We start from the raw sequence: 164,501 nt of genomic DNA on the forward strand, positions 1-164,501 counted from the left end.
GCAACGCCGATTAAAAGAATCACAAAAGCAATTTTAATGTTTACTATTGTTTTCATCCTAAATATTTTAAATTAATTAATTCAATCTGTCTGTTAAATATCAGATTTACTTTTTCTTGTTTTTTTGTGTATCGGATTTTGGCCTTACACTATCCTTCTGTACACCTGAAGAAGGTGTATAAGTTGCACCATCCTGTGAACTTGCGCTGGGTCCGGTTCCTGTTCCAGTGGTATTTTCAGACTGATCATCTGCTCTTTCCTGATTTCCGGCTCCATGTGTCTGAGGAGCAGCTTCAGTTGCAACAGTATCTGTTGTAATTCTTGTCGAATCTGCAGAACTGGTCGTATCTACCGGAATTGTGCTTGTTTCTATCTCATCACTGTAACCGTCATTTTTTTTACAGGAAACAAACAGTCCTATTAAAGCGGCTAAAAACATAATTTTCATTCTAAGTATCGATTTCATAATATATGGTCTTTTCATTTTTACTAAGTAACTAATTATAAAATATTTGAGATTACATTATTTTTTAAAATCCTTACATAAAAGCCTACTTGAAATCCTATAAAACTGGAATTGGAAAATTGTAATCCTTTTCAGCATTTACGAAGTAGATTTGGTAATATTCATTTAAATAGCATTTAAAAGATTACAGATGGAAAATTCAAATCAAAATATAAATGAAGGAAGCATCACTTCTGGTGAAAATGTTTCCTTTTGGGTAGATTCTACAGATCTGATCTCCTATGAAAAACCAACTCAGGACATTACTACAGAAGTTTTGATAATCGGTGGTGGTATTGCTGGACTTACAACTGCTTACAAACTTATTAAAGCAGGAAAAAAAGTAGTTTTAGTGGAAGATGGCTTTATCGGAAGCGGAGAAAGCGGCAGAACAACTGCTCATCTTACTTGTGCGCTTGACGACAGATATTATTATATTCAAAATACTTTTGGTAAAGAAAACGCCAAACTTGCAGCCGAAAGTCATAGTGCCGCAATTGATGAAATCGAAAAAATTGTAACTGAGTTAAATAGTGACTGCAATTTTAAACGAGTAAATGGTTATTTATTCCTTCATCCTAATGACAAAGAAAAAAATCTAGATAAGGAGTTTGAAGCAACTCAAAACGCAGGACTTGATACTGTTTTATTAAATCATATCCCATCTCTAGCAAACGCGCAGGATCAACGTTGCCTTACATTTAAAAATCAGGCACAGTTTCATATATTACATTATCTAAAAGGGCTTTCACAAGCCATTATAGACCTTGGAGGAGCAATTTATACAGAAGCCCATGCCGAAAATATAACCAAAAAAGGCGCAACAGTAAATGGTTTCAGTTTTTCTGCAGACCATATTGTAGTGGCGACCAATACACCAATTAACGATGTTGTAACCATGCACACCAAACAGCATGCGTACAGAACGTATGTTATTGGCGGAAAAATTCCGAAGGGCAGTTTGCCCCACGCTTTGTGGTGGGACAGCGGTGATCCGGAATCAAAATGGGTTGCAGAACCTTACCATTATGTCCGACTCGAAGATTTTGATGATGAATATGATTTGTTAATCTGCGGGGGAGAAGATCATAAAACGGGACAGGCAGACGAAGAAGATATTTCTGCACTTACGCGCTATGAGCTATTAGAAAACTGGGCCAGAAAATATTTTCCGATATTAGATGAAGTAATATATAAATGGTCGGGTCAGGTTATGGAACCTTTTGATTCTTTAGGTTTTATGGGAAGAAATCCCGGCGATGATAATGTTTATATCATCACAGGAGATTCCGGAAACGGAATGACTCATACTACTATTGGTGCCATGATAATATCAGACCTGATTCAGGGTAAGGAAAATAAATGGCAGGATTTATACAGTCCGTCGCGCATTACTTTTAAGGCGATGGGCGACTATCTGAAGGAAGCAGGAAATATGGCATCACAATATCTGGACTGGATTACAGGATCTGATCTTAAAAATACCGCTGATCTGGAACCTGGTGAAGGCGGAGTACTCTCTTTAGGATTACGAAAAGTTGCGGTATACAGAGATTATGATAAATCCTTACAGGCTTTCTCTGCTGTCTGTCCGCATTTGGGCTGTATTGTGCAATGGAACTCAGACGAAAAATCGTTTGACTGCCCCTGCCACGGTTCCCGATTTGCTACAGACGGGACAGTTTTAAACGGACCTGCAGAAGATAATTTATCAAATATTCATATTAAATAGTATAAGGCCGACATTCCGAAAATGTCCTTATTAATGTTATGGTGAATGAAAAAAGCTTGCAACAAACAATGTTGCAAGCTTTTTTATTTAATAATCTATGTAATAAAAGTATTTTACAAAGTAACCAGTTTCACGCCCAAAGTAAACCATCTTGATGGCAATGGTACTGCACCAGTTTCATAATAAACAGCATTGAAAATGTTTTGCCCGTCCAGGAAAATCGTGAATTTATTAATGGACTGACTTATCCTGAAATCATTTACCCAGTACGAAGGCCCGGTAATTCTTTCGTTGAAACGAGTTGCAAAAGAAACAGATAAATTTTTAAACTGATAATCTATAGTATTGGTAATTTGATGTTTTAATGAAGAAATTAAGTACTTAGAATATATTTCTGTTCGGGAACTTTTAAATTCAGAATCCAGATAAGTATACGCCAATAAAATATTCAGCTTCGAGTCTTTTGAGAATACAAGTCGATAGATACCTCTTAGATTAATTCCGTTGGTGTTCAAGTCTCCAGTATTCTGGCTCTGCCATGGCATCGTGGTTGCATTGCGCATCCAGTCGATATAATTATCAATTTTTCTGTAGAAATAATTTGCATTAAAACTTAATGCCTTTTTATTATATTTAAAACCAATTTCACTCTGGAATGCATTTTCTGAATCTAAATCTACATTTCCTATATTTCCCGTCTGTTTCAGATACAAATCTGTAAACGAAGGAATTCTTTGGCTGGTTCCTACATTTCCAATAATTTTAAACTGATCTGTTATGGCATAACTTGCATCAATTCCGGGATAAATCTGCCATTTATAATCAGAATTGTAATTCAGATAAGTTCCAACATTAATATCTAGCTTTTCAGTAAAACTTGTTCTGTATTCGGCGTAAATCCCCATATTTTCGCGGTCGTGATCTCCTATATTGGAAGAATGAATATTTTCATTTCTAAATTCGGCTCCAAAACCAATTTCTCCCTTAGACAATTTAACGGTAGAATTTAATTCCCCGGCAATCGAATTGGTATAATGCTGACTTCTACCCGCATTTAAATTGGCATTTCCTAAATAACGGTAATCGTCATAATTGTATCGGTAGGTAACGCGAGGCATAATTATCCAGCTTTCGGTAATTGCGTGTTTAGACTGGATATTTGCAAATGTTGTCTGTACAATTTCTGTTGAATTAATATCTCCCGGCGCGGCATAAAATCCGTTTGCTCCAAATCCGTTGTTAATGTAACCCGCAGAACCTAAAATTTCATTAGAATCATTGATTTGCACATTTCCCTGATAGAAAATTTTATTATTTTCGAATGCGGTGTTGTAACGGTACCCATTACTTTTATCGTGCGATGCAAAGATTAAATGCTGTTGTTTCTCTTCACCTAAAACCGCTCCTGCCTGAACGCCGGTGCCGTAAAAAGTATCACCGGTATCCTGTGTATCTTTTTCAAAATTAGAACCTGCATACGTGCTTACCATAAATCCTGAATCAGTTGGTTTTTTGGTAATAATATTGATCGCACCGGTTAAACTGTTGATGCCATAAATTCTTGCAGCCGGACCACGAACAATTTCAATTCTTTCTATTGCTTCAACCGGAAGGGGCAGATTCAGCATATTATGAGCCGTTTGCGAATCAATTACTTTGGCTCCGTTTAATAAAACAACAGTCTGTTCAAAACTACCGCCGTCTACGCTTACATCTGCCTGAGTTCCAAACGGTCCTCGCTGGCGAATGTCGACACCGTTGGCGTATTGCAATATTTCCTGTAAGGTTCTTGCCGGTAAAGTTTTTATGGTTTCGCTGGTAATTACATAGACGTTGCGGTTTTGTTTAGAGATCGGCGTATTAAAACGGTTTTCATTAATTATAACTTCATCCATCTGCGTAATGGAATCACTTTTTGTTTGTGCGTAAAATTGGGTACAAATTACTGAAAGGACAGCAAAATAGATTTTTTTCATTTTGGTATTTTTTTTGGCAAAAGTAGTATCTTGCCGTACTAATCAAGTATACCAGTTTTGTAATTATGAATAGTCCGGTTGAAATTCCTTTTAAAAGCTTTATTCACCTTAAACCAGAAGAAAGCACCGCAATCTATCTTCAGATTGTATTTGAATTTATCAAAGCCATTCAGACCGGATTTCTGCCCGAAGGAACTAAACTTCCCGGTTCCAGAATCTTATGTAAAATATTGTCGGTCAACAGAAATACACTTATTAAAGCCTTTCAGGATTTAGAATCGCAGGGTTGGATTGAAACTATTCCAAACCGCGGAACTTTTATTTTATCGCAGCAGAAGCAAAAAAGCAAGGCCGAATTTTCAGTGTCAAAAAATCAGCAGCCATTTGGTACAACGGTTGGTTTTTCGTTTCAAACTTCCACAATTCTCGAAAATCCGACCGAAATCAGTAATCTTCCTTTTCAGTTTAATGACGGAATGCCCGATTTACGACTCGTTCAGACCGATGTCCTTGCCCGAATTTATGTTTCCAAATTAAAAAGAAGAAAAACTTCTAAAACATACGAACAAATAGAACAGCGGTCACATTCGAATTTTAAAACTCATTTTTCCAATTATTTAAATCTTACCCGCGGCATACGTATTGCGACATCCAATCTTCTTACGGCAAGCAGTCACGAAATTGCTTTGTATCTGGTTACCAAAGTGCTCATTGCACCAGGCGATACAGTTGTCGTTGCTTCTCCAGGATATTATATGTCTAATATGACATTAACCAATACGGGGGCACAAATTATTTCTATTCCGGTAAACGATGACGGAATTGACACTAAAAAACTAAAAGAAATTTGCGAAACCACAAAAATCAGAATCCTGTACCTGACTTCCAATTACCATTATCCAACCACAATTTCGCTTAGCGCTAAAAAGAGAATCGAAGTTCTTGAATTAGCCAATCAATACGGATTTGTAATTTTGGAGGACGACTATGATTTTGATTTTCATTACGATAACAATCCCGTTTTACCTTTAGCAGCTTTTGATTCCCATGAAAAAGTGGTGTATATCGGCTCTTTCGGTAAATCTTTGCCTTCCGGATTTAGTTATGGTTTTGTTGCCGCTCCTGCGGAATTTATAGAGGAACTCGAAAAACATCAAAATATTCTGGAACCCCGAATCGATGTTATAAAAGAACAGGTTTTAACAGAATGGATTACGGAAGGCGAAGTGCACCGACTTTCAAAAAAAAATAAAAAACTCTACAAAGAACGTCGCGATCATTTCGTTTTACTCCTTAACGAAAAATTAAAGGACAGAATTAAATTTAAAGTGCCGCCAAGAGGTTTAGCGATTTGGGTAGAATGGCTGGATCATTTTAATCTCATACAATTACAAAAAGAATGTGCCGGCAAGGGTTTGTTTCTTCCTAAAACAATTTTATACCAAACCAAAAATCTCACCGCCACCCGTTTAGGATTTGGCCACCTCGAAAATGAAGAAATGGAAAAAGCAGTTTCTATATTAGAGGATTGTATTAAAATCGTAGCCCATAAATCCCTTTAATACTGATAATTATATAATTACAGGTTTTAATAGTATAAATAAAAAAGTATCACTGAAAGTAACTTTACCATAGTTAATTCAGAAAAGCTATGATTTTATATACTACTATACAATTAATAATAGTTACAATTGCGGCTACAACAGCGATGACGTTTTTTAGCTATGTAATGTCCAATACGTTTCGCGAGTTGTACAAGGAACCCGTTTTGCTGACTTTTGTTTTAGAAAAATTAAAAATCAACCTTTCAGAAAAGTCAAAACAAATTTGGGCCTGGCTGATTCATTATTTTATAGGACTTCTATTTGTTATTGGTTATCATTTACTATGGTCAAACCATATTTTACCCATTTCACCATTGATTGCCGTAATTTTTGGGGCCATAAGTGGGATCATCGGAATTATAGGATGGTTTTTCTTATTTAAAATAACCCATCATCAGCCGCAAATTGATTTTAAAGGCTATTACATCCAGTTGTTTTTTGCACATGTCATTTTTGGTATTGTTGCAACTGCAGTCTATGCTATAAGCCTTTCAACTTTTTAATACAGTACGTTATGTCATTATCCAAATACAATCAGAAAAGAGATTTTAAACAAACCAAAGAACCCAAAGGAAAAGTTGCAAAATCGGCAAGCGAATTGATTTTCGTGGTGCAAAAACATGCCGCATCACACCTGCATTATGACTTTAGATTAGAAATGGATGGTGTTCTAAAGAGCTGGGCAGTGCCAAAAGGTCCGTCGTTAGATCCGGAAGTGAAGCGCCTTGCAATGATGGTTGAAGATCATCCGTACAGTTATAAAGATTTTGAGGGCACTATTCCGGAAGGAAATTACGGCGCAGGAAATGTTATTGTCTGGGATCACGGAACGTATACTTCTGATGAAAAGACAGATTCTGATGAAAAGCAATTATTAAGCGACCTTGCAAAAGGACGTCTGAGTTTTATCCTGAAAGGGAAAAAATTAAAAGGCGAATTTTCTCTGATTAAACTTCACGGAAAACAGGAAAATGCCTGGCTTTTAATGAAGAAAGATGATAAATATGCTTCTACTGAAGATATTTTAGCAAAAGATAAATCGGTTATTTCCAAAAGAAGCCTTGACCAACTGGAAGAAAAAGCTAAAAAAGTTTCGCTTAAAGCGGAAGAAAAACCTGCTGCAAAAAAAACAGCAAAAAAAAAATCCAGCCCAAAAACTGAAAAAGCGGAATTTTTAAAACCAATGCTGGCAACGGTAAAAGAAAAACCTTTTGATGATGATCAATGGATTTTTGAAAATAAATATGATGGCTACCGGACTGTTGCCGTTATAAATCCGAATGAGGTGGAATTGTTTAGCAGAAACGAGATTTCTTTTAATACCAATTACAAAACCATTGCAGAAGATCTTAAAAAAATAGACCATACAGTTGTTCTGGACGGTGAAGTTGTCGTGGAAAATGAGGAAGGAAAAGCAAACTTTCAATTGCTTCAAAATTACATGAAAACCGGAATTGGAAATCTGAAATATTATGTTTTTGATTTATTAAATCTCGACGGAAACCTAATTACAGAATTATCTCTTTTGGAAAGAAAGGAACTGCTTAAAATTCTGTTTAATAAATATCCGTTTACCAATGTAATTTACTCCGAACATACAATCGGCGACGGAATCAAACGGTTTGAAGAAGCTGCTAAAAACAAAAGTGAAGGTATTATCGCTAAGAAAGCAGACAGTACCTATACCATTAACAGAAGAAGCAATAACTGGCTAAAAATAAAAACCGCAAATGAAGAAGAAGCTATAATTATCGGAGTTACAGAACCTAAGAACTCAAGAAAGTATTTTGGGGCAATTCTGCTCGGGCAATATGACGGCAAAAGGCTTCAATATATTGGAAAATGTGGTACGGGTTTTACCGAAGCGGTTTTAAAAGAATTATACAACGAACTGGAACCTCACTTTACAGATCAGTCTCCGCTTGACGAAAAAATTCCGTTGCGCGATACTATTCAATGGGTGAAACCTAAAGTGGTTTGTCAGGTGAAATTTTCAGAATGGACTCAGGATCAACATTTGAGACATCCTGTTTATCTCGGAATTAGAATTGATAAAAAGGCAACTGAAGTTTCTTTATCTTTTAAAAAAGATAAAAACACAAAGTCATCAGATTCACAATCCAATACACAATCAAATATACAATCAAAAACAGAAGAAATGGAAGATTCTAAAGAAACTAAAAAAAAGGGTAAAACCGAAAATGATTACGATTTGAAGGTTGGAAAAACAGTTTTGCATCTTACTAATCAAAATAAAATATATTTTCCAAAAGACGGAATTACAAAAGGCGAAATCGTGCAATATTATAACGAAGTTTCTTCTTTGATTTTACCGTATTTAAAAGACCGTCCTGAATCGATGAACCGCTTTCCTAACGGAATAGCCGGTCCGAGTTTTTATCAGAAAGATGTTGATGTAGATAAAATTCCGACCTGGCTTAAAACTGAAAAAGTATACTCAGAATCGAATGATGCCGAAATAGATTATCTTATTTGCAACGATAAGGAGACGTTATTGTACATGGCTAATTTAGGCTGTATCGAAATGAATCCGTGGAACTCCACAATAAAAAATATCGAAAATCCGGATTGGCTGGTTATCGATCTGGATCCCTCAACAGACGATTTTAGTCCGGTAATTGAAACCGCTTTGGTTGTAAAAGAGGTTTTGGACGAATTGGAAACAGAATGTCTTTGCAAGACTTCCGGTGCTTCGGGTTTGCATATCTACATTCCGCTTGGCGGTAAATACGATTATGACTCGATTAAAATTTTAGGGGAATTGATTGCTAATGAAGTGCATTCGAGAATTCCTGTTATTACTTCTGTAGAAAGAAGCATCAAAAAAAGAAACAATAAATTGTACATCGATTTTCTGCAAAACCGACGCGGACAAACTTTGGCTGCTCCTTATTCGGCAAGACCAAAACCGGGCGCAACAGTTTCGACACCACTGGAATGGAGTGAGGTTAACAAAAAACTGCATCCGTCTCAGTTTAATATCAAAAATGCAATGAAACGTTTTGAGAAAAAAGGAGATTTGTGGCAGCCGGTTTTATCTAAAGGAGCCGACATTAAAAAGATTATTGAGAAACTGGAAGAAATAAAAAAAGTCTAAGAAGACTTTTTCTTTTTCGTTTCTAAACTGGCTTTCAGCATTGACATTAAATCGTCGCTTTGTTTGTGTACCACCTCAAGTTTTGGAGCAGCTTTTTTGAGTTTTCCTTTGGCTTTCTTTTTAATAATATCTAAAAGTTTAGCGGTATACTCATCTTTAAAACCAGATATATCAAACTTTTCGGTTAGCTGATCGATCAGTTTTTCGGCCATGTCCATTTCTTTGGTAGATTTTTTGGACATGGGCGGCAATTTTAATTCCTCGGTTGAACGAATTTCCTGTTCAAAGCGAATTCGGTTTAGAACTATAACGTTTTTATATGGTTTTAAAATTGCCAGGCTTTCCTTGTTTCGCATAACAAAACGTGTTACGCCCACTTTTCCGGAGGCCTGCAATGCATCACGAAGCAATCCGTAGGCATTCATAGCACCTTTATCGGGTTCCAGATAATACGGCTGTTCATAATAGATGCTCTGAATTTCTTTTTCAAAAGCAAAACTTTCAATATCAATTGTTTTGGTTTTTACAGCATCGGCAGCTTCAAAATCAGAATCGTCCAGAATTACATACTTGTCTTCCAGTTTGTAGCCTTTTACAATCTTTCCAAATTCTACTTCTTTGCCGGTATCCTCGTTCACACGTTTGAATTTAATGTGAGCATGATCTTTTGGATCAAGCATATCCATATCAAGCGTGCTTTCCTGAACTGCAGAAAACATCTTTATAGGAATATTAATTAATCCGAAACTTACTGAACCTGTCCAAATTGATCTCATGACATTTGTTTTAAAATTGACTTCTAAATTAAGCCAACTAAAAACATAAGTCTTACAAAATCAAAAGATAGTTTTATAAAATTCTGCTTTTTATGAATGGCAAAAAAAACAAAAATGTGATGCTTAAAAAATAGATCTCACATTTTGCATTTCACATATCAGAAATTTTTCACCATCCCTTAACAGCGCCGCCTTTAAATTGCTCATTCGCAACTTTTTCGACCTCCGGAGATTGAAATGCCTTTAAAAACTGTTTAACTTTTTCTTCATTTTTATTGTCTTCACGGCTTACTACTAAATTAACGTACGGAGAATCTTTATCTTCAACAAACAAAGCGTCTTTTGCCGGAACCAAACCTGCCTGTGAAGCAAATGTATTGTTTATAATGGCGATAGAAACATTTTCGTCGTCTAATGCACGTGGCAATTGAGGTGCCTCTAATTCCAGAATTTTTAAGTTTTTTGGATTGCTTATAATATCTGTTACTTTTGGCAGCAAACCAACACCTTCTTTTAATTTCAGCAAACCATTTTTTTGCAGAAGCAACAAAGAACGTCCACCGTTTGTTGGATCATTTGGAATGATAATGGTGCTTTCATTTTTCAATTCTGAAAGGTTTTTTATCTTTTTGGAGTATGCCGCAATCGGATAAACAAATGTTTTCCCGATAATTGCCAATTTATAACCACGCTGTTTAGACTGTTCGTCCATGTATGGTTTGTGCTGAAAAGCATTGGCATCAATATCCCCCTGACTTAGAGCTTCATTTGGAATCACATAATCGTTGAAGGAAACTAATTCTACTTCCAGACCAAATTTTTCTTTCGCTACTTTTTTTGCTGCTTCCGCCACCTTTAATTCCGGTCCCGAAGCAACTCCCACTTTTATAAAATGGGGATCATTTTTTTTATCGTTTCCGCAATTTGCTAAAACAAGTGACAACACTATAATTCCGGTAGTTTTTAAAATATTTAATTTCATAATATTATTTATTTTGCATTTATATTTTCCAATTATCTAATTGACTAATTATCTGTGATCAAATCTTTTGGATAAGGCATCTCCGGCAAACTGAATTGCAAATACCAGTAAAACCAGTAATGCCAGGACGGAATTCATTGTTACGGCATCGTATCCGATATATCCGTATTGGTATCCCACTTGTCCAAGTCCGCCTGCACCAACAGCTCCACCCATTGCAGAATATCCCACAAGGGTAATTAAGGTAATTGAAGCCGCATTTATTAACGAAGGCAAAGCTTCCGGAAGTAATACTTTATAAACAATCTGAAAAGGGGTTGCACCCAAAGCCCTTGCCGCTTCTATTAATCCTGAAGGAAGTCCCAGCAAACTATTTTCAACCAAACGGGCGATAAAGGGTGCTGCACCAATACTTAACGGAACCAGAGCAGCACTTACACCAATCGATGTCCCAACAATTGCACGGGTAAACGGAATCATCCACACTATAAGAATAATGAATGGAATAGAACGAAAAATATTGACTACCACAGATAATGTGCTGTTTAAAACCTTTTGCTCTAAAATTTGGTTTTTACGGGTCAGGAAAAGTAAAATCCCTGTTGGAAGTCCGATTAAAAAACCAAAGAGACCCGAAACAAAAGTCATTACAATGGTTTCCCACGTTCCTTTTAACAATAAATCTATAAGAGAGTCAGACATAGCCTATAATTTCTGTTTTAATATGTTTTGAATTGAAATATTGAATCGCCGCAGCATAATTTTCGCGTTTCCCTGAAAGTTCAATCAGCATCACTCCGAAATTAACTTCTCCTGCCTGATCCATCTGTGCACTAACGATTTTAAAATCGGTATCAAAAAGTCTGGACACTTCAGAAATAACAGGTTCGTTTACCGATTTCCCTGTCATTTCGAGTTTCAATAACGGATTCAGATTTCCGTTGTCTTCTGTCTGTAACTTTTCCTGATAAACCGACGGAACATCAATATGAAGCGAAGAAGAAATAAATTCTTTTGTCAGTTCGTGTTTTGGATCTGCGAAAATTTCGCCCACACTTCCCTGCTCAATTAATTTTCCGTGGCTGATTACCGCAACCTCATCACAAATCGATTTGACTACTTCCATCTGATGCGTAATCAGTAAAACGGTAATATTTAAGCGTTTGTTAATGTCTTTTAGTAAATTTAAGATCGATCTTGTAGTGGCAGGATCCAGTGCGCTTGTGGCTTCGTCGCACAATAAAACCTTGGGATTATTGGCTAAAGTCCTGGCAATCGCAACTCTTTGTTTTTGTCCGCCTGAAAGACTCGCCGGATAATCGTTTGCTTTTTCTCCCAGTCCCACTAACTGCAATAATTCTGAAACGCGGGTTTTGATTTCGTTTTTTGAAGTTCCGGCCAGTTCCAAAGGAAAGGCAACATTTTCAAATACAGTTCTGGAAGAAAGCAGATTAAAATGCTGAAAAATCATTCCGATCTGTCTTCTTTCAATTGCCAGTTCTGCATTTGATAATTGCATCAGTGCTTTTCCGTCTACTATAATTTCGCCGGATGTTGGTCTTTCCAATAAATTGACACAACGAATCAACGTACTTTTTCCGGCACCTGAAGTTCCGATTACACCAAAAATTTTCCCGGGCGGAACTCGCAGCGAGACATCAGACAAGGCAGCAACTATTCTGTCTTTCTGATGAAAAGTTTTGGTTACATTTTTTAATTCAATCATTCTTAAAGGTTTAAAAACAAAAAAGCCTTTCAACAATTCAGGAAAGGCTCTTTGAAATATATAACATTGTTTATATCGAAGCCCGTTCAATGCATCTCATTACAGTATCACAGCACATTGATGTACTGCAATTATAATAATTCTTCATATTCAGGCCGTAATTTCTCATTGCGGTTGCAAATTTAAGCAGTTATTTTCAATTTCAATGCATAAATCAACAAAACTTTTATTTCCCTATCAGATTAATAGACTACTATAACGATTACTTCTGCTTCTAAAAAAAACACAAAACTTATCTAACAAAAAAGACAGCTATAGTAGCTGTCTTTTAAAGTATTAAAATAAAATTTATTAATTGTTCTGCTCTGCCATAACAGATTTATTGAGCTTGATAACCCTGATTCTTTTATTCGTATTATCAGAAAGAAAAATTTTATCGTCGAGTTGTGCAGTTCCTACGATAGTTCCAAATTTGTTTTGTCCCAGAATATCCGAAGCGTTTAAAACCGCTTTATAATTCATTTTACTAAATTCTTCTTTTGGATACAGTCTCAGATAAGAAGCACTTCCCACATTTTCTGATGTTACTGCCCAGTCTTTACTAAAAGAAACTGCAATTGGTTTTACATCTACCAATGGTATTTTTTCCGGTTCGATTGGAGTCGTCAGCGAATTTGCGGCATTTGCTTTTATGTTGGCAATATTATAGTACAAATAACTTTTGGCATCTCTTCCGGCTATAACTAATTTTCCGTTAATTACATCCATAGAATAAACTTCTGTGCCACCGTTTAAAGTATTTAATTTGGCAATTGGTTCGAGATTCCAGTTGCTTGTTTCGGTAATCTGAGAAGTTTCAAACACTTTTATCGATGTGTTTTTTTCTTTTACGAATATCAAACCGTCTCTGACAACAACGCCAAAAACGTGTACGAAAGTCTGCCACCACTGCCCGTTTCCAACCGTACTGATTCCGGCATTTGTACTTTCATCAAAAACAAATAATCTGGATTCTGTACTTCCGACATAGATACGTCCGTTGTCTACAGCAACTGAAGTTAAGCTTGCAAGCGGAATTGTTGTTGTGCCTTTTGTATATTCTTTAATGGTTTTAATATGGGCTAATGTCAAAGCGTTAAATACTTCCAGAACATTTCCATTAATGACGTACAATTTTTCGTTTGCAATGGCGATTCCTTTCGGGTCAAATCCTTCTGTACTTCCGGGAATATTTTCTGCAGCGATATAAGCTTCATCTGTAGGATAGTAATAAGTATACTCTTTAGACTCAATATCGTCTTTACTGCAATTTGTAAATAAACAAAGCGCAAGAATCAGGGGCAAAATATGTTTCATGTTTAATTTATATGTTAGTTCCATTTTCCTTCGCCTTTATACTTCAGCAAAAATGGATTTTTCGGATTAATTGTAAATACTGGTTTTTTATAGGTTCCTTTCAGATATGCGGTTTTTGTATATGTTTTTAAAACCTCCGGATCTGTAAAAGGAAGATCATTTAAGTAAATCAGATACTTATAAAAATTTGTCAGCATTTCCTGCTGTCCTCCTCCTTCACCGCTGTTTGCCAAATTACTGCTGTGGCTAAAACCAATGTGATGCGAATATTCGTGTGACCAAACCGACATCTCTCCTACCCAGTGGCCGGTTACATAACCAGATTCCCATTGTGACGCCAGTGTGCCTCCACCCCAGGCAGAATCTCCGCCCACCATTGCCATGTACAGGGTACGTTTATCCAGATAATTCCAGTATATTTTTTCGATTTCGTCTTTGCTTATGTAATCGTAAACTCCGTCGGCATCTTCCGTATTTCCGTGCCAGTTTAACGCACCATTTATCGCTGTTCCTGCTGTTGCTGCCTGCTCTTGTTTGTATTTATCAAAATTGGTAAAGGTGCTGTAATACAACGGATGACTCAATGCATACGAGTAATTGATAATCATTGCAATTGCTTCCTTTGCCAACGCAGGATTCATTGGTAAATATTTCCCTAATTCATTAATGTGATAACCATCATGAAACTGAACTAAATGTGAAGATTTTATTTTTTTGAATTTTTGAAATAAAGGATCGGCCGATTCAACAGAAAATTCAATCACTCCGGAAGAGAAACCTTCGATTTTATCAATTGTTAAGGTGTTGCCCGATTCCAGCAAATAATCGTTTTTCTTATCTGTCATTGGAAGTTTATGAAACGAACGATGAAAAGCCGGTATTTTCGAAAATTCATAAATCAAAAATCGTTTATCATAATTAGGCAATTTGGCATACACTTTTACATCTGAAAGTCCAACCGGTGAATACAGAGAAACCTGTACAGAATCTTTTCCTTTCTGAATAATCTGAAGCGGTTCGTTTACTCTAAACCAGCGATCTGTTTTGTCGTACATTCTGGCAGGATCTTCCGTATCTTCAAACATTGTCATGGGATGATTTTCTGCAGGTAAAGCTGTAGCGTCTATGCTTGGCAGATAATTCGGCTGGTACGACTCGGCATCGTCACTGCAGCTAAAAATGACACCTGATACAATAGCAAGTACAAATAAGTGAATGTTTTTTTTCATTTTGAGTAAGTAGGTTTTGGGGTTAAATTATCCTGCAAAACTATCAATACTCTTAACATAAACAAGCACGTTGAAAGAAAAATAAGAACATTAATTATATTTATAATAAGTTTTTTAAGATATAAATATATTTTAATGTTATAAAAAACGGGTTATCCTACATCATTGAGTGTTTCAATGCAAGATAAATCAGAATCAAATTTTACAAAACTGGCCGGAAACCCCGATTTTATTTTTCCGATTTTATGCTGCATGCCAACAGCAGAAGCTACTCTTGTAGTTGCCATTTTTATTGCTTCATCAAGCGAAACATTCAGATGATTGTAAGCATTTTGCACTGCTTCTGTCATGGATATGGTTGCGCCTGCCAGATTGCCGTCTTCATTTCTGTAGAAACCATTTTCCAAATGAGCATCAAAATTATCCCATTTAAAAGTCGCTACTTTTCTCCCTAGAAACGTTGCATCGCTTATCAGAAAGAATTTTTCCTGTTTTAATTTATAAGCCACTTTTGCCGCAGCGTAATCACAATGAACTCCATCCAGAATTACCGGTGCATAAACTGTTTCATTCTCAAAAACAGCACCGACCAAGCCTGGTTCACGATGTCCAAATTGTGTCATAGCATTAAACAAATGGGTAACCAGATTTATTCCTTTAGCTAAATAAAATTGTGCTTCTTTATGTGTAATGGTCGAATGTCCAATCGAAATCGTAATACCGCTTTCAATCAGCATGTTCAATTGCTCTTCTGTAAAACATTCCGGAGCTATTGTAATCACTTTTATAACTTCTTTTCCGTGCCTGATTATTTCTTCAAGTTCTGCGTTTGTAGGTTTTCTAACCTGATCGATACTGTGTGCGCCTCTCCTTAACGGATTTAAAAATGGTCCTTCCAGATGCATTCCGAAAACACCATTATTATATTTTTTCATATAGTGACGAACCGCTTCGATACCTTGTAAAATAGTTTCTTTTGAAGAAGAAATCAGGCAGGGTAAAACGTGTGTTGTGCCGTACTTCATACTGGCATCATAGATATCCTGAATGGTTTCTTCACTAGGAGTCTGACTGAAATAGTACTTTTCTCCACCATTAATCTGGATATCGATAAATCCTGCTGAAATATGTTTTCCGCCCAAATCAATTTGTTTGATATCGGTTGGAATTTCTTTTTGTACCGAAATAATGGTGCCGTTTTCTACAATTACAACTCCGTTTTCAATTATCTCTTCACCAGTATGCACAACAGCATTAACAATTGCTTGTTTCATGATTCTCTTTGTTCTTTTTCTTTCAAATTTAAAAAGAACTTTTAATTAATGGGAAATAAAAAAAGCTTCAGATATTTTTCTGAAGCTTTTTTAAAATTAAATCTGAAAATTAATATAGTGCAATCTTTTTACTAATTGCATTTATGTTTAATCCGGATTGGCCAGGATTTTATACAATTCGGCATTGGAGAGATAAAATTGGTTTTCTAAACTTATCTGAGACAACTTGGCACTGACCAGATTATTTTCTCTTGAATTAATTAAGAAAATCGAACTTTCTCCAAATGAAAATAATTTTTCTTCTGAGTTTAGCATTGTACTATAATCCTTTACCAGATCGTCGATTACTTTCTTTTGTCTTCTTAAAGAAGCAATTTCGGTTTGCTGTGCTTTTATTTTATTTTTAAGTTCAAGTCTTTGCTGCCCAATATCAAATTGAAGGTCCTGAATTTTAATTTTAGCCATTTTTAAACTTCCGCGCTCTTTTCTTAGGAAAATGGGAAAACTAAAATCGACATTAAATTTATAGTCATCAGCATTAAATGAATTCCAATACTGAGGCTCAGATATATAATTGTAACCCACATTTACTTTCGGAAGAAGCGAATTGGCTTTTAATTGCCTGTTAACTTCTAAAATAGACATTTTAGTTTCTAAAGACTGAATTTTCGGATGCGAATCCAGCGATTGTACATCGACCATCATGGCATCTGTACGCAATGTTTGTTCTATAGTCTGAATTAAATTGGTTTCTGGTTTTACCATCTCTCCCAATTCAACCGGTACATTTTCAATCCATAAATAATTAGCCAGATTTAATCGCGCTTTTGCCAATTTCAGGTTTCCGTTTTCGAAATTTAATTCGCGGTTTCGCACTGTTATTTTTGCTTCAACGCTATCGATTGCCGGAGAATCTCCCGCTTCAATTAACTTTCTCACGCCTTCGAACCTGGCACTCGCAAATCCCAGGTAATTTTTATACAATTCGGCTTCGTTATAACTTTTTCTCCATTCAAAATAAGCTTCGCTTGCTTTGGCCAGAATGGCAATGGCCCGTAATCTACGCTCGGCATCGCTTAGTTTTACCTGCAATTTTCCTTCACGCACATCTGCCATTCGCTGGTTGATAAACATTCCCTGACCTAAGGCTACACTCACGCCCAGTGAAGTTAAACCCGCTTCGGGAGTACGATTTTGCGGATTGTAATATTCGCCGTCGGTATCGTCAAAACCGGCTTTTACTTCAATTCCGTACCAGGTCGGAATTTTGAAACTGCTGTTTAATAACGAATAATATTCTGTTCCTTTAAATTCTTTCTTACTGTAATCGACTTCAATTTTCGGATCAAAACCACCACGCGCTGTCATTAATCTTGCCTGAGCGCTGCTTACTTCAAGATTGGCCTGTTTAACAAGCGGATGGTACTTTTTTACGTATCCTAAAAACTCTTCAAATGTTAGCTCTTCCTGATTAAAATTTTGACTTTGCATGGAAGAAAAACAAAACAGGATTAAGAAAGAAAACAATTTTACAAGATTTCTCATTTTATTTTTTCTCCTTTCCTTTTTCTTCTTTTTCGCCCGAATTATAATAATTAGGAGGAAAACCATTTAGATTTCGCCAAATTTCATACCCCACAGAAACTGTTTCAAGAAGTGCAATACTTTGAGCCCCTGCTCCTATACTAAGTTCTTTGGGCCAGTTATGATCTTTTCCGTCAGGAGCAACAAGAATTCTGTATTTTCCGTTTGGACTGATAAAATTTTCTATCGCAACCACTTTACCACCGTAAGTTCCGTAAGACAATCCCGGCCATCCCGAAAATACGATTCTTGGCCATCCATCGAACCAGACACGGACTTTTGCTCCTCTGTGCACCAACGGTAAATCAATTGGTTCCACATACGTTTCTACCGCAATATCATAACTTTGCGGCATAATACTCACTACCGGAGTTCCCTCTTTAATTGTTTCTCCCAAACCAGCAAGCAAAGCACGGTTTACATAACCGCTTTGCGGAGCCGTAATGTAATACAAACCATTTCTCAGTCGGTAATTTGTATATTGATTCTGAAGTTTATTTACCTGGGCTTCTGTATCGTATTGGGTACTTAAAGCCGTAAACTTATCACTTCTTGATTTTGAAATTTTTTCTGCATATTCAGCCGTAATCCTGTTGATTTCTACTTTCGCATTTATCAGCTCATTCCTGCTGCTCAATAACTTATTTTCCTGCGTAATAATATACGCTTCGGCCTCCTGAAGCTTCAGTCTTTTCTGCTCAACATCTGTTAATGGTTTAAGGCCTTCCTTGTTTAAGGCAGTCGAACGGTCAAATTGTGTTTTTGCAATTCGGAGCTGTGTTCTTACAGCGACAAGATCCATACTGTCACTTTTAATTTTCAATTGTGACTGACGAATTTTGTTTTGTGCCTGCTGCAGCTTTAGTTGTCGTTCGGTCGTAAGCGATTGTGCCTGCACGTCAAGCGAATTTACCTTATCTCCGTAGGATTCTACCGCCATTTTTTTGGCATCGACTTGTTGTTTGGTATTTCCAACAAGATTCGGATCCAGGTAATCTTCTTTAATTTCTGAAATAAAAAGAATAGTATCTCCTTTTTTTACAAAATCTCCTTCTTTAACAAACCATTTTTCGATTCTACCGGCAATTGTATTGTGTACCGTCTGAGGTCTTTGGTCTGGTTTTAAAGTCGTAACAGAACCGCTTCCCGAAATATTTTGTGTCCATGGAAGAAATAAACAGCAAATCAGAAAAATTAAAAACCCAATGATGACTTTATTTAATATTCTGTAGTGCGGTCTGCGGGCGACACTTGTAATCGATTTGTATTTGCCCGGCGTTATAAGTATATTGTTATCTTTAGATATATTGAGCATGATTAAAGCTTTATGTCATTAATAATTTTTCCGTCATCAATCGTGATCATACGGCTGCATTTGTTTCTCCAGACATCATTTTTAGAGGTTACAATTACAGTCCAGTCGTTTTCTTCAGAAAGGAGAAAATCAACAATTTTACTCGACGTGATATCATCCATTTTATCTACCGGATCTTCTAAAAATAAAATATTCGGTTTCCCTACAATACTTCTTGCCAAAAGAATTTTCTGGACATCTGAAGCAGAAAGTTCGCGTCCGCCAGGATGAATCTGATTCTCAAGCCCATTCTCAAAAGTTTTAATATACGGTGTCAGACCTACATTATCCAAAGCCCATTTTAAATCATCACTATTAAGTGCTTCATTTCCAAAAACAATATTTTCGCGAATAGTTCCTGCAAAAAGGGTATCGCCCTGTAAATATGTTCCGGCCTGTGCCCTGTAAGTGTCTTCGTTAAGTCGGTTCATGTAATTATCGGTCACATACATGGCTCCGCTTTCAGGTTCCAAAACACCAGAAAGCAGTCGTAATAAAGTACTTTTTCCGGCACCATTTGTTCCTGCCAAAATGATTTTTTCTCCCTGTGAAATTTTAAGGTTGATGTTTTTAAGTGATTTTTTATTGTGGCCGGGGTAATTGTACGCAATACTCTCCGTTTCGATGTTAATTCCTTTTTCTGTTTTATCAGAAGTTTGCGGAATACAGGAGATCTCCATATCGGTTACCTGACCAATTTTTTCCACAGATGTCAAAACATCATAAAAAGATTCCAGTCCGAAAATGATTTTTTCAACAGAATTAATCAACAATACAATTACAATTTCAGCTGCTACGAACTGCCCTATGTTCATTTGGTGGTGAATTACCAGAAAACCACCGATCGATAATAAGGCAGCAGTAACAATTACTTTAAAAATAGTAAGCTGAATATATTGTTTTTTCATTACCTGAAAATGCTTTTCGCGGTAATTGACATAATTGCTTACATAGCCGTCGTTTCTTTCCAGAGCATATTCAAAAGCACCTTTTCTGCGGAAACTTTCTCTGTTTCTGGCAATTTCCTGAAGCCATGCTGCTACTTTATATTTAAATTTTGACTCGTTAAGACTTGTCTCCAATCCGTCTTTGTATGAAAATTTAAAAATGATATATAATATGGCAATAAACAGAAGCCCAATTACCATAAAAAAAGAATGATACAGCACCAGTAAGATAATACCCAAACCTACCTGCAGAAATGCGGTGCAGAAATCCAGTAATAACTTTGCAGTACCTTTTTGTACCATTAAAGTATCAAAGAAGCGATTTGCTTTTTCGGGAGCGTACTCAGAGTACATTTCCTTAAATTTTATTAAAGGCATTCTGTATGCAAATTCGAAAGAAGAGCGTACAAAAATTCTTTGCTGCAGGTTTTCTACAATTCTCAGCTGTAAAATGGTCAGGACTCCACCAAAACCTACTCCAACTGTAACCAGAATCACAAGAACGATCCAGGAAACGCTAAGTTGTCCGCTTTGAATGAAATTAATAATAGCCTGAATTCCCAGGGGCAGAGAAAGATTTACTAAACCTGCAAATGCAGCATAGAAGATAATTTGATATACATCGCGCTTATCGAGCTGCAATAAGTTATAAAAACGTTTAAATGGTGTCATGAATGTAAGTATAAATACAAGATTATTACATAGAATAAATATACGGCAAAAACCGCATTTAAGATCAGGATTTTAATCCTAATCCTTAAAGGACAAGTATTTATGAATTTAACTGAGGAGGCGGTAAATGTATTTTACCATGAAAACCAAGCGAAAATATGGTGTTATTAATGTAGTTCTTTCCTTTTTGTTCTTTTAGAAAATACAATTTCGGCATTGCAGATTCTAAAGAAATAAGATATTCCATGGCGGGAATACCTTTTGTTAATTTGGCTGTTTTAGTGTCTTTGGTTTCGTAATCGTCAAGTTCTTCTGTAATGCCGTCGCATTTAAAAACTTTTTTAAGAAAATTACAGGCAATTCCTTTTATGGTATAGGTTTCGGCGTTGTCGTTTATAATACGTCCAAAGCTGTTTGAAATGTTTAAGCTGCTAATTAAAAAATAGCCCACTAATAACACCTGAAGGCATTTGCAAAAAAAGCTATTTTTAATTTTTTTCAACATTTTCTAAAAAATAAAAAGTTATCCACCTCTAAAATCACATTAAAAACTTCTTTAATCTTTTAAACCTCGTTTTTAATTCTTTCCGCTAAATTTATTTTTTTCATCTTAAAAATTATGTTCCTTTTCCACTGAGAGATCAGTGATATAGGGCAGTCATTTTAATTTTTATGAGCGCGCAATTTAGAGCCATTTTTTTTGCGGAACATTAAAATAACATTAGAATTTGGCTGACTTAAAAACTTTAAAAATAAATTAACAAGACATTCTTACATGGTGGCTTAACAATCGGAATTATATAACTCACTGCTAAAATTCTATAACTCTACGGCTGAGATCTAATCTACTTTTGGGTATCGAAAATTTGACAAAGTTCTTTTAAAAAATATATAATGTTACCCGATACACAAATTAGATTTAACCATTTAATACATAATCAAAAGATGATCTACGCAAAAAATGATTTGACAAGATTCTTAGATGCACAAAATAAACTTTACCTAACTGCTTTTTCTGAAATTAAAAAAGGCAAAAAAGAAACCCATTGGATGTGGTTTATTTTTCCGCAGATCAAAGGTTTAGGAAAAAGCACTCTTTCTGATTATTATGGTATAGCCAATCTTAAAGAAGCTACAGAATATTTAAAACATCCTATTTTAGCTAAACATTTAGTTGAAATCTCTAAACTTCTTTTAAATTTTAGTAAAAAATCTGCCGAAGGCATTTTAGGAGAATTAGGTGCAAGAAAATTGCATTCTTCTATGAGTCTGTTTGTTCAGGTTGAAAATGCAGATCCTGTATTTCAGGAAGTACTGGACACTTTTTTCTATGGACATTTAGATCCGCTTACTTTAAATTTCACCAAGAAGACAGTTAAAAAACTGCCTGCAGAAGTACTTTCTTAATCTATATATTCATATCAATTTCAACAAAAAAGGGAATAGTTTTTAAGCTATTCCCTTTTTGACTTTTTAGAGATAAATTAAAATTTAACAAAGAGTTGTTTTTCAATTCAGCAATTAATCGTAATATTGCGATTAATTAATAGCTAAGAAATGGGAATTACCAAAACAGACATGTTTAATGAACAGCAAAATAAATTTGCTTCGCAGCTCAAGGCACTCGCCCATCCTGCACGCATTGCCATTTTGCAATATATAATTAAACAAAATGCCTGCATTTGCAATGATCTGGTGAATGAACTTGGTTTAGCACAAGCCACTATTTCCCAACATCTGAAAGAATTAAAAAATATCGGCATTATAAAAGGAAGCATTGAAGGAACCAGTATTTGTTATTGCATAAACGAAGTGGTTTGGAATGAAATTAAAAACGAACTTCAGTTGTTTTTTACTGCTGATGTAAAAACCAATACTTGCTGCTGACCTTTTTTTGCTTCAATAAATCGCAATATTACGATAAACATTTAAAAGAAATTATTATGAAATTATCAGAAATTAAATCCGTGTTAGAAAAACTGGAAAGTGTTAATTTTGAACTTCCTGACGGGACTTTTGTTCCGGAAAATTTCCATGTTACAGAAATTGGTCAAATCCATAAAAGCTATATTGATTGTGGCGGAACGGTTCGAAAAGAAACCTCGGTCAACTTTCAGTTATGGGATGCAAATGATTTTGATCACAGATTGAAACCAAAAAAATTACTGGACATCATCGAACTTTCCGAGAAAATATTACATATTGAAGATCATGAGATTGAGGTTGAATATCAAAATACTACAATTGGCAGATATAGTCTGGATTTCACTGGCGGGAATTTTATATTAGTGAATAAAAAAACTGCCTGTCTGGCACAAGAGCAATGCGGAATTCCATCAGAAAATAAAACATTTAAAATACTAAATGTTTCAGATGAATCTAATTCCTGTACTCCGGGCGGCGGATGTTGTTAATTGTGAATTCTATCATATATAAATATGGAATCTAAAATTAGAATTCTGGTATTATGCACGGGAAATAGCTGCAGAAGCCAGATCGCAGAAGGATATTTAAAATACTACGCAAAAGACAAAGCCGAAATTTACAGTGCCGGCGTAGAAACCCACGGTGTGAACCCAAAGGCAATTACAATAATGCAGGAAGATGGTATAGATATTTCAGACCACACTTCCAATACTATGGAAGAATATGATACTATAGCATTTGATTTTGTAATAACGGTCTGTGATCATGCAAAAGAACGCTGCCCGTTTGTGGCTTCAAAAGCAGTTAAAATGCATTACAATTTTCCTGATCCTGCAAAAGCTACAGGAACTGAAAATGAAATCCTGGAAGAATTTCGTAAGGTCAGAAATAGTATTAAAGACTATTGCCGAAAATTTATAGAAGAGCATGTATAACAATTGTTATTTACATTTAATAAATTAATTTTGTCTGCAAATTTAGCTGCATGAACCTGAATGACCTGACCGTAAACGATAGTGAAAAAATTGCTTTGGAAGATCTTTTTTTTAGTGATGAAAATAAGACCGCTCTTCTTCAAATTATTAAAGAACATCGATATCTGGAAGAATTAAAGAAGTACAATCTTAAAGTCGATAATAAAATTTTACTTCACGGAAGTTCAGGTTGTGGAAAAACGACTACAGCAAAAGCAATCGCTAATACGCTGGACAAAAAAATTATCATTATAAACCTTAGTACCATAATTGATTCGAGAATTGGAGAAACTTCAAAAAATCTGAAAGCCATTTTTGACAAGGCAATCCGCGAGAAAGCCGTTTTATTTTTAGATGAATTTGATCAGATTGGAAAAAGCCGTGACAGCGATGACAAAGACGTAGGCGAAATGAGACGTTTGGTAAATACTATTATTCAGCTTTTTGATTATTTCCCTTCTGACAGTTTACTCATCTGCGCTACAAATCATTACAAGATTATTGACAGCGCTTTATTACGGAGGTTTCAATTGCGTTTAAAATACGAAATGCCTTTAAAGAAACAACTTGCTCTCTATTACGATAAAATTCTAAGTACGTTTCCGGAGCATTTTCAAAACATAGAAAGACGATTTTCTATTTCGTATGCCGAGGCTTTAGATTATATACATACAACTATGAAAAGGCAGATAATTAACGCTTTAGAATCCAAATAAATTAAAAGACCCGCTGTAAATTTACAGCGGGTCTTTTCCTTGGGTGGAGTTTTATATAGAATAAATAGTGTACTAAATTATAATCCTCTTGTTAACCAACCTCTTTTGTTGGCAGTTACCAGAGCATAAGGTGCAATCCAGAATAAACTGAAGGTATAGAAAAAACTATAGGTATAAGCCCAGAAAGATTCTGTTGATTTGTATCTTTTTGCGTAAAATATCATGGAGAAAGTCGACATAATAAGAATTCCAAAAAATGTAGACGTTATAAACAATATTGGATGAACTGCAATAAAGTAAATCATAAATATTAAAAACGGATACGTCATGGCGATTCTAAAAAACTGATTTAAAAACAGCATTCTTGCTCCAAATTTAGAATCTTTTCTAAAATTAGTAAATACAAATTTCCCCATTGCCAGATTCTCACGCACATTACTTCTTGCCCATCTGATAAACATTTTGTACAATCCTTTGTAGTCTTCCGGAACGTTGGTTAAAACCACCGCATTTCTTTGAAATTTTACTTCCAGACCTTGTTTCAAAATCATGTTGGTCATAGCACGATCTTCTCCAATATCAGATGGCTGTCCCATAAAAGTCTGGTTGATCCATTCGGGAAGGCAATTAAAAACTGCATCTCTTCTGTAAGCCGCAAGTGCACCCGGAGTACATAATACAGAACCCAACTCGCTTTCTGCAGAACGCTGGAATTCAAAACTCATCACGAAACTTACATTTAGCATTTTTGGTAAAATTGCTTTTTTGTTATTCAGAACCTGAACATTTCCTGCAACAGCACCACATTTTTTACTTACCACAAACGGGCTTACTAAATTTCTTAAAGTATCTTTTTTCACAATAGAATCACTGTCTACTGTTACAAAAATCTCTCCTGTTCCCAGCTTAAATCCTCTGTATAAAGCATGACGCTTTCCTGCATTTTTAGGCTGTTGAAAAATCGTTACGCGATCTCCCAATTTCGCTTTTGCTTCCTGCATCCAGTACCAGGTATCATCTTTACTTCCATCGTCAATTGCTAAAAGCTGTAATTTTTCGGCCGGATAATCGCTGTTTGCAAGACTCATTAAAGTCTCCCAAACTAATTTTCCTTCATTATAAGCAGGAACTATTATGGTACAAGTTGGCAACAAATCATCTGAAACAGAAGGAATTGCTTTATATTTTAAATATAGATAAGAGCTGTATAGAAAAACCCCTGCCTGATAGAAAAACAATATGGTAGCAATAACTAAAAATGGGAATCCTAAAGTAGATTCGATTCTTTCCAGTTGAAATTGTTCAAAATCATCCTGTAACTGAATAACGAAATACGTTCCAACCAACATTAATATAAATGTTCCTATTAAGACAGCAGAACCAAAAAGACTCTTCGGCCTGCTTACATGTATTTTTTTTGCATTGTTTTTAGTTCCAAAAAAAGAACTGTTTAATGGGCTTTCGCTAATAACTGCAGCGCTATTAGATGAATAAAATTGTTTCGAGGTAATTGTTTCGCTTTCCATGCTTATACTCCTTTTTTGATTTCTTTATATGGCTTTTAGTAAAATCTTTATTTTTAATATCAACCGATTCTGTGCATCGATTAAAAATATTTCGAAGATTTTGACATAGACACAATTTGCAAGCGTCGTGCCAATACAACTCTAAGCTGTTACAGAGGCGATTAGGAATATTGAAACAAAAATAAGTGTATAATTATTTTACACATTTCTGGTTACAGTATACAATAAGAGTAAATTGATAATTCAGGAAGGAGCTTTTAAGACTGAAAGATCATTAAGAAATACGAAAGCATTTTAAGACCATTTCTTTAAAAAACAGAAAGAAGAATTTAAACGTTACTTTTTATAAGAAAAGTATATTTTAAGTAGGAAAATTTATTTAGTCTGCTATTTTTTTTGAATTTAAATAAGCATTCTTCGAAAAAAAAGCAGGAAATACGACTTAAAAAAGTTAAATTTATCGAAATAAACTTAATACTAAATTACAGAGATTACAAAATGAATAAAGAGCATTACAATCTTTTGCTTGCAGATGATGATGAAGATGACTGCCTTTTTTTTAAAGAAGCTCTCGATGAAATAACAGTCAGCGCGACGCTGTCTATGGTGCATGACGGTGTACAATTAATGGATTATCTAAGAAACCACAGTCCGAATTTTCCGGATGTTATCTTTTTAGATTTGAATATGCCAAGAAAAAACGGTTTGGAATGCCTTACCGAGATTAAAAATGATCCCAATTTAAAGACCCTTCCTGTTATCATTTTTTCTACTTCGCTGGATAGTGAAATAGTAGATAATTTGTATCAGAAAGGCGCTTCCTTTTATATTCGTAAACCCGGTGATTTTTCCAAACTAAAACTAGTTATTACAAAAGCGCTGACACAGGCATCCGAAAACAATTTTAAACAGCCCGAAAGAGCCAGCTTTATACTGCAACCTTAATTCTCTTTGGAAATGAACCAAAACAAAAAGGAACATTATTTTTTGTCCGAAGGAGGAGAAATGGGCAGCCTGATACGTTCTGCCGATTGGAGCAAAACCCCTTTGGGCGATCCCGAAGAATGGCCTCAGAGCTTAAAAACGATGACTGCTGTAATGCTGGCCAATCCTTTTGGTATGTACATTGCTTGGGGCGAAAACTATACGCAATTATACAATGATGCTTTTCGTCCGATATTAGGTACAACTAAGCATCCTGCGGCTTTGGGCGGAAGTCCAAGAGAAACTTTCTCTGAAATCTGGGACAAAATCGGACCCATGTTTCATGATACAATGAAGGGAGAAGCGGTAAGTTTTAATGATTTTAAGGTTTCTTTACATCGAAATGGTTACATTGAAGATTGTTTTTTTGATTTTGCTTACAGTCCGATAAAAATCGAAGACGGATCTGTCGGTGGTATTTTGGTTACCATAAGAGAAACTACCGGAAAAAAAATTATTGCAGATGCTTTACAGGAAAGTAATGCCAGATTTGTCAATAATATTATGCAGGCACCTGTGGCAATGTGTATTTTGAGAGGCGAAGATCATGTTGTGGAAATTGCCAACGAACAAATGTTACAGCTTTGGGGAACAAAAGCGAAGGACATTACTAACCAACCTATTTTACAGACTTTACCTGAGTTAAAAAACCACGGTTTTGATGAAATTTTGAACGACGTATTTAGAAATGGCAAAAAAATTACGGCTGACGAACTTTCTATTCATCGAAACGGTCAGACTGACGATACCTATATCAATTTTGTTTACGAAGCACTTCGGGAAGCAGACGGCACCATATCTGGTATTGCTATAATTGCAAATGAAGTGACCGCACAGGTTCTGGCACGCTCCAAAGTCCAAGACAGTGAACAAAAAATCAGACAACTGGTAGAAAACGCTCCTTTTCCTATTGCAGTTTATGTGGGGAAAGAAATGCGAATAGAACTGGCAAATGATTCTATAATTAAGGTTTGGGGAAAAGGTCCTGATGTCATTGGAAAAAAATACACCGAAATTCTTCCTGAATTGAAAAATGAACCGATTTTTAAACAAGTTGAAACCGTTTATGAAACCGGACAATCTTTCCATTCTAATAATGCACGAATTGATATTCTTGTAGATAATGTATTAAAAACATCTTACTTTAATTACAGCTTTACACCTTTATTTGATTTGAATGGTAAAGTGTATGCCGTAATGAATACGGCTGTAGAAATTACAGATTTGTTTTTAGCCAAACAAAAAATTGAAAAAAGCGATAAAAGATTTAGGGAAACCGTAAAACAGGCACCAGTAGGAATTACTATTCTGCGCGGACCCGAATATATGGTCGAAATGGCAAATGAGGCCTATCTTAAATTAATAGACAAAGAAGAATCTGCCTTTGTTGGAAAATCACTATACGACTCGCTTCCTGAAGTAAAAGAAACCGTAAGTGCGTTATTGGATGGGGTTTTGAACACGGGAATTCCATTTCACGGATATGAAGTTCCGGTGCCATTACAACGATATGGAAAAATGGAAACCAGTTATTTTGATTTTCTGTATCATCCGTTAAAAGAAGAAAACGGAAGCATTTCAGGAATTTTAGTAACAGCATCTGAAGTTAGTGAAAAAGTAGAAGCCAGAAAAAAAGTCGAACTTAACGAAGACCGGCTTAAAATAGTATTAGAAGCCAGTGAACTCGGCACCTGGGAACTGAATGTTAAAACCAGAATCCCAACGTACTCCAAAAGATATCTGGAAATAATTGGCGGTTACGAAGAGGAAGTTGTATTAACTCACGAACAATTGCTGCAGCATCTGCATCCTGATGACATGCATATCAGAAATAAAAGTTTCGAGGAAGCCCTCACTTCAGGCATTCTTTTTTATGAATGTAGGGTAATCTGGAAAGACCAATCCATACATTGGATGGAAGGCAAAGGAAAACTTTTTTACGATGACAACAACAAACCCGAAAAATTAATTGGCACTATAAGAGATATAACGGAGGAGAAGGAATATCAGCAGAAAATTGAAGAGAGCGAAAAAAAATTACGCAATCTCATTATGCAGTCACCTGTCCCGAAAGCTATTTTGCGTGGAAAGGATTTAGTGATAGAAATGGCCAATTTTGTCCTTTTAAACAATATCTGGAAAAAAGAAGAAACAAAAGTGGAAGGGAAAAAGATATTAGAACTTTTCCCTGAATTAAAAAAACAAAAATACGCCCAACTACTAAAGATGGTGTATGATTCGGGTGAAGTATATTCTGAATCTGAATCCTTACTTTTTATTGATAATGAATACGGCGGAGATCAGTTTTATGTCGATTTTGAATTTGCACCGCTCCGCGAAAGTAATAATACAATTTCAGGAATCAGAATCACGCTTATTGATGTTACAGAAAAAGTAGAAGCCAGAAAAAAAATCGAAGAAAGTGAGAAGAGATTCCGCTCTCTTACAGAAAGTATTCCGCAATTAATATGGGAAACCGATGCCGAAGGAAATTCTCTTTTTACCTCAGCCAAATGGTTCGAATATACTGGTATAGAACCAAGCAAAGAACATTCCTGGAAGCAGATAGTTCATCCTGACGATTTTGATGAAAATACCAGAATGTGGCAGCATGCGCTTACTACTGGCGAAATATACCGCTGTGATGTACGAATGCTAAGAAAAGACGGCATCTACAGATGGCATACTGTTATTGGTGAACCGGTTTTTGGTCCTGACGATAAAATTATAAAATGGGTTGGCGCCTTTACAGATATCCATACCGAAAAAGCTTTTACCCACGAACTGGAACAACAGGTTACCGCAAGAACAATAGAATTAATTAAGATCAATGAATCTCTGCAGAAAAGTGAAGAACGTTATCATTTAATGGTTGACGAAGTTCAGGAATATGCAATTTTGTATTTAAACCCAAACGGAATCGTTGAAAACTGGAATGCCGGTGCCGAAAAAATAAAAGGTTATAAAGCAGATGAAATTATTGGAAAATATTTTGCTGTTTTTTATACCGAAGAAGATCAGAAAAACAATCTGCCTCAAAATCTGTTACAACTCGCAAAAGAAAATGGAAAGGTGATTCATGAAGGATGGCGCGCCAAAAAAAACGGAGATCTTTTCTGGGCAAGTGTCGTTATTACTGCCGTTCATAACAAACATGGTGAAATTGTAGGTTTTTCTAAAGTGACGCACGATCTGACAGAGCGCAAAGAAGCCGACGATAAACTAAAAATGAATGCTCTGGAACTGGAACAAAAAAATAATGAACTTGAAGAAATGAATAAGGAACTTCAGTCGTTTGCTTATATTTCCAGTCACGATTTGCAGGAACCGCTTCGAAAAATCCAGACTTTTGCTTCGCAGATTATAGATAGGGAATTCGAAAGTTTATCTGACAATGCAAAAGATAAATTTAAAAGAATGCAAAATGCAGCTCAGCGAATGCAGACTTTAATTAATGATTTACTAGCGTATTCGCGAACGAATATTCAGGAGCGTGTTTTTATAAAAACAGATCTTTCCAATATTATTAAAGAAGTTAAAGATGACCTTAAGGAGGAATTAGAACAAAAAAGTGCTGTAATTGAGATTGAACAAACATCTGAAGTCGATATAATTCCTTTTCAGTTTAAGCAGTTATTATACAACCTCATCAGCAATTCATTAAAATTTTCAAATCCGGAAGTTCCCATTGTCATAAAAATCAGAAGCGAAATTGCAGAAGGTAGAAATCTTAATAATGAAGCATTAATTGCTGCCAACCTTTACTGTCACATCAGAGTTTCGGATAACGGAATTGGTTTTGAATCACAATATGCGAAAAAAATATTCGAAGTCTTTCAGCGTTTGCACGGTCGGGACCGCTATACCGGTACAGGAATCGGACTGGCAATCGTAAAAAAAATTGTAGAAAATCATAACGGAATCATCACTGCATCCGGAATTCTTAACGAGGGAGCTTCTTTTGATATTTATATTCCGGTAGCGTAAAATTTTCACAAAAAGCAAAAATAAAAAAAACGGAAATCACATAAAGTGATTTCCGTTTTTCATTTCAAACGATTTGAAATTATCTTTAAAAAAAAGATTTATTATCTAGTATATACAGTGATCATACCAGTTGCTTTATCTTTTAATTTTAATTCTTTGTTAGTAAGATTCATGATATCACTTGTTGTAGTTACCCCACCAATAGTAAGCGTTAAATCATTGTGAGATCTTACGTAAGTTCCTGTAGTTTCTACTAAAGCACAGTTAGAACCACTGTAATCACCTTCAACTGCAGCATTACTTACTCTTAAATCTAAATAATCTCTGTTGCAACCCGCTGCATTTTCTACTGCATCAATCAGCACTTCATTTCCGCCAACAATTGATCCTGTTTTGCTCAAATTGTATTTCCCCTGGATTGGTACAATTGTTTCTCCTTCGTTATCATCGCTACTGCAAGAGGTAGCAAACATCCCTAAGCTTAAGGCTAATACAAATAATATTCTTCTAGTTTTCATGTTTGTTTGTGTTAAAAATTAATACTGCTAAATTAGATGTATAATCTCAAACAGATTTCCATGATTTTAGTAAAACATTACATAAATCGCATTAATTTATAAAAAAACTGATTTTTCTAAATTTTTTAATGCTTTACTACATATCTATTAATAATATATTGAGTCACCGGTTTTAACCCTCTTCCAGTTTCCGGATGACTCCCATGAGTGTTAAAAAATTCTATACTATCTCCAATCTTACAATACCAAATAATGGCTTTTCCATTTTTAAAAAAGGCCGTGGTATCGCAAACCTTAATCTTCCGAAGATCAATAACTCTTTCATCATAAGGTTCAGGTACATTAAATGTTCCTATACCTCCTATTTTCAAATCACAACTTACTTCTTCAAAATGATCTCCCGACCATTGCATACAATCTTTTTTGAGGGCGAGATGTATAATTGTACCTAACCCGAGAAGAACAAATATGATTGCTATATACCTCGCTATTTTAGATTTTGGTTTGAGATTTAATGTTGCTTGTGATCTTTCACTTTTAATGGATTTGGACTCTTGAATTTGCGTCGCTTTTTCGTCTAATTTATCAGGAATTTCGATTTTTATTTCTTTAGAAACTTTCTCATTAGTAATATTAGTTTCCGTTAATTCTTTGAACATTTGTAAATCTTCCTCATCAATTTGTTTTCTAAATTCTCTAAAAGGTCTTGGCTTTAGATCTACCAAAATTGCGGCCAGTTGGATTGTATCATCAGCGGGATTCTCTGTTTTACCCATAAAAAACCTTTTAACAGCTTCTAATTTATTCATCTCATCATCTCCAAAAAGATTTTTTTTCTCTCCGTCAAATGGAAAATCGAAAAATGATTTAAATCCGTTTAAGTCTTCATTATTAGTATTTGACTCAAATCTTTTGATACACAATTTTCTCAGATTTGCCGTCGTTGGCGAACTCAGATAATTTGAAAATTCTCCATCTGCTTCCTCTCTGTATTTTGCTTTGATAGCATTTTTATAATCTTCAAAAGTATTGTTTGACATAGGCATTTTAAACTTTTTTAAACTTTTTCTAAAGTATTTTATTCTACTTTTTCCAACTTCTTAGAACTTATCCCGACTTTAAGAAAACTTATTAGACTTTCCTGACTTTCCAATAAACAGAGGCTCAAAACGGCCGTTCCTTTGCCTCAACAAAATTAGTTATCGTTTTGATCTGCAGGTCAAAAACAAAAGTACAAAACTAGTTAAGTAACTAAATGCGGAAAACCGTAAAACGCAATCTATCCGGAAGTATAGAGAACCTTTTTACGCTTCTACGCCCTTCACTTCCGAAATCATTGGTATTACTCAAAAAAGTTCTGGACAGAATCCGGACAGGAATACCAATGCCTAATTTTAATTCATAACAAAATGAAAAAATTATTATTATCCGGAGTATTTGCGTTATTGTCAACTACATTATTTTCCTGTACTGCCGACGAATTTGAAACAGGAGCAGATAAAACCGAAGTAAAAAAAGAAGTTAATCCTGTCAAAGAAGCGCAGGCAACCGGCCCAGATGATGATCCGGTTATTGTACCGCCACCACCAAAAAAACCATAATAAAAAACGCTAATATTTAATAAATTAGTATTTTCGGGGAAAGTAAACTTTATGTTACGATCCCCGTTTTTATTTCTGCTAATTTTTCTTCTTTGCTTTTCCTGTAAAGAAAAAACAATTGTCTCTGCAAAAGCTGATCTTAACCGTGACAAGGCTTACATTTTGAGAGATGAAGGTATAGCACATCTTCAGAAAAAAAATTATAACAGTGCATTTTACAACTTTAATAAATCAAAAATAAGTTTCGAAGCTTTAAAAGACAGTGCCAATATCGTTTATAATTTAATTCAGATGGCGTCTATCCAACAGGTAAACGGAGATTATTATGGTAGTAAAGAAACATTAACAGAAGCACTCCCCTACTTAAAAAAGAAAGATATTTACAGCGTTGCGATCCATAATTTTTTTGGAATAGCAGACAAGGAACTTTCGCTTTACAGCGATGCTATTTATTATTACAAAGAAGCAATCAGACAATCTGATGATAATGTTTCTAAATTCTCTCCTTTAAATAATATTGCCGTTATTTATATAGAACAAAAAAAATATAAAGAAGCCATTACGCTTCTTGAATCCATTTTACAGGAGAAAAAAATTTCGAAAGAAAGCAAAGGAAGGGTTTTAGACAATCTTGGTTTTGCTTATTTTAAAACCGGTGCAAACGAAAAAGGACTCCATTTAATGAACGAAGGCCTGAAATTGAGAAATGAAACTAAAGACCTTTATGCTATAATTGGAAGCAATCTTCATTTGGCAGAATTTTTCTCTCAGACCAACATTCAGAAATCAAATTCATATGCATTAAAAGCCTATCGTACAGCTACAGAACTTCGTAGCATTGATGAACGTTTAAAAGCATTGTCTTTTCTAATTTCCAATGACTCCGACGATCAAAACAATTATGCCAAAAAATTCATTTTTCTGAATGATAGTATTATCGATATCCGAAACAACTTTAAAAATAAATTTGCTAAAATTAAATACGATTCGAAAAAAGAAAAAGACGAAAACCAGAAACTCCGTTTAGAAAAAACAGAAAATCTTTTGGCGATCCAAAATGCTAAAATTCAGCGAATATTTTTTATTGGAGGAATTATTGCACTTTTCTTCTTATTGGCTTATGGGAAAAAGCATTATGAAAACCGAAACCGCATTGAGAAAATCAAAACCATGCAGGATACCGAAACCCGAATTGCCAAAGATATTCACGATGAACTGGCAAATGATGTTTTCCAGGCCATTACATATACGCAGACCCAGTCGCTAACAGCGGAAAATAATAAAGCGACTTTACTTCAAAAACTGGATCACATCTATTCGCGCGTTCGCGGAATCTCCAGAGAAAACAATAATATTGATACAGGACCAAATTTTTCTGCTAATTTGAAAGAATTACTTTCCACTTATAATACTCCCGAAACCAACGTTATTATTACCAATATTGAAAAAATTAACTGGGACATAATCGATGATATTAAAAAGTTTACGATTTACCGTGTTTTACAGGAATTAATGGTTAACATGAAAAAGCATAGTCACGCTCCTGTTGTAGTTGTAAAGTTTGAAATTGACTCCAATAACGTATTAATTGACTATACAGATAACGGAAAAGGCTGCGAAAAATCAGAAATAGTAAAAAATGGTCTGCTAAATATGGAAAACCGTATTTCGGCAACAAAAGGAACTATTACTTTTGACACTGAACCACATAAAGGTTTTAAAGTAAAAATATCCATGCCTAAATAATTTTCTATGTTTAAAAAAGTACTAATTGCGGAAGACCTTGATGCAATGAATTTAGGAATTCAACAAGTTTTAAAAGATTTAAATATTGTCGATTTTCAGCATTCTAAATATTGCGATGACGCGTTTTTAAAAATTCGCGCAGCGATTCAGCAAAATGAACCTTTCGATTTACTGATTAGTGATCTTTCTTTCAAAACAGATCACCGAAAAGCCGATATCGAAAACGGCGACCAACTGGTTCAGAAAGTTCGTGAATTGCAGCCCCATATTAAAATCATTGCTTACTCTGTAGAAGATAAAGGTTTTCGAATTAAATCGCTTTTCGAAAATGCCGAAATCAATGGTTTTGTTTTGAAAGGTTTGAACAGTATCGAAGAATTGAAAAAAGCGATTCATTTAATCTCAACGTCAGAGGAAAGATTTATTTCCCCGGAAGTTGCCTCGGCATTACATGAAAAAAGTAACTTCGAAATTGATGATACTGATATTAAAATTTTAAAATATTTATCTTCCGGAACTTCACAGGACGAAATCATAGAAATCTTTAAAAACTCAGATATAAAACCCAATAGTAAAAGCGCTGTAGAAAAAAGATTATCCAAACTAAAGGACTTTTTTAAAGCAAATAACACGGTTCATCTGGTTTCGATTACAAAAGATATGGGAATTATTTAAAATCTTGCACACTAAACTCTTAAGCTTCTCCGGAAGCTTTTTTTTATGGCTGCCATTTAAATTTTCAGGATTATGGATTTCCGTAAAATACTGGTTTTGATTGGAGGTATTTTTGAAAAAGTAATATGCCTTCAATTAATAATCTAATTTTAAAAAAAAACATGATAAACGATTTAAAAAAATTCTTAAACGAAGAACAAGACCCGAAAGCTGTTGAAAAATTATTAGGTAGCGTTACAGGACTTTTAACAGCAGGAGAACAAATAGAGTATATCGGAGTTCAAAAAAAGCCTGTTGTAAATCTCTCACCTGATTGCATTGCTTTGACAAATAAAAGAATAATTTTTTGCAGACCTAAAAATCTAGGATTTTCAATGGATTTCCAAGATTATGCCTGGAAAGACGTTTTAGATTGTCATATAAAAGAAGGTATTATGGGTGCAAATTTTTCGATGAAAACAATAAAGGGTCAAATCAATATGCTTGATTATTTACCCAAAGCCCAAGCTAGAAAGCTTTACCAATTTGCGCAACAAAAAGAAGAAGAAATGGTTGCTTACAGACGTGAACATGACCTTGAAAACAAAAGAGCAATTGCTGGAGGAGGTATAACCGTAAATACAAATGTTCCCGCTTCTCAAAATACAGAGCAAAAAGAAGATCCTTTGGAAATATTGCAAAAATTAAAAAAATTATTAGACAGCGAAATTATTTCTCAAAATGAGTTCGATACAAAAAAAATAGAAATTTTATCAAAAATGTAAATTATGAAAAGTAGACTTACCGCAGCAATTTTAGCATTATTTTTTGGCGGAATTGGTATTCATAAATTTTATCTAGGACAATCTTTGCAAGGTGTTTTTTATCTATTATTCTGCTGGACACTGATTCCCTCAATATTAGCTTTCTTTCAATTTATTGGACTTTTATTAATGTCTGACCACTCATTTAATGTAAAATACAATAATGGTTTTTAACTGAAATACAAATTAAAAATAATAAACTATGGAAACCGCAATTCAACTAAAATCATTGGCAGATAAAATCAATCAGTTAAAAGACAGAATTGAAACGGAAGAATCTGCTAAACATGCTTTCGTATTACCTTTCATTCATATCCTAGGATATGATGCTTTTAATCCGCTTGAAGTTGTTCCTGAATTTACCGCAGATCTAGGTCTAAAGAAAGGTGAAAAAGTAGATTACGCTATTTTCTTAAATGGTGAACCTATAATTATTGTGGAATGTAAAGGCTGTAAAGAAAAACTGACCATTCATAATTCGCAATTATTCAGATATTTTCATGTTACCAAAACACGCTTTGCACTTTTAACAAACGGAATTACGTATCAATTTTTTACTGATCTGGATGCACAAAATAAAATGGATGAAAAACCATTTTTGGAATTTGACATCACGAATCTAAAGGAAAATACAATTAATGAAATTACGAAGTTTCATAAATCCAATTTCAATGTTGATAATATTGTAAGTAATGCAAGTTCTTTAAAATTTATTAAAGAAATTAAAAAGCAAATTAGTAATGAACTTGAAAATCCTTCGAATGATTTTACGAAGTTTTTTGCCAATAAAGTATACACGGGGAGATTGACAGAAAAAGTGGTTGATGAGTTTAAAGATTTAGTTCAGAAGTCCCTGAATCAATTTATCAGCGAAAAGATAAATGATCGTTTAAATGCGGCCCTTTCTAAAGAAACTATCAAACAGCAAAATGAACAAATTGAAGTGATTGAGGAAGATAATAAAGTCACTACTACCGAAGAGGAATTGGAAGGTTACAGAATAATTGTGGCTATCTTGAGAAGAAAACTTCCCATAAAAAGAATTGTCTATCGTGATACTCAATCGTATTTCGGAATTCTTCTCGACGATAATAATCGTAAACCTCTTGCCAGACTGCACCTCAACGGAAGTAAAAAATATATCAGTCTTTTTAATGATAATAAAACGGAAGCAAAAAATCCTATTTCCTCAATTGACGATATCTATCAGTTTGAAAAAGAATTACTGGACACTGTAGAAGTTTACGAAAGTCAAATTCAGGTATAACTACCTGAATTTTTGCTAATAAACAAACCTATATTTTGAATAGAATCTGTTTGCGAAATTTCAAAAATTTTATTTCATATTAAAAAAACAATTTATAGATAACAAAACTACTCTCAAAACATGTTACTTACTAAGAAATTAATATTCCTGATTTTTCTATTGGGCATTTTCGCCTGCAAGAGAGCGGACGCCCCTCCTCCACCGCAGATTAATACTTTTGTCGAATCATCTATTACTCCTGATGACAGAAAAACAATTACTGTCGAAGAAGCCAAAACGTATCATATTGATTCTAAACGTAAGTTTAAATATCGTACCGGAAATCCAGGCCATTATGAATACAATTATAACGTGAAAGGAATTGATATAAAGGGGGATTCCGTTTTCGGAAACATTAATACAGAAGGAAAATACGGCGCCGGAATTTTGGAATCTGACAGCATAGGAGAACTTCAGATTAAAACCCAATGGGTTGACTACGGTAAACTTAAAGCAACGGATAACCAGGGAAATGAATATCAGCTAATCGTGAAATAATTTATTTTTTTGAACTTAACTTATTTAAAATACCACACTTATGAAATATACTTTACTCTTAATATTCTTAATCTTAAGTTCCTTTGACACTGTCGAAACTTCTGTTTATATCTGTGGTTCGACCGGAGCAAAAAAATATCATTATAAGGAAACCTGTCGCGGACTCAATTCCTGTAGTCGCGGCGTTGTTAAAACATCTGTTAAGCAGGCTCAAAATCTTGGTTTAACGCTTTGCGGATGGGAAGATTAAAGTCTAAATACATTATTTAATCATTTGATAATAATCACTTTACCATAAATTCACATTAGTTTTATTAATTTGAATAAAACTAATCGTTATGAAATTCTTCAACCTAAATTTTCTGGTATCTTTTAAAGAATGGCTTTTTTTAAGAGCAATGCAATCTTCTTTCCTTCATTAATAATAGTTTAAAAAAAGGAAAATAAGATTGAATGAATAAAATTGAGAGCTCATTTCTAAACAAAAACCAATTTGGTGAAGATTTCTTGTGGGGTGTTTCTACCGCTGCCTTCCAAATTGAAGGAGCGCATGATTCAGACGGAAAAGGTACTTCTATCTGGGATGTTTTTACCTCTAAAAAAGGTAAAATAAAAAACGGGCATCACGCTCGTACGGCATGCGATTTCTACAACTCTTATCCGGAAGATATTAAATTGATTCGTGAATTAAATATTCCGAATTTTAGATTTTCCATTAGTTGGAGCCGAATTATGCCAACCGGCCTTCATCCTGTAAATCAGGCCGGAATAGAGTATTACAATAAAATTATAGATTCTTTACTGGCCTTAGAAATTCAGCCCTGGATTACACTTTACCATTGGGATTTACCTCATCAGCTTGAATTAAAAGGCGGATGGACAAATCGGGAGTCGGTTTCGTGGTTTAGAGACTATGTTGAAGTTTGCGTGACGCATTTTGGCGATCGCGTTAAAAACTGGATGGTCATTAACGAACCTTCTGTATTTACCGGAGCAGGATATTTTCTGGGTATACATGCACCTGGCAAAACCGGAATTTCAAATTATTTAAAAGCGATGCATCATGTCACTTTGGCCACCACTGCAGGCGGTAGAATAATTCGAAACCTGGTATCAGATGCTAATATCGGTACTACTTTTTCATGCACGCACATCGAACCTGCAACAGAAAATCTCAAAGATGTGGAAGCCGCAAAACGGGTCGATACTTTATTAAACCGGACTTTTATCGAGCCGATTTTAGGTTTAGGTTATCCTCAGAAAGATTTGCCGGTGCTAAAAAAGCTCAATACTTATATTTTAGCAGACGATTTGGACAACCTCGCTTTCGATTTTGACTTTATAGGCCTGCAATGTTACACCCGCGAAGTTGTAAAATCTGCTATGCTGATTCCGTATATTGGCGCGGAATTGGTAAGCGCCGAAAAAAGAAATGTGATTGCTACCGAAATGGGCTGGGAAGTTTATCCACCCGCGTTATATCACATTCTGAAAAAATTTAATGAATATAAAGGAATTCGAAAAATCATTATTACTGAAAATGGCGCTGCCTTTCCCGATACGGTGACCAACGGAAAAGTGCACGACATCAAACGAACACATTATATTCAGGATCATCTCGAACAGATTTTAAAAGCCAAAAACGACGGATTTAATGTGAATGGCTATTTTGTGTGGAGCTTAACAGATAACTTTGAATGGGCAGAAGGTTATAATGCCCGCTTCGGATTGATTCACGTTGACTTTGAAACCCAGAAACGAACAATAAAAAATTCGGGATTGTGGTTTAAGGATTTCCTGTCTTAGATTTTTTTCTAAAAAATAAAAGGCTTTCATAATAAAGTTATGAAGGCTTTTTTGTTGTGAGAGAATCTTCTCTTAAATATGTCTGAATTTATAATTTTGTTTTAAGATTCCGACATGCACTTTTCCATTCTTTTTTAAGTGTGCCGTTATCAGGATATATTTTTCTTCCGGATATTTTATTTCATAGCTAAAAGTGGTGTCTTTTGCTTTAATCTGAAGGATATGCTTTCCTTCATCTGAAATTGAAAGATCGGCCACCTCGTATTTTGGGAGTTCATTTGTCGCTTTCAAATTGATGTCCTGAATTTTCTTCTTGTCCAGAAATACTTCCAGTTTTAAATTATCAAGTTTCATATCTGTTGGCTGTTCAAACGAAACAACATACTTTTTACAACCAAAAATGCAGAGAACAATTAAAAGTAGCAGGAGCTTTTTCATAGAGAATGTTTTAAAAGAATAATTTCAGGAAATCTAAGTTTCTTTAATTTTATAAATATAAATATTTTTATACAAAACTGCTGTGTTAAAAAAGTAAATTTCATACTTCTTTTACCGCTATTTCGAGCGAGGAAATTCCATGAAATAAAAAATTAAAAAAAGACTAATTTTTTCATTATTTTACTGATAATCATTAGGTTTATACGTTTATTTTTCTTATCTTTAAGTACTAAATAACACTTGATATATGCCAAAAAACAAACTTTTTAAAAGCCTGAAATGTTCTTCAAAAAATTATTCTTTTTACTTCTTCCTGCATTTTATTTTTCAAAATGACTCCGAATTTCTTTTAGAAATTAATCCTCTCTCTTTTCTTTCTGTACAAAACGTACATTGGCAGAATAATTCTCCGCAAACGCTCTAATTAGCATCATAATGCCGTATTGCGGTTTTATTTTCTGATTCTTTCGAAAATAAAACCTTTAAACTTAAAAAGATTTCCCTTTTGGGATTTTCTTTCGACTCTTCATGTTTATTTCCCAAAAAACTAATCTTAATTATATGATCTATTTCCTGTTTTCGCGTGATCGCATTTGCTTTATGATTGATTTCAATTTACTGATTTCTTCAATTTTACATTTATCTTCTTTTCTTTGAATTTACAACCAACTTTTGAGGCTCATATTGCATCTATAATAGTAAAGATTCAATTTGATTTTGCCTTACAATAAAGTTGTAATAAGCTTAAAATTATAAGCAATGTAATTTGTTTTTTGGGAATTCCCGGGAATCTCAGGAAAATGCGGGAATTCTGGGAATTCTTATCTACAGCCACTTAAAAGCGCCTTTACTTTGCCAAAGAAATTAGTTCGTTTTATCTGCAGATTAAAACAAAAACAAACAAACTAATTTAAACATTAGTGTTGAAAATTGTAAGACCGAGTTTGTTCGGGAAGTATAAACAACGTCTTACTATTTCTTCACGCTTTACTTCCCAAAAGCAATTTGGTATTGCCTTCAATAGCGCCGGACATAATCCGGACGGCCATACCCATGTCTAATTTCTAAATCAAATCAAAATGAAAAAGCTAATACTATTTATCGCATTTGCGTTATTGTTCACCATATTTTCTTGTACTCCTGACGAATACGAGACACAACCAACAAAAAAAGTTGAAAAGAATATTAAGAAGGCTCAGGCTGGTGATCCGGATCCTGATGGTCCTGGTGACAAGGGAGGTCAAACACCTCCACCAGTAAAACCTTAAAAAATTATATTTTTGATATCTAATTAATTATTATTTTCGGGGAAAGTAAATTCATATGTTACGATCCCCGTTTTTTATTTTTATCATGCTTCTATTCGTATCTTCCTGTAAAGAAGAAAAAACTGCTAATATAGATGCCGAATCTATAGAAAAGGAAGCTCTTAGCTTACGAAATGAAGGAATTGAAAATGTAAAAAATCAAAACTTTAATACTGCTTTTTATGGATATAATAAAGCAAAACTTCTTTTTGAAACATTAAAAGATTCTGCCAATATAGGATTTTTACTTATTGAAATGGGTAAAATTCAGCAAGTAAATGGAGATTATTATGGGAGTAAAGAGACAGTGACTGAAGCATTGCCATTTGTGAAGAAAAATGATATTTACAAGGCAACTATAAATAATACATTAGGCATTGCCGACAAGGAGCTTTCTCTATATAACGATGCGATTCTTTATTATAAAAGAGCAGCGGAAGATTATAAAAATCCTCTCGATAGACAAGCACCTTTAAACAATATCGCAACTGTTTACATTCAACAAAAAAAATATGGCGATGCAATATCTATTTTAGAATCTCTGCTGAAATCTCTTTTAAGCAAACAGTTAAAAGATAAAGCCCAACCTAGTGACAAATCTATAATTCTGGATAATTTAGGATACGCCTATTTTAAAAAGGGACAGGAAGAAAAAGGATTTTCATTAATGAATGAAGGACTTCAAATAAGAAAGGCTACTAAAGATACGTATGGAAGCATTGAAAGCTATCTTCACCTCGCCGATTATTATTCTAAAAAGGATCTTCAAAAATCGGACGAAAACGCTCATGCTGCTTACACTATTGCGACCAAATTAAATAGCGTTGACGAAAGATTAGAAGCACTTCAAATTCTAATTTCAAATGATAATACTCCCAAAACCAATAAATATGTACAGCATTATTTTTCTTTAAACGATAGTATTATTAAAGTTCGAAATAACTTTAAAAATAAGTTTGCCAAAATTAGATACGATTCGCAAAAGGAAAAAGATGAAAACGAAAAGCTTCGTCTGGAGAAGGCAGAAAATCAATTATCGCTACAGAGAGATAAATACCTCAAAATTGTATTTGCCATTGTATTTGTCTTTTTACTGATTCTAATACTAATTTTAATCCGTTATTTCAGAAATAAAAACAAGGCTATTGAATTTAAAACTTCGTACAATACAGAGACCAGAATAGCTAAAAAAATTCACGATGAACTGGCCAACGATGTTTTTCAGGTAATTGCTTTTACAGAATCTCAACCATTAGCTAAAGAACGAACGAAAGAAGATCTTCTTCAAAAATTAGATGATATTTATGGCCGAGTGAGAGGGATTTCAAAAGAAAATAACCGGATTGATACCGGTGCGCATTTTACAAAAAGTATAAAAGACATGCTCTCGACTTATCAGACTAACGCCAGAAATGTGATGGTTACGAATTTAGAAAGCATTGACTGGGACCATATTGATGATGTTAAAAAGATTACCATTAGCAGAATTTTACAGGAATTGATGGTCAATATGAAGAAACACAGTCATGCAAATCTGGTGGTCCTCAAATTTGAAAGCGACCAAAAATCAATCTTTATCAATTATATGGATAACGGCGTAGGGTGCGAAAATGATAAGATCTCAAAAAATGGTCTCACTAATATGGAAAGCCGTATTTTTGCCGTTAAAGGTACTATTGAATTTGACACACAACCCGATAAAGGATTTCGGGCAAGAATAGCAATGCCAAAGCAAACTTTAAGTAAAGTAAAAAAAATAGCTGCAGCATTTTAAGACTTATTTATAAAGAAAAAAAGCCTTCCGGGATTTTACTCCCAAAAGGCTTTTCACTACAAATTAACAGGCAAAATTATTTCCATCCGCCACCCAGGTCTCTGTAAACATGAACGGCAGCATTTAATTGTTCTTTTTTAGTATCAACCAATTCCAATTTTGCTTCTAAGGCGTCGCGCTGTGTCATTAAAACTTCAAAATAATCAACACGTGCCGATTTAAACAAATCGTTTGAAACACTAATAGATGTATTTAAAGCATCTACCTGCTGTGCTTTTAAATCATAACTCTTTTGAAGGTTATCGATTTTAGAAAGCTGAGTAGAAACTTCCAGATAAGCATTCAGAATCGTTTTATCGTAATTGTATAATGCCTGAAGCTGTCTGGCGTTGGCACTTGAAAATTCTGCTTTAATCGCACTTCTGTTAATTAAAGGCGCAACCAGATCTCCAGCAAGAGAATATAAAAGAGATTCCGGCATTGTAAATAAATAGGATGGTTTAAAAGCCTGAACACCAATTGCGGCAGAAATATCCAATCTGGGATAAAATTCTGCACGTGCAACTTTTACATCCAGTTTTGCAGCAACCAATTCCAGCTCGGCTTGTTTAACATCCGGACGATTTGTTAACAACTGAGACGGAATTCCGGAACTTACTGCTGATGGCAGTAAATCTGTAAAATTAGAATGCGTTCTTTTGATTTCCTGTGGATAACGACCTAACAAGAAATTGATTTTATTCTCGTTTTCTTTTATTTTCTGAAGTATATCAAACTCTAAACTTTTAGAGGTCAGGACTTCAGCCTGAAATTTCTGAACTCCTAATTCTGTTGCTCTAGCAGCCTGCTTTTGAATTTTTACAATTTCTAAAGCATTACTTTGCAAAGTAATCGTTTGTTTTACAATATCCAGCTGTGTATCTAAGGCCAGTAATTCGTAATAGGAATCGGCTATTTCTGCAATTAGATTGGTTATCACGAAGTTTTTACCTTCTACAGTTGCTAAATATCTGTTTAGAGCAGCTTTTTTTGAGTTACGAAGTTTTTTCCAGATGTCTACTTCCCAATTCGCGTAAGCGGCGATAGTAAAATCGCCTAGGGGATCCGGAGTTTCAATACCAGGTTTAATTTCTGTCGTGGCGTCTCCCGCTCCCTGACTGGTATAGCGTCCGACTTTTTCTACACCGGCACCGGCACGAATACCCGCTGTTGGAAGCAACAATCCTTTGCGAACACGAATATCATTCTTTGCAATTTCGATTTCCTGCAATGTCATATTCAGTTCCTGATTATTTTTTAAAGCGACATCGATTAGGTCTGTAAGATTTTGATCTTTAAAAAAATCTTTCCATTTTAGAGCAGACATATTGGTTGTGTCCTGAGATTTTACAGCTCCAAACGCTTCCGGAACAGGAGCGCTTGAAGTTGCGGTTTCAGCTGCAGGGGCTTTACATCCTGCCACGGCAAGACATAAACCCAATGCAATACTGTATTGATATAATTTGATTTTATACATGATTGTTGTCAATTTCTTCAGTTAATGGATTCTCTTCTTCATGTTTTACCAGTTTGTGTTTTTCAGCAATTTTGGCAAATATGAAATACAATCCGGGAATTACAAATACACCACAGATTGTCCCGATAAGCATACCTCCTGCAGCTGCAGTACCAATAGTTCTGTTTCCAATTTTTCCCGGACCAGAAGCAAATGCAAGTGGTAATAAACCGGCAATAAAAGCAAATGAAGTCATCAGAATCGGACGGAACCTTGCCTTCGCCCCTTCCATAGCAGCTTGTAAAACAGATAATCCCGCAGCATGTCTCTGGATGGCAAACTCCACAATTAATACGGCATTTTTACCCAATAATCCAATAAGCATTACCATTGCTACCTGCGCATAAATGTTGTTTTCTAAACCTGCAACCTTCAATAAAAGGAACGCTCCAAAAATACCCGCCGGTAAAGAAAAAATTACAGATAATGGTAAAATAAAACTTTCGTATTGTGCTGCTAAAACCAAATAAACGAATCCTAAACAGATTAAAAATACCCAGATTGCCTGATTACCCTGAGCAACCTCATCGGCAGAAATACCCGCCCAGTCAATGTCATATCCTCTTGGTAATTTTTTTTCTGCTACTTCCTGAATAACTTTAATCGCTGTACCGGAACTATAACCCGGAGCCGGGCCACCACTAATCTCGGTAGAAGTGTACATGTTGTGTCGGGTAATTTCAGAAAGTCCGTATACTTTTTCCAACTTCATAAAAGCAGAAAAAGGAACCATTTCATCACGATTGTTTTTTACATACAATTTTAGAATATCATCCGGCTGTGCACGATATTCCGGTGCTGCCTGTACGATCACTTTATAATTAATTCCGTATTTAATGAAACTGATTTCGTAGTTACTTCCCACAAGAGTTGACAAGGTATTCATGGCATTTTCAATTGAAACGCCTTTTTGCTGTGCCAGATCATTATCTACTTTCATCATATATTGAGGGAAACTCGCGCTAAAGAAACTAAATACGTTAGAAAGTTCCGGACGTTTATTTAATTCCTCAACAAATTCTTTATTAACCGCTTCGAGTTTTTTGAAGTCACTGGATCCTGTTTTGTCCAGTAAACGAAGTTCAAATCCTCCTGCTGCTCCATATCCCGGAACTGCCGGTGGCTGGAAAAATTCGATATTGGCACCCGGAATATCTTTTGATTTTTCTTCCAGTTCCGTCATAATTTCCTGCACAGATTGTTTACGGTCGTTCCAGTCTTCCAGGTTTATCAAACACGTTCCGGCATTTGATCCTGTACCTTCTGTTAAAATTTCGTAACCTGCCAATGCAGAAACTGATTTTACGCCTTCTACTGTTTCCGATATTTTTTGCAGTTTCAATGCAATGTCATTTGTTCTTTCTAATGACGATCCCGGAGGCGTCTGAATAATGGCATAAAACATTCCCTGATCCTCATTCGGAATAAATCCGGAAGGAACTGTAGCACTTATTAACCATGTTCCTGCACAAAATCCAAGAAGTACGATAATCGTAACGGCTCTTCTGTCTACGATTTTACCTAATACATTTTGGTATTTTCCCTGTGCAAGGTTAAATTTATTGTTGAAACCGTCGATAAACATGTTTACCGGAGTTTTCTTTTTCGGTTTACCGTGATTGTTTTTTAACATCATCGCACAAAGTGCAGGTGTCAGAGTTAAAGCTACAATACCCGAAAGAATAATAGCTGTTGCCATTGTAATGGAGAACTGTCTGTAGAAAACTCCAACAGGTCCCGACATGAACGCAACCGGAATAAATACCGCAGCCATTAAGAACGTAATTGCAATAATTGCCCCCGCAATTTCATGCATCGCTTTTTTAGTTGCTTTAAATGGCGAAAGATGTTCTTCTTCCATTTTGGCATGCACAGCTTCAATAACTACAATCGCATCATCGACGACGACTCCAATCGCCAGAACCAAGGCGAATAAGGTGATTAAGTTTAGGGAAATATCGAAAAATGTCATAAAAACAAAAGTCCCTACCAACGAAACAGGTACCGCAATCGCCGGAATTACCGTTGAGCGCCAGTCTCCAAGGAAAAGGAAAACCACTAAACCTACCAAAATAAAAGCTTCTACCAGTGTGTGAATTACTTTTTCTATGGAAGCATCAAGAAACTTAGAAACATCATACGAGATTTCGTAATCCATTCCTTTTGGAAATTTTTGTTTGATTTTCTCCAGTTTTGCTTTTACATCTTCGATTACCTGATTGGCATTACTTCCAAAAGACTGTTTTAATACAATTGCAGCAGAAGGTCTTCCGTTAAGGTTCGAATAAATATCATACATCGAACTTCCAAATTCTACTTTTGCAATATCTTTCAGACGTAAAAGTTCTCCGTCTGAAGTAGATCTAACTACGATATTCTCATATTGTTCTTTGGTTGTAAAACGTCCTGAATATTTCAATACGTACTCAAATGCCTGAGATCGCTTACCGGAACTTTCTCCGGTTTTACCAGGCGAAGCTTCCAGACTCTGACTTGATAATGCTTCCATTACTTCATCAGCAGAGATTTTGTATGCCAGCATACGATCAGGCTTCAGCCAGATACGCATTGCATATTCACGGGTTCCTAAAATATCTCCCGAACCAACACCATTTACCCTTTTTAATTCAGATAAAACATTGATATCTGCATAGTTGTACAGAAATTTCATGTCGGTATTTTTGTCTGTACTGTAAAGATTCACATACATTAACATACTCGGAACCTCACGCGTGATCTTCACACCTTCTCTAACTACCAATGGAGGAAGTTTATTCGTTACCGAAGCCACACGGTTCTGAACATTAATCGCTGCCTGATTTGGATCTGTACCTAAGTTGAACACAACCTGAATACTGGCTTCCCCATCATTTCCGGCATCAGAAGTCATATATTTCATTCCGGGAACACCGTTTAAGGCTCTTTCTAACGGAATTACAACCGATTTGATCATCAATTCCCCATTAGATCCAGGGTAATCTGCCGTAACGTTTACCATCGGAGGAGAAATGGAAGGGAATTGTGTAATGGGTAAATTTAATACCGACAATACTCCTAAAAAGACAATTATCAACGATATCACTATCGACAATACAGGTCTTTGTATAAATTTATTAAACATTTGTATATTTTTTAATGATTAATCTGAATACTAAAAACTGTTTACTGAACACTTTGTATTATTCCGCTTTTAATCGTAAATTGTTGATTACCTTTTGTGGTGCGATGTAAGCAAAATTGATTTTGTCATTTTCTTTTACTTTCTGAACCCCGTCAAGCAGGATTTTATCATTCTCAGACAAACCACTTTTAATTACATATAAATCAGGTATTTCGCCTGTTATGGTAATTTCTTTAGATGAAATTTTATTGTTTTTATCAACAAGAAAAACATACTTTTTATCCTGAATTTCGTAAGTCGCTTTTTGTGGTATTACAATAGCGTTTTTCAAAGGAACCATCATTTGAACTTGTCCTGTTTCGCCATTTCTAAGCAATTTTGCTGAATTTGGAAATCTCGCCCTGAAAGCGATATTTCCGGTTTCATTGTTGAATTCACTTTCTATAACTTCAACATTTCCTTTATCCTTAAATGTATCTCCATTAGCCAAAACTAAATTTACTTTATTGTCTGCACGGTCTGTCACATTGGTCTCATATTGAAGATATTCCGGTTCGGAAACATTGAAATAAGCAAACATCTGACTGTTGTCTGAAAGACTTGTCAATAATTCACCCTCATCAATAAGACTTCCGAGTTTTAAAGGAATTCTGTCAATTGTTCCGTCAAACGGAGCTCTGATTTCAGTAAAAGATAAGTGAAGTTTCGCCAGTGCAACCTCTGCTTTTGCAGATTGTAATTTAGCCTGAGCGACACTTAGTTCGTTTTTAGAAACGATATTTTTATCTGCTAATAATTTAGCGTTTTGTAACTCAATTTCAACTGATTTTTGCTCAGCCTGAGCTTTAAGTAATTCTGCCTGATACATGTTAGGCATAATTTTAAACAACAGCTGTCCTTTTTTCACAAACTGACCTTCATCAACATAAATATTTTGCAAAAACCCTTTTTCCTGGGCACGGATCTCGATGTTTCTGACAGATTTAATCTGAGAAACATACTCTTTTGTAAATGAAGTGTCGATTTTTACAGGATTAGTTACAGTGAACTTTTCCGCTTCTTCTTTTTCTTCTTTTTTTGCTGTACAACTGGTTAAGCACACCAAGGCCATAAAGCCTGTGAATAAGATAATTCTTTTCATGATTTTAAAAATGGAAATTAAGCGATTGAATGCCTAGAATACAAAGATTCCGTAAAGATGGAATTAGACATCTGTAAGCCTTTGGTCTGACCTTAAATTTTCATATAAGTAGAAGTAAGAAAAAAATATACATCAACAAGATATGCAGGATCGCAACTTAGGCAACCGATGTATACTTGAAAATCAAATTCTTAATACGCGTTGAGTAATGTATAAAGGATTTGAATGCCCTAAAGAAGGCGTAGAAATTTTAAAACGATTGGAATCATTTGCAGCAGACTGATCTGAAAGTGCCAGATATAAGTCGTTAACAAAACTGTAACCAGCTGCAAAAAGTTTTATGCTGTCTCCATCAACATCATCACTTCCCAGAAGATCCTCTTCTAAATCAATATCTGCGGCATCTTCTATTGTTGAAGATCCGCGATCCTGACTGGTAAATTTAACACGATGTTTCTTTTCCAGATTGTGGTGTTGAGGTAAGCCAAAAGTATTGGCATTCAAATACTGACCTCCGCCAAGCAGAAGCATATTCATGAATACTAAAAATACTATTAACTTTCTCATTTGGGTGCGAAAGTAATAAAAGATCGGAATAAAAAAAATAAAATAAGAAAGTCTTAACATTGGATCTTAAACGAAAACGTTTTCATTGTAATCGTGGCACTTGAGGCTTCTTATACAGAAAATAAAATGTAACTAATTAAAGACCAAAACTTAAACTAAAACTTCCATAATGGTAAATTCTTGTCCGGCTTTGGTAAAAACTGCACCAGTATCCCGCATACCGAATTTTTCGTAAAAATATTTTTTCTCTTTTCTGGCGTTGCACCAGATTTTTGTCAATTCTTTTTCTCTGGCAACATTAAAAATAAAATGCAATAACGCAGATGCCAGACCTTTTCCCTGATAAACATGCAAAGTAGCTAATTTGCGAAACTGCATTTCATCCTTTACAATAAAACACGAAACAACAGACACTACCTGATCTTCATTAAAAACGCCATAATGCAAACCGGTATCGTCCTCTTCAAGCTGAACAAATTCAAAAGGCTGGTCGGGCCACATTACCTCATGGCGAATCTGCCAGGTTTCTGATGCATCAATTGCTTTAATTACCATTCTTCTTTTTTAATTTCAAAAATAAGTGATTTTTAAATAATATCTAATTTATATCACCAATCCTAATTCAGATTATTGCAAAAAAAAGGGAATCAAATGATTCCCTTTTTTCTATATTTTTACGTAATAACTTTCTTCATTATTACTTTCAATTTTTTCTATTCCTGCTTCTGTTTTTTTGGCAACATTAATAACATGGAGAATAGTAGCTTTTTCATTAATACTACAATTCCATATACTTCCGTCTGAAAGTATAATTTCTGAGAATAGTGACACTGTGTTATTTGCATCATTATAAATTAAACTCTCTGTCCTGAGCAGCTTTTTTGTCTGGGTACTTTTATCCAGCTGATAAAATAAAATCTCGTCTTTTTTTATTTCAATTAATTCGTCAATATTAGAATTGTTATTTACCTGAGAACTGGACCAGACAGGTTTATTGCCCGATTTTTTCCATGTTCCAACAGCTACATCTAAGATTTTCTTTCTCAGAACCTCGCGCAGTGTATCTACTTTTTGAATAGCCTGCTGTCCTATTTTGCTATCAGGTTTAACTTTCGCCGCTAAAGAAAAAAGATCAATAGCTTTTACAAAATCATCCTTTTTGTAATAGGAAACTGCCAGTTCATATTTATTTTTCTGAAATGCCGTTTTTTGATCATTTTGTGCAAAAAGTTGAACAGATATCAAAAAAAAGGCAATAATTAAGTAGTTTTTCATCAAATTAGTAGGTTTAGTATTATTTTGCAAACGTAAATGATTTTTTGCAGAAAAATTTACGTAAAACCGTACTTCTTTTTTATTTTTTTCTAATTCATAAAAAAGAGCCAACATATATGCATAATAATGACTCTTTATAAATTTTATTTAAATTTAACTCAACTATTTAACATTAATAATGTTATTTGAAGGAGTAGCATCCATAAAAATTCCGCCGTCTAGCTGAATTTTTTGAATCTTTTTTGTAGTCTTTAAAATCACTTTTGCCGACTTTTGGTTTTTCTCCCAAATAGCAGGTGTCTGATGCAGCGTTACTTTAGATTTATCGGCAAACGTAATGATTACATCAAACGGAATAGCAAAACCTCCAATATTTTCTACAGTGATCGTTTTCCTGTCTGATGAGATATTTTTAATTGCGATATCTAAATAATTATTAGTGAAAAACCAGTTTTGGAAAAACCAATTTAGATTTTTGCCGGTTGTTGCATTGAACGAATTAAAATAATCCCAAGGAATCGGATGTTTACCATTCCATGTTTCCATGTACGTGTGAAGCGCTTTTTTAAACAAATCGTCTCCCAGCATATCTTTTAAAGCCAGATAAGAAAGAGAAGCTTTTCCATACGAATTATTACCATAACCTGCTCCCGAAACTTGTGTCGACATGGAAATAATAGGCTGATCTTCTTCTGCCGAGCGGTCATTTATATAATTCTGAACTCTAAATTCCTTATAAAATTGATCTGCATCCTCTTTACCATGTTCTGCAATTCCGATTAAATATTCGAAAGTAGTTGCCCAGCCTTCATCCATAAAAGCGTAACGCGTTTCATTAATTCCCATATAGAAAGGAAAATAAGTATGCGCCACTTCGTGATCCTGTACCAACTGCGCAAATTTTGCATCGCCCATTTGCGAATCGTTACATATCATAGGATATTCCATGTCGGCAAAACCCTGAAAAGCAGTCATTTTTGAAAACGGATACGGAACTCCCGGCCAGTTATTCGAAAACCAGTCCAAAGCATATTGATTGTTTTTTACTGAGTTTACAAAATCGGTTCCTTTAACATCATAAGCCGCCTGAACACTGGCTCTACGATTTGTTTTTTTATCTACAATTACGCTGCTTGCATCCCATAAATAATGATCACTTAATCCAAAACATACATCTGAAATGTTTTTAGCTTCAAACTTCCAGACATTCCAGTCGTATTGTTTGGTTACAATTCCGCTTTTCATTTCCTGCTCATTCGCAATGTGCAGAATTTCATCGGTTGTATATGATTTTTTTAATCGTGCTGCAAATTCAGGCTGTAATACCTCATCCGGATTTAATAAATCTCCGGTTGCGTATACCACATAATTTTTTGGTGCTTTTACAGAAAAGACATAATCATTAAAATCATTGTAAAATTCCTGGCGATCTGTATGTGGTAAGATATCCCAGCCATTATAATCGTCAAAAACAGAAATGCGCGGATAACTATAAGCCACAAAGAAAGTGGTTTCGTCAATTTGCCCTTCTCTGCCGCTTTCTTTAGATAATGGATAATTCCAGTCTATTTTAATGGTGACTTTAGTATGTGGCACTATTCCTTTTGTATACTTAACACGACCTACTGTTCCCCAACTTCTTGCATCTTCCTTATACACTTCATTTTCTATTTTTAAAGATGTAATTGTTAATCCGTTGCTTAAAAAATCGTCGCTTACACTACTTCCACGAGGCGAAGAAGGTTTATGAAGATTATTGACAAAACGAATCGCTATGTTTCTTAGCGTATCATTGCTGTTGTTTTCGTAAAGTATAGTTTCGGTTCCGCTGACCATCTTTGTCTTAGGATCAACCGAAATTTCCATATTATATCTGCCCTGGTTTTGCCAGTACTTTTTTCCAGGTTTTCCGTCCTTAGACCGGGTTCCGTTAGCATACGCCTCTTTTATATTTCGGGGCATGTAAAGTTCTTGTGCAAAATTACTTTGGGTAAAAAGAACAAATGCGATAATTGCCAAATGCAGTATTTTCTTCATTATAATTAATTCTTAGGTCTTTAAATTTATTTTAGATAACTATTAGTGGCGGTTTTCTGTGTAATGTTACAAAGTTAATTATTAATTACCAATGTCAATTGTGAATAGTAAGTGGTAAATAGAAAATTAAATACAATAAAAAAAAACGCCCATTACTAAAGCAATGGGCGGATTCTACAATTAAATATAACCTGATTACTACAAAATATAATCGGTGTTAATAAAATTCGATTCTTTGCTGTCCAGCAATTCCTGCAGAATTTCATTATTATAATCGATATCTTTTGAAGCTACAAACGTACGGATCGAGAATGAACGCAAAGCATCCGGAATACTTAAAGTTCCGACAGCCGAATCTTTTCTTCCTGTAAAAGGGAAAGCATCCGGACCTCGCTGGCAGGAACTGTTGAGGTTTACCCTGCAAACTAAGTTTACCAAAGAATCGATAAGCGGTGCCAGTGTTTTAATATCTTTACCAAACAAACTAACTTGTTGCCCGTAATTAGATTCTGCCATATCGTGCAGTGGTTCTTTAATATCCTGAAAAGAAATTACGGGAACCACCGGTCCAAATTGCTCTTCATGGTACACGCGCATCTCTTGATTTACAGGATATAAAACAGCTGGGAAAATATAATTTTCTGTATGTTTTCCTCCTTTTTCGTTTAAGATTTTGGCACCTTTTGAAATAGCATCATCAATTAATCCCTGAATATATTCTGGTTTTTCCGTTTCCGGAAGTGGTGTCAAGGAAGCTCCTTTTTCCCACGGATTTCCAAATTGTAACGCATCTACTTTTTCAGAAAAACGTCTGTTGAATTCTTCTCTGATAGATTCATGTACATAAAGCACTTTTAATGCTGTGCAACGCTGACCGTTGAACGATAAACTTCCTGTGATACATTCCTGAATAGCCAAATCTAAATCGGCATCCGGAAGAATAATTGCCGGGTTTTTAGCTTCTAAACCTAAAATTAAACGCAATCTGTTTTTATTAGGATGCTGATCCTGAAGCGCAATTGCCGATTTACTGTTACCGATTAAAGCCAGAACATCTATTTTTCCTGATTTCATGATTGGCGAAGCCACTTCACGTCCTCTGCCGTAGACGATATTAATTACTCCCTTTGGGAAACTGCTTCTGAAGGCTTCCAGTAATGGAGAAATACATAAAACACCGTGTTTTGCCGGTTTAAAAATTACGGTGTTACCCATAATTAACGCGGGAATTAGCAATGAAAAAGTTTCATTTAAAGGATAATTGTACGGTCCAAGACATAAAACAACGCCAAGAGGTCCGCGACGAATCATGGCGTTAACGCCCTGTACTTTTTCAAAATGCGAGCTGCGTCCGTTTAGTTCTTTATAACTTGCGATTGTATCGTAAATATATTCTACCGTTCTGTCAAATTCTTTTTGCGAATCGCCAAGGTTTTTTCCAATTTCCCACATCAAAAGTTTTACTACTTCCTCGCGGGTTTCTTTCATCTGGCTTACAAAATTCTCCATACATTTAATACGGTCTGCCACTTTCATAGTGGGCCATAAACCCTGCCCCATATCATAGGCAGCTGTAGCAGCTTCAACAACTTCTGCCGCTTCTTTTTCTGCCATAAACGGAATAGATCCTAATAAAGTTGGCGTATATTTTTCTGTTGAAGAAATAGTAGAAAATACAGGTGTGGTCTGCCCTGTCCATTGTTTCAATTCTCCGTTTACAAGATACGTATCCTGATTGATAAGCGTTTTAATCTGATATTCTTCTGGTATAAAACTCATAATTTGGTTTGTTTAAAGGTCTGGTAATTTTATTTTCAAAAGAAAAAAGAGGCCTTTTTATGCCTCTTCTTTTTTTATGGTTGTACTGTTTCGCCTTCCCAATCCAGGATTCCTCCAAGCAGATTGTAGGCATTTTCGATACCCAGTTCGTTCATTACCTGACACGCTTTTGCGCTTCTGGCTCCGGAACGACAGTATACATAGTAATTTTTATTTTTATCTAATTCTTCAATTTCGTAAATAAATCCCTGTCCTTTATTGATATCAATATTTACAGCATTTTCAATATAGCCATCGTTAAATTCGTCCTGAGTTCTTACGTCAAGTATAACGGCATTTTCGTCAGCTTCTAACTGAGCAACCCAATCTTCTTGTGATAAATTCATAATAAAATGTGTTTTTGTAAAATTACGACGTTTCTACATATAAAAAACGTACCCAATGCGATTTCGATTATTATTCTCAGAAAACGTTTTAGAGAAACTATTATAATCAGTGAATTACAAATTTAGTTACTATTTTTAAAAATACAGCCTACAAAATCGATAGAAAATAGGATTTTTTCATTTGCATTAAACAGTTCTTAATTCTGTTTTTTTGACAATTAATCTTAATTCAAACCTTTATCTTTGCAATCAATTACGATTTTTAATTAGATTCTAATAAAATTTTCTGATGAAAATTGCAGCAATTTAAACCAAATAGTTTGTAAAAATTAGCTCATTTCAGATAAAACATAACTCATGCAACATTCATTAAAAACCATCTTTCCGCATTTCTCCAACGAGCTTATTTCAACAATTGAAGAAAACGGCACCTTGCAGGATTTTAACGTCGGAACTATTTTAATGCGTACTGGACAGTATATTAAAAATACAGTTTTAATTACAAAAGGCAAAATAAAAATATATCGCGAAGGAGAAGACGGCGGCGAATTTTTAATGTATTACTTACAGCCGGGTCAGGCCTGTGCTATTTCTATGATCTGTACTGCAAAAAGCGAAAAAAGTCAGATTATGGCAAAAGTGGTCGAGGATGTTACCGTAATGATGATTCCGCTGCAAATGATGGACAAATGGATGATGGAACACAGAAGCTGGTACGAATTTGTTATTGAAACCTATAGAAGCCGTTTTGAAGAAGTTCTGGAAATTGTAGACAATATCGCCTTCCGTTCTATGGACGAGCGTCTGGAATTTTATCTAAAAAGACATTCTGATGCCTGTGGCTGTTCTGAAGTTAACCTTTCACATCAGGAAATCGCGACCGAACTCAATACCTCGCGCGAAGTTATTTCGCGTTTACTCAAAAAAATGGAACAACGCGGTCTGGTTAAACTGAACAGAAACCAGATTGAATTATTGAAAAAATAGTCGCAATTCACACATTGATTTTCGAAAAATAAAAAAACAATTATTGGATTAGAGCAAAAAAACAAATCCCTTCTGTGATAAATGTTACTGTAGGTTTCTGCAGAACCAATCATCTTTGCATAAAAACAATTGCAATGGAATACGCAGGATATTTTGCTTCAATCATTATCGGAATTTCTCTTGGGTTAATTGGCGGCGGCGGTTCTATTCTGACGATTCCGATTTTGGTGTATTTGTTTAAAGTCAATCCCGATCAGGCCACTTCATATTCTTTATTTATTGTCGGATTAACAGCCATGTTTGGAAGTTACAGTCATTATAGAATGGGAAATCTGAAATTAAAATCGGCTTTGTATTTTGCCATTCCATCTATCATTTCAATTTTGATAATTCGCGAAGTAATATTTCCGCAGATTGCACAAACCCTTTTTTCGGTTGCTTCGTATTCTGTCTCAAAAGATTTTCTCATTATGATCATCTTTTCCGTTTTAATGATTACAGCAGCCATCTCTATGATCAAAAAAAGACCGGACGAACAGAAACCAACAGAAACCAATTATGTGCAATTGTGCTTCATCGGTTTTTTGGTCGGAATCGTAACAGGGTTTTTGGGTGCCGGCGGCGGGTTTCTTATCATTCCGGCCTTACTTTTCTTTGCCAATCTGCCCATGAAACAAGCAGTCGGGACTTCATTATTAATTATCACTATTAATTCAACAATAGGTTTTGCAGGCGATTTATACATTGGCACACCAATTCAGTATACTTTTCTGCTGAGTGTTTCTGTCATGGCATTAATCGGAATGTTTATTGGCAGCCGTCTTTCGAAGAAAATAGACGGAGCAAAATTAAAACCCGTTTTCGGCTGGTTTGTATTAATAATGGGATTCTATATTATCGCAAAAGAAATTTTGCTTTAAAACATAAGTGCTGTAGTGCACTTATTTTAATTGAGTTTTTACTTGTAGTGTGATCTTTGTCAAAATTAAAACTTTGACAAAGATCAAACTAAAACAGCCTTTAAATTTCTCCAAACCTGCCTTTATAACGCTCAAGCTCATTTTCTGTCCTGTTTAACAGTTTTTCTAATAAGCGAATTTTATCCTCATACAATTCTCTTAAAACAGAAGTATTATCGGCATTTATCAAAATGCTGCCGTTATTATTTCCGGTTATTTTATTGAAATTATTAAAATACCTGTCATAATCAAAACTAATAATATCTTCAACCCTGACGTCCAGAATACGTCCAATTTCAACCAGTTTCTCATAACTCAGAGACGTTTTTCCTTTTTCAATTTTACTGTAACCTGCCTGCGTTACACCTAACCTTTCTGCCATATATTCCTGAGTATAATTTTTTAACTCTCTAATGTTTCTAATTTTGTTTTTAATTGTTGCGGCCATAATTTTGATTTCTGATTTGGGGTCATGTATAGTTAAAACAGCCAGCCGTAAAAACGGCATAACTATACTTATTTTTGGGAATTTAGAGCTAAATCACATGGTGAAACTACGACTTAGCAATTGGTTAATTTTTTGTTTGGGTTATACTATAATTTGTACAAAACTTCGATTATGAAACGAATTCATAATGAGAAATGTCAAATTCTAACATCTTTTATTTTTAATAGTTGTCTCGCATTTATATTAAAAGAAAGCTTTAAGAAGTATTTGTCCCATGCCTACTAATGTACAATCTTTTAATTTGGCATTGGATTAATCTGACAAATATTTTTTAAAAATAAACCGATAAATCCGGCTTTATTATAAGCCTCCCTTTTAAGACAAGAATATACTAATCAGGGCAAAAACGCCGCAGCAAAAACGTATCCATATTAAAAAAATCAGATAGTAATAAAGAATAACGTGTACGGAAATTAAATCGCCGGTTTCCAAAAAATATTTTTTCTTTTTTTATAAGCAGCCCAGACAATTGACTGGGATCAAATTGGTACTGCCCGCTTTTAGATTTGTAGCAAAATCTAACCTTGTCGGCAAAAATTGTTAAGGACATAATAATTTAAGTAGGTAAAATGATTTAAGCTTTTGGTAAAAAACATTTCTAAGAATTCTAAGGATAAAAAATTCTTAGATAAGCAATATTAAGAATTAGCTGATTCTTTTTCCTACAATCAAAATTATAGAATATAACTATTGGTTGTAATTAAATCTTTAAACGAAGTTTATTTTATCAATTACTATTAAAATGTCCGCGTTAAGGAGAATACTCAGGGCGTTGCCTCCGGCCGGGCTATCCACTTGTATCTTTTTATTTTTTAAAGAAAAAAACAAAAAGGATACCGCTTCTATCCCTAACGCAAATTTGGGTCATAAAAAATTTCACTTTATAAATGAATGAACTGCCTCCAGATTTAGCTGGAGATAAACAAATATAGCTACAAAAGGCTTTAGTCAAACTTAGCTATCTTGGCTAAAGTCTCCTCTATATTAAAACAAAAGCCCCCAGCGAAAGCTGGAGGCAATTCAAAAGTTAATCTGTATCATTATCAGTCTGTGATAAAGTATAAAACTTTGTCAAAGGTTGAAACGTATAATTTCAATTTGTAAAAATTAGTGCAATCGTGACAAACAAATCAATGCTCTCCATACCCAATCTCATCCATTTTCCCATTAAAAACTCTGTACTGAATAATAAAATAAACAATTACCAAAGCCAAAGCCACAAAAAACCAGCTCATTCCCGCAGATAATCCGTATTCTCCGGCGGCAGTATTATAAATAGTCAGCGATGGATTCACTTTATTAGTCGATGGCAAAACATTCGGAAAAATAGAAACCGCTGTCGAAGCAAATCCTCCAACAAGAAAAAGAGTGGAGAATATAAAAGCCTGTCCGTCTTTTTTGAACGAACGAACTTTAAATAAACCTAAAATTCCAACAAAAGTCATAATCGGAAAAAACCAAAGAATTGGGTTTTCTATAAAATTATGAAACGGTTCCGGTTCAATAAAATGCCAGATTTGAAGCGAAATAATAACCAGAATTAATAACACAATATTCAGTTTAAAAACTAAATTTTTAAGCTTTTCGTTTAATGCCGAATTGGTTTTGTAAACAATCCAATTCGCACCGTGAATCATTAAAGCAACAACACTTACAATTCCCAAAAACAAAGTAAACCAATCGATAATCCCCAATTGATCTGCTTTTGGGCTAAAAGTCGGATTCCATAAAGGCAGAAAGAAAAAATGCGCTTCCTGTGTAGAAACTCCGTTTTCTACCATTCCCAGATTTACGCCGCGAACAATATTACCCAAAGCAATTCCGAAAAACAAAGCCAAAAGCAAACTCGCAATTCCAAAAGCTTTATCCCAAACGGCCTCCCACATCGGGTGATGAATTTGTCCGCGCATTTCTAAACCAATCGCACGGAAAATCAACAGCCATAAAATCATAATCAGAGGCAAATAAAATCCGCTGAAAGACGATGCATATAAAGTCGGGAAAGCAAAAAACAAAACGCCTCCCGCCGCAATTATCCAAACTTCATTGGCATCCCAAAACGGACCAATTGAGTTTGTAATGGCTTTTTTGTCTTTTTCTTCTTTAGCAAAAAACAAATGGATGATTCCTGCGCCAAAATCGTAACCGTCTAATACAATATAAACGGCCAGAATTCCCATTAAAACTACGTACCAAAAAAATTCCATAATTATATTTTTTCTGTTGAGAGTTCAACGTGATGAGGTCCTTTACCGATAATTTTTCCAATCAATAATAGAAATAACATTCCCAGTAAAAGATACAATCCGATAAAACCTAATAAAGTAAATAAGGTGTTTCCTGAAGAAACCGTTGGCGAAGCCCCGGCAGAAGTCCTCAAAAGATTATAAACCAGCCACGGTTGTCTTCCTAATTCGGCAGTGTACCAGCCTGTTGTATTGGCAATATACGGAAATGGCATCATGAACATGAGCGACCAGAGAATCCATTTGGTTTGAAATAATTTACCTCTTATTAATTGCAAGAGCGAAATCAGCATTAAACCAATAAAAACCGTTCCGAGTCCCACCATAATATGATACGCATAATACAATCCCGAAATATTGGTCGGATGCAGATCTTCTTCAAATTGATCTAAACCTTTTATTTCCTGATCCCAATTTCCGTAAGTCAGAAAACTCAGAATGTTTGGAACTGCAATTTTATTATCTAGTTTTTTGTCTTTTACATCGGGCTGACCAATTAAAACAATTTCTGATCCTCGCTTTTCTGTATGAAAAATTCCTTCCATTCCGGCAAAAGTTACGGGTTGATATTTCACGACATTTTTTGCCAGTAAATCACCGGTCGGAACTGCTACGATTACACTCGAAATCAATCCAAAAATGACTCCGGTTTTTAAAAATAATTTTCCGTAATAAATATTTTTCTGACTTAAAATGTAAAAAGCACCAATTCCCGCGACAACAAAAGAACTCGTAACCAAGGAAGCAGCCTGATTGTGCAAAAATGAAGGCCATAACCACGGATTTAAGAACAAAGCCTGAAAGTTCGTCAACACAAATTTTCCGTTTTCCAGAATTTCATAACCAACGGGATTCTGCATCCAGGAATGCGTGGCAATAATTAAAAAACCGCTCGCCCAGGAGCCAATACAAATCAGCAATCCGGTGACAAAGTGCCATTTATGTCCGAGGAGTTTTTCTCCAAATAAAAAGATTCCGAGAAAAGAAGATTCGAGAAAAAACGAAAACATTCCTTCCATTGCCAGCGTCTGGCCGATAATTCCTCCGGTTAACTCAGAGAATTTCGCCCAGTTGGTCCCAAACTGAAATTCCATCGGAATTCCTGTTACAACGCCCATTGCAAAATTCAGCGCGAAGATTTTCATCCAGAAATGCGTGGCGTGATTGTATTGTTCGTTTTTAGTTTTTAAATATTTCCACTTAAAGTACACTATGATGAGCGAAAGACCCATTGTAAGCTGCGGAAAAAGATAGTGAAAGGTAATGGTGAAGGCAAATTGCATTCGGTCATAAAAGAGCATTTCTTCCATAAGGTGGTATTTGTTTTATGAAGTTCTACAAATTTACCCATTAAAACCCGAAATACTGCCTTAACAAAGGAGTTTATTTTTAAAGTTTTGAACCATATAAGTTATTTTTAAACCATATAAGTGATGTAAGTTCATTTTAGTTTTTTTTGTGGCAAGTTTATCATTTCGACGAAGGAGAAATCTCCACGCGAAGCTCTCCAAAGATTGGATTATAGTTGCGGAGTACTTGCGGAGATTTCTCCTTCGTCGAAATGACAAACTATGTCTTATATTCTTTGTGTACCAATGGTTGAAACCATTGTCTATGTTTGATATTGTTTCTTTAATCGCCCGAGGTTTCAACCGTGGAAACATTAGCTAAACGTTGGGAGCTTTGACAAAGTTGGACACGATTTACCCCAAAACTAAAATGAACTTACATCACTTATAGGGTTTAAAAAAATCATTTCTCTAAAATTCCTTTTTCTACGCTATCGTTTATCAAACCTTCGGCATAATTCCAAATTGTTTTTGAACCTTCCTTAATGACACTTTTCTTTTCATAAACCTTATCATATTTCACTCCGAATTCTTTCCAGGTTCCGCCGTTATTTGAGGTATTCTGTAAAAGAGGTTCTAAGCGGTCCATTGATTTTGCGAATTTGGCTTCGCTTGTTTCACCGGCTTCAAATTCTTCCCAAATTGAAATAAATTCCTGCGCCTGTTTTTCTGGCAGCAGGCCAAAAATGCGATTTGCCGCAATTCGCTCCTCGTCGGTATTGGAATGGTTTTTTACGGTATCATACATAAAAACATCGCCCGCATCAATTTCTACAATATCATGAATCAAAACCATTTTAACAACTTTCAAAATATCAATTGGTTCATTACTATGCTCTGCCAGTACAATTGCCATTAAAGCAAGATGCCAGCTGTGTTCGGCGTCGTTTTCGCAGCGGTCACTATTAAAAAGTTTTGTTTTGCGCTGAATGTATTTAAGTTTATCGATTTCTTTTATAAAAGCAATCTGATTTAATAAATCTTGTGTCTTCATATTATTGTGGTTTGGAAATGACATCCGTCAGATGCAAAATTAAAGCTTAAAGTGCAATTGCTCCGCATTAAATTGGTTTAAATCATTTTTATGCTGACTGTTCCGTTTTTTTTTACACAAAAACCTAATTTCTGTAACATTAGTCACTCATTTTATTAAAAAACAAAGTTACCTTTGTATCCCATCATTTTACAATATCATGAAAATAGAACAAATTTACACCGGATGCCTGGCACAGGGTGCATATTATATTACTTCAAATGGCGAAGCGGCCATTATTGACCCGCTTAGAGAAACACAACCCTATTTGGACCGTTTAGAACGTGACGGCGTTACATTAAAGTACATTTTTGAAACTCATTTTCACGCTGATTTCGTTTCCGGACACGTAGATTTAAGCAAAGAAACCGGCGCATCAATTGTATACGGACCAAACGCTTCCTGCGAATTTGACTGCATTTCTGCTACAGACGGACAGGAATTTAAAATAGGAAACATTACTATAAAAGTTTTGCACACGCCGGGACATACAATGGAAAGCTCGACTTTTTTATTAATTGATGAAAACGGAAAAGATCATGCGATTTTCTCCGGAGACACTTTATTTATTGGAGATGTTGGCCGTCCCGATTTAGCTCAAAAAGCAGCCGGAATGACTCAGGATCAATTGGCAGGGATTTTATTTCATTCGTTAAGAGATAAAATTATGACTTTGGCCGATGACGTTATCGTTTATCCTGCACATGGAGCCGGAAGCGCCTGCGGAAAAAACATGAGTAAAGAAACCGTTTCTACAATCGGAAATCAGAAAGCTACAAATTATGCTTTGCGTGCAGATATGACCGAAGCCGAATTTATTAAAGAGGTAACAGAGGGACTATTACCTCCTCCAGCCTATTTCAGCATGAATGTAGCCATGAACAAACAAGGTTACGAAAGCTTTGAGACTGTTCTTCATAATGGAATGAAAGCAATAAATGTAAATGAATTTGAAGCTGTCGCTGAAGAAACCGGAGCTTTAATTCTCGATACCAGAAATGCTGCCGATTTTAGTAAAGGATTTATTCCGCAATCTATTAATATCGGAATCAATGGTGATTTTGCTCCCTGGGTTGGAACTTTAATTGCCAATGTAAAACAACCTATTATACTGGTTACCGAAACAGGAATGGAAGAAGAAACCGTTACGCGTTTAAGCCGGGTTGGTTTTGATTCTATTATAGGTCACCTTGAAGGCGGTTTTGAAGCGTGGAAAAATGCAGGTTACGAAATTGATACCGTGAACCGAATTACAGCCGCACAATTTGCAAAAGATTTTAAATTTGGGCAGGACAAAGTTGTAGACATCCGCAAAGAAACAGAATACGAAGCAGAACATATCGACGAAGCCTACAGCAAACCTTTGGCTTATATTAATGACTGGGTGGAAGATATTAATCCAAACGAACATTTTTATCTGCATTGCGCCGGAGGTTACAGAAGTATGATCGCCGCTTCGATTTTGCAGGCAAGAGGTTTTAGAAACTTCTCTGAAGTCGAAGGCGGTTTTGGAGCAATCTCCAAAACAGAAATCCCAAAATCTGATTTTGTTTGTCAGAGTAAAGTATTAAAATAAATTTTAAGCGACAAAGGTCAAAAGGTTCAAAGCGACAAAGGCTGTAACCTCTGCACCTTTGAATCTTTGGACCTTTCTAACTAAAAAAAATAAAAAAATGCTCGAAATAATCAAAGACCCCTGGCCTTGGTATGTTGCAGGTCCGTTAATTGGGTTAACCGTTCCTGTTTTATTAATAATCGGAAATAAATCTTTCGGAATCAGTTCGTCCCTGCGTCATATTTGTGCGGCTTGTATTCCGGCGAATATTTCATTTTTTAAATACGACTGGAAAAAAGAAAGCTGGAATTTATTCTTCGTTTTAGGTATTTTCATAGGCGGTTTTATTGCGGCATATTTTTTAACCAATCCGAACGATGTAACAATAGCACCGGAATTAGAAGCACAATTATCAACGTACGGAATCACAGATCATACTGGTTTAGTGCCGTCGCAATTGTTCTCCTGGGAAAGCTTATTAACACTTCGCGGATTCATTATGATTGTCGTGGGCGGATTTCTGGTAGGTTTCGGAACCCGTTATGCCGGCGGATGCACCAGTGGACATGCCATTATGGGATTATCTAACCTACAATGGCCGTCTTTAGTGGCAACAATCTGCTTTATGATTGGCGGATTCGTAATGGCACTTTTAATTCTGCCTCATATTCTTTCACTTTAAAATTTCAAAAATGAATACTTTAGAAAATAAAAATACAGACGGAGAAGGAATCAACGCAAGTCAGAAAAAAGAATCAGTATTTGGAAATATTAAATATCTGATCGTTGGCCTGTTTTTCGGCATTGTATTCGTAAAAGCAGAAATTATCAGCTGGTTCCGCATTCAGGAAATGTTCAATCTGCAGTCATTCTTTATGTACGGCGTTATTGGCTGCGCTGTTGTGGTAGGACTTATATCGGTACAATTAATCAAAAAATTCAACATAAAAACCCTTCAGGGCGAAAAAATTGAGATTCAGCCCAAAACATTTAACAAAGGACAAATCTACGGCGGATTATTATTCGGCTTCGGATGGGCAATTACAGGAGCTTGTCCAGGGCCGCTTTTTGCACAAATTGGCACCGGCGCCACAGTAATTATTATTACCCTGTTAAGCGCCATCGCCGGAACCTGGTTTTATGGGTTGATAAAAGACAAACTACCACATTAAGGTTTGAATATTTTTGTTTGATGTTTCAGGTTTCAAGTTTCAAGTCGTGAAACCTGAAACATGAAACTTCAAACTTCTAACCTGAAACAAAATAAATACCAACCTGGGCGTGCCACCATTTAAAAATTGGCCTAAAATACTTTGCGTTCATGGGGCCAATTTTTAAATGCTGTCGGGCTATCCACGCTGCTTCGGCAGCCTGCTTCTATCCCTCACGCGGGGAACGTTATAAAAGAAACTTTCATTATTAGCGTTATTTCTGCAATTTATAGTTCCTTATAAATAACCTTATTCGAAATATAATTATCAATAAATCAGGTAATTAAAATCTAAAAAACCTAACTTTACAGAGATTCTAATTACCTTCTCATCCACAGTTTAATTAAATTAACATATCTTTAACACAATACTTGTATATACAACTATCAAAAGTTATACATTTGTATATACAAATTATACACTTACGACTATGACAATTGAAGAGGTTATTAAGAGTACGGTTAAGATGGATAATGCAAAAAAAGTTATTCTGAATATCATGTACACTCAAAATGTGGTTCAGGATCATTTCAACGAATTGATAAAACCGTATGATTTGTCCGGAGAGCAATATAATGTGTTACGAATATTAAGAGGACAAAAAGGGAAACCGGCCAATATGTGCGTGATACAAGAACGAATGCTTGCAAAAACGAGTAATACAACACGACTGGTAGATAAATTATTATTGAAAGAATTTGTAACCAGAAATGTTTGTCCGGACAACCGAAGAAAGATTGAAGTTTTAATTACACAAAAAGGATTAGATGTTTTAAAAGATCTGGATCCGAAAGTAGACGAACATGAACGTATGTTTGGCAACAATTTAAAACCAGACGAATTAGCTTTATTAAATCAATTACTAGAAAAATTCAGAACCAATAAATAAATTAAATACTATGAGCAATTTCTTAGAAAATCAAAATTGGAGATATGCAACCAAACAATTTGATGCTTCAAAAAAGATATCAGACGCTGATCTTAATACTTTAAAAGAGGCAGTGAGATTAAGCGCTTCGTCATACGGATTGCAGCCTTATAAAGTTATTATTGTTGAAACTCCCGAAATAAGAGAGCAACTAAAAGCAGCAGCATGGGGACAAGCGCAATTAACAGATGCCTCTCACCTGTTTATTTTTGCAAACGATCTAAATCTTGATGCCACATCTGTTGATAAATACATTAACAATATAAGTGCCGTAAGAGGCGTTCCTGCAGATGCTTTAGGTGGATTCAGCGATATGATGAAAGGTGTAATTGCCAATTTATCTGCAGATGCAAAACATATCTGGACTGCAAAACAAACTTATTTAGCTCTTGGAAACTTATTAAATGCAGCAGCAGAATTAAAAATTGATGCTACACCAATGGAAGGTTTCAATGCCGCAACTTTCAACGAAATCTTAGGTTTTGATAAATTGGGTTTAAATGCTTCAGTAATTGCAACAGTGGGTTACAGACATAATGATGACAAATCTCAACATCTTAAAAAAGTGAGAAAATCACACGAAGAATTATTTATCACTCTATAATTATTATTAATCAAATTCAAATTTAATTTAACAAACATGAAAAATTTAAAAACAATTGCAATAGCATTATTCGTAGCAGCAGCTGGAATCTCAGTAAACGCTCAAACTAAAAAAATCGACGTAAAAGCGTCTACTATCAAATGGGTTGGTAAAAAAGTAACAGGAGAACACTCTGGAACTGTTAACTTTAAAGATGGTGCTGTAGTTTTCAAAGGAAAAAAATTAGTTGGAGGAAGCTTTACAGTTGATATGACTTCTTTAACTTCTACAGACTTAACAGGAGAATACCAAGGGAAATTAAACGGTCACTTAAAAGCTGACGATTTCTTTGGAACTGAGAAATTCCCAACTTCAAAATTAGTTTTCAAAACTATCGGTGCAAAATCTGCTGATGTTTATACTGTAACTGCAGATTTAACAATCAAAGGAATCACTAAACCAGTAACTTTTGACGTAACGGTAAAAGGAAACACTGCTACAACTGCTTTCAAAGTTGACAGAACGAAATATGATATTAAATACGGTTCTGGTAGTTTCTTCGAAGGTTTAGGAGACAAAACGATCAACGACGAATTCGAATTGGCTGTAGCTTTAAAATTCTAATTTCAGACTTACTAATTCAAATATTATTAACCCCGACGGTTCTCACTGCCGGGGTTATTTTTTTATCTGTACTTTTCAAAAACATAACATTCATAACATTATAGTAACAGATTGGTAATAAGTATCAGGGCTTTGATTAACATACGCCTTCTAATTTTGAGGAAATAAAAAAAATCAAAAACTAGAAATTAAAATTATAGTTATGAAATCAAAATTACGTATTGCCTCTATCTTATTCACAATCAGCTTTTTTATACACGCACAACAACAGCCAAAAGGAATTATCGGAACTTCAAACTGGATGAACAACTGGACCAACTTCAAACCAGCCACGACGGAGTATAATGAAGCAACCAATATAATTGCCGGAACAATCGATAAAGACACCCGATTATTAAAACGTAATACCTACCATCTTGTTGGTGTCGTGTACGTTACCAATAACGCCACCTTGACCATTGAACCGGGAACTGTAATTCGCGGTGACGATAAAACTTGCGGAACTTTGGTAATTACAAACGGGGCAAAAATTATGGCAGAAGGGCTGGAAACAGATCCCATTGTTTTTACCTCAGAAAATGAAAAAAACAATAGAAAACCCGGTGACTGGGGTGGTATTATTATCTTAGGAAAGGCACCTATTAATGCTTTGGGGGGAATCCACACACTGCCTTTCGATTTAGATCCGGGCTTAAATCATTATGGAGGTCAGGATGCCGAAGATAATGCAGGAATCTTAAAATATGTGCGTATCGAGTATGCCGGAAGAAAATTAAGTGCTTCTAAAGAACTTAACGGACTTTCTCTTGCGGGCGTTGGAAGAAAAACGACGGTAAGCAATGTCCAGATCAGTTTCTCTAACGATGACTCTTTTGAATGTTACGGCGGAGATTTAAACATGAGCAATTTAATTTCATACAGAACAACAGACGATGATTTCGATTTTACTCAGGGAGCGCAAATTAATATCAGCAACAGTATTGCTGTCCGCCATCCTTTCTCTTCGGATGTTTCGGGCTCAAGATGTTTTGAAGTCGATTCATACGAAAAAGTTGCCAATACCGATATGACAAAAAAAATGACTAAAATTAATGCAAGCAATATTACTTTGGTAAATCTTGAAGAAAACAATCAGGGTTTGGTTAGGGAATCTGCTTATATTAAGGAAAACACCTATTTCCATATGACAAATACCGTGGTTTCAGGCTTTGCTCCTTTTGTTTTACTGGAAGGAAATATTGGCAACGGTGATGCTAACTTATCTAAAATCAGTTTTAAAAATGTTATCGCAAATAATTGCACCGGCGAAATTGAAAGTGAAGCTGCAAGCAATATTCCCGGTATAAAAAGCTATTACAGCAACCCGGCAAACGGAATAGAATTTACTAAAATTAAACTGAGTGAGCTGTTTACACTTCCAAGCATCAAAGGAAATCCGGATTTCAGATTAAACGTAAACAATACAATAGCTATTGGAAATTAAGGCTTTGACATGAGCATCAGTATTGATATTTAACAAATTTTCTAAAATCGAAAAGATTTTTTTCTAAATTTATAGATCTCAATTCAAATTACATTTATATATTTGCCATAACAAAATAAGATATGAATACAATTTTAAACAATACTTGGTGGTGGAACAATTTACGTCAGACGTCGTGAACAAAGCTTCCTATGGTATTTTAAAACTATAAATATAAAAGGCTTGTCATCACGACAAGCCTTTTTTTTTGGTTAAAATTTAAATAAACAACAAACTAAATAAATCCAATTACTTTGAAACCTTTTATTCTAAATACGCATTACAAACAAATTCTTGCCGATACGGTTACTCCGGTAAGTATTTATTTCAAAATCAGAGATAAATTCCCAAATAGTTTATTACTTGAAAGTAGTGATTATCATGGAAATGACAATAGTTTCTCGTACATCTGCTGCAACCCAATTGCGACTATTAAAATCGAAAACGAGATAATTTCTAAAACTTTTCCGGACGGTACATCAGAGAAAATCAATATTGATTCTTCAACAAATATTCCTCAGGTCATTCAGGAATTTTCAGGTCAGTTTCAATCTGAAAAAAATGATTTTAAGTTTATAAATAATGGACTTTTCGGATACATTTCTTATGATGCGGTTCGTTATTTTGAAAAAGTTTCTATTGCAAAAAAAGACAATACAACTTCAATCCCGGATGCTTTTTATGCTGTTTATCAAAATATAATTGCGATCAATCACTTTAAAAACGAAGCGTATATTTTTTGTCACAGCGTTGACGGAAAAAATAATATTGCAGAAATAGAACAATTACTGCAATCCAGAAATATTGCTTCCTATAAATTTTCTAAGGAAGGAGAAGGTTTCTCTAATTTAACAGATGAAGAATTTAAAGCAAATGTAGCGCTGGCAAAAAAACACTGTTTCCGCGGAGATGTTTTTCAGCTTGTACTTTCACGCCGTTTTACTCAAGGTTTTAAAGGTGATGAATTTAATGTTTACAGAGCTTTAAGAAGCATTAACCCCTCACCTTATTTGTTCTTTTTTGACTACGGAGACTTTAAAATATTTGGTTCTTCACCAGAAGCACAAATTATTGTAAAAAACAGAAAAGCAGAAATTCATCCGATCGCCGGAACTTTTAAAAGAACCGGAAATGACGAACAAGATGCTGTTTTGGCCAAACAACTTTCTGAAGATAAAAAAGAAAACAGCGAACATGTAATGCTGGTAGATTTGGCAAGAAATGATTTAAGCAGAAACGGACACGATGTAAATGTGGAAAAATACAGAGAAGTGCAGTTTTTTTCTCATGTAATTCACTTGGTTTCAAAAGTTACGGGACATCTACATGATAAAGCAACAACGATGCAGGTGGTTGCTGACACTTTCCCCGCAGGAACCTTGAGTGGTGCGCCAAAACACAGAGCCATGCAATTAATTGAAGATTTCGAAAAAACAAACCGCAATTTTTACGGTGGCGCAATCGGATTTATGGATTTTAAAGGCAATTTTAACCACGCAATTATGATTCGAACCTTTCTTTCTAAAAACCATCAATTACATTGTCAGGCTGGTGCCGGAATTGTAGCAAGTTCAGATGAAGAAAGCGAAATGCAGGAAGTTTACAATAAGCTGAGAGCTTTAAATACAGCTTTAGAAATTGCAGAAAAAATATAGCTTTTTGTTTCAGGTTTCACGTTGGTTGGAACGCAAAGCAAACTTGAAACTTTAAGCCTGAAAAAAATAAAACAAAACTTATAAATCATGAAAAAAGGAATATTCATTTTACTTTTAATAACAGCCATTTCATCCTGTAATTCAGAAAAAAGGAATTTTATAGAAGGAACCTGACGGCTTATCTCAGCAGAAACAACGGAAGGTGATTCGACTTTCCCGACTTTCAATAAAAATACTAAGATGATTAAAATTATAAATGAGAGTCATTTTGCATTTTTCAATCATGATTTAAAAAACGGCAAAGATTCAGCAAGTGCAGTGTTCTTTGGCGGAGGTGGAAAATATACTTTGAAAGACAGTATTTATACCGAGAATCTGGAGTATTTTAATAACCGCGACTGGGAAAACCATAAATTTGAATTTGTAGTGAAAGTTCAGAACGACACTTTGATTCAAAGAGGAATTGAAAGAATACAAAAATTAGGAATAGACCGTGTTATAATAGAAAAATACGTTCGTGAAAAATAAGAACATTTTGTTTCAAGTTTAAAGTTTCACGTTGGAGGAACTTGAAACTAAAAAAACTTGAAACCTGAAACAAAAATAAAAATGAAAAAAATATTAGTTATAGACAATTACGATAGTTTTACTTACAATTTAGTACACTATTTAGAAGATTTAAACTGCGAAGTTACCGTTTACAGAAACGACGAATTTGATATTGATGAAATCGCTTCTTTTGACAAAATTTTACTTTCTCCGGGTCCCGGAATTCCTGATGAAGCAGGTTTATTAAAAGCGGTAATCGAAAAATACAGTCCGACCAAAAGTATACTTGGAGTTTGTCTGGGACAACAGGCAATCGGAGAAGTATTTGGCGGAACACTTTCTAATCTTGACAAGGTTTACCACGGCGTTGCAACCCATGTAAAAACAGTTGTAGACGACGAAATCTTATTTGAAGGTTTAGGCAAAGAATTTGAAGTCGGGAGATACCACTCATGGGTTGTCGACACCAATCTTCCAGACGAATTAGAAGCAACATCTTTTGACGAAAACGGACAAGTAATGTCTCTTCGCCATAAAAATTATGATGTCAGAGGTGTTCAGTTTCATCCGGAAAGTGTTTTGACACCAAACGGTAAAAAAATGCTTGAGAATTGGGTTAAGAGTTAGTTTTTTTGTTTCAAGTTTCAAGTTTCAGGTTGTACTTTCCAACAACTAGAAGTCTTAAACTTAAAACATCTTAGCACCTCAGAACCTTAGCAACTTAGAAACTTAAAAAATGAAAACAATATTAAATAAATTAATCAATCACGAAGTGCTTTCTAAAGAAGAAGCCAAAACGGTTTTGATTAATATTTCAACTGGTCAGTACAATCCGAGTCAGATTTCGGCATTTTTGACCGTGTTTATGATGCGAAGCATTACCATTGATGAACTTTCAGGTTTTCGCGAAGCTTTATTAGAATTATGCGTTCGTGTAGATCTATCGGCTTACAATACCATCGATTTATGCGGAACAGGCGGCGACGGAAAAGATACTTTCAATATTTCGACCTTGGCTTCTTTTGTCTCGGCGGGTGCCGGAATAAAAGTTGCCAAACACGGAAATTACGGAGTTTCTTCTATTTCGGGATCAAGTAATGTGATGGAAAAAATGGGAATTAAATTTAGTAACGATCCGTCATTTTTAGAAAAATGTATCGATCAGGCAGGAATTTGCGTTCTGCATGCTCCATTATTTCACCCGGCAATGAAAAATGTTGGTCCAATTCGTAAAGAGTTAGCAGTAAAAACATTCTTTAATATGTTGGGGCCAATGGTAAACCCAGCATTCCCACAGAATCAGTTAGTCGGCGTCTTCAACTTAGAACTGGCGAGAATGTACGCTTATTTATATCAAAACACCAATACCAATTTCACGATCCTGCATTCGCTTGACGGTTATGACGAAATTTCATTAACAGGTCCGACAAAAACAATTTCGAATCATATGGAAAGAATGCTCAATCCGGAAGATTTTGGCGTTAGTCTTTTATCTCAAACAGAAATTGAAGGGGGAAAAACTATCGAAGAATCTGCAGAAATTTTTACCACAATTATTTCAGGAAAAGGAAATGAAGCGCAAAATAATGTAGTTTGTGCCAACGCGGCAATGGCAATTTCTACCGTTACAAAATGTTCTCCAAAAGAAGGTTTTGAATTGGCAAAAGAAAGTTTATTTTCCGGAAAAGGATTGAAAGCATTAAATAGATTGAAAGAATTAAGTTTGTAAAATTTTGTTTCAGGTTTCAAGTTGTTTTGAACGTTCTACAACTTGAAACCTGAAACCTGAAACAAATAAAAAAATGAACATCTTAGATAAAATAATAATAGACAAAAAAAGAGAAGTTATTCTTAAGAAATCGATTATTCCGGTTTCCCAGTTAGAAGCTTCGGTATTTTTTGGAAAACAAACTATTTCATTAAGTCAGAATTTAAGAAATAGCAATTCAGGAATTATTGCAGAGCACAAACGAAGATCACCTTCCAAATCAATCATCAACAATAATTTTACAGTTGAAGAGGTAGTAAAAGGATATGAAACTGCCGGTGCGTGCGGAATTTCGGTTTTAACCGACGGAAAATATTTTGGCGGATCTCTGGATGATTTACTTCTGGCCAGAGCTTCTGTAAATATTCCGCTTCTGCGAAAGGAATTTATTGTAGACGAATATCAGATTCTCGAAGCCAAAGCTCACGGAGCCGATTTGATTTTATTGATTGCAGCAGTTTTAACAAAGGAAGAAATTAAATCTTTATCTGAGTTTGCGAAAAAACTAAATTTAGAAGTTTTGCTTGAAGTTCACAATCTGGAAGAGCTTGAAAAATCCATAATGCCAACTTTAGATATGATTGGCGTTAACAACCGAAACCTAAAAACATTCGAAGTCAGTTTAGATTTCAGCAAAGAACTGGCATCGAAAATTCCGGATGAATTTGTAAAAGTTTCAGAAAGCGGAATCTCAAATATAGAAGCTATCCACGAATTAAAACCATACGGTTACAAAGGTTTCTTAATTGGAGAAAACTTCATGAAAACGGATAATGCCGGTCAGGCCGCAACTGAATTTATTAAAAAGCTTTAGGCTTTAAGCAATAAACTTTAAAAACAGTAAAAAAACAAATAGTAAAAAAGCTTAAAGCCTATTGCTTAAAGCATAAAGCATTAAAATAATGAAACTCAAAATATGCGGCATGAAAAATCCTGAAAATATCCTCGAAGTAGGCGCACTCCTACCCGATTATATGGGATTTATTTTCTGGGAAAAGTCCGCGAGATATTGCAACGGGAATATTCCCGAACTAATTAAAACAATTAAAAAGGTTGGCGTTTTTGTCGACCAGAGTCAGGAGGAAATTCTCGGAAAAGTAGAAGAACACAATTTGCAAGCCGTTCAGTTACACGGACAGGAAACGGTTGAATTTTGTGCAGAATTAAAAACCAAACTACCTAAAAAAACTGAAATAATTAAAGTATTTTCGGCTGATGAGAATTTTGATTTTGAAGTCATTAAACCCTTTGAAGAAGTCTGTGATTATTTTCTGTTTGATACCAAAGGTAAATTACCTGGCGGAAACGGTACAACATTCGACTGGAGTATCTTAAAAAAATACAATTCAAAAAAGCCGTTCTTTTTAAGCGGAGGCATCGGAATGAACGAATTAAAAGCCATTGAAGAAATTTCGAAAACAAAATTACCCCTGTATGCAGTCGATGTAAACAGTAAATTTGAAATGGAACCGGGGCTAAAAAATAAAAATCTATTAAGCAATTTCAAACGCAGATTTGATATTGTAAACATTTAAACTTTTAATAAAATGAGTTTTAACGTCAACGAAAAAGGATATTACGGAGAATTTGGAGGAGCTTATATTCCGGAAATGCTATATCCGAATGTAGAAGAATTACGTCAGAAATATCTAAGCATAATGGATGAACCGGATTTTAAAGCAGAGTTCAACCAATTGCTTAAGGATTATGTCGGCCGCCCAAGTCCGTTGTATTTTGCAAAGCGTTTATCTGAAAAATACAATACCAAAGTCTATCTAAAAAGAGAAGATTTAAACCATACCGGAGCGCATAAAGTAAACAATACGATCGGGCAAATTTTGCTGGCAAAACGTTTGGGTAAAAAAAGAATTATTGCCGAAACCGGAGCGGGACAGCACGGAGTTGCCACTGCAACGGTTTGTGCCCTAATGGGAATTGACTGTATCGTTTACATGGGCGAAATTGACATTGCACGTCAGGCGCCAAACGTGGCTCGTATGAAAATGCTTGGCGCAGAAGTACGTCCGGCACTTTCAGGTTCAAGAACCTTAAAAGATGCAACAAATGAGGCTATTCGCGACTGGATTAATAATCCGGTAGACACGCATTATATTATAGGTTCTGCAATTGGACCGCACCCTTATCCAGATATGGTAACACGTTTTCAGAGCATCATTTCTGAAGAAATTAAGTGGCAGTTAAAAGAAAAAGAAGGTCGTGAAAACCCGGATTATGTTGTGGCCTGTATCGGTGGAGGAAGCAATGCTGCCGGAACCTACTATCATTTTCTGCACGAACCGGAAGTAGGAATTATAGCTGTAGAAGCGGCGGGAAAAGGTGTAGACAGCGGACACAGCGCGGCAACGAGTAAATTAGGAAAAGTGGGTATTATTCATGGCTGCAAAACTCTTTTAATGCAAACTCTTGATGGACAAATTACAGAACCATATTCTATATCTGCAGGATTGGATTATCCCGGAGTTGGTCCTTTACATGCGCATCTGGCAAAAAGCGGCAGAGGCGAATTTTTCTCGGTAACCGATGATGATGCTATGAATGCAGGTCTTCAGTTAACAAAATTAGAAGGTATTATTCCAGCTATAGAAAGTGCACACGCTTTTGCAGTTTTAGACCAGAAAAAATTTAAGCCGACAGATGTTGTTGTAATTAGTCTTTCGGGTCGCGGCGATAAAGATTTAGATAATTACATTGAATACTTTAAATTGTAATAAAAATCATAATTTTGGCGTTGTCGCTTTTGCGATATGGAGTTTATCCTTACAGCTAAAAATTAACGGGAAATATTAATCATTATGGAAAAGTTATTCTCTTACGGAACATTACGATCAAAAGAAATTCAAATGCAGATTTTTAATAAAGTTTTAAGCGGAACTCAGGATCAAATTTTGGGTTACAAACTTAAAAGTTTACAAATAGAAGAAGAATTTGGAATGGCAGATTATGTAGTTGCAGTGCCAAGCGAAAATCTGGAAGACAATATACATGGAGTCGTTTTTGATGTTTCTAATACCGAATTATTAAAAGTAGACCAGTTCGAATCCAATTCATACAAAAGAGTTCAGGTTAAATTACGATCCGGAATAACGGCCTGGGTTTACACTGAAAATTAATAATCCAAAGTCTTTTAGTAAAAGACACTTCGACAAATTAAAGTGATTTCAAAGATTTTTTTTTCGAAATATCGGAGAATGCTTTTATCTATAAAAAAATAAATACCTACAAGGTTTTGGAAACCTCGCAGGAGAAAAAATATAAAAAATGAACAGAATAACTCAGAAATTACAAGAAGATAAAAAAATACTTTCCATCTATTTTTCTGCAGGATATCCAAACTTAAATGATACGGTGCAGATGATTCAGGATTTGGAAAAAAACGGAGTCGATTTAATTGAAATCGGACTTCCGTTTAGTGATCCTTTAGCGGACGGACCTACAATTCAGGCGAGTTCTACAACGGCATTAAAAAACGGAATGACCACGCAACTTCTTTTTGACCAGCTGAAGAATATCCGCGAAAGCGTAAAAATTCCTTTGATTATTATGGGATATTTTAATCCGATGCTGCAATACGGAGTTGAAGCTTTCTGTAAAAAATGCGCCGAAATTGGTATCGACGGATTAATCATTCCGGATCTTCCGGTTGATGTTTACGCAGATGAATATAAAGCGATTTTTGAAAAATACGGTTTAATTAACGTCTTTTTGATAACACCACAAACCTCAGATGAACGTATTCGTTTTATTGACAGCGTTTCAAACGGATTTATTTATATGGTGAGTTCTGCAAGTGTTACGGGTTCTCAATCTGGATTTGGAGACACGCAGGAAAGTTATTTTGAAAGAATTTCGCAAATGAATTTGAAAAACCCTCAAATTATTGGTTTCGGAATTTCAAATAAAGAAACATTTAATCAGGCAACGAAATTTGCAAAAGGCGCAATTATCGGAAGCGCTTTTATCAAACATTTAAGTGAAAGCGGAAGTGGGAAAATTGCTGAATTTATTGGAGGAATTCGATAGATTTTTAATTTGTTTTATTTCTTATCTTTGAATAAAAATATAATAGAATGGATTTAGAAGCTCGCAAAATATCTTTTGTTCAGGAGTTCTTAAGACTGGAAAATGAAGAAATTGTAACCAAACTGGAAAATTTACTTCACGAAAAAAAAGTAGAATTGACAGATTTAGAGATGAGGCCAATAACTATTGATCAGTTTAATAGTGAAATTGATCAATCACTTAATGATGCGGCTCACGGAAGAGTTGTATCTGCTAAGGATCTAAAATCGAGAATACAAAAATGGGACTAACAATTTATTGGACCCAATTTGCTCAAAATAAACTTGAAGATATTTTTGAATATTACAAATTTAAAACAGGTATAAGAGTTGCACAGGTACTTGTTGATGGTATCGTTAATTCCTCCCTTACTCTGGAATTCAATGCATTTGGCGGTCAGATAGAAGAACTTTTGTCAGATAGAATTCAAGATTTCAGATATTTGGTTTTTAAAAATTACAAAATTATCTACTGGATTGATGAAACCCGAAATACTGTTTTTATATCGAACATTTTTGATACTAGGCAAAATCCTGAAAAACTTAAATTAGGAAAATAATTAAAACATACTCTTAAACAAAGCTGAAACAATAACTGTTTCAGCTTTGTTTTTTGCGCCAGATTATCGAAACCGTTTTATGTTAATATTATGTTAAAATAAAATTAAACAACTGTTTAAATTAAACAAGTGTTTAATTTTGTATCCGATTAGAAACACTATCATGTCAAACATCGAACTAAACGATAAAAAAATTCAGATTCTTAACGTTGCTGAAAAGCTGTTTTCTGAGAAAGGATTTGAGGGGACATCAATACGGGATATTTCCAAAGAGGCAAAAATTAATATTGCCATGGTCTCGTATTATTTCGGTTCTAAAGAAAGGCTTCTCGAGGCTTTGATTTTTCATAAAACAGTTGATTTAAAATTACAACTCGAAAATTTACTTCAGGAAGATCTGGCGCCCCTTGACAAAGTCAATAAATTAATCGAAATTTACATTACCAGAATTTGCCTTAACAAAGGGATTTACAGGGTTTTACATTTTGAATTAAACAACAAAAAAAGAGAAAAAAGCCTGCAGGCTTTCACAGATCTCAAAAAAGGAAATTTAAAATCTGTAGAAAGTATTATCAAGCAGGGTCAGGATCAGGGAGTTTTCAGAAAAGACATTAATATTCAACTGATTACACCTACGATTATTGGAACCTTTTTTCACTTTCACATGAATCGCTCTTTCTTCGAAGAATTATTGGATTTAAAAACAGATGAAATGTTTAATAATTACATTCAGAACGATCTTACAAAGCACATTCAACAAACTATAAAAGCGCTACTTGTTTATGAAAATTAGTCAATTAATGCTCTTTGGAGTTTTCTTTATTGGAATATCTTCAATTGAAGCACAAGAAAAAACAAGTTTAACCTTAGACGAAGCCGTGAAGATGGCCTGGGAAAAGAGTAACGAAGTTACCCTTGCCAACACTAAGGTAAACTCGAAGAAATATGAACTTCAGACGGTTAAAAACAACCAATATCCTGATCTTAAGATTCAGGGACAGTACCAACGTTTAGGAAAAGCGTCAATCGATCTGCACAATGATCAGGCTAGTGCCGAACCAATGGCTTCTCCGGATCGCGCAATGTTTGGTGCAGCAAATCTAAGTTTACCGATATTTTCAGGATTTAAAATCCAGAGCAGTATTGATGCCTACGAAAATGTTTACGAAGCAGAAAGTGCAAACGCAGCTAAAACTAAAGAAGATGTGGCGCTTCGTGTAATTACTTATTATACTGCATTATATAAAGCTCAGAAAACGCTGGATCTTTTAAACGAAAATCAAAAACAGGCGAAACAGCGTGTTACCGATTTTACTGAATTAGAAAAAAACGGAATTATTCCGAGAAATGATTTGTTGAAAGCGCAATTATTGGTTTCTAAAACACAGTTATCTATTGATGAAGCTAATAATAACATTAACAACATCAATTATTATCTGGTAACTTTATTAAAATTGGATCCAAGCGTAAAAATTGATGTTAATGAAGATAATTTCTTTAGTTTAAAAACTACCAATGCTCCTACATCTGATGCTTTGGCTCTTGAAAACAGAAAAGATCTGGAGGCTATTCGTTTTCAGTCAAAAGCTAGTGAAGCCAACATCAGAGTGGCAAAATCGGGATATTATCCTTCGCTTGCCTTATTAGGAGGTTACACGGCTTTGGATCTTAAAGATTTTATTACCGTAAAATATGCCATGAATTTTGGAGTTGGTTTATCTTATGATTTATCCGGAATTCTAAAAAACAATGCTCATGTTCGTGAGGCAGAAAGCAGAGCATTAGAAGTTAAAAATACTGAAGCTGTTATGACAGACCGTATTAAAGTTGAAGTTCAAAAATCTATAGAAGATTACGATCTGGCTATTAATCAAAGTGTGGTTTATGATGAAGCTCTTCAACAGGCAGCAGAAAACTACAGACTGGTAAAAGACAAATTTGACAACGGTTTATCTGACACCAATGATTTAGTTGAGGCTGATGTTGAACATCTTAATGCAAAAATAAACACCGCTTTGTCTAAAGCAGCTATCATTCAAAAATACTACGAGTTACTTTCAGTATCAGGACAATTATCACAATCATTCAATCTTTCTAAAATATAATCGACAGCTCTCATGGAAAAGAAAAAGACAAATAAAAAATTCATCATCATACTTACCGTTTTGATTTTAGCGGGCGGAACTTACGGAATATCTAAATACCTGCATGCGCAAGCACACGAAGAAACTGATGATGCTCAGATTGAGAAAAAAATGAATCCGATTATTCCAAGAGTTTCCGGATATATCAGTAAGGTTTATGTGAAAGATAATGATTTTGTAAAAAAAGGAGATACTTTATTTACAATCGACAAGAGAGATTATCAGTTAAAAATTGACGAAGCGAATGCTGCTTTATTAGGAGCTGAAGGCCAGTACGAAGCTGCAAAAGCTGATATTGGTTCTGCTTACGCGAGTATTTCTGTTTCTGATGCCCAAATGAGATCTGCCGGAGGTTCTATCGAAAGTGCCAAAATCAGACTAAGACAAGCAACAAACGATTTTAACCGTTACAATAATTTATACAAAACGCATACGATTACAAAACAACAATTTGAACAGGCTCAGACTGCAAAAGACGAAGCCGAAAATCAGGTACGTGTTTTAGAACAACAACAAAGAGCGAGTTCTTATCAAAAATCTGTTATTCAGTCAAAATCTAAAGTTACAGACAAACAAACAGAAGTTGCAGCTGCAAATATCAAGAAAGCAAAAACAATGTTGGACGTTGCCCATTTAAATCTTTCTTACACAGTTGTTACTGCCGCAATCGATGGTCAGGTTTCTAAAGTTGACATTCAGCCTGGACAATTGGTTCAGCCGGGACAATCTTTATTCTATATCATTAATAATAATGAAGCCTGGGTTGTAGCTAACTTTAAAGAAACACAGTTAAACAAAATGGTTGTGGGTCAGAAAGTAAGTTTAAAAGTAGACGCTTATCCAAAATACGAATTTAAAGGAACTGTAACTTCATTTTCTCCTGCAACAGGATCCCGTTTCTCTCTATTGCCACCGGATAATGCAACAGGAAACTTCGTAAAAACAATTCAGAGATTACCGGTAAAAATTAGTTTAGATCAATCTAACGATCCTGAAAAAGTAAAATTATTACGCCCGGGAATGAATGTTGACGTAGACGTACACTTGAAATAAAATAAATGGCAGCAGCAACAGTACAAGATGACGATTTAGTAGAATACGGTTTTAGACGTGTTGTCATTACGATTACGGCAGTACTTTGTGCATTGCTGGAAATTGTAGATACCACGATTGTAAACGTAGCACTAACGGACATGCGAGGAAGTTTGGGCGCGACCCTTACTGACGTTGCATGGGTTATTACAGCATACGCAATTGCGAATGTTATTGTAATTCCGATGACGAGCTGGCTATCGCAGCAATTTGGGCGACGTAATTATTTTGTGGCTTCGATCATAATATTTACGGTCTGTTCTTTCTTATGCGGAAATGCCTCTAATATATGGGAGCTGGTAGCCTTTCGATTCGTACAAGGTATGGGTGGTGGAGCGCTTCTGGTAACGGCACAAACAATTATTACAGAAAGTTATCCCGTAGCAAAACGTGGAATGGCTCAAGCTATTTACGGAATGGGTGTAATTGTAGGACCAACACTTGGACCGCCTTTGGGAGGTTATCTGGTAGATAATTATTCGTGGCCTTATATTTTCTACATCAACATTCCGTTGGGAATCATCGCTACAATCCTGGCTCTGACTTTTGTCAGAAGTCCGAAATATGGAGAAAAACTAAAAGCCAATCAGGTTGACTGGTGGGGAATTATTTTGTTGAGTACCTTTATTGGTTCTTTGCAATTCGTATTAGAACACGGACAACAGGACGACTGGTTTAATGATTCTCTTATTGTAACTTTAAGTGTTGTAACCGTTCTAGGATTAGTATTATTTATATGGCGAGAGCTTACTTATAAATATCCAATTGTAAACTTAAGCGTTTTAAAAGACGGAAATTTAAGAATTGGAACCATTATGTGTTTTATCCTTGGTTTCGGATTATACGGATCGACCCTGATTATCCCGATTTATACGCAATCTATTTTAGGATGGACTGCAACTGATGCAGGTTTACTATTGATTCCGGGATCTATTACAACAGCGATTATGATGCCTTTTGTGGGTAACATGATTCAGAAAGGTGTGCCTCAGGGGTATATGGTCGGAGTAGGATTTCTAATTTTCTTCTTCTTTACCTTTATGATGTACAGCCGCATGACACCCGATACGGGAGTTGAGCACATGTACTGGCCTTTAATTTTGAGAGGAATTGGTTTAGGATTACTTTTCGTTCCTATTACAACACTTTCGCTTTCAACATTAAAAGGAAAACAAATCGGAGAAGGAGCCGCTTTTACCGGAATGATGCGACAATTAGGAGGATCATTTGGTATTGCGATTATTACGACTTTCATCACCCGTTTCAGCCAGTCGCACCGTGTGGATTTAATCAACAATTTAGATCCTGCGAAATTTGAAGTTCAGCAAAGAATTCAGGGAATGCAGCACGCCTTTATGGCTAAAGGATATAGTGCAGATGTCGCCTTGAAAAAAGCATATCAGGCTATAGAATATTCAGTAATGAAACAAAGTACTGTAATGGCTTACATGGATATTTTCCTCTATCTGGGAATCATGTTTTTACTTTGTATACCGATTATTCTTTTCATCAAAAAAGGAAAAAACAAAATTAATCCTGCTGATGCAATGCATTGATATTTAATAATTATTTATAATACGAAAAAGCCGAGTCAATTTCCTGTGACCCGGCTTTTTTATTGTTGTTTTGTTTGTTTGTTTTTTTGTTTTTGTTTCAGGTTTCAGGTTTCAGGTTTTAGATTTTAGATTTTAGATTTTAGATTTTAGATTTTAGATTTTACTTTGCGAATTTGCAAAACCTTTGGTTTTGCGGTTAAATAAATTCAAAACTCAGAAACCTTAGCATCTCAGAAGCTTAGCAACTTATAACCTTAAAAAAACTATCTCGTAAAAACCAAATGATTATCTTTTGAAAGATTAGCATCAAAGCCGTAACCATCATAATTAAAACCTTTAAGATCATCAATCGTTTCTGCATTGGTATCGATAATATAACGCACCATCATCCCTCTCGCCTTTTTAGCAAAGAAACTGATCATTTTAAGTTTTCCGTCTTTGTAATCTTTAAAATCGGGAGTAATTACCGGAACTTTTAAGGCTTTTACATCAACAGCAGAAAAATATTCATTACTGGCCAAATTGACAAACAATTCGTCTTTTTTCAACTCTTTATTTAAAGTCTTGGTAACAATTGGTTTCCAGAATTCGTGCAGGTTTTTTGATTCTCCTACCGGCATTTTTGTTCCCATTTCCAGACGATAGGCCTGCATTAAATCTAACGGTTTTAAAAGTCCATAAAGGCCGGATAAAATTCTTAATTTATCCTGCAAAGCATCGAGTTTTTCTAACGGAATGGTATAAGCATCTAATCCGGTGTAAACATCACCATCAAAAGTATATATGGCTGGACGCGCATTTTCGGCTGTAAAAGGTGTTTTCCAGTCCTGATTCCTTTTCCAGTTTAAATCGGCTAATTTATCTGAAATAGACATTAATTCGGATAATTCTGAAGGCTTTTTTTGTTTGACGACTTTATGAACGATTCGTGCTTCTTTTAAAAAAGCAGGTTCTGTATGTTTAGTTGTAGGTAATTCTTTTTCGAAATTTAATGACTTCGCAGGCGATATAACAATTTTCATTTGTGCATTTTTAAGTGACTCAAAAATACAAATTGAATTTTTAAAAACAGATTATTGTAATTGATTTGTTTATTGCATTGTATTTTTTTTTGCCACGAATTCACGAATTTATTTTTAAAATCTTTGGGTAAAATTTCGAATGAATTCGTGTAATTCATTACTCTAATTTTTTAAAAAACTAACTACAATTCGTGAATTCGTAGCGAAAAACACAATCATCATTTTTTACTTTATAAATTTCTACTGAGAAATTGTGAATTTATTCAAAAAATTGAGCAATAGATTATAAAAGGCATTTTCTATGTTGTAAATTTGCAACCATAAAATTCCAAAAACATTTTCAATACAAAATTGAAAGTTGTATTCTAAATAATAGCCACGAATTCACGAATTAACTTTTTAATTAATTAAAAAAATTCGTGAATTCGTGGCGGAAAAATTTAGATCATGACAAAAATATTATATCAGTTAGAAAGTTATCAGATAGTAGGAATTTTATTTGATGTTCATAAAAATTTAGGTGGAGGATTTTCTGAAATTGTATATAAGGATGCCTTAGAATATGAATTTAAGAAAGGAAATATACCATTTGAAAGAGAAAAAGAATATTTGGTTAATTACAAAGACATTATATTAGATCATAAATTTTATGCTGATTTTGTTTTGTTTGATAAAATTATCCTTGAGGTAAAATCAAGTGATTTTCTACATCCAAAACACATTTCGCAATGTCTTAATTATTTAAAAGTTTCCAAAAATAGTTTAGCCATTTTGGCAAACTTTAATTCTACTTCGCTTGAACACAAACGTATTATTTTATAAAAACTCGTGAATTCGTGGCTATACAAACAAATTACAAAACTGCATTAGAAAATAAAATCTTCGGAATCATCTCCAAAGCCGCTCAGGAATTAAAAGTTGATTCGTATGTAATCGGTGGTTTCGTTCGGGACTTGCTTTTAAACCGGGGTTCTAAAAAAGATATTGATGTTGTAGCGGTTGGAAGCGGTATCGAATTGGCTCTGAAAGTTTCTGATTTACTTCCAAACAAACCAAAAGTTCAGGTTTTTAAAACCTACGGAACGGCAATGCTTCGTTTTGAAGATACGGATATCGAATTCGTAGGCGCGCGTAAGGAATCTTACAACTTTGACAGCCGAAATCCGATTGTTGAAAACGGAACTTTGGAAGACGACCAAAATCGCCGCGATTTCACCATTAATGCATTGGCTTTATCTTTAAATGAAAATAATTTTGGAGAGCTCTTAGATCCGTTTAATGGGTTAAAGGATTTGGAGAACAAAATCATAAAAACGCCTTTGGATCCGGATATTACCTATTCTGATGATCCTTTGCGAATGTTACGCGCAATTCGTTTTGCAACGCAACTGAATTTTGAAATCGAAGAAAATTCACTGAATGCTATCACAAAAAATGCCGATCGTATTAAAATTATTTCGGGCGAAAGAATTGTTGACGAATTAAATAAAATTCTTTCTACAGACAAACCTTCAACAGGATTTTTACTCTTATATAAAACGGGACTTTTAGATTTAATATTACCTGAATTAACGGCTTTAAATCAGGTAGAAGAAATTGAAGGTCATACGCATAAAAACAACTTTTACCATACGCTTGAAGTTGTAGATAATATTTGTCCCAACACAGATGACGTGTGGTTACGCTGGTCGGCATTACTGCATGATATTGGAAAGGCACCGACAAAACGTTTTACTAAAAAGCAAGGGTGGACTTTTCATGGTCATGAATTTTTGGGCGGAAAAATGGCGAAGAAAATCTTTGAGCGCCTTCACATGCCGTTAAACCATAAAATGAAATTCGTCCAGAAAATGGTTATTATGAGTTCGCGTCCGATTGTTTTGGCGGAGGATATTGTGACTGATAGTGCAGTTCGTCGTTTGGTTTTTGATGCCGGCGAGGATGTTGAAAATTTAATGACATTATGCGAAGCGGATATCACAACTAAAAATCCGGCGAAATTTAAAAAGTACCACAAAAATTTTGAAGTTGTCCGCAGAAAAATTGTTGAAGTCGAGGAGCGTGATCATGTACGTAATTTTCAGCCGCCTATTTCAGGAGAAGAAATTATGGAAATGTTCGACTTGAAACCTTCACGCGAAATTGGCGTTTTAAAAGAAGCTGTAAAAGAAGCGATTTTAGAAGGTGTTATTCCAAACGAATATCAGGCTGCTTATGATTTTGTAATTAAAAGAGCTGCAAAGTTAAATTTAACGCCTAAGAAATAATGGATCTTTTAGGATGGGTTTTCTCAGTAACATTTTTTGTTTCAATTGCTTATCCAAATATTGATTTTTTCATAAAGCTAAAATTTACAAAAAATATAAAATTAAAATATAAATTAATACATGTTTTGATTTCAATTATTATTCCATGCTTAGTAATAGTACTTTATACCGCTGTAGCAATGTATTCATCATTGAATAAGTTGGATAACGGAGGTTATATTTACAGAATTATTTTTGCAGGTTTGGTATTTCCTTCCTGTATTTTAGGGAATATCTTTTTTTCGAAATTTTATTTCAAGAAAATTTCGAAACTACAAAACAATAACGAAATCCAATTAATCGGAAAAGAATGAAAAAAGAGAATAAATCAGTAATTATTTGGTTGCTATCGGGTTGTGTTTTATTATTTTTAATGGTTGTCGTGGGCGGGATTACCCGTTTAACCAATTCTGGTCTGTCAATGACCGACTGGCATTTGGTCACCGATACGTTTCCACCATTAACAGATGCCAAATGGCAGGCTGCTTTTGACGAATACAAGAAGTTTCCCGAATATCAGAAAATCAACATTCATAACGATTTTCAGCTTTCAGATTATAAATTTATTTATTTCTGGGAATGGTTCCACCGTTTTATTGGCCGTATTATCGGTTTGGTTTTCTTTGTGCCATTTGTTTATTTTTTAGTGAGAAAAAAATTAGATACAGATACAATCAAAAAATGTATCATTCTTTTGGCAATGGGAGCTTTTCAGGGATTTTTGGGTTGGTTTATGGTAAGAAGCGGACTAATCGATAATCCTGATGTGAGTCATTTCAGACTTTCATTACACTTAACTTTTGCCTTTATCACTTTTGCTTATACACTTTGGGTAGCTTTAGATTTAATTTATCCAGAGAGAAATATCAATAAAATAGTGCCACTCAGAAATATTGCCCGTTATGCATTGGTAGCGTTGTTGATCCAGATTATTTATGGCGGATTTGTAGCGGGATTAAACGCCGGATTAATTCACAATCACTGGCCTTTGATGAGTGACGGAGAATTTATTCACGAATCGGTTTTTATAGAACAATCATCTTTAGTGAAAAATTTAATTGAAGGAAAAAGCGGTGTTCAGTTTGTACACCGAACTTTTGCTTATGTAGTAGTGGCAATTATTCTTTTCCTTTTCTTCAAAAGCAAAAAATATTCTCTTACAAATACGCAATCTAACGGAATTAAAACTTTAGTAGCTTTCGTATTTATTCAGTTTTTATTAGGAGTTTTTACTTTATTATACAGCGTTCCTTTGGCTTTGGGATTAATCCATCAGATTATGGCATTTTTTCTTTTAAGTGCCATGACGTTCACATTACACAGACTGACTAAATAAGGAAGTAAATTTGAGACATAAAAAAAGAACCTGATTATGGTTCTTTTTTTATGTCTTAAATATTTTGCTAACCCAGCCAGTTTTTAAAATCCTGTACTTTTTCACGGCTTACAATTACCTCATCTTCTTTATAAGTTGGTAAAATAACTTTTAAACGGGAATTGGTGTAAACCTGAATTTCCTTAATCGCTTTTAGCGGAACAATAAATTTCCTGCTTACGCGGAAGAATTCTTTGCTGTCTAGTTCCTGTTCCAGAATTTCTAAAGTTGAATCGATTAGATAATCACGATTTTCACAAGTATGAATGTAAGTTCCCTTGTTTTCACTAAAAAAACATTCGATTTCTTCTGTAGTGATTACTTTTAAATGCTGACCAATTTTAACAGTAAACCTTTTTTTATAAGTTTTCTCAAACGGATTGGACAACATTTGGCGAATCTGTTCAAAATCCAGATGAAGATTTGAAGTTTCTGCAGGCGCTTTCGGGAGTCTGTTTTTAAACTTAGAAACGGCAGTTTCCAGATCATCTTCGTCAATTGGTTTTAGAAGATAATCAATACTATTTAGTTTAAAGGCTTTTAAAGCATATTCATCATAAGCAGTTGTAAAAATAATGGCGCTTTTGATGTCGATTTTTTCAAAAATTTCAAACGATAAACCATCTGATAACTGAATATCAAGAAAAATTAAATCAGGGTGCTGATTGTTTTCAAACCATTGAATCGATTCTTCTACAGAGTGCAGCATCGTTTCTACTTTTACATCTAATTTTTCGAGTTTCCTTTGCAGCAATCTTGCCGCCGGTTTTTCGTCTTCTATAATTAACGTGATCATCTACTGTTTGAAATTTGGAAAAATTAAGTCAAATTTACTCCCATTTATTTTTATTTCCGGCGTCTTTATCCAAATATTTTTGAATTTTTCTTTTCTCCCAGTCTTCACTAAAAAACAAATTTGAGCCAAATACAGATAATCCGTGAGACGCTAAACCAATTCCCCAAAAGAAAGCTGTCGAATACGTATGCCATTGCGATAATCCGCTAAAGTCAATGCCGGAACTAAAATTTCCTGTGACGGTCAAACTGGACACGATCAAAAGCGTATTTATAATAATATACACTTTTAAATGCGTATAAAATCCTTTAATCTTTTTTACTTTCCTGTATGCCGCGTTGTAACTTTCGTCATTTGTATATTCTCCTGAATGCTCACTTGCATAAGCTTCATATAGATTCCTTCTAAAACGTCCCATGATTTTATAATTTAATAATTACTGCCATTTGTTTTTACTCTGTCTTTCCTTTTCCATAAACTCTTTAATTTTTCTTTCTTCCCATTCTTTTCCCATTCCGCGAAAAACTTCAAAGACTTTTAACCCGTGAAAAATCACACCTACTCCCCACCAGAGTAATGGCCAGAAAAACCACAAATAAGTGGGAGATGTATATAGGTTTATAAAAATTAAAATTGCATTTACGAATATGTACGAAATCAGATTTCCGTAAAATCCCTTAATATTTTCGACCTTCTTTTTGGCCTTAATATATCTCTCTTCCTCGTTTAAATTCAGTTCCATGACTATTCCCATTTTTGTTTTTTATATCTTTTTTCTAAGATGCTTTTCATTTTACGCTCCTCCCATTTTTGTCCAAAAATGGTATGTGAGGTAAATAAATCAATAGCAGAGCCCAAAATTACCGCCGACCAAAGAATTACAATTACCCAATTTAAATATTGAATCGGAAAAAATCGAAGTGGCAGATTGGTATATTCTTTTAAAAGAAAGAGGATCACTGCGATTGCGTAAATGAACAAATATTTATAGAAGGATCTTAGCTGCTTTACTTTTTTACTGGCCAGTTCCTTCAAAATAATTTGTTCCTGGTCGTTACTCAAATTTGTTTCCATGATTGCTTAAAAGTCTTTTTTTATTTTCCTTCTCCAAAAGTTCCTGAATTTTTCTCTCCTCCCAATTCTTATTAAAAAAAGTCGGCAGATTATAAATTTTCAATCCGTGCATAATAATCGCAAAACCCCAACCCATAACACACCATAAACACCACAAATATCCCGGAGAAGTCATTAGATTGACTACAATCACAATGGGATTGCACAAAATATAAACGGTTAAATGTTCATAAAACCCTCTTATTTCTTTGACTTTTTTTTGCGCATCATAATAACGTGCTGATTCTTTGAAATCTCTTTCCATAATTATTTCCACGTTTTTTGCTGGTTCTCTCTTTCTAAAATTTCCCTGATTTTGCGTTCCTCCCAGTCTGTGCTGTAACCAAAAACTTTAAAAGCATGCATTGCAACTCCAAATCCCCAGCCTAAAGCAGAAAACCAAAACCATTGAAATTCCGGTGAAAATCTCAGATTGATAAAAACTAAAAATGGAATTACACAACAGTATGAAATTATATTTCCGTAAAATCCTTTTAGTTCTTCTACTCTTTTTTTGGCTCTGTAATACGCTTTAGCTTCATCTGTATATTCTGTACTCATTTCCATAACTGTAATTTGTTTCGTTAAAATTGGAATCCTGACCGTGAAATTCTTTTCGTCTTCCTGCACCTTCACTTTTCGGTCGGTTATAATTCCGTATCGATTTACAATATTTAGAAGTCCAACCCCCTGCCTGTCCTGTAATACTTCTTTTTTCTGAAGATCATTTTGAATCGCCAGATAATCCCCGTCAATAAATATTCTTATATGAAGTGGTTTTTGCTCACTTACTACATTATGTTTTACCGTATTTTCGAGTAAAAGCTGTAAAGAAAGCGGTACCACGCGCGCATCCGGATTAATATTTCCTGTAGGCAGCTCATAAAACAAACTGTTTTCAAAACGCATTTTTAAGAGATTCATGTAGGTTTTTGCAAACGACAATTCATCTTCTACCGAAACCAGTTCTTTGTCTTTTTGCTCTAAAACATACCGGTAAATTTTAGAAAGAGAAGTGGTAAAACGCTGGGCATTGTCTGGATTTTCTTCAATCAGCGAACTTAAAACATTGAGACTGTTAAAGAGAAAATGCGGATCGATCTGATTTTTTAAACTTTCAAATTTCGCATTTGCCGTTCCGGCTATAATCTTTTGCTGGGTAACTTTATTTTCCTGGTAAATTTTGTAAAAATGCAGCGAATGAAAAACCAACAGAACTATAAAGGTAATCACCGAAGATTCTACATAATTTGCCGCTTTTTCGCTGGCCAGAAAAGCAATAAGTGATTGCTTCTGAATGACAACCTGTGTAAAAATTCTTAGTATGGCAATAAAAAAAAGCGAGATAAAAAAAGAACTTACAAAACCAATTATGATTCTCTTTGGCGAAAACCTGTTATCCTGAAACACTCTGTCCAACAGTTCAAATATGGCAACATTAACCAGATACAGCACCACACTGTACATCATACAATATAAGAAGTAAATGTACAGATCGTTGCTAAAAACGGCTAACCCCAAAGATGCAAACCGAATAAGAAAAGAGACTATAAAAACGGCTCCTCCTACTAAAAAAGCTTTTAACAAATTGGGTCTTAATGCCATAATGAATGAAGAAAAATTAAATTATTTACAAGTTTTTTGAGTTTCCAAAGCTCTTTCTAATCCCCATTTTGGAGAATAAGGAGTAGCGGGTTTAAAAGTATTAAAAAGTTCAATAGATTGATCTACCTGCGCGCATAAAGGTTTCGTATCTACGCCTGTCCATTTCGCGCCTCCCAACTGGTAATCTGCTTCTCCAAAAACGGCTCTCGGATTTTTTGGGTCCAGTGCTTTTGCTTTTGCATATGCCTCCATTACCCTTCCTGAGTATTTCATTCCGTTTGTCATTGGGTCTGCTACTACATATCCTGTGTAGATTAAGGCCTGTAAAACATATAATTCTGTGTTACTCTGATCTTTTATCATTTCAATATCCAGTGCATCCTGAGCTTTGGTCAACAATAAATCGATTTTTGTTTTGTCTTTTTCTGTAAAAACAGAAGTCGTATTAATTAATGCTACATAATAATTAGGCAGCCAGCTGTTTTTTTCTGCGGCAGCAATTCTTTCAAATAACTGAGATGCTTCTGTATTTTTTCCTTCTTTCCAGAGTCCGAAAGCTTTGTTCATTCCTTGTTCAAATTGTGTTTGTGCTGAACAGATTGCTACTAAAAATAATGCGATTAAAGTGGTGATTTTTTTCATTTTACAAGTAATTTAAATGGTTTGTTTTTATGATTTTAGTTGTTATAATACAATAGAAATTTTCGAATTTTTACTGATCTCAAATTTTGCGTCCTTATAGGATGGCGGCCCCATAAAACCTTTAGCATTGTTAGAAGCGGCATAATCTTCAGATGGAATTCCCATCATGTTTTTATCCAGTTTTCCGTTGTTATTTTCATCATGATAAGTTGAAATGGCATATTCACCAGAAGGAAGATCTTCAAATTTCACTACTGCTATATTATTTTTAATATCTGCGACCAGACTTTTGTAAGTCGTTTTAAGAAATGTTCCGTCGGAGTTAAACAAACCTACTCTAACCGTTCCTGTGCTGTTTTTTAAACCCGAAACAGAAACTGTCAAATTAACATTCTGCGCAGACATCAGGCTGCAGATAAATAACATTGTTATTGTAATAATTTTAGTCATGATTTTGTTTTTTATAGTTAGAATCGTAAAGTAATAAAGGTCTTGATTTTATGGTTATTAACACTAAAAATCTTTTATTTCTTTGTGTTTTTGTTTCTTATAATTTACACTTCAAAAGTAGGTCGGTTTTTAGTCTTTTAAAATTTAATGGTACTGAGTTGTTGATTTTCGTGACTGAATTGTTTTTTTGTCTGATTCAAATTTTCAGAGCAGCAAAGTGATAACCTTTTTACGGTTTAAAAAACCTTTGTACCTATGCACCTTTGCCACTCTGTACCTTATATACTTACAAGTTTTTCAGCTGATTCTCGGTTTTATTCTGACTGATAGTCCAAAAGAAACCTACAAAGAAAAATCGGTCTGCTGTAGGTACAACGGCTTGTCTTTGATAAACTCCGCTTGGATCCGGCGTTCTTGCATAATCGTATCCGAAAACGTTTTGTGTTCCTAAAACATTTGAAACAGAAAAATAAAGGATTTTTTGTGTGGTCAGTAAATACGCCCAGTTAAAACTTAAACTATTATAAGACTTTGTTTTTCCATTCATAAATTGTGTTTGATTAGGATCATTGTAGGGACGTCCTGAGCTGAAACTGTTCGTAAAACCTATTTGCGATTTCCAGTCTGTAATAAAATATTTGGTTACAACAGATAAATTATGATTGGCAATAAAACTTGGAGTGGCCATGTTTGGAAAATTCTTGTACTGTCTTTCAGAATCAATGTAAGAATATGAAATCCAGTATTCTAAATTTTTATACAAATTGCTGTCTCTCCAAAATACATCGAGTCCTTTTGCATAACCTGATCCGTTGTTGTTGAAAACCGAATTGTATTGAATGTCCCTGGTATCGTATTGAACTAAATTGCTGTAATCTTTATAATAAGCTTCTGCTCTAAGCGTCTGACCCGGTCTTGTAAACGTATAATTTAAAATGTAATGACTGGCTTTCTCACTTTCAAACTGATGGTATTTTGAATATTTGATATAATCTACAACCGGTGCCTGAGTAAAATCTCCGTAAGCAAAAGAAAACTGACTGCTTTTTGAAACTTTGTAACCTAAAGAAGCTCTTGGTGCAATATTGTTTTCGTCTAATAAGCTGTTGTTCGAATATCTCAAACCAACTTTTAAAGCCAGATTTTTAGAAAACGAAACTTCTCCTTCTGCATACGCTGCAAAAATATTGCTGTCGTAACCATTTGCAGCAGTTATAGCAATATTGTCATCAAAATTTTCATTGTATTTGGTAATGAAATAATCTGATCCAAATGAAATTTTGAAATGATTAGAAACCTTTTTTTGCAATTTTAATTTCAGCTGGGCAGCATTTTCGTCACTGTTTATATCACTAATATTATATTTTAATTTGTTTTTGCTATAGCCGTAACTAATTCCCGATGTTAATTGCCATCCCGTTCCAAAACTTCCTTTGTAAGAGGAATTCAGATAAAAATTATTGTTATTCATATCCGTTCGCACAGGGTTCTCAAAATTGATATTCTTCTGATTTAAATCAAATCTTTCAGAATCAAAAGAAGCGTATAATTTGAAGATTCCGTTGGTAAATTTATATCGGTAAACTGTTTCGCCTCCAAGTGACTGATATGGATTATTCCAATCTACATTTTGTGGAATCACAGCCTGGTAAGGTGCCAAATTGATGTAAGCCATATTTACACTTAAAGAACTTTTGTTCCATTTCTGCGTGTTTCCTAAACTTAAACCAACCGTCATAAATCCAATATCTGTTTTTTCGTGATCTTCTTCATCATTCGTGTTCAAAAGTAACACACTCGATAACGCTTCACCATATTCTGCAGAATAACCTCCTGTAGAAAACGCGATTCCGCTAAATAAGAAAGGGGAAAAACGGCTTCTTGTTGGCAAATTATTAGTTGTAGCACCATATGGCTGGGCCACGCGAATTCCATCCACAAAAGTCTGTGTTTCACTTGCTTCCCCTCCACGTACAAACAAACGTCCGTCTTCGCCAACGCTTTGCGTTCCCGGTAAAGTCTGCAAAGCAGCAACAATATTACCTGCAGAACCAGCAGTTGTAACAATATCCAACGGTTTTAAAACAGATACCCTTGCCTTTTCTCCGGATTCCATTGTTCCGGCAGTAATTACAACTGCATCAAGGGCATTTACATTTTCTCTTAACGTAATGGTTTGGTCTTTATAATTCGTAACATCAATTTCAGTTTTGTAGGTTTCGAAAAGTAAAAAACTTATCACTAGAAATTTATTGCCGGTTTCTGTTGTTTCAAAAGAAAATTCTCCCGTTTCAGAACTTGTTGCTCCATCATAAGTTCCGTCTATATAAATGTTGGCACCGGCAACAGGTTTTCCTTTTTGATCTACTACTTTTCCTGAAATAGTATTCTGAGCAAAAATAACAGCTGTAAATAGTAAAAAGCTTATTGTAAAAAGTAATCTGGTTTTCATATCATTTTGGTTTTTGATGAAGCAAATGTATTTTAACAATTCCTGTTAAAAAATATATAATAACCGAATTGTAGAATTTCGGTGATGAGTTGTAAATTACTAAATTTGTATCTTAGCGATCAATTCCAAAAAATTACCATTTATGTCAGAAAGTAAAAGAATTTCAAATTTATATCGATCCATTTATAATGGAAATCCCTGGCTGGAAGTTAACCTGGCCGATACCTTAAAAAATGTAACTGCAGAGCAGGCTTACAGAAAAATAAATCCAAATCTTAATACGATTTGGGAAATTGTAAACCATCTTATCCAATGGAGAAGAAATATTCTGGAACGCATGCAGGGAGAAGTAATTATCACTCCGGATCATAACTATTTTGTTCCTGTTTTAGATCCGTCAGAAGCGGCCTGGGAGCAATCTTTACAAACGCTTGCAAAATCACAAGACTCGTGGACTTCGTTTTTTGAAAGTTTTGATGAAGCGGATCTGGCAAAAATATATGAAAATAACGGCCATACGTATTACGAACATATTCACGGAATTATTCAGCATGATGTTTATCATTTGGGACAGATTGTTATTTTGAAGAAACTGCTGTAATACAATATCTGCCTTTAAATAGATGAAAACAGAAAAAGAAAAAATGATCTCCGGCGAATATTACAATGCCTTTGATCCGGAATTAGTAAAAGGCCGCCGTACCGCAAAAAATTTATTGCACAGCTTAAATGTAAAAGAATACAGGGTTACCAAAAAGGCAAAAGAAATTTTAAAAGAATTGATTCCGAATACCGGAACGGGACTTTATATAGAACCGCCTTTTCATTGTGATTATGGTTATAATATTTTTTGCGGAGACAATGTTTATTTCAATGTAAATTGCGTTGTATTAGATTGCGCGCCCGTTACTATTGGATCCAATGTATTTATTGCGCCAAATGTCCAGATCTACACAGCTTCTCATCCGCTTGACGCTGAATTGAGAAAAACTCACGAAAATGCTTATCCGGTAGCAATTGGAGATGACAGCTGGATCGGCGGAAATTCAGTAATTTGTCACGGCGTTACAATTGGAAAAGGCTGTGTAATTGGAGCAGGTTCTGTGGTAACAAAAAATATTCCGGACAATTCACTTGCCGTTGGAAATCCGGCGAAAGTCATTAGAAAACTAAATCAGGAACCTGAATCAGAAAAATAAAAAATGCTTACGCTAAATAAAGTTCATCATATTGCTATTTTATGTTCCGATTACGAAAAATCGAAATATTTCTATACTCAAATTTTAGGTTTAACTATTATCCGTGAAATCTATCGTGAAGAGCGCCAGTCTTATAAATTAGATCTGGCGTTGAATGGTTCTTATATTATCGAATTATTTTCATTTCCTAATCCGCCGAAAAGACCTTCGCGACCAGAAGCCGTTGGTTTACGTCATTTGGCTTTTGAAGTAATTAATCTGGAAGAAACTATTGCTTTTCTAGAAACTCAACAAATTGAAGCCGAACCAATTCGAATTGACCACACTACTGAAAAACGCTTTACTTTTATTGCCGATCCGGATTTGTTGCCGATTGAGTTTTACGAGAGATAATTTTTCACTACAGGTCTTAAAAGCACTTTTTTAAGATAGGGGATACTTTTATATTGTGAAAGAATTTTCCTGTTTATATCAGTTTTAACATACTAAATTAGAGATTTCCTGTAAAAAACCAATTTTGATTCTTAATTTTGTAATCCGCAGAAAAATAAATGCGGATTCTCAAACTTATAATGATGAACAAAACGGCGCAAATCAAAAAGAATCATCAATTTATCAAATTCCGAAAATTAGTAATTGTTTCTATTTTAATTGGCTTTCTTTCTGCCTTTCTCGGAATTTCACTTAAAAAAATAACCGAATATTATGAGGAAATATTTTTTCATGAAGTATCGGTTCATCCCATATTTTATATCATATTTCCCGTTTTCGGATTATCAATCATTTACTTTCTGAGACAATATCTTTTTAAGAAAAAAGAAAATAAAGGTATTAAAGAAGTTTTTGAAAGTACGGCATCAAAAACCAAAAATCTACCTTCGTACAAGATTCCGTCGCACTTTATAAACGGGTTACTGACAGTGATTTTTGGAGGCTCTACAGGAATTGAAGTTTCTACCGTAGTAGCTACTGCAACGATTGGTTCTGTGGCCCACGAAAAAGAAAATGTCTTCCGTCAATACAAAACCGAACTAATTTGTGCGGGAGTTGCCGCCGGAGTTACAGCCTTATTCAGCAGCCCCATTGCCGGAATTTTATTTGCTTTTGAAGTGATTTCCAGAAGAGTAACCCGAGCATTTATAATTTCCAATGTTATCGCCGTCTCAATCGCTTTTGGTTTACTTACTATTTTAAAAGAAGAACCTTTGTTTGCTGTTTCTATTGCAACATGGCATTTAAAAGCAATTCCATATTTTATTCTTCTCGGAATTTTAGCAGGAATGAACTCTGTTTATTTAACAAGATGCGTGTTGTTTTTCAAATCTCAATTTGGAAAAATCGACACCCATTATTATAAAATATTAATTGGTTCGGTCGTATTAAGTGTTTCCTTATTTATATTTCCACAATTGTACGGAGAAGGATATCATGCTATAAAAGGGATTTTTGGAAGTTCATCCCAGCTTCCGCTTACAGTTACTTTGGCTTTTACCTTTATCGGGATATTGATTTTAAAACCCATTGTAACCTCAATTACGCTGGCTTCTGGCGGTGATGGCGGTGTTTTTGCACCAAGTTTATTTATCGGAGCATTTTTAGGATTGTTACTGGCTTCTGTTTTAAATACTTTTTTTCATGTCAATGTAATTCCGGTTAACTTTATGATTATTGGAATGGCAGCTGTTTTGAGTGCCAGCATCCATGCTCCTTTTACTGCAATTTTCTTAGTATGCGGATTAACAAACGATTATACTTTATTTTTCCCAATTTTAGTTGTTTGTTTAATTTCAAAATATACCGCAAAGGCTATTTATCCTTTCACGGTATACAGCTATTCCCCTAGTATAATTAAATAATTTGCGTATGTCGACTCATTCTTTCATGAATGTGTATGCATATCGCAATATTTTAAAAAGCACAACGCTTACATTTCAAAGTAAAAAATACCACGTCAAAATGCCAACTGAAAAAATAAAAAGAAGTTACCGCAAAACGCGCTACATTTTATACAAAGAAACATTAATTGATTACAAAGAACATTTCTGGTCCTTTTTAGGTTCGTTTGTCGGAATCGGGATTTTAGCATATGTACAATCTATACATTTTTCGGGCAGCGACGCCGTTTATCTGATTGGTTCTTTCGGCGCTTCCAGTGTTCTGGTTTACGGGATCATTCAGAGCCCGTTTTCTCAACCTCGAAATTTAGTTGGCGGACATGTGATCTCGGCATTGGTGGGGGTAACCGTTCACAAATTAGTGCCCGACATTATGTACATAGCTGCTCCTCTGGCAGTTTCTGTTGCGATTATTCTAATGCAGATTACAAAAACGCTTCATCCTCCCGGAGGGGCAACAGCATTAATTGCCGTTATCGGGACAGAAAAAGTAAAATCTTTAGGGTATATGTATGTACTTTCTCCAGTTTTAACGGGCGTACTTATTTTGTTACTTACAGCGTTAATTTTCAATAATATGACTTCCAGCAGAAGTTATCCTAGTCATAGTACGTATCACAAACACTATCATAAGCTTAGAAAAAGGTTATCCAGAAAATAATTTTCTCTGCGTTGTATCTCTGAGCGAAGTCGATAGAAGTTCAATTAGAATCGGCTTCAACTTTGTCAGCCTGACACAGGTCATTCCTTCCGGAATTTACCGCAAATTCACAAAGCTGGTATACGCTTAGCTTTGCGAGACTTTTTATAAAACCCAACATACAAAAAAACTTAGCGTGCATTACGGTAAATTTTTCAAATAAAAATCCAGACGAAAATCTTTTCAACAAATCATCATTACAGATTCGTATTTAGTTAATTTAATTTTACCTTTGACCTCTCAATAAAAACAAAGATTATGGTTTATAAATTTAGAGTTATTCTAGAGGCCGAAGAAGATATTTTCAGAGACATTGCAATTCTTGAAGATGACACACTTGAAGATTTACACAATGCCATCTTTAACGCTTTTGGTTTTGACGGATCAGAGGTAGCTTCGTTTTATACTTGTGATGAAACCTGGAATCAGGAAGATGAAATTCCGCTTTTTGATACTGGAGATGTTCCTGGCGAGATCAGAACCATGAACGATTATCCGTTATCCAGTATTTTAGATAAAGAAAATACCAAAATTATATATGTTTACGACTTCATCAGCATGTGGACTTTCTTAGTAGAGCTGGCAGCAATTGAAGAAGAATCTGTAGGAGCAATTTATCCTGAAACTCTATTTTCTCACGGAGAAATGCCGGACGAAGCCATTGAAAAAAACTTCGAAGCCGATATGCACGATGACATCTACGGCGAATTTGAAGATGATTTAGACGAAGACGATCTGGATATGTTCGAAGGCGACGACAGCTTCGAAGATTATGGATTTGAGGAGAATTGGAATTAATTTTTGAGGTACAAAGGTTCATAGAGACAAAGGTTAAAGGTTTTTTTAAAATCCATTTAAAAGTAGGAATATTTTTATATTTTCGTTTATTAAAAACATAATATGAATACTTTTAGAGACCTTTTAATTTGGCAAAAGTCAATGAACATCGTTACCGAAATTTACCATCTAACAAATTCATTCCCCAAAGAAGAAATTTATGGCCTATCTTCACAAATTCGAAGGTGTTCCATTTCAATACCCAGTAATATTGCAGAAGGATACGGCAGAGATGGAAATAGTGATTATTTGAGATTTTTGAATATCTCAATTTCATCACTATTTGAAATGCAGACTCAGCTTGAAATTTCATTTAATCTAAAATATATAACCGAGTATCAATTCAGTAAAATAAATGGAGAAAGTAAAGAATTAGAACGAATGTTAAGTTCTTTTATCAGAAAAATAAAAGAAAGAAAATAACCTTTGTTCCTTTGAACCTTTGCATCTCTGAACCTAAAAAAAAGAATGATCAACCTATTCAACACCCACATCGAGACGCTGGCAATACACCGCGTTGGAAACAAAAGTCGTAACGAAGCGATTTTTTTATCAGAGCAGCCATTTAATTTAAATGACGAAATTGTTCCTTTGATAAAAGAGTACTTTTTTAAGCCTTTTAGAGAAAAAGAAGAAAACTATTATCAGTTTGCACACGAAGTGGACCTGGATTATAATGACATGTTTAAATATGCAACTGAGATTTTTGCAAATCCGGGGAATTTACAGGAGATTTCTAAAAAAATTACAACTCATTTATTTGAGCAGTCCAATCATCCTCACATTAAAAATGGAGAGGTTTATGTGACGTATCTTACTAATTTAAGTATCGATAATAATGTTGTCGATGCTATCGGAATTTTTAAAAGCGAATTGCAGGCAGATTTTTTACAATTTGAAGAAAAAGGCAGCAATCTGGAAATGATTTTACAGCAGGGAATCAACCTGAGCAAGCTCGATAAAGGCTGTCTGATTTTTAATTATAAAAGAGAAGAAGGTTATAAAATTCTTACTGTAGACAGCAATCGTTATGATGCACGTTACTGGTTGGAACACTTTTTATCTGTAGATGCTTTTGAAGATGAAAATTTCATCACAAAAAAATACTTAAAGTTCTGTCAAAACTTCGCAAAAGATGTGGTTTTGCCTGCTGAAGATAAAAAAGAAGAAGTAATGTTTATGAACAGATCTGTGAATTATTTCGCTAAAAACGATCAGTTTGAAGAACAAAATTTCCTGAATGAAGTACTGGACAATCCTGATTTAATTCCTGAATTTAAAAATTACAAAGTTGATAAAGGCGAAAAATACAGCATCGAAGATGTAACTTCTTTCCCAATCGCCAACGCAGCAGTTTCTGACGCCAGAAAATCGATTAAAAACGTTATTAATCTGGATACACACATTCAGATTAAAATGGATTTTATAAATCCTGAAAGCGCCGAAAAATTTGTTGAAAAAGGCTGGGACGAAGAAAAACAAATGTATTACTACTTAGTTTATTTCAATAAAGAAGAAAAAAGCTAAGAAGTTTTCATTTTCTATTACTTACTTAAAACAAAAAACGGCAGTTACTATGGTAACTGCCGTTTTTTTATTGTCTTTATTTCTAAATCAGAGAAAACAATGCCTTCAGAATGTCATCGTATACTTTTTTATCGGTTTCCCCGGCGCGGGCCAAAACCCGGATCCCCGAATAATTATTAAAAATAAAACGAGACAGTGTACGTGCATCCAGTTGAGTAGAAATTTGTCCTGCCTCCTGCCCTTTTTTTACTGCTTTAAGAAAAATATCTTCCATAATCTTCCGGTTATCATTTACAATCTTTGCGATCTCTTCGTCGTGCATAGCCAGCTCTACTGATGAATTGACCATAAAACAGCCTTTTGTAATCCGGTCTTCCAGACTTTCTTTTACCGCATGTTTAAAAATTTTGGTAAGCGCTTCTTTTATATTGTCAGATTCTTCCAAAACCTTTTTTACAATATCCTGTCCCTGAGTCTGATATCTTTTCAAAGCCATAGCAAACAGCTTTTGTTTATCGCCAAAAGTGTCATACAAACTGGAACGGCTTAAACCGAGATGTGTTACCAAATCCTGCGCAGAAGTTCCGTTGTACCCTTTGTGCCAAAAAATTTCAATAGCTTTATCTAAAGCGTGATCTTCGTTAAATTCTTTTGTTCTAGCCATGACTTCACCATTTATTCTTTACAAAGATATAAAAAATACGGAACAATCGTTCCTGAATTAGGCCAAAAATTAAACTAAAGCATTTACTGTAAGTCCGCCGTCTACAACAATTTCTGTTCCTGTGATAAAGGAAGCATCATCTGAAGCCAAAAAAGCAATCGTTTTACCAATTTCTGAAGCCTGACCAAAACGTTTCAATAAAATTTTATCTGCCAGAACGGCTCCAAAACCTTCTACTTCTTCTTTTTCCAAACCTAATTTTCCGTAAATCGGAGTTTCAACAGGTCCGGGAGATACGGCATTGATTCTGATTTTTCTTGGTGCCAATTCGGTTGCAAATACCCTGTTTAAAGATAAAAGAGCTGCTTTACTTGCTGCGTAAACACTCGAATTGGGCATACCCACACTTGCATTTACAGAGGTATTTAAAATGATTGAAGCACCATCATTTAGAATTGGCAATAATTTTTGCAAGGTAAAATAAACTCCTTTTACATTGACATTCATTATTGAATCATAATGCTCTTGTGAAGCCAATTCTAAAGGTGCAAAAGAAGCAATTCCGGCGTTTAAAAATACAGCATCTACTTTTCCAAATTTTGCAGCAACTTCAGCAACTAAATTGTCAATCGATTTTAAATCAGATTGATCTGCTGCAATTCCGGTCACATTTAATTCTTGTTCTGCCTTATTTAAAGCTTCTTTATTTCTTCCGGTTACAATTACTTTTGCTCCTCTTTCTGCTAATACAGCTGCTGTTGCATATCCAATTCCGCTGTTTCCGCCTGTAACAATGGCTACTTTGTTTTCTAAATTTTTCATTTTATAATTTTTAAATTAGTGATTATTGCATTATTATGGTACAAAGATATAATAACGGAACGATCGTTCCGTTATTATAAATGTTAAATTTTAGTTAATAATTAAAATAGTCTTTTAAAGGCTTAAATTATTGAAGAGTTTAATTATTTAACTATAAAGGAAAGAAATGAAAAAATGTCGGGCATTCTTAAATTATCATTAATTTTGCATTAAAAATAAACTAAGATGGATATTCAGTTTTTCAAAGAAAGTCCCTTTACTACCATCATATCATTTCATAAGCTAATTGAATCTTTTGAGGAAATTGCCTTATCAGACGTTGATTACAGATCAGATTACGCGAAAGCAATCTTAAAACAAATTGAATTAATTCCCGAACTAAGAACCGGGATTGAGGATTATTCGGTTATCAGAAAAAATGAAGCACTGATCAAAAACATTTTGGCCGATTTATTTCCTACAGCATTAACGCACAATGAAATAAAAGCGGTTACCATTCCGTTTCAAAATATCTCTTTCAATTATACAGAACGTTTCAAGAAAATTTTAAAAAATGCCGGAGACGAATTCTATATGGAAATTCGGGATTTTGATGATCATCAATTTTACATCAACAACTGCTGTTTGATTTTAAGCAGTTACTATAAACAGCATATTGATTTTAACCGCCCGTTTTTCTACGATATTCCGGATGAAGATGGTGTAGAAAAGCATTACCGCATTTTATATAATGCTGATTTTATGGAAATTATTCCAACAGAAAATGCGATTGAGCTGACTCAGGAAGACATTGACCAATTAATTGACAATTATAATGATATCAATTTATGGAAATCTAAATTCCCTAAGGGAAGCTGGGTTTTAAGAGGTTTTGGTATTGTTTCCTTATTTGATGCTACTACAGAAAGTGCTATTTCTACGCTGAAAAGTAATTTGCTTAAACCTGGTGCAAAAACAGTTACTACCGGTGAGGAAGTTTCTAATATTTTTCAGTCGATTTTTAATCTTCCAAAATTAAAAGTGGGTTTTATAATTTATAATCCCGAAGAAGAAAAATTTCTCAGACCTGCAAAATATGAGAATCAGCTTAAAAGTTTTTTACTTTCTGCAGATCAGGAAGTTGATTGTAAAAATGCTTTTTTTGGATGTTCATTTGAAAATTTATTAGACAATAAAGAACCTTTTGTGATTTCTAATGTTCAAAAATTCACAGAAGAATCAACCAATAAAACTCTGGGCCAGCACTTACTGAGGCAAAATATTAACAGCTGTATTTTTGCACCGGTCATAAAAGAAGGTCATTTACTGGGTGTGGTCGAACTGGTTTCAGAAAATGCAAGAGATCTAAATAGTGTAAATGCCACAAAATTAGATTTGGTGCTTCCTTATTTAACTGATACGATTGACCGTTACAATACCGATATGCAACATCAGGTAGAAGCAATTATTCAGCGTGAGTACACTACTATACATCCAAGCGTGTACTGGAAATTTAAAAAAGAATCTCAGAATTATTTTCAAAACCTGAATTATACAAAGGATTATATTTTTAAGGAAATTGTTTTTAAAAATGTATATCCCTTGTACGGACAAATCGATATTAAAAGTTCGTCTGAACATCGAAATGAAACTGTAAAAATTGATTTAAAAAATCAACTTTCTGCGCTTTTGGACATTTTTGACAATCAGAAACCAAACTCCAATCTGGTACTTCTCGAACAGAGAAAATTCGAATTGGAATCACTTCGAAGTGAATTGGATTCGCCTTTAAAAGCAGACACAGAACAGCATATTCAACGATATATTGAAGAGGAAATTCATCCGATCCTCAAAAACACAAAAAGCAATGCTAAAAATGAAAAATTAGAAGAATTGTATTTTGAAAATCTGGATGAAAAAACCGGAATGTTTTATCAGGAAAGAAAGAAGTTTGATAATGCAATGTCGATTATAAATAAACGACTGGCCACTGTTCTGGACAAAAAACAAGTTGAGGCACAGCAGATTTATCCGCATTATTATGAAAGATTTAAAACAGACGGTGTAGAACATAATTTGTATATCGGAGCCTCTATTTCGCCTACAAAACCGTTTGATATCATGTATTTGCATAATCTTCGTTTATGGCAATTACAGACTTTATGCGAAATGGAACTTGAACATCACGAACTTAAAGAATCGCTTCCGTATGAACTTGATGTTACTTCGCTGATTCTGGTTTTCAGTGCACCGCTTTCCATACGTTTCAGAATGGACGAAAAACGCTTTGACGTGGACGGAACTTATAATGCGAGATATGAAGTAGTTAAAAAACGTATTGACAAATCGAACATTAAAGGGACCAAAGAGAGAATTACTGAGAAAGAAAAAATCACTATCGTTTATTCTCAAAACAGTGAAGAAGCAGAATACTTAAAATATATAAAATATTTGCAGCACAAGAAAATATTAGAACCGTCTATCGAACAATTTGAAGTAGAGGATCTTCAGGGAGTTTCAGGTTTAAGAGCGATTCGTGTAAAAGTCATCAACAGAACTGCAAATCCCGAAGCCAAAAAAATAACGTATCAGGATTTACTGGATGAATTGAACTAATGTTCTTAAAATGAAATAAATCGGATTTTAAAATCTTAAAAAGTATTTTATTTTTATAAACAAACATATCCTTAAAATGGAAAAGCTTTGTCAAGGTTTCAATCCTGACAAAGCTTTTTCGTTTAGCTATTGATAAGAAACTAATTTCTTTTCAACAACTGTGTTTCCATTTGTTTAAATGTTTAAGCTTATAAAAATTAAATCGACTTAAAAGCAATTACAAAAGAAATCACGGTAACAATAATTCCGACCATAAAGAAATTGTACGCAATTCTGAGCAAATTATACTTTCTCTGCAAAACCAATCCCAGATAATATAAGTCTTTAATCATCGTAGAATAGAGATAATCGCGGTCCTTCATCATTTCATTCATTGCCCAGTTATAATCTTCCAAAGGCATTTTATAGAAATTCCCGAAAAACATCAGATTCACCTTTTTGGCTTCGACATCATCACGAGTAAAAAATCCGGAGGTAACTTTTGGTCTTGTAGAAAGAATCGCAAAAATAATGGTAATTACACTCGACATCAGCATAATGAAAGTCGGAATAACCAAATGAGCATTTTTGGGACTGTCCAATTTCGGAATAATTGACGATAATGCAATCGAGATGATAATCGCATTTACAGACAGTAAAATATTGGCCTTACTATCGGCAATTCCGCTTAAGCGTGTATGATTTCCAAGTGTGACACGAAATAAAGTATCGATTCCACGGTCCGGCTTCTCGGCTTTATCTTTCTTTTTATTTTCTTCTTCGATGGCTGCAGCGGCTTTCAGTTCCTGTTTGTTGATTTTTTTCTGAATCAGAATTAAGTTCTTTTCTTTGAGGGGCTGCCATTTTCTTAAGGCATAATCTGTGTAGAAACGGTGTTTGTTCATGAGAAAGTTTAAATTCTCTCTGGTCCATTCGGTATTAGAAAAGTTAACAATTCCTGTGTTTTTTAATTCTAAACGCAATAATTCGCAGGTTGTCGTATATTCCTCTCCCACTAAATGTGCATAATCTGCATCTTTAATAATCTTTTCCAAATGTGTTTTGGGTTCATATTGTTTGGCTGTAGCCAAAATCAAACTGCCAACAAGTGCAATAAATTCTTCTGATTTTCCTTTTGTACGCAAAAAATCGGTTGCTATTTTAACACTTTTCTCTTCATGATTTTCATATCCGTCGATATATCCTGCGTCATGAAACCAGGCTGCAATCAAAAGCGCCTCTTTATCATCACTTTCGACATCTTCTTTTTTACAAAGTTCTTTTACAGCTGTTACAACTGTAAAAGTATGGTTAAAATTATGATAAGAATATAGATTAGAAAGTTTATCTTTGAGTAAATTACTGACGAAATCCTCGGATTGTTCTATTAGATTCATAAAGAATATTTTTATACCACTAAATTATGAAATTGTTTTTGTATAACCATTTTATTGCTAAAATTAAAAAAAGTTGTTTGGCAATTATGGCACTTTTTATCATTTATTCCTGTGCAACGCACAAACCACAATATGGAAAAGAAGTTAGTGCCAACGAAACAGAAAACGCCACCGATACGATAAAAATTGCTCATACTTTTTACCTTGTCGGAGATGCCGGAAATGCAGATGAACCCAAGGCACAGCAAACCCTTGAACTTCTTCATAATAAACTCAAAAAAGCAAATAAAAAATCTACCCTTTTATTTTTAGGCGACAACATTTATCCGAAAGGTTTTCCTGGCGATAAAAAATCGGGCAATAAAGATCTCGCAGAAACAAAACTTACCAATCAATTAAACTTAACAAAGGGATTTAGAGGAAAAACAATTGTTATTCCTGGAAATCATGATTGGTATAGTGGAATAAAAGGACTGGAACTGCAGGCAGATTTTGTGACGAAATATTTAAATGACAAGAAAGGTTTTCTTCCAAGAAAGTCCTGTCCGATCGAAGATGTTAAGATAGACAGTCTAACGACTTTGATAGCTATTGATAGTGAATGGTTTCTGGAAGACTGGAACAAACATCCTACAATAAACGACAATTGCGAGATCAAAACCAGAGAAGCTTTTTTTGAAGAACTGGAGAATATCCTAAATAAAAATCAGGAAAAAACTGTTGTACTAGCCATTCATCATCCTTTATTAAGTAACGGAACGCACGGCGGTCAGTTTTCATTAGAGAAACAATTATTTCCTTTTGAGCAAAAAATTCCGTTGCCGGTAGTCGGTTCATTTATCAATTTATTGCGAAAAACATCAGGTGTGAGTCCGCAGGATATTCAGAATAAACAATATACTATTTATGCCAAACGTATTAAAACGCTTTTGCAAAAGCAGAAAAATGTAATTGTAGTTTCCGGACACGATCATAATCTGCAATACATCAGTCAGGAAAATATCCAGCAGATTATTAGCGGCGCAGGATCAAAATCAGAAGCTGCGAGAGCCATAAATCCGTTTGATTTTTCTTATGGAGGAAATGGTTATGCCATATTGAGATTGTTTAAAAGCGGAGACGCTAAAGTTTCTTACTACGGAAATGAAAACAACAAGGAAAAATTGCTTTTTGAAAAGGAAATTATAAAAGCCAAGGAAATAAACTGGGCTGATGACATTTCGAACAAATTTCCGGCAAAAGTGACCACTTCTATTTATTCTACTAAAATGACAGATAAAAGTGCGTTTCACAGATTTTTATTCGGAAAGCATTACCGATATTATTACAGCTTGCCTATAGAAGCCCGAACAGCAACTATCGACACTTTAAAAGGCGGTTTAAAACCAATTCGCGAAGGCGGCGGACATCAATCGGTTTCTCTGAGAATGTCAGATCCAAAAGGCAGGGAATATGTAATGCGTGCGATGAAAAAAAGTGCGACCGTTTTTTTACAGTCGGTTGCTTTTAAGGATCAATATGTAGTAAACGAATTTCAAAATACATACGCAGAGGATTTTCTGTTTGATTTTTATACTTCTTCGCATCCTTATACCTCTTTTGCAATTGGCAATATGTCCGATCAGATTGGTTTAAGACATACGAATCCGATTTTGTATTATATTCCAAAACAACAAGGACTTAGAGAATTTAATTCCGGTTTCGGAGATCAATTGTATATGGTTGAAGAAAGACCGGCAGACAATCATCTTGACGCTAAAAACTTTGGTAAACCAGGCAATATTATCTCTACAGAAGATATGATGTTAAATCTTCATAAAGATGAAAAATATACGGTCGACGAAAAAGAATATATAAAAGCACGTTTGTTTGATATGCTTTTAGGAGACTGGGACAGACACAGCGATCAATGGCGTTGGGCAGAATATAAAGAAGACGGAAAAGTAATTTACAGACCCATTCCACGCGACCGTGATCAGGCATTTGTAAAATATGACGGCGCTTTACTTTCTATTTTAATGAATATTCCGGCTTTGCGTCACATGCGAACTTTTAAATACAAAATTGACAATGTAAAATGGTTAAGCAGAGAACCTTACCCTATGGATTTGGCTTTCTTAAAAACCGCTACAGAAAAAGACTGGATTGAACAAGCAAAATATATTCAGGAAAATTTATCTGACAGCGATATAGATGCCGCCTTCAAAAATTTACCAAAAGAAGTTCAGGATGGAACAATTGAGGAAATCAAAGCAAAATTAAAAAACAGAAAAAAAGACCTTCAAAAGTATGCCGTAAGCTATTCGGATGTTCTGAGCAAAACAATCATGATTGCCGGAACCGATAAAAAGGACAAATTTGTTTTAAATCATAATGTTAAAAAAGGAATTGAGATTCAGGTCTTCAGAGTTAAAAAAGAAGGCGATGAATTGCTTTATACAAAAAATGTAACCGACGCTAAAACCAGAAATTTATGGATTTACGGTTTAGATGATAATGATATATTTGAAGTCAGGGGAGATGAAAAATCAAAGATTAAAATTCGTCTAATCGGGGGTCAGAACAATGATACTTATAACATTGAAAACGGAAAAAAAGTTATTGTTTATGATTTTAAATCAAAAGAAAACACATATAATCTTTCGAGAGCAACGCAAACACAACTGACTGACGATTATGATGTAAATCAATATAATTATGAAAGACCTAAATACAATGTAATTTCCGGTCTTCCAAATATTGGATACAACCCGGATGACGGTGTTAAAGTGGGGATAAATATGAATTATACAGTTAATAATTTCAAACAAAATCCGTACACGCAGCGACATATTTTTAATGCCTTCTACTATTTTGCAACAGGAGGTTTAGAGTTTAACTATGCGGCACATTTCCCTGGCTTATTGGGCAAATGGGTTATCGATGTTGAATCGTTGTATACAACTCCAAATTTTGCGATGAATTATTTTGGCTACGGAAATGAAGCTCCTTACGATGATGATCTTAGCTTAGACTACAATCGTGTACGAATCAGGAAATTTAATGCTTCCGGTGCAGTGAGACATGTCGGAAGATATGGCAGTGAATTTAGTATACAGCCAATCTATCAGAGAATGACGGTGGAGGAAACCGAAGACAGGTACATTAATATTCCCGGAATTGTAAATCCTGATGTTTTTAATACTCAGAATTTTGGTAGTTTAAAAGTGAAATATGAGTTTAAAAACGCTGATTTTGCTGCAAAACCAACTTTAGGAATTTATTTTATGCTGGCCGGAACATGGACTGCAAACCTGGACGAGACCAAAAAGAATTTTCCAACTCTGGAAAGTATTTTAGGATTTACACACAAACTGGATCACAACGGGAAACTTACGTTTGCAACTTATTTTAAAGGAAAAGCAGTTTTAAATAATAACTTCGAATTTTATCAGGGCGCCACTTTAGGAGGCGATACCGATTTGCGTGGTTTTAGAAATGAGCGTTTCTTAGGAAGTTCTTATTATTCTCAAAGTTCTGATTTACGTTTGAGCATTGGAAAAATCAGAAAAACGATTGCTCCTTTTACTTACGGTATTCTGGGTGGTTTTGACTATGGAAGAGTTTGGCTTGACGGTGAAGATTCTAAAAAATGGCATCACGATTATGGTGGCGGACTTTGGCTGAATGCCATCAATATTATAACAGCAAGAATTTCATACTTTAAATCTCCGGACGAAATAGGAAGGGTGATTTTTGGAGCGGCTTATAGTTTTTAGAAAAAAGTTGCTAATGTTCTGAGATGCTCAGCCTCTAAGTTTTTTTTAGCTGCAAGACAGAAAGTATCAAAGTTTTTTGCCACGAATTACACAAATATCACGAATTATATTTTATTTCTTACAATAAAAAATTTGTGGAATTCGTGAAATTCGTGGCAAACTTTTTTGTTAAACTTAGTAGCTTAGTATCTCAGCACCTTAGAAACTTAGTTAGAGCTTAAACTCATAAACATTTCCACCAATTTTATTCGTTTTTTCATCGGCAATAAGTAAAGTGTTATTGTCTTTGAAAACTATTGCTTCTTTTTGGGAAAAATGATTTAATTCTATTTGAGTCTGAGTTCCTTTATGGAATAAATCTCCTTTAAAATTTTTGAATAAAAGAACTTTATCGTGGCTTAGCAACGCCACTTTTTTTCCGTCGGGACTAATGGTTGCGCTTGTTAAAACGCAATGATTGTAATTATTACAGGTTTTAAATTCTCCTATTTTTACTGCTTTTTGGGCTCCTGAAGCATTTTTAATTTTATATATAAAAGCAGTTCCGTCAAAACCTTTGCTTCTGTTTTTTGTAAAAAGATAAAAATAGCCGCCCCTTTCAAAGAAACCTTCTACGTCATAAAACATTTCTTTTTTTCTCGGAGGAAATTCGGTTTGTTCAGGATAAGAAAATGAAACTTTATATTCGGCTTTAGCCACATCATTCTTCAACTGATTTTTTGCCACTTTGTAAATGCACAAATCTTTTCTTTCGTTGTCGTTATTACCAAAATCCCCAATATAGATATTACCCAATTTATCTTTCGTAATATCTTCCCAATCGACATTCTTGGCATTCGAAACCGTAATCGTTTTCTCCAGTTTCCCTTTGGAATTAATGGCATAAACAGCATTTTTATTTCCGCTGTCTTCTAAAGTATAAAGAATATCTGTATCCGGAAAATAGGCAATTCCCGAAACTTCTTTTAACTTTTTAGGAAGTGAGTAAAGCTCTTTTAGATCAGAACCCGATTGTTGCTGACAGGCTAATAAAACTACTGAAACTAAAAACAGGGATAATTTTTTCATATTGTATTTTTTTTCTTTTGTCACAAATAAAGATTATGAGCATTAAAATGTGACTAATTTAAACTGTATTTTTAAAATTTCGGATAATAAACGCAAAAGCCGCATGCATGATGTGCCCCATCGATTTCGCATTTTTAAATTTCATGTCATTGGTGTAACGGTATAATTCCATTTTTAACTGCAGCAAATGTTCGTGCGTCGAAATGGTATCATGGCACATTATATTGAGCAATTTATTGATTCTTGTTTCTGCAGAATGAATACGTTTTGCCAAAATCGCTCTTTCTTCATCTTTGTACTGAATAATCGAACGCTCTTCCAGTTTTTCCTTAATCAATTGAATCATAGGAGAATTCTCCTTGAAAAACTGCGGCCGATAAACCTTAAAATTCCCTTCGTAACATTGTTGGTCAAAATCAATCGGACGGATTTTATACACAACCTGGTCAAAATCATGAATCGGAACAATCACATAATTATACGCCCTCATATCTCCTAAAAGCCGAATCATACAACGCTCATTAAACTTTACGAATTCTTTAGCGATCTGCGCTTTTTCCATTTCGGTACAGGAATCCAGCAAATTATCCATAAAAACATCTCCCGGAATTCCGATAATATGTTCCTCGATCAGAGTGTCTTTATAAACCAAAAAATTGATTTTATCAGGCGAGAGAATATCTTCCAGTTCTAAACCGTAAATACGCGAAGCATCTGCTTTTTTAATGTAAAAATGAACATAATTGTCATTGAGAATATTTCGTACTTTAATTCGGAAAGGCTTCGAATTTCCGAAAGTACAGTAATCAATGGCATCAACATTCAGATATTGAATGATCTCACTATTCCCGTCAGAGTGTAATAGTGAATAGATTTTTTTTAGGTTTAAATCAATTTCATTGCGTTCAAATTCGCCATAATAAACCCGGATCCAAAGCGTATCTGTATCATTTTTATCGTAGACATTTACAGAACCCGAAAAACGAAGCAAGTCATCATAAAACACAGATACCTTAGAAATACGTTCGTATCTCTCCAAATAACTTAAAAGTGGCTGCGTTAAAGGATAAGAAGGTTTTTTTAAAACCATTAAAGGCTCACTCATTTTGAATATCTTTAATACAAATTTACATCAATACGATTTAAAGTTAGAATTTAAAGTAACAAAAATCAACTTGGCTCGTCATACTAAAAACTAAAACCAGAAAAATTTGGAAACCATTTTAACCATTGAGAATCTAAACAAGAGATATGGCCGAATTCAGGCTTTAAAAAATGTATCTTTTACCATACAAAAAGGTCGCGTATACGGCATCCTTGGACCAAACGGAAGTGGAAAATCGACCACATTAGGAATTGTTTTAAATGTTGTAAATAAATCGTCGGGGAATTACCGCTGGTTCGATGGAAACGTTGAGACTCACGAAGCGCTCAAAAAAGTAGGCGCTATTATTGAGAGGCCTAATTTTTACCCTTACATGACAGCGGAGCAAAACCTGAAATTGGTTTGCAAAATCAAAAACATTAATTATGCTAAAGTAAATGAAAAGCTGGAATTGGTTGGCTTAAATGAGAGAAAAGACAGCAAGTTCAGCACTTTTTCTTTAGGAATGAAACAACGCCTGGCAATTGCATCGGCGCTTTTAAACGATCCTGAAATTTTAATTTTAGATGAGCCGACAAATGGTTTGGATCCGCAGGGAATTCATCAGATTCGTGATATTATTAAAAAAATTGCTTCTCAGGGAACTACCATTTTATTAGCGTCGCATTTACTGGATGAAGTAGAAAAAGTCTGTTCTCAGGTAATTGTTTTAAGAAAAGGCGAAGTTTTGTATTCTGGCTCTGTTGACGGAATGTCATCTAATGAAGGTTTCTTTGAAGTTCAGGCCAATGACAATTCATCATTAAAAACTGCTCTGCTGGATCATCCTGCTGTAGACAGAATTTCTGAAGAAGAAGGAAAAGTTTTAGTCTACTTAAAAGCAGATTTATCAGCTTCAGATTTAAATCAATTTTTATTTTCTAAAAATATTGTTTTAAATCATTTAGTAAAACGTAAAAACAGCTTAGAAGCACAATTTTTAGAATTAACCAAAAATGCCACTTCCCAAAAAAACTAAACCATGAAAAGACTTCTTTCTATAGAATTGCAAAAAATCTGGATGAATAAAGCCAGTAGAGTTTTAACCTTAACTTATTTTATATTACTTTCTTTTATTGCACTTATTGCTGCGATAAAATTTGATATTGGTATTTTTAAATTTCATTTAGCCGAAATGGGTATTTTCAACTTCCCTTTTATCTGGCATTTTAATACGTACGTTGCCGCCTGGCTCAAATTCTTTTTGGCGATAGTAATCGTTTCTATGATGGCAAATGAATACAGCTATGGTACATTAAAACAAAACCTTATAGATGGTTTAAGCAAAAAAGAATTTATTCTGTCAAAATTCTTAACCGTAGTTTTATTTGCTTTCGGCTCTACTGTTTTTGTTTTTATAATGAGCTTAATCTTAGGATATGTTTTTTCTTCGTACACAGAATTTAGTATTGTCTTTAGCGATCTCGATTATTTGTTAGCCTTTTTTGTAAAATTGACCGGATTTTTTTCTTTCTGTTTGTTTTTGGGAATTTTAGTTAAACGTTCTGCGTTTGCACTTGGTTTTCTTTTAGTCTGGAGCATCATTGAAGGTATTATAAAAGGTATATTAGCTTTTAAGATTTTTCCTGAAAGCGATACAGATGAAAAAGTCATGCAGTTTTTCCCCTTAGAATCCATGTCTAATTTAATTGTTAATCCTGGACCAAGATTGTCTGTTATTAAAAATATTGGCTCACAAATGGGAATTGAAACAGAGAGCAATTATGGTGTTGATTATTTTGCTGTTTTGATTGTTTTAATCTGGACTTCCCTGTTTGTTTATTTTTCATACAAGCTATTAAAAAATAGAGATTTGTAGTATATTTGCTACTATGGGTCTTCAAAAAACTTTAATTTTTATTTCTGTTTTGTGCTGTTTTTTTTCTAAAATAAGTGCTCAGAACATTTCTGTTAATTCAAATACAACTCCGACAGATTTAATTGAAAATATTTTAATCAACAGTTCTTGTATTACTATCGAAAATGTTACCGCTTCCGGAAATCCAACACCAGGCAGACAAAGTTACGGATCCTTTACGGCCGGAAGTAATTTTCCTTTTTCAGGCGGACTGGTTTTAAGCACCTCCTCGAGCATAAGAGCAGAGGGACCTTACAACCAGTCTGATTCTAAAGGCGAACAAGTTTCAGGATGGAATGGTGATGCCGATATGGATAAGGTTCTACAAATTACCAACAGCAGGCAGGCAACAGTTTTAGAATTTGATTTTACAGCATTAACGAATTCTATAAGCTTTAATTATATTTTCGCCTCAAATGAATACCAGTCTTATTTCCCCTGTGAGTTTTCAGATGGTTTTGCTTTTTTAATTAAGGAAGCAGGAAGCGCTGATGCATATAAAAACCTGGCTATTTTACCCAATTCTACTACAGCTGTTTCTGCAATTACAGTACATCCCAAAATTGATCCCGTAATTATAAATGGCGTTCCCAAAGGTTGCGAAGCATCTAATGAAGCTTATTATAATGGTTACAATTCTCCATCAAGCCCTATAAATTACGCTGGTCAAACTGTAGTGATGAATGCCTCGACAGATGTAATTCCTAATAAAAAGTACCATTTAAAACTTGTTATTGCCGACGATGAAACCCGACAATTTAATTCTGCCGTTTTTATTGAGGCAGGAAGTTTTGTAACACGAATAAATTTTGGCGAGGATCGTACCAGAGCAAATAATAGTCCGGTTTGTTTTGGAGAAAATTACGTTTTAGATACTAAACTAAGCGCAGCAGATTATAGCTTTAAATGGTCTATCAAAGATGCTTCTAATAATTATGTAACGTTATCCGGAGCAACAACGCCAACTTATGCAGTAATCACACCGGGAACTTACAAAGTTGAAGCTGCATTAAATGGGACAACATGCATATCTGTGGGAGAAATTACTGTGGAGTTTGAACCGGAAATTGCTTCTACAAATACTGCTCTGCTGCAATGCGATGATAATACCGATGGTCTTAGCATTTTTAATTTGACAAAAGTCGCTACTATTGTAAAAAATAATAATACCGATATCACCAATCAGGGTTATTACGAAACACTGGCAGATGCCAGGACAAAGGCAAATCCAATCATGAATCCGGAGCGTTATACGAACAAAATTCCAAATCAGATTATCTTTGCCAGAATCGAAAATAAATATGGCTGTTACTCCACCCCAGAAGTCAAATTAATTGTTTCCGCCACTAATATTCCGGACCAATCGTCCATTGCAACTTGCGATGGAGATGAAATACAGGATGGCCTGTATCAATTTGATTTAAACGCCCAGGTAACGCCGCAAATACTTAAGGGCCTGCCTCCGGGATTGGTGGTCAATTATTTCTTAACTGCAAATGACGCGGTAACGGAAAACAATACGATATCAAATAATTTTAAGAATACAGCTGCAAACAGCCAAACTATTTACGCACGCGTAATAAACGGATCTGATTGCTATGATATTGTTCCCGTTGAATTAATTGTACATACCTTTAATCCTCCAAACTTTGAAGACGAAACGCTTTATTTATGCAAAGGAGAACAAATAACTCTAACACTGCCTTCTGGCTTCAAAACCTATAACTGGTCAAATGGCGATACGGCCAACTCCACCTTAATTAATGCTCCCGGAGATTATGCTGTTTTAGTAACTGATTATAATGATTGTCAGAAAACTAAAAAATTCAAAGTAATATCATCTGAACCAGCAGTAATTACCGGAGTCGACGTAAAAGATTTCTCAGGAAACGAGAATACATTACAAATTCGACATACAGGAGTTGGGGATTATGAATTTTCGCTTGACGGATCTGTTTTTCAGGAGGCTTCTACTTTTTCCCAGGTAAATCCGGGAATTTACAATGTGGTTGCGCGCGACAAAAATGGTTGTGGCCTATCTAACTCGTTTTTAGTTTATGTTTTAGATTATCCACGTTTTTTTACACCGAATGGTGACGGATATAACGATTTATGGAGTATTAAAAACATGGATGAAATGCCTGATTATTCGCTTTCGATTTTTGATCGCTATGGCAGATTGTTAAAACAAATGAATCAGAACGCTGCCGGATGGAACGGAATTTACAATGGCCAGGAATTACCATCTGACGATTATTGGTTTACTCTTTTATTTGTAAACGGAAAGAATGTAAAAGGCCATTTTAGTCTCAAAAGATAACTGGATATTTTATCTATTTATAAATAAAACAGAAAGTCCGCAAATAGTAAGCATAAAAAAATCCCAAACTCCTGAAAGGAATTTGGGATTTTTTATATGAAGTTTAAAATGATTACACTTTAAATCTTTTTCTATCAGTTTCTGTCAAGTAGATTTTTCTTAAACGAATAGATTTTGGCGTTACCTCTACGTACTCATCTTTTTGAATGTACTCTAAAGCTTCCTCTAAAGAGAAAATGATTGGAGGGATAATTCTCGCTTTTTCATCATTTCCTGAAGAACGAACGTTAGACTGTTTTTTCTCTTTCGTTACGTTTACACACATATCATCTCCACGAGAGTTTTCACCAATTACCTGTCCTTCGTAAATTTCAGTATTTGGTTCAACAAAAAACTTACCACGATCCTGTAATTTATCGATAGAATAAGGAATAGCTTTTCCTTTTTCCATAGAAATCAATGAACCTTTATTACGTCCGGCAATTTCTCCTTTGTAAGGCTCATATCCAATAAAACGGTGCGACATAATAGCCTCACCAGCTGTTGCAGTAAGCAATTGATTTCTTAAACCAATAATTCCACGAGATGGGATATTGAATTTGATAATCATACGCTCACCTTTAGTTTCCATAGAAAGCATTTCACCTTTACGAAGCGTAACAAATTCAACTGCTCTACCTGAAAGGTTTTCCGGTAAGTCGATTGTTAATTCTTCGATAGGCTCACATTTTTTACCATCAATTTCTTTGATGATAACTTGTGGCTGACCAATTTGTAACTCATATCCTTCTCTTCTCATTGTTTCAATAAGAACAGATAAGTGAAGTACACCACGGCCAAAAACCATAAATTTATCAGCAGAATCAGTTTCACCTAACTTCATAGCTAAGTTTTTCTCTAATTCTTTTGTTAGTCTTTCTCTAATATGACGAGAAGTAACAAATTTACCCTCTTTACCAAAGAATGGAGAGTCATTAATAGTAAATAACATACTCATTGTTGGCTCATCAATAGCGATAGAAGTTAGACCTTCAGGATTTTCATGATCAGCGATAGTATCACCAATTTCAAAACCTTCTACTCCAACAACAGCACAAATATCTCCAGCGATTACTTCTGTTACTTTTTTACGTCCAAGACCTTCAAAAGTATGTAATTCTTTAATTCTTGATTTTGTTACAGTACCATCTCTTTTTACTAAAGATATTGGCATTCCTTCTTTTAAGACACCTCTTTCAAGACGACCAATTGCGATACGACCTGTAAAAGCAGAGAAATCTAAAGATGTAATTAACATCTGAGGAGTTCCTTCTGATACCTTAGGAGCAGGTACATGCTCGATAACCATGTCTAATAATGGTTCGATGTTTTCAGTTTGGTTTCTAAAATCATCAGACATCCAGTTGTTTTTAGCAGAACCGTAAACAGTTGGGAAATCTAATTGTTCTTCAGTAGCACCTAATTCAAACATTAAGTCGAAAACTTTCTCGTGAACTTCTTCCGGCGTACAGTTTTCTTTATCTACTTTATTGATAACTACACAAGGTTTCAATCCTAAATCGATCGCTTTTTGCAAAACGAAACGAGTTTGAGGCATTGGTCCCTCGAAAGCATCAACTAGCAAACAAACACCATCGGCCATGTTCAATACACGTTCTACTTCACCTCCAAAATCGGCGTGACCGGGAGTATCAATAATATTGATTTTTGTTCCTTTATATTGAACAGAAACGTTTTTAGAAGTAATAGTAATACCTCTCTCACGCTCTAAATCGTTATTATCAAGAATTAAATCACCTGTGTTTTCGTTGTCACGAAATAATTGACAGTGATACATAATTTTATCAACCAAAGTGGTTTTACCGTGATCGACGTGGGCAATAATTGCAATGTTTCTAATAGATTCCATCTGTGATTTTTAATGGGCGCAAAGGTACACTTTATTTTCTAAAAAAAAACGTTTCTGACATAGTTTGCGTATATACAATCAATTAGTTAATCAAAAACACCAAAATAACGGCTTCAAAATGACATTTACATACGTTTAGTTATAGTTAAATTAACTATATTTGAAGTGATGAAAAGTAAAACGCTCCAAATTACTCTTATTTATACCATCATCTCGTTAATTATGGCGTACCTATGTCATAAATTACTTATAACGTGGTTTTCATCTTCAGATTATCTGTATTTATCACTCATTAAAGACATCTTGTTTATATTAATTACAGGACTGGTTTTCAGATTTATACTTGCTAAAAATGAAAAAAGAAATATCTCCGTCTTCGAAAAGTTAAACAAAACCAACGAAGAAATAAAAGAATCTAATGAGAAATATGACATCGTAGCAAAAGCTACAAGCGACACAATATGGGACTGGAAAATTCAGGAAGACAGCATTAATTGGAACAAAGGAATTGAAAGCGTTTTTGGTTACAATCCCGAAGAAGTGGGCAAAACTTCTAAATGGTGGTTTGACAAAATTCACCCCGAAGACAGCATCCGAATGTCCATAAAATTATATTCTTTTATTGAACAAAAAACCCAAAAATGGCAGGATCAATACCGTTTCAAATGTGCAGACGACACGTACAAATATGTTCTGGACAGAGGTTTTTTACTCAAAGACGAGAACGGAAGAGCCATTAGAATGATTGGTGCGATTCAGGATATTACGAAACAAAAAGAAGAAGAGCAACGATTAAAACTTCTGGAAACTGTAATTACCCAATCTAAAGATTCGATTTTAATTACCGAAGCCAATTCTGCTGAGCATAAAATACCCAAAATAGTATATGTTAACCCGGCATTTTCTCAAATGTCCGGCTATCAGTCCACTGAAATAATAGGAAAATCTGCAAGTATTTTTAAAGGTCCGAAATCTGATTCAGAAGAATTAAAAAAGCTTTTAACAGCAATAAAAAATGAAGAAGAATGTCTCATTGAAACGATTACTTACACCAAAAACAAAGAAGAGTATTGGGTACGTTTTTCTATGATTCCGATTTTTAATAATGAAAATATAATTACACACTGGATTTCCATACAAAGAGATATTACAGAAGAGAAAAAACTCGAAACCGAAAAAGAACATCTTATTCGCGAGCTCACACAGAATAACAAGGATCTTAAACAGTTTTCGTACATTACTTCACACAATCTCAGAGCACCACTTTCCAATCTAATCGGACTTTTAAATTTAATTGAAGACATCCCTTTAGAAAATGAAGAACTAAAAGAAATTCTGGCTGGCTTTACCAAATCGACGCATTTGCTAAATGAAACGATAAATGATTTAGTTAAGGTGATCATTATTAAAGATAATCCTTCGATGCAAAAAGAAGATGTATCTTTACAGGAAGTTTTTGAAAATGTTTTCAGTCAGCTCTCTTTTCAAATAGAATTGCACAAACCAATAATTAAACTAAAGTTTGAAAAAGCTCCAAAACTCATTATAAACAAAGCTTATATAGAAAGCATTTTATTAAATTTACTTACCAATTCTATAAAATATAAATCTGAAAACAGAAAACTCAAGATTTCTATAATAGCAGAAAACATTGACAACAAAACAATTTTAACTTTTAAAGACAATGGAATTGGAATTGATTTGGAAAGAAACAGGGATAAAGTATTTGGACTTTATCAAAGATTTCATAATTACCCTGACAGCAAAGGACTTGGCTTGTATCTTGTGAAATCACAGGTAGAAACAATGGGAGGAACAATTTCTATTGACAGTGAAGTTAACAAAGGAACTACATTTACAATCACATTTAAAAATTAATTATTATGCTGGAGCAGATTTTATGCATTGACGATGATCCGATCACACTGATGTTATGCAAAAAAGTAATTTCTAAATCTTCATTTTCTCATGAAGTCATAACAGCTCAAAATGGCGAAGAAGCCCTTCACTACTTCAATATTTTAAAATATACAAACGACAAAAATAAAAGAAAACCAGAATTAATCTTCTTAGACCTGAATATGCCAATAATGGGCGGCTGGGAATTTTTAGATCATTTTACTTCTCCGGATTATAGCGAATTTAATTCGGCACCTGTTATAGTATTGTCTTCTACTATTGACCCTGAAGATCTTGCAAAAGCAAAAAAATATCCAATAATTATAGATTTTCTTTCTAAACCCATTACACAACAAATGCTGGATTATCTTAAAAAGAAAATCAACCTCTAGACAAAAAAAATCCAAATTCTAAAGCTTAAGAATAGAATTTGGATTTTTATATGGAATTCACAAAATGCACAAACAAAAAAAAAAGTCCTCTCTTAGAGGACTTTTTATATAAGTAATAAATTGTTTTAATTACAATTTAGCAACATGTTTCGTTAATTTAGACTTCAGGTTAGAAGCTTTATTATCGTGAATGATGTTCTTTTTAGCTAATTTATCAATCATTGAAATAACTGTTGATAATTTTGCAGCTGCATCAGATTTATCAGTAGCTAATCTTAATGCTTTGATAGCATTACGAGTAGTTTTATGCTGATATCTGTTAAGAACTCTTCTTTTTTCGTTGCTTCTGATTCTTTTTAATGCTGACTTATGATTTGCCATTTTTTTAATTTTAGATGTAATAATTATTATAGATACTAGCTAAAAAAGAAAAACCTCCCACAATTGCAAAACAATCACTTTGGTTTTAACTAACAAAACAAAAACCGAGACACCAATTTTTATTTTATAAAACTTATTCACAACTAATTTTGTAGTCTGTAAGGGAATCGAACCCCTGTTACCAGGACGAAAGCCTGGAGTCCTAACCCCTAGACGAACAGACCAATTCTTCTAAGTTTTCTTCAATTTAAATCAATTGAATATTGTAGCCCGTAGCGGAATCGAACCGCTCTTACATGGATGAAAACCATGCGTCCTAACCGATAGACGAACGGGCCATTTTTAACATTAAGTTAAATAACATATCGCAGTAAAAAAGTAGTAGCCCGTAGCGGAATCGAACCGCTCTTACATGGATGAAAACCATGCGTCCTAACCGATAGACGAACGGGCCTGCTTCTCTAATGCGGATGCAAAGATACATCTATTTTTTAGTTGCGCAATAGTCAAGGCAAAAAAAATATATTTTTTTTTAATATGCCTTTGCAAAAAGCACTCTTTTCGAAGAAGGTTTCCTAGTAAATACACAGGTTCCCGCCTCTTCAACAGCATCCAATGCAATGCATCGAATCGTTGCTTTTGTAAGCTCTTTTATCTTCTCTTCTGTCTCTGCAGTTCCATCCCAATGAGCAGATAAAAACCCTCCTTTTTCTTCCAGAACTTCTTTAAACTCCTCAAAATTATTTACTTCTGTAATATGGGTATTTCGATACTCCAAAGCTTTGGTAAATAAATCATTTTGAATTTGCTCTAAAAGATCATTTACATAATTTACAATTCCGTTTGCAGCAACTACTTCTTTTGACAAAGTATCACGTCTTGCAACTTCAAAAGTTCCATTTTCCAAATCTTTTGGCCCCACAGCAATACGCACAGGTACTCCTTTTAACTCCCATTCTGCAAATTTAAATCCTGGCTTTTGTGTCGTTCTGTCATCAAACTTAACCGTGATTTTTAATTTTCTGAGTTTAGCAGTTAAATCAGCAACAGCTTCTGTAATCTGAGCCAATTGTTCGTCTGTTTTATATATAGGAACAATAACCACTTGTATTGGAGCTAAATTTGGAGGAAGAACCAATCCCTGATCGTCAGAATGCGTCATGATTAAGGCTCCCATTAAACGGGTAGAAACTCCCCATGAAGTTCCCCAAACATATTCTTGTTTTCCTTCTGCGTTAGCAAACTTAACATCAAATGCTTTTGCAAAGTTCTGACCTAAGAAATGCGAAGTACCAGCCTGTAACGCTTTTCCATCCTGCATTAATGCTTCAATACAATAGGTTTCATCTGCCCCTGCAAAGCGTTCAGTTTCCGTTTTAATACCTTTTACTACCGGAATAGCCATAAAGTTCTCTGCAAATTCTGCATAAACATTCATCATTTTTTCAGACTCTTCAACAGCTTCCGCTTTTGTAGCATGGGCCGTATGTCCTTCCTGCCACAAAAATTCTGCAGTTCTTAAAAACAAACGCGTACGCATTTCCCAGCGGACCACGTTGGCCCATTGATTTATCAATAAAGGCAAATCTCTGTAAGACTGCACCCAGCCTTTATAGGTCGACCAAATAATAGCTTCACTTGTTGGACGCACTATAAGCTCCTCCTCCAGTTTAGCATTTGGGTCCACCATTAGTTTTCCAGGTTTATCAGGATCATTTTTTAATCTGTAATGAGTTACAACCGCACATTCTTTCGCAAATCCCTCTGCATTTTTCTCTTCCGCCTCAAACATGCTTTTAGGCACAAATAGAGGAAAATAAGCATTTTGATGTCCAGTTTCTTTAAACATTCTGTCTAACTCAGCCTGCATTTTTTCCCATATTGCATATCCGTATGGTTTAATCACCATACACCCTCTAACTCCTGAATTTTCGGCTAAATCTGCTTTGACAACCAGTTCATTATACCATTTCGAATAATCTTCTGATCTAGTAGTAAGGTTCTTACTCATATTATATAGTTTGGCACAAATTTTGTTTTAATAATTTTAACTAAATAGTTTGACAAAACTAACTATTTTTGTAATGTGCAACAATAAAAAACACCACAGATATGAAAACTAACATTTCTCTTCGCCAAAACTCTGGTCATTTTTACTTAATTGGATTAATGAGTTTATTACTTGCGTCATGTGGTTCTTACCAGAATTCTTCTTATTACGATAATGACGGAGTTTATGGTAAATCATCTACTGTTCGTGTTCAGGCCAACAATGGCACGAACAATCAATACAAGGATTACTTCAGATCACTACAAGACGATAATCAGCCAACTGAGATATTTACCGATGTTGACAATTATACTAATTATGCTGAAAATGACAGCACACAAACAGCTTCTGTTAGCTACCCGGCTTGGGGCAGCGGTAATTCAGAAGTTTCAGTAAATGTCTATTCTAACCCAACATGGTCATTAGGATTTGGGATGGGATACCCTTATTACGGCTGGGGATACGGAGGATATTACGGCTGGGGATACTCGGGATGGGGCTATCCGGGTTGGGGTTACCCAGGATGGGGATATCCAGGTTATTGGGGAGGATATTACGGCTACAATAATTATAACTACAGTTACGGAAGAAGAGGTTCTGCCGCTTATTACGGAAGCAGAAATTACGCCACAAACAGAAACTACTCGTCTAACAGAGCTTATTCAACTAACAGAAACTATAGCACAAACAGAGGAAGTTACACAACCAACAGAAATTATTCTACAAACAGATCATCTAACAGCTATAGTGACTTTAGAAGAAGCTCGAATGTAAACGGAAGAACTTCAAGTCCGACATTTACAAACAGAAGAGGCACTAGCGGAAGTTCAGATTACAGCACGTACAGCAACAGAAGATCGTACAATAATAACAGCAGCGGAAATACAACAAACAGAAGCTACACTCCGAGCAATAACAGCGGATCATCAAGAAGCTATACTCCTAGCAGCCCTTCCCGCTCAATGAATAGCAGTGGTGGTGGCGGAAGTATGAGATCATCTGGCGGCGGAGGCGGCGGAGGAATGAGATCTGGCGGCGGAGGCGGTAGAAGATAATTTTCCCGGCATTATTTATTCAATTTAAACTTATCAAAATGAAAAAAATATTTTTCCTATTTATAACAGGACTGACTGTCAGCGCGTCTTACTCACAAGAAGTTTCGGATGCTCTGCGTTATTCTCAGGACAACTTGACCGGAACCGCGAGATTTAGAGCTATGGGTGGTGCTTTTGGAGCTGTTGGAGGAGATTTATCTGCTTTGAGTGTCAATCCTGCCGGGTCTGCGGTTTTTAGCAGCAATCAGGTTGGAGTGACTTTTAGCAATCAGAACATAAAAAACAATTCTAATTATTTTGGCACTCAGACATCTGAGAAAGAGAATTCTTTTATTTTAAATGAAGCGGGAGCTGTATTTGTTTTTAAAGACCACAATCCAAATAATGGATGGAATAAAATAGCGATTGGTGCGACATACGAAAACACGAATAACTTTAACAACAATGTTTTCTCCGCAGGAACCAACCCGACGAATTCTATAGATGGATATTTCTTAGATTATGCAAACGGGATTCCATTGGGAAGCATTGCAAATGCCGATTATACAGATTTAGGCTATAGAGAACAACAGGCTTTTTTTGGACTTGAAGGATACGTTATCAATCCTGTGACAGGTGACAATAACAACACACAATATTTCACAAACGTTCCTGCTGGAGGAAATTACCATCAAGAAAATGAAGTATACACTAGAGGCTATAATAGCAAAGTAAGTTTTAACATTGCGACCTCTTACAAAGACAGATTATACCTAGGAGCAAACTTAAATGTTCATGTTACAGACTACAGAAGATCATCAAGTTTCTACGAATTCAACAAGAATCCTCTAGAGACAAATGAAACAATTTCTAATGTACGTTTCAATAATGAACTTTATACCTATGGAAATGGTTTTTCTTTTCAACTTGGAGCAATTGGAAAAGTTACAGATGCTTTCAGACTTGGAATAGCATATGAATCAAATACATGGTATGAGCTTTATGATGAAGTATCACAAAGCTTATATTCTACAACAGAAACTAACGCAGGTGAAACTTTTAACAACTCTGTGAATCCAAACATTGTAAATGTATATGAATCTTACACTCTGCAAACACCGGACAAATGGACTTTTAGCGCCGCATACGTGTTCGGAAAATCGGGTTTATTAAGCATTGATTATGGCATCAGAAACTACGGAAACAGTAAATTCAAGCCTACAAGTGATAGTGGTTTCAGAGAATTAAACAATGATATCAGCAACGCTTTAACAAACACGGGCGAGCTTCGCATTGGCGCTGAATACAAAATCGAACAATTAAGCTTAAGAGCGGGATATCGTTATGAAGACAGTCCATACAAAAATGGAATCACAATTGGAGAATTAAATAGTTATTCTGCCGGTTTGGGATATAATTTCGGATCAACAAAAGTAGATTTAGCTTACTCTTATTTAGAAAGAAAATCAAATCAGGGTTTTTTCTCCAGAGGATTTACCGATGGAGCTGAAGTCACTTCTAAATTAAACAATGTAACACTTAGCTTATTATTTGAATTGTAATTAAGAATTAAATAGATGAATGAAAATTTCCGTCAAGCTTAAACTTGACGGTTTTTTTTTATCTATAAGGAATCAACTTCACAAAAAACCGCTAAAACAAACCGAAACTAGCGTGGTTTGAATAAAAAAAGTGTAATTTTGCACTCCAATTTATAAAACTATGAGAACCAAGTCTTTAAAAAAGAACAAAATTAACGTAATCACTCTTGGGTGTTCAAAAAATGTTTATGACAGTGAAGTCCTTATGGGACAGCTTCGCGCCAACGGAAAAGAAGTTGAGCATGAAGCTCCGGCGGAAAAGGAAGGAAACATTATTGTAATTAACACTTGCGGATTTATTGATAATGCTAAAGCAGAATCGGTAAACATGATTTTGGAATATGCCGATAAAAAAGACAGAGGCCTTGTAGACAAAGTTTTTGTGACAGGATGTTTATCTGAGCGTTACAGACCAGATTTAGAAAAAGAAATTCCGAACGTTGATCAATATTTTGGAACTACTGAGCTTCCTCAGTTATTAAAAGCTTTAGGAGCAGATTACAAACATGAATTATTGGGAGAACGTTTAACTACCACTCCAAAAAATTATGCCTATTTAAAAATTGCAGAAGGCTGCGACAGACCTTGCAGTTTTTGTGCAATTCCGTTAATGAGAGGAACCCACGTTTCTCAGCCGATTGAAAAATTAGTGAAAGAAGCGCAGGGTTTGGCTAAAAACGGAGTTAAGGAATTGATATTAATTGCTCAGGACTTAACGTATTACGGACTTGATCTTTATAAAAAGAGAAATCTTGCCGAACTTTTAGAAGAACTGGCAAAGGTTGAAGGTATTGAATGGATTCGTCTTCATTATGCTTATCCAACTGGATTCCCAATGGACGTTCTAGAGTTAATGAAACGCGAACCTAAAATCTGTAATTATATAGATATTCCGCTACAGCATATTTCAGATTCCATTTTAAAATCTATGCGTCGTGGTACAACCCAGGCCAAAACGACTCAATTATTAAAAGATTTTCGTGCTGCGGTTCCTGGAATGGCAATTAGAACAACTCTAATTGTTGGATATCCGGGAGAAACTCAGGAAGATTTCGAAATTTTGAAAGATTTTGTGCAGGAAATGAAATTTGACCGAATGGGATGTTTCGCTTACTCTCATGAAGAAAATACGCACGCTTACTTACTGGAAGATGATGTTCCTGATGATGTCAAACAAGCAAGAGCAAATGAAATTATGGAATTGCAGTCGCAAATTTCATGGGATTTAAACCAGGAAAAAGTGGGTAAAACTTTCAAATGTATTATTGACAGAAAAGAAGGCGCCCATTTTGTGGGCCGTACAGAATTTGACAGTCCGGATGTTGACAACGAAGTTTTAATTGATGCTTCTAAACATTACGTAAAAACAGGAGAATTTGTTAATATAAAAATAATTGAAGCAACAGAATTTGATTTATACGGAGAACCTGCTTAAATTTACACAGAACTCTGCTAACATTAGAAAAAACATACTTTTATGAGACCTATTCAAAACGTAATTCTTTTAGTTTTTACTTTATTTTGTTTCCACTCTGCGTCGGCACAATATGGAAATGGCTATAATAATGGTTATGGGAACGGATACGGCGGAAGAGGTGGCGGAATGGGTATGGACAGAAGTATGATGGCAGGACAACAGCAGGGCTCGCAAAGCAAACCCAAAGAAACTCCTCCGGAAGAAACTGCGGGACTTATTGTAGAACAAATGAAACCTGAGGTAAATCTTGATGAACTTCAGGCGATTGCAATTGCTAATGTTTTAGCTGAAAGCATAAGGGAGCAGGGTATTTTAATAAAAAATGAGAGCAGCAGTCAGGATCAAAAAATTGAACAGATAAAAGCACTGAGAGAAACTACAGACAAAAAAGTAACGGCTTTTTTAAATCCAGATCAGATTGAAAAGTACAAAACTTTTATGAATACCCTAAAAGAGGTTAAAAAGACAAAATCAAAAAAGAAAAAAGATAAAGAATCTAAAGATTCAAAAGAAGTTAAAGATTCGACAGATACGAAAATATCAGAATAATCGTTTTAATTTAAAACACGCATTATGAGAATAAACCATTTTTGTTATCTGATTTTAGCAGTTATAATCAGTTCATGCTCTACAAATCCATACAAAAAAACTGAAAAAGCTTACGATCAGCAGCTTAAAACTTTAGAAAACCAGATTACCAATAAAGAAGCAAAGGCCATCCCGGCAGTTCCACCGCTTGCTATTGACACGTCATACGCACAGCAATTAGGCATTATTAAGGATACTTTATCTAAAACCGGTTCGACTTATCTGCAAAACGGAATTAACACTGAATGGGTTGGAACAGTCAATTTCAATTTAAGAAAGCCTAGTTTTGTAATTATTCATCATACTGCTCAGGACTCGGTTCAGCAAACGATTAGTACCTTCACAAAAACCAAAACGCAGGTTAGTGCACATTATGTAATTTCTGAAAATGGAAAAGTGGTTCAAATGCTTAACGATTACCTGAGAGCGTGGCACGCCGGAAATTCTACCTGGGGAAAAACAACAGATTTAAATTCTTGTTCTATAGGTATCGAGCTGGACAACAATGGCTTTAAACCTTTTACAGAAGCTCAGATAAGCAGTTTAGTAGCTTTATTGACCAAACTAAAAAAGGATTATAATATTCCTACTCAAAACTTTTTAGGTCATGCAGATATTGCCCCTGGAAGAAAACAAGATCCGAGTGCATTGTTCCCATGGAAAACTTTAGCGGAAAAAGGGTTTGGAATCTGGCCGGATGAAATTTTGGAACCTGCTCCGTTTGATTTTAAAATCGAGCCTGCGCTTAGAATAATTGGTTACAATACCAAAAATTTAACCTCAGCTATTCAGGCATTTAAACTGCATTATATTCAAACTGATGCTACCTCAACTTTAGACAGAAAAACAATCGATACTATCTATTCTATTTTTAAGAAACAAGTTCAATAAGTAATATCGCGTTTAAATAATTAACCGCTAAGAGCGCTAAGATTTACGCAAAGTTTGTAAGGCATATATCGCTTTGAGAACTTTGCGTTTTTTTTATTGCGCTCTTTGCAGTTAAAACATTTTTTCAATTTTTAACTTAATAATTCTTTGTGCCTGATCTCAATTTGACAAGATTTTACCGGGCTTCTAGTGCGATTTCTCATTCTTCGAAATGACAAACTTGGCGTTTAATTGCAGAAGGCTAACTAAGCGATATACTTTTACTATGTTAAGAATTTACTTTAAGTACAAATAAAGAACAACACAACATTTCCATTCTTATGTAAACAAATAAAAAAGCTGCCAAAACATTAGTATGTTTCGACAGCTCCAAAAAAAAAAAAAAAAATATCAATCTTTATCTCTAGAAAGAGTATGTTGTAGCAATTAAAGCATAGAAGCTTCCTCCTGTTGGCAATGCATCTTTATCTAAAAATATATCTTCAGAAGCTGCATCATATCTTAGTTCAGGAATAATGGTTAGTTTTCCGACTTTGTAATTCAATGAAACCGTATTGGCAAATACACTTGATCCTGTCAGAGTTCCCAAACTTGGAGCTGCATCTTTACCGTCGAAATATTCAATTCTGTAAGCTAAAAGCAATGACGGACTGAAAGAATAATTAGCATATCCTACCAAAGAAAACCATTCACCATCTAACTCACTATCAAAATCATTTGTTGTTTTAGCATAGGTTGCATTAAACCCTAAAGCAAATGAATCACTTACCGTTTTTGAAGCCACTAAATCAAACTGTGTCTTATTTTCGTCTGAAACTGGTATTATACTTCCCGGTATTGCATTTGTACTTCCGGTTGTAAAATTCAAGTAAGCACTTCCTGTATCTCCAATATATCCAAGTTGTCCGATAAATGTTTTTTGATACGAACCTGCATCCATAGCCGATTTAAAATCAGTGGGATTTGTAACTCCCAACATAGCTGTAAATTTTCCAGCAGTATATTGTGCCTTTATCCCTGTGTTAAAAAATGGCCCATAAGAAAAGGCATAAGACATGCTATAGTTTTTATTATCTACGGCATCTAACACCTCATAACCGATATGCGTTCCAAAACTACCCGCTACTACTTTAAATTCATCTGTTAAATTGTATGTAAAATATAATTGTTTAATTAAAAATCTTGCATTAATATCTTTATCTGTTGTTTCATTATATGAAAATTCTCCCGCTCTTTTTCCGAAGCCTAAGTCAACAAAAACCGAAGCTTTCCCGAAAGTATGACTCGCCTCTATAGACGCCATTCCTAGTTCAAATGAATTTTGTGAGTTGGTAAAGCTCGTTAATCCATTCATTTGTTTTGAAAAATCATATTTATAGTACGCATCTGCAGAACCTCCCCAAGTGGTGGCTGGAGGAGCGGCTGCTTCCTCATCCTGGGCAAAGGCAAAAGAACTTGTTAACATCGCGGCTAAAATGTGAAATACTTTTTTCATGTTTTAAATTGGTTTTTAGTTATTAATTGATTCTGGTTAGTTAATCTTTTATATATCTATTTAATAGTATAGTAATTCTAAAACCTCTTAATCGCCTTCAAATCATCATCATTTTCATTAGCGAATTTATTAACTTTTGTATGAGTAGAATAATTCATAACAGCTTTTTTGACGTTTTAGATGAAGAATTATGGATTACAAAAATTAAATCCTCAATAATCGTTATTTGATATTTATAGAGATTTGTTTTTGAAAATTCAATAACACATTTTATCCTTTAAAAGCAAAATTACTTGGGTTATAAATTAAATTTACAGATTTAAATGACAAAATATCATCAAAAAACTATTATAAAAAAATTATACCCCCATAAACATAGGGGGTATAATTTTTTATACAATATAAGTGCGTTTAACGGTACAACATCAAATAGGGAATCAGCTCATTAAACAACACTGGTTTATTCTTACAAAAAAAATAATCAAAAATTCGTTTTACAATCTGTTTTTTACCGGTATTTATACAATAAAAAAGCCTGCTCATAATAAGAGCAGGCTTCGCATTTTTTTAATTATAACCTATTTATTTGTCGGTGTTGTATTTTCTCAGATATTCCCGCACTTTAAGTCCCGATTCTTTTAAATCTTCGTCTTTCCATTTCCCTTCAGAATTTGCGGATTTTTTCAGAATAGAACACGTTTCGTCTTTATCAGAAACCGACCATGTAATCCAACTCAACTTTCTGGCTTCCATCCAGTCCATATAATCCTGCCAGGCTTTTAGATTTAAAGGTCCATCGCCCGAAGCTTCCATTCCGGCAGACTCTGAAATAAAAACAGGTAAACCGCTTTGAATTGCTTTGTCTGTCCTGTCCCTCAACTCTTTTCCGTGCGTTGCCGCGTAAAAATGCATAGTATACATTATATTGTTATAACCCTGAATAGGATCTTCTGCAGGTAAATTAATGTCCTGATCCCAGTGAGGACATCCTACGAGAATAATATTATTAGGATCGTTCTCCCGAATAATTTTAATAATTTCTTCTGCATAATTTTTAACCTCCCACCATGTTTCGTGATCCGGTTCATTGAATACCTCATATATTATATTAGGATATCTTCCGTATTTTTTGGACATCTCAGCAAAAAACTCACTTGCTTCTTTGAGATTTACATTATGACTGTGCCAGTCTATAATTACATAAATATCAGATTTAATCGCACCCTTTACAACAGCTTCCACTTTTTCTTTAGAAAACTGCGGATTGTTTATATAGGAGAGATCGCCAAGTTCTACGCCCATTGCGGCACGAACTACAGTACAATTAAAATCTTTTTTTAACCAGCTTACTGCTTTTTCATTATAAAATCTTGGCCATAAGCTGTGCCATCCAAAACTAAGGCCGCGCAGCACAACCGGACTATTATTTTGATCAACAAGCTGCGTTCCCTGTACACTTAGCCTTCCATGTTTTTTTACAAATTGTGCATTTGCAGCAGTTACAATCAGTACTATAGAAAAAGCGAGATAACAAACTTTTAATTTCATACCTGATTGTTTAAGGAATTAATTTAAGCGTTATAACATCGTGTGAAGCAATTGCTGAAGTAAATATTTTTTTTGTTGTTCCGGCATCTTTATTTTTCCAAAGATCCTTAATTTTAAAAAGCGTCTTATTAAAATCGGCTTCATAACCGAAATCAGCATCCTTGATGGTATTTTTCTTCCAGTCGAAACTGATATTTTTTGAAGTTTCGGTTCTGTTGATAAAGCTTACCGCCCACGCTGCGTCAGAAAGTGGCTTAACCCAAACTTCTACTCCATCTAAAACCGCATATTTGAAACCCTGAATACCAAGTTTATCCTGATTTACAGCCAGTAATTCTTTATTTGTCAAAATGGATAAAGTTTCCTTCGACATTTTTCTATAATCATTTCCTGTAAATAATGGCGAAGAAAGCATACACCACATAGCAAAATGCGTTTTATCTTCGGTATCATTCATTTCATTTCCTACTTCCATCATATCAAAATCATTCCAATGATCGGGGCCCGAATATTTACGAATATCTTTTCGCATATCGGCAATTTTCATAAATCCCCAGGAAGACCAATTTTCAGGATGTTTAAATTCACAATCAAAACAAGGATAGATATCGCCAGAGATCCTCCAAAGATTACCAACTGGTTTTCCCCATTCCCACGGCTGATTATCACCCCACTCACAAAGACTGAAAACAATGGGCTTCCCCGCTGTCTTTAAGGCATTACTCATCGTAGTATATGCTTCTTTGGCAGTAATTCCTTGTGTATTGCACCAATCGTATTTTAAGAAATCTATTCCAAGTTTAGCATAAAAACGTGCATCCTGATATTCGTAACCGCGGGTTCCGGGATATCCTGCACAGGTTTTGGTTCCGGCACAATTGTACAATCCGAATTTGAGTCCTTTTGAATGTACATAATCTATAAGTGATTTCATTCCTCCCGGAAATTTTTGAGGATCCGGTACCAAATCACCATTTGCATCGCGTTCGTGCGTCATCCAGCCGTCATCCAGAACAATATAATTATATCCTGCAGCAGCCAAACCAGAAGAAACCATAATATCTGCGGTTTCTTTAACCAGTTTTTCGTCTATGTTGGTGGCAAAAGTATTCCAGGAATTCCATCCCATTGGAGGCGTCATTGCTAAACCGTCAAATTTTCCTCCTGCCTGAACGTGAGTATTTCCCTGACCAAAAGTGATATTCGATATAGTTAACACAAATAGTAAAGCGATTTTCTTCATTTTATAAAACTTAAATTATTTATAAAAAGATGTTCCCTAATCTTTCAATCAGGGAACATCTCAAACTAACTCAAAATAGAATTTTATTTTAATACAAATCCTAAATCATCAAACAATACGACATTTCCACCATCATTATTCGATTCCTGAAAAGTAAGCATTGTTATACTTGAAGGATTTCCTAATTTATCTAATGGGATTTCCATGTAAACCCATGAAGTAGTAACCGGAATTACATAATTTGAGCCTCCGTTTACGCTAAAGTTTACCTGACCATTTTTAGCTCCTTTTACTGCAATTCTCATTGCTTTGTAAGGTGTCATATCAATATTAAAGCCCCAGTTTCCTCCGTCCCAGGCACCAAAAGTCCATTGCCATGATTTTTCTCCCTGATATGAATCTCCGTCAAAATCAAAATTAACTCCTTTACCAGCCCAAGGTCCGCCCCATTCCATTCCATACAATTTGTCATCATATAATGCCGTTCCAATTGCTTCTTTTGAAACTGCTGTTCCTGAAATATTGGTTACCGCAAGATTTCTGAAATTTGCATTAGCAGGGATTTTAACTACTATCTCCTCTAAAGTAGAAGAAACAATTGTTACCGGAACTTCTGCCAAAGTTGCAGTTTTAGCTAAAGTAACTACAGGATTTAAAAAATACTTCCCTTTAATTATAACCTGATCGCCCTCGGCACAGTTAATATAATTATAGCCTGAAAAAGTCGGAACCGGCGGTGCAACAGTAAACGGCATTGTAACAGTTCCCTTCTTTGTTACAATCTTCAACTCGTTTGACGTATTAGCATACGGAGTATTTTCATCAATTAAAATTACAATATCTGTATCTGTTACAAATGTGGGTCTGAAATAAGTATCATAATCATTAAAATAGACTTTCTCTGTTGTCAAAAGACCTTTACCATGAATGATATAATAGTTTTTAGGATCACCGACAGTTACAGGAGTTGAAGGAAACATCTTTCCATCTTCGTCATAACCAGAACGAACGACACTTTCTATCATTGGTCCGCCTCCGGACGACTCAGCATTATCATCATTGGAGCATGAAGTAAAAAACATTAAAGACAGTATCAATGTTATACATGCTGCTACCGAAACAATTTTTATATTTTTCATATTTCTATTTTTAAAAAATTATTTAAAAGTATACGGTGCTACTTCTGTTAATTTTGGATTTTTAATTAAGTCATCTGCCGGATATGGCAGTAGAAGGTTTGTTGCAGAAATACTAATGTGTCTTTCATTTTCTTTATCGCCTCTGTTTTGTGCCTCTAAAATGGCTTTTGCCTGAGCGAAAGGAAGACGTCCTAAATCAAAATAATAATCTCCTTCGCAAGCCAGCTCTGCACGTCTTTCTTTAAAAATATCATTAAATGAAATTGTCGTTTTTTCTGCTAAACCAGCTCTTTTACGTACTGCATTATAAGATGCAAGTGCTGCAGCATCTGATGTACTGCCTGTTTGCGAACCTAAAATTGCTTCGGCATGGATCAGTAATAATTCGGCATAACGCATCATATAGCTATTCATACTGCTTTCTCCGTTAAATGGCGCATTGAAAGGTCCTGTAATTGGAAGGTTTTCCTTTCCGATTACATATTTCTTTAATCCGGCGCCAGAATTCTGAGCTTCATTTACCAGTTCAAAAGTATAACCTAACAATTTTGGAGAATCTACTGCAAGTGTTTGTGCATACGTTAAATTTGGGTAATAATCTCCCGGAAGCATAAAGGTTTCAATTCTTCTTCGGTCTCCGTTTTCAAAAACATTATGAATCAAATCCTGGGATGGTGCAATCTGACCAGAATAAGTTGTTTCTACCAATCTGTTCTCAGGAGCAAATAAGGTATTCGAAAAGTTTCCTTCAAAATATGTTCCTGATCCTGTCCATTGCCATGAAAAAATGGATTCTTCATTATTATTATTTTTCTGAAGCCACAAATCAGCAAAAGACTTATTTGGCAATGATGCTCCTCCTAATAATTTAAATTCTCCACTATTGATAACATCCTGAGCCATTGCTTTTGCTAAGTCGTATTTCTTTTGATACAAATACACTTTTGCTAAAAAAGCTTTTGCAGAACCGCTGGATACGTGTGCATTTGAAGCATAATCTGAACCTCTGTTTTTAGTTCTAAGATTAGCGATAGCAAATTTCAGGTCATTTTCTATAAAAGTATAAACATCTTCAACCGGATTACTCGGAATCACAAAATTCTTAGAATAGTCGGCATTGTTCTCGATAATGGGCACATTTCCCCATAATCTTACTAAAAAGAAATAAGAAAAAGCTCTAATAAAATGGGCTTCTCCCAAAGCATTATTCAATGCTTCTTTACTTACATTTGGCCCAACACTTTGCGGAAGATTGCTGATGTAAGCATTAGAATTGGCGATTGCACCAAAACAAGATCTCCATGCGTCTGAAATAAAAGCCTGATTATTCGTAAAACTCAAATCGGTAAACTTTCCAAAATCATTGTACTGACTCGCGTACATATTTCCTGATATTACATCTGTAATACCATAAAAAGCCGATTTATTCATATTAAACCAAACGATACCATAAAGTCCATTTGCTGCATTATCTAATTTAGAATCAGAATCATAATAATTCCCAACAGTAGGAGCTCCTTCGGCCGGCACATCAAGAAAGTCCTGCGAGCAGGAAGAAGAAACTAAAAGTATTACTGTCATGAAAACAACACTACTTCTTTGTATTATATTTTTCATATTAATTTCGTATTAAAATTCAACATTAAAACCAAAAGTGATTTGTCTTGGCACAGGATAACGTCCGTTATCAACTCCGGAAAGCAATGCATCCTGATTAAAATTACCTACTTCCGGATCGTATCCTTTGTATTTAGTAAACGTGTAGAGATTTTGTCCTGAAGCATAGATTCTCAATCTTGTTAAATGCAATTTTGAAATCATATCAGAGGGAAGTGAATAACCTAATGTCACGTTTTGAATTCTTAAATATGATCCGTTTTCAATGTTACGTGTCGAAATTGCATTATTGATGTGATCATAAGTTGAAGGTCTTGGCAAAGAAGCATCCAGATTATCGGCTGAATAGAAATCTGCTGCCTCAGTTAAATAATTTGTTCCTACATAACTGTTCATTGTTCCTGACAAACGAGTTAAGTTCATCAGTTTATTTCCTGCAGTTCCCTGAAGGAAAACAGACAAATCAACATTTTTGTATTTAAAGTTATTTGTAAAACCGTAAGTAAACTTCGGATTTGGATTTCCAATTGGCACTAAATCATTCAAATCGATAATACCATCATTGTTCTGATCTTTATAAATAACATCTCCTTTTTGGAAATCCGGCTTTAAAGAGTTTGTTCCGTCTTTCAAAATCACCTGATTCCCTGTACCGTCTGTATGACCGTATTTTGTTAAATCCTCATCTGTTCTGTATATCCCTACAGCTTCGTATCCCACAAAAGACCCAATTGGCAATCCTTCTTTAGTTCTGGAAACTGTCACAGTATTGTACGCCAAAGTATTCATTGTTTTAACAATATTCAGACCAGCCATATTGGTTACTTCATTTACATATTTAGTGAAGTTTGCGCTGGCATTCCAGGAGAAATTTTCGGTAAATTTTTCGGTATATCCCAAAGTGATTTCGATACCTTTATTCTTCATACTTCCAAGATTAAAGTATGGAGGATTTACACCACCTTCGTAATCTCCACCACCGGAAAGGAAGTTTGGAAGCGGTACCTGATACAGGAAGTTCTTAGAAACTTTTTGGTAGACATCAACAGATGTTGTCAATTTATTATTAAACAAATTGAAATCTAAACCAATATTTGTCTGATCCTGAGTTTCCCATTTCAAATCTTTATTTGGTGTGTTTGAAGGAAGATAAGAAGTTCCCATTGTGCTGTTTACAATGTGCAGATTGGAATCGTACAGATTGTTTCCGATCTGATTATTTCCTGTTTGCCCCCATCCTGCTCTAATTTTTATACCGTCGATATATTTTTTGGTCCCCTCCATAAAAGATTCATTTGAAAGTTTCCATGAACCACTTACAGAACTAAATACACCCCATTTATTTCCAACAAAGAATTTTGAAGAACCATCTGTTCTTACAGAAGCCGTTAATCCGTAACGATCTCCGTAATCATAAACCACCCTTCCTAAATAAGAAGCTAAAGTCTGTGTTCCGGAATAAACTCCGCTTGTCACTGCTTTAGACAAATCTGAAGCCGAAAGCGATTTGTCGTTATTATCTTTATAACCATAACCGGTTATCGAATAACCTTCCCAATGTGCTCTGTTAGATTCCTGAACTGCTAAAACTGTAAAATTGTGTTTACCTATGGTATTTCTGTAAGTCAACATATTTTTCAAGTTCCATGAGTTTCCTGTTGAAGGATTATAGTATAAGTTTGCATAACTTTTTGCCGCATTCCCCAAAGAATACATGGGATCAAAACGCTCTCCTAAATTATCATAAATATATCCACCAGCCTCAAAACGATATTCTAGACCTTTTAAAATATCAATTTGTGTATAGAAATTTCCAGAATAGTTTTTTCTAACTAAAGTGTTAGAGCCTAACAAAGAAGTGGCCACCGGATTTACAAATGAAGTCTGACCTCCCGCAGGCGGTCCTGCAAATGCTCCCGATAATTCTCTGACAGCAACATCCGGCGTAGCTAATAATGAAGTAGCAACAACTCCGTTAAATTGTCCGTTCAATGTTAATTTTTCATCCGTAATTGCCCCGCTGATATTCACACCAACTTTGATAAATTTATTTACTCTCGCATCGATATTAGATCTGAAATTATATCTTTTAAACCCGGATTCTATCACTATACCTTCCTGATTCAATACGCCTCCGGAAATATAATAGTTAATCCCTTCCTTGCCTCCGGAAAATGACAACTGATTTGATTTCATAATTCCCGTTTCATAAATCGCATCCTGCCAGTCTGTGCCTGTACCTAAAATTTCAGGATGAGCAAATTCCGGACGCTTTGCAGTCGGATCATAAACATCTGCCAGAGCATTTTGATGAACTGCATATTGTTGCAAATTCATAGAATGTAGTTTTTTAGGCAGATTGCTAATAGAATAAGAATTTTCAAAAGTTAATTTTCCTGTTCCTTTCCTACCCGATTTTGTGGTTACAATTACAACCCCGTTTGCTCCTCTTGAACCATAAATTGCTGTCGCTGAAGCATCTTTTAAAATATCAATAGACTCAATATCATTTGGATTGATTAACGAAAGCGGACTCAAGGTTATATTTCCCGCATTTGAGAAGTTAGAATCACCGGACGCATTTCTTCCTGAAGTAGATGAATTCCTTGCATCTCCCGATATCGGCACACCGTCAATTACATATAATGGCTCATTCGTTCCTGTTAAGGAAGAAACTCCACGAATCCTGACAGAAACATTACTTCCTGGTGCTCCGGAGTTACTGTTTACGACTACCCCAGCCGCTTTTCCCTGCATCATCTGATCGAAGGAAGCCACCTTTAAGTTTTCAATATCTTTGGAAGCAATACTTGAAATGGCACTGTTTACGTCTTTTCTCTTTTGAGTTCCGTATCCAATTACAACTACATCTTTTAAGTCTTCAGCATTCGATTTTAAAATTACATTAATAACCGATTTCCCATTAACTGCGATTTTCTGAGTAGAAAAACCAATAAAAGAATATGACAATGTAGCATTTGCCGGCACATCGATAGTATATTTTCCATCGAAATCTGTCGAAGCTGACAAGTTTGAACCTGCAACCGAAATATTTGCCCCAGGGATAGACAATCCCTTTTCGTCTGATACGGTTCCTGAAACCTTTACCTGAGCGGTAATAAAATTACTGGTCAGTAATAAAAATAACATCAACGGAAATGCCTTGTGGCCAGCACTCCACTGAATGAAGTTAGTTATTAGTTTTTTCATAATAAGTGTTTGGTTAGTTTAAGTTTTTATTGCCGAATTCAGGAATAAGAGGCCCGGGTTATTTTCTTTCCCTGAATTTTTAACAAATCTATAACAGAGAGAATTATCAAATCGATAATATTATATCATTTAATGATAATATTTTTACTGTAATCGATTTAAAAAACAGATATCAAAATAAAAACTGATAATTATTACATTATTCGCAACAACAATCCCTAAAAAGAACACCAATTATAAATTTAAAACAATGAAACTTCATAAAAGCAAACGATTTCGTTAAAAATAATATTTATAACTGATAAAAAAGTATCACTATAAAATACGCTTTAAACCAGAAAAATCCTCACGATATTGACTGGGAGTACAATTTTTTGTCGCTTTAAAACTACGATTAAAGTTTGCGATGTTATTAAAGCCCGATTTAAACGCGACTTCAGAAACGCTCATATCTTTTTCTACCAGCCAGCGCGCCGCATAACCAATCCGAATATCATTAATGTAGTTTACAAATGTTTTACCGGTGCGCTTTTTTATAAAACGGTTAAAAGAGATAATAGACATACTTGCCACATTGGCGACATCTTCTAAAGTTATCTTTTCTGCAAAATGCTTCTGCACATATTCATATACAAGTTTCATTTTATCGTAATCATCAAACGTATCATAATCCACTGTATAAGTAGAAAGCAAACGCTGATTTCTGGAATTGGCCAAATCATATAAGATAGAAGTGATTTCAAGAAAGTAATCCATACCATCTAATTTAGAAAGCTTTACAAGTCGGGGCGTTAACTCCTCGGCTGTTTTTTTTGAAAAAAGTATTCCGTGAATGGAACGATTAAACATGTCACGAATCGGATTCATAATACGTCTTGCTAAAAATGATTCATGAAATAAATCATTATGAAACTGAATTGTAATTTCGTGAATTTTTTTGCTGGTACATTTATTCAATTCCCAGCCGTGATATAAATTTGGTCCAATTAAGACCAGTTCGACATTGTCAATTTCTTCTATATTATCACCCACAACCCTCTTCACACCTTTTCCGTTTAAGATAAAATTGATCTCAAATTCCGGATGATAATGCACCGGAAAATCAAAGCTGTCTTTAACGCGGTCAAAAACCAAAAAACTGTCGCCGGCAGCAAGCGGTGCAATTTCTCTGTAAAAATTTTTATTAGTAGCCATTTCAAAAAGTATTTTGCAGGAAAGTAATATTCTAATTATCGACTGCAATAATATGATATATAATTGATAAAATAATATTAATTAGACTATAATCATCCTTTTATCTTTGAAAAATAAAATTATCATTTATTTAAAAAGCTCTATAATATTAAACATTAATCGTTTTTTATTAAATAACTTTTTATAGTTTTAATAATTTTCAGAGCAAATCAATAAAGAAAAAGCGAACTCAAAAAACAATCGTTTTTAAAGTATAAATGCTTGTATCTTTAGCTTTTAGCTCATAACAAACAAATAATCTGACAATGAAAAAACATTTTATTACGCTTATAACCACACTAGTTTTAGGAACTTCCTGTTCTGCACAACAAAGCAATACTAATACTAAATTGTCACTTGCAGATAAAAAAGCAACGAACGAAATGAAAATCTTATATCAAAATCTCGAAAAACTTTCGAAAAAAGGTTTTTTATTCGGACATCAGGATGACTTGGCGTATGGTGTAAAATGGAAATATGAAGATGGAAGAAGCGATGTTAAAGATGTCGCCGGCGATTATCCTGCCGTCTATGGCTGGGATATTGCTGGCTTAGAAAATGACAGTCCTAATAATATTGACGGAGTTCCCTTTGTCAAAATGAAACAATATATTATTGATGCCAATTCACGAGGCGGAATTTCGACAGTAAGCTGGCATTTTGATAATCCCAAAACTGGAAAAAATGCCTGGGACAATACTCCAAATTCACTAAAAACAATTTTACCAGGCGGCGAAAACAATCAAAAATTTACATCGTGGCTAGATAAAGCAGCCGTTTTTTTCCTTTCTTTAAAAGATAAAAACGGAAAACAGATTCCGATTCTTTTTCGTCCCTTTCACGAACTTACCGGCGGATGGTTTTGGTGGGGTAAAGGAAACTGCACACCCGAAGAATTTAAAACAGCCTGGAAATTTACCGTTGACTATTTGCAAAAGAAAGGCGTTCATAACTTAATATATGTTTACAATACAGGAGGTTTTAGTTCTGAAGAAGCTTTTCTAACCAATTATCCGGGTGATGATTATGCAGATATGATCAGTTTTGACAGTTATCAAAATGGTAATGATCCGACCGGCGAAAAATTTATTAACGAAGTTCAGACTCAGCTTAAAATGCTTAATGAAATTGGCAGGAAACACAATAAATTAATCGCTGTCGCGGAAGCAGGTTATGAAGGCATTCCAGATCCGAAATGGTGGACAGGAACTTTATTAAAAGCAATCGGCGATTACCAAATTTCTTATGTTTTATTATGGCGAAATCACGGCTGGCAGGAAAAAGAACAAAAAATGCATTATTATGCGCCATTTTCCGGTCAGGTAAGCGAAAAAGATTTTGTTGATTTCTATAATTTAGATCAGACTATCTTTGAAAAAGACATTCAGAAAAAATTAAAATAACTTCCCAAATTCAATTTAAAAAATAACCAATGCACGACAAAATTAGTTTAAAAGAAAAAATAGGTTACGGTCTTGGAGATGCTGCATCTTCTATGTTCTGGAAAATTTTCAGTATGTACCTGCTCTTTTTCTATACCGATGTTTTCGGATTAGCACCTGCAGTTGTAGGAACGATGTTCCTAATTACAAGAATCTGGGATTCCTGTTTTGATCCTATTGTTGGAATTCTGGCTGACAGAACCAAAAGTAAATGGGGAAAATTCAGGCCTTATTTACTTTGGGTTGCGATACCTTTTGCCGTGATCGGAGTCCTGACTTTTTATACTCCGGATTTTGACGAAAAAGGAAAAATCATCTACGCTTATGTTACCTATTCTTTAATGATGATGATTTATTCTTTAATCAATGTGCCTTATGCTTCACTTTTGGGCGTAATGTCGTCAGACAGAAAAGAACGAAATACACTTTCATCTTACAGAATGGTTTTCGCTTTTGGCGGAAGTCTCTTAGCACTGTGGTTAATTGAGCCTTTAGTCAATTATTTTGGAGGAAACTTAAATTCAAAAACTGGCTGGCTGGCAACAATTTCTGTTTTCGGATTCATTACAACCTTGTTTTTCTGGGCTTGTTTTTTATTCACAAAAGAAAGAGTAAAACCAATTGGAAACGAACAAAATAACCTGAAAGAAGATTTACAAGATCTCCTGAAAAATAAACCCTGGTGGATTTTACTCGGAGCCGGAATTGGCGCTTTGGTTTTCAATTCTATTCGTGACGGAGCTGCAGTTTATTATTTTAAATATTATGTAAGCAGTTCGGTAAACTTTGATTTTTCACTTTTCGGAACCGATTTTCACATGACTCCCACCTCTATTTATTTAGTTTTAGGACAAGCTGCAAACATCATCGGAGTTATCATTGCAACTCCAATTGCGAATAAAATTGGAAAAAAGAAGACCTTTTTTGGCGCAATGGCCATGGCAGCAATTCTGAGTCTGATTTTCTATATGTTCGGCAAAGAAGATGTTTTTTTAATCATGAGTTTTCAGGTATTAATCAGTATCTGTGCAGGTTGCGTTTTTCCATTAATCTGGTCCATGTATGCAGACAGCGCAGATTATTCAGAATGGAAGCAAGGACGAAGAGCAACAGGATTGGTTTTCTCAGCATCATCAATGTCGCAAAAATTTGGCTGGACTATTGGCGGTGCCGGTGCCGGATGGCTTTTGGGATATTTCGGGTTTCAGGCCAATGTTGAACAAACCGCCTTCACCCAAAACGGAATTCAGTTAATGTTAAGCATACTTCCTGCAATTGCAGCTGTTATCTCCGTTTTATTCATCTTATTTTATCCCTTATCAGAAGAAAAACTGCAGATAATCGAACAGGATTTAAACGCAAAAAGAGACCAAAATCAATAAAAAATAAAGACTAAGAAATCAACTAATATGACAACAATTATCTCTTCGACGACTTTCCTGGAAAGAAAATCGGCTTTAGAAAAAGAACATACAACACTCCTGGCACAACAGAACGAACCGCAAAATACTGTAGGTAACGGCATTTACGAACGCTATAAAAATCCTGTCGTTACTGCTGATCATATACCTTTAAACTGGCGATTTGATTTTGACGAAAATACAAATCCCTTTTTGCAGGAACGCATCGGGATCAATGCTGCTTTTAACGCCGGAGCCATGAAATGGAACGGAAAATATGTAATGGCAGTTCGTGTAGAAGGAATAGACCGGAAATCTTTTTTTGCTATAGCGGAAAGTCCAAATGGCGTCGATAATTTCAGATTTTGGGACAAACCCTGCGTGATTCCACAAACCGAAGAACCGGACACAAACGTTTACGACATGCGTCTGATTCATCACGAAGACGGATTTGTATACGGGATTTTCTGCACCGAAAGAAAAGATCCAAAAGCTCCCAAAGGAGATACCAGCTCGGCTGTTGCCAATGCCGGAATCGTCCGTACTAAAGATTTGGTAAACTGGGAAAGACTTCCTGACTTGATTTCGAACACCGGACAACAGCGAAATGTAGTTTTACATCCTGAATTTGTAAACGGAAAATATGCTTTATACACGCGTCCGCAGGATGGATTTATTGATGTCGGATCCGGCGGCGGAATTGGCTTAGGCTATGTCGATGATATGACAAATCCTGTTGTAAAAGAAGAGAAAATTATATTTGGCAAACAATATCATACCATCTACGAATTAAAAAACGGTCTTGGTCCTGCGCCTATAAAAACATCAAAAGGCTGGCTGCATTTGGCACATGGCGTGCGCAATACAGCAGCAGGTTTACGTTATACTTTGTATATGTTTATGACCGATTTACACGATATTGGAAAAGTAACGCACGTTCCGGCAGGTCATTTTATGGGGCCGGAAGGAATCGAAAGAGTCGGTGACGTTTCCAATGTATTATTCTCTAACGGATGGATTGAAGATGAAAACGGAAACGTATTTATATATTATGCCTCTTCAGATACCAGAATGCATGTTGCTGTTTCAACTGTTGAAAAGCTGGTAGACTATGTAACGAATGCTCCGGAAGATACTTTTATTTCTGCGGGTTCTGTACAGACTATAATCAATCAAATCGAAAAAAATAACGCAATTTAAGATATCGTGTCACTAAAATTAAAGCTTTTAAAATCTGAACTTACTGCAGAACTGAATTCTATTTTAGATTATTGGTCGAAAAACACAATCGACAATCAAAATGATGGTTTTGTCGGTCAGATTGATTTTCACGATCAGATTATTACAAATTCAGAAAAAGGTTCGGTTTTAAACGCCCGGATTCTTTGGACTTTTTCTGCCAGTTATCAAACCACTAAAAACGAAAACCACAAAAAACTGGCAGAAAGAGCTTTTGAATTTTTGGCTTCTTATTTTTATGACACCCAATTTGGAGGTCTTTTTTGGAGTATAAATGAGGATAAAACTCCAAAAGACTCTAAAAATCAAATTTATGCCCTGGCATTTGCCATTTACGGATTGTCTGAATATTATGTTATCTCTAAAAATGAAAAAGCTTTAGAAATAGCAAAAAATTTATATCATAAAATTCAGGAATACAGTTACGATCCTGTAAACAAAGGATATTTAGAAGCATTTACGCGAGAATGGAAACCGATTGAGGATCTGCGTTTAAGCGAAAAAGACGCCAACGAAAAAAAAACAATGAATACACATCTTCATATTGTTGAAGGTTATGTAAATTTATATAAAGTCTGGAAAGACGAAAAACTTCAAAAAGTAATTGTTGAATTACTGGAAACCATCGAAAAATACTTTATTAATACTGAAACCGGCCATTTACGTTTATTTTTTGATGAAAACTGGAAAGAAAAGCCAGACGTGATTTCATATGGACATGATATAGAAGCGGCTTGGCTTTTACAGCAATGCGCAGAAATTTCAGGAAATGAAAAGTTGATAAATCATTATAAAAAATATGCGGTGCAAATTGCCGAAGTCACAAAAGAAGGGCTGGATACGGATGGTGGCTTATGGTACGAATTTGATCCTGAAAAAAAGGAGCTGATTGCTGAAAAACACTGGTGGCCGCAGGCCGAAGCTTTAATTGGTTTTTACAATGCATATCAGCTGACCGGCAGAGAAGAATATTTAGATATTGTATATAAAAACTGGTCTTTTATAAAAAAATATATTTTAGATCAGAAAAACGGAGAATGGTTCTGGGGTGTTTACCACGACTATTCTTTAATTAAAAAAGACAAAGCCGGATTCTGGAAATGTCCTTATCACAATGGCCGCGTTTGTCTGGAACTGATTGCCCGCATCGCGGATTAAACGCTTAAATTAACCCATTGTAATTATGAGACAGCTACTTTTTCTTTTGAGTTTTTTATTTCTGAACACAATTACAAATGCACAGACAAATCTTGTAAAAAACAATGCATTTGAACGGGATCTTGCCAATTGGAAAGGCGAGGAAAATGCTGCGCTTTCGCCTTACGAGAAAAAATCAGGAAAAAACAGCGCGATGATCAATCAGTTTACGGGAACTGAATGGCGGGCGATAGACCAGATCATTTTAGTTCCGAAGTTTACTTATGCACTAGAATGCAGCGTCTGGATGAAAACCGATCAGGTGGAAAAACAAAAAGAAGAATACAAATCTGCCGCCGTAATTTTAGAATTTACCAATGGTAATGAAAAGCAAATCAGTACAGAAACAATTGCCAATGTTACAGGAACAACCGACTGGACCAACTACATCAAAGTGGTTAAAGTACCTGCTGAAGCCAAAAAAATCAGAATTATGCTGGCTTTGGCACAAACAAACGGCACAGTATTTTTTGACGACATAAAACTTACAGCTATAGGCGAAGAACAATTTGCCAGACTATCTGCCGAACCAAATAAACCAAAATGAAAAAACATCTTTTTAAAATAATGTACCTGAGTTTTACAGCGCTGCTTATTGCAGGCTGTTCCTCAGATAATGATTCTTCTGGCGAAATTATCGTTGATCCGCCCGTGCAGCCAGATCCTTTAACCACTTCCAATGCTGCGGGCTATATGGTTGATCCCGGTGCGACAAAGGAAACTGTAGCTTTATTTTATAATTTAAAAAAGCTGGCAAAAACCAAAACTGCTATTGGACAGCAAGATGCTTTTAATGGCTTTTATGAGGATGAAGGCGGAGAATCGGATATTAAAAAAAACACAGGATTTGATCCTGCCATTTTAGGTTCAGACTTTTTATTTATTACAGACAAAAACAATAATAACCAGACCGATAATTGGTTTTATCAGCAGGAGCAAAAAACAATTGCCGATGTTAAAGCCGCTTACGCGAAAGGAATAATCAACACGTTCAGCTGGCATTTGAGAGAACCCAATAACGAAGATTCCTTCTATGCCGCCGACATGACTCCGGCGCAAAAAGCAACTGCTTTCAGAAGTATTTTGCCGGGCGGGGCCAATAACGAATGGTACAAGAAGAAACTGGACAAAGTCGCAAGCGTTATTTCGGGTCTTAAAGGTTCAAATGGCGAGTTAATTCCGGTTATTTTCAGGCCTTTTCATGAATTTGACGGAAGCTGGTTTTGGTGGGGTGCGGATTTTTCTACTGCCGATGAGTATAAAAAAGCATATCAATTTACGGTTGATTACCTTAAGAATACAAAAGGCGTTCACAATATTTTATATGCCTTTTCCCCTGACAATTCCTACACCACTGAAAATGCCTATTTAAGCCGGTATCCAGGTGATAAATACGTTGATATTATCGGAATGGACAATTATGGAGATTTCAACAATCAGGGACAAACCGGTTCTGATAAAGCGAATGCTAAATTAAAAATCCTTTCAGATTACGCTAAAGCGAAAGTTAAAATAGCAGCGTTGACCGAAACAGGTTATCGCGTGACAGCCTCGACTCCGGCAATCGCCGATTGGTTTTCGACAATATTATACAATTCACTGACTAAAAATGATATAGAAATTAGTTATGTAATGTTTTGGAACAATAACAAAGACGGTTATTATGTCCCAAATGCTTCTGTTTCTAATGCAAATGATTTTAAAACTTTCAGCTTAAAAACAAAATCGGCTTTGGTAAACGGATTACCGAAGATGTATGAAATGCCAAAATAGATTTTTGTTTCTCCCGAAATATTGGGATAAAATTTCAGATTACCCTCAATCTGTCATCCTGACCAAGGAAGGATCACAGTAACATATCGACCAGAAGGGGGAAATTTTAAATTCCATTTTTTGTTTTTGTATCGAAATTTTAAAAAACAAAACATCTAATAAAACGTAAAGCCTAGCCCTGATAGAAGTGAAAATCCTTTTGTCTCGTTTGAAAAACGGTACAAAAGATTGTAACGGATAGCAGGAAATAGCTCCTAAAAAATAAAAGTATGAAAAACAGATTTCTAAAAACACTTTCTTTAGCCTTGATTTTTTCTGCAACCGCTTGTCAGTCACAGGAAAAAATCACTGTAAAAGGAAAAGAATTTTACAAAGGCGATAAACCTTACGCGTACATTGGAACCAATTATTGGTACGGAAGTATGCTGGCTTCTAAAAAAATAGGCGACCGCAAAAGGCTTTTACGAGAACTGGATCTGATGAAGAAGAACGGAATCGATAATCTGCGTGTTTTGGTTGGCGCTGATGGCGGAAAATATGATTTTACTGTTCGTCCGGCGTTGCAGTACCAGCAGGGAAAATACGATGAGGATTTATTGGATGGTTTAGATTTTTTAATTTCTGAAATGCAAAAACGAAATATGTATGCCGTTCTATACCTGACGAATAATTGGGAATGGTCCGGTGGAATGTCGCAGTATTTAGAATGGAATGGTAAAGGAAATGTTCCTGTTCCTGCGATTCCCCCAAATACATGGCCGCAATTTATGTCTTATACCGCGCAATTTCACAGTTGCGAACCTTGTATGGAAGCACTCAATAACCACGTGAAATTTATTATTGGCAGAACAAATGCCTATTCTAAAAAAAAGTACAACGAAGACAATACGATTATGGCCTGGCAGGTTGGAAACGAACCACGGACTTTTACGCCCGAAAATGAAGCGAAATTTACAAAATGGCTCAATAACATTGTCAATCTGATTGACAGTCTGGACAAAAAACATTTGGTTTCTACCGGTTCTGAAGGCTTAAATAGCTCTAATGATGATATTGCTATTTTCGAAAGAACACACAAAAATCCGAATATTGATTATTTGACCATGCACATCTGGCCCAAAAACTGGAATTGGTTTAAAGCCGATAATGCTGAAGCGACAATGCCAAAAACGATTGAAAATGCAGGAAAATATATTGACGCCCATATTAAAGTAGCCAACAATCTCAACAGGCCCATTATTATTGAAGAATTCGGTTTACCAAGAGAAAATGAAAATCTAAACGCAGGTGCGCCATCTGTTTATCGGGATCAGTTTTACAAGTATATTTTTGGAAGAGTTCTGGAAAGTCATAAAAACGGCGGACCGCTGCAAGCCGCAAATTTCTGGGGTTATGGCGGTGAAGGAAAAGCAATTCATCCTGACGGAAAATGGAATCCCGGAGAACCTTTTACTACAGATCCTCCGCAGGAACCGCAAGGTTTGAATTCGGTTTTTAATGGCGATAAATCGACTTTGGAAATTGTAAAAAAATACAATTTAGAATTAAAATAATTTACCATATAAGTTATATAAGTTCATTTTAGCTAAAGCCTGCATATCAGACTTATTAAATAAACTTATATCACTTATATGGTTTTAAAAAATATCCGCATGAAAAACATATTTATTCTATTTTGTTTTCTAATCCTAAACGTTTGTTTTTCGCAAAAGAAGCAGGATTTTACTTTGAGTTCTCCTAATGGGAAGATTGAAGTAAAAATTGCAGTAAATGAGAAAATCTCCTGGTCGGTTTCTCATGGAAAAGATTTGATCTTAGCTCCGTCCCCAATGTCTCTGACTTTGGAAAATGAAGTTTTAGGAAAAAATGCTGTTCTAATAAATTCAAAAAAAGAAACTGTTAATGCTTCCTTTGAAACGCCACTTTATAAAAAGAAATCTGTTCAGAATAATTACAATCAGCTGACTCTAAATTTTAAAAATGACTTCAGCATTGAATTCCGTGTTTTTGATGATGGTGCTGCCTATCGTTTTAGTACCAAAAAGAAAAAAGACATTACGGTAAAATCTGAAGAAGTTCTTTTAAATTTTGATCAGGATTACAATACTTTAATGCCGTATGTAAGAGATTTAAGAAATCCTAAAGACCCTTATATTTCTTCTTTTGAGGCACATTACGAAAACAAAAAAATCAGCGGATTTTCAAAAGACACTTTGGCCTTTCTTCCTTTTTTAATTGATTATAAAAACCATAAAAAAGCCGTTTTCCTGGAAGCGAATCTCGAGGATTATCCGGGATTGTTTGTCACAAATAACAAAGAAAAATCGGGTTTTGAGTCTCGTTTTTCTAAATATCCTTTACAGGAAAAGAATGGCGGATTTAATAACATTAACCGATTAATTACCGAACGTGCAGACTATTTGGTAAAAACAAAAGGAACCCGAAATTTTCCATGGAGAGTTTTTGTTATTACTGAAAATGATGCTGATTTAGCGAATAATGATATGGTTCAAAAGTTATCTGAGCCTTCAAAAATTAAAGATATTTCGTGGATAAAACCTGGTAAAGTCGCCTGGGACTGGTGGAACGACTGGAATATCTACAATATCGATTTTAAAGCCGGAATTAATACACAGACTTATAAGTATTACATTGATTTTGCATCAAAAAACAAAGTAGAATATGTAGTTTTGGATGAAGGCTGGAGTTTGGAAGAAAACATTATGAAACACAATCCGAATGTAGATCTGGAAGCTTTAATTGCGTATGGAAAAGAAAAAAACGTCGGACTTATTTTGTGGAGTTCGTGGATGGCTTTGACCAAAAACACAGATGAAATTTTGAAAAATTACGCCGATTTGGGAATTAAAGGATTTAAAGTTGATTTCTTGGATCGCGATGATGCTAAAATGGTCAATTCTGTTTATGATATTTCACAGAAAGCGGCGAATCATAAATTGATTTTAGATTTTCACGGTATGTACAAGCCAACGGGAATTCAGCGCACTTTTCCTAATATTTTAAATTTTGAAGGTGTAAAAGGTCTTGAAAATAATAAATGGACACCAAATGATGATGTTCCGCTTTACGATTGTACGATTCCGTTTATCCGTATGATGGCGGGCCCAATGGATTACACGCCGGGCGCAATGCGGAATGCAACTAAAAGTGAATTCAAACCGAGTAATTCTAATCCGGTTAGTCAGGGAACGAGATGTCACCAATTGGCATTGTACACCATTTTTGAAGCGCCTCTACAAATGATGGCCGACAGTCCGACTGCATATATGAAAGAGCAGGAAAGCACCGATTTTATTGCAAAAATCCCCACCACTTTTGATGTAACAAATGCACTCGATGGCGAAGTTGGAAAATTTGTTTCGATTGTCCGCAAAAAAGGAAATATTTGGTATTTCGGCGCCATTACAAACTGGGATTCCAGAGATATTACTATTAATTTTTCTTTCCTTGAAAAAGGCAAAAAATATCAAGCCGAAATTTTCTCTGATGGTTTAAATGCCGATAAAGCTGCTGTAGATTATAAAAGAGAAATTATAACGGTAGATTCTAATTCTAAATTAAAATACAGATTAGCAAACGGCGGTGGTTTGGCTATGATTATTCAATAAATTATTAATTTGTATACTAACAAACCCGACAGGTTTTTAAATCTGTCGGGTTTAATTACGTTTAGAAATGCAGCTTTAAATTGTAATCACCAATCTTTTACCATCAGGAACATTCATTTCCCAGGCCTTTTCGATCTCTTTTATATCAAGAGAAACAGTTTCAATTATTAACTTTTTAGATACTGCCAGTTCAAACATTTCAGGCAAAATCTCAAGCAATAATATTCTCATTTCTTCTTTCGTCCAGCTTCCAAAACCGGAACCCGACAATTTAAGATCGACACTTCGCAAAATTTCTGCGGATAAATGAATTGTATCTCCAGCCATAGAACCCACAGAAACATATCTTGTTTTATGCGTAAAGCCGCCGTCTCCTTTTAAAGATTTTAGGATCAATTCAGCGGAATGTCCCCACAAATAATCGATTATAATATCAATTGGTGTATTGGCATGAATTTCTTTAATTTGGGTTATAAAATCTTCATCAGATTGTGTTAAAACTAAATATTCATCTGCACCTAATGTTAATAATGATTTTAAAGTTTCTTCTTTTCTGCCCGTAACAATTACTCTTGCTGCTCCGTAATGTTTAGCAAGCTGAATTGCAATTTTTCCGGTAACTCCGGCTGCTCCGTTTATTAAAACCGTTTCTCCTTTTTGGATATTGGCTCTAAAACGTAAAGCCATTGCAGAACCCGCAACTGCATTTGGCAATGCTGCTGCTACAGCATCATCAAGTCCGTCTGGCACTTTTACCATTTTGTGTTTATCTACAATTGCTTTTTCGGCAATCATTCCGGTTACGCCCAAAGCATAAACTCTGGTTCCGTCTTCCAATAATCCTACTCCATCGCCGCCGGCTGCTTTTGCGGTTTCTTTACTGTCAGACGAATAATGTTTTCCGCTTGCAATGTTTTTGTCTAAATTTTTAACGGCCGATGCTTTAACAGAAATTAAAAGATGATTTTCATTTTCTACAACTGGATCTGGAAAATCGATATATTTTGGTACTTCTCCTTTTTTATAAATTACTGCTGCTTTCATATTTTTAATGTTGTTTAAAATTTATGAAGCAAAATTAGTCCGCCGTAAATCGTTGTGCGATAACATTTGTTATCAAATGCAGATTGTGATTATTTGAGCAGTTTACTTTTTATCCGGCTTAAATGAACCGAAGTGATTCCAAGATAAGAAGCGATATAATGCTGTGGAATACGTTTTATAATCTGCGCATTTTCTTTTAGAAGATTAAGATATCGCTGTTCTGGCGTATCTTTTATAAACGAAACAAAGTGTTTTATATAATCAAAAGTGCGCTCAAAAATGCTGTCTATAAAATTATTTCTTAGTTCCGGAATTTCGATTAATTCATTGACAATTGTATCCATATCTTTTTTATAGACATACCATAAAATACACGGTTCTATAGTTTCTATTGTAATCGGACTTGGAATTTTCTTTCTAAAACTTTCTATAGAGGCAACCATACCGCCTTCTAAAAAAAACTGTATGGTTAAATCTTTTCCATCTTTATTAAACCAGCATCGTACACATCCTTTTTCGATAAAAAAGATACGTTCAGAAATTTCGCCTTCATTCAACAGAACCGTTTTTGAAGGCACTTCGAGTTTATTAAAATGCGTTTTGTAATGCTCCCATTTCTGATCTTCTATGAGAAATTTATTTTTAAAATGATCAAACATGGGAGCGTTATTATTATTGTAGAATAGATTCGATTGCATTTAATTCATCATTCGAAAAATCAAGCCTTTGCAAACAGTCAATATTATTATTTAATTGTCTTACAGAACTCGCGCCAATTAAAACCGAAGTAATTCGTTTGTCCTTCTGTAACCAAGCCAAGGCCATTTGAGCCAAAGATTGGTTTCTGTTTTGAGCAATTTCATTCAGTTGAATTAATTTCTGAATGCGTTCGTGCGTAACCTCAGCTTCTTTCAAATGTCCGTTTGGATTATGTGCTCTTGAATTTTCAGGGATTCCGTTTAGATATTTATCCGTCAAAAGGCCTTGCGCCAGAGGTGAAAAAGCAATACAACCCACGCCTTTTTCTTCTAAAACATCTAAAAGTCCGTTTTCTACCCAACGCTCCAACATCGAATATTTGGCCTGGTGAATCAGACATGGCGTCCCTAATTGTTTTAAAACATCAACTGCAACTCTGGTTTGTTCGGCAGAATAATTACTAATGCCGACATATAAAGCTTTTCCGCTTCTCACCGCGTGGTCTAAAGCCATCATAGTTTCTTCTATCGGAGTCTCCGGATCGGGACGGTGCGAATAAAAAATATCGACATAATCAATATTCATTCTTTTTAAACTCTGGTCTAAACTTGAAAGCAAATATTTTCTCGAACCCCAGTCACCATAAGGTCCGTCCCACATGGTATAACCGGCTTTGGTTGAAATCACGATTTCGTCACGAAGGTTCCCCTGAAAATTATGCCATAGTATTTTTCCGAAATTTTCTTCGGCAGACCCCGGCACCGGACCGTAATTATTAGCCAGATCAAAATGAGTTATTCCTTTATCGAAAGCTTCTTTAGCAATGCTTTCTGCATTTTCAAAATTATCTACCGATCCGAAATTATGCCACAATCCTAAAGAAATTTCAGGCAGTAATAAACCGCTTTTGCCACATCTGTTGTATTTCATTATTTTAATTTAATGGTTGGAGTTTTTTAATAGGTTTTAAAGGTAAAAAAACTCCCGCAGATTTTGCAGATTTTGCAGATTTAGGAGATAAAAGTTTTTTGCCACGAAGACGCCAAGGCACAAAATTTTTTTATTTATCTCACAAAAACGCAGAGCCGCAAAAGTTTTTTTAAAATCTAAGATTCAATTGCGTCAAGATTTAGCTGGATAATAAAATTAATAAAAACACAAAGACTTTAGCCTAACTGCTATAGTTCGTTAAAAAATTTTAAAACTAAACTACTATGATTAAATTTTGTAATTTTGTTTTAAATAAAAAAATCATGGAAAATAGCTGGCAAAATTTAATTTCGATAAATCCCGATATCAGATTTGGAAAACCTGTTATTACAGGAACAAGAATTTGCGTTTCTGATATACTTTCCTGGTTAGCTACAGGAATGTCTTTTGAAGAAATTATTGAAGATTTTCCCGAAATAAAAAAAGAACACATTCTTGCATCTTTAGCATTTGCTGCTAATCGTGAAAATATAACTAAGATAATTGCTGCATAATGAAATTACTTCTGGATGCTAATATTTCCTGGAGGATTATAAAACTTGTCGAAAGCAATTTCTTAGATTGCTTTCATTCTAAAGACATAAAAGTAAATCAGCCTGCAAAAGATATCGAAATTTGGAATTTTGCAAGAGAAAATGATTTTACTATCCTTACTCACGACGATGACTTTGAGAAATTATTACTTTTAAAAGGAGCTCCACCTAAAGTAATCATCTTAAAAACTTTCAATAAAAACACCAAACAAATTGCCGAACTTTTGATTTCAAAAAAAGAAATTATTGCATCATTCGTTTGTAATAATGAATTGTTGATTTTGGAAATTTATTAGACTATTATTAAAAAAATATTTATTTAAAAACTCCGCAGATTTAGGAGATTAAAAAATCTGCTTGAACTGCTAAATCTGCGTGAGAAAATAATTTTGTTTAATCTCGCAAAGTCGCTAAGACGCAAAGATTAATTAAAAAAATGAATTGCGTCCCGCTTTAGCTGGATGTATAAAATGAAAACATTGAAAGGGCTTTAGCCAAACTGCGAGTAGTTTGGCTAAAGTCCTTTAATATTAGAATCTGTATTCCCTTAGCTGAAGCTAGGATCTATTGAAAAAACTTTGAACCTTTGTTACTTTGTCCCTTTGAACCTCAAAAACTATTCTTTTATTTCAAATCCACTCGTCAATCCCTTATCAGAACTTCCGCCGACCATAATTTTAAAAGTTCCCGGTTCTACTAAATAATTTCCTTCATTATTATAAAAACCAAGTTCTTTATCTGTCAAAGTAAAAGTTACCGTTTTGGTTTCTCCTTTTTGAAGATTTACTAATTCAAAACCTTTTAATTCTTTTATAGGACGAACGATACTGGCAAATTCATCATGAATATACAATTGCACTACCTCTTTTCCGTCATAATTCCCAGAGTTTGTAACGTCAACAGAAACCTGAACTTTTTCTCCTTTAGCGAAAGCTGTTTTATTCAGTTTTAAATTTTTATAATCGAATTTGGTATAACTTAAACCAAAACCAAACGGAAACTGAGGTGTCTTTTCCACATCCATATAATGCGACCAAAACACGTTTTTATCACTGTCAATTGGTCTTCCTGTGCTGTATTTATTGTAATAAATCGGAACCTGACCTACATTTCTTGGAAACGACATTGGTAATTTTCCACTCGGATTATAATCTCCGTATAAAACCTGCGCTACGGCATTTCCGGTTTGCGTTCCTAAATGCCAGGCTTCCACTATCGCCGGGATATTTTCTGCTGCCCACGGAATACTCAACGGACGGCCATTGTTTAAAACCAAAACTACATTCGGATTTACTTTATAGATTTCCTCTAATAATTCCTGTTGCAAACCCGGAAGATTCAAATCAGTTCTGCTTCTTCCCTCACCACTCTGAAATCCGTATTCTCCTAAAACCATTACTACAACATCAGCTTCTTTTGCGGCTTTTTTAGCTGCTTCGAAACCGCTTTTATCTGTGGTATTAAAAACAGTTTCTGTCAGGAAAGTAGCTCTCTGTTTCAATAAATCAGTACCTTTTTCAAATACCAGCTGATTGTCTTTGTATTGCTGCATTCCTTCGAGAACCGAAACTGCGGTATTATCATCTGCAGCGATTCTCCAGCTTCCCAACGGACTATTTTTATCATTTGCCAAAGCACCTATTAAAGCGATTTTCTGTCCGGATTTCTTTAGCGGAAGCAGATTTTTCTCATTCTTTAAAAGAACAATCGATTTTTTGGCCATATCCAAAACGCCGTCGTTATTGGCTTTGCTTCCTACAACCTCTTTTTCGCGTTTTTCATCGCAATATCTGTATGGATCATCAAATAATCCCAATTCAAATTTTACTCTCACAATTCTGCGGACCGCATCATCAATCAAAGTCTCTTTTACTTTTCCTGACTTTACAAGTTCACCTAATTTTGCGACGTACAAATACGATTCCATGTCCATATCAGAACCGGCATTTACAGCTTTTGCAGTCGCATCTGCTTCATCTTTTGCGTAACCGTGCGCGATCATTTCGCGTATAGAGGCATAATCTGAAATTACAAATCCGTCAAACTTCCATTTTCCTTTTAAAATATCTCTTTGCAAAAAGGCATTTCCGGTTGCAGGAATTCCATTTAATGTATTAAAAGAATTCATAAACGTACGAACTCCTGCCTGTACAGTGGCTTCAAACGGAGGCAAAACCGAATTATACAATTTCGAGTTACTAATATCAACAATATTATATTCCAGTCCCGCTTCTACATAACCATAAGCTGCAAAGTGTTTGGCACAAGCCGCTATCGTATTTACTTTCGCCAAATCGGTAACAGTTTCACCCTGAAAACCTTTTACTCTGGCGTAACCCACTTTACTTCCCAAATACGGATCTTCTCCTGCACCTTCCATCACACGTCCCCAGCGCGCATCGTTTGCAACGTCTACATTGGGTCCAAAAGTCCAGTTAATTCCGGATGCCGAAGCTTCATCTGCCGCAATTGCCGCCGATTTTTTTATGGCTTCCAAATCCCAGCTCGCTGCTTCTGCCAACGGAATCGGACTTAAAGTTTTATAACCGTGTATCACATCAAAACCAATAATAAGCGGAATCCCTAAACGGGTTTCCTCCACCGCGATTTTCTGTACGGCTCGCACTTCTTTCACACCGCGAACTGTCAGCATCGAGCCAACGAGTCCTTTTCTCAAATGTTCGTATTTTAATTCGGCCGTTCCGCCTTTTGGAGCCGGTCCCGTAACATCCCAAAAACCATTATATTGATTCATCTGCCCTATTTTCTCCTCCAGAGTCATTAGAGGCAAAAGCAAATCTATACGCTGCTCAACAGTTTTATTCTTATCCAGATACGGCTTTTTTTGTGCATTCATATTTCCAATCGTAAAAAGGGACAAAACCCCAATAATAATTTGTTTTTTATTTTTCATAGTGGTTTAGTTAGTTTTGTTTTTAAAGGCTCTGCGTTACTAGGATTCTAAGTTTATTTTTGGCGTGTCCCTCCGGGTCGGGCTTTCGGCTTTATCTTTTGTTTCGTTTCACTCCCAAAAGGATACCGCCTCTATCCCTCACGCAATCGTTGTTAAAAGAATCTTTTCGTTTATCAAATCCTTATTTTCAAACAAAAAACATCTATATGATACATTATGTGACTTCGACTTCGCTCAGTCTGACATTTCAGTATCAAAAATCAGTGTGAATCTGCTTAATCGTTAAATCTGCGGGCAAATTTCTATTCGCTTATAAAGCAAGAAGCTGGCAAATTCGCTTTATTAAACAAATCTGACTGAATCGTATTTCCCCATGCAAACCTTACTTTTACAGGATTTGAAACTTTTTTACTTGTCAAAATCACATCATTATTTTTAATAGCAGCCTCGGCAGGAAAAAAAACTCCATCTGCTCCAGCCAATTCAAACTGATTTGATTTTTTGTTTCTAAAATAAAGTCCGTCAGCATAATCAAAAGAAACAATGACTTTGTCTTTATCCACTTTTAAATTTTTAAAAAGAGGACCATTTGTCAAACCCACATTTACTTTATATGTTTCAGCTAAAGCCAGATTGGCCAATCGGATTCCGACTGCCTTTTTATTTTTTGGATGAATATCAATCGTATCCGAAACATCGCTGATTACGACCATTCCTGTATTATTGACTTCTTTGAGTAGTTTTCTTTGAGAATCTCTTACGGTTACGTTGGAGAAATTATTGCTTCCGGTTTTATAAGGTGCAATTTGTACGTAATAAAAAGGGAAATCATCTTTCCATTCTTTTCTCCATGAAGTGATTAATGCTCCTAAAGTTTTATCATAAACCAAAGAACCTACATTCGATTCGCCTTGGTACCAAAGCGTTCCTGCAATTTTAAATCTGGTAATGGGATAAATCATAGCGTTGTAGGCGCGTCCGGGTTGTCTTGGCCCGTATTCCTGTTCGTTTAATTTTTTGGCATTTTCCAGTAAAACCGGATCGTTTTTTACAACATCCTCCAGCATCCAGATTTCAGCCGGAGTTCCGCCCCAATTGGATGAAATTAATCCGATGGGAACATTTTTTAAATCTTCACGAAGACGTTTTGCAAAAAAATAACCAACAGCGCTAAAATACTTCATGGTTTCCGGAGTTGATTCTGTCCAGTTTCCCAACAAATTATTTTGCGGGGTTTCTGCCGTTAATTTCGGAACGGTAAAAAATCGGATATTGGGATTCATGGCGTTTTTCATTTCCTCCTCACCATCATCAATTCCCCAGCTGGCAGACATTTCCATGTTGGATTGTCCGGAGCAAAGCCAGACTTCGCCAATTAAAATATTCTTTAGAACAACTTCATTATACCCTTTTACAGAAATCGTATAGGGTCCGCCCGCTTCCGGAGTTTTAATGGTAAGTTCCCATTTTGCCTGGTTATTGGCAATGGTTTTATATTCCTGATTGTTCCAGCCGGAAACCAATCTGATTTCTTCTTTCGGATTTCCCCAGCCCCAAATTTTCACTTCAGAATTGCGCTGTAAAACCATATTATCACCAAAAATATTTGGAAGGGAAACGTTTGCCATCATAGTACCGGAAATCAATAGAAAGAAAACAAACTTAAAAATATTATTTTTCATTTAGTAATTTCTTTAAAAATGGAGCATACTCGTTTGCCAAAACTTGATGATCTGCCACGTCTGGGTGTCCGCTGCAGCCTTTTGGAGTCATTGGTTTAAATTTAAAAATCTGAATTGGCTTGTGCATTTTGTCTTTCGCGAAAGCGTCTTTTACTTTATTCAGACAATCTTCAAACACAACTCCCCTTTCGCCGCCCACCATGGGACTATTGGTAATAACAATCTGCACTTTCGGATTATGTTCGTACAACATTTTGATAAAATTGATATAATTGGAAACATATTTTTCAGGATTAAAAGGCAGACGCTCTTTTTTACCGTCTCCACCAGAAAAATCGTTGGTTCCCAAAGCAATACTTATAATATCCGGCTGAAAGGCAAAATCATATTTTGGTTTAGACGAATCTTTTGTCAGATATAAATTCGGATACACCTCCGGCATAATTGCCTCATCTTTATTCTCATCATTCCAATTGCGGTACATTCCGATTCCCGAAACGCAGCTCATTAAATAGTCGACTCCAAGTTGTCTTGCAATTCTGGGTCCGTAAGCATAATAACTGTTGTGATGATCCATATATTCTCCTTTATCACAAGGCGTTTCAGATGCATCGCTCGCGGCACCACAAGTAATAGAATCGCCAATAAACTCAATTTTCTTTTTCTTTTTAAACGAAATTGAAGTAAGCTTTGCCGTTGTGCCTGCAAATAAAATTCCTCCAGAATGTGCTTCTGTATCTTTATAAATTTCCAGACTATGTTTTTTAATATTTTCTGTAACTTTAATTGGAAAAGACTGAGCAGCACCTTTTTCGATTCGTATTTTACCAATATATTTATCATCCAAAACTAAAGACACATAGTTATGATGCTCGTAAGAATCAACACTTTGAAGTGAAATTGAACATTCATTTCCGGTAAAATGGAAAGAAACAGAAGCGGCAGTTCCAATTAAAATCACCTGATTATTTTGCAATTTTTCGATTCTGCCTTCGTATAAAAAAGTTTTATTTGAATTTTGAGTTTGTGCTATCGAAACAACCGAAATCATTAAAAACAGAATTAAAAGCGCTATTTTTTTGAGAAACATAATTTATTTGTTAAATATAAATACGATTCACAAATATATTTGAAATGATGTACACAGAAAGATACTAAAATGTCAAAAAGTAATAAAAAAACACCACATAAACACATCAATGCAACTATAAGAAATGGTAATTCTTACAATTTAACACGAGATATTAAATTAAGAGTTTATCTTTAGCATTTAAATCGCTAAAAATGAAAGTACTTTTTTTATACGCCCTGCCACTTTTCTTTTTTTCTGCTTTTAATTGTAAGAACGAATCAAAACAAAACGTTTCTCACAGTGCTGCAGTCTCTACAGACACAGAACGGGAGGCGATTATTATGTATGCAAAAAAATATTTGGGCACACCTTATTTATATGCAGGCGCCGATCCCTCTAAAGGATTTGACTGCTCAGGTTTTGTAAGTTACGTTTTTAAAAACTTTGGATTAAGCCTACCCAGAAGTTCCGGCGGATATAAAAATTTAGGAAAAGCTTTAAAACCTGAAGATTTTAAAGTTGGCGATGTTTTAGTTTTTTACGGTTATAAAGACCGGACCATAATAGGTCATTTAGGAATTATTTGCGAAGCCGACGGAATGCACTCTAAATTTATTCATGCCTCATCGGGCAAAGCACAGCAGGTTACGATTACGGCACTTGACACAGAACATTATACAAAACGCTTTTATAAATGTATCGATGTTTTGAATAAGTAATTTTTTTAACCATCAATTACATGAATTTTATTTCACGCAGATTTAAAAGATTTGAGCAGATACGCTCCCATTTATTTTATTGTACTTAAAAAATCTTTTGAAATCTCTGAAATCTCCCAAATCTGCGTGAAAAATATAATATACTCTTTTATTCTTCCGTCAATAGTTTAATCAGACTTTCATCCCGGCTGTAAATATCTTTGTAGAAATTTAAATTTCCATCACGATCTACCCACGCAGTAAAGTAACCAATATAAACCGGTACTTTTTTCTTTAGCGTATACCAGCTTTCTTTTCCGGCATGCATGGCTTTATCAATTCTTTCGGGTGTCCACTGCGGGTCGGCTTTTAATAATTCAATTGCCAATTCACGTGGTTTTGCCACACGCACACAACCGTGGCTAAAAGCCCTGCTTTCTCTTTCGAACAAACTTTTAGACGGCGTATCATGCAGATAAATATTACTTGAATTTGGGAATAAAAATTTGACTAAACCAAGAGAATTGTTTCTCCCCGGTAATTGACGAACCGCGCCGTTGTTCCACTCCAGATTTTTTTTCGCTAAATAATCTTTGTCTTTCGCCATTCCGGGTTTGATTTCGCTTTTAATAATACTCGGCGGCACATTCCAATACGGACTAAAAACAATATTATTCATCATTCCGCTGAAAATCACAGTTTTGTTCATCGTTTTTCCAACCACAACTGCCGATGTAAACGCAATTTTTCCGTCTTCTATCAAATACAATCTAAATTCGGGAATGTTAACTTCAATATACTTTTTGCCTTTTTCCAATTCGGGATCAATCCATCTGCAACGTTCCATATTAGCAATGATGGTTTTAATTCGCTCCGAAACGGGAATATTCAAATCTGCAATATGCTCTTTTAAAATGAAGTTCTTTTGCGAATAACCATGACGTATTTCGTAATTTTTCATGGCTCTCATTAAAGTAGTATCGCAAACAGCGCTATTGTTATTTTCCTTTAAATCTTTGGTAACAAAAAGCCTTTCCCTAATTTGAGCGACTGTACTGGACGAATCTCCAACTTTAATATTTTTAAAATCTTCGTTGATTTCGATATTTTTCCAACCGCCGTTTTTCTCAATAGCCCTGTATTCTTTCAGCGCATCACGAAGTTTATAATATTGGCTGAACATCTTTCTCTTTTTATCATCGAGAATGGTGGACTTTTTAAAAATCGAATCTGAAAGGAGCTGGTAATTCAGTTTTTTTCTTGGCAAAAGCCATTCTAACGAAATACTGGTCTTTTCATCAAAGCCTGCATATACCTTTTCAGCATAATAGTAATACAAGTTCGAAATCATCAGATCGGTATCTTCTTTAGAAAGTTTGTTGCCTGCCGCATTTTCCAGAATAGGACCCAACTTTTCATTGTACGGAAAATTAGCCTTTAACCCTTCCTGATCCAGATTTTTATATTGATTGAATAACGTATGACTAAACTCGACTAAACCTTTATTGTCCTGCCACAACTGAGTAGATTTGTTTTTCTGATATAAAGAAGAGACATCTTGCTTAAATTTAGCCAGTTTAGGATAATTTTCATAAAATGTATTAATACGCACACTATCAATTGTAAGTCGCAGTTCCGGAATTTCTGTAACGGTCGGCACCGTATTTTCCTCTTTTTTATCTTTCGAATTACACGAAAAAAGAACAAGAAAAACAATTACAACAAGAGGCGAATACCAAATTTTCATAGCTTATAATTTTCATTAAAAGTAAAAAATAATCTCTTAAATCAAAATTTAGAATTTAATCTAAAAAAAGATCGCAAGATATTTAAACGCAAAGTTCGTAAAGGCATTTACAAAGAATTTTATGAAACCATATAAGACACACATTTTGTGTAAACTCCTTTGTGAACTTTGCAGTAAAATTTTGACTTGATAATAAAAAAAAACTCCGGCCAATTTCTTGCCCGGAGTTTTTACATATAACCAACCTATTAAAATTCTTAAATAACTGTACCTTTTAAAGTAAGGATTTTTGGTGTTTTTTCTGCGCTTGTGGTCACTGTAACTGTTTTTGTAAAACCACCTTTGTTTGCTGCATTATAAGTCGCTGTAACTTTTGCAGATTTACCTGGCTGAACCGGTTCTTTTGTATAATCTGTAGCAGTACATCCGCAAGATCCCTGAACATTTGTAATCACTACAGCTGTTTTTCCTGTATTTTTAAATTCATACACAATTGCTTTTGGAGTTCCCTGCGGAATTTGTCCAACATCAATGGTTTCTGCTTTCCAAACGATTGTAGAAGCAGCAGTTTCTGTAATTGTAGTCTCTGCAACTAAAGATTGTACCGGCGCAATTGCCGAAAAAGACATAAGGCCTAAAGCCAATGCTAACATAGAAATTTTAATCACTTTCATAATGGTATATTTAAAATGGTTTATAGTTCAAATTTATATTACAAAGGTAATTCAGACAAATTCACATCGCTGTTAACCGCTTTCAAATGTTTGTTAACGACTTGTTAATCGCTTATTTTCAGTATAAAATTGATTAATATTACACTTTCAAAATACTTTTCCTTGAAGATTAATAAACTCAACAGCATCATTATATTAGGACTAATTGCTATTATCAGCATTTTGGTCGCGCAACTGCTCTGGACAAAAGAAGCTTTTACAATTGAACAGAAAAAGCTGAGTCAGAAAGCTCATATTGCTTTATTGGAAGTGGCGAAAAAACTTTACGAAGGAACCAATCACGAACTTCCTGTACAAAATCCGGTGCAGAAAATTGCCAACGATTATTACATCGTTAATGTGGATAACGAATTTGAACCCGAAATTTTAGAATTTTATCTCAAAACGGAATTCAAAAAAATGAATATTACGACCGATTTTGAATACGCTATGTACAATTGTCAAAGTGATGAGATGATTTACGGAGACTATATTTCACTTTCAAAAAAAGAAGATTGTAAAAAAAGCGTTTACTTCCCTAAACATAAAAACCTGGTTTATTATTTTGCAGTTCGTTTTCCTAATGAAACCACTTATTTGTTTAGTTCAATGCGATTTTGGTTTGTTCTTTCAACAGCATTAATACTGATTCTGCTAATTTATGTTTATTCTATTTTTAAACTCTTACAGCAAAAAAAATATTCTGAATTGCAGCGCGATTTCATTAATAATATGACGCATGAATTTAAAACACCTTTGGCTTCTATTCTCATCGCTTCAAAATATTTAATTGAACAAAAACCCATTAAAGAAGACAAAAAGCTTTTTACTTATACCGATATAATTATCAATCAGAGCAATAAGCTAAATGGTCATGTGGAGAAAATTTTAAATATTGCAAAATCAGATTATACACCATTGGAGCTCAAGAAAGAAAGTGTTTTAATTGTACCTGTATTGGATGAAGCAATAGAAAACATTAAACTAAAATACCCTGACGCTTCAGTTACAATCAGGACTTCCTCTCCGGAATATGTATTGGAAACAGATACTTTTCACTTTGCCAATCTGGTTTATAATTTATTGGACAACGCCGTTAAATACCGCAATGAAAAACCTGAAATTACAATTCATTTATATGAAGAAAACAATTGTCTGAAATTGGAGTTTAGAGATAACGGAATCGGAATAAATCCTAAAAAAATTTCTTATATCTTTGATAAGTTCTATCGGGTGCAGAACGAAAAAAGCAATGAAGTAAACGGATTTGGTCTTGGATTATATTACGTAAAAGAAATCTGCAGCCTGCAAAACTGGAAAATCAAAGCTGAAAATAATGTCGAAAAAGGTATTACTATAACCATATCAATTCCTTTAAAAAAATGAGTAATTTCAAAATACTATACGCCGAAGACGATGAAACCCTGGCATTTCTGACCAAAGATAATCTGGAGCAAAATAACTATGAAGTGATTCATTGTTCTGATGGTAAATCTGCTCTCGCTAAATTTGAAGAGGAAGACTTTGACATTTGCATTTTTGATATTATGATGCCAAAAATGGATGGTTTTGAATTGGCCGAAGCAGTCCGGAAAATCGATATTGAAGTTCCGATTATTTTTCTTTCAGCAAAAACATTAAAAGAAGACCGGATTAAGGGTTTGCGTTTAGGCGCAGATGATTATCTGGTGAAGCCTTTTAGTATTGAAGAATTATTGCTCAAAATTGAAATCTTCTTAAAGCGTTCTCAAAAAAATGTCGCGCCATTAAAAACAATTTATGAAGTAGGGAAATATCAGTTTGATACCAAAAACTTTATTCTTTTTAATAATGATGAAAAAGTCGGGCTGACACAACGTGAAGCGGAATTATTGAAACTGTTTCTGGACCATAAAAATTCGGTTTTAAAAAGAGAGCAGATCCTGACTTCTCTTTGGGGAACCGATGATTACTTTATGGGAAGAAGTCTGGATGTTTTTATTTCGCGCCTGCGAAAAATTCTGGCTGATGAAAAAGGAATTTCTATAGAAAATCTACACGGAATTGGCTTCCGATTTTCTATTGGGTAAAATTTACTTTTGATTAACCGCAACGATTTGTCATTCCGAGGTACGAGGAATCTCCGCAAGAAGCTCGACAACGATTTTAATTTTGATTGCGGAGTTACTTGCGGAGATCCTTCCTTCGTCAGGATGACAAATTGGACCTGAGGGAGATTCTTGCAAAACTTAATCGCAACGATTTGTCATTCCGAGGTACGAGGAATCTCCGCAAGAAGCTCGACAACGATTTTAATTTTGATTGCGGAGT

146 protein-coding genes and 3 tRNA genes (1 of these 149 running past the window's edge) are annotated in these 164,501 nt (G+C 35.0%); 82 read left to right on the plus strand and 67 right to left on the minus strand.

What is annotated here, in order from left to right; all coding sequences use genetic code 11:
- Window positions 1-56, minus strand: the 5' portion of a protein-coding gene (locus ABEB31_RS02665; protein ID WP_347049793.1) for a hypothetical protein. The gene continues 148 nt to the left of window position 1, outside the view; 56 of the gene's 204 nt are visible here — the first part of the coding sequence; it begins with the start codon at window positions 54-56; the stop codon falls past the left edge of the window.
- A gap of 49 nt (window positions 57-105) precedes the next feature.
- A complete protein-coding gene (locus tag ABEB31_RS02670) occupies window positions 106-465 on the minus strand; it encodes a hypothetical protein (protein ID WP_347049794.1) in 360 nt (119 codons plus the stop codon).
- 190 nt (window positions 466-655) lie between these two features.
- Between ABEB31_RS02670 and ABEB31_RS02675 the strand changes: the two genes are divergently transcribed.
- Window positions 656-2,236: an FAD-dependent oxidoreductase gene (locus ABEB31_RS02675; RefSeq protein ID WP_347049795.1), complete on the plus strand. Its 1,581-nt coding sequence runs from the start codon at window positions 656-658 to the stop codon at window positions 2,234-2,236.
- A gap of 113 nt (window positions 2,237-2,349) precedes the next feature.
- On the opposite strand, the gene ABEB31_RS02680 is transcribed toward ABEB31_RS02675, so the two are convergent.
- Entirely contained in the window at window positions 2,350-4,212 is a 1,863-nt protein-coding gene (locus tag ABEB31_RS02680; protein WP_347049796.1) for a TonB-dependent receptor plug domain-containing protein, read from the minus strand.
- 65 nt (window positions 4,213-4,277) lie between these two features.
- On the opposite strand from ABEB31_RS02680, the gene ABEB31_RS02685 reads away from it, so the two are divergent.
- From ABEB31_RS02685 to ligD, 3 genes are all read left to right on the plus strand, one after another.
- Window positions 4,278-5,774 carry an aminotransferase-like domain-containing protein gene (locus ABEB31_RS02685; RefSeq protein ID WP_347049797.1) on the plus strand — a complete coding sequence of 499 codons (1,497 nt, stop codon included), beginning with the start codon at window positions 4,278-4,280 and terminating at the stop codon, window positions 5,772-5,774.
- Window positions 5,775-5,863: 89 nt separating this feature from the next.
- Complete coding sequence (locus ABEB31_RS02690; RefSeq protein WP_347049798.1) at window positions 5,864-6,319, plus strand: hypothetical protein; 456 nt, start codon at window positions 5,864-5,866, stop codon at window positions 6,317-6,319.
- A gap of 11 nt (window positions 6,320-6,330) precedes the next feature.
- Window positions 6,331-8,934, plus strand: coding sequence for a DNA ligase D (gene ligD / locus ABEB31_RS02695; RefSeq protein ID WP_347049799.1), 2,604 nt, complete (start codon window positions 6,331-6,333; stop codon window positions 8,932-8,934).
- On the opposite strand, the gene ku is transcribed toward ligD, so the two are convergent.
- From ku to ABEB31_RS02750, 11 genes are all read right to left on the minus strand, one after another.
- Window positions 8,931-9,710, minus strand: coding sequence for a non-homologous end joining protein Ku (ku, locus tag ABEB31_RS02700; protein WP_347049800.1), 780 nt, complete (start codon window positions 9,708-9,710; stop codon window positions 8,931-8,933). The genes ligD and ku overlap by 4 nt on opposite strands.
- A 169-nt stretch (window positions 9,711-9,879) precedes the next feature.
- Window positions 9,880-10,692, minus strand: a complete 813-nt coding sequence (metQ, locus tag ABEB31_RS02705; protein ID WP_347049801.1) for a methionine ABC transporter substrate-binding lipoprotein MetQ — start codon at window positions 10,690-10,692, stop codon at window positions 9,880-9,882.
- 48 nt (window positions 10,693-10,740) lie between these two features.
- Window positions 10,741-11,394: a methionine ABC transporter permease MetI gene (gene metI / locus ABEB31_RS02710; RefSeq protein WP_347049802.1), complete on the minus strand. Its 654-nt coding sequence runs from the start codon at window positions 11,392-11,394 to the stop codon at window positions 10,741-10,743.
- Window positions 11,387-12,418, minus strand: a complete 1,032-nt coding sequence (gene metN, locus ABEB31_RS02715; protein ID WP_347049803.1) for a methionine ABC transporter ATP-binding protein MetN — start codon at window positions 12,416-12,418, stop codon at window positions 11,387-11,389. Before metN ends, metI begins: the two co-directional genes overlap by 8 nt.
- A gap of 351 nt (window positions 12,419-12,769) precedes the next feature.
- Window positions 12,770-13,798 (minus strand): NHL repeat-containing protein, encoded by a 1,029-nt coding sequence (locus ABEB31_RS02720; protein ID WP_347049804.1) that lies wholly within the window; start codon window positions 13,796-13,798, stop codon window positions 12,770-12,772.
- Window positions 13,789-15,003, minus strand: coding sequence for a hypothetical protein (locus ABEB31_RS02725; protein ID WP_347049805.1), 1,215 nt, complete (start codon window positions 15,001-15,003; stop codon window positions 13,789-13,791). Before ABEB31_RS02725 ends, ABEB31_RS02720 begins: the two co-directional genes overlap by 10 nt.
- Window positions 15,004-15,155: 152 nt before the next feature.
- On the minus strand, window positions 15,156-16,277 hold the full coding sequence (gene nagA / locus ABEB31_RS02730) for an N-acetylglucosamine-6-phosphate deacetylase (RefSeq protein WP_347049806.1): 1,122 nt from the start codon (window positions 16,275-16,277) through the stop codon (window positions 15,156-15,158).
- A gap of 147 nt (window positions 16,278-16,424) precedes the next feature.
- Window positions 16,425-17,822, minus strand: a complete 1,398-nt coding sequence (locus tag ABEB31_RS02735) for a TolC family protein (RefSeq protein ID WP_347049807.1) — start codon at window positions 17,820-17,822, stop codon at window positions 16,425-16,427.
- 1 nt (window position 17,823) lies between these two features.
- Entirely contained in the window at window positions 17,824-19,176 is a 1,353-nt protein-coding gene (locus tag ABEB31_RS02740; RefSeq protein ID WP_347049808.1) for an HlyD family secretion protein, read from the minus strand.
- A gap of 2 nt (window positions 19,177-19,178) precedes the next feature.
- Window positions 19,179-20,834 carry a peptidase domain-containing ABC transporter gene (locus tag ABEB31_RS02745; RefSeq protein ID WP_347049809.1) on the minus strand — a complete coding sequence of 552 codons (1,656 nt, stop codon included), beginning with the start codon at window positions 20,832-20,834 and terminating at the stop codon, window positions 19,179-19,181.
- Between the two features lie 100 nt (window positions 20,835-20,934).
- On the minus strand, window positions 20,935-21,339 hold the full coding sequence (locus ABEB31_RS02750) for a hypothetical protein (protein ID WP_347049810.1): 405 nt from the start codon (window positions 21,337-21,339) through the stop codon (window positions 20,935-20,937).
- 440 nt (window positions 21,340-21,779) lie between these two features.
- Between ABEB31_RS02750 and ABEB31_RS02755 the strand changes: the two genes are divergently transcribed.
- From ABEB31_RS02755 to ABEB31_RS02775, 5 genes are all read left to right on the plus strand, one after another.
- Window positions 21,780-22,241, plus strand: coding sequence for a DUF1810 domain-containing protein (locus ABEB31_RS02755; RefSeq protein ID WP_347049811.1), 462 nt, complete (start codon window positions 21,780-21,782; stop codon window positions 22,239-22,241).
- Window positions 22,242-22,391: 150 nt separating this feature from the next.
- On the plus strand, window positions 22,392-22,721 hold the full coding sequence (locus tag ABEB31_RS02760; RefSeq protein WP_347049812.1) for an ArsR/SmtB family transcription factor: 330 nt from the start codon (window positions 22,392-22,394) through the stop codon (window positions 22,719-22,721).
- 56 nt (window positions 22,722-22,777) lie between these two features.
- On the plus strand, window positions 22,778-23,248 hold the full coding sequence (locus tag ABEB31_RS02765; protein WP_347049813.1) for a DUF6428 family protein: 471 nt from the start codon (window positions 22,778-22,780) through the stop codon (window positions 23,246-23,248).
- 24 nt (window positions 23,249-23,272) lie between these two features.
- Window positions 23,273-23,695, plus strand: a complete 423-nt coding sequence (locus ABEB31_RS02770; protein WP_347049814.1) for an arsenate reductase ArsC — start codon at window positions 23,273-23,275, stop codon at window positions 23,693-23,695.
- Between the two features lie 50 nt (window positions 23,696-23,745).
- A complete protein-coding gene (locus tag ABEB31_RS02775) occupies window positions 23,746-24,450 on the plus strand; it encodes an AAA family ATPase (protein ID WP_347049815.1) in 705 nt (234 codons plus the stop codon).
- 77 nt (window positions 24,451-24,527) lie between these two features.
- Here the strand turns inward: ABEB31_RS02775 and ABEB31_RS02780 are convergent, their stop codons facing one another.
- Window positions 24,528-25,976 carry a glycosyltransferase family 2 protein gene (locus tag ABEB31_RS02780; RefSeq protein ID WP_347049816.1) on the minus strand — a complete coding sequence of 483 codons (1,449 nt, stop codon included), beginning with the start codon at window positions 25,974-25,976 and terminating at the stop codon, window positions 24,528-24,530.
- Between the two features lie 498 nt (window positions 25,977-26,474).
- Here ABEB31_RS02780 and ABEB31_RS02785 point away from each other — a divergent pair, with 498 nt between their 5' ends.
- Window positions 26,475-26,921 (plus strand): response regulator, encoded by a 447-nt coding sequence (locus ABEB31_RS02785; RefSeq protein ID WP_347049817.1) that lies wholly within the window; start codon window positions 26,475-26,477, stop codon window positions 26,919-26,921.
- Window positions 26,922-26,933: 12 nt separating this feature from the next.
- Window positions 26,934-30,947 (plus strand): PAS domain-containing sensor histidine kinase, encoded by a 4,014-nt coding sequence (locus ABEB31_RS02790; RefSeq protein WP_347049818.1) that lies wholly within the window; start codon window positions 26,934-26,936, stop codon window positions 30,945-30,947.
- 101 nt (window positions 30,948-31,048) lie between these two features.
- On the opposite strand, the gene ABEB31_RS02795 is transcribed toward ABEB31_RS02790, so the two are convergent.
- Both ABEB31_RS02795 and ABEB31_RS02800 read right to left on the minus strand, forming a co-directional pair.
- The gene (locus ABEB31_RS02795) at window positions 31,049-31,420 is read right to left on the minus strand and encodes a lipocalin family protein (RefSeq protein ID WP_347049819.1); all 372 of its coding nucleotides are present in this window, start codon (window positions 31,418-31,420) and stop codon (window positions 31,049-31,051) included.
- A 170-nt stretch (window positions 31,421-31,590) separates the two neighbouring features.
- Window positions 31,591-32,505, minus strand: a complete 915-nt coding sequence (locus ABEB31_RS02800; protein WP_347049820.1) for a hypothetical protein — start codon at window positions 32,503-32,505, stop codon at window positions 31,591-31,593.
- A gap of 369 nt (window positions 32,506-32,874) precedes the next feature.
- Between ABEB31_RS02800 and ABEB31_RS02805 the strand changes: the two genes are divergently transcribed.
- From ABEB31_RS02805 to ABEB31_RS02845, 9 genes are all read left to right on the plus strand, one after another.
- A complete protein-coding gene (locus tag ABEB31_RS02805) occupies window positions 32,875-33,066 on the plus strand; it encodes a hypothetical protein (RefSeq protein WP_347049821.1) in 192 nt (63 codons plus the stop codon).
- Between the two features lie 51 nt (window positions 33,067-33,117).
- The gene (locus tag ABEB31_RS02810) at window positions 33,118-34,812 is read left to right on the plus strand and encodes a tetratricopeptide repeat-containing sensor histidine kinase (RefSeq protein ID WP_347049822.1); all 1,695 of its coding nucleotides are present in this window, start codon (window positions 33,118-33,120) and stop codon (window positions 34,810-34,812) included.
- 6 nt (window positions 34,813-34,818) lie between these two features.
- Window positions 34,819-35,487: a response regulator gene (locus ABEB31_RS02815; protein ID WP_347049823.1), complete on the plus strand. Its 669-nt coding sequence runs from the start codon at window positions 34,819-34,821 to the stop codon at window positions 35,485-35,487.
- 125 nt (window positions 35,488-35,612) lie between these two features.
- The gene (locus ABEB31_RS02820) at window positions 35,613-36,251 is read left to right on the plus strand and encodes a PH domain-containing protein (protein ID WP_347049824.1); all 639 of its coding nucleotides are present in this window, start codon (window positions 35,613-35,615) and stop codon (window positions 36,249-36,251) included.
- A 3-nt stretch (window positions 36,252-36,254) separates the two neighbouring features.
- The gene (locus tag ABEB31_RS02825; RefSeq protein ID WP_347049825.1) at window positions 36,255-36,464 is read left to right on the plus strand and encodes a TM2 domain-containing protein; all 210 of its coding nucleotides are present in this window, start codon (window positions 36,255-36,257) and stop codon (window positions 36,462-36,464) included.
- Between the two features lie 28 nt (window positions 36,465-36,492).
- Window positions 36,493-37,557 carry a type I restriction endonuclease gene (locus ABEB31_RS02830; protein WP_347049826.1) on the plus strand — a complete coding sequence of 355 codons (1,065 nt, stop codon included), beginning with the start codon at window positions 36,493-36,495 and terminating at the stop codon, window positions 37,555-37,557.
- A gap of 120 nt (window positions 37,558-37,677) precedes the next feature.
- Window positions 37,678-38,094 (plus strand): hypothetical protein, encoded by a 417-nt coding sequence (locus tag ABEB31_RS02835; RefSeq protein WP_347049827.1) that lies wholly within the window; start codon window positions 37,678-37,680, stop codon window positions 38,092-38,094.
- Between the two features lie 40 nt (window positions 38,095-38,134).
- Window positions 38,135-38,344 (plus strand): hypothetical protein, encoded by a 210-nt coding sequence (locus ABEB31_RS02840; RefSeq protein WP_347049828.1) that lies wholly within the window; start codon window positions 38,135-38,137, stop codon window positions 38,342-38,344.
- Between the two features lie 203 nt (window positions 38,345-38,547).
- On the plus strand, window positions 38,548-39,900 hold the full coding sequence (locus ABEB31_RS02845) for a GH1 family beta-glucosidase (protein WP_347049829.1): 1,353 nt from the start codon (window positions 38,548-38,550) through the stop codon (window positions 39,898-39,900).
- 72 nt (window positions 39,901-39,972) lie between these two features.
- On the opposite strand, the gene ABEB31_RS02850 is transcribed toward ABEB31_RS02845, so the two are convergent.
- Window positions 39,973-40,338, minus strand: a complete 366-nt coding sequence (locus tag ABEB31_RS02850) for a hypothetical protein (RefSeq protein WP_347049830.1) — start codon at window positions 40,336-40,338, stop codon at window positions 39,973-39,975.
- Window positions 40,339-41,417: 1,079 nt separating this feature from the next.
- On the opposite strand from ABEB31_RS02850, the gene ABEB31_RS02855 reads away from it, so the two are divergent.
- Window positions 41,418-41,606 carry a hypothetical protein gene (locus ABEB31_RS02855; RefSeq protein WP_347049831.1) on the plus strand — a complete coding sequence of 63 codons (189 nt, stop codon included), beginning with the start codon at window positions 41,418-41,420 and terminating at the stop codon, window positions 41,604-41,606.
- 85 nt (window positions 41,607-41,691) lie between these two features.
- Window positions 41,692-43,419: a tetratricopeptide repeat-containing sensor histidine kinase gene (locus ABEB31_RS02860; RefSeq protein ID WP_347049832.1), complete on the plus strand. Its 1,728-nt coding sequence runs from the start codon at window positions 41,692-41,694 to the stop codon at window positions 43,417-43,419.
- A 76-nt stretch (window positions 43,420-43,495) separates the two neighbouring features.
- On the opposite strand, the gene ABEB31_RS02865 is transcribed toward ABEB31_RS02860, so the two are convergent.
- The 9 genes from ABEB31_RS02865 to ABEB31_RS02905 form a co-directional block, all read right to left on the minus strand.
- Entirely contained in the window at window positions 43,496-44,935 is a 1,440-nt protein-coding gene (locus ABEB31_RS02865) for a TolC family protein (RefSeq protein WP_347049833.1), read from the minus strand.
- Complete coding sequence (locus tag ABEB31_RS02870; RefSeq protein WP_347049834.1) at window positions 44,928-48,095, minus strand: efflux RND transporter permease subunit; 3,168 nt, start codon at window positions 48,093-48,095, stop codon at window positions 44,928-44,930. Before ABEB31_RS02870 ends, ABEB31_RS02865 begins: the two co-directional genes overlap by 8 nt.
- A gap of 58 nt (window positions 48,096-48,153) precedes the next feature.
- Window positions 48,154-49,236, minus strand: coding sequence for an efflux RND transporter periplasmic adaptor subunit (locus tag ABEB31_RS02875; RefSeq protein ID WP_347049835.1), 1,083 nt, complete (start codon window positions 49,234-49,236; stop codon window positions 48,154-48,156).
- A gap of 183 nt (window positions 49,237-49,419) precedes the next feature.
- Window positions 49,420-49,803 carry a hypothetical protein gene (locus ABEB31_RS02880; protein ID WP_347049836.1) on the minus strand — a complete coding sequence of 128 codons (384 nt, stop codon included), beginning with the start codon at window positions 49,801-49,803 and terminating at the stop codon, window positions 49,420-49,422.
- A 150-nt stretch (window positions 49,804-49,953) separates the two neighbouring features.
- On the minus strand, window positions 49,954-50,358 hold the full coding sequence (locus ABEB31_RS02885; protein ID WP_347049837.1) for a GNAT family N-acetyltransferase: 405 nt from the start codon (window positions 50,356-50,358) through the stop codon (window positions 49,954-49,956).
- Between the two features lie 111 nt (window positions 50,359-50,469).
- Window positions 50,470-51,078, minus strand: coding sequence for a hypothetical protein (locus ABEB31_RS02890; RefSeq protein WP_347049838.1), 609 nt, complete (start codon window positions 51,076-51,078; stop codon window positions 50,470-50,472).
- 162 nt (window positions 51,079-51,240) lie between these two features.
- Window positions 51,241-53,115 (minus strand): M1 family metallopeptidase, encoded by a 1,875-nt coding sequence (locus tag ABEB31_RS02895; protein WP_347049839.1) that lies wholly within the window; start codon window positions 53,113-53,115, stop codon window positions 51,241-51,243.
- A gap of 198 nt (window positions 53,116-53,313) precedes the next feature.
- Entirely contained in the window at window positions 53,314-54,894 is a 1,581-nt protein-coding gene (locus ABEB31_RS02900; protein WP_347049840.1) for an NADP-dependent glyceraldehyde-3-phosphate dehydrogenase, read from the minus strand.
- Window positions 54,895-54,968: 74 nt separating this feature from the next.
- Window positions 54,969-55,280, minus strand: a complete 312-nt coding sequence (locus ABEB31_RS02905) for a rhodanese-like domain-containing protein (RefSeq protein WP_347049841.1) — start codon at window positions 55,278-55,280, stop codon at window positions 54,969-54,971.
- Between the two features lie 357 nt (window positions 55,281-55,637).
- On the opposite strand from ABEB31_RS02905, the gene ABEB31_RS02910 reads away from it, so the two are divergent.
- Together ABEB31_RS02910 and ABEB31_RS02915 are read left to right on the plus strand one after the other, a co-directional pair.
- Entirely contained in the window at window positions 55,638-56,267 is a 630-nt protein-coding gene (locus ABEB31_RS02910) for a Crp/Fnr family transcriptional regulator (protein WP_347049842.1), read from the plus strand.
- A gap of 134 nt (window positions 56,268-56,401) precedes the next feature.
- Window positions 56,402-57,187: a sulfite exporter TauE/SafE family protein gene (locus ABEB31_RS02915; protein WP_347049843.1), complete on the plus strand. Its 786-nt coding sequence runs from the start codon at window positions 56,402-56,404 to the stop codon at window positions 57,185-57,187.
- A 100-nt stretch (window positions 57,188-57,287) separates the two neighbouring features.
- Here ABEB31_RS02915 and ABEB31_RS02920 read toward each other — a convergent pair whose 3' ends face one another.
- From ABEB31_RS02920 to ABEB31_RS02935, 4 genes are all read right to left on the minus strand, one after another.
- Window positions 57,288-57,734 carry a helix-turn-helix transcriptional regulator gene (locus ABEB31_RS02920; RefSeq protein WP_347049844.1) on the minus strand — a complete coding sequence of 149 codons (447 nt, stop codon included), beginning with the start codon at window positions 57,732-57,734 and terminating at the stop codon, window positions 57,288-57,290.
- Between the two features lie 1,130 nt (window positions 57,735-58,864).
- Entirely contained in the window at window positions 58,865-59,941 is a 1,077-nt protein-coding gene (gene cydB / locus ABEB31_RS02925; RefSeq protein ID WP_347049845.1) for a cytochrome d ubiquinol oxidase subunit II, read from the minus strand.
- Window positions 59,942-59,943: 2 nt separating this feature from the next.
- Window positions 59,944-61,290, minus strand: a complete 1,347-nt coding sequence (locus tag ABEB31_RS02930; RefSeq protein WP_347049846.1) for a cytochrome ubiquinol oxidase subunit I — start codon at window positions 61,288-61,290, stop codon at window positions 59,944-59,946.
- A 442-nt stretch (window positions 61,291-61,732) separates the two neighbouring features.
- Entirely contained in the window at window positions 61,733-62,323 is a 591-nt protein-coding gene (locus tag ABEB31_RS02935; protein ID WP_347049847.1) for an HD domain-containing protein, read from the minus strand.
- A 199-nt stretch (window positions 62,324-62,522) separates the two neighbouring features.
- Here ABEB31_RS02935 and ABEB31_RS02940 point away from each other — a divergent pair, with 199 nt between their 5' ends.
- The 22 genes from ABEB31_RS02940 (at window position 62,523) to ABEB31_RS03045 (ending at window position 82,188) form a co-directional block, all read left to right on the plus strand.
- A complete protein-coding gene (locus ABEB31_RS02940) occupies window positions 62,523-63,938 on the plus strand; it encodes an MBL fold metallo-hydrolase (RefSeq protein WP_347049848.1) in 1,416 nt (471 codons plus the stop codon).
- 97 nt (window positions 63,939-64,035) lie between these two features.
- Window positions 64,036-64,599, plus strand: coding sequence for a YeeE/YedE family protein (locus tag ABEB31_RS02945; protein ID WP_347049849.1), 564 nt, complete (start codon window positions 64,036-64,038; stop codon window positions 64,597-64,599).
- A gap of 10 nt (window positions 64,600-64,609) precedes the next feature.
- Window positions 64,610-65,089 (plus strand): DUF6691 family protein, encoded by a 480-nt coding sequence (locus ABEB31_RS02950; protein WP_347049850.1) that lies wholly within the window; start codon window positions 64,610-64,612, stop codon window positions 65,087-65,089.
- A gap of 469 nt (window positions 65,090-65,558) precedes the next feature.
- Complete coding sequence (locus tag ABEB31_RS02955; RefSeq protein ID WP_347049851.1) at window positions 65,559-66,017, plus strand: MarR family winged helix-turn-helix transcriptional regulator; 459 nt, start codon at window positions 65,559-65,561, stop codon at window positions 66,015-66,017.
- A gap of 10 nt (window positions 66,018-66,027) precedes the next feature.
- Window positions 66,028-66,660 (plus strand): NAD(P)H-dependent oxidoreductase, encoded by a 633-nt coding sequence (locus ABEB31_RS02960; protein WP_347049852.1) that lies wholly within the window; start codon window positions 66,028-66,030, stop codon window positions 66,658-66,660.
- A gap of 36 nt (window positions 66,661-66,696) precedes the next feature.
- Window positions 66,697-67,263: a YceI family protein gene (locus tag ABEB31_RS02965; RefSeq protein WP_347049853.1), complete on the plus strand. Its 567-nt coding sequence runs from the start codon at window positions 66,697-66,699 to the stop codon at window positions 67,261-67,263.
- A 202-nt stretch (window positions 67,264-67,465) separates the two neighbouring features.
- Window positions 67,466-68,746, plus strand: a complete 1,281-nt coding sequence (locus tag ABEB31_RS02970; RefSeq protein ID WP_347049854.1) for a hypothetical protein — start codon at window positions 67,466-67,468, stop codon at window positions 68,744-68,746.
- Window positions 68,747-69,039: 293 nt separating this feature from the next.
- Entirely contained in the window at window positions 69,040-70,440 is a 1,401-nt protein-coding gene (locus ABEB31_RS02975) for an anthranilate synthase component I family protein (protein WP_347049855.1), read from the plus strand.
- A 240-nt stretch (window positions 70,441-70,680) separates the two neighbouring features.
- Window positions 70,681-70,968, plus strand: a complete 288-nt coding sequence (locus ABEB31_RS02980) for a hypothetical protein (protein ID WP_347049856.1) — start codon at window positions 70,681-70,683, stop codon at window positions 70,966-70,968.
- A gap of 81 nt (window positions 70,969-71,049) precedes the next feature.
- On the plus strand, window positions 71,050-71,616 hold the full coding sequence (locus ABEB31_RS02985; RefSeq protein WP_347049857.1) for an anthranilate synthase component II: 567 nt from the start codon (window positions 71,050-71,052) through the stop codon (window positions 71,614-71,616).
- A gap of 109 nt (window positions 71,617-71,725) precedes the next feature.
- Window positions 71,726-72,718: an anthranilate phosphoribosyltransferase gene (gene trpD, locus ABEB31_RS02990; RefSeq protein ID WP_347049858.1), complete on the plus strand. Its 993-nt coding sequence runs from the start codon at window positions 71,726-71,728 to the stop codon at window positions 72,716-72,718.
- Window positions 72,719-72,791: 73 nt separating this feature from the next.
- Window positions 72,792-73,571, plus strand: coding sequence for an indole-3-glycerol phosphate synthase TrpC (gene trpC / locus ABEB31_RS02995; protein ID WP_347049859.1), 780 nt, complete (start codon window positions 72,792-72,794; stop codon window positions 73,569-73,571).
- Between the two features lie 88 nt (window positions 73,572-73,659).
- Complete coding sequence (locus ABEB31_RS03000; RefSeq protein WP_488168025.1) at window positions 73,660-74,292, plus strand: phosphoribosylanthranilate isomerase; 633 nt, start codon at window positions 73,660-73,662, stop codon at window positions 74,290-74,292.
- A gap of 12 nt (window positions 74,293-74,304) precedes the next feature.
- A complete protein-coding gene (gene trpB / locus ABEB31_RS03005; RefSeq protein ID WP_347049861.1) occupies window positions 74,305-75,486 on the plus strand; it encodes a tryptophan synthase subunit beta in 1,182 nt (393 codons plus the stop codon).
- 84 nt (window positions 75,487-75,570) lie between these two features.
- Window positions 75,571-75,888, plus strand: coding sequence for a gamma-glutamylcyclotransferase family protein (locus ABEB31_RS03010; protein WP_347049862.1), 318 nt, complete (start codon window positions 75,571-75,573; stop codon window positions 75,886-75,888).
- A gap of 148 nt (window positions 75,889-76,036) precedes the next feature.
- Entirely contained in the window at window positions 76,037-76,798 is a 762-nt protein-coding gene (gene trpA / locus ABEB31_RS03015) for a tryptophan synthase subunit alpha (protein WP_347049863.1), read from the plus strand.
- 47 nt (window positions 76,799-76,845) lie between these two features.
- Window positions 76,846-77,088, plus strand: a complete 243-nt coding sequence (locus ABEB31_RS03020; protein ID WP_347049864.1) for a hypothetical protein — start codon at window positions 76,846-76,848, stop codon at window positions 77,086-77,088.
- Entirely contained in the window at window positions 77,079-77,396 is a 318-nt protein-coding gene (locus ABEB31_RS03025; RefSeq protein ID WP_347049865.1) for a type II toxin-antitoxin system RelE/ParE family toxin, read from the plus strand. The genes ABEB31_RS03020 and ABEB31_RS03025 overlap by 10 nt, the downstream gene beginning before the upstream one ends.
- A 163-nt stretch (window positions 77,397-77,559) precedes the next feature.
- Window positions 77,560-78,189 (plus strand): TetR/AcrR family transcriptional regulator, encoded by a 630-nt coding sequence (locus ABEB31_RS03030; protein ID WP_347049866.1) that lies wholly within the window; start codon window positions 77,560-77,562, stop codon window positions 78,187-78,189.
- Complete coding sequence (locus ABEB31_RS03035) at window positions 78,179-79,501, plus strand: TolC family protein (protein WP_347049867.1); 1,323 nt, start codon at window positions 78,179-78,181, stop codon at window positions 79,499-79,501. The genes ABEB31_RS03030 and ABEB31_RS03035 overlap by 11 nt, the downstream gene beginning before the upstream one ends.
- 12 nt (window positions 79,502-79,513) lie before the next feature.
- A complete protein-coding gene (locus ABEB31_RS03040) occupies window positions 79,514-80,593 on the plus strand; it encodes an HlyD family secretion protein (RefSeq protein ID WP_347049868.1) in 1,080 nt (359 codons plus the stop codon).
- A 5-nt stretch (window positions 80,594-80,598) separates the two neighbouring features.
- Entirely contained in the window at window positions 80,599-82,188 is a 1,590-nt protein-coding gene (locus tag ABEB31_RS03045) for an MDR family MFS transporter (RefSeq protein ID WP_347049869.1), read from the plus strand.
- A gap of 263 nt (window positions 82,189-82,451) precedes the next feature.
- Here the strand turns inward: ABEB31_RS03045 and yaaA are convergent, their stop codons facing one another.
- Entirely contained in the window at window positions 82,452-83,210 is a 759-nt protein-coding gene (gene yaaA / locus ABEB31_RS03050) for a peroxide stress protein YaaA (protein ID WP_347049870.1), read from the minus strand.
- Window positions 83,211-83,657: 447 nt separating this feature from the next.
- Here yaaA and ABEB31_RS03055 point away from each other — a divergent pair, with 447 nt between their 5' ends.
- The 3 genes from ABEB31_RS03055 (at window position 83,658) to ABEB31_RS03065 (ending at window position 86,852) form a co-directional block, all read left to right on the plus strand.
- Entirely contained in the window at window positions 83,658-84,032 is a 375-nt protein-coding gene (locus ABEB31_RS03055; RefSeq protein WP_347049871.1) for a GxxExxY protein, read from the plus strand.
- Window positions 84,033-84,046: 14 nt separating this feature from the next.
- Window positions 84,047-85,477: a CCA tRNA nucleotidyltransferase gene (locus tag ABEB31_RS03060; protein WP_347049872.1), complete on the plus strand. Its 1,431-nt coding sequence runs from the start codon at window positions 84,047-84,049 to the stop codon at window positions 85,475-85,477.
- Window positions 85,478-85,826: 349 nt separating this feature from the next.
- Window positions 85,827-86,852 (plus strand): COX15/CtaA family protein, encoded by a 1,026-nt coding sequence (locus tag ABEB31_RS03065; RefSeq protein WP_347049873.1) that lies wholly within the window; start codon window positions 85,827-85,829, stop codon window positions 86,850-86,852.
- Between the two features lie 67 nt (window positions 86,853-86,919).
- Here ABEB31_RS03065 and ABEB31_RS03070 read toward each other — a convergent pair whose 3' ends face one another.
- The 9 genes from ABEB31_RS03070 to ABEB31_RS03110 form a co-directional block, all read right to left on the minus strand.
- Window positions 86,920-87,687 (minus strand): LytR/AlgR family response regulator transcription factor, encoded by a 768-nt coding sequence (locus ABEB31_RS03070; protein ID WP_347049874.1) that lies wholly within the window; start codon window positions 87,685-87,687, stop codon window positions 86,920-86,922.
- 34 nt (window positions 87,688-87,721) lie between these two features.
- The gene (locus tag ABEB31_RS03075) at window positions 87,722-88,105 is read right to left on the minus strand and encodes a 2TM domain-containing protein (RefSeq protein WP_347049875.1); all 384 of its coding nucleotides are present in this window, start codon (window positions 88,103-88,105) and stop codon (window positions 87,722-87,724) included.
- A gap of 18 nt (window positions 88,106-88,123) precedes the next feature.
- A complete protein-coding gene (locus ABEB31_RS03080) occupies window positions 88,124-88,429 on the minus strand; it encodes a 2TM domain-containing protein (RefSeq protein WP_347049876.1) in 306 nt (101 codons plus the stop codon).
- Between the two features lie 2 nt (window positions 88,430-88,431).
- Complete coding sequence (locus ABEB31_RS03085; RefSeq protein WP_347049877.1) at window positions 88,432-88,761, minus strand: 2TM domain-containing protein; 330 nt, start codon at window positions 88,759-88,761, stop codon at window positions 88,432-88,434.
- A complete protein-coding gene (locus tag ABEB31_RS03090; RefSeq protein ID WP_347049878.1) occupies window positions 88,742-89,065 on the minus strand; it encodes a 2TM domain-containing protein in 324 nt (107 codons plus the stop codon). Before ABEB31_RS03090 ends, ABEB31_RS03085 begins: the two co-directional genes overlap by 20 nt.
- A gap of 2 nt (window positions 89,066-89,067) precedes the next feature.
- Window positions 89,068-90,405, minus strand: a complete 1,338-nt coding sequence (locus tag ABEB31_RS03095) for a histidine kinase (RefSeq protein WP_347049879.1) — start codon at window positions 90,403-90,405, stop codon at window positions 89,068-89,070.
- Between the two features lie 21 nt (window positions 90,406-90,426).
- Window positions 90,427-91,047 (minus strand): hypothetical protein, encoded by a 621-nt coding sequence (locus tag ABEB31_RS03100; protein ID WP_347049880.1) that lies wholly within the window; start codon window positions 91,045-91,047, stop codon window positions 90,427-90,429.
- A 42-nt stretch (window positions 91,048-91,089) separates the two neighbouring features.
- On the minus strand, window positions 91,090-91,497 hold the full coding sequence (locus ABEB31_RS03105; protein ID WP_347049881.1) for a DUF2141 domain-containing protein: 408 nt from the start codon (window positions 91,495-91,497) through the stop codon (window positions 91,090-91,092).
- A gap of 286 nt (window positions 91,498-91,783) precedes the next feature.
- Window positions 91,784-93,949, minus strand: coding sequence for a TonB-dependent receptor (locus ABEB31_RS03110; protein WP_347049882.1), 2,166 nt, complete (start codon window positions 93,947-93,949; stop codon window positions 91,784-91,786).
- 142 nt (window positions 93,950-94,091) lie between these two features.
- Here ABEB31_RS03110 and ABEB31_RS03115 point away from each other — a divergent pair, with 142 nt between their 5' ends.
- The 8 genes from ABEB31_RS03115 (at window position 94,092) to ABEB31_RS03150 (ending at window position 100,107) form a co-directional block, all read left to right on the plus strand.
- Window positions 94,092-94,550, plus strand: a complete 459-nt coding sequence (locus ABEB31_RS03115) for a DinB family protein (protein ID WP_347049883.1) — start codon at window positions 94,092-94,094, stop codon at window positions 94,548-94,550.
- 22 nt (window positions 94,551-94,572) lie between these two features.
- Window positions 94,573-95,148 carry a sugar O-acetyltransferase gene (locus ABEB31_RS03120; RefSeq protein WP_347049884.1) on the plus strand — a complete coding sequence of 192 codons (576 nt, stop codon included), beginning with the start codon at window positions 94,573-94,575 and terminating at the stop codon, window positions 95,146-95,148.
- Window positions 95,149-95,151: 3 nt separating this feature from the next.
- Window positions 95,152-95,541 (plus strand): SMU1112c/YaeR family gloxylase I-like metalloprotein, encoded by a 390-nt coding sequence (gene gloA2 / locus ABEB31_RS03125; protein ID WP_347049885.1) that lies wholly within the window; start codon window positions 95,152-95,154, stop codon window positions 95,539-95,541.
- A 179-nt stretch (window positions 95,542-95,720) separates the two neighbouring features.
- Window positions 95,721-97,004, plus strand: a complete 1,284-nt coding sequence (locus ABEB31_RS03130) for a chloride channel protein (protein WP_347049886.1) — start codon at window positions 95,721-95,723, stop codon at window positions 97,002-97,004.
- A gap of 100 nt (window positions 97,005-97,104) precedes the next feature.
- Entirely contained in the window at window positions 97,105-97,704 is a 600-nt protein-coding gene (locus ABEB31_RS03135; RefSeq protein WP_347050037.1) for an HPP family protein, read from the plus strand.
- A 297-nt stretch (window positions 97,705-98,001) separates the two neighbouring features.
- A complete protein-coding gene (locus tag ABEB31_RS03140) occupies window positions 98,002-98,541 on the plus strand; it encodes an IS1096 element passenger TnpR family protein (RefSeq protein WP_347049887.1) in 540 nt (179 codons plus the stop codon).
- 102 nt (window positions 98,542-98,643) lie between these two features.
- Window positions 98,644-99,003: a four helix bundle protein gene (locus tag ABEB31_RS03145; protein ID WP_347049888.1), complete on the plus strand. Its 360-nt coding sequence runs from the start codon at window positions 98,644-98,646 to the stop codon at window positions 99,001-99,003.
- Between the two features lie 45 nt (window positions 99,004-99,048).
- On the plus strand, window positions 99,049-100,107 hold the full coding sequence (locus tag ABEB31_RS03150; protein WP_347049889.1) for a nucleoid-associated protein: 1,059 nt from the start codon (window positions 99,049-99,051) through the stop codon (window positions 100,105-100,107).
- A gap of 82 nt (window positions 100,108-100,189) precedes the next feature.
- Here ABEB31_RS03150 and ABEB31_RS03155 read toward each other — a convergent pair whose 3' ends face one another.
- Window positions 100,190-100,771, minus strand: coding sequence for a TetR/AcrR family transcriptional regulator (locus ABEB31_RS03155; RefSeq protein ID WP_347049890.1), 582 nt, complete (start codon window positions 100,769-100,771; stop codon window positions 100,190-100,192).
- 69 nt (window positions 100,772-100,840) lie between these two features.
- On the minus strand, window positions 100,841-101,593 hold the full coding sequence (locus ABEB31_RS03160; protein ID WP_347049891.1) for an SDR family oxidoreductase: 753 nt from the start codon (window positions 101,591-101,593) through the stop codon (window positions 100,841-100,843).
- Window positions 101,594-101,818: 225 nt separating this feature from the next.
- On the opposite strand from ABEB31_RS03160, the gene ABEB31_RS03165 reads away from it, so the two are divergent.
- Window positions 101,819-104,188: a GAF domain-containing protein gene (locus ABEB31_RS03165; RefSeq protein ID WP_347049892.1), complete on the plus strand. Its 2,370-nt coding sequence runs from the start codon at window positions 101,819-101,821 to the stop codon at window positions 104,186-104,188.
- 197 nt (window positions 104,189-104,385) lie between these two features.
- Here ABEB31_RS03165 and ABEB31_RS03170 read toward each other — a convergent pair whose 3' ends face one another.
- A complete protein-coding gene (locus tag ABEB31_RS03170) occupies window positions 104,386-105,564 on the minus strand; it encodes a Pycsar system effector family protein (protein WP_347049893.1) in 1,179 nt (392 codons plus the stop codon).
- Window positions 105,565-105,590: 26 nt separating this feature from the next.
- Here ABEB31_RS03170 and ABEB31_RS03175 point away from each other — a divergent pair, with 26 nt between their 5' ends.
- A complete protein-coding gene (locus ABEB31_RS03175) occupies window positions 105,591-109,322 on the plus strand; it encodes a metallophosphoesterase (protein ID WP_430408220.1) in 3,732 nt (1,243 codons plus the stop codon).
- A 210-nt stretch (window positions 109,323-109,532) separates the two neighbouring features.
- On the opposite strand, the gene ABEB31_RS03180 is transcribed toward ABEB31_RS03175, so the two are convergent.
- On the minus strand, window positions 109,533-110,390 hold the full coding sequence (locus tag ABEB31_RS03180; RefSeq protein ID WP_347049895.1) for a hypothetical protein: 858 nt from the start codon (window positions 110,388-110,390) through the stop codon (window positions 109,533-109,535).
- Between the two features lie 58 nt (window positions 110,391-110,448).
- A complete protein-coding gene (locus ABEB31_RS03185) occupies window positions 110,449-111,495 on the minus strand; it encodes a hypothetical protein (protein WP_347049896.1) in 1,047 nt (348 codons plus the stop codon).
- Between the two features lie 106 nt (window positions 111,496-111,601).
- On the opposite strand from ABEB31_RS03185, the gene ABEB31_RS03190 reads away from it, so the two are divergent.
- From ABEB31_RS03190 to ABEB31_RS03200, 3 genes are read left to right on the plus strand one after another with little or no spacing between them, the layout of a single operon-like run.
- Window positions 111,602-112,513, plus strand: coding sequence for an ABC transporter ATP-binding protein (locus ABEB31_RS03190; protein WP_347049897.1), 912 nt, complete (start codon window positions 111,602-111,604; stop codon window positions 112,511-112,513).
- A 3-nt stretch (window positions 112,514-112,516) separates the two neighbouring features.
- Window positions 112,517-113,353, plus strand: a complete 837-nt coding sequence (locus tag ABEB31_RS03195) for an ABC transporter permease (RefSeq protein ID WP_347049898.1) — start codon at window positions 112,517-112,519, stop codon at window positions 113,351-113,353.
- A 13-nt stretch (window positions 113,354-113,366) separates the two neighbouring features.
- On the plus strand, window positions 113,367-115,712 hold the full coding sequence (locus ABEB31_RS03200; RefSeq protein WP_347049899.1) for a choice-of-anchor L domain-containing protein: 2,346 nt from the start codon (window positions 113,367-113,369) through the stop codon (window positions 115,710-115,712).
- 112 nt (window positions 115,713-115,824) lie between these two features.
- Here the strand turns inward: ABEB31_RS03200 and typA are convergent, their stop codons facing one another.
- Window positions 115,825-117,621 (minus strand): translational GTPase TypA, encoded by a 1,797-nt coding sequence (gene typA / locus ABEB31_RS03205; protein ID WP_347049900.1) that lies wholly within the window; start codon window positions 117,619-117,621, stop codon window positions 115,825-115,827.
- Between the two features lie 168 nt (window positions 117,622-117,789).
- Here typA and ABEB31_RS03210 point away from each other — a divergent pair, with 168 nt between their 5' ends.
- Window positions 117,790-119,499 (plus strand): PAS domain-containing sensor histidine kinase, encoded by a 1,710-nt coding sequence (locus tag ABEB31_RS03210; protein ID WP_347049901.1) that lies wholly within the window; start codon window positions 117,790-117,792, stop codon window positions 119,497-119,499.
- 5 nt (window positions 119,500-119,504) lie between these two features.
- On the plus strand, window positions 119,505-119,912 hold the full coding sequence (locus tag ABEB31_RS03215) for a response regulator (protein WP_347049902.1): 408 nt from the start codon (window positions 119,505-119,507) through the stop codon (window positions 119,910-119,912).
- Window positions 119,913-120,041: 129 nt separating this feature from the next.
- Here ABEB31_RS03215 and rpsT read toward each other — a convergent pair whose 3' ends face one another.
- The 5 genes from rpsT to proS all read right to left on the minus strand — a co-directional run bounded on the left by rpsT (window position 120,042) and on the right by proS (window position 122,304).
- Window positions 120,042-120,293, minus strand: a complete 252-nt coding sequence (gene rpsT / locus ABEB31_RS03220; RefSeq protein ID WP_012026903.1) for a 30S ribosomal protein S20 — start codon at window positions 120,291-120,293, stop codon at window positions 120,042-120,044.
- A 152-nt stretch (window positions 120,294-120,445) separates the two neighbouring features.
- A tRNA-Glu gene (locus ABEB31_RS03225) sits at window positions 120,446-120,517 on the minus strand.
- Window positions 120,518-120,559: 42 nt separating this feature from the next.
- Window positions 120,560-120,631: transfer RNA gene (locus ABEB31_RS03230), tRNA-Glu, on the minus strand.
- A gap of 44 nt (window positions 120,632-120,675) precedes the next feature.
- Window positions 120,676-120,747, minus strand: a tRNA-Glu gene (locus ABEB31_RS03235).
- Between the two features lie 78 nt (window positions 120,748-120,825).
- A complete protein-coding gene (proS, locus tag ABEB31_RS03240) occupies window positions 120,826-122,304 on the minus strand; it encodes a proline--tRNA ligase (RefSeq protein WP_347049903.1) in 1,479 nt (492 codons plus the stop codon).
- A 101-nt stretch (window positions 122,305-122,405) separates the two neighbouring features.
- Between proS and ABEB31_RS03245 the strand changes: the two genes are divergently transcribed.
- From ABEB31_RS03245 to ABEB31_RS03265, 5 genes are all read left to right on the plus strand, one after another.
- On the plus strand, window positions 122,406-123,398 hold the full coding sequence (locus ABEB31_RS03245; protein ID WP_347049904.1) for a hypothetical protein: 993 nt from the start codon (window positions 122,406-122,408) through the stop codon (window positions 123,396-123,398).
- A gap of 38 nt (window positions 123,399-123,436) precedes the next feature.
- Window positions 123,437-124,939 carry an OmpP1/FadL family transporter gene (locus tag ABEB31_RS03250; protein ID WP_347049905.1) on the plus strand — a complete coding sequence of 501 codons (1,503 nt, stop codon included), beginning with the start codon at window positions 123,437-123,439 and terminating at the stop codon, window positions 124,937-124,939.
- Window positions 124,940-125,099: 160 nt separating this feature from the next.
- Window positions 125,100-126,413: a 30S ribosomal protein S12 methylthiotransferase RimO gene (rimO, locus tag ABEB31_RS03255; RefSeq protein WP_347049906.1), complete on the plus strand. Its 1,314-nt coding sequence runs from the start codon at window positions 125,100-125,102 to the stop codon at window positions 126,411-126,413.
- A gap of 42 nt (window positions 126,414-126,455) precedes the next feature.
- Window positions 126,456-127,004 carry a hypothetical protein gene (locus ABEB31_RS03260; protein ID WP_347049907.1) on the plus strand — a complete coding sequence of 183 codons (549 nt, stop codon included), beginning with the start codon at window positions 126,456-126,458 and terminating at the stop codon, window positions 127,002-127,004.
- Between the two features lie 24 nt (window positions 127,005-127,028).
- A complete protein-coding gene (locus ABEB31_RS03265; protein ID WP_347049908.1) occupies window positions 127,029-127,934 on the plus strand; it encodes an N-acetylmuramoyl-L-alanine amidase in 906 nt (301 codons plus the stop codon).
- Between the two features lie 403 nt (window positions 127,935-128,337).
- Here the strand turns inward: ABEB31_RS03265 and ABEB31_RS03270 are convergent, their stop codons facing one another.
- The 7 genes from ABEB31_RS03270 to ABEB31_RS03300 all read right to left on the minus strand — a co-directional run bounded on the left by ABEB31_RS03270 (window position 128,338) and on the right by ABEB31_RS03300 (window position 139,380).
- Window positions 128,338-129,429: an outer membrane beta-barrel protein gene (locus tag ABEB31_RS03270; RefSeq protein ID WP_347049909.1), complete on the minus strand. Its 1,092-nt coding sequence runs from the start codon at window positions 129,427-129,429 to the stop codon at window positions 128,338-128,340.
- Between the two features lie 582 nt (window positions 129,430-130,011).
- Window positions 130,012-130,977 (minus strand): glycoside hydrolase family 5 protein, encoded by a 966-nt coding sequence (locus ABEB31_RS03275; RefSeq protein ID WP_347049910.1) that lies wholly within the window; start codon window positions 130,975-130,977, stop codon window positions 130,012-130,014.
- A gap of 10 nt (window positions 130,978-130,987) precedes the next feature.
- On the minus strand, window positions 130,988-132,220 hold the full coding sequence (locus tag ABEB31_RS03280) for a glycoside hydrolase family 27 protein (RefSeq protein ID WP_347049911.1): 1,233 nt from the start codon (window positions 132,218-132,220) through the stop codon (window positions 130,988-130,990).
- Window positions 132,221-132,303: 83 nt separating this feature from the next.
- A complete protein-coding gene (locus tag ABEB31_RS03285) occupies window positions 132,304-133,359 on the minus strand; it encodes a hypothetical protein (RefSeq protein ID WP_347049912.1) in 1,056 nt (351 codons plus the stop codon).
- Window positions 133,360-133,377: 18 nt separating this feature from the next.
- Window positions 133,378-134,976: a RagB/SusD family nutrient uptake outer membrane protein gene (locus ABEB31_RS03290; RefSeq protein WP_347049913.1), complete on the minus strand. Its 1,599-nt coding sequence runs from the start codon at window positions 134,974-134,976 to the stop codon at window positions 133,378-133,380.
- Between the two features lie 12 nt (window positions 134,977-134,988).
- Window positions 134,989-138,186 carry a SusC/RagA family TonB-linked outer membrane protein gene (locus ABEB31_RS03295; protein ID WP_347049914.1) on the minus strand — a complete coding sequence of 1,066 codons (3,198 nt, stop codon included), beginning with the start codon at window positions 138,184-138,186 and terminating at the stop codon, window positions 134,989-134,991.
- Window positions 138,187-138,501: 315 nt separating this feature from the next.
- Window positions 138,502-139,380, minus strand: coding sequence for an AraC family transcriptional regulator (locus ABEB31_RS03300; RefSeq protein ID WP_347049915.1), 879 nt, complete (start codon window positions 139,378-139,380; stop codon window positions 138,502-138,504).
- Window positions 139,381-139,685: 305 nt separating this feature from the next.
- Between ABEB31_RS03300 and ABEB31_RS03305 the strand changes: the two genes are divergently transcribed.
- The 8 genes from ABEB31_RS03305 to ABEB31_RS03340 all read left to right on the plus strand — a co-directional run bounded on the left by ABEB31_RS03305 (window position 139,686) and on the right by ABEB31_RS03340 (window position 150,099).
- Complete coding sequence (locus ABEB31_RS03305) at window positions 139,686-140,822, plus strand: glycoside hydrolase family 26 protein (RefSeq protein WP_347049916.1); 1,137 nt, start codon at window positions 139,686-139,688, stop codon at window positions 140,820-140,822.
- 29 nt (window positions 140,823-140,851) lie between these two features.
- On the plus strand, window positions 140,852-142,243 hold the full coding sequence (locus ABEB31_RS03310; RefSeq protein WP_347049917.1) for an MFS transporter: 1,392 nt from the start codon (window positions 140,852-140,854) through the stop codon (window positions 142,241-142,243).
- A 27-nt stretch (window positions 142,244-142,270) separates the two neighbouring features.
- Complete coding sequence (locus tag ABEB31_RS03315) at window positions 142,271-143,461, plus strand: glycoside hydrolase family 130 protein (RefSeq protein ID WP_347049918.1); 1,191 nt, start codon at window positions 142,271-142,273, stop codon at window positions 143,459-143,461.
- 6 nt (window positions 143,462-143,467) lie between these two features.
- Window positions 143,468-144,658, plus strand: coding sequence for an AGE family epimerase/isomerase (locus tag ABEB31_RS03320; RefSeq protein WP_347049919.1), 1,191 nt, complete (start codon window positions 143,468-143,470; stop codon window positions 144,656-144,658).
- Window positions 144,659-144,683: 25 nt separating this feature from the next.
- On the plus strand, window positions 144,684-145,244 hold the full coding sequence (locus ABEB31_RS03325; protein ID WP_347049920.1) for a carbohydrate binding domain-containing protein: 561 nt from the start codon (window positions 144,684-144,686) through the stop codon (window positions 145,242-145,244).
- Window positions 145,241-146,470 carry a glycoside hydrolase family 26 protein gene (locus ABEB31_RS03330; protein WP_347049921.1) on the plus strand — a complete coding sequence of 410 codons (1,230 nt, stop codon included), beginning with the start codon at window positions 145,241-145,243 and terminating at the stop codon, window positions 146,468-146,470. The genes ABEB31_RS03325 and ABEB31_RS03330 overlap by 4 nt, the downstream gene beginning before the upstream one ends.
- 269 nt (window positions 146,471-146,739) lie before the next feature.
- Window positions 146,740-148,023, plus strand: a complete 1,284-nt coding sequence (locus ABEB31_RS03335; RefSeq protein ID WP_347049922.1) for a glycoside hydrolase 5 family protein — start codon at window positions 146,740-146,742, stop codon at window positions 148,021-148,023.
- A gap of 99 nt (window positions 148,024-148,122) precedes the next feature.
- Window positions 148,123-150,099, plus strand: coding sequence for a retaining alpha-galactosidase (locus tag ABEB31_RS03340; RefSeq protein ID WP_347049923.1), 1,977 nt, complete (start codon window positions 148,123-148,125; stop codon window positions 150,097-150,099).
- A gap of 75 nt (window positions 150,100-150,174) precedes the next feature.
- Here ABEB31_RS03340 and ABEB31_RS03345 read toward each other — a convergent pair whose 3' ends face one another.
- The 3 genes from ABEB31_RS03345 to mgrA all read right to left on the minus strand — a co-directional run bounded on the left by ABEB31_RS03345 (window position 150,175) and on the right by mgrA (window position 152,772).
- Window positions 150,175-151,143: a quinone oxidoreductase family protein gene (locus ABEB31_RS03345; protein ID WP_347049924.1), complete on the minus strand. Its 969-nt coding sequence runs from the start codon at window positions 151,141-151,143 to the stop codon at window positions 150,175-150,177.
- 89 nt (window positions 151,144-151,232) lie between these two features.
- The gene (locus ABEB31_RS03350; RefSeq protein WP_347049925.1) at window positions 151,233-151,841 is read right to left on the minus strand and encodes a Crp/Fnr family transcriptional regulator; all 609 of its coding nucleotides are present in this window, start codon (window positions 151,839-151,841) and stop codon (window positions 151,233-151,235) included.
- On the minus strand, window positions 151,816-152,772 hold the full coding sequence (gene mgrA / locus ABEB31_RS03355) for an L-glyceraldehyde 3-phosphate reductase (protein WP_347049926.1): 957 nt from the start codon (window positions 152,770-152,772) through the stop codon (window positions 151,816-151,818). The genes ABEB31_RS03350 and mgrA overlap by 26 nt, the downstream gene beginning before the upstream one ends.
- Window positions 152,773-153,095: 323 nt before the next feature.
- On the opposite strand from mgrA, the gene ABEB31_RS03360 reads away from it, so the two are divergent.
- The gene (locus ABEB31_RS03360) at window positions 153,096-153,326 is read left to right on the plus strand and encodes a DUF433 domain-containing protein (protein WP_347049927.1); all 231 of its coding nucleotides are present in this window, start codon (window positions 153,096-153,098) and stop codon (window positions 153,324-153,326) included.
- The gene (locus tag ABEB31_RS03365; protein ID WP_347049928.1) at window positions 153,326-153,661 is read left to right on the plus strand and encodes a DUF5615 family PIN-like protein; all 336 of its coding nucleotides are present in this window, start codon (window positions 153,326-153,328) and stop codon (window positions 153,659-153,661) included. The genes ABEB31_RS03360 and ABEB31_RS03365 overlap by 1 nt, the downstream gene beginning before the upstream one ends.
- Window positions 153,662-153,981: 320 nt before the next feature.
- Here ABEB31_RS03365 and bglX read toward each other — a convergent pair whose 3' ends face one another.
- The 3 genes from bglX to ABEB31_RS03380 all read right to left on the minus strand — a co-directional run bounded on the left by bglX (window position 153,982) and on the right by ABEB31_RS03380 (window position 159,051).
- Window positions 153,982-156,279 carry a beta-glucosidase BglX gene (gene bglX, locus ABEB31_RS03370; protein WP_347049929.1) on the minus strand — a complete coding sequence of 766 codons (2,298 nt, stop codon included), beginning with the start codon at window positions 156,277-156,279 and terminating at the stop codon, window positions 153,982-153,984.
- A 302-nt stretch (window positions 156,280-156,581) separates the two neighbouring features.
- Window positions 156,582-157,961, minus strand: coding sequence for a sialate O-acetylesterase (locus tag ABEB31_RS03375; RefSeq protein WP_347049930.1), 1,380 nt, complete (start codon window positions 157,959-157,961; stop codon window positions 156,582-156,584).
- A complete protein-coding gene (locus tag ABEB31_RS03380) occupies window positions 157,951-159,051 on the minus strand; it encodes an SGNH/GDSL hydrolase family protein (protein WP_347049931.1) in 1,101 nt (366 codons plus the stop codon). The genes ABEB31_RS03375 and ABEB31_RS03380 overlap by 11 nt, the downstream gene beginning before the upstream one ends.
- A 194-nt stretch (window positions 159,052-159,245) precedes the next feature.
- On the opposite strand from ABEB31_RS03380, the gene ABEB31_RS03385 reads away from it, so the two are divergent.
- The gene (locus ABEB31_RS03385; RefSeq protein ID WP_347049932.1) at window positions 159,246-159,752 is read left to right on the plus strand and encodes a C40 family peptidase; all 507 of its coding nucleotides are present in this window, start codon (window positions 159,246-159,248) and stop codon (window positions 159,750-159,752) included.
- A 148-nt stretch (window positions 159,753-159,900) separates the two neighbouring features.
- Here ABEB31_RS03385 and ABEB31_RS03390 read toward each other — a convergent pair whose 3' ends face one another.
- Window positions 159,901-161,478 carry a L,D-transpeptidase family protein gene (locus ABEB31_RS03390; RefSeq protein ID WP_347049933.1) on the minus strand — a complete coding sequence of 526 codons (1,578 nt, stop codon included), beginning with the start codon at window positions 161,476-161,478 and terminating at the stop codon, window positions 159,901-159,903.
- A 257-nt stretch (window positions 161,479-161,735) separates the two neighbouring features.
- Window positions 161,736-162,152 (minus strand): DUF1573 domain-containing protein, encoded by a 417-nt coding sequence (locus ABEB31_RS03395; RefSeq protein ID WP_347049934.1) that lies wholly within the window; start codon window positions 162,150-162,152, stop codon window positions 161,736-161,738.
- A 162-nt stretch (window positions 162,153-162,314) separates the two neighbouring features.
- Between ABEB31_RS03395 and ABEB31_RS03400 the strand changes: the two genes are divergently transcribed.
- Both ABEB31_RS03400 and ABEB31_RS03405 read left to right on the plus strand, forming a co-directional pair.
- On the plus strand, window positions 162,315-163,577 hold the full coding sequence (locus tag ABEB31_RS03400; protein WP_347049935.1) for a sensor histidine kinase: 1,263 nt from the start codon (window positions 162,315-162,317) through the stop codon (window positions 163,575-163,577).
- Complete coding sequence (locus tag ABEB31_RS03405) at window positions 163,574-164,260, plus strand: response regulator transcription factor (RefSeq protein ID WP_347049936.1); 687 nt, start codon at window positions 163,574-163,576, stop codon at window positions 164,258-164,260. The genes ABEB31_RS03400 and ABEB31_RS03405 overlap by 4 nt, the downstream gene beginning before the upstream one ends.
- Window positions 164,261-164,501 lie beyond the last annotated feature (241 nt).

The sequence above is a fragment of the Flavobacterium olei genome (assembly GCF_039749035.1).
GTDB classification, from domain to species: Bacteria; Bacteroidota; Bacteroidia; order Flavobacteriales; family Flavobacteriaceae; genus Flavobacterium; species Flavobacterium olei.

Coding starts and splice junctions, on each gene's coding strand:
- ABEB31_RS02670 (WP_347049794.1), bottom strand. CDS start 465: ATGAAATCGATACTTAGAATGAAAATTATGTTTTTAGCCGCTTTAATA.
- ABEB31_RS02675 (WP_347049795.1), top strand. CDS start 656: ATGGAAAATTCAAATCAAAATATAAATGAAGGAAGCATCACTTCTGGT.
- ABEB31_RS02680 (WP_347049796.1), bottom strand. CDS start 4,212: ATGAAAAAAATCTATTTTGCTGTCCTTTCAGTAATTTGTACCCAATTT.
- ABEB31_RS02685 (WP_347049797.1), top strand. CDS start 4,278: ATGAATAGTCCGGTTGAAATTCCTTTTAAAAGCTTTATTCACCTTAAA.
- ABEB31_RS02690 (WP_347049798.1), top strand. CDS start 5,864: ATGATTTTATATACTACTATACAATTAATAATAGTTACAATTGCGGCT.
- ligD (WP_347049799.1), top strand. CDS start 6,331: ATGTCATTATCCAAATACAATCAGAAAAGAGATTTTAAACAAACCAAA.
- ku (WP_347049800.1), bottom strand. CDS start 9,710: ATGAGATCAATTTGGACAGGTTCAGTAAGTTTCGGATTAATTAATATT.
- metQ (WP_347049801.1), bottom strand. CDS start 10,692: ATGAAATTAAATATTTTAAAAACTACCGGAATTATAGTGTTGTCACTT.
- metI (WP_347049802.1), bottom strand. CDS start 11,394: ATGTCTGACTCTCTTATAGATTTATTGTTAAAAGGAACGTGGGAAACC.
- metN (WP_347049803.1), bottom strand. CDS start 12,418: ATGATTGAATTAAAAAATGTAACCAAAACTTTTCATCAGAAAGACAGA.
- ABEB31_RS02720 (WP_347049804.1), bottom strand. CDS start 13,798: ATGGAACTAACATATAAATTAAACATGAAACATATTTTGCCCCTGATT.
- ABEB31_RS02725 (WP_347049805.1), bottom strand. CDS start 15,003: ATGAAAAAAAACATTCACTTATTTGTACTTGCTATTGTATCAGGTGTC.
- nagA (WP_347049806.1), bottom strand. CDS start 16,277: ATGAAACAAGCAATTGTTAATGCTGTTGTGCATACTGGTGAAGAGATA.
- ABEB31_RS02735 (WP_347049807.1), bottom strand. CDS start 17,822: ATGAGAAATCTTGTAAAATTGTTTTCTTTCTTAATCCTGTTTTGTTTT.
- ABEB31_RS02740 (WP_347049808.1), bottom strand. CDS start 19,176: ATGCTCAATATATCTAAAGATAACAATATACTTATAACGCCGGGCAAA.
- ABEB31_RS02745 (WP_347049809.1), bottom strand. CDS start 20,834: ATGACACCATTTAAACGTTTTTATAACTTATTGCAGCTCGATAAGCGC.
- ABEB31_RS02750 (WP_347049810.1), bottom strand. CDS start 21,339: ATGTTGAAAAAAATTAAAAATAGCTTTTTTTGCAAATGCCTTCAGGTG.
- ABEB31_RS02755 (WP_347049811.1), top strand. CDS start 21,780: ATGATCTACGCAAAAAATGATTTGACAAGATTCTTAGATGCACAAAAT.
- ABEB31_RS02760 (WP_347049812.1), top strand. CDS start 22,392: ATGGGAATTACCAAAACAGACATGTTTAATGAACAGCAAAATAAATTT.
- ABEB31_RS02765 (WP_347049813.1), top strand. CDS start 22,778: ATGAAATTATCAGAAATTAAATCCGTGTTAGAAAAACTGGAAAGTGTT.
- ABEB31_RS02770 (WP_347049814.1), top strand. CDS start 23,273: ATGGAATCTAAAATTAGAATTCTGGTATTATGCACGGGAAATAGCTGC.
- ABEB31_RS02775 (WP_347049815.1), top strand. CDS start 23,746: ATGAACCTGAATGACCTGACCGTAAACGATAGTGAAAAAATTGCTTTG.
- ABEB31_RS02780 (WP_347049816.1), bottom strand. CDS start 25,976: ATGGAAAGCGAAACAATTACCTCGAAACAATTTTATTCATCTAATAGC.
- ABEB31_RS02785 (WP_347049817.1), top strand. CDS start 26,475: ATGAATAAAGAGCATTACAATCTTTTGCTTGCAGATGATGATGAAGAT.
- ABEB31_RS02790 (WP_347049818.1), top strand. CDS start 26,934: ATGAACCAAAACAAAAAGGAACATTATTTTTTGTCCGAAGGAGGAGAA.
- ABEB31_RS02795 (WP_347049819.1), bottom strand. CDS start 31,420: ATGTTTGCTACCTCTTGCAGTAGCGATGATAACGAAGGAGAAACAATT.
- ABEB31_RS02800 (WP_347049820.1), bottom strand. CDS start 32,505: ATGTCAAACAATACTTTTGAAGATTATAAAAATGCTATCAAAGCAAAA.
- ABEB31_RS02805 (WP_347049821.1), top strand. CDS start 32,875: ATGAAAAAATTATTATTATCCGGAGTATTTGCGTTATTGTCAACTACA.
- ABEB31_RS02810 (WP_347049822.1), top strand. CDS start 33,118: ATGTTACGATCCCCGTTTTTATTTCTGCTAATTTTTCTTCTTTGCTTT.
- ABEB31_RS02815 (WP_347049823.1), top strand. CDS start 34,819: ATGTTTAAAAAAGTACTAATTGCGGAAGACCTTGATGCAATGAATTTA.
- ABEB31_RS02820 (WP_347049824.1), top strand. CDS start 35,613: ATGCCTTCAATTAATAATCTAATTTTAAAAAAAAACATGATAAACGAT.
- ABEB31_RS02825 (WP_347049825.1), top strand. CDS start 36,255: ATGAAAAGTAGACTTACCGCAGCAATTTTAGCATTATTTTTTGGCGGA.
- ABEB31_RS02830 (WP_347049826.1), top strand. CDS start 36,493: ATGGAAACCGCAATTCAACTAAAATCATTGGCAGATAAAATCAATCAG.
- ABEB31_RS02835 (WP_347049827.1), top strand. CDS start 37,678: ATGTTACTTACTAAGAAATTAATATTCCTGATTTTTCTATTGGGCATT.
- ABEB31_RS02840 (WP_347049828.1), top strand. CDS start 38,135: ATGAAATATACTTTACTCTTAATATTCTTAATCTTAAGTTCCTTTGAC.
- ABEB31_RS02845 (WP_347049829.1), top strand. CDS start 38,548: ATGAATAAAATTGAGAGCTCATTTCTAAACAAAAACCAATTTGGTGAA.
- ABEB31_RS02850 (WP_347049830.1), bottom strand. CDS start 40,338: ATGAAAAAGCTCCTGCTACTTTTAATTGTTCTCTGCATTTTTGGTTGT.
- ABEB31_RS02855 (WP_347049831.1), top strand. CDS start 41,418: ATGAAAAAGCTAATACTATTTATCGCATTTGCGTTATTGTTCACCATA.
- ABEB31_RS02860 (WP_347049832.1), top strand. CDS start 41,692: ATGCTTCTATTCGTATCTTCCTGTAAAGAAGAAAAAACTGCTAATATA.
- ABEB31_RS02865 (WP_347049833.1), bottom strand. CDS start 44,935: ATGTATAAAATCAAATTATATCAATACAGTATTGCATTGGGTTTATGT.
- ABEB31_RS02870 (WP_347049834.1), bottom strand. CDS start 48,095: ATGTTTAATAAATTTATACAAAGACCTGTATTGTCGATAGTGATATCG.
- ABEB31_RS02875 (WP_347049835.1), bottom strand. CDS start 49,236: ATGAAAAGAATTATCTTATTCACAGGCTTTATGGCCTTGGTGTGCTTA.
- ABEB31_RS02880 (WP_347049836.1), bottom strand. CDS start 49,803: ATGAGAAAGTTAATAGTATTTTTAGTATTCATGAATATGCTTCTGCTT.
- ABEB31_RS02885 (WP_347049837.1), bottom strand. CDS start 50,358: ATGGTAATTAAAGCAATTGATGCATCAGAAACCTGGCAGATTCGCCAT.
- ABEB31_RS02890 (WP_347049838.1), bottom strand. CDS start 51,078: ATGAAAAACTACTTAATTATTGCCTTTTTTTTGATATCTGTTCAACTT.
- ABEB31_RS02895 (WP_347049839.1), bottom strand. CDS start 53,115: ATGAAGAAAATACTGCATTTGGCAATTATCGCATTTGTTCTTTTTACC.
- ABEB31_RS02900 (WP_347049840.1), bottom strand. CDS start 54,894: ATGAGTTTTATACCAGAAGAATATCAGATTAAAACGCTTATCAATCAG.
- ABEB31_RS02905 (WP_347049841.1), bottom strand. CDS start 55,280: ATGAATTTATCACAAGAAGATTGGGTTGCTCAGTTAGAAGCTGACGAA.
- ABEB31_RS02910 (WP_347049842.1), top strand. CDS start 55,638: ATGCAACATTCATTAAAAACCATCTTTCCGCATTTCTCCAACGAGCTT.
- ABEB31_RS02915 (WP_347049843.1), top strand. CDS start 56,402: ATGGAATACGCAGGATATTTTGCTTCAATCATTATCGGAATTTCTCTT.
- ABEB31_RS02920 (WP_347049844.1), bottom strand. CDS start 57,734: ATGCCGTTTTTACGGCTGGCTGTTTTAACTATACATGACCCCAAATCA.
- cydB (WP_347049845.1), bottom strand. CDS start 59,941: ATGGAATTTTTTTGGTACGTAGTTTTAATGGGAATTCTGGCCGTTTAT.
- ABEB31_RS02930 (WP_347049846.1), bottom strand. CDS start 61,290: ATGGAAGAAATGCTCTTTTATGACCGAATGCAATTTGCCTTCACCATT.
- ABEB31_RS02935 (WP_347049847.1), bottom strand. CDS start 62,323: ATGAAGACACAAGATTTATTAAATCAGATTGCTTTTATAAAAGAAATC.
- ABEB31_RS02940 (WP_347049848.1), top strand. CDS start 62,523: ATGAAAATAGAACAAATTTACACCGGATGCCTGGCACAGGGTGCATAT.
- ABEB31_RS02945 (WP_347049849.1), top strand. CDS start 64,036: ATGCTCGAAATAATCAAAGACCCCTGGCCTTGGTATGTTGCAGGTCCG.
- ABEB31_RS02950 (WP_347049850.1), top strand. CDS start 64,610: ATGAATACTTTAGAAAATAAAAATACAGACGGAGAAGGAATCAACGCA.
- ABEB31_RS02955 (WP_347049851.1), top strand. CDS start 65,559: ATGACAATTGAAGAGGTTATTAAGAGTACGGTTAAGATGGATAATGCA.
- ABEB31_RS02960 (WP_347049852.1), top strand. CDS start 66,028: ATGAGCAATTTCTTAGAAAATCAAAATTGGAGATATGCAACCAAACAA.
- ABEB31_RS02965 (WP_347049853.1), top strand. CDS start 66,697: ATGAAAAATTTAAAAACAATTGCAATAGCATTATTCGTAGCAGCAGCT.
- ABEB31_RS02970 (WP_347049854.1), top strand. CDS start 67,466: ATGAAATCAAAATTACGTATTGCCTCTATCTTATTCACAATCAGCTTT.
- ABEB31_RS02980 (WP_347049856.1), top strand. CDS start 70,681: ATGATTAAAATTATAAATGAGAGTCATTTTGCATTTTTCAATCATGAT.
- ABEB31_RS02985 (WP_347049857.1), top strand. CDS start 71,050: ATGAAAAAAATATTAGTTATAGACAATTACGATAGTTTTACTTACAAT.
- trpD (WP_347049858.1), top strand. CDS start 71,726: ATGAAAACAATATTAAATAAATTAATCAATCACGAAGTGCTTTCTAAA.
- trpC (WP_347049859.1), top strand. CDS start 72,792: ATGAACATCTTAGATAAAATAATAATAGACAAAAAAAGAGAAGTTATT.
- ABEB31_RS03000 (WP_488168025.1), top strand. CDS start 73,660: ATGAAACTCAAAATATGCGGCATGAAAAATCCTGAAAATATCCTCGAA.
- trpB (WP_347049861.1), top strand. CDS start 74,305: ATGAGTTTTAACGTCAACGAAAAAGGATATTACGGAGAATTTGGAGGA.
- ABEB31_RS03010 (WP_347049862.1), top strand. CDS start 75,571: ATGGAAAAGTTATTCTCTTACGGAACATTACGATCAAAAGAAATTCAA.
- trpA (WP_347049863.1), top strand. CDS start 76,037: ATGAACAGAATAACTCAGAAATTACAAGAAGATAAAAAAATACTTTCC.
- ABEB31_RS03020 (WP_347049864.1), top strand. CDS start 76,846: ATGGATTTAGAAGCTCGCAAAATATCTTTTGTTCAGGAGTTCTTAAGA.
- ABEB31_RS03025 (WP_347049865.1), top strand. CDS start 77,079: ATGGGACTAACAATTTATTGGACCCAATTTGCTCAAAATAAACTTGAA.
- ABEB31_RS03030 (WP_347049866.1), top strand. CDS start 77,560: ATGTCAAACATCGAACTAAACGATAAAAAAATTCAGATTCTTAACGTT.
- ABEB31_RS03035 (WP_347049867.1), top strand. CDS start 78,179: ATGAAAATTAGTCAATTAATGCTCTTTGGAGTTTTCTTTATTGGAATA.
- ABEB31_RS03040 (WP_347049868.1), top strand. CDS start 79,514: ATGGAAAAGAAAAAGACAAATAAAAAATTCATCATCATACTTACCGTT.
- ABEB31_RS03045 (WP_347049869.1), top strand. CDS start 80,599: ATGGCAGCAGCAACAGTACAAGATGACGATTTAGTAGAATACGGTTTT.
- yaaA (WP_347049870.1), bottom strand. CDS start 83,210: ATGAAAATTGTTATATCGCCTGCGAAGTCATTAAATTTCGAAAAAGAA.
- ABEB31_RS03055 (WP_347049871.1), top strand. CDS start 83,658: ATGACAAAAATATTATATCAGTTAGAAAGTTATCAGATAGTAGGAATT.
- ABEB31_RS03065 (WP_347049873.1), top strand. CDS start 85,827: ATGAAAAAAGAGAATAAATCAGTAATTATTTGGTTGCTATCGGGTTGT.
- ABEB31_RS03070 (WP_347049874.1), bottom strand. CDS start 87,687: ATGATCACGTTAATTATAGAAGACGAAAAACCGGCGGCAAGATTGCTG.
- ABEB31_RS03075 (WP_347049875.1), bottom strand. CDS start 88,105: ATGGGACGTTTTAGAAGGAATCTATATGAAGCTTATGCAAGTGAGCAT.
- ABEB31_RS03080 (WP_347049876.1), bottom strand. CDS start 88,429: ATGGAACTGAATTTAAACGAGGAAGAGAGATATATTAAGGCCAAAAAG.
- ABEB31_RS03085 (WP_347049877.1), bottom strand. CDS start 88,761: ATGGAAACAAATTTGAGTAACGACCAGGAACAAATTATTTTGAAGGAA.
- ABEB31_RS03090 (WP_347049878.1), bottom strand. CDS start 89,065: ATGGAAAGAGATTTCAAAGAATCAGCACGTTATTATGATGCGCAAAAA.
- ABEB31_RS03095 (WP_347049879.1), bottom strand. CDS start 90,405: ATGGCATTAAGACCCAATTTGTTAAAAGCTTTTTTAGTAGGAGGAGCC.
- ABEB31_RS03100 (WP_347049880.1), bottom strand. CDS start 91,047: ATGAAAAAAATCACCACTTTAATCGCATTATTTTTAGTAGCAATCTGT.
- ABEB31_RS03105 (WP_347049881.1), bottom strand. CDS start 91,497: ATGACTAAAATTATTACAATAACAATGTTATTTATCTGCAGCCTGATG.
- ABEB31_RS03110 (WP_347049882.1), bottom strand. CDS start 93,949: ATGAAAACCAGATTACTTTTTACAATAAGCTTTTTACTATTTACAGCT.
- ABEB31_RS03115 (WP_347049883.1), top strand. CDS start 94,092: ATGTCAGAAAGTAAAAGAATTTCAAATTTATATCGATCCATTTATAAT.
- ABEB31_RS03120 (WP_347049884.1), top strand. CDS start 94,573: ATGAAAACAGAAAAAGAAAAAATGATCTCCGGCGAATATTACAATGCC.
- gloA2 (WP_347049885.1), top strand. CDS start 95,152: ATGCTTACGCTAAATAAAGTTCATCATATTGCTATTTTATGTTCCGAT.
- ABEB31_RS03130 (WP_347049886.1), top strand. CDS start 95,721: ATGATGAACAAAACGGCGCAAATCAAAAAGAATCATCAATTTATCAAA.
- ABEB31_RS03135 (WP_347050037.1), top strand. CDS start 97,105: ATGCCAACTGAAAAAATAAAAAGAAGTTACCGCAAAACGCGCTACATT.
- ABEB31_RS03140 (WP_347049887.1), top strand. CDS start 98,002: ATGGTTTATAAATTTAGAGTTATTCTAGAGGCCGAAGAAGATATTTTC.
- ABEB31_RS03145 (WP_347049888.1), top strand. CDS start 98,644: ATGAATACTTTTAGAGACCTTTTAATTTGGCAAAAGTCAATGAACATC.
- ABEB31_RS03150 (WP_347049889.1), top strand. CDS start 99,049: ATGATCAACCTATTCAACACCCACATCGAGACGCTGGCAATACACCGC.
- ABEB31_RS03155 (WP_347049890.1), bottom strand. CDS start 100,771: ATGGCTAGAACAAAAGAATTTAACGAAGATCACGCTTTAGATAAAGCT.
- ABEB31_RS03160 (WP_347049891.1), bottom strand. CDS start 101,593: ATGAAAAATTTAGAAAACAAAGTAGCCATTGTTACAGGCGGAAACAGC.
- ABEB31_RS03165 (WP_347049892.1), top strand. CDS start 101,819: ATGGATATTCAGTTTTTCAAAGAAAGTCCCTTTACTACCATCATATCA.
- ABEB31_RS03170 (WP_347049893.1), bottom strand. CDS start 105,564: ATGAATCTAATAGAACAATCCGAGGATTTCGTCAGTAATTTACTCAAA.
- ABEB31_RS03175 (WP_430408220.1), top strand. CDS start 105,591: ATGAAATTGTTTTTGTATAACCATTTTATTGCTAAAATTAAAAAAAGT.
- ABEB31_RS03180 (WP_347049895.1), bottom strand. CDS start 110,390: ATGAAAAAATTATCCCTGTTTTTAGTTTCAGTAGTTTTATTAGCCTGT.
- ABEB31_RS03185 (WP_347049896.1), bottom strand. CDS start 111,495: ATGAGTGAGCCTTTAATGGTTTTAAAAAAACCTTCTTATCCTTTAACG.
- ABEB31_RS03195 (WP_347049898.1), top strand. CDS start 112,517: ATGAAAAGACTTCTTTCTATAGAATTGCAAAAAATCTGGATGAATAAA.
- ABEB31_RS03200 (WP_347049899.1), top strand. CDS start 113,367: ATGGGTCTTCAAAAAACTTTAATTTTTATTTCTGTTTTGTGCTGTTTT.
- typA (WP_347049900.1), bottom strand. CDS start 117,621: ATGGAATCTATTAGAAACATTGCAATTATTGCCCACGTCGATCACGGT.
- ABEB31_RS03210 (WP_347049901.1), top strand. CDS start 117,790: ATGAAAAGTAAAACGCTCCAAATTACTCTTATTTATACCATCATCTCG.
- ABEB31_RS03215 (WP_347049902.1), top strand. CDS start 119,505: ATGCTGGAGCAGATTTTATGCATTGACGATGATCCGATCACACTGATG.
- rpsT (WP_012026903.1), bottom strand. CDS start 120,293: ATGGCAAATCATAAGTCAGCATTAAAAAGAATCAGAAGCAACGAAAAA.
- proS (WP_347049903.1), bottom strand. CDS start 122,304: ATGAGTAAGAACCTTACTACTAGATCAGAAGATTATTCGAAATGGTAT.
- ABEB31_RS03245 (WP_347049904.1), top strand. CDS start 122,406: ATGAAAACTAACATTTCTCTTCGCCAAAACTCTGGTCATTTTTACTTA.
- ABEB31_RS03250 (WP_347049905.1), top strand. CDS start 123,437: ATGAAAAAAATATTTTTCCTATTTATAACAGGACTGACTGTCAGCGCG.
- rimO (WP_347049906.1), top strand. CDS start 125,100: ATGAGAACCAAGTCTTTAAAAAAGAACAAAATTAACGTAATCACTCTT.
- ABEB31_RS03260 (WP_347049907.1), top strand. CDS start 126,456: ATGAGACCTATTCAAAACGTAATTCTTTTAGTTTTTACTTTATTTTGT.
- ABEB31_RS03265 (WP_347049908.1), top strand. CDS start 127,029: ATGAGAATAAACCATTTTTGTTATCTGATTTTAGCAGTTATAATCAGT.
- ABEB31_RS03270 (WP_347049909.1), bottom strand. CDS start 129,429: ATGAAAAAAGTATTTCACATTTTAGCCGCGATGTTAACAAGTTCTTTT.
- ABEB31_RS03275 (WP_347049910.1), bottom strand. CDS start 130,977: ATGAAATTAAAAGTTTGTTATCTCGCTTTTTCTATAGTACTGATTGTA.
- ABEB31_RS03280 (WP_347049911.1), bottom strand. CDS start 132,220: ATGAAGAAAATCGCTTTACTATTTGTGTTAACTATATCGAATATCACT.
- ABEB31_RS03285 (WP_347049912.1), bottom strand. CDS start 133,359: ATGAAAAATATAAAAATTGTTTCGGTAGCAGCATGTATAACATTGATA.
- ABEB31_RS03290 (WP_347049913.1), bottom strand. CDS start 134,976: ATGAAAAATATAATACAAAGAAGTAGTGTTGTTTTCATGACAGTAATA.
- ABEB31_RS03295 (WP_347049914.1), bottom strand. CDS start 138,186: ATGAAAAAACTAATAACTAACTTCATTCAGTGGAGTGCTGGCCACAAG.
- ABEB31_RS03300 (WP_347049915.1), bottom strand. CDS start 139,380: ATGGCTACTAATAAAAATTTTTACAGAGAAATTGCACCGCTTGCTGCC.
- ABEB31_RS03305 (WP_347049916.1), top strand. CDS start 139,686: ATGAAAAAACATTTTATTACGCTTATAACCACACTAGTTTTAGGAACT.
- ABEB31_RS03310 (WP_347049917.1), top strand. CDS start 140,852: ATGCACGACAAAATTAGTTTAAAAGAAAAAATAGGTTACGGTCTTGGA.
- ABEB31_RS03315 (WP_347049918.1), top strand. CDS start 142,271: ATGACAACAATTATCTCTTCGACGACTTTCCTGGAAAGAAAATCGGCT.
- ABEB31_RS03325 (WP_347049920.1), top strand. CDS start 144,684: ATGAGACAGCTACTTTTTCTTTTGAGTTTTTTATTTCTGAACACAATT.
- ABEB31_RS03330 (WP_347049921.1), top strand. CDS start 145,241: ATGAAAAAACATCTTTTTAAAATAATGTACCTGAGTTTTACAGCGCTG.
- ABEB31_RS03335 (WP_347049922.1), top strand. CDS start 146,740: ATGAAAAACAGATTTCTAAAAACACTTTCTTTAGCCTTGATTTTTTCT.
- ABEB31_RS03340 (WP_347049923.1), top strand. CDS start 148,123: ATGAAAAACATATTTATTCTATTTTGTTTTCTAATCCTAAACGTTTGT.
- ABEB31_RS03345 (WP_347049924.1), bottom strand. CDS start 151,143: ATGAAAGCAGCAGTAATTTATAAAAAAGGAGAAGTACCAAAATATATC.
- ABEB31_RS03350 (WP_347049925.1), bottom strand. CDS start 151,841: ATGCAATCGAATCTATTCTACAATAATAATAACGCTCCCATGTTTGAT.
- mgrA (WP_347049926.1), bottom strand. CDS start 152,772: ATGAAATACAACAGATGTGGCAAAAGCGGTTTATTACTGCCTGAAATT.
- ABEB31_RS03360 (WP_347049927.1), top strand. CDS start 153,096: ATGGAAAATAGCTGGCAAAATTTAATTTCGATAAATCCCGATATCAGA.
- ABEB31_RS03365 (WP_347049928.1), top strand. CDS start 153,326: ATGAAATTACTTCTGGATGCTAATATTTCCTGGAGGATTATAAAACTT.
- bglX (WP_347049929.1), bottom strand. CDS start 156,279: ATGAAAAATAAAAAACAAATTATTATTGGGGTTTTGTCCCTTTTTACG.
- ABEB31_RS03375 (WP_347049930.1), bottom strand. CDS start 157,961: ATGAAAAATAATATTTTTAAGTTTGTTTTCTTTCTATTGATTTCCGGT.
- ABEB31_RS03380 (WP_347049931.1), bottom strand. CDS start 159,051: ATGTTTCTCAAAAAAATAGCGCTTTTAATTCTGTTTTTAATGATTTCG.
- ABEB31_RS03385 (WP_347049932.1), top strand. CDS start 159,246: ATGAAAGTACTTTTTTTATACGCCCTGCCACTTTTCTTTTTTTCTGCT.
- ABEB31_RS03390 (WP_347049933.1), bottom strand. CDS start 161,478: ATGAAAATTTGGTATTCGCCTCTTGTTGTAATTGTTTTTCTTGTTCTT.
- ABEB31_RS03395 (WP_347049934.1), bottom strand. CDS start 162,152: ATGAAAGTGATTAAAATTTCTATGTTAGCATTGGCTTTAGGCCTTATG.
- ABEB31_RS03405 (WP_347049936.1), top strand. CDS start 163,574: ATGAGTAATTTCAAAATACTATACGCCGAAGACGATGAAACCCTGGCA.